Below are 227,251 nucleotides of genomic sequence, written 5' to 3' on the forward strand. Positions count from 1 at the left end.
CGTTCTCGGCGGGCTGGTCGCCTCGGTCCCCTCCGATGGGTATCTGTCGGTCATGACGTACCTGTCGGGCGACTTCTCCGGGCAGTACCTCGCGCCGTCGCTCGCCCGCGCCTCGGGGCGTCCCGTCGCCTACGGGCCGGGGCCCGGCTACCCGCACGCGACCGGCCCGGTGCACAAGGACGGCCCCGGCAACGGCGCGTTCCTCATCATCACCGGAGACCCTGCGCCGGGCGACGCGCTCGCCGCGCATCCCGTCCCGGGCCGCCCCTACAGCCTGGCGCAGCTGCGGCTGGCACGCGCCCTCGGCGAGCTGCGGGCGCTGCGCGAACGCCGGCTGCCGGTGATCCGGCTGCACCTGCGCGACCCGATCGAGGGCGCGGGCAAACTGACCGAGGCGGTCCGCGCGGTGGCGGGGGCGCGCAGGCCGTGACCTTCACCGCCGTCGTCTCGGGGGAGACGGCCGTCACCGCCCGCGGCCCGCTCAGGCAGGCCGCGGAGCGGGTTCTCGGCCGGCTGTGGATCGACCAGGTCCCGGTCCGGCTCGCCTCCGAGGACTCCTCGCTGTGGCCGTCCGCCGCCACCGCCGGGGTGGCGGGCCGCCCGCTGTGCTGGCCGGGGCAGCCCGGACCGGGCCGCGCGGTGCTGGACCGGGCCGAGGAGCTGCGGGCGCGGGCCCGCGCGGACGGGCTGACCGAGGTCGCGCTGCTGGGCGGCGGCGCCCCGGCCCGCGCCGCCGCGCTGATCGCCGCCGCGGGCGGTACGCCGCTCACCGTCCTGGACGGCCTTGAGCCGGGCCCGCTGCTGCGCGTCCGCGACGACCGGGACGCGCTCACCCGCACCGTGGCCGTCGTCACCGGCGACGACCCGGGCGGCGAGACGCTCCGCCAGGTGCTCGCCGCGATGTTGCGGGACGCGGGCCTGTCCCCCGCCGAGATCGCCCGGCGGTTCGTCACCGTCGCCGAGCCGCGTGCGGCGGCGGCCAAGCACGCGGCCGAGGCGGGGCACCCGCTGGTGGAGGCGCCGGCCGCCACCGCGTTCGGCGCCCTGTCGCCCTACGCGCTCGTGCCGGCCGCGCTCGCCGGCGCCGACGTCCGGGCGCTGCTGAGCGGCGCGGCCGCGGTGCTGCCCTCGCTGACCCGGCCGGAGAACAACCCGGGTCTCGTCCTCGGCGCCATCCTCGGCGGGGCGGCCCGCGCCGGCCGGCGGACGGTGATCCTCGGCGGCTACGCGGCGGCGCTGCCCGGCATCGGCCACTGGGCGGCGGCGCTGCTGGAGGAGACGGCCCGCGGCGCGCTGATCCCGGTCGTCCAGGAGGGCGGGTTTCCGCTGGCGCCCGCGGACGACCTGTTCCTGGTGACGTTCGGCGGCCGGCCGCACCAGGACGACGCCACCGTGGCCGGGCCGCTCGCCGCCCAGCTCGTCGTGTGGGAGTACGCCGCCGCCGTCGCGGCCTACCTGCTGGAGACGGACCCGCTCGAACCGGCCGCCCGTCCCGCCCCGATGACGCTGGACGACGGGACGGGCGAGCCGCTGTTCACCGACGGCGACCACGGCCGGGCCGTCGAGGCGCACACCACCATGCCGTCGCTGCTGGGCGCGTCCGGCCTGCCGGCGCTGCTGGACCTGCTGACCGCCGGGATCGGGCCGGGCGAGCATCTGGAGATCGTCGCCTACCTGGATCCGGACGAGACCCGCGGCCAGGGCGCGCAGGTGCGCCGGCTGGCCGCGCTGCTCGCCGCGCGCTGCGGCCGGCCGGTGCGGATCGGCTGGGGCGCCCGGCCGCCCGCGGCGCGAAACGCCCGGGCCGGCGCAGGCGTGTACCTGCTGGTGACCGGGACCGTCGTCCGCGACGCGCCGGTCCCGGGCCGGCATCACCGGCTGGGCATGCTGCAGCTCGCGCGGGCGCTCGGAGACGCCCGCGACGCGCGCGCGGCGGGCCGCCCGGTGGTGCGGCTGCATCTGCAGGACCGCCGGGCGGGGCTCGCCCGGCTGCTCGACGCGGCCGGCGCGGACCGATGAGCGCCTATATCCGGAATCGGGGCCCCGTGGGACGAGTTGGGGGCAGGATGCTTGGAGCAGTAGAACGAGAAGGCGCAGTGCTACCAGAGGGGGCCATGTGACCAACCCAGCCAATCCGCTTCGCGACCCGCGGGACAAGCGGCTGCCGCGGGTGGCCGGGCCGTGCGTGCTCGTGTTGTTCGGGGTCACCGGGGACCTGTCCCGCAAGAAGCTGCTCCCGGCGATCTACGACCTGGCGAACCGGGGGCTGCTGCCGCCGGGCTTCTCCCTGGTGGGCTTCGCGCGGCGCGACTGGGAGAACGAGGACTTCCGGCAGATCGCCTACGAATCGGTCAAGGCGCACGCGCGCACCCCGTTCCGCGAGGACGTGTGGACGCACCTGTCGGAGGGCATGCACTTCGTTCCCGGCGAGTTCTCCGACCCGGACGCGTTCGACGCGCTGTCGATGGCGGTCAAGGAGCTGGACGAGAGCCGCGGCACGGGCGGCAACTACGCGTTCTACCTGTCGATCCCCCCGAAGTTCTTCCCGCAGGTCGTGGAGCAGCTGCAGCGCAGCGGGCTCGCCGACCGCAGGGAGGGGGCCTGGCGCCGGGTCGTGATCGAAAAGCCGTTCGGCCGCGACCTGAAGACGGCGGTGGAGCTGAACGACACCGTGCACCGCGTCTTCCCCGAGGAGTCGATCTTCCGGATCGACCACTATCTCGGCAAGGAGACGGTGCAGAACATCCTCGCGCTGCGGTTCGCGAACACGATGTTCGAGCCGATCTGGAACCGCTCGTTCGTCGACCATGTGCAGATCACGATGGCCGAGGACATCGGGATCGGCGGCCGGGCCGGCTACTACGACGGCATCGGCGCCGCCCGCGACGTCATCCAGAACCATCTGCTGCAGCTGCTGGCGCTGACCGCGATGGAGGAGCCGACCTCGTTCAGCGCGGAGGCCGTCCGCGCCGAGAAGGCCAAGATCCTCTCGGCGGTGCGGGTGCCCGGCGCCCTGGCCGAGTCGACCGCGCGCGGACAGTACGCGGCGGGCTGGCAGGGCGGCGTGAACGTCCGGGGGTACCTGGAGGAGGACGGCATCCCGGCCGACTCGCGCACCGAGACCTACGCGGCGGTCAAGCTGGAGATCGAGAACCGCCGCTGGGCGGGCGTGCCGTTCTACCTGCGCACCGGCAAGCGGCTGAGCCGCCGGGTGACGGAGGTGGCGATGGTGTTCCAGCAGGCGCCGCACCTGCCGTTCTCGCACACCGACACCGAGGAGCTGGGGCAGAACGCGCTGGTGATGCGGGTGCAGCCGGACGAGGGCATCACGGTCCGGTTCGGCTCGAAGGTACCGGGCACCTCGATGGAGATCCGCGACGTCAACATGGACTTCGCCTACGGCGAGTCGTTCACCGAGTCGTCCCCCGAGGCGTACGAGCGGCTGCTGCTGGACGTGCTGATCGGCGACCCGCCGCTGTTCCCCCGGCAGGAGGAGGTCGAGCTGTCCTGGAAGATCCTCGACCCGATCGAGGAGTACTGGGCGAGCCGGGGCGGTCTCGACCAGTACAGGTCCGGCGGCTACGGGCCCGCCGGCGCCGACGAGCTCATGGCGCGGGACGGGCGCGCCTGGCGGCGGCTCTAAACGAACAGGGGCTCCTAGATGAACATCGATCTCACCGGAACGACGACCCGCAAGATCCAGGACGCGCTGACGCAGTCCCGGCATCTGATGGGCGGCCCGGCCGTCGGCATGGTCCTCACGCTGATCATCGTGACCGACGAGTCGGCGCAGTACGACGCGGTCCGCGCCGCGACGGAGGCGGCGCGCGAGCATCCCTGCCGGGTGCTGACCGTCATCTCCCGCGACCCGCGCGGCGGCTCGTCGCGGCTGGACGCCGAGATCCGGATGGGCGAGACCGGCCCGGGCGAGACCGTGCTGCTGCGCATGTACGGGCCGCTCGCCGAGCACGCCGACTCGGTGGTCGTCCCGCTGCTGATGCCGGACACGCCGGTGGTGACGTGGTGGCCGGGCGGCAAGGTGCCGAAGGTGCCCGCCGAGGACCCGCTGGGCGCGCTGGCGCAGCGCCGGGTGACCGACGCCTACGCGGCCCCCGACCGGCTCGGCACCCTCGCGCAGCTCGCGCGGGGCTACCGGCCGGGCGACACCGACTTCGCCTGGACGCGGCTGACGTCGTGGCGGTCGCTGCTGGCCGCCGCGCTCGACCAGGACCACGAGGAGATCGTGTCCGGCGAGGTGGCGGCCGAGCCGGACAGCCCGAGCGCGGAGCTGCTGGCGGCGTGGCTGTCGATCCGGCTCGGCGTGCCGATCGGGCGGGCGGTCTCCGAGGGGCCGGGGCTCACCGGCGTCCGGCTGACGACGACGGGCGGTGACATCATGGTCCACCGTCCGGACGGGCGGGTCGCGACGCTGTGCCGGCCGGGCCAGCCCGACCGGCAGGTGTCGCTGCTGCGGCGCCCGATGGCCGAGCTGCTGGCCGAGGAGCTGCGCCGGCTCGACCCCGACGAGGTCTACCACGACGCCGCCGCCCGGTTCGCCAAGGACCTCGCGGGCGGGACGGGGTCCCCGGAGGCGCCGTACGACACGGTCGGGGACGCGTGAGCGCCCCGGCGGTCCTGGTCCACCGCGACCGGGACCTGCTCGCCGAGGCCGCCGCCGCGCGGCTGGTGACCCGGATCGCCGACGCCCAGGCGGCGCGCGGCTCGGCGTCGGTCGTGCTGACCGGCGGCGGCGTCGGCACGGCGGTGCTGGCCGCGCTCGCCGCCACCGGGGCGCGCGACGCGATCGACTGGGGCCGCCTGGACGTGTGGTGGGGCGACGAGCGGTTCCGCCCCGCCGGAGACGCCGAGCGCAACGAGACCGGGGCGCGGGCGGCGCTGCTCGACCACGTCCCGGTCGACCCGGCACGGGTGCACCCGATGCCCGCGTCGGACGGCCCGGACGGCGACGACGTGGACGCCGCGGCGGCGCGGTACGCGGCCGAACTGCGCGCGGCCTGCTCGGGTGACGGCCCGGGTGACGGCCCGGTGCCGCCGTTCGACGTGCTGATGCTGGGCGTGGGGCCGGACGCGCATGTGGCGTCGCTGTTCCCGGGCATGCCGGGGCCGCGCGACGAGCGTCCGGTCGTGGCGGTGCGGGACTCCCCCAAACCGCCGCCGACCCGGATCTCGCTGACGTTCCCGTCGCTGCGCGCCGCGCGGGAGGTGTGGGTGCTGGCGTCCGGCGAGTCGAAGGCGGAGGCCGTCCGGCTCGGGCTGGCGCCGGCCGCGGACCCGGCCCGGGTTCCGGTCGCGGGGGCCCGCGGCCGGGAGCGGACCCTGTTCCTGCTGGACCGGGCCGCCGCCGCCGAACTCCCGCCGGCTGGGGAACATCCCTGACGGCCGTCCGGTTCCGGGAGCGAAACAGGCCGTTCACCGGAGAAAACACGAATGGTGCCGTTCGTCACGCATGTCACGCGTTGAACCGTGCATACCCTGACCACAGGCAACTGTTGACCGAGGGTTGACCCGCAGTGCGGGCCGAACGGGCGAGCGTGAGGAGATCTCAGGTGCTCAAGGGCCGGACCGGGACGGCGAGCGCGGCGATCGCGGGGGCGGTGATCATCGCCGTCGCGGGCTGCTCGTCCGGTGGTGACGGCGGCAAGGGCGGGGGCGCCGGGGGCGGGGACGCGGTGAAGCTGACGATCACGCCCGCGACCGGCACGAAACAGGCCGCCCCCGACACGCCCGTCACCGTCACCGCGGACAACGGCAGGCTGACCGGCGTGACCCTCACCTACGGTACGAAGAACGCGAAGGCCGAGGGCGGGTTCGCGGCGGACGGGAAGTCGTGGAAGTCGTCGTGGACGCTGCGTCCGTCCACGACGTACACGGTCACCGCGAAAGGCAGCGGCGGCGGCAAGGAGGTCACCGCGACCTCCACGTTCACGACGCTGACACCGGCGAAGAAGCTGGAGTCCGGCATGTCGCCGCTGGACGGCGAGACCGTCGGCGTCGGCATGCCGGTGCAGTTGCTGCTGTCCCGCCCGGTGACCACGAAGGCCGGGAAGGCCGCGGTGGAGAAGGCCCTTGAAGTCCGCATGTCCAAGCCGGTCGAGGGCGCGTGGTACTGGATCAGCGACAAGGAGGTCGACTTCCGGCCCCGCGAGTACTGGCCGTCCGGGCAGAAGGTGAAGGTCATCGCGCACCTGGCGGGCCTGAAGGCCGGCGATGGCATGTACGGGATGAAGGACCGCACCACGAGCTTCACCGTCGGCCCGCGGCACATCACCACCATCGACGCCAAGAAGCACCGCGCGACGGTGACCGACGGCGGCAGGACCGTGCGGACGCTGAAGGTCAGCCTCGGCAAGCCGGGCCACGACAGCTACAGCGGAACGATGATCGCGCAGGAGAAGGCGGCGCACATCATCATGGACTCGGCGACCACCGGCGACCCCGGCGAGTACCGGATCCCGACGAAGTGGAACGTTCGCCTCACCTACAGCGGCACGTTCGTCCACTCGGCACCGTGGTCGACGGACGCGCAGGGCAACGACAACGTCAGCCACGGCTGCGTGAACGCCTCGCCGTCGGACGCCAAGTGGTTCTACGACTTCACCAACCGGGGCGACATCGTCGAGGTGACCGGCACGTCGCGCAAGCTGCAGTTCGGCAACGGGCCGACGCCGTGGGCGAAGTCGTGGGACGGCTGGCTGGCGGGCAGCGCCACCGGCAGGCCGGTGACGGGCCTGCCGCTCAAGTGACCCCTGCCGGGCGCGCGGGGAGATCGCTGGCACACTGGATGCCATGCAGAAGCTCTCGCTGGACGCACGGGTACGAGACCACCTGAAGCGGGCCGCGGCCGGCTCGGCCGGCCGCAGCGCCGACACCGTCTACGGCGGGCACGAGCACGTCCTGCGCCAGACGCTCGTGGCCCTGACGGCGGGCACGTCGCTGGCGGAGCACGAGAACCCGGGCGAGGCGACGATCCTCGTCCTGCACGGGCGGGTCCGGCTGGTGGCCGGCGAGAACTCCTGGGACGGAATGTCCGGCGACCTGCTGATCATCCCGGACTCGCGGCACAGCCTGGAGGCGGTGGAGGACGCCGCCGTCCTGCTCACCGTCGCCAAGACCAAGACCAAGACCGGCTGACCGGCGTCACAGCGCGGCGAGGACGCCGATGCCGAGCGCGAGCGGCACCGCGGCCGGGACGGTGGTGAGCACGGCGGCGGCCGTCGCCGCCGCCGTCGCGTTCATCTCTCGTCTCGCCTTTCGTGCGCGGGGGTCAGCGGCGGCGCAGGTGCGCCAGGCAGGCGCCGGGTTCGGCGAAGGGCTCCAGCCGGTCGGCCTCGACGGGCGCGTCCAGTTCCCGCAGGGCGCCCTGCATGAGGCCGAGGTGGACGTCGCAGACCAGCGGCCCGTACTCCTCGGCCAGTTCCAGGAACGGGCAGTGCCGCAGCCGGATGACGTCGCCCTCGGGCCGCGGCGCGAAGTCGAGGTCGTCCAGCAGGGCGGTGAGCCGGTCGGCCGCCTCCTCGCCGGTCACGCGCTGGAACGGCGGCGGCCGGTCGACGAGGTAGCGGCCCCATTCGCGGCCCGCCTGCGCGGCGTTCTCGCGGGCGGCCGGCCCGTCCGACGCCAGCCGGCTGAGCAGGATCTGGGCGAGCAGCCGGTAGCCGCGGGTGCCGCCGCGGTCCATGCCGGGGCGCGGGGTGTAGACGGTGCGGGGACGTCCGGGGCCGGAGGGCTGCTCGGTGGTCCGCTCGACCGTGCCGTCGGCGACCAGGGCGTCCAGATGGAAGCGCGCGGTGTTGGCGTGGACGTCGAGCCGGTCGGCGACCTCGGCGACACCGAGCGGGGTGCCGGCGTCGCGCAGGACGTCGAGGACCTCGCGGCGGCGGGAACGTTCGGCCGGCATGCCGCTCACCCCTCCCCCATCGGCGGAAGGGCCGCGACCAGCGGCGGGTCGCGGTCGAGGACGCCGAGCCTGCCGGCCCCGCCCGGCGAGCCGAGGTCGTCGAAGAATTCGGCGTTGACCTGGGTGTAGGCCTTCCACTGGTCCGGCAGGTCGTCCTCGTAGTAGATCGCCTCGACCGGGCACACCGGCTCGCATGCGCCGCAGTCGACGCATTCGTCCGGATGGATGTACAGGGCGCGTGCCCCCTCGTAGATGCAGTCGACGGGGCACTCGTCGACGCACGCGCGGTCCTTGACGTCCACGCACGGTTCTGCGATCACATAGGTCACAGTGCGCTCCTCACGACGTTTTCACTAATACTACTGTATTAATGGTGCGAAACAGGGCCGGGCTCTCTGCGGCACCGCTCCGGCGGCCGGGCCGCCGACCAAAGTCGGTCGTCCCCCGACCTGCGGCCACTGCCCGGGGCGGGCGGCGTGGCTACCGTTGGCGCGTGGACCTCTTCCGGCGATCATGGCGCGACCGGCTCGGTGACGCGGGCCTGACCGCCGCCGCGGCCGCGCTCGGCGTGCTGCTGCTGATGGGCACGAAGGAGGACCTTCCTCCCGGCGAGACGATCGCGGTTCCGCGGGATCTGGCGATCGGCACGGTCACCTGCGTCTTCCTCCTGCTGTTGCGGCGCCGGTATCCGGTGGGCTTCGCGGTGACGATGGTGTTCGCGCAGTGGACCGCGACGATGGCGCTCGGCACGGCCGCGATCGCGATGTACTCCCTGGCGATGCTGCGTCCCTGGCGGACGACCCTGCCGATCGCGGGCGCGAACCTGGCGCTGATCACCACGCTGTTCTGGATGACCTCCCCCTGGCACCAGTTCCGTCAGGGCATCGTCACCTTCGCCCTGATGTACGCGGTGCTGATCACGGTGGGGATGCTGGTCCGGTCCCGGCGGCAGCTCATCGCCTCGCTGGAGGAGCGGGCGCGGGCCGCCGAGACCGAGCAGCGGCTGCGGGTCGAGGAGGCGCGGCTGCTGGAGCGCGAGCGGATCGCCCGGGAGATGCACGACGTCCTCGCGCACCGCATCTCACTGCTGGCCGTGCACGCGGGGGCGCTGGAGTTCCGCCCGGACGCGCCGCCCGAGCAGCGCGAGGCCGCCGGAGTCATCCGGCAGAGCGCCTACGAGGCGATGGAGGACCTGCGCGACGTCATCGGCGTGCTGCGGGACGACTCCGCCGGCGGCGCCCCCGAGCGCCCGCAGCCGACGCTCGCGGACGTGCCCGGCCTCGTCCGCGAGTCGCGGCGCGCCGGGACCCGCATCACCCTGGAGGAGAACGTCCCCGACCCCGGCCTGGTGCCGTCGCGTGTCGGGCGGCACGCCTACCGGATCGTCCAGGAGGGGCTGACGAACGCCCGCAAGCACGCGCCGGGCGAGCCGGTCCGGGTGAGGCTGGACGCCGGGACCGGCCTGGACATCGAGATCGTCAACCCGCTGCCGCCCGGCCCGCCCGCGCTGCCGCCGCCCGTCTCCGGGGCGGGGCTGGTCGGGCTCGCCGAACGGGTCGCGCTGCTCGGCGGGACGCTGGAGCACGGCCGGACCGGCGACGGCCGGTTCCGGTTGCGCGCCCGGCTGCCGCTGGTGATCGCGCATGCCCGCGGGGGCGGGCGGGAAAGGTGATGTGCATGGCAGCGAACTCCTCTGACCGGCCCGTCCTGGAAGAACTCGACCGGGCCGAGTGCCTGCGCCTGATCTCCGGCGGCGGTGTCGGCCGCGTCGCGTTCGACGACGGGGAGGGGCCCACGGTCATCCCGGTGAACTACGCCGTCGACGGGGAGGCGGTGATCTTCCGGACGTCGGCGTCCGCGCGGCTGGGCCACAGCCTGCTGACGTCCGTGCCGGGCGGCGAGGTCAGGGCGGCGTTCCAGGTCGACCGGTTCGACGAGACCGGCCAGGTGGGCTGGAGCGTGCTGGTGCGCGGCGGCGCGCATCCCCTGTCGGACGAGGAGAAGACGACGGTGGCGAACGTCGAGCCGTGGCCCCGCGGCGACCGCGAGGCGTGGTTCCGGCTGGCGGCGCGGGAGGTCAGCGGACGCCGCCTGCGCAAGCCCTGACGGGCCCGTAGGGTGACCGGATGGACTCCCCTCCCATCCGCGTGCTGATCGTGGACGACGACGCGCTCGTCCGCGCCGGCCTGTCGATGATGCTGGCGAACGCCGGCGACCTGGCGGTGGTCGCGGACGTCGCCGACGGAGCCGAGGTCGTCGCCGCCGTCAACCAGCACCGGCCGGACGTCGTCCTGATGGACATCCGGATGCCCCGCCTGGACGGGCTCGCGGCGACCGAACTGCTGCGCGCCCGCCGCGAGCCGCCCGAGATCATCATCTTGACCACGTTCGACACCGACGACCACATCCTGCGCGCGATGCGGGCGGGTGCGAGCGGCTTCCTGCTGAAGCACACCCCGCCGCCGGAGATCGTCCGGGCGATCCGGCAGGTCGCGGCCGGGGAGCCGATGATGTCGCCGGCGGTGCTGCGCAAGATGATGTCCTACGTCGCCGAGCGGGGCGCCGACCCGCGCCGCGAGCGCGCCCGCAAGCTGCTGGACCGGCTGACCGAGGGCGAGCGGGCCGTGGCCGCCCTCGTCGGGCGGGGCCGGACCAACGGCGAGATCGGCGGGGAACTGTCGCTCAGCGTCGCGACCGTGAAGGCGTACGTGTCGCGGCTGCTGACGAAACTGGACCTGAACAACCGGGTGCAGATCGCGCTGCTCGTCCACGACGCCGCCCTCGACGACTAGCGTCCGCGGGGCGCCAGCGGGACGTCGCGCAGCAGCAGCGCCGCCGCGAGCCCCGCCGCGAGGAGGGGCAGCGCGGCGAGGAACAGTACGGAGAACGCGTCGGCGAAGGCCGCCGCGACGCCGTCCCGCACGGCCCCGGGCAGGGTGGCCAGGACCTCCGGGCGGACGGCGTCGGCGAACGGGGGGACCCGCCCGTACGGGACGCGCCGGCCGACCTCCGCCGCGAACCGGTGCGTCACGACGGCGCCGAAGACGGCCATCCCGGCGGCGGTGCCGAGCATCCGGGTCGCGAACACCCCCGAACTGGCCGCGCCTAGGTCCCCGCGTGCCGCGGCGTTCTGCGCGATCAGCATGACGACCTGCTGCGACAGCCCGGCCCCGAACCCGAGCACCGCCATGTAGACGCCGGCGGTGAGCAGGCCCGTGCGCTCGTCCATCGTCGCCAGCAGCGCGACGCCGGCCGCGCTGACCGCCATGCTCGCCGCCGGGAGCCGGTGGTAGCGGCCGGTGCGGTGGATGTACCGTCCGGCGGCCATCGAGGCGGCCACCAGCGCGGCCATCATCGGCAGCAGCAGCAGGCCGGACCTGGTCGCGTCCACTCCCCCGACGACCTGGAAGAACATCGGCAGGTACGTGGCCAGCCCGAACCCGGTGGCACCGCCCACGGCCGCGACGGCGCAGGCCACGCTGAACGACCGGTCGCGGAACAGCGCCGGCGGGATGATCGGCTCGGCGGCCGTCCGCTCGGCGAGGACCCACGCGGTGAACAGCACGGCCGCGCCCGCCGCCAGCATGAGCACGACCGGCGAGCCCCACGCATGCCGCGTCCCGGCCCAGGCGGTGAGCAGTGTGAAGCAGGTGATCGCCGCGCCGAGCAGGACGGTGCCGAGGTAGTCGATCCGTGGCCTGCCCTCCGGCTTGGGCAGGTGCAGGAACAGCACCGTCGTGACCGCCGCCGCGATGCCGAGCGGCAGGTTGACGTAGAACACCCACCGCCACGAGGCGTGGTCGGTGAGGAACCCGCCGATCAGCGGGCCCGCGACGCTGGACACCGCGAAGATCAGCGCCGCGTACCCCTGGTACCTGGCGCGCTCCCGCGGCTCGAACAGGTCGCCGGTCAGCGCGAACATCGAGCTCATCAGGCAGCCGGCGGCGGCTCCCTGCACCACCCGGAACACGATCAGCCAGGTCATCGTCGGCGCCGCCCCGCACGCCGCCGACCCGGCCAGGAACCCGGCGAGCCCGGTCAGCAGGACCGGCCGGCGCCCGAACAGGTCCCCCAGCCGTCCCGACAGGGGGACGGTGACGCTCGTCGCGAGCACATACGCCGTCGACACCCACGCGATCCGGTCGAGCCCGCCGAGGTCCCCGACGATCGTGGGCAGCGCGGTGCCGAGGACCGTCGCGTCCAGCGAGGACATGAGCCCGGCGAGCATCAGCCCGCCGAACACCACCAGCCGATGCCGCCGGCTCATCATCACGACCATGCGCGCACTCCATTCATATGCTTAAGACATATAGATGCTAAGAGCATGTAGTTGTGTTACGCAAGCCAACTAGACTGGCCGTCATGGGCGAGGAGGCGCTGGACTCGGTCGAGCGGAGCATGGTCAGGCTGCGCCGCGGCATGGCGCGGCAGCGGCTCGGCAAGACCGCGATCCGGGAGCACAACCTCCCCGTGGACGTGCAGGTCCTGCACGTCGTGGACGTGATCGACGAGGGGCCCGACGACCCCGGCGAGGAGATGAGCGTCGGCCTGGTCGCCGCCCGCCTCGGCGTGGACGCCTCACGCGGCAGCCGCGTCGTCGCCGAGGCCGTCAAGTCCGGTTACGTCCGCCGCGTCGCGTCCCAGGCGGACGGCCGCCGCATCCACCTCGAACTCACCGGCGCCGGCCGCCGCGTCGTCGAGGCCACCCGCCGCACCCGCCAGGAGCACTTCGCCAGGGCCATGAGCGACTGGACGGACGCCGAACGCGCCGAGTTCGCCCGCCTCCTGGCCCGCTTCGTCCACACCTACGAGGACTGACGGGCAGCCCCGGCGGCCCACCCCGCCGAGGTGGGAAGAGCTGGACTGCCCCGGTGAGCGCGTCCCGTCCGGCCGGGGCACTGCGGGCGGCGGGTCAGGCGAGGACGGCGCAGAGGGCGTCGAGGGCGGCCGGGTAGGTGGGGCCGAGCGGGGTGCTGTAGCCGACGATGAAGCCCCGGGGACGTCCAGCGGGGTCCTGCCAGTGGTCGCGCAGGGGCATGAGGGCGAGGTCGCGGGACGCGGCGCGCCGCATGATCTCGTCCTCGCCGGGGCCGTCCGGGGGGAGCAGGACGAGGGCGTGCAGGCCGGCCGCGATGCCCAGCACGCGGACATGCGGGACGCGGGCGCGCAGGGTCTCGACCAGGAGGTCGCGGCGGCGCCGATAGCGGAGCCGGGATGCGCGGACGTGCCGGTCGTAGGCGTGGGTGTCGATGAGGTCGGCGAGGACGAGCTGGGCGAGCGACTGCGTGTGGGCGTCGGCGAGCCGCTTGGCCTCGGCGAAGGGCTCCACCAGGTGCGCGGGGAGCACCAGCCAGGCGAGGCGCAGCGCCGGGCCGAGGGTCTTGGACGTCGTGCCGCCGTAGACGATGTGGTCGGGCGCCGTCCCCTGCAGGGCGCCGACGGGCTGCCGGTCGAAGCGGAATTCGCCGTCGTAGTCGTCCTCGATGAGGACTCCGCCGGTGTCACGCGCCCAGGTGGTGAAGGCGCGGCGGCGGTCCGGGGCGAGCGTCGCGCCGGCCGGGTACTGGTGCGCCGGGGTGAGCACGGCGATGCCGGCGCGGTCGAGCCCGCCCGGCCGCGCCCCCAGGTCGTCCACCGCCAACGGGACGATGTCCAGCCCCGCACGGCGGACGATCGCGCGGTGGAACGGGTGACCCGGCTCCTCCATCGCGACCGGTCCGGCGCCGGCGAGGACGGTGGCGAGCAGCCCGAGCGACTGCGCGTACCCGGACGTGATCACGATCCGCGCCGGGTCGGCGTGGGCGCCCCGGGCCCGCCCGAGATACCCGGCCAGCGCCTCGCGCAGTTCGGGACGGCCGCGCGGGTCACCGAGCGCATGCGCGCCGGGCGGCGCGGACGCCAGCACGCGGCGGGTCGAGCGCAGCCATGCGGACGAGGGGAACGTGCTGAGGTCGGGGCGTCCGGGCAGCAGGTCGTGCACGGGGGCTCCGGGCTCGCCCGGCTCGGCGGCGGGCGGCCGGGGAGAGCCCCGCGTGGCGGCTTCGGCGACCCGCGTGCCCGATCCGGGGATCGCCGTCAGGTAGCCCTCGGCGGTCAGCTGGTCGTAGGCGGCGGTGACGGTGCCGCGTGACAGGCCCAGGTGGCCCGCCAGGGCGCGGGTCGACGGGACGGGGGCGCCGGGGGCGATGCGGCCGGTCCCGATGGCGGCGCGGAGGGCGCGTTCGAGGCCCGCGCGGCGGCCCCCGGACGTGTCGAGATCCAGATGCAGATCGACACCGGCCCAATCTTTCGGCATGAAACCGGATCTTAAACTTGGTCCGGTCCGCTTCTAGATTCGCCGGCATGATCGTTCTCGCTCAGCTCAGCGACACTCACCTCGACGGCGGCGACCGCAGGGCCGGACGCGCGGCCCGGGTCATGGACCGCCTGAACGCCCTGCCGGTCGACGCCGTCCTGGTCACCGGGGACATCGCCGACCACGGCGAGCCCGCCGAGTACGAGCAGGCCCGCAAGGTGCTCACGTCCGGGCATCCGGTGCTGACCTGCCCCGGCAACCACGATGCCCGGCGTCCCTTCCGCGAGGTCCTGCTGGGCGAGCCGCCCGCGGACGGCCCGATCAACCGCCTTCACCGGGTGAAGGGCGCCGTGGTCGCGATGTGCGACTCCACCGTCCCCGGCGGGGACCACGGGTTCCTGGACGACACGACGATCGGCTGGCTGGACCGGCAACTGGCCGCCAACCCCGACGAACCCGCGTTCGTCTGCTTCCACCATCCGCCGGTGGAACTGCAGATCCCGTACGTGGACGCGATCAGGCAGTTCGGCGAGGAGCGGCTGGCGGCGGTCATCGCACGGCATCCGCAGGTCGTCGCCGTCCTGTGCGGGCACGCGCACACGGCGGCGGCCACGACGTTCGCGGGACGGCCCCTGCTCGTCGCGCCGGGCGTCGTCTCCACTCTCCGCCTGCCCTGGCAGGATGGGGACATCGCCGACCATGACGCTCCGCCGGGCCTGGCGTTCCATGTCCTGACCGGCGAGGGCCGCCTGAGCACGCACTTCCGCACCGTCTGAGCCCGCGCTGGACATGCTCCATCAGGAAGATCGCCGCCGTGCCGGGCGCAGAGCGTTCATGCCGATGAACGATTGTTCGCCACAACGGAGAGGATTGGACATGAGGCATCTCGGCATCCTCGCCCACAGCGCGGAAGGCGCCGCGCTCTGCTTCCGGACGTTCTGCCACGAGGGTTTTCGCGAGCTGGGTCCCGACGACCATCCCGATGTCACGCTCGACCTCATCGCGCTCGCACGGAGCATGCCCGCATGGGACGCCGGTGACCACGACTCGATCAGGGCGACGCTGGCCGAGAGCGTCCGGCGGCTGGCGGCGGCGGGCGCGGACTTCTTCGTCTGCCCCGACAACACCGCGCACATGGCGCTCGAACGTCCGGGCGACGACCTGCCGCTCCCCGGCCTGCACATCGCGCGGGTCGTCGCGGACCGGGCCGCCCGCGACGGCCGGACCCGCGTCGGCGTGCTCGGCACCCGCTACACCATGGACGGCCCCGTCTACCCGCGCGAGCTGGCCGCACGCGGCATCGCCGCCGAGGTCCCGGAGGCCGCCGACCGGGAGATCGTCAACAAGATCATCTTCACCGAGCTGGTCAACGGCGTCTTCACCGGGGACGCGCGCCGCGAGTACGTGCGGATCATCGGCCGGCTGGCCGAGCGCGGCTGCGACGCCGTCGCGCTGGTGTGCACCGAGATCCCGCTGCTGATCACCCCGGACGTCTCGCCGCTGCCCACCCTCGACTCCACCCGCCTGCTGGCCCGCGCCGCCTTCGACGTGGCCGTGGGCCGCCGCCCCCTCCCCGCCTGGCGCGGCGGCCCCGCCGCCATCTCCCGAGACGCCATCTCCCGAGACGCCATCTCCTGAGACGCCCGGCCGGCGGCGAAACGGGCCGTCAGTGGCCGGTGATCCGGTCGGCGACGCGCGCCAGCGGGGACGTGCCCGCCGATGCCGAGGCCGTCTCGCGGGCGTCGGCGGCCCGGTAGAGGGCGTACATCGCATGGACGCCGAGCCACCGCAGCGGCTCGGGCTCCCAGCGGCGGACGCGGCGCCCCACCCACGGCAGCGCGGTCAGCGGCGTGTCGTCCCGCAGGACGAGGTCGCGGAGGGTGCGGCCGGCCAGGTTGGCGGCGGCGACGCCGTGCCCGGTGTAGCCGCCCGCGTGGCCGAGCCCGGTCTCGTGGTCGAGGACGGCGGTCGAGCACCAGTCGCGGGGCACGCCGAGCACGCCCGACCAGGCGTGCTCGACGCGGACCTCGTCGGCGACGGACGGGAACATCCCGGTCAGCATCGTCCAGAGGGCGTCGATCGTGGCGGGTTCGGTGCGTCCGCCGTCGTCGATGCGGGAGCCGTAGCGGTAGGGGCGGCCCCGGCCGCCGAACGCGATCCGGCCGTCGGCGGTGCGCTGCGCGTACATGTAGTAGTGGGCCATGTCGCCGAGCAGTTCGCGGCGCTCCCAGCCGATCTCCTTCCAGGCCACGGCGGGCAGCGGCGTCGTGACGATCATGGAGCTGTTCATCGGGAGCCAGTCGCGGCGATGCCCCGGCAGGCCGGCGGTGAAGCCCTCGGTGGCGCGCAGCACGTACTCGGCGGTGACGGTTCCGTACGGCGTGACGGCCGAGGCCGCGCCGCCGCGCCGCGGGCTGACGCGGATCACCGGCGTCCCCTCGTAGATCTCCACGCCGAGCCCCCTGACCACCGATGCGAGGCCGCGGGCGAGCGCGGCGGGCTGGACGCGGGCGCAGTGCGGGCTCCACGCCGCCCCGGTCGCGCCCTCGACCCGGAGCCGGTCGTCGCGTTCGGCGGCGGGCAGCGGGATGAGATCGTCGTCCGTCCAGCCCCAACTGCGGGCCTCGTCGACCATGGCGGCGAGCCGGGCGCGCTGGGCGGCGTTGCGGGCGACGTGCAGCACGCCGCCCTTCACCAGGTCGGCGTCGATGCCCTCCGCGACGGCGACCCGGACGATCTCGTCCACCGCCCCGAACATGGCGCGCTGCAACGCGATCGCGGCCGGACGGCCGTGCCGGGCGGCGTAGCGCTCCCGGGACCCGGCGATCTCCCCCAGCACCCAGCCGCCGTTGCGGCCGGACGCGCCGAACCCCGCGAACTCGCGTTCCAGCACGACGATCCGCAGGTCGGGGCGGGCGCGCTTGAGGTAGTAGGCGGTCCAGAGGCCGGTGTATCCGGCGCCGACGACGCAGACGTCGGCCGTGCGCGGGCCGGGGAGCCGCGGGCCGGGCGCGGGTCGTCCGGCCGCCCGGTACCAGAAGGACACGCCGCCGTTGGCGAAGCCGGGGGCGAGGGGCGCCCGGCCAGACGAGGAGCTCATGCGCCCATCCTGCTGTATTCCGCAGCAAAATCAACAGGAGGCAACGGATTTCATGGGAAAACGTCGAGGATTCGACGGGATCCGATCCAACGGGAGCGGTCGGCGGCATAGTAGGCGGCACCGTCGGGTCCGGCCGGCCCGTCCCGCCACCGCCGCATGCCGAGCTGCTGGGCGATCTCCGCCGAGGCCGTGTTCGCCATGTCGATCTCGGCGGTGATCCGGTGCACGCCGACCACCCCGAACGCGTAGTCGAGCACCGCGCGGGACGCCTCGGCGGCCAGGCCCTGGCCCCAGTGCTCCGGCTCCAGGCTGTAGAGGATCTCGACGTCCACGCCGTGGCCGAGCGGCCCCTCGTGGTGGCTGAGCCCGGCGACGCCGATCAGCGGGTCGCCCGGGGCGGCCGCGTCGATCCCGGCGGACCGCCGCGCGGTGCGCAGGGCCCACAGCCCGTAGCCCTCGGTCGCGAAGTCCCGCTCGCTGGCCTCGATGATCTCGCTGACCTGGACGGCCGTGACCACCTGGTCGTCGAACAGGTGGCGCCGGACGAGCGGGCCCGTCCAGTGCGTCAGCAGCGCGCGGTGGTCGCGCATCGACACCGGCCGCAGCGCGAGCCGCACCGTGCGCAGCAGCTCAGTCATGCGCGGCCTCCACGGGCCACTCGGGCGCGTCCTCGCCGTCCGGGAGACCGACCCGGAACACGCGGAGCTGCAGCGCGAGCGCCTTGTAGTAGCCGACGAGCGTGACCAGCTCGACGACGGCGGCGCGGCCGAGTGTCGCGACCGCCTCGGTGAACACGGCGTCGGCGAGGTCGTCCTCGGCGGCGAGCTGCCGGGCCGCCTCGTACACGACGCGTTCGCGGACGTCGCCGAGCAGGGGCGCGCGGCCCTCCCGCACCGCGTCGATCTCCTCGTCGGTGAGGCCGTGGCGGCGGCCGATCCGCTCGTGCGCGTACCACTCGTAGTCGGACCGGACGTGCGCGGCGACGACCAGCGTGGCGATCTCCCGCTCGCGCCTGGTGAACGCCGTCCGGAACCGCAGCGCGGCGCCGAGGTCCTGCAGGGGCAGGCCGACGGACGGGCTGTAGAGCATGGCGTTGAAGGGGCCGTGGAGCCGTCCGATGTCGTCGGCCAGGTCGAAGGGCGGGTTGGGGTCATCGGCGCGGGGGCCGCCCGTCACCGCCTCATAGACCGTTCGCTGCTCGTCGCTGAGCGAACCGGGGAGCAGCAGCGGCAGCCTGGCCGGGGACGAGCCGCGCCACGGTCGATTGTTGACATGCTCACCGCTCACGGGGTCGATCACTTACCGCACGCTAGGCGGTCGGCGCGGGCGGCTCAACCCCCGGTCCGGAATGTGAAACCCCCGGCGCAGGATGACATGGCGTCCGCGTAACACGCGCACACTGGCAGGATGGCCGGGTGAGCGGCATCTATGACGATCCGTGGGCGTACGAGCTGGCGTGCTCGTTCCGGGATGTGGCGGCGGAGGTGGACGTCCTGCTGGGCTGGTGCGCCGAGCTGGGCGCGAGGCCCGCGTCGGTGCTGGAGCTGGCCGCCGGGCCCGCCGAGCACGCCCGCGAGTTCGCGCGCCGCGGCCTGGCCGCGACGGCGCTCGACCTGAACCCGGCGATGTGCGCCTACGCCGCCCGCGCCGGTGCCCGGATCGAGGTCGTGCAGGACGACATGACCCGGTTCGACCTGGGCCGCCGGTTCGACCTCGTGGTGACGATGCTCGACTCCACATCCCATCTGATGACGCTGGACGCGTTCGTCGCGCACCTGCGCCGCGTCGCCGCGCACCTGTCCCCCGGCGGCCTCTACGTGGTGGAGATGTCGCATCCCCGGGACCGGCTGGGCGACGATCCGAGCGTCAGCACCGGCTGGACGGTCGAACGCGGCGGCGTCCGGGCGAGCGTCCGCTGGGGCGAGCCGTCCGACCGGCTGGACCCGGTGACGCAGATCGCCGACGACCATGTCACGATGACGATCACGGACGGCGGCGGGACGCGGGTGCTCCGCGACGTCGTCCCCTACCGCTTCTGGACCGCGACCGAACTGGACGCCGCGATCCGTCTCGCCGGCGGTCTCGGCGTGGCCGCGAGGTACGGCGACTTCGGGGGCGGTGAGGACGCCGTGGCCCTCACCGCCCCCGAAGCCTGGCGCATGATCACGATTCTGCGCCGCGCCTAGGGCGTGGGCGTCCAGCCGGGCATCGGGTAGGCGGCGAGCAGTTCCCGGACCTGCCCGGCGACCCGCGCGGCGACCGTCTCGTCCCGCTTGGCGACGGCCTGCACGACCTCGTCGATCCACTCCGCGAGCTGCGGCATCTGCTCCTCGCCGAGCCCGCGGGTGGTGATCGCGGCGGTACCGATCCGCAGCCCGGACGGGTCGAACGGCTTGCGCGGATCGAACGGGACGGCGTTGTAGTTCAGCTCGATCCCCGCGCGGTCGAGGGCCTGCGCGGCGGGCTTGCCCGCGACGCCCTTGTTCGTCAGATCGATGAGCAGGAGATGGTTGTCGGTGCCGCCGGAGATCAGGTCGTAGCCGCGGTCGATCAGCGCGGCGGCCAGGACCTGCGCGTTCGCGACGACCTGCCGGGCGTACCGGGAGAAGTCCGGCTGGGCGGCCTCCCGCAGCGCGACGGCGATCGCGGCGGTCGTGTGGTCGTGCGGACCGCCCTGCAGGCCGGGGAAGACGGCCTTGTCGATCGCCTGCGCATGCTCCGCCGTCGACATGATCATCGCGCCGCGCGGGCCGCGCAGCGTCTTGTGCGTGGTCGTGGAGATCACATCCGCGTGGCCGACCGGGGACGGATGCGCGCCCCCCGCGATCAGGCCGGCGATGTGCGCGATGTCGGCGGCGAGCACCGCGCCGACCTCGCGGGCGATCTCCGCGAACGCGGGGAAGTCGATCGTCCGCGGGATCGCGGTGCCGCCGCACCAGATCAGCTTCGGCCGCTCCCTGAGCGCCAGGTCGCGCACCTGGTCCATATCGACGCGCCCGGTGTCGGCGCGCACGTCGTAGCGGACGGGACGGAACCACTTGCCGGTGGCCGACACCGACCAGCCGTGCGTGAGGTGCCCGCCCATCGGCAGCGACAGGCCCATCACGGGGTCGCCGGGCTCCAGGAACGCCATGTAGACGGCGAGGTTCGCGGGCGAGCCCGAGTACGGCTGGACGTTGGCGTGCTCGACACCGAACACCTCCTTCGCCCGCCGGATGGCCAGCAGCTCGATCGGGTCGACGTTCTGCTGGCCCTCGTAGTACCGCCTGCCCGCGTAGCCCTCGGAGTACTTGTTCGTCAGGACCGACCCGGTGGCCTCCAGGACGGCCGGCGACACGTAGTTCTCCGAGGCGATCAGCCGGATCTTCTCGTACTGGCGGCGGCCCTCGGCCTCCACCAGCCCGGCGATCTCGGGGTCCTGGCTCCGCAGATGGGGAACGGGCGGTTCGTGCATCATGAGCCTCCGCGCTGCTCGCGCCGGGACTTTCGGGCGCCCCGGCCTGGGGCCCGTACACCCAGGCGCGCGGCGTGCGGACTAGATTCGCTCCCCGGTGGTCGTCTCCACCTTGACTGCGCCAGTCACGTGCGCGCCATCATAGCGAAACGAAGACGGCGCGGCCCGGCCCCCCGAGGGAGCCGGGCCGTGGCGGTCCGGTCAGCGGGCCGCGGCTTCCATGGCCTGCCTGACGGCGGCGCGCTTCTGGCGGAGCTTGGCGAGGGCCTCTTCGAGAATGGCCTCGCCGTCCTCGTCGCTGCGCCGCTCCTTCACGTACGCCAGGTGCGTCTTGTACGGCTCGGTCTTCGGCGGCGCCGGCGGGTTCTCCGCGTCCTGACCGGCGGGGAACCCGCAGCGCGGGCAGTCCCACGTCTCGGGAACCGCGACGTCCGTCGCGAAGCTGGGCCGGGTCTCGTGCCGGTTGGCGCAGTAGAAGGTCACCCAGACACGGGGGGCGGCGTCGCCGCGCTCCGCCTCTCCCATCGGACCGGCCCCGACACGGCTGCCCCGGATCGCGTTGCCACTACCCACGGATAACTCCTCGCTCGGTGTTCCGCCGCCGCCCGTGACCTTCGAGGACGGCGCGGCGCTCGCATGTGTTCAGACGGTGGCTCAGCCGACGCCCTTGTGCTTGAACAGCAGTCCGAGCACGACGATCGAGGCGAACCAGAGAATCCCTACGCCGATCGTCAGCCGGTCGAGGTTGCGCTCGACCACGGACGAGCCGCCGAGGGACGACGAGACACCGCCGCCGAACATGTCCGAGAGGCCGCCGCCCTTGCCCTTGTGCATCAGGACGAGGACCACCATCAGCAGGCTCGTGATGATGAGCACGATGGACGTTGCGATGATCACGATTCTTCAGCGCCTTGTCTGTAGGTCGGGACGGAGGGTCCGGCCGGGCGGTTTACCCGTCAGCTACGAAGGGTACGACGAATGACCCGCTGGTTCGGCAAGAACCCCCAGTTCACACAGAATTGATCAGGTTGCTCAGGCCGGGAGATCCCGGTACCGGCAGATTTTGACGAACTCTCCCGGGTCCAGGCTGGCACCACCGACCAACGCGCCGTCCACGTCGTCCTGCGCCATGAGCTTGGCGATGTTGCCGCCCTTGACCGAGCCGCCGTACAGGATACGCACCTCGTCGGCCAGCCCGCCGTCGTACAGTTCGGCGAGCCGCGTGCGGATGGCGGCGCAGACCTCCTGCGCGTCCTGCGGGGTGGCGACCTCGCCGGTGCCGATGGCCCAGACGGGCTCGTAGGCGATCACGATGCGCCGCGCCTGGTCGGCGGGGATCTTCTCCAGCCCGCCGTCGATCTGCGCGAGGACGTGCGGGACGTGCTCGCCGGCCTTGCGGACCTCCAGCCCCTCGCCCACGCACAGGATCGGGGTGAGGTCGGCGCCGAGCGCGGCCCTGGCCTTGGCGTTGACGGTGGCGTCGTCCTCGGCGTGGTACTGGCGCCGCTCGGAGTGCCCGACGATGGCGTAGGTGCAGCCGAGCTTGGCCAGCATCGCGGCGGAGATCTCGCCGGTGTAGGCGCCGGAGGCGTGCGGGGAGACGTCCTGCGCGCCGTACTGGATCGGGTACTTGTCGGCCTCGATGAGGGTCTGCGCCGAGCGGAGCGCGGTGAACGGCGGCATCACGGCGACGTCCACGGCCTCGTAGTCGGCGTCCTTGAGCGCGAACGCCATCTTCTGGATGAGCGCGATCGCCTCAAGGTGGTTGTTGTTCATCTTCCAGTTGCCGGCCATCAGCGGCTTACGGGAAGGGGTCGCGGGGGCCATTGGTCAGTCCTCCAGAGCCTGCAGGCCGGGCAGCGTCTTGCCTTCGAGGTATTCGAGGCTGGCGCCGCCGCCGGTCGAGATGTGGGAGAAGGCGGCCTCGTCGAAGCCGAGCCGCCGGACGGCCGCGGCGGAGTCGCCGCCGCCGACGACGGTGAACGCGCCGGAGTCGATGAGCCCCTGCGCGACGGCACGGGTGCCGTGCGAGTACGGCTCCATCTCGAACACGCCCATCGGGCCGTTCCAGAACACCGTCCGGGCGCCGGCGAGGCGGGAGGCGAACAGCTTGCCGGACTCGGGGCCGATGTCGAGGCCGAGCCGGTCGGCCGGGATCGCGTCGGCGGCGACCACGGCATGGTCGGCGTCGGCCGCGAACGCCGCGGCCGCGACGATGTCGACGGGCAGGACGAACTCCACGCCCGTCTCCTCGGCCCGCCGCAGGTACGCGCGGACGGTGTCGAGCTGATCCTCTTCCAGGAGGCTCTTGCCGACCTCGTGCCCCTGGGCCTTGAGGAAGGTGAACACCATGCCGCCGCCGATCAGGATGCGGTCGGCCTTGCCGAGCAGGTTGTCGATCACGCCGAGCTTGTCGGACACCTTGGACCCGCCGAGCACGACCGCGTAGGGGCGTTCGACGTCCTCGGTGAGCTTCTTCAGCACCTCGACCTCGGCGGCGATCAGCCCCCCGGCGGCGTGCGGGAGCCGCTGCGGCACGTCGTAGACGGACGCGTGCCTGCGGTGCACGGCGCCGAAGCCGTCCCCGACGTAGATCTCGGCGAGGGCGGCGAGCCGGTCGGCGAAGGCGCCGCGCTCGGCGTCGTCCTTGCCGGTCTCGCCCGGCTCGAAGCGCAGGTTCTCCAGCAGCGCGACGCCGCCGTCCGCGAGGCCGCCGGCGGCGGCGCGGGCGGAGTCGCCGACGACGTCGGAGGCGAACGCCACGTCCGTACCGAGCAGTTCGCCGAGCCGCCGCGCGACGGGGGCCAGCGAGAGTTCGGGCTTGACCTGGCCCTTGGGGCGGCCGAGGTGGGCGCAGACGATGACCTTGGCGCCGCGGCCGCGCAGCGCCTCGATCGTCGGCAGGCCGGCCCGGATCCGCCCGTCGTCGGTGATCGCGCCGTTCTCCAGGGGCACGTTCAGGTCGGCCCGGACGAGTACGCGCTTTCCGGCGACGTCGAGATCGTCAATGGTGCGCATCGGGATGCGATGTCCTTCCGTACACGGCCATGCCGTGGCCGCGCGCCCCATCTGGGATACGGCGCGCGGCCACGGCGGTGACGGTCTTCGTCAGAGCTGCGAGCCGACGAGCTTGACGAGGTCGACGAGGCGGTTGGAGTAGCCCCACTCGTTGTCGTACCAGCCGACGACCTTGACCTGGTCGCCGATGACCTTGGTCAGCCCGGAGTCGAAGATGCAGGACGCCGGGTCGGTGACGATGTCGCTGGAGACGATCGGGTCGGCCGTGTAGGTGAGGTAGCCCTTGAGCGCGCCCTCGGCGGCGGCCTTGTACGCCTCGTTGACCTCCTCGACCGTGACCTCGCGGGACACGTTGACGGTGAGGTCGGTGGCGGAACCCGTCGGCACCGGGACGCGCAGCGCGTAGCCGTCCAGCTTGCCCTTCAGCTCGGGCAGCACGAGGCCGATCGCCTTGGCGGCGCCGGTGGAGGTCGGCACGACGTTCAGCGCGGCGGCGCGGGCGCGGCGCAGGTCCTTGTGCGGCGCGTCCTGCAGGTTCTGGTCCTGCGTGTAGGCGTGCACCGTCGTCATCAGGCCCTTCTCGATGACGAAGTTGTCGTGGAGCACCTTCGCCAGCGGGGCCAGGCAGTTGGTGGTGCAGGACGCGTTGGAGATCACCGTGTGCTTGGCCGGGTCGTACTGGTCGTCGTTGACGCCCAGGACGAGGGTGACGTCCTCGTTCTTGGCCGGCGCGGAGATGATGACCTTCTTGGCGCCGTTGTCGGCGTGCACCTTGGCCTTGGTGGCGTCGGTGAAGAAACCGGTGGACTCCACGACGACGTCGGCGCCGACCTCGCCCCACTTCAGGTTGGCGGGGTCGCGCTCGGCGAACGCCTTGATGGCCTTGCCGCCCACGACGATCTCGTCGGCGGTGGCGTGCACGTCCTCGGGGAAACGGCCCAGGATGCTGTCGTACTTGAGCAGCTGGGCGAGCGTGGCGTTGTCGGTCAGGTCGTTGACCGCCACGACCTCGATGTCGGCTCCGCTCGCCTTGACAGCGCGGTAGAAGTTGCGGCCGATCCGGCCGAACCCGTTGATGCCTACTCGGATGGTCACGGAACGACTCTCCCTCACGTCGTATCGCCCGGAGTGGACCCGGACTGTTAACCATGGTGGATCCGGGGTTTCCCCCACTCTCGACCCTATCCAATGACACCCGGGTAGCCCGACACCGGCCGTGCGGGAATCCGGGAGTGAGACCGCCGTCCCCCGGCGGGGGATTCCGGGGTGCGTTCGGCGCCCGGCGATGTCACCGACCGTTCACTCTACTGTCACTCAGGGTGATGACCGTCGTGAGGTGAACGGTCACTCTCCGTCATATGAGAGTTCGAGCAGGGGATGGACGCCATGCCGGATGGGTCCTGCTGCTGATGCTGGCGGCGTGCAGCGGTCCCGCGCACCCCGGGGAGCCATCGAAGACCGGGGTGGTGGCCGCCGCCGCGACGCCCCGGACGCCGCAGGGGACCTGCCTCGGCTACAACGGGCTGGACGGCCTGAACCCGGCCGCGCAGGTCCGCGCGGGCCGGTTCAGAACACCCGACGGCGCACCGGTGCGGGTCGCACGCGGCACCGACGTCGACTGGAACCTGAACCCCTACCACGACCGGAGCTGGCAGCTGTGGTTCCACTCCCTCGAATGGCTCGGCGGCTCCGTCAGGGAGTACGAGCGGACCGGGGACCGCGCGGCGCTCGCCACGGCGACGGGGATCGCGCAGGACTGGCTGGCCGACAACCGGGGCCCCGGCCGTTTCGGAAAGGGCCGGCAGGACGCCATCGCCGAGAGCGTCAAGTTCCGCCTGATCACGCTGGTATGCCTGCGCCGGCACCTGGCCGCGCCCTGGCTGGACGAGGCGATCGCCCGGCACGCGGAATGGCTGGCCCGCCCCGAGAACTACGCGGGCCCGTGGAACCACGGCACCGACGAGTCGATGACGCTCATGTCGGCGGGCTGCGCGACCGGCCGCACCGACCTCGCCGACCTCGGCCGGCGGCGGCTCCTGGACGCGGTGTTCCACCCGCCGGGCGGAGCCCCGCCCGCGATCGACGCGCAGGGCGCGAGCACCGAGCAGTCCACCGGCTACAGCGTCTACAACCGGTCCCGGTGGGGGCTGGTGATGAAGGTCATGCGCAACTGCCGCCGGCCGGTCCCCGCCGAACTCGTCCGCAGGCACCGGCTGATGGACGAGTTCATCGCGTTCCAGGTCACCCCGGGCGGGGACCTGCTCCAGATCGGCGAATCGCATGCGGCGAAGGCGTCCGCCATCGGCCGCCTCGGCAGCGGGCCGCTCAGGTACGCGGCCACGCTGGGCAGGGAGGGGACGCCGCCCGGGGAGCGGGTGAAGATCTACGACGCCGGCTATGTGATGGGCCGGTCCGGCTGGGGCACGGGCGACCGTCCCTACACGCAGGAGATGGCGTACACGGCCCGGTTCGGGCCCGGCCGGTACGTGCACGGCCAGAGCGACCACATGGCGCTCACCTTCTACGCCCTCGGCCGCAGCCTCCTCGTGCCGAGCGGGCACATCGGCTACAACGATCCCGCGTGGCGGGCGTGGCTGCAGTCCCCCGAGGCGCACAACACCCTCGTCGTCCGGGACGCGCCCTTCCGGGCGGGCGCCGCCACGGCGTTGACCGGCCACCGGTTCCGGCGCGGCGCCGACACCTTCCGCTTCTCCGACACCGCCTTCACCGGAACGAGGCGGACCCGGTCGGTGCTGGCCGCGGCCGGCCCCGACGCGCTCGTCGTGCTGGACGAGGCGCGGTCCCGCCGAACGCGCACCGTGGACCAGCTCTGGCATCTGCCGGCGGACTTCTCCGCCGCGGCGGACGGGGCCGGCGCCGTGGCCACCGCCGGCGACGTCCGCGTCCGCTTCCTGCGGATCCCGCTGCCAGGCACAGCGTCCGAACCGGCCCGGGTCGTCCGCGGGAGCCGCACCCCGCGGCAGGGCTGGATCGCCCCGTCCCACCGCACCAGGGTCGCCGCGCCGGTGGTGTCCCTGCCGGCGCGGGGCCGGCGGACCCGGATCCTGACACTGATCGCTCCCGTCCGGGACGCCGCCCCGCCGCAGCCGCTGATCACGATCCGGCGGGACGGCGGGGTCCGCGTCGACACCGCGTTCGCCGGCCGCCGGCTCGTGGTGGAGGCCGCCGCCGACGGTACGCTCCGCCGCCTCGGCTGAGCGCGCGGCGGGTCACTGCGCGAGCATGTCCGCGGTCAGGTTGGCTTCGGTGCCGGGGATGCCCTGGTCGCTCGCGCGTTTGTCGGCCATGGCGAGCAGGCGGCGGATACGGCCGGCGATGGCGTCCTTGGTGAGCGGCGGTTCGGCGAGCTGGCCGAGTTCCTCCAGGGACGCCTGCTTGTGCTCCAGGCGGAGACGGCCGGCCTTGACGAGGTGCTCGGGGGCCTCGTCACCGAGGATCTCCAGGGCGCGGGCGACGCGGGCGCCGGCGGCGACGGCGGCGCGGGCGGAGCGGCGCAGGTTGGCGTCGTCGAAGTTGGCGAGCCGGTTGGCGGTCGCGCGGACCTCGCGGCGCATCCGGCGCTCCTCCCAGGCGAGGACGCTGTCATGGGCGCCGAGCCGGGTGAGCAGGGCGCTGATGGCGTCGCCGTCGCGGACGACGACGCGGTCGATGCCGCGCACCTCCCGGGCCTTGGCGTGGATCTTGAGGCGGCGGGCGGCGCCGACGAGGGCGAGCGCCGCCTCCGGGCCCGGGCAGGTCACCTCCAGCGACATGGAGCGCCCCGGTTCGGTGAGGGAGCCGTGCGCGAGGAACGCGCCGCGCCAGGCCGACTCGGCGTCGCAGGCCGCGCCCGCGACGACGTGCCGGGGCAGGCCGCGGACGGGCCGGCCGTTGTTGTCGATGAGACCGGTCTGCCGGGCGAGGGACTCGCCGTCCCGGAAGACGCGGACGACGTAGCGGTTGCCCTTGCGCAGGCCGCTCGGCGCGAGCACGACGACCTCGGAGGTGTGCCCGAACACCTCCGCGATGTCCTTGATCAGGCGCCGTGCCGCCACGCCGGTGTCGATCTCGGCCTCGATCACGATGCGTCCGCTGACCAGGTGCAGGCCGCCCGCGAAACGCAGCAGCGTCGAGACCTCGGCCTTGCGGCAGCACGGCTTCATGACCGTGAGCCTGCTCAGCTCGTCCTTGACCACCCCGGTCATCGCCATCTGGTGAACCCTCCCCCTATCGGACTTCCAGCAGTGTGGCCGATCCCGGCCCCGCGGGTCGTCACTCGGTGAATATCTGTACGAAGGCTTGGGCCAGCCGGGCGGGTTCATGGCGCGGCGAGCCGTCATCGGCGGCGACGTCGGCGAGGACGAGCCGTCCGCCGAGGGCCTGGACGGCCTTGTCGAGCGCCGCCGGATCGTCCACCACGCCGCGGTCGGCGAGGACCACGTCGACGCGCAGATCCGGGGCGTGCGCCTGCAGGACCTCCAGGTGGGTCTGCGGCGAGAAGTCGTCGGTCTCGCCGGGCTGCGGCGCCAGGTTCAGCGCGACGATGCGGCGGGCGCGGCAGGTGGTGAGGGCGCGGGCCAGCGCGGGCACCTTCAGGTGCGGCAGGACGCTGGTGAACCAGGAGCCGGGGCCGAACACGACCCAGTCGGCGGCCTCGACGGCGGCGAGCGTCTCCGGGCACGCCGGCGGGTCGGCCGGCACGAGCGACACCCCGAGCACGCTGCCGGGCGTCTTCGCGCACGCCACCTGCCCTTTGACATGCGTGATCCGGTCGGGACGGGACGGGTCGGCGCCGCGCACCTCGGCGACGATGTCCATCGGGACGGCCGCCATCGGCAGCACCCGGCCGTGCGCGCCGAGCAGCCGGCCGACCCAGTCGAGACCCGCGACGGTGGCGCCGGCCGGGCCCGCACCGCCGAGCAGCTCCCACAGCGCGACGATCAGCAGATTGCCGACGGCGTGGTCCTTCAGGTCGCCCTCGCTGCGGAACCGGTGCTGGACGACGTCCCGCCAGGTCTGCCCCCATTCGTCGTCGCCGCAGAGGGCGGCGAGCGCCATCCGCAGGTCGCCGGGCGGCAGCACGCCGAGCTCGCGGCGGAGCCGCCCGCTGGAGCCGCCGTCGTCGGCGACGGTGACGACGGCGGTCAGCCGGTCGGTGACGCGGCGCAGCGCCGACAGCGAGGCGTACAGGCCGTGGCCCCCGCCGAGCGCGACGACCTTCGGACCGGCCTTCGGGCCAGGGGGCTTCACCGTGCCGTTTCTCTCCTCGTCCGGGGTCCGCGCCGGACCCCGGCACGGGCTGTCACTCGCGGCCGAGGTCACGGTGGGCGACCTGCACCTCGATGCCCTCGTCCCGCAGCCGGGCGGCGATCTGCTCCGCCATGGCAACACTACGGTGTTTTCCGCCGGTGCATCCCACGGCGAGCGTCACGTAGTGCTTGCCCTCGCGCTCGTAGCCGTCGGCGAGGAGGCGCAGGACCTCGGCGTAGGCGTCCAGGAACTCCTTCGCGCCGCGCTGCCCGAGGACGTAGTCGCGGACGGCGGTGTCGCGGCCCGTCTTCGGCCGCAGCTCCGGCACCCAGTGCGGGTTCGGCAGGAACCGGCAGTCGACGACGAGGTCGGCGTCCACCGGCAGGCCGTACTTGTAGCCGAACGACACGACGGTCGCGCGCAGGCTGGACTCCCCGGTGTCGTTGCCGAAGAAGCCGATGATCTTGTTGCGCAGCTCGTGCACGTTGAGGCCGCTGGTGTCGATCACCAGGTCGGCCTCGGCGCGGACCTCACGGACGAGTTCGCGTTCGCGGGCGATGCCGTCCACGAGGCGTCCGTCGCCCTGCAGCGGGTGCGGGCGCCGGACGCTTTCGAACCGGCGCACCAGGTCGGCGTCGCTCGCCTCCAGGAACACCACCCGCGGGTGAACGCCGCGCGCCTCCAGCTCGGCGATCGAGGAGTGCAGGTCCTCGGTGAACGCGCGGCTGCGGACGTCCACGACGACGGCGATGCGGGGCACCGCGTTCTTCACCCGGCCGCCGAGGTCGGCCATCGTGGCGAGCAGCCCGGGCGGCAGGTTGTCGACCACGAACCAGTCGAGGTCCTCCAGGGACTTGGCCGCGGTGCTGCGGCCCGCCCCCGACATACCGGTGACGATCACGATGTCCGGGATCTTGGTCTCGCTGGTCATGCCCGTCTCCCCCTGTGCTCCCCGTCGCCCGCGCCGTCGCCCGCCGGAGCGGCCGCGCCGTGCAGTGCCGCGACGATCCCCTCGGCGCTGCGCCTGCCTATCCCCGGGACCTCGGCGACCTGCTCGGGCGTCGCGTCCTTCAGCCGTTTCAGCGAGCCGAAGTGTTTCAGCAGCGCCGCGCGCCGCGCCGGGCCCAGACCCGGAACGTTATCGAGTTCGCTGACCGTCATGGACTTGGACCGCCGCTGCCGGTGGAAGGTGATGGCGAAACGATGCGCCTCGTCGCGTACCCGCTGGACGAGGAACATGCCCTCGCTGTTGCGCGGCAGGATGACCGGGTCGTCCTCGCCGGGGAGCCACAGCTCCTCCAGCCGCTTGGCGATGCCGCAGACCGCGATGTCGTCCACGCCCAGCTCGTCGAGGGCGCGCTGGGCGGCGGCGACCTGCGGCGGGCCGCCGTCGACGAGCACCAGGTTGGGCGGGTAGGCGAACTTGCGCGGTTTGCCGGTCTCCGGGTCGATCGGCTGATGCGCGCCCTCCTCCCCTCCGGCGTCCCCCGCGGCCGCCCCGGCTGCGACCGCCTCGGCGGGGTCGCCGAGGTGGCCGAGCTCCCCCGTCTTCTCGCTCTCGGCGAGGTAGCGGCGGAACCTCCGGGTGATCACCTCGTGGATGGAGCGGACGTCGTCCTGCCCCTCGACCGCCTTGATCGTGAACCTGCGGTACTCGCTCTTGCGGGCCAGCCCGTCCTCGAACACGACCATGGACGCGACCACGTTCGTCCCCTGCAGGTTGGAGACGTCGTAGCACTCGATGCGCAGCGGCGCCTCGTCCAGCTCCAGGGCGTCCTGGATCTCCTGGAGCGCCCGGCTCCGGGTGGTCAGGTCGGACGCGCGGCGCGTCTTGTGCTGCTTGAGCGCCTCCTGGGCGTTGCGCGCGACCGTGTCCAGCAGGGCCTTCTTGTCGCCGCGCTGCGGGACGCGCAGCCGGACGGGCCCGCCGCGCCGCTCCGCCAGCAGCTCGGTCATCGCGTGCTCCTCGGGCGGCAGCGCGGGGACCAGGACCTCGCGCGGCACCGCCTCGCTCTCGCCGTAGATCTGGGTGAGGAAGTGCTCGACCAGGTCGGCCGTCGTGACGTCCTCGACCTTGTCGACGACCCAGCCGCGCTGCCCGCGGATGCGGCCGCCCCGCACGTAGAACACCTGGACGGCCGCCTCCAGTTCGTCCTCGGCGAAGGCGACCATGTCGCAGTCGGTGGTGTCGGCGAGGACGACCGCCTGCTTCTCCAGCGCGCGTTCCAGGGCGCGGATGTCGTCGCGGAGCCGGGCGGCGCGCTCGTACTCCTGGGCCGCGGCGGCCTCGCGCATGTCGCGTTCGAGACGCTTGATGAACCGGCCGGTCTCCCCTGCCATGAAATCGCAGAAGTCCTCGGCGAGCAGGCGGTGCCCGGCCGGGGAGACGCGGCCGACACAGGGCGCCGAGCACTTGCCGATGTAGCCGAGCAGGCAGGGGCGGCCGAGCTGGTGCTGCCGCTTGAACACGCCGGCGCTGCACGTCCGGACGGGGAACACGCGCAGCAGCTGGTCGACCGTCTCCCGGATCGCCCACGCGTGGGAGTACGGCCCGAAGTAGCGGACGCCCTTCTTCTTGGCGCCCCGCATCACCATCACCCTCGGGAACTCCTCGTTCAGGGTGACGGCGAGATACGGATACGACTTGTCGTCGCGGTAGCGGACGTTGAACCGGGGGTCGAACTCCTTGATCCAGGAGTACTCCAGCTGGAGGGCTTCGACCTCGGTGCCGACGACCGTCCAGTCGACGCGGGCGGCGGTCTGCACCATCGTCTGCGTGCGCGGATGCAGGGCGGAGAAGTCGGCGAAGTAGGAGTTCAGCCGCGAGCGCAGGTTCTTCGCCTTGCCCACGTAGATGACCCGGCCGTGTTCGTCGCGGAAGCGGTACACCCCGGGGGACTCCGGGATCGAGCCCGGTGCGGGTCGGTAGGTCGCCGGATCTGCCACGTTCAGAAGCCTAACGGGCGGTACCGACACGCCGGGCGCCCGCGCGCCCCGTCTCCCGCCGCGATCTTCCCGCGGGGTGACGGAGATCTCCCTTTTCCGGCCGGATGACTGCAAAGCGATCGGAAAGGGAGGGTCGGACAGAGGTATACCGAGGCAGCCGGAGGAGGTCGTTGCGCACATGTCCGCGCTCTGGGCATGGATCGTCCTGGCGTCCGTCGTCGCCACGTCCGTGATCGTCGTGGAGGCCGGCCGGCGCCTGCTCGCCGGCCGGCTGTCGCACCGCTGGCCGGGGGCCGGGCGGGCCGCCCGCCGCTGCGCCGCACCCGCGTTCGTGTTCGCGGCGGTGGTCAGCGCCAGCACCGCCATGCCGTACCAGCTGCTGCACGGCCAGCCGGACGGCGTCGTCCGGCACGCGCTGCGGATCGCGGCCATCGGCGCCACCACCTGGCTGGTGCTGCGGATCGGCTACGCGCTGAGCGACCCGCCGCTGGCCCGGCTGATGCGCATCGAGGGCGAGCGCAACCGGCGGGCCAGGCGCGCCCGCACCCAGATGCTGCTGCTGCGCCGGATCGCGGCCGTGCTGATCGTGGTCCTGGCGGTGGGCGCCGCGCTGTTCACCTTCCCGGGCGTGCGGGCGGTCGGCGCCGGGGTGCTGGCGTCGGCGGGCGTCGCCGGGCTGGTCGTCGGCATCGCGGCCCGTCCCACGCTCGGCAACCTGCTCGCCGGGCTGCAACTGGCGTTCAGCGACGCCCTGCGGCTGGACGACATCGTCGTCACGCAGGACTACTGGGGACGGGTCGAGGAGCTGACGCTGTCGTACGTGGTGCTGCGGCTCTGGGACGACCGGCGGATGATCTTCCCGGTGTCGCACTTCACCGAGCAGCCGTTCGAGAACTGGACCCGGCACTCGAGCCGGCTGCTCGGCTCGGTGGAACTGCACGTCGACTGGACGGTGCCCATCGAGGAACTGCGCGCCGAACTGCACTCGGCGCTGCGGGACAACCCGCTGTGGGACCGCCGCGAGTGGATCCTGCAGGTGGTGGAGATCCTGCCGAACGGGCTGGTCAAGCTGCGTGCGCTGATGAGCGCCGCCGACTCGGCGAGCACCTGGGATCTGCGCTGCGACGTGCGCGAGCACCTCGTCTCCTACATCCGCGACCACCACCCCGAGGCGCTCCCCCGGTTCCGGGTCGGCCCCGAGCCGGACGCCGGCGGCACGTCCCCTTCCGCGGCGGACACGGCCCCGGCCACGGATCTCGGGACGCAGACGAAGGGCGGCGCCTCGTCCGGCGTGAACGCCCCGGAGACCGGCGGCGCGGCGGGGCCGGCGCCGCTCAGGCGGGCATGACCCGGCCGCCCCGGCCTTCCGCGCCGATCAGGTGACGACGATGCCGCCGTTCTTCACCTGCACCGGGTACTCCAGCAGCGGCTTGGTCGCCGGCCCCTTCGTCACCGCCCCGTCCGCGATCTTGAACTCGCTGCCGTGGCACGGGCACCTGATCAGCCCGTTCGCGACACTGCCCACCGTGCAGCCCTGGTGCGGGCACACCGCCGTGAACGCCTTGAAGGCGCCCTGCGCCGGCTGCGTCACGACCACCTTCTCGGTCCCGTAGATCTTGCCGCCGCCGACGGGGACGTCCGCGGCCTTCGCGATCTCCTTGCCCCTCAGGTCCTCGACGGACTTCACCCCGCTCCCGCTCCCGCCGCACCCGGCGATCACGGTGGCACCGACGGCCCCGGCCGCACCGCACAGCACCGCACGCCGCCCGACGATCCCCCCGTCCCCGGCCGCCCGGGGCATCACGTTCTCTTCCATGGGTCCATCTTGGTGGACGCCCCCGCGTCCCCCGCACCGCCCCCTCACGGTGCTTCCTCCCGGACCGGACGCCGGCCGGCGCGCACGGGCGGGCGCGGGGAGCGAACGGAGCGCGGACGCCCGCTAGCCCAGCATCTTCTTGAGGAAGTGGCCGGTGTGGCTGGCCTCGACCTTGGCGACGTCCTCGGGGGTACCGGTGGCGACGACGGTGCCGCCCCGGGAGCCGCCCTCGGGGCCCATGTCGATGATCCAGTCGGCGGTCTTGACGACGTCCAGGTTGTGCTCGATGACGATGACCGTGTTGCCCTTGTCGACCAGGCCGTTGAGGACGCCGAGGAGCTTGCGGATGTCCTCGAAGTGGAGGCCGGTGGTCGGCTCGTCCAGGACGTAGATGGTGCGGCCGGTGGAACGCTTCTGCAGTTCGGACGCCAGCTTGACGCGCTGGGCCTCGCCGCCGGACAGGGTCGGGGCGGGCTGGCCGAGGCGGACGTAGCCGAGGCCGACGTCGTTGAGCGTCTTCAGGTGCCGGTGGATCGCCGTGATCGGCTCGAAGAACTCGGTGGCCTGCTCGATCGGCATGTCGAGCACCTCGGAGATCGTCTTGCCCTTGTAGTGGACCTCCAGGGTCTCCCGGTTGTAGCGGGCGCCGTGGCAGACCTCGCACGGGACGTAGACGTCCGGCAGGAAGTTCATCTCGATCTTGATGGTGCCGTCGCCGGAGCAGTTCTCGCAGCGGCCGCCCTTGACGTTGAAGGAGAACCTGCCCGGCTGGTAGCCGCGCACCTTCGCCTCGGTGGTCTGCGCGAACAGCTTGCGGATGTGGTCGAAGACGCCGGTGTAGGTCGCCGGGTTGGAGCGCGGGGTGCGGCCGATGGGCGACTGGTCGACGTGGACGACCTTGTCGAGCTGGTCGACGCCGTTGACGCGCCGGTGCTTGCCGGGGACGGTCTTCGCCCCGTTCAGCTTCTTGGCGAGGGAGTTGTAGAGGATGTCGTTGACCAGCGTCGACTTGCCCGAGCCGGACACACCGGTCACGGCGGTGAGGACGCCGAGCGGGAAGGTCACGTCCACGCCGCGGAGGTTGTTCTGCTGGGCGCCCTTGACGGTGACCTCGCGGCCCCTGGTACGGGGACGGCGGATCTGCGGGACGGCGATCTCGCGGCGTCCGTCCAGGTAGGCGCCGGTCAGCGAACGGTCCGACTTCTTCAGGTCCTCGACGGTGCCGGACACGACGATCTCGCCGCCGTGCTCGCCCGCGCGGGGGCCGATGTCGACGATCCAGTCGGCGGCGGCGATGGTGTCCTCGTCGTGCTCGACGACGATCAGCGTGTTGCCCATGTCGCGGAGCCGGAGCAGCGTCTCCAGCAGCCGGTGGTTGTCGCGCTGGTGCAGGCCGATCGACGGCTCGTCAAGCACGTAGAGGACGCCGACCAGGCCGGAGCCGATCTGCGTCGCCAGCCGGATGCGCTGCGCCTCCCCGCCGGCGAGCGTGGCGGACGCCCGGTCGAGGGTGAGGTAGTCGAGGCCGACGTCCAGCAGGAAGCCGAGGCGCGCGTTGATCTCCTTGAGGACGCGCTCGGCGATGTGCGTCTCGCGGTCGTTCAGCTCCAGCGCCAGCAGGAACTTCGCGGCCTCGCCGATCGGCAGCGCGGCGACCTCGGCGATCGACTTCCCGCCCATGGTGACGGCCAGCACGACCGGCTTGAGCCGGGCGCCCTCGCACGTCGGGCAGGGGATCTCCCGCATGTAGCCCTCGAACCGCTCCCGGCTGGAGTCGCTCTCGGACTCGGCGTGCCGCCGCTGGATGTAGGGGATCACGCCCTCGTAGGCCGTGTAGTAGGACCTCGTCCGGCCGTAGCGGTTCTTGTAGCGGACGTGGACCTGGGTCTCGTGCCCGTCCAGGACGGCCTTGCGCGCCTTGGCGGGCAGCTTGTGCCACGGGGTGTTCAGGTCGAATCCCATGGCGTCGCCCAGGGCGGACAGCAGGCGCAGGAAGTAGTCGCTCACGTGCCCGTTCGACCACGGCTGGATCGCGCCCTCGCCGAGGGTCAGCTCCGGGTCGGGGACGACGAGTTCCGGGTCGACCTCCATGCGCGTCCCGAGGCCCGTGCAGTCGGGACAGGCGCCGTAGGGCGAGTTGAACGAGAACGAGCGCGGCTCCAGCTCCTCGAACGACAGGTCGTCGTAGGGGCAGTAGAGGTGCTCGGAGTACATCCGGGTGCGGTGCTCGTCGTCTTCGGGCAGGTCGACGAAGTCGAGGACGATCGTGCCGCCCGCGAGGCCCAGTGCCGTCTCCACCGAGTCGGCGAGCCGCTGGCGCGCCGAGTCCTTCACCGAGAGCCGGTCGACCACGACGGAGATGTCGTGCTTCTCCTGCTTCTTCAGCTTGGGCGGCTCGTCCAGGCGGATCATCTGCCCGTCCACCAGGGCCCGCGAGTAGCCCTTGGCCTGCAGCTCGCGGAACAGCTCCAGGTACTCGCCCTTGCGTCCGCGGATCACCGGCGCCAGCACCTGGAACCGGGTGCCGGGCTCCAGCTCCAGCACCCGGTCGACGATCTGCTGCGGCGCCTGCCTGCTGATCGGGCGGCCGCACTCGGGGCAGTGCGGGCGCCCGATCCGCGCGTACAGAAGACGCAGGTAGTCGTAGACCTCGGTGATCGTCCCGACCGTGGAGCGCGGGTTCTTGCTGGTCGACTTCTGGTCGATCGACACCGCCGGGGACAGCCCCTCGATGAAGTCGACGTCGGGCTTGTCCATCTGCCCGAGGAACTGCCGGGCGTACGCCGACAGCGACTCCACGTACCGGCGCTGGCCCTCCGCGAAGATCGTGTCGAACGCCAGGCTGGACTTGCCGGAACCCGACAGGCCGGTGAACACGATCATGGAGTCCCGGGGGAGGTCGAGCGAGACGTCCTTCAGGTTGTGCTCGCGTGCTCCACGCACGATGAGTCGGTCATGCACGGCGTTCTTCCGGTTCCTCTTCTGGGGCGCGGCGATCTGGAGAGACGGGTCCGCCTCAAGGCTAGCCACGGGGTACGACATTCCCCCGGCTGCTTAACGGCGACGGACGCCGCCGCATTTCACGGACGCCGCCGGGACGCCCCGGGACGGCACACTCGCACCGTACACGTGTTCGAACACCCCTTGCCACCGGAACCCCCGATCCGCTCCGGCCCGGCCCGCTGCGCTGCGCCTATGACTTCTCGCGACAAGGTCCGGACGCAGCGTCACGCTCGCCATGCGAGCGCTTCCACGCGCCGAGGCCGCCGGCGTGAGCTACTCGTCGTCCAGGGCGTGGGAGAGGTAGCGGTCGGCGGAGCGGCGCACGGCGTTCTTGCCGTCGGTGTAGACGATCTTCTTCCACCAGGCGCCGTAGACGCGGTCGAACTCGTAGGGCTCCAGCAGGCGCAGCGCGCGGCGCACCGTCCGGGGACGTTCCGGGATGTAGTTCGGGTACGAGTACATGAAACTCACCCAGTCCCGGTCGTTGACGACCTGGAGGATGTCGCCGGAGAACAGGGCGCGGGCATCGCGCCAGTGCAGGACCTGGCCGCCGTCGAAGTGGACGCCCGCGTTGATCAGCGTGAGGCCGTCCGCGAGTTCGTGGGTGTCGCCCTCCCAGAAGACGACCGCGTCGTCCGGGCGGGCCACCCAGCGGCGGTCGGCCTCGTGGATGTGGACGGGCGCGTCGAACGCGTGCGCCCACTCGATCATCGTGCCGTAGTAGTGCGGGTGGCTGATCGCGATCGCCGAGATGCCGCCCAGCTCGTTCACCTGGCGGATCAGGTCGTCGTCGAGGTGCGTGATCATGTCCCACAGGACGTTGCCGGACGGGGTGCGCAGCAGCAGGGCGCGCTGGCCGATGGCGATGGACGGCTCGGTGCCGATCCCGATGACGTCCGGCCCCTCCCCGGCGACGCGGCCCCGGTGATCGGCGCGCAGCTCCTCCAGCGTCGTCCATTTCTGGCCGTCCCAGCCGACGTACTGACGCTCGTCCTCGCAGATCGGGCAGTCGGGGCGGGGCCCGGCGTACTGGACGCCGCAGGTCACGCAGATCGGAAGGTCCATGATCACCATTCTGTGGCACCGGCCCGGCGGGGTGCGACAGGATGGAGGCTCTTTTCCGGTAAGGAGGGGTCATGGACTGGCGCGACGTGATCGATGAGCTGGACGCGGGCACGGAGCGGGTCGTCGGGACGCTGGGCGGGCTCACCGAGCATGACCTGCGCGGCCCGTCGGCGCTGCCCGGGTGGAGCCGCGGGCATGTCGCCACCCATATCGCCCGTAACGCCGACTCCCTGTGGAATCTGCTCGAATGGGCACGGACCGGCGTGGAGATTCCGCAGTACCCGAGCCTGGAGAAGCGCAACGCCGACCTCGACGCGGGCGCCGGACGCAGCGGTGCCGAGCTGATCGCCGACGTGCGCGCCACGGCGGCGCGGTTCGCCGAGCAGGCACGGACGCTGCCCGAGGACGCCTGGAACACACCGGTCGAGGCGCTGACGGGGTGGCGGCATCCGGCCTGGTACACGGTGTTCCGCCGCTGGAACGAGGTCGAGGCCCACCATGTCGACCTCGCCGCCGGATACGGGGCCGCCGACTGGCCCGAATCCTACGTCCGGTGGTCGGCGGCGGCGACGCTGGCGGACATGGCGGCGCTCCCGGCGAAGCAGCTCGGTGAGCTGGCCGGATACCGGATCACCGCGACCGACTCCGGGGAGTCCGCCGACCTCGGCCGGGCACCCGGCGGGCCGGAGGCGTCCGGGTCCGGGCGGGCGCTGCTCGGCTGGCTGAGCGGCCGCACGGACGGCTCCGGCGTGAGCGTCCGCCCGGACGGCCCGCTGCCCGTACCGCCGCCCTGGCCGCACGCACCGGCGGGTTTCCAGCCGTAGCCGTTCCGTCCCGGAAAGAGCCGGTCAGTCGCGTCCCGCCAGACGCCGCAGGGCCTCGGCGGAGCGGACGACGATCGCGTTGCGCGCGACGGTCAGGCCGTCGCGGAGCGGCTCGGCGGCGAGGATCTGCGCGACCTTCCGGCGCCCCATCCCGGCCCAGCGTCCGAGGTCCTGCTGGGAGATCGGGACCTGGACGTGGAGGCCCTCCTCCGTCGCCCCGTCCGGCCGCTCCTCCTTGACCGGGGTACCGAACCGGGCCGACAGGCGCAGGAGGCGGCCGGCGAGGCGGCGTTCGGGGTCGTCGGGGAAGTGGGCGACGCGCAGCTCGTTGGCGTCGCGCAGCCGCTCGGCGAGGACGGCGGCGACCGCCCAGACCGTCCCCGGATGGGCGTCCAGGACGCCGCGGAACCGGGCGGCGGGCAGCACGAGCGCCTCCACCCGGGTCAGCGCCTCGACGTTGGCGTGCCGGCTGCCGCCGTCCGCCGCCTCCACCTCGCCGACCAGGTCGCCCGGCCCGAGGACGTCCAGGATGGCGACCTCCCCGTCCCGGTCCACCCAGATCTTCACCGCGCCCGACCGCAGCACGAAGACCTGGGACGCGCGGGTGTGCTCGCGCATCAGGAACGCGCCCGGCCTGATCACCACGGGGGCGCCGGCCCCCAGCAGCGCCTCCCGGGCGCGCGGGGGCAGCGCGTCCCAGAACCGGGTGGCCTCCATCTCGCCTCCTCACCGAACCCTGCCCGGGCCGGGGCCATGGCCCTCCTGATCACCTGTCACGGTCCAGTGAACGCGGCGCTGCGCCGATGGACTACGTCCTTTGTCACATGTCGAGTGATCTTTCCGATTCAAGCAGGTTGTCGAGGGCGCGGACGCGCCGGCCGCAGTCCGCCGCCGCGGCCCGGTCGCCGAGCGCGAGATGCGAGTCGCGCAGCAGTTCCAGGGCCTGCCGCAGCCCCCGCCGGTCGTCCATGTCGCGGCGGATGACGACCTCGGCGTTGACGTGCTCCACTGCGCGGGCATGCTTGCCGAGCAGTTGGGACGCGCGGGCCATGCTGTGCAGCGCGTGCGCCTGCTCGCGGGCGGCGCCCAGCTCGGCGGCCAGGTCGAGGGCTCGCCGGCCGGTCTCCAGCGCGTCGTCGGCACGGTCGAGGTCGAGCTGGATGGCGGCGAGGTGGGCGAGCCCGGTGGCCTCGCTGTGCCGGTCGCCGACCTGGCTCAGGTAGTGCAGCGCCTTCTGCTCCTCGGCCAGGGCCTCCTCGGGACGCCCGGCCCGGCGCAGGACGGCGGCGAGGGTGTCCAGGCCGACGCCGAGGCCGTACCAGTCGCCGCGCGACCGGCGCAGGTGCAGCGCCTGCCGCGCCGCGCGCTCGGCCTCCTCGGGCAGGCCGAGCCAGGCGTAGGTGCGGGCGAGGCTGCCGAGCGTGCCCGCCATCCCGCTCCGCGCGCCGAGCCGATGCCACAGGTCGAGGGCCTCCAGGCCGAGGACGAGCGCCTCCTGCGGGCGGCCGAGACGGCGCATCACCACCGACAGGTGCTCCAGGTCGTTGGCCTCGCCGTGCTGGTCGCCGATCTCGCGGCGGATCTCCAGCGCCCGCAGCAGGTGCTCGCGCGCCTCCCGGTACCGTCCGAGCCGCCAGTGGACGATCCCGATCTGCGCGAGCGCCTCGGACTCGCCGTGCCGGTCGCTGGTGTCGCGGTGCAGCCGCAGCGCCTCCCCGCAGTAGGTGAACGCCTCGGCGAACCTCGTGGCCTCGCACATCAGCATCCCCAGCGTGGTCAGCGCGCGCGCCTCGCCGTGCCGCGCGCCCAATGCGCGGTAGGTGCGCAGTGCCTGTTCGGCGTCCTGCTGCGCCATGTCCCGCAGGCCGAGCGCGGCGTTCATCCGGGCGAGTTCGGTGAGCGCCTGCGCGGCACCGTGCATGTCCGCGAGCTCCTGCCGGATGGACAGCGCCTCCAGCGCGTGCGTGACCGCCTCGTGCACGCTCCCCCGGCGCCGGTGCACCCCGGCCACGATCAGCAGGGTCTCGGCCACCCCCGCCTGGTCGCCGCTCTCGCGCCGGACGGCCAGCGCCTTCGCCGCGTGCTCCAGGGCCGTCTCGTAGTCGCCGACGCCCAGGTGGGCGCGGGCGAGCGCGTTGCGGCTCTTGGCCACGCCCGCGTCGTTCCCCAGCCGCTCGTGGACGTCCAAGGACCGCCGGGCATGGTCGATCGCCGTCGGGTAGCGGCCGAGGACGATGTGGACGTCCGCGAGGGTGGCCAGGGTGGCGGCCTCCCCGTACCGGTCGGGCGGGTCGACCGCCCGGAACCCGCGCCGCGCGTCCTCCCCGTACCCGATGGCCTGGACGGATCCGCCGAGCTCGAAGTGCGCCATCGCCAGGTTGTGCAGCATCACGGCGGCCGCCGCCCAGTCCTCCTCGGTGCGGGCGGCGTGCAGGCCCGCCTGCTGGACGGCGATGTTGTCCTCGCCGTAGCGGCGGAACTGCTGGAAGTCGAACAGCGCGTCGGCCAGCTCCCAGCAGGTGCGGTGCAGGCCGAGCCGCGCGGCCTGGTGGACGGCGGCGACCAGGTTGCGCCGCTCGGCCTCGAACCAGCCGAGCCCGGCCGCGCGCCGGGCGGCCGTCACCGCGCGGTCCCGGGCCTCGCCGCGGTGGACGGTGGGGCGGGGCCGCCCCGGCAGCGCGGCGCCCGCCTCGCGCGCCCCGGCGAGATATCCGGCCAGCAGGCGCCGCTGCGCCGCCTGCAGTTCCCCGTCGGAGTCCTCCCCCAGGCCGCGTTCGCGGGCGAAGTCGCGCAGCAGGTCGTGCATGCGGTAGCGGTCCGGGCCGACGTCGTGCACCAGGTACGCCTGCCGCAGGCCCTCCAGGCACTCGCGCGCCTCCTCGGCCGTCCGGTCCTGGAGGGCGGCGAGGGCCGCGGGGGTGAAGTCGGGGCCCGCGACGAGCCCGAGCCGGCGGAACGCCTCGCGCTGGTCACGGCGCAGGCTGCGGTAGGCGACGTCGAACGTCGGGTTGACGACGGCGCTGAGCCCCGGCCCGGACGTCCCGGGCGCCGCGGCCTCCCCGAGGCCCGCCCCGGCGAGGCCGGGCCCGTACGGCACGGCGTCGCGGGCGTCGCGGGCGGCCAGTTCCCGGACGGTCCCGGCGATCGACTCGCCGGGGTTCTCGGCCAGCCGCCCGGCGATGACGCCGAGCGCCAGCGGCAGGTGGCCGCACTCGCGGGCGAGCCGCACGACGGCCCGGTGCTCGTCGCGGACGCGGGCGTCCCCCGGCCCGAGGACGTTGGAGATGAGGTCGACGGCCTCCTGCGTCGCCATTTCCCGCAGTTCCAGCGTGCGGATGTCGGCGCCGTCCAGCAGGGCGGGCAGCCGCCGCCGGCTCGTCACGACCACCAGCCCGGACGTCATCGCCGCCAGCAACGGCCTGACCTGCTCGGGCTGGACGGCGTTGTCGAGGATCAGCAGCATCCGCCGGTCGCCGAGCAGCGACCGGCACTGCGCCGCGAGCTCGTCCTCGGTGCGGGGAAGCTGGTCGCCGGGCACGCCCGCCGCGCGCAGCACCTGCCCCATCGCCTCCGCCGGGGTGACGGGGCTGCGGGTCGTGCCGCGCAGGTCGGCGAACAGGACGCCGTCGGGGAACCGGTCGGCGACGCGGTGCGCCCAGTGCAGCGCGAGCGTCGTCTTGCCGACGCCCGCCATGCCCTGGACGATCACCGCGCGCGGCCACACGGACTGGCCGACCAGCAGGTCCAGCTTGCTGAGGCTCACCGCGCGCCCGGCGAAGAACGGGTTGTCGGCGGGGAGCCGCGCGGCGAGCGGCCGGCCGCCGCCCGGCGGTTGCAGGCGCACCGGCTCGCGCGCCGCGATCGCGGTCTCCCCCGCCGGCCCGGCCGGCCGCGCGGGCTCGCTCTCGGCCGCGGGCCACTCGTCCCCCCACGGGCTCGCGGCACGGCGCAGCCGCTCGATGTCGAGGACGGTCAGCGGCCGCGGCCTGCGGTCGAGGATGCCCCTGGCCCGCCACAGCCGGAACCAGCGGACCAGCGTCTCGCGGGAGATCCCGGCCCAGTTCGCCAGCTCGGCCTGGCTGAGCTTCAGCGGGATCCGCGTCTCCTGCCCGGCCCCGGGCTCGCCGAACCGGTGCACCAGCTCCAGCAGGTGGTAGGCGAGCCGCTGCGGGTGGTCGGCCGCCCGCACCGCGTGCCGGCGGCCGCCGAACGTGACGCTCTCCGAGATCGCGTGCATCATCGCCTCGGCGACCTGCGGGCTCGCCGCCAGCAGGCTGCGGAACTTGGCGCGGTCGACGCGCAGCGCCGCGACATGGTCGAGCGCGGCGACGGTGCCGCGCTGCGGGTGCCCCCACGGGCCGAGGAGGCCGACCAGGTCCCCGGCCCCGAACAGATCGATGATCGACTCGTCGCCCTCGCTGGAGTCGACGAACTCCTTGGCGATCGCGTTGCTCGCCGCGCGCGGCGACGCCTTGAACACCACGTACACGGCGGGGGCGACCGACCCCTGATGGCACAGCATCCCGCCGGGCGGGATGTCGGTGCGCCGGCCCATGGCGCGCAGCGCCTGCCGGTCGGTGGGGGCCAGCCGCTCCCAGAAGCTGCCGGGCCGGACGTCCGGTACGTGGTCGATCAATCCGGTCACCCGCCCGCCATCGCCGCCGCCAGTGTCCAGAACAGGAACAGCACCGAGGTCGCCACCGCCCACGCGACGGCCTGCCAGGACAGCTCGCCGCAGCGGTGCGCCGCCGACAGCAGCCGGCGCAGTTCCTCGTCGCGGACCCGGTCCTCCAGCGCGACCGCGGAGCCGAACGGCGTCCAGGGGACGCCCGGGTCGACGGGCGAGCCGGTGCGCCCGCGCACCTGGCCGAGCACCGCGAGCAGCGTCCGGCGGGAGCGGACCGCGTATCCGGCCGAGATCGCGAACGACCCGGCCAGCACCGGCAGCAGCGCCAGCGCGGGCAGACCGGGCCGGCCGGCCGCGAACCGGGAGACGGTCCCGGCGAGCACGAGGGCGAGCAGGACCGCGGCGAGCGCGGAGTCCCGGCCGCAGAGCCGGACCAGCGTGCAGGCGTGCCCGAGGAGGTCCTCCGGCTTCTCCCTGTCCGGTCCGGGGCGGAATGCGGTGACCATCGCTTCACCGTCCTCACGGTCGAACCTGATCTTCTATCGACCATGGTGCGGCGGCAAGACGGAGATTTCCGTCCATAACGGCACGGTTGGGCTGAGTCTGGTGACTCATCTCATCGGCGGGCCCCGCCCGGGGCTCGTCCCGGGATGGTGGAAGATGGTCTCCGCACCACCGACGGGAGGACCCATGACCTACACGGGGAACGTCGAGACCGGCGGGCGTCCCGACGTCCGGGAACTGCCCGGGCTGACGGTCACGAAGGTGGCCGTCGGCCCCTATGACAACAACGCCTATCTCCTGCGCTGCACCGCGACGGGCGAGCAGCTGCTCATCGACGCGGCGAACGAGGCGCCCCGGCTGCTGGAGCTGATCGGCGACGGCCCCCTCGTGCGCATCGTCACCACGCACCGCCACCAGGACCACTGGATGGCGCTGAGCGAGGTGGTGCGCGCCACCGGCGCCCCGGTCGTCGCCCATCCGCGCGACGCCGAGCCGCTGCCGGAGCCGGTCGCCGAGCCCGTCGAGCACGGCGACACCGTCCGCGTCGGGCGGGTGTCCCTCGACGTCATCCACCTGCGCGGCCACACGCCCGGCTCGATCGCCCTGCTGTACGACGCCGGCGGCGAGCTCGCGGACCGGCCGCACCTGTTCACCGGCGACAGCCTCTTCCCGGGCGGCGTCGGCAACACCTGGGGCGACCAGGCCCGCTTCAAGCAGCTGCTCTCGGACGTGGAGGAGCGCGTCTTCGCCCGCCTCCCCGACGCCACCTGGTTCTACCCCGGGCACGGCAAGGACTCGACGCTCGGCCGCGAGCGCCCCTCCCTCCCGCAGTGGCGCGAACGGGGCTGGTGATCTCGCGGGCCGGACCCGGAACAAGCGGTGCGGGGTGTTCGTTTGCCCCTTCACCACCGGGCCGACCCCCAGGAGACGACCATCCACGAACGCCACGAGGTGGAGCCGGGATCCGCCCTGCGCTATCCGGCGGGCTCCCTGGTGCTCGTCGCCGGGCTTCCGGGGGCGGGTAAGAGCACCCTGCTCAACCGGCTCTACGGGCTGCACGGGGACGAGACGGCGCCGGTGCCCGCCGGAGACGTCCTGGTGATCGACTCCCGGCAGTCGCGCAACTGGTGGGCGCGGTTCCTGCGCCCCCTCCCGGTGCGGATGCGGACCCCGTTCGTCCACACCACGCACGTGTGGCGCATCGGACGCGCGATCCTCGCCGGGCACGGGGTCGTCGCGCACACCCGCGGCACCTGGCCGCACATCCTGCACCTGTTCGCCTGGCTGGCGCGGCGGCGCGGCGGCCGGCTGCACCTGATCCTCATCGACGTCACCCCGGAGACGGCCCGCGCCGGCCAGTTCGCGCGGGGCCGCGTCGTCACGTCCGTCACCTTCGATCGGCACTGCCGGCGCTGGCGCCCCCTGATCGACCGCGCCCGCGGCGGCGAACCGCCGCGGCCCGCCGCCGGAGTCACCGTCCTCGACCGCGCCGCCGCCGACAGGCTCCGGGCCATTCACTTCACCTGACCGTCCGGCGGCGTGCTGCCCGGGGCCAGGTCAGCGGGGAGATATGTAGGGTCGGGGAAAGATCGAGACGACGAGAGGCGGCAGTATGGCGCAGCAGGTACGCGGGGTCGTCGCACCCGGCAAGGGGCAGCCGGTGCGGATCGAGACGGTCATCGTCCCGGACCCCGGCCCCGGGGAGGCGGTCGTCAAGGTCCAGGCGTGCGGGGTCTGCCACACCGACCTGCACTACCGCGAGGGCGGGATCAACGACGAGTTCCCGTTCCTGCTCGGGCATGAGGCCGCCGGGGTCGTGGAGTCGGTGGGCGAGGGCGTCACCGAGGTCGAGCCCGGCGACTTCGTCATCTTGAACTGGCGCGCGGTGTGCGGGCAGTGCCGGGCCTGCCTGCGGGGACGTCCCTGGTACTGCTTCAACACGCACAACGCCGCGCAGAAGATGACGCTGGAGGACGGCACCGAACTGTCGCCCGCGCTGGGGATCGGCGCGTTCGCCGACAAGACGCTGGTGGCCGCCGGGCAGTGCACGAAGGTCGACCCGGCCGCCAGGCCGGCGGCCGCGGGGCTGCTGGGGTGCGGCGTGATGGCGGGGCTCGGCGCGGCGATCAACACCGGCGGGGTCGGACGGGGCGACTCGGTGGCGGTCATCGGCTGCGGCGGCGTCGGCGCGGCGGCCGTGCTCGGCGCGCGGCTGGCCGGCGCGGCGAAGATCATCGCGGTGGACCTGGACGAGCGGAAGCTGACCACCGCATCCTCGCTGGGCGCCACGCACACCGTCAACGGCGCGGAGAAGGACGTCGTCGAGACGGTGCGGGAGCTGACCGGCGGGTTCGGCGCGGACGTCGTCATCGACGCCGTCGGCCGCCCGGAGACCTACGAGCAGGCGTTCTACGCACGCGACCTCGCCGGGACGGTGGTGCTGGTCGGCGTCCCGACACCGGAGATGAGGCTGGAGCTGCCGCTGCTGGAGGTGTTCGGGCGCGGCGGCTCGCTGAAGTCGTCCTGGTACGGCGACTGCCTGCCGTCCCGCGATTTCCCGATGCTCATCGACCTCTACCTGCAGGGGCGCCTGGACCTGGACGCGTTCGTGTCCGAGACCATCGGGCTGGGCGACGTGGAGGCCGCGTTCGAGAAGATGCACCACGGCGACGTGCTGCGCTCTGTGGTGATGCTGTGATGGCGGCCCGCATCGACCACATCGTCACGTCCGGGACGTTCTCCCTGGACGGCGGCACCTGGGACGTCGACAACAACGTCTGGATCGTCGGGGACGACAGCGAGGCGATCGTCATCGACGCCGCGCACGACGCCGACGCGATCGCGGCGGCGGTGGGCGGCCACAGGCTGGTGGCGATCGTGTCCACGCACGGGCACGACGACCACATCGACGCGGCGCCCGCGCTGAAGGCCCGCACGGGTGCGCCGATCCTGCTGCACCCGGACGATCTGATGCTGTGGCGGCAGAAGCACCCCGGCACGGCCCCCGACGGCGAACTCGCCGACGGCCAGGTCATCACGGTCGCGGGGACCGAGCTGACCGTCCTGCACACGCCGGGCCACAGCCCCGGCGCGGTCTGTCTCCACGCGCCCGGACTGGGCACGGTGTTCTCCGGTGACACGCTGTTCAAGGGCGGTCCGGGTGCGACCGGCCGGTCGTTCTCCGACTTCCCGACGATCATCGTCTCGATCCGCGAGCGGCTGCTGACGCTGCCGGCGGAGACGACCGTCCGCACCGGGCACGGCGACTCGACCACGATCGGCGCGGAGGCCCCGCATCTGGACGAGTGGATGGCCCGCGGGCACTGACCGGGATAGTGTCCCCGGTGGCGGACGGGCGTCCGAGCCGGGAGGGGTGCGATGAGAGGCGCGGCACCGGTGGCGCTGATGCTGTGCGGGACGCTGGCGGGGTGCGGCCAGAGCGCCGGGGAGGCGGCGGGCGATGTCCCGCCGCCCACCGCGGCCGCGGCCGATCCCGTGACGACGGTGTCCGCGGCGCCGGTGCGTCCCCGGCCGGCCGAGTCACCCGGCTCGGCCGAGTTGTCCGAGCCGTCCGGGCCGCTCGGGCGGGCCGGCGGGTGGCGCATCACCACCTACTACACCGCGCTTGAGAGCCTCTACGGCGGCAGGCGCAAGGCCGTCCGCGGTTGCACCCGCTTCCACTGTTCGCACGGGAAGACGCCGCTCGGGTCGTACCCGGAGGACTTCCTCACGGTCGTCCAGATGGAGGGCAGCGGGCGCCTCACCGGCGGTCCGCACCGCGGCCGGTACCTGAACTGGTCGCACAGCGTCGGCTTCTGGCTGGACGACACGACGCGCGACTCGCGAGGCCGTCCGCTGGAGCCGTGGGCGTCCGCGGCGGCGGACAGGTCCGTGCTGGCGCGGGGGCGGCGGTTCACGATCGTGGACTGCGGCAAGGACGGCAACGGCCGTCCGATCGAGGGCAAGGTGTGCGCGGCGTTCCGGAAGGCCCGCTGGACGGTCATGGACCTGTTCCGCCCCGGCTACGGGGGTGAGAACCACGCCGACGTCTACATCGGCGAGGAGAAGGGCTCACGGCTGTCCGAGTCGCCCTTCTACACCACGTTGAAGGGCGCCACCCTCGGCCCGGCCTAGGTCGGGACGCGCCCGGACGGGCGGGCCGACGGGCGGGCCGCCGGGCGGGGCGAGGCGAGCCGGGTGGCCTGTGTCCGGCCCCGGAGAACGACCTCCTCGCCGAGCGACCAGTGCCGGGCCTCCCGCGGCTCGGCCCGCGCGACGAGCGAGCCCGCCGCGAAGACCCGGTTCTCGGTGTTCTTGGCCATCTCGGTGAGCCGGGCGGCCTCGTTCACCGGGTCGCCGATCACCGTGTACTCGAAGCGCTCCTCGGCGCCGATGTGCCCGGCGACGGCCTCGCCCGCCGACACGCCGATCGCGGCGCGCAGGCCGGGGACGTCCGCGCGCAGCCGGCGGGCCAGCTCGCGGGACGCGGCGAGCGCGCGGCCGGGCAGGCCGTCCAGCGGGAGCGGCGCCCCGAAGACGGCGAGCGCGGCGTCGCCCTCGAACTTGTTGATCCAGCCGCCGTGCGCGCCGATGACCTCGACGACCACGGCGAAGAAGTCGTTCAGCAGCCGGACGACCTCGGCGGGCGGGCGGTCGGCGGCGAGCCGGGTGGAGCCGATGATGTCCACGAAGATCACCGCAACCTCGCGCAGTTCGCCGCCGAGGTCGATGCCGCGTTCCAGGGCGACGCGCGCGACGTCCGTGCCGACCTGCCGGCCGAACAGGTCCCGGAGCCGCTCGTGCTCGCGCAGCCCGGCGGCCATGTGGTTGAACCCGGCCTGCAGCAGTCCGATCTCGCTGGCGTCGTAGACGGGGACCTCGACGTCCAGGTCGCCGCGCTGGACGCGGGCGAGACCGCGCCGCACCGATTCGACCGGGTCGGCGATGGCGCGGGCGGCGGTGTAGGTGACACCGAGCCCGACGACCAGCGCGATGCCGCCGAGCGCGAGCACGGCGACGGCGAAGTCCCGCACGGTGACCTCGGCGATGAGGAAGGAGCCGATGGCGAGGGTGATCAGCCCGAGGATCGGGACGGCGGTGCCGAGGCCCCAGGCGAGCACCGAGCGCGCGACGACGCCGGGCAGGCCGGTGCGGCTCGGCAGCTCGCTGCGCAGCGCCGTGGTGACCGCGCGGCGCAGCAGCCGTTCGCTGAGCAGGTAGACGACCGTGCAGGTGGTGAGGCCGCCGAGGAGGCTGGTCAGACCGAGCTTGACGGCCAGCAGGGCGGAGAACGGGGCGTTGACGGCGACCCAGCCGACCGTCCCGATGCCCCACAGCGTCAGGTGCAGGGCCATCAGCCGCAGCGGCCCGTACAGCAGCAGGGCCCGCTCGTGCCGGCCGGGTTCGTCGTGCCGCTCGACCAGGCGCCGGACACGGCGGAAGAACCGTTCGCCGAGCAGGAGGCCGGCGGGCACGGCCGCGGCGACGTAGCCGGTGAAGACGATCAGGTTGATGCGCTGGAGCCGCGCGGAGACGTGCCCGGCCGGGTCGGGCACGAGCACCGCGAACGCGAGGACGACCAGCGCGCCGCCGAGGTTGGCGAGGCCGGTCGCGATCGTGACGAGGATGCGGGCGCGGCGGGCGATGCGGGCGCGCGAGTCGCCGGGGGCACCGTCGATGAACCGCCAGATGGGACCGAAGAGGGTCCGCCTGGGCCGCGGTCTCGCGGAGGGATCGCTCACTCGGGCGCGCATCATTGCGGCCGGGGCTGGGCGAGCTCCTCGGCGAACGCGGTGAGCTGGGCCAGGTTGCGGCACTCGTACATGGGCAGCAGCTCGCCGTACCGGGACGCGGCGGAGTCGCCGGTGTCCCACTGGGCGCGCGGCTCGGGGTTGAGCCAGTACGCGTGCCGGGCGCGGCCGGCCATCGACCGCAGGATCGGCAGGGACAGCTCGCCGTAGTTGGAGCGCGCGTCGCCGAGGATCAGCAGGGACGTTCTGGGCGTGATCGCGTCCCGGTACTTCTCGTCGAACACCTTGATGGCGTGGCCGTAGTTGGAGCGGCCGGTGATCCAGACGAGGTCGGCCTCGGCGGCGAGGCGGGCCATCGCGTCCGCGACGTCCGCGCCCGGGGAGAAGTACTTGGTGATCTCGTCGGTGGTGTCGATGAACGCGAACGCGCGGACCTTGCTGAACTGCTCCCGCAGCGCGAACGTCAGCAGCAGCGTGAAGTGCGCGAACGCCGACACCGAGTCGCTGGCGTCGCACAGCACGACCAGCTCCGGCTTGTGCGGGCGGCGCGGCCGGTGGCGGGTGGTGAGCGGCACTCCCCCGCTCGCCAGGGACGCGCGGACCGTCCGGCGGAAGTCGAGCCGTCCCCGCCTGCCGTGCCGCTGCTTTTGCACCAGCCGGGACGCCAGCCTGCGGGCCAGCGGATACACCTCGCGGCGCAGCGCCTCCATCTCGGCCCGGGTGGCGCCGGCGAAATCGAGCCGTTCCAGCGGCGGGCGGACGGCGATGCGCGCGGTCCGCTCGACGCCGGTGTCCTCGGCGATGCGGCGCCGCACCTCGCCCGCGACGAGGTCCTGGAAACGGGCGATGCGGTCGCGGAACGTCCGGCGCGCGACCCGCTCGGCCATGCCGCCGCGCTCCTGCCCGCCCAGGACGGCGCCGAGCAGCCGCGCCATGAGCGTGTCGGGCGACAGCGCGGCGAGGACACCGGAGGAGAACCACGACTCCTGGCCGGGGGGCCGCCCGTATTCGGCGACGGCCGTCCGGGCGAATCGGCGCAGGCCCGCGTCGTCGCCGGAGAGCAGGAGCCCGGCCAGCTCGTCGCGGCGGGCCTGGATCTCCGGGTCCAGCGCGGGCGGGACGGGACGCCCGTCGTCGCCGAGCGTCCGCGCGGGACGCTGCGGCGCCCTCCCGGCGCCGTCCCCGACCGCCGCCGGGAACCACAGGTCGAAGAGCATGTCGAACGTCGGACGGTGCTGAGGCCGCTTGACGAGCGTGGCGGCGTACGCGGCGCGCAGCGCCGCGCGGTCGAGCAGGTCGATCGTCTGCAGGGCGCGTACCGCGTCCAGGCCCTCGGCGACCGAGACCGGCAGCCCGGCCCGGCGCAGCTCCGCCACGAACCCGGTGTGCCGGTCGACGAGCGATGCCATCTCAGCCCCGCAGCCCCAGTTCCCTGACGGCGCGCTCCTGGTCGGAGACGTGTTTGAGGACGACGCCGAGCGTGCGGGCGACGGCGGCCTCGTCCAGGTCGTCCAGGCCGAGCGCCAGCAGGGTGCGCGCCCAGTCGACGGTCTCGGCGATCGACGGGGCCTTCTTGATCTCCAGGTCGCGCAGCGTCCCGACCGTCCGGACGAGCTGCTCGGCCAGCTCCGCCTCGATTCCCGGCACCCGCGCGAGGACGATGTCACGTTCCCGGTCGGGCGCCGGGTAGTCCAGGTGCAGGTAGAGGCAGCGGCGTTTGAGCGCCTCCGACAGCTCCCGCGCCGCGTTGGAGGTGATGACCACGAACGGGCGCCGCACCGCGCTGACCGTTCCGAGCTCCGGAATCGTCACCTGGAAGTCGGACAGGACCTCCAGCAGCATGCCCTCCACCTCGACGTCGGCCTTGTCCGCCTCGTCGATCAGCAGGACGGTCGGGTCCGGGCGCCGGATCGCCGCCAGCAGCGGCCGCTCCAGCAGGAACTCCTCGGAGAAGATGTCGTCGTGGGTCTCCTGCCAGGCCCGGTCGGCGGGGGCGGCCTGGATGGCCAGCAGCTGCTTCTTGTAGTTGAACTCGTAGAGCGCGCGTGCCTCGTCCAAGCCCTCGTAGCACTGCAGCCGGATGAGCTCCGCGCCGGTCGCCGCGGCGACGGCCTTCGCCAGCTCCGTCTTGCCGACCCCGGCCGGCCCCTCCACGAGCAGCGGCTTCCCGAGCGCCTGCGCGAGGTAGGCGGTCGTGGCGATCGCCTCGTCCGCGAGGTAGCCGACCTCGGCGAGCCTGGCCTCCACATCGGCCGGGGAGGCGAACATCCCGTCGGTCATCCGTTGCCCTTCTTCGCGACGACCTTCTTGTACTTCTGGTTCGTGCCGGCGAAGACGAGCGTCGTCTCGTCCTCCAGGGAGACGCCCCAGTAGGAGGCGGTCTGCGGATCGCCGCCCTTCCAGGAGAAGCGGAACTCGCCGCCGCCCTCGGGGATGACCGACCCGCTCCACAGCTTCTGCTTGCCCCGCACCCACACGCCATTGCCGCCGGCCGTGAACTGGAAGTAGTCCTTGGCGGTACCGACCCAGCGTCCGACGAGCGGCTTGACCTCAGACGGCTTCACCGCCGGCAGCGGCGCCAGGGTCGTCGCCGGCGCGGACGGGGCGGACCCCGCGGCGTCCTTCTCCTCGCCGCCGCCGCACCCGCTCAACACGATCATGGCGACGGCGCAAACGCCGAGGACACTCGCACGGGTCACCGAGACCTCCGGTTGATCTGCACAGAAAGCGGCAGTGTATTGCGCTTAATACCTCTGGGGTACGGGACGGTTCGCCCCTGGGTGTGAGGCAGGCGGGGAGGGTGCCCGCCTATAACGGAACCATGACCATCCCACGGCTGCCGCGTGAGGACCTCACGGCGGCGATGGCGGCCCGGCGCGAGCTGGGGCCCGACTACGACGACGCCTTCATCGAGAAGGTCGTGGACCGCATCGAGGAGGCACTCGGCACGCGCGCCGCCGCGCCGCGGCCCGGCCGCCGCCCGGCCCCGCCGGCATCGCGCGGCGGTGAACGCGATCACAGCCTGGCCATGGCGGTGCTGTCGCTGCTCGCCGCCATCCCGCTCAGCGCGATCGGCGTCGTCAACGCCGGCCTGCCCGGCCTGCTCTTCGCCATCGCGGGCATCGTGCTGATCAACTTCACCTACGCCTTCCGGCCGCGTTGACCCAGGGGGGCGACCCCCGGGTACCTCCGCCACGGGCCGGGCGCCCTCCGGTCGCCCGGCCCGTGACCGGTGGCTGAGGCCCAACCTCCGTGCCCCGCCCTACTTGCCGGGCTCGGGGTCGCGGGGCAGGCCGAGGAGGCGTTCGCCGATGATGTTCAGCTGGACCTCGGTGGTCCCGCCGTAGATGGTCATGGCGCGGCTGAACAGCATGGCGCGGGCGACGATGCCGCTCTCGGTCAGGGGGACCTCGGTGGCGGCGGCCGTGCCCTGGGCGGCCCAGCAGTAGTCGGCGACGTCCTGGTTGAACTGGACGCCGAGGAGCTTGCGGACGCTGGCCTCCGCGCCCGGCTCCACGCCGTTCAGCTGCTTGAGGGTCGTGCGCAGGCCGAGCAGGTCGATCGACTGGCCCTGCGCGACGAGCCCGCCGACCTCGGCGGTGGCGACGGGGTCCAGGTCGCGGTCCCGGAAGAAGCGCAGGAGCTCGGGGACGCCCATGCCGAGGCCGCCACCGGTCGACAGCGACACCCGCTCGTTCGACAGCGTGTTCCGCGCGACCTGCCAGCCCCGGTTCACCTCGCCGACGACCTGCTCGTCCGGGACGAACACGCCGTCCAGGAAGACCTCGTTGAACAGGGCCTCGCCGGTCAGCTCCCGCAGCGGGCGGACGTCCACGCCCGCGGCCTTCATGTCCACCAGGAAGTAGGTGATGCCGTCGTGCTTGGGCGCGTCCGGGTCGGTGCGGGCGATGCAGAACCCCCACTGGGCGTGGTGGGCCAGGGACGTCCAGATCTTCTGGCCGGTGAGCTTCCAGCCGCCCTCGACCCGCTCCGCCTTCATCGACAGCGACGCGAGGTCGGACCCTGCGCCCGGCTCGGAGAACAGCTGGCACCAGACGATCTGGCCGCGCAGCGTCGGGCGCAGGAACCGCTCCTTCTGCTCGTCGGAGCCGTAGCGGACCAGGGAGGGGACCAGCCACGCGCCGATCCCCAGGTTCGGGGCCTTGACCTTGGCGGCCTTCAGCTCCTGCTGGATGAGGATCTGCTCGACCGGGCCGGCCTCCCGGCCCCACGGCTTCGGGAAGTGCGGGACGGTCCAGCCCTCGTCGCCCATCCGGGCGGCGAGCGCGTCCTTGTCCTCGACCGCGGCCAGCTCGGCGATCTCGGCGCGGATGCGCTCGCGGAGCGGCTGGGCGTCCTCGTCGAGTTCGAGGACGACCTCGCGGCGGCCCCCGGCCAGCGCGAGCCCCGCGACTTCGGCGGCCCAGCCCGCGGACGAGCCGAGCAGCGCCCGCAGGGTGAGGGCGCGGCGCAGGTAGAGGTGCGCGTCGTGCTCCCAGGTGAAGCCGATGCCGCCGAGGATCTGGATGGCGTCGCGGGCGGTCTGGACGCCGGCGTCGAGCGCGACGACCGCGCAGACGGCGGCGGCGAAACGCGTCTGTGCCGCCCCGGCCGCCCCGGTGCCCTCGTCCATGGCGCGGGCGGCGTCCCACGCGGCGGCGCGGGCCTGCTCCAGCGCGATCAGCGCGCGGGCGGCCTTGTGCTTGACGCCCTGGAACTGCCCGATCGGGCGGCCGAACTGCTCGCGCACCTTCGCGTACTCGGCGGCGGTCGTCACCAGCCGGCCGGCGAGGCCGGCGGCCTCGGCGCCGAACAGCGCGGCGGCGAGGTCCCGGACCCGGCCGGCGGTGAGGCCGTCCACGACGCGGTCGGCGCCGACGGCGACCTCGGACGCCTCGACGGCGGCGACGCGGCGGCCCCTGTCCAGGCTCGCGACCGGGGTGACGGTGAGGTCGGCGGCGTCCACCGCGACCCACTGCTCACCGCCGTCCACCGCGACCGGCAGCACGATCACGTCGGCGAGCGCGGCGCCGAGCACCGTCCCGGACGTCCCGGACACCACCAGGGAGTCGCCGTCGCGGCGGCCGGTCAGCGCGCCGTCCAGCGCGACGGCGCCGGTCTTCGACCCGTCGGCGAGCGCGGGCAGCAGTTCCGCGTGGAGCTTGGCGTTGCCGGACGCGTCGATGACCGCGCTCGCGAGGACGGTCGGCAGGAACGGGCCGGGCGCGGCGGCGCGGCCCAGTTCCTCCAGCACGACCGACAGCTCCAGCAGGCCGTAGCCCTGGCCGCCGTGCTCCTCGGCCAGGTGCAGGCCGAGCAGGCCCTGCTCCGCCAGCGCGGGCCAGAACCCGGGCCTGGTCTCCTCGTCCGCGTCCAGCACGGCCCGGACGGCCGCCGCCGGGATGTTGCGCTCGGCGAAGCCGCGCACCGATTCGGCGAGCGCCTCGTGCTCCTCGGTCAGCCCGATGGCCATGCGTCAACCCTCTCTCAGACCTTTTGACCGAGATTCTAGAACAGGGTTCGGGTCAGTGGGAGTGCGTGGCGCAAGTCTCAGCCCTCGCGTGTCGCGGGGGCGTCCGCCTCGTCCACCTCGATCTCGTGGAGCGGCTCGTGCATCCCCTTCGCGGACGGCCGACGGCCGGCGGCGAGGCTCGCCACGGTGGTCGCGGCGAGGGTTCCGGCGATCACCGCGAGGGACAGCCAGATCGGGATCTCCGGCGCCCACGCGACACCGTACTCGTGCAGCGCGTGGAAGATCAGCTTGAGGCCGATGAAGCCGAGGATGAACGCCAGCCCGTGCCCGAGGTAGACGAGCCGGTCGGTGAGGCCGCCGAGCAGGAAGTACAGCTGGACCAGCCCCATCAGCGCGAACGCGTTGGCGGTGAACACCAGGTACGGCTCGGTCGTCAGCCCGAAGATCGCCGGGATCGAGTCCAGCGCGAACAGCACGTCGGTGGAACCGATCGCGATCATCACCACGGCCATCGGGGTGAGCAGCCGGCGGCCGTCCCGCCGGGCGACGAACCGGCTGCCGTCGTACTCGTCCGAGGTCGGGAGGACGCGCTTGGCCCACCGCAGCAGCACGTTCTCCTTGAACTCCTCCTCGTCGCCGCCGCGCACGAGCCCGAACGCCGTCCAGATGAGGAACGCGCCGAAGATGAAGAAGACCCAGGTGAACGTCGAGATCGCGGCGGCACCGACCGCGATGAACAACCCGCGCAGCAGCAGCGCGATCACGATGCCCGCCATCAGGACGGTGTGCTGCGCCTGCTTCGGCACCGCGAACCGCGCGAGGATCACCATGAACACGAAGAGGTTGTCGACACTGAGGCTCTTCTCGGTGACGAACCCGCCGAAGTACTCGCCGGCGTACCGGCCACCGGCGAAGATCCACACGCCGAGGCCGAACAGCACGGCGAGACCGATGTAGACCACCGACCAGAACGCGGCCCTGCGGGTGGTGAACTCCCGCGTGTCGTTGCGGTGGATGAGGAACAGGTCGGCGGCGATGACCGCGAGGATCCCCGCTATGGTCAGGGCCCAGACCCATGGGGTGACGGACAATGTGAACACCTCCGGCGGACACGAACGAGCGCCGGAGGTCTCTCCCGCCCTGAAAACCGAGCGCGGGCCGCGGAGCCCGGGCCGGCATGGGCCGACCGTATTGACGAGCACCGCGCGCGGGGATACTCCCCTCCGTTATCTTCTTGAACGCGGCCCGCGCCGGGACGGTTCCCGCGCCGCCGATTTTTCTCGGTCCCGTTCCGAACCCCGGCCCCGGTCGGCGCGTCCAAGGCACCCGGCGGCGCGGTGTCAGCGCCGGGTGTCGGTCAGTTCCCGGTAGATGCTCGCGAGCTGGTCGACGGCGTCGTCCTCGCCGGGCAGCAGCGCCGAGCGCTCGGCGGCGGCCGAGCCGAGCCGCGCGGCGAGCGACGGGTCGTCCAGAACGCGGCTCACCGCGCGCTCCAGCGCCTCGGCGTCGCCCGGCGGCACCAGCAGCGCCGCCTCGCTCTCCGGTCCGTGCAGCAGCGACCCGCCCGCGGGCCGCCCGGCCGCTCCCCCCGCAGCGTCCCTTGCGCCGACCATGGCGGGGATGCCACCGACACGCGTGGCGACCAGCGGCCGGCCCGCCCGCAGGATCTCCTGGACGATCAGCGGCTGTCCCTCCCACACGCTCGGCACGACCGCCACATCGGACGCGGCCAGCAGCCCGGGGACGTCGGAGCGGCGGCCGAGCAGCCGGACGGGCAGGTCCTCGGCCTCGATCCTGGCTCGCAGCTCGTCCTCCAGCGGGCCGTCGCCGACGATCGCGACGAGCGGCGGCGGGGTGCGTCCCGCCCACACCGCCGCGGCGTCCAGCAGCGTGGGCAGGCCCTTCTGCGCGGCGAGCCGCCCCACCGTGATGATCAGCGGCCGCTCCCCCACGCCCAGCTCGGCCCGCAGGTCGGCGCGGACGGCCGGGCCCGGCGGAGCCTGCGGCGCGGGCGCGGGAACGATCGCGTGCCCCACCGACCGGGCGCCGAGGGACCGCATCCGTTCCTCCAGATCGGGAGAGACGCCGAGGACGCGGGTGGCGCCGAGGGCCACGATCCGCTCCAGCATCCCGTACACCGCGGCCGTCCGCCCGCCGGTGATGACGGCGTTGTGCAGGGTGACGACCAGCGGCGGGCCTCCCCGGGAGAACCGCAGCGGCTCCGGCGCGACCCGCGCGCGGGCCGCCACGGCGAGGGCACCGGCCCGCAGCCCGTGGGCGTGCACGACATCGGCGCCGCGCAGCAGCGAACGCAGCCGGGCGGCGGCCCTGGCGTCGTTCACCGGACGGGGCCGGTCGGTGAGGCCGACCTCGGCGAACCGGGCGCCCGCGTCACCGAACCCGAACATCTCCTCGGTCGACGGCGGCCCGCAGACCAGCACGCGGGCGCCGCGTCCGGCGAGGCCCGCCGCGACGGACCGGACATGCCGCCCGACGCCGCCCGCGCTGGTGCCGAGGACGAGCGCGACGCGCAGCCCGTCCAGATCCCGGTTGTCAGCCATGGCGTGTCACCTTCCGGGTGAGGACGGCGCGCAGGTCACGGCCGTCGATCACGAAAGCGATGATCAGGAATACCGCGCCGGCGGCCAGCGCGGCGAGCGCCCCGGTCCCGACGTTGCGCAGCTCACCGGCCGGGCCGGTGCCGCCGGGGCCGAACAGCGCGGCGACCCCGTATCCGGCGGCGCCGCCCGCGGCGCCGCCCAGCACCCCGGCCGCCAGCGCGCGCGGGAGCCCCCGCGCGGACGCGGCGCCGCGGGCGCGGACGAGCGTGCCGAGCAGCAGCACCCCGGCGACGGTCATCCCGACGGCGTTGCCGAGGCCGAGGGCCGCGACGACCCACTGCCGTCCGACCGACAGCACCAGCGCCACGTCCGCGCCCATCACGACCAGCCAGCCCGTCACGACCGCCGCGGCCCCCATCCGGCCCTTGTGGCACGCGTACAGGACGCGTCCGAGATGCGCGACGAGCCCGTACCCGAGCAGGCCGGGCGCGAACGCGAGCACCGCCCGGGACAGCACTTCCTGCTGGTCGGGATGCCCCGGGTTGAACACGGCCGCGATCGGCACGGCGACGGCGGCCAGCGCGGCGGCGCCCGCGCACGACACCAGGATCACCGCGCGGGTCGTGGACGCGGTGATCTGGTCGAACCGGTCCTGCTCCGCGGCGCTGATCCGCGCCGACAGCAGCGGAAACGCGCTGGTCGCGATCGGCACCGCGAGGATCGCCCACGGCAGCAGGTAGATCGCCCACGCGTACTGGTAGTTGGCGAGGGCGCCGCCCGTGCCCTGGTAGCTCAGCCGGACGACCAGCAGCGCCGACAACTGCTGCGCCGCGACCGTCGCGAGGCCGGCGAGCGCGAGGCGCCGCACCCGCCGCGCCACCCCGTCCGGGAACCGCAGCGTCGGGCGCAGCCCGAGCTTCAGCCGCCATGCCGCGACCCCGGCGGTCGCGGCCATCGCGACACCGCCGAGCGCCGTCCCGATCGACAGCGTCAGCTCCGCGTCCAGCGGCAGCCCGGCGAGATCGTTCTCGTGGCCGCGGCCGAGCGGCGCGTAGGCGAGGTAGGCGCCGATGACCACCAGGCTCGACATCAGCGGCGCCAGCGCGGGCGCGACGAACCGGCGGTGCGACTGCAGCAGCCCGTACAGGACGACCGCCATCCCGTACATGACCATCTGCGCCGACATGATCGCGAGCATGCTGGAGCCGACGTCCACGACGTCGGCGCGCGAGCAGCCCTCCAGATCGCGGCCCACCAGCAGTTCCACGATCGGGCGGGAGCCGAGCGCCATCAGCGCCGACAGCGGCACCATCAGCACGACGATCCAGGTGAGCAGCGCCGAGCCGATCCGGCGGACCTGCTCGCGGTCGCCGCGCTCGGCCGGTCCGGCCAGCACCGGAACGACCATGCTGGCGAGCGCGCCGCCCGCGACGATCTCGTAGACGATGCTGGGGAACTGCGTCGAGGTGAAGTACGCCTGGCCCAGGCAGGATGTCGTGACCGTCTGGGAGAAGGCGTAGGTGCGGCCGAACCCGGCGAGCCGCGACAGCACGGTGATGACCGCGATGACGGCGGCGGCGCCCGCGAGGCCGCCGGTCAGCCGGCGCCCCGCCGGGGAACGGCGGTCCGGCGGGGATGTTCCGGGCGGGGGCACGATGGGTGAAGGCACTCGTGGACGTTCTGCGGAGCCGTCCGGTGCGCCTAGGCGGGGCCCGCCGCGACACCGTTGCCCGCCGGGCCGGCTTGCGGCGGGACGGCCGGGCGGAACGCGTCCCCCATGTCGGGCTTCCGGGTCACGGCGAGGGCGGGCGCGGGGGCGGCGGCCGGGCGGCGGCCCAGCATGTCGAGGCGGTTCAGCACCGGGTTGCCGGCGATGACCTTGGTGAAGCTGACGAACTCGCTGGCGGCGTTCAGCCCGGCGACCCCGGCCAGCACGGCGAGCCGGGGGCCGCGCCCGAGCCGGGTCGCGGCGAGGCCGAGCAGCGCGCCGAGCGCGTTGGCGCCGGTGTCGCCGAGCATCGCGCGCTCGCCGAGGTCCTCGGGCAGCAGCGCGGCGGCGGCGCCGAGCGGGGCCGCGACGACGGCGGAGCCCGACCGGGTCAGCGCCAGCGGCGTGCCGGCGATGAGGCCGACCTTGACGGCCCGCCCGGGGCGCAGGTCGAACAGGTTCATCAGATTGGCGCCGCCCGCGATGATCGCGCCGTTGACGAGGGTGTCGAACGCGCGCCCGGTCCGGGACGGGGCGGGCGACCCGGCGATCGCGGCGGCGGCCAGCCCGGTCGCGCCGATGCCGAGGATCTTCACCGCGCCGCTGGTGACCTCGCCGCGGGCGAGCGCGGTCAGGTGGCCCTTGAAGCCGCGGGACGAGGCGGAGCCCACGAGGTCGTCGTAGCCGCCGAGAGCACCGGACCCGGCGCCCGCGAGCAGCGCGGCGGCGCGCATCCGGCCGGCGGCGCCGGGGGTGAGCAGCCCGGCCGCGGCGGCGCCCGCGACGACCGCGGGGCCCTCCAGCAGCGTCACCGGCTCGCCGCGGTGGTTGGTGCGGCCCCACACCTCCTCGCCCGGCAGCCCGTTCAGGCCGGGGGGGCGCCGCGTCAGCGCGGTGTAGGCGGCGCGCGCCGCCACGGCGCCGAGCCCCATGCCCGCCGCGAGCCGCGCACCCCTGGCGATGCCTCGTTTCATCAGGTCACCCGTTCTTCCCCGCCGTGGGCGCGGGCGAGGGCAGGTAGCCGCTCACGCCGGCGCCCGTGCCGTACTGCCCGGACTTGCCGTCGATCTCCTTCTGCAGCGCCAGGATCGTCACGACCTGCCCGGACGCGGTGTCCACCACGTCCACGGTGGAGACCGAGCCGTCGGAGTCGGAGTCGCGCAGCGCCGCGATCAGCCCGCCCTCCTGCGCCGAGGTCGACGGGCCACCGACGACGGTACCGCGCCCGGCGGCGTCGAGGGCGGCGGCCAGCGAGATCAGCGCCTTGTTGTCCTCGTCGCCGCCGTCGTAGGCGTACGGGGCGGCGGGCGCGACCATGACGGCGAGGGTGGCGTGCTGGCCGGGCTTGCCGCTGGTGGTGACGTACCCGGCCTGCCGGAAGCCGTTGAGGACGGCGCCGCCGGCGGCGTCCTCGCGGCCGGACTTGGCGGGGTCCCGGGTGACGAGCGCGTTCGCCAGCACCGTGCCCGCCTTGTCGTAGGCGTCCGCGTCCGCGGGGAACTCGACGCCGTCGCCCTTCAGCCGGGTGGTCAACTCGTCGACGGCCGTCCGCTGGTCGTCGTCCAGAAGCTTCTTCTGGATCGTGACCCGCCCGGTGACGGCGGCGCCCGCGTTCTTCGCCAGCTCGCTGACCTGCTCGATGCTGTCGTTGCCGGCGCCCGGTGTCTCGATGAGCACCACCGACTGGCCCTTCAGCCGGTTCTGGACGAGCTGCGGCGACAGCACCTTGGTGAACTGCTCCTGCCCGTTCACCTGGTGCTGCAGGTCCCGCTGCGCCAGCCGGGCCTGCTGGGCGGTCTTGGCCGCCGAGTTGGCCTGCTGCCGCAGGGTTTCGCTCACCGAGTCCGACAGGGTGGTGGAGCCCAGCACGATGCCGAGCGCCAGCGCGAGGAAGATCGCGACGATGGAGACGAGGTGGTAGCGGAAATCGATCACGTGAAAAGTCCGGTCAGCCAGAAGACGAAGGCGTGCCAGCGGTCGGCCAGCAGGGGACTGATGACGTCCCCCGCCGGGGACATGGCGACGGCGGTGACGATGGCGATGAACGCGCCGAGGACGAGGAACAGCAGCGACCCGGTGGAGATGCGGCTGCGGTAGAGCCTGCTGACGCCCTTGGCGTCGACGAGCTTGCTGCCGACCCGGAGCCGGGTGAGGAACGTGCTGGCCATGCCGGCACGGCCCTTGTCGAGGAACTCCACCATGTTGGCGTGCGTGCCGACCGCGACGATCAGGGTCGCGCCCTTGTCGTCGGCGAGCAGCATCGCGATGTCCTCGCTGGTGGCGGTGGCCGGGAACACCACGGCCTGCTGCCCGAGCTCGTGGACGCGTTTCAGGCCCGGCGCGCGGCCGTCCCGGTAGGCGTGCACGACGATCTCGGCGCCGCAGGTCAGCGCGGCGTCGGAGACCGAGTCCATGTCCCCGACGATCATGTCGGGGCGGTAGCCGGCCTCCAGCAGCGCGTCGGCGCCGCCGTCCACCCCGATCAGCACGGGACGGTACTCGCGGATGTAGGGCCGCAGGGTCGCGATGTCCTCGCGGTAGTGGTAGCCGCGCACGACGATCAGCGCGTGCCGCCCGGCGATCTTCGTGCCGATGTCGGGGACGCCGACGCCGTCGATGAGCAGGTCGCGCTCGCGCTTGACGTACTCCATCGTGTTGGCGACGAACGCCTCCAGCTGGGACGCGAGCCCCGCCTTGGCCTCGGCCAGCGCCGTCTGGACGGACTCGGCGGTCTGCTCGGTGCCCTTGGTGACGACGTCCTCGCCGCGGAACACGGCGGACCCCTCGACGCGGACCTGGTCGCCCTCCTGCAGCTTGGTGAAAATCTCCGGGCCGACGTCGTCCAGCAGCGGGATGCCGGCCTCGACCAGGATCTGCGGGCCGAGGTTCGGGTACCGGCCGGAGATGCTCGGCGCCACGTTCACCACGGCGCCCGCCTGGCACGCCACCAGCGCCTCGGCGCTGACACGGTCGAGATCGACATGGTCGATCACCGCGACCTCGCCGGGTTGCAGCCGCTTGGTCAGGTTCTTGGTGCGGCGGTCGAGCCGGACCGTGGCGCTGACTCCCGCCCGGCCGTCGTCGCGGGCCCGGCCCAGCGCGAGGACGCGCCGCGGCAGTTTCCGGTTCAGCCGGGCGCGCCACTCGGCGGCGGACTCGGTGGTGGGTGACGGGTCGTTCATCGTCGACCATCCTGCCAGAGCGGGCGAGCCAACGCCGGAGGGCACGGATGTCCGGGCGCATCCGCGCGGGCACCCCCGGTGACCCCGCGGGCGGTCACCGTTCCTCGGCGGCCATCGCGAGCAGCTCCTCGGCGTGGGCGCGGCCGAGCTCGGAGTCCTCCAGGCCGGCCAGCATCCGCGACAGCTCCCGGACGCGTCCCTCCCGGTCCAGGGCGGTGACGTCGCTGCTGGTCACCGTGCCGTCATCGGACTTCTCCACCAGCAGGTGCCGCTCGGCGAACGCCGCGACCTGCGGCAGGTGCGTGACGACGATCACCTGCGCGTTGCGGGCCAGCCGCGCCAGCCGCCGCCCGATCTCCACCGCGGCCTTGCCGCCGACACCCGCGTCGACCTCGTCGAACACGAACGTCGGGACGGGGTCGGCGCCGGCGAACACGACCTCGATCGCCAGCATCACCCGGGACAGCTCACCACCGGACGCGCCCTTGTGCAGCGGCAGCGGCGGCGACCCCGGATGCGGCGCCAGCCGGACCTCGACCTCGTCGACGCCGTGCGGCCCGTAGTCACCGGTCGGGTTCACCGTGACGACGACGCGCGCGTGCGGCATCGCCAGCGCCGTCAGCTCCCCGGTCACGGCATCGGAGAACCGCTCGGCGGCGCGGGTGCGGACCGCGGTCAGCTCCCCCGCCTCGGCGGTGAGCCGCTCGGTCAGCTCGGCGTGCTCGGCGCGCAGTTCATCGATGCGGTCGTCGTCGCCCTCCAGTTCGGTGAGGCGGGCCGCCGCCGTCCGCGCCCACTCCAGGACCCCGGCGGCCGTCCCGTCCGTCCCGCCGTACTTGCGGATCAGCGCGGTCAGCTCCGCACGCCGCTCCTGGACGGCCGCGAGCCGCGCCGGGTCGGCGTCCACGGACTCGGCGTAGGACGCGAGGTCGGTGCCGACGTCGGAGACGAGGTAGCCGGTCTCGGCGAGCCGGTCGGCGAGCGCCGCCAGCTCCGGGTCGTGCTCGCGGACGGCGTCGAGCGCGTTGCGGGCCTGGCCGAGCAGGCTGGTCACGTTCGCGGCCTCGAACGCGGCGGCCGGATCGCCGAGCAGCGCCTCATGCGCGGTGTCGGCCGCGCCGCGCAGCGCGTCGGCGTGCCCGAGCCGCTCCTCCTCGGCGGCGAGCTCGGCGTCCTCGCCTTCCTTCGGGTCGACCTTCTCGATCTCCTCCAGGCCGAAGCGGAGCACGCCGGCCTCCTGGGACCGCTCCCGCGCCCGCGTCGTCAGCTCCTCCAGCAGCGCGGTGACCTGCCGGTGCCGCTGGTACGCCTTGGTGTAGGCGCGCATCGGCTTGGTCAGCGCGCCACCCGCGTACCGGTCGAGCGCGGCGCGCTGCCGCCCGGCCTGCAGCAGCCGCTGCTGGTCGGACTGGCCGTGCACGGCGACCAGGTCGTCCGCCAGATTGATCAGCACGCTCACCGGGACGGACCGGCCGCCGAGGAACGCGCGGGAGCGTCCCTCCGCCGACACCGACCGGGTCACGATCAGCGCGCCGTCGTCCAGCTCGCCGCCGGACTCCTCGACCCGCTCCACCGCGCGGCCGCCCGGGTCGACGGCGATCCGTCCCTCGACCGTCGCGCGGCCCGCGCCCGGCCTGACCCGCTGCGGGTCGGCGCGGCCGCCGAACAGCAGCCCGAGGCTGGTGACCACCATGGTCTTGCCTGCCCCGGTCTCCCCGGTCACCACGTTGAAGCCAGGCGACAGATCGAGCACGGCCTCGTCGATCACCCCGAGGCCCTGGATCCGCACCTCATCGATCATCGGACGCACCAGCGTCACAACCCTCCGCAAACAGATCCCCGATCGGCGCCTGTGGAGATTATCCCCTCTGCTCGCCGGACACTCCCCCGTCCGGCTCCGGGTCCGATCCAGGAACGCCGCCCGGCACATCTCCCGGCCCGGTGGGGCCGGCGATGCCGCCCGCGGCCGGGGCGTCGCCGATCTGCGAGTCCCCGAGCGGCGGGGACGGCCGGGTCGGCTGCCGGACCCGGCCGCGCCAGCCCGTCACCGGCAGCCCGAACTTGGTGACCAGCCGGTCGGTGAAGGGGGTGAGGTGCAGCCGCGCGAGCCGCACCGGCTCCGCGCCGCGGCGGACCTCCACCCGCGCGCCCGGCGGCAGGTCGAGCGTGCGGCGCCCGTCGCACCACAGGACGGCGCGGGGCGTGTCCGGCAGCACCTCCACCGCGACCAATGAGCGCGGCGACACCACCAGCGGACGAGCGAACAGCGAATGCGCGCTGATCGGCACGACGAGCATCGCCTCCACCTGCGGCCACACGACCGGGCCGCCGGCGGAGAACGCGTACGCGGTGGAGCCGGTCGGTGTGGCGCACACCACCCCGTCGCAGCCCCAGTTCGACAGCGGGCGGCCGTCGATCTCGGCGACGACCTCCAGCATCCGCTCCCGCTCGCCCTTCTCGATGCTGGCCTCGTTCAGCGCCCACGTCGTGCCCATCACGGTGCCGTTGCGGCGGACGGTGACGTCCACGGTCATCCGCTCCTCGACCTCGTAGCGGCGCGTGCACACCCGGTCGACGGTGGCGGCGAGGTCCTCCCGCTCGGCCTCGGCGAGGAACCCGACGTGCCCCAGGTTGACACCGAGCAGCGGGGTGCCGGACGTGCGGGTCAGGTCGGCGGCGCGCAGCAGCGTCCCGTCCCCGCCGAGGACCATGACGACCTCGGCGTCGTCGGCGGCCGCGGCGGTGCTGGGCATGACCTCCACGCCCGTGCAGCCGATCCGCCCGGCTTCGTCGTCCAGGACCCGGACGCAGATCCCGGCCTCGCTGAGCCGCTCGATGACCAGCTGCGCGCTGCGGACGGCCTCGGGCCGCCCGGTGTGCGTCACGACCAGCACCGACCTTTTGCTCATGCTCTCGCCCCACTCCCCGGCGTGCTCCGGCGTACAGACGTCTGGACGAACACCCCTCGGGAGGACGTTCCCGGTTCGGCCGTCCCCTGGACATCCCAAAGGCCCTGTACGTTCCGGAGACCCTGGAGGTTCGGGGGCCCGCCGCTCACCGCGGGCCCTCCTCGATCGCCTTCGCCAGGCCGGCCTCGTCCAGCGGCGGGGCCCCGGCGCGCAGCCACAGGAAGTACTCCACGTTGCCGGACGGGCCCGGCAGCGGGCTCGCCGTCACCCCGAGGACGCCCAGGCCGAGCGTCGCCGCGTGGTGCGCCACCCCGCGCACCGCGTCGGCGCGCAGCTCCGGGTCGCGGACCACGCCGCCCGCGCCGACCCGGTCCTTGCCGACCTCGAACTGCGGCTTGACCATGACCGCGTAGTCGGCGCCGGGCGCGGCGCATTCGCGCACCGGCCCGAGGACGAGCTTCAGCGAGATGAACGACAGGTCGCCGACGACCAGATCCGGGAGCGGGTCGCCCAGCATCTCCGGCCGCAGCTCGCGGATGTTGACCCGCTCCAGGACGGTGACCCGGTCGTCGGTGCGCAGCGGCCAGGCGATCTGCCCGTAGCCGACGTCCACCGCGTAGACGTGCGCGGCGCCCGCGCGCAGCAGGACGTCGGTGAACCCGCCGGTCGAGGCGCCCGCGTCCAGGCAGACGCGGCCCCGCACCGCCAGGCCGCCGAACGCCTTCAGCGCGCCCGCGAGCTTGTGCCCGCCGCGCGACACGTACTCGGGGCCGGCACCGGATTCGGCCACGACGATCGCGGCGCCCGCCTCGACCTGCGTCGCCGCCTTCGCGGCCCGCTGCCCGCCGACCCGCACCCGGCCGTCGGCGATGAGCTGCGCGGCATGCTCCCGCGACCGCGCCAGTTTCCTGCGGACGAGTTCGGCGTCCAGTCTCCGGCGAGTGCTCACGGGCGGGGGCGCAGGGCGTCGGGGAAGGCGGGGCGGGGCGGCTCCTCCTGCCCGGCGGACGCGAGCAGTTCCTGAAGCCGCTGGTGGACGTCCTCGAAGATCTCCACGTGCGCGGGGACGGGCCGCCCGCCGAGCTCGCCGAGGCGCGCCACGGCGGCGTCCACGCGCGGATCACCGGTCGGGTCGGGCGGCGCCGCGGCCGGGAACCCCGGCTCCGGCGCCTGCTCCCCGGCCTCCCCGGTCTCGCCGGCGGCCGGGAACTCCGGCCTCCCCGCGGCCTCGTCGGACATCACGTTTTACCTCCCAGCGGTCCCGGAGCGCCCGTGACGAGTCGCCTCCGGCTCATCCCGAACGCTACCGTCCCTGAACGACATCGTTACCGGACGAACGGGGAACTGCCTGACCATGGCGAACGAGGAGGACTGCCGTGCGGCGCTGGACCGCGTCGCGGCGCGGCTGGCGGAGGTGGACGCCGACCGGCTCGCCGAGCACGTCGTCGAGCGGACGATCAGCTGCCGCATCCCCGATCTCGGGCTGGCCTACCGCACCCGCCTGCACCAGGGGGGTCTCGACCCCTTCGAGCCGGACGGCGACCCCGGGTCCGCGCAGGTGCGCCTCACCGTGGGCAGCGACGATCTCGTCGCGATGGCGCACGACGAACTGAACCCGGCCAAGGCGTGGGTCGCCGGCCGCGTCAAGATCGAGGCGAGCATCTTCGATCTGCTGCGCCTCCGCAAGCTGCTCTGACCTCACTGGCGGGTGGGCGCGGAGGCGAACGGAAGGCTTTCCATGGCCTCGGTGAGGGCTTCGCGGGGCGGCGGCGTGTCGCTCTCCCAGGCGGCGGACGCGAGGGCGCGCAGGCCATCGTAGGGGTCGCCCGAGCCGGTGACGGTGAACGTCTCGCCGCCGCGCCGGGCCGTCCAGCCGCCGCAGCGGTATCCGCCGTCCACCGGGACGATCTCCGGATGCGGGACGAGCAGCCCGGTCAGATCGGGCGCCAGGTAGGTGGGGCGCCGGTTCGGCGGCGCCGTGAGGGCCCGCATGTGGCCGGTGACCCCGGTGAACACCAGGAGGCTGTCGGCGTCGCCGTTGTGGGCGCCCTCGATGTCGGTGTCGAGCCGGTCCCCGACCACGAGCGGGCGCCGGGCGCCCGTGCGCAGGATCGACTCCTGGTGCAGCGGGCGTTCGGGCTTGCCGGTGACGATCGGCTCGACGCCCGTGGCGGAGCTGATCACGCGGAGCAGCGCGCCGTTCCCCGGGTGCGGGGGCCCGTCGCCGCCGGGGATGGTCAGGTCGCCGTTGGACCCGACGAACAGCGCGCCCATGGCGACGGCCTGCGCGCCCTCGGACAGCGCCCCGTAGGTGAGTCCGGGGTGGTAGCCCTGCACGACGGCGGCCGGCCGTCCCGCCGCGGTCGACACCGGGCGTAGTCCGTGCTGGTACAGGGCGTGCCGCAGCCCCATGCCGCCGACCACGAGGACCTCCGACCCGGCGGGCAGCCGCTCGGCGAGCAGGCGCGCCGCGGCCTGCGCGGACGTCACCACGTCGTCCGCCTCGGCCGGGACGCCGACGTCGGTGAGCAGCGCCGCGACGGCCGACGGCGTCCGGGAGGCGTTGTTGGTCACGAATGCGAGACGCTGCCCGGCCGCCCGCGCCTTGGCGAGCGACTCCGCCGCCGCCGGGACGGGCCTGCGGCCGACGTAGACGACCCCGTCGAGGTCGAGCAGGGCGACGTCGTACGCCTCGCTCAGGGGACGGTCGCTGCCTTTCATCGCGCTCCTCATGCGTGCGATCGTACGGGGGTGTTACCTGCGGGTAAGGCGCGGGTCAGCGCCGCACCGCGAGGGTGGCCCTGGCGTGCCGCAGCGCCCTCGCGTAGTCCCGGTTGTCGGGACGCATGGCGGCGGCGAGCGCCAGATGCTCGACGGCCCCCTCGAAGTCGCCGAGCCGGCTGAGCGCCAGCCCGAGCCCGAACCGGGCGTAGTCCTCGGCGGGCTCCTCCTCGACGATCCCGCGGAAGCTCTCGGCCGCCGCGCCGAACTGCCGGGCGCCGAACTGGGCGCGGGCGAGCGCCTCCCGGATGCTGTGCGACCCCGGCTCGGCCTCCGCCGCCCGCGCCAGCAGCTGCAGCGCCGCGGCGGCGCTGCCCGACCGCAGCAGCTCCAGGCCCCGCGTGTACCACTCGTAGACCCCGCCGCCCGGCGAGGCCGCGTGCTCGCCCGGATCGTCCGCTGGGGAATCGTCCGGCCGTCCAGATCCTTGACCATTCATATGGACCTCCCCTCGGATCACCGTACCCGCCGGGGCGCCGGGCGCCTCCCGGCGCACACGCCGCTCACGACTACGATGCCCACCGTGGACGACGATCTCCCCTCCGGTCTCGGCCCGGAGGAGTTCAGCGCCCAGATCTTCGGGACGTCCGGGCCGCGCACGGGCGCCGGCCTGGAGCTGGCCCCCTTCCGCGGTGTCCGGTTCGTCCCGGAGGTGGCGGGCGATCCGGCCTCGGTCACCATGCCGCCGTACGACCTGATCGACGAGGCGGCGGCACTGCGGCTGCTGGCGGGCGGCGGGCACAACATCGTCCGGCTCAACCTGCCGCGCGCCGCCGGGGAGGGCTACGAGGCGGCGGGCGAACGGCTCCGCCGCTGGCTGGACGAGGGTGCCCTCGCCATCGACCCCGACCCGGCCCTGTACGTCTACGAGGCGGCCCGCGGCGGGACGGTCCTGCAGCGCGGCCTGATCGGCGCGCTGGGGCTGCGCCCGGAGGCCGACGGCGTCGTGCTGCCGCACGAGAACGTCTTCCCCGGCCCGGTCCGCGACCGGCTCGCGCTGATGACGGCGGCGAACGCCAACCTGGAGCCGATCTTCCTGGTGTACGAGGGCGGCGGGGACACGGCGCGGATCGTCGACGACGCCGCCTCCCGCGCGCCGCTGGTGGAGTTCGACGCCGACGACGGGCTGACGCACCGGCTGTGGCGCATCACCGACCCCGTCTCGCACGCGCGCGTGGCCACAGACCTCCGGGACAAGCAGGCCCTCATCGCGGACGGCCATCACCGTTACGCCACCTACCGCGCCTTGCAGGCCCGCCACCACGCCGCCGGTGACGGGCCCGGCCCATGGGACACCGGGCTGGCGCTCCTGGTGGACTCGACGCGTTACCCACCGCATCTGGGCGCGATCCACCGCGTCCTGCCCGGCCTCCCTCCGGACGACGCAGTCGGCAAGGCCCGCAAGGTCTTCCGGGTGACCGACTTCCTGGACGAGGGGTCCGCCGTCGAAGCCTTGGCCAATGCGAAGGGCCCCACGTTCCTTCTCGGCGGAGGTGACACCTTTCATCTTCTTTCGGAGCCCGACGAGGACGCACTCGCGCGCTGCATGCCGTCCGAGCACTCGCCGCGCTGGCGCCGGCTCCACACCGCCGTCCTCGACCATCTCCTCATCGAGCACGTGTGGGACATCCCGGAGAATGAGAACGCCATCGAGGTGGTGCACGACGACCCGTCCGCCGCCGTGGCCCGCGCCCGGCGGGCGGGGGGCACGGCCGTCGTCCTGAACCCGCTCAAGGTGGCGGACGTCCTCGCCGTCGCGGGCAAGGGCGAGCGGGTGCCGCGCAAGTCGACCTCGTTCGGCCCCAAGCCGCGCACCGGACTCGTCCTGCGGCTCCTCGACCCGGACACCGCAGAGAGGCCATGATCGGGGGATGGACACCGCGACCACGATCACACCGCTCGGCGGGGACGTCTACGAGATCGACACCCGGATGGCCGGCCACACCGGCATCACCGCCGGATACCTGATCCTGTCCGACCGGCCATGCCTGGTGGAGCCGGGCACATCCGGCTCGGCCCCCGTGGTGCAGGCGGCGCTGCGGGAGATGGGCGTCGGACCGGACGACCTGGCGACCGTGGTCGTGACCCACATCCACCTCGACCACGCGGGCGGCGTCGGCGACATCGCGAAGATGTATCCGCGGGCGGAGGTCGTCGTCCACGAGAAGGGCGCACGGCACCTGGCCGACCCGTCCCGGCTCATGCGCAGCGCCCGGATGGTGTACGGCGACAGCCTGGACACGCTGTTCGGGGAGCTGAAGCCGACGGACGCGGCACGGATCCGGGCCGTCGAGGACACCGGCGTCATCGACCTCGGCGGCGGGCGGCGGCTGGAGTCGCACTACTCCCCCGGCCACGCCAAGCACCACGTCGGGCTGATGGACTCCCAAACCGGCGACCTGTACGTGGGCGACGCCGCCGGCATCTACATCCCGGAGACGGCGGATGTGAAACCCGCGACGCCGCCGCCCGACTTCGACCTCGACACCGCGCTCGCCTCGCTCGCCAGGTTCCGGTCACTGGGCCCGCAACGGCTGCTGTTCGCGCACTACGGGCCCGTGAGCGAAGTGGACGACACGCTCGAACGGTCGGCGGAGGAACTGCGGGTCTGGGTGGACGCCGTCCAGGACGCCAAGGACCAGGACCTCGACCTCGACCACGCCGTCGCGATGGTCGTCGACCGGACCAAGGACCGCTACGCCGTCACGGGCGGCGACATCGACCCGGAACTCGCCGCCAAGTACGAGCTGCTGAGCAGCGCGCGGAGCAACGTCGCCGGAATCATGCACGCCCTGGGCAAGCACGCCTGATCAGCGGAACGGGCCGGTGACCTCGAACGTGCAGCCGTCCATACCGGCGATGAAGCCGCTCCTGCCGCGCTGGGACGAAAAGTACAGGCGTGAACCGTCCGGGCTGAACGCAGGACCGGTGATCTCCGACTTGTCGTGGCCGGCGACGCGCAGGAACGGCGTCACGATCCCGTCCGTGGTGATGAGGTTGATCTCCATGTTGTCACCGTCCTCGGCGACGTAGAGGTCACCGGACGACGTGGCGGTCACGGCGTCGACGCCGTGCAGGGGCGCCTCTCCGGTGGTGACGAGGCCGTCGTCGTAGGCGATGTCCAGCCGCTCATTGGCCGCGTCGTAGGCCCACACACGGCCGTCACCCTTGGTGGTGAAGTAGCAGACGCCGTGCGTGTAGTAGCAGCCTTCGCCGCCGTCGAAACGCATGGCGTCCACCACCTGCTCACGGGTCGGGGTAAGCCAAAATTGGGGACTGGGCACTTTCGTCCACCGGACGGGGCCCGTCCCGGAGCCGACCAGTACTTCGAGTGTGCCGGACGAAAGGTCGCCCCACGTCTTCGGCCGGAAACGGTAGAAACAGCCGTCGCCCTGGTCCTCGGTCAGGTAGACGACCTTGCGCACAGGATCGGACGCGGCGGCCTCGTGCTTGAACCTGCCCATCGCCGGACGGGCCACCGCCGCCTTCCGGCCGCGCGGATCCGTCTCGTAGACGAGGCCGTAGTCGTGCTCCTCGCATGACAGCCACGTGTTCCACGGCGTCGCCCCACCGGAGCAGTTCAGCGTGGTGCCGTTCAGGATGCGGTAGGCCCCGGTCACCTTCCCGAACGCGTCGAACCGCAGAGCGGACACGCCACCGACGAGGGGGACCTCCGAGTTGCTGACGTAGATCCAGCCGTCCCCGTCGGGGAAGCACGCTCCGCCGTCGGGGGCCGGATGCCAGGTGTGCCTCGTGCCCTCGACGCGTTGCTGCGACCGCGCCACGATCCGGCTCCTGAACCCCCTCGGCAACTGGAGCCCATTGCCGTCCGCGGTCTGCAACGGACCGTACGGGCTGGGACCTGGCTGCGCCGGCCCCGATGCGAGGGCCCGCTGCCACAGGGCGCCGGAGAACGCGGTCGTCCCACCGGCGACGGCGGCGGCGCGCAGGAACGCGCGTCGGTTGAGAGGCATGACTCTCCTCAGGGAGTCGGTCACCGCCGGACGGATCCGGCGGCCCCCGAACGGCGCGGTCCCGTGAATATCCGGGAAACCCGACCACCGGTCAAGTACCGGGCGTCACTCCTCTTCCGGGGGCCGCCCGTCCACCGGTTTCGGCTCCAGGAACACCGCCGGGGCCTCGGGGACGTCCTCCTCGGGCACGTCCTGGATCTCGGGTTCGGGGGGCTGGAACGCGATGTCCGTCGCCGCGGGCTCGGTGCCCTCGGCCTCTTCGGCGCCCTCTTCATCCTCGGTGTCGACGATGTCGAGACCCTCGATCTCGGCGTACCGTTCGGCGGCGTCGGTCTCGCCGTCCCGGTCCGCCGCCGCGGCCCGGGCGAACCAGTCGGCCGCCTCGCCCTCCCGGCCGGCCGCGACGAGCGCGTCCGCGTAGGCGTAGAACAGCCGCATCGACCACGGCCGGAGCCGCCGGTCGCGCAGCTCGGGGATCTGCAGGGTGACCACGGCCGCGTCGTACTGCCCCATGTCGCGGCGCACACCCGACTCCACGATGCGCAGCTCGACTCGTCCCATCGGGTCGAGCTTCTCCGCCTCCGGCGACTTGACCAGGTCCAGGGCGCGTTCGGGACGGCCGAGGCCGCGCTCGCAGTCGGCCATCACCGGCAGGTACGAGTCGTCACCGGCGCCGAGCCGCCGCGCGGCCCGCAGCTCCGCGAGCGCCTCCGCCCACTCACCCGAGTGGTACGCCGCGATCCCGGCGGCCTCCCGGACGATCCCGACACGGGACGCGAGCCGCCGCGCGGCCCTCGCGTGCTTGTAGGCCTGCTCCGGCTCGTCCTCGGCCAGCCGCCCGGCCATCACCAGGTGGCGCGCGACCTTCGCCGCCAACTCCTTCGGCAGCGTGCGCAGCTCGACGCGGGCGTCGGCGTCCAGTTCCTCGCCGGTGACGTCGTCCGGGAGCAGCGGATCATCGTGCCTCGGCGCGGGACGCTCGCGCTCCTCGGGCCTCTCCCGCCGGTCCCGGCGGTCACGCGGCGGCCCGTAGGAACGTCCGCCTTCCTGCGGACGCTTAGGCCCGCGTCCCTTGAAGGGCGGCTTGTCGCGCTCTCCGGGACGTCCTTCGCGCTTCCCCTCGAACCGGCGCCCGCCAGAACGACGCTCGTCACGCCCCGTCCTGTCGTCACGATCCTTGAACCGGCGCTCCTGCGGACGTCCCTCGAACCGCCGCTCTCCCTGACCGCCGCCTGGACGCCCTTCCCGGCGCGGACCGGCACCCTGACCCTGGCGAGGCCCACGAGGACCGGCAAAGCGCCCTTCCCGGCGCTCACCCCCCTGCTGACCGCCGAACCGCCGTTCCCCCGGCTTCCCCTGGCCACCGCGCGGCCCATCGAACCTGCGCTCCCCGGGCTTTCCCTGGCCACCGCGCGGCCCATCGAACCTGCGCTCCCCGGGCTTTCCCTGGCCACCGCGCGGCCCATCGAACCTGCGCTCCCCGGGCTTTCCCTGGCCACCGCGCGGCCCATCGAACCGGCGTTCACCGCGCGGGCCACCGGAACGGGCCTCACGACGGTCGTCCGAGCGTCCCTCACGGGATTCGGTGCGCCGATCGTCGGAACGTTTGAAGGGACGGTCCGGCTTCCGATCATCACGCTTACCACGTGAATCCCGGCCCTTCCAGCCACCACTGGCGCGAGGTGCTCCACCGCGAGGCCCGCCACCCTTGCGGTCCCCGGCCCCGCCAGGGCCGCCACGGGCGTTACCCCCACGACGGGCCGGCGCGTTCCGCCGCCCGTTATCGCCCCGCCGCTCGCGGCTGTCGTCGCTGCGGCTGTCCTCTTCCGCGCTCATCACGTCCGTCACTGTTCTTGATGGTGGTTCGTGAACCCTTGCAGCCTACTTCGACAGAACCACGACATGCGTCGAGGGCCGCCCCGCAAATTCGGGGCGACCCTCGACCAATTCAAGTCCGGCGGTGTCCTACTCTCCCACACGGTCTCCCATGCAGTACCATCGGCGCTGAAGGGCTTAACTTCCGGGTTCGGGATGGGACCGGGTGTTTCCCCTTCGCCAAAACCACCGAACGACCAACCCCCAACACCCCACCAAACAGGGGGGTGCGGGAAGACTCGTCCGAGCGTCAGGCTCGGTGTTCACTTTTTGCTGCGGTACCCGGTTGTTTTCCGGGAACCACACAGGGACGCGAACAACTACACGCAACACATGCGGCGATTTGGTTTGAACGGATCATGTGTTCAAGCCACTCGGCCTATTAGTACCGGTCGACTCCACACGTCACCGCGCTTCCATCTCCGGCCTATCAACCCGGTCGTCTACCGGGGGCCTTACACCCCACAAGGGGGTGGGAGAACTCATCTTGAGGAAGGCTTCCCGCTTAGATGCTTTCAGCGGTTATCCCGACCGAACGTAGCCAACCAGCCGTGCCCCTGGCGGGACAACTGGCACACCAGAGGTCCGTCCGTCCCGGTCCTCTCGTACTAGGGACAGACCCTCACAATTCTCCTACGCGCGCAGCGGATAGGGACCGAACTGTCTCGCGACGTTCTAAACCCAGCTCGCGTGCCGCTTTAATGGGCGAACAGCCCAACCCTTGGGACCTACTCCAGCCCCAGGATGCGACGAGCCGACATCGAGGTGCCAAACCATCCCGTCGATATGGACTCTTGGGGAAGATCAGCCTGTTATCCCCGGGGTACCTTTTAGCCGTTGAGCGACACCACTTCCACACGTAGGTGCCGGATCACTAGGCCCTGCTTTCGCACCTGCTCGACACGTCCGTCTCACAGTCAAGCTCCCTTGTGCCCTTGCACTCGCCACCTGATTGCCAACCAGGCTGAGGGAACCTTTGGGCGCCTCCGTTACACTTTAGGAGGCAACCGCCCCAGTTAAACTACCCACCAGGCACTGTCCCCCACCCGGATCCACGGGTGCGGGTTAGACGCTCAAAACGACCAGAGTGGTATTTCACCAGCGACTCCACCGGCACTGGCGTGCCGGCTTCACAGTCTCCCACCTATCCTACACAAGACGCTCCAAGCGCCAATGCCAAGCTATAGTGAAGGTCCCGGGGTCTTTCCGTCCTGCTGCGCGAAACGAGCATCTTTACTCGTACTGCAATTTCGCCGGGCCTGTGGTTGAGACAGCGGGGAAGTCGTTACGCCATTCGTGCAGGTCGGAACTTACCCGACAAGGAATTTCGCTACCTTAGGATGGTTATAGTTACCACCGCCGTTTACCGGCGCTTAGATTCTCAGCTTCGACCCCCAAAGGGATCTAACCGGTCCTCTTAACGTTCCGGCACCGGGCAGGCGTCAGTCCGTATACCGCGTCTTACGACTTCGCACGGACCTGTGTTTTTAGTAAACAGTCGCTTCCCCCTGGCCTCTGCGACCCCACCCAGCTCCCACCGCAAGGGCGTTCACCGGGCGTGGTCCCCCTTCTCCCAAAGTTACGGGGGCAATTTGCCGAGTTCCTTAACCACAGTTCACCCGATCGCCTCGGTATTCTCTACCTGACCACCTGAGTCGGTTTAGGGTACGGGCCGCCGATACACTCGCTAGAGGCTTTTCTCGACAGCATGGGATCACTCACTTCACCTAAAACGGCTCGGCATCACATCTCACCCTCAACGGTGCACGGATTTACCTGCACACCGGGCTACATGCTTACCCCAGGACAACCATCGCCTGGGCTGAGCTACCCTCCTGCGTCACCCCATCACTCACCTACTACCCCCTCGGGCCGACCGCTAGCACCGAACCGAGCCCGAAGGCTCAACCCGGGATTCGGGGTCTTAGCATCAGAGGGTTCAGCGTTGGCGCATACCAGCGGGTACGGGAATATCAACCCGTTGTCCATCGACTACGCCTGTCGGCCTCGCCTTAGGTCCCGACTTACCCTGGGCGGATTAGCCTGCCCCAGGAACCCTTGGTCATTCGGCGCACACGTTTCTCACGTGTGACTCGCTACTCATGCCTGCATTCTCACTCCCACAGCCTCCACCACTCGATCACTCGGCGGCTTCACCGGCTGCAGGACGCTCCCCTACCCATCAACACATCACATGTCAATGCCACGGCTTCGGCGGTGTGCTTGAGCCCCGCTACATTGTCGGCGCGGAATCACTTGACCAGTGAGCTATTACGCACTCTTTCAAGGATGGCTGCTTCTAAGCCAACCTCCTGGTTGTCACGGCAACTCCACATCCTTTCCCACTTAGCACACGCTTAGGGGCCTTAGCCGATGATCTGGGCTGTTTCCCTCTCGACTACGAAGCTTATCCCCCGCAGTCTCACTGCCACGCTCTCACTTACCGGCATTCGGAGTTTGGCTGACGTCAGTAACCTTGTAGGGCCCATCAGCCATCCAGTAGCTCTACCTCCGGCAAGAAACACGCGACGCTGCACCTAAATGCATTTCGGGGAGAACCAGCTATCACGGAGTTTGATTGGCCTTTCACCCCTAACCACAGGTCATCCCCCAGGTTTTCAACCCTGGTGGGTTCGGGCCTCCACACCGTCTTACCGGCGCTTCACCCTGCCCATGGCTAGATCACCCCGCTTCGGGTCTACAGCATGCGACTGAAAACGCCCTATTCAGACTCGCTTTCGCTACGGCTACCCGCCACCGGTTAACCTCGCCACACACCATAACTCGCAGGCTCATTCTTCAAAAGGCACGCCATCACGAACACCACCCGAAGGCAGTGAGGACGCTCTGACGGCTTGTAGGCACACGGTTTCAGGTACTATTTCACGACCCCTCACCGGGGCACTTTTCACCTTTCCCTCACGGTACTGGTCCGCTATCGGTCATCAGGAAGTATTCAGCCTTACCACGTGGTCGTGGCAGATTCACACGGGATTTCACGGGCCCCGTGCTACTCGGGAACACACCCAAGAGACGTCATGATTTCACCTACCGGGCTCTCACCGTCTACGGCCGGCCATCCCATACCGTTCGGCTATCACAACATTTTGTAACTCTTCGACCCAGCGGCAGCTAGATCAAGGCGGTCCCACAACCCCGCACACGCAACACCTGCCGGCTATCACACGCGCACGGTTTAGGCTCCTCCGCTTTCGCTCACCACTACTCACGGAATCACTATTGTTTTCTCTTCCTGCGGGTACTGAGATGTTTCACTTCCCCGCGTTCCCACCAACCTGCCTATACATTCAGCAGGCGGCGACACCCCATGACGGGTGCCAGGTTTCCCCATTCGGAAATCCCCGGATCAAAGTCTGGTTGCCGACTCCCCGAGGCATATCGCAGGCTCCCACGTCCTTCATCGGCTCCTGATGCCAAGGCATCCACCGTATGCCCTTAAAAACTTGAACACACGAAACGATCAAAACAAATCGCAGATGAGAGATACATGACCCGAAAGCCACAACCCCTCACCAGAGATGCTCGCGTCCACTGTGCAGTTCTCAAAAAACAACCGGGCCCACCAGAACCCCACCCCCCATCACGGAAAGGTGCGGTGTCCGGTCCCGCAGTCCGAGGCCACCGGGCTTACGCCCGTTCCCTCAGGACCCAACAGCGTGCCCAGCCTGCCGACCGCCCGAAGCTCGTCGTTCCCACTCCCCGACCCGCAAGAGGTCAAGGCGGTACTTGCCGAGCCGCGCGGCCCGCAAACTGAATAGCCAGTGCTCCACATCTATGAGCAGCCACCTGACGGACGTGCGCCGTCAACGGCGGCCACCGACCCAGACACCCCTAAAAGAGGTCGCCTGAGCCAGTTGGTGCTCCTTAGAAAGGAGGTGATCCAGCCGCACCTTCCGGTACGGCTACCTTGTTACGACTTCGTCCCAATCGCCGGCCCCACCTTCGACCGCTCCCCCCACACAAGGTGGTTGGGCCACGGGCTTCGGGTGTTGCCGACTTTCGTGACGTGACGGGCGGTGTGTACAAGGCCCGGGAACGTATTCACCGCAGCGTTGCTGATCTGCGATTACTAGCGACTCCGACTTCACGAAGTCGAGTTGCAGACTTCGATCCGAACTGAGACCGGCTTTAAGGGATTCGCTCCACCTCACGGTATCGCAGCCCTCTGTACCGGCCATTGTAGCATGTTTGCAGCCCAAGACATAAGGGGCATGATGACTTGACGTCATCCCCACCTTCCTCCGAGTTGACCCCGGCGGTCTCCCATGAGTCCCCACCATTACGTGCTGGCAACATGGAACGAGGGTTGCGCTCGTTGCGGGACTTAACCCAACATCTCACGACACGAGCTGACGACAGCCATGCACCACCTGTCACCGGCCCAAAAAGGACCCACCATCTCTGATGGTTTTCCGGCAATGTCAAGCCTTGGTAAGGTTCTTCGCGTTGCGTCGAATTAAGCAACATGCTCCGCCGCTTGTGCGGGCCCCCGTCAATTCCTTTGAGTTTTAGCCTTGCGGCCGTACTCCCCAGGCGGGGCGCTTAATGCGTTAGCTGCGGCGCGGAATCCGTGGAAGGACCCCACACCTAGCGCCCAACGTTTACGGCGTGGACTACCAGGGTATCTAATCCTGTTCGCTCCCCACGCTTTCGCTCCTCAGCGTCAGTACAGGCCCAGAGAACCGCCTTCGCCACCGGTGTTCCTCCCGATATCTGCGCATTTCACCGCTACACCGGGAATTCCGTTCTCCCCTACCTGCCTCTAGTCTGCCCGTATCCACCGCAGACCCACGGTTAAGCCGTGGGCTTTCACGACGGACGCAACAAACCGCCTACGAGCTCTTTACGCCCAATAATTCCGGACAACGCTTGCGCCCTACGTATTACCGCGGCTGCTGGCACGTAGTTAGCCGGCGCTTCTTCTGCAGGTACCGTCACGTTAGCTTCGTCCCTGCTGAAAGAGGTTTACAACCCGAAGGCCGTCATCCCCCACGCGGCGTCGCTGCGTCAGGCTTCCGCCCATTGCGCAATATTCCCCACTGCTGCCTCCCGTAGGAGTCTGGGCCGTGTCTCAGTCCCAGTGTGACCGGTCGCCCTCTCAGGCCGGTTACCCGTCGTCGCCTTGGTAGGCCATCACCCCACCAACAAGCTGATAGGCCGCGAGCCCATCCCCAACCGAAAAACTTTCCACCACCACCAGATGCCCGGAGTGGTCATATCCGGTATTAGACCCAGTTTCCCGGGCTTATCCCAGAGTCAGGGGCAGGTTGCTCACGTGTTACTCACCCGTTCGCCGCTCGAGTACCCCCGAAGGGGCCTTTCCGCTCGACTTGCATGTGTTAAGCACGCCGCCAGCGTTCGTCCTGAGCCAGGATCAAACTCTCCATTAAGGTCCAACGACCACACCAGGGAACAAACCCCGGCCGGCCAAACCTTGAAGAAAATCCCAGCACACACAACCCCCCAAGGGGGCCGTGTATTGCCTCAAAGAAATCCCCACCACCCCCACAAATGGAGGATGGCCACGGGGCGACCCGGCCAAAAAGGCCGAGCCGATAAAGGCACTGGCTTTTAACACGCTGTTGAGTTCTCAAGAAACGGACACCCACCGCGCTGGATCCGCTTTCGCGTTTCCCGCTCCGGGGCGACTCGCTTACTTTATCGGATCCGGCCGGCTTGTCAATTTCCGGCTTTCTCCGATAACACCCTTCCGACGCCGCTTTCGCGGCTTCTTCCGAGCGGTGGAGCTATTTCATCAGATCCGGCCCGATTGTCAAACCGCGCCTTTTCCGACCCACCACGGCACAGCAGACACGGCTCAGCCGCGTCGGCGGGTTCGTTGGTGGTTTCCCCTCGGCCGGCCACCACGTAGGCGTCCTGCATCCGTGAAGGGGACGAGCGGTTAACTTACGTGGTCCGAGCGTCCACGTCAAATCACCGCTCTGGCACCTCCACGCGGGCTGTCGTGTCCACACCGTCAAGAACTTCATCCAGGTCGGAGACGTGTCTATTCCCCCGGTTCGTGCCGTCATCGTGGGACCAGGAGGAGGTCCGGAACGGCGCGGGGACGGGGATGGATCATCGCGGCCTTACGCTCTCCGTCACGACGGGAAGGACGGACCCCGAGGGGACGGACGCGGAGCTCGCGCGGGGGAAGGCGGCGGCCGAAAGGGGCGCCTCTTTCTGGAAGCGGTCCGGCGACCCCGCGGGCCGGCACCGGGTCAGGCCGGATCCGTAAGGAGGGCGTCCGTTTCTCGAAGTAGGCGCGGACGGCCTCGACCTGGTCGGGGCTGCCGCGCGTCCGGGGTTCTTCGAGGAACTGGCCGGCCAGGTCGTGGTCCGCCGCGCGGTTGAGCGGGCGTTCGGCGCCACGGCGGAGTGGAGGCTGCGGCCGGTCAGGTCACGGGGACGATCTTCGCCTCGGTGAGGCGGCCGTCGCGGATGTCGAGCAGGCCGATGGTTCCGTGGGGCTGCCGGCGCCGGTCGGTGGGCGATCCGGGATTGAAGATGCGGATGCCGTCGCCGGTCTCGTCCAGCGGGATGTGCGAATGCCCGAAGACGACGAGGTCGGCGGCGGGGAACCAGCGGCGCATCCGGGCGGTCCGGCCGCGGGCCTGGCCGCTGTCGTGGATCATGGCGACGGCCAGGCCGTCGAGTTCGAGTTCGAGGCGTTCGGGGGCGCCCCACGCGGCGACGTCGGGCCCGTCGTTGTTGCCGAGGACGGCGTGGACGGGCGCGTACCCGGCCAGTTCATCCAGGACGGACGCGGTGCACACGTCGCCGGCGTGCAGGATCACGTCCGCGCCGCGCAGGTGCTCGGCCACCCGCGGCGGGCACGACTTCCAGCGCCGGGGCGCATGGGTGTCGGAAATGGCCACCGCTCTCACGTCCGCCATTGTCCCGCACGGAGCAGAACGGACCGGATGCGGATCAGCATCGGTGATGTGCGCCTGTACTTCGACGTGGAGGGCGCCGGGCTCGTCCCCGATGGGCCGGGAATGGCCGAGCGGCCCGTGGTCGTGGCGCTGCGGTGGCGCTGACCGCGGCGCACCGGCATCCCGATCGAATCCGCGGGATGGTGCTCGACAGCGTCATGCCCGGCCCGCACGAAGAGCGTCTCGGTGTCTTTGAACGGCCCGGGGGCGCGGAGGCCCGCGATATCGCGCGTCGCTACTGGGACGGCGAGGATGTCCAGGACGGCTGGGAGCGCGTCTGCCTTCCGCTGTACTCACGGCGTGCGGACGGCGACCCGGACGCGCAGGACAGGCTCGCCCGTATCCGCTGGAACCGCGACGTGATCGAGCTTTTCCGCCGCGCGCTCGCGGCCCGGTTCGACCCGTGGCCGCATCTGAACCGCGTGGTCTGCCCCACCCCGGTCATGAACGGCGGGGACGATCCCGTCGCCACCGTCTCGGCCGCCCGCCGCCTCGCCGCCGCGCTCCCGGACGGCGCCACTGAACTGCATGTCCTCCCCGGCACCGGGCACGGCGTCTTCCGCGAAGACCCCGACCGCGGCATCGAGCTGCGCCGCGGCGCGGGTCAGCACGGCACGGCCGCGGGTGTGACGGTTCGGGTCGTGATTCAGATCATGGCTTTCCGGTGGGTGATTTTGCCACGGCAGCACCCGGACTCCGGTGGGAAACAACTGTAAGCACGATGTCATTACCCAGGGCTGAACAGCGGAGTTAGGCTCGAATTCCTCGCGTTTCGTCCATAAGGATTCCGGCCGTACGCCCCCGGTCGTTCCGACACGGCGACCCAGCACCGCGAGGGCCAGTGAGGGCGGCCGGGCCCCGGGGTGGATGACCACTCCCTTGCACCGGCCCCGGGGTCCGGCCGCCTCTCCGCACCGCGCGGTCAGGGCAGGCCGGGAATCGGCGTGTTGAACGTCAGGAGCGCGGCGTCGCCGTCGCGGAGCCGGATCTCGGTCCGCGCGCAGTTGCCCAGTGCCGGGAAGCGCCGCCGGTAGTCCTTGAGCGGCATCCCCAGCAGCCGGCACAGCGCGAGCCGGATCACGGTGGCATGCGCGACGACGAGGATGCGCTCCCCGGTGTTCCGTCCGGCGATGTCGTGCAGGCAGTCGGTGAAGCGGGCCGCCGCCGCGGCCGGATCCTCGCCGCCCGGCAGATGGGCGCCGACGGGGTCGGCGAGGAACGCGCGCAGTTCGGTGGGGAACTTCCGCTCCATCTCGGCGCGCGTGAGGCCCTCGCCGTCCCCGAAGGCCAGTTCGCGGAGGCGCCGGTCGACCTGCGGCTCGGTGCCGACCGCCGCGGCGGACGGCGCGGCGGTCCTGCGGGCGCGCGACAGGTCCGAGCACCACACCGCGTCGGGACGGGCCGTCCCCGCCCACGCCGCCAGCGACCGTGCCTGTTCCAGCCCGCGCGAGGTCAGCGCGACGTCGCTGCTCCCGGCATACCGGTTCTCGGCGTGCCACTCGGTCTCCCCGTGCCGGACGAGGACGAGGCGCGTCATCGGCGCGGTGCCCCGCCCGTCGTGGGCAGGCCCGCGGCGTGCCAGGCGTGGAAGCCGCCGATGACGTCGGTCGCGCGGGTCAGGCCGAGGTCGTGCAGGGAGGCGGCGGCGAGGCTGGAGGTGTAGCCCTGCGAGCAGAACACGATGACCCGCACGTCGTGTCCGGTGGCCTCGGGCAGCCGGGAGCCGGAGGCCGGGTCGAAGCGCCATTCCAGGACGTTGCGTTCCACGATCAGCGCGCCGGGCACCTCGCCCTCGTCCGCCCGCTGGGCCGCCGGGCGGATGTCGACCAGGACCGCGCCGCCGCGCCACTCGGCGTGCGCCCGGCCGGGATCGAGGCGTTCCAGCCTGCCGCGCGCCTCGGCGAGGATCTCATCGATGGTGCGGGCCTCGGGGTTCAGCATGGCCGCCTCACGCGGTGGGCCGTGCTTCGGCCGGTGTGTGCGCTGTTCCCCCGGCCGGTCCCGCCGCCGCAGATTCGCTCATGGGGCAAACCTAGACGATCTACTCAATGGGCGGCTTCTGCCGACGACCTCAGCCGAGCTGGACGCCGAAGAACAGCGCGGCGAGTGCCCCGATCAACCCGAGCGCTCCCCACACGGCGAGGCCGGCCTTGGACGTGGCCCGGGTGTGCAGGAACGCCGCCAGCCCCGATATCAGGACGAACACGAGCTTGACGTCGAGGGTCCGCTGCGCGGCGTCGCTCATGCCGGCCGCGGTGATGTTCCAGACGCCGGTGAGGACGAGGAACGCCGGCCAGGCGATCATGTTGTAGCGGCGGGCGGTGATCTTGGTGAGGCCCTCGTATCCGCGCAGCACGGGGACGAGCGCGCCGAGCGTGATCTGGCCGCCGACCCAGATCGTCGCTGCGAGCACGTGCAGGAAGATCCGCACGTCGGCGGTGGTGAGGGCGAGCACGAGGTCCTCCAGGCGTGGTCGGGCGGTTCCCCGGGACGTTACCGCCCGGCCCGGCGGGGGCCTGCACCGCCCGGCGATTCGGGACCTTGGTCCCTAACGCCGAACCGCGCGGCCCCTCCACATTGGACCCATGCAGTTTGACCATAGCGGCCTGGAGATCCTCGAAGACGACGAGTGCCGCGCTCTACTGTCGCGCGCGGAGATCGGACGCATCGTCTTCACCCATCACGCGCTCCCCGCCGTGCAACCGGTCAACTTCGTCGTCGACGCCGGCGACATCGTGATCCGGACATCGCGGATGTCACGGCTGGCCAAGGCCGCCGCCGACACGATCGTGGCGTTCGAGATCGACGAGTTCGACGCCGATGCCCGGACGGGCTGGTCGGTGGTCGTGGTCGGGCCCGCCCGGCACGTCACCGATCCCGGCGACTCCAGCGCGCTGGAGGCCCTGCCGCTGCACACCTGGGCCCCCGGCGAACGCGACTACTTCATCCGGATCCGGCCCGAGCTGATCACCGGCCGGCGGATCAGCGGGTCGGTGACCGTTCCGTCCCCCTCATGACGGTTCTTCGGTGAGCACGTCCTCGACGGGGCGCCGGACGCTGGTCAGCTCCTCGGTGTCCGCGACGCCGAAGCGCAGCAGCAGTTGCGGGTGCGCGTTGCCGCAGAACTTCGCGCCGATGAACGCGCGCAGCTCCGGGATCTGGAGCGCCTGGGTGTGGTACGCGGCCGACAGGTCGTGCTCGGCCGCGCGCAGCAGCACGCGCTCAAGTGCCTGCCCGGTCCGCAACCAGTCGCCGGGGGCGTCGCCCTCCGAGACGAGCAGCACCACGAGCCCGGTCAGGGTGATCCCGTCCTCGGGGCCGGTGTCCACACCCCACCCCTGGCCGCGGGCGAAGTCCCGGGCCGGGAAGTTCGGCACCGTCTGCGGCGGGCGTCGGGGGTAGGCGCCGTGCTGGACGCCGTCCTTGCGGGACGTCCCGGGCGCGGGCGCCCAGCGGGCCATCTCGGTGGCGTACGCGGGCGTGCGGCGCTGGACGTGCTCGCCCGCGGCCGTGAGCGCGGCGAGCGCGCCCTTGGTGTTGACGTCGACGGCCTGGACGAGCCGCGCGCCCTCCTGCTCGGCGGCGTGCCGGAGCGACATGAGCACGCCGGCGGGGACGGGGTCGGGCCGGAACCCGCCGCGGTGGCTGCGCCGCCGCTCGATCTGCGCGTGCTCGCGCAGGAGGTCGTCGTCGGGGGGCTCGCCGGGCGTCATCTCGACCTCGGCGAGCAGGTGCGGCAGGTCCGGGTCGGGCAGTATCCGGACGACCGGCGCGTAGCCCATGGCGCGCAGCGAGAGCCGCAGGTTGTAGAGCGCGGCGCCGCAGCTGATCAGCATCTCCCGGCCCTGCGGGTCGGCGGTGTCCAGCCGGCGGTCGGGGTCGGCGCGCAGCGTGATCCGCGTCCCGCGGACACCGAACAGCCACGGCTGGGTGTTGTTCACCGACGGGGCGCGGATCGCGTCTTCGACGGCGCGCCGGGCATCGGCCGCCGTGCGGTCGACGTCCCCTGGCGTGATGGTGGTTCGCATGGTCGCTCCCCCCGCTGCGCTCTTTCGTTCCTCACCTCCACTTTCGGCCCGGCGGGTGGGCCCCCGGCAGGGGCGAAAGTCCGTTCCCGGATGGGACCTAGGGCGCCGGGCAACTGCCCTGACCAGGACGTTCGCCTCTTTCCGCCGCCACCCCGCAACGAGAACCCTGGTGCTATGGAACCTGTCGGAGAAGACCTGGAGATCCTCGGCCGCGAGGAGTGCGCGGCGCTGCTGCGGTCCGCGCCGGTCGGGCGCGTGGTCTATACCGATCAGGCCCTGCCCGCCATTCAGCCGGTCACCTTTGTCCTGGACGGCGACCCGGACGGCGACGGGGCCGTGATCATCCGCACCGCCCCCGGTTCGAAGTTCGACGCCGCGCTGCGCGGTGCCATCGTCGCGTTCGAGGTCGACGCGTTCGACTCGGCCGCCCGGACGGGCTGGTCGGTCACCGTGATCGGCCAGGCCCGCGCGGTGACGAACCCGGCGGAGATCGAGCGCATGGCCCGGCTGCCGCTGCGCCCCTGGGCGCCGGGGGCGCGGAACAACTTCATCCGCGTCCCGCTGTGGCGGGTCAGCGGTCGCCGCATCGCGCCCGACCGCTGAGCGCACCGCCCGGCCGGCAGCGCCGGCCGGCACACGGATGACCAGTTCCGAAAGCTGTGGTAAACCCCACAGTGTTGATCACCACAGTATTGAATCGGAGTTTCGAATTCCGATTTAACTATGATTCATTCGTGTATCTGACTCAGTCCACCGATCTGGCACTGCGCGTGCTGATGCTGCTCGGGGCCCGGAACGAACGGCGGCCGGCGGCCGATCTCGCCGAGCACCTGCACGTGGCACCGCAGCACATGGCGAAGATCGTGCAGCGGCTGCGCGGGCACGGTCTCGTCAGGACGTCCCGCGGCCGGGGCGGTGGAGTCGTCCTCGCCGACGGGATTCTCGAACGGCCCGTGGGCGAGATCGTCCGGGCCCTGGAGGGACCCGGCGAGGCCGTCGACTGCGACCATCCGCCATGCCCGCTGCGCGGCGGCTGCCGGCTGCGCGGCGCGCTGCGGACGGCGCAGGAGGCGTTCCTCGCCTCGCTGAACCAGGTGCACCTCCGTGAGCTGGTGACCGATCCCCCGGAACCGGTCCTGCTCTCCCTGGCGCCGCCGGTGTCCGCGGCGGCGTCTCCCGCAGAGGAAGGCTTCTGATGCTCTCGTCCGACCACGCCGACATCGTGCGGGCCACACTGCCCGCCGTCGGCGCCCACGGTGCCACGATCACCGGCCGGTTCTACGCCGCGATGTTCGCCGCGCACCCCGAACTGCGGCACCTGTTCAACCAGGGCAACCAGGCGAACGGCGAGCAGCGGCGCGCCCTCGCCGGCTCGGTGGCCGCGTTCGCCGAGCACCTGGTGTCCCCCGCCTCGGACACGTCGTTCCAGCAGATGCTGTCGCGGATCGCGCACAAGCACGCCTCTCTCGGCGTCCGCCCCGAGCAGTACACGATCGTCGGGCGGCACCTGCTCGACGCGGTGGCCGACGTGCTCGGTGACGCGGTGACCCCGCAGGTGCACGCGGCCTGGTCCGAGGTGTACTGGCTGTTCGCGACGCTCCTCATCGCCGAGGAGGCCCGCCTCTACCGGGACGCGGAGTGCGACCCGGCGGCCCCGTACCGGCCGTGGCGGGTCGTGGAGCGGCGGGACGAGGGCGACGAGGCGGTCTCGCTCGTGCTGGTGCCCGCCGACGGCGGCGCGGTCCCCGCGCACCATCCCGGCCAGTACGTCTCGGTCGCCGTGACGCTGCCGGACGGCCTGCGCCAGCCCCGCCAGTACACGCTGTCGCGGGCGGCGGGCGACACGGCGCAGATCACGGTCCGGCGGGTGCGCGGCGACGGCGCCCCGGACGGCGCCGTCTCCAACCACCTCTTCGACACCGTCGCGGCCGGGGACGAACTGGAGCTGTCCCCGCCGTTCGGCGACGTCGTGCTGGACGGCGGCGAGGACCCGCTCGTCCTGATCAGCGCGGGGATCGGCATCACCCCGGCCGCCGCGATGATCGACCATCTGGCGACCGCGTCCCCGGACCGGCCGGTCCTCGCCGTCCACGCCGACCGGAGCCCGCGCACCCACGCGCTGCGCGAGCAGATCGCCGAGGCGGGCGGCCGGATGGCCGGCTTCCGGCAGCTGACCTGGTACGAGGAGCCCGGCGACGCCGACCTCGGCGCGGAGGTCCGGCCGGGCCGGATCGACGTGGCCGAGCTGCCGCTGCCGGACAAGGCCCGGGTGTTCATGTGCGGCCCGCTGCCGTTCATGCGCGAGATCCGGCGGGGCCTGCTCGCCGCGGGCATCTCCGACGAGCGCATCCACTACGAGGTGTTCGGCCCCGACCTCTGGATCCGCTGACCGCGGCTCCGCACGAGAACGCTCCCACCCCCGGCGGGGGTGGGAGCGTTCTTCGTCTCGCGATGCGGCCTTACTGGACCCGCTCCCACCCCCTCGGGGTCTCGTGCATCCCCATGTGCTCGTCACGGCTGCGGTAGACGATGTAGGGACGGGTCAGGTACCCGATCGGCGCGGTGAGCATGTGCACCAGCCGCGTGAACGGCCAGATGCAGAACAGCGCCAGTGCGCTGAGCGCGTGCAGCTGGAACAGGATCGGTACGCCGGTCATCAGGTCCGGGTCGGGCTGGAGGTAGAAGACCGACCGGAACCACGGGGAGATCGTCTCCCGGTAGTTGTAGCCGTCGCCGATGATGTTGGCGGCGACCGTCGCGGCGAGCCCGAGCACGATGGTCCCGCCGAGGACCACGTACATCATCTTGTCGTTGCGGGTCGTCGCGAGGAACACCGGACCGACCGTCCGGCGCCGGTAGATGAGGATCGCCAGGCCGGCGAGGGTGCAGACCCCGGCGGTCGTGCCGAGCACCACGGCGACGATGTGGTACATGTCCTCGCTGATCCCGGCGGCCTCGGTCCAGCTGTCGGGGATCAGCAGCCCGCCGACGTGCCCGCCCGCGACGAGGAGGATGCCGAAGTGGAACAGCGGGCTGCCGATGCGCAGCAGCCGCCGCTCGTACAGCTGGGACGAGCGGGTCGTCCAGCCGAACTTGTCGTAGCGGTACCGCCAGATGTGCCCGAGGACGAACACCGCGATGGTGAGGTAGGGCAGGACGACCCAGAGCAGGGTGCCGGTGACGCCGGGGTCGCCGCCGCCCTCCGCGGCGGCGCCGGCGAGGACGGCGGGGGCGAGGCTGGTCATGAGCGGGCTCCAAGGACCGGATCGGGCAGGAAGACGGGCTGTCCGGCGGCGCCCGACGCGCCGGTCCCGTAGGGCGCGAGGCCGACCTCCTCCTCGGGCGGTCCCTCGGCGATGAGGCGGGCGATGGCCTCCTCGTTGCGGCCGGTCAGCGGCGGCAGCGTCGCCGAGATCGCCTCCAGGACGGCGGCCCACGGCGACTCCGACTCGGTGAGCGAGAGCCGCAGCAGTTCCAGGCCGGCGCGGTGTTCGAGCAGCAGCCGCCGCCCCTCCGCCGGGTTCCCGGCCGCGGCGAACTCCAGGACCACGGCCAGGTGGTCGGGCAGTTCCCCCTCGTCCAGGACGAGACCCGACGCCTCGTACGCCTGCTTGAACCGCAGCAGGGCCATGCCCCGCTTGCGGGTGTCGCCGTAGGCGTAGTACGTCAGGTACAGGCAGCAGCGCTTGCGGTAGTCGAACGTGGCGACGTAGTCGGCCGCGAGGTCCCGCGGCGGTGTCGCGTCCAGATGGTCGAGGAGGCGGCTCAGCGGCTCGGCGACGGACGCCGGCAGCCCCGCCACGGCCCGGCGCAGCAGCGGGCGCCGTTCCAGCAGTTCGTCGTCGGGGTAGCCGAGCAGCAGCGACGCCGCCTGCCAGGTGGTCGCCAGCGCGGTGTCGTCCAGGCCGGGGGGCCGGCCGATGGTCTTCATCTTCACGGTTTCGGCTCCGTTTCGGCGGCGCCCGAGGGGGCGGGCGGGTTGGTGCCGTCCGGCCCGGCGCCCGATTCGCCGTCCTTGCGCTCGGGGAACAGCCCGGCGGGAGCGCCCTTGCCGTCCCAGTTGAGCAGGTTGACGCGCTTGTGCTTGTCGGCCGGGTCGACCGGGTTGTCCGCCGTCTGCCGATCCCGCAGCATGTGGAAGTTCTCCACCGCGATCGGGTTCGGGCGTCCGGACGCCTCACCGAACGGGCCGGAGCCGCCGCCCGTCCCGGCGCCGCCCATCCCGGGGCCGCCCTCGTAGTTCAGGCTGCACTCGGTGGCCAGCTCCTCCAGGCTGTGCGCCTGCTCGGCGTGCGCGGTCGGGATCACGTACCGCTCGTCGTACTTGGCGAGCGCCAGCAGCCGGTACATGTCGTACATCGTCTCGCCGGTCATCCCGACGCCCGCGGGGATCGTTTCGTCGGGGTCGCGGCCGAGGTTGATGTCGCGCATGTAGGACCGCATCGCGGCCAGCCGGCGCAGGACCCCGTCCACGATCGCCGCGTCCCCGGCGGTGAACAGCTCCGCGAGGTACTCGACCGGGATGCGCAGCGCCTCGATCGCCGCGAACAGGTTGCCCCTGTCCTCGGCGTCGTACCCGGTGTCGCGGACGACGTCCACGACCGGCGACAGCGGCGGGATGTACCAGACCATCGGCATCGTCCGGTACTCCGGGTGCAGCGGCAGCGCCACCTTGTAGGTGTTGATGAGCGCGTAGATCGGGGACCGCTGCGCCGCCTCGATCCAGTCCTGCGGGATGCCCTCCCGCTGCGCCGCCGCGATGACCTCCGGGTCGTGCGGGTCGAGGAAGACGTTGCGCTGCGCCTCGTAGAGATCCTTGTCGTTGGGGGTGGCCGCGGCCTCCAGCACCTTGTCGGCGTCGTAGAGCATCAGGCCGATGTAGCGGAGCCGTCCCACGCACGTCTCCGAGCACACCGTCGGGATGCCGACCTCGATGCGCGGGAAGCAGAACGTGCACTTCTCGGCCTTGCCGGTCCGGTGGTTGAAGTACATCTTCTTGTACGGGCAGCCGGACACGCACATCCGCCAGCCGCGGCACTTGTCCTGGTCGACGAGCACGATGCCGTCCTCGGTGCGCTTGTAGATCGCGCCGGAGGGGCAGGACGCCGCGCAGGCCGGGTTGAGGCAGTGCTCGCAGATCCGCGGCAGGTAGAACATGAAGGTCTTGTCGAACTCCATCTTCACCTTGTCGGAGATCTCCTTGAGCAGGACGTCCTTGTCGCCGTGCTCCACCGACCCGCCGAGGTTGTCGTCCCAGTTCGCCGACCAGGAGACCTTCATGTCCTTGCCCGACAGCAGCGACTTCGGCCGGGCGACCGGCGTGTGCTCCTGCAGCGGCGCGTTGGTGAGGGTCTCGTAGTCGTACGTCCAGGGCTCGTAGTAGTCGTCGATCCCCGGAAGCTTCGGGTTGGAGAAGATCGTCATCAGCTTGCGGAACCGGCCGCCGCCCTTGAGCACGAGCCGGCCGCGCCGGTTCAGCGTCCAGCCGCCGCGCCAGCGCTCCTGGTCCTCATACTGCCGGGGGTAGCCCTGGCCGGGCCGCGTCTCGACGTTGTTGAACCACACGTACTCGGTGCCGCTGCGGTTCGTCCACGCCTGCTTGCAGGTGACCGAGCAGGTGTGGCAGCCGATGCACTTGTCGAGGTTCATCACCATCGACATCTGCGCCATCACGCGCATTAGTACTGCACCTCCTGGGAGCGGCGGCGGATCACGGTGACCTCGTCGCGCTGGTTGCCGGTCGGTCCGAGGTAGTTGAACGCGAACGACAGCTGCGCGTACCCGCCGACGAGATGGCTCGGCTTGATCAGCAGCCGGGTCAGGGAGTTGTGGATGCCGCCGCGGCGGCCGGACGTCTCCGCGCGCGGGACGTCGATCAGCCTGTCCTGCGCGTGGTACATGTACACGGTGCCCTCGGGCATCCGGTGCGTGACGATCGCGCGGGCGACGACGACGCCGTTGCGGTTGACCGCCTCGATCCAGTCGTTGTCGCGGACGCCGATCTTGGCCGCGTCCACGCCGCTCATCCAGATCACCGGGCCGCCGCGCGACAGCGACAGCATGAACAGGTTGTCCTGGTACTCGGAGTGGATCGACCACTTGTTGTGCGGGGTGAGGTACCGGAGGGTCAGCCCCAGCTCACCGGTCTCGCCGAGTTCGGGTTCGCCGAACAGGGCGGACATGTTGAGCGGGGGCCGGAACGTCGGCATCTGCTCGCCCAGCTCCGCCATCCAGTCGTGGTCGAGGTAGAAGTGCTGCCGCCCGGTGAGGGTGTGCCAGGGCTTGAGGCGCTCGACGTTGATCGTGAACGGCGAGTAGCGGCGCCCGCCGCTCTCCGACCCCGACCACTCCGGGGAGGTGATGACCGGCACGGGACGGGCCTGGGTGTCGGCGAACGTGATCTGCTTGCCCTCGTGCTCGGCGGCCAGGTCCGCGAGCTTCGTGCCGGTGCGCCGCTCCATGGTGTGGAAGCCCTGGGTGGCCAGATGCCCGTTGGTCGTGCCGGAGAACGCGAGGATCATCTCGCAGGCGTGCACGTCCCGCCGCAGCGACGGGCGGCCGTCCGCCGGGCCGCCCCGCACCACGCCGTTCTTGTGCCGCAGGTACTCGACCTCCCGTTCGAGTTCGAAGGTGACGCCCTTGGTGGTCGCGCCGAGCCGCTCGGCGAGCGGGCCGAGCGCCATCATCTTCGCCGCGATCGCCGAGTAGTCGCGTTCGACCGTGACGAGCTTCGGCATCGTCACGCCGGGGACGGGCTCGCACTCGCCCTTCGCCCAGTCGAGGACGCGTCCGTGCGGGGTGGCCATCTCGTCCGGGGTGTCGTGCATCAGCGGCACGGCGACGACGTCCTTGCGGACGCCGAGGTGCCCCTCGGCGAGCCGGCTGAACGCGGCCGAGATGTCCTGGAAGGCCCGCCAGTCGCTGCGGGTCTGCCACGGCGGGCTGATCGCCGGGTTGAACGAGTGCACGAACGGGTGCATGTCGGTCGTGTTCAGGTCGTACTTCTCGTACCAGGTCGCCGCCGGCAGCACGATGTCGGAGTAGACGGTGGTGCTGGTCATCCGGAAGTCCAGCGACAGCAGCAGGTCGAGCTTGCCGGCCGGGGCCTCGTCCCGCCACACCACCTCCTGCGGCCGGGCGTGCGGCGGCGTCTCCTCCGCCCGGACGGCGTCGGCGGCGCCGAGCAGGTGCCTGAGGAAGTACTCGTTGCCCTTCGCGGACGAGCCGAGCAGGTTGGCCCGCCAGACCGTCAGGACGCGGGGGAAGTTCTCCGGTGCGTCGGGGTCCTGGCAGGCGAACTTCAGCCGGTCGGCCTTCAGCTCGTCCACGATGTACTCGCCGGCCTGCTTCCCGGCGGCCTCCGCCTCGTCGGCGAGGACCAGCGGGTTGCGGTTGAACGTCGGATAGGACGGCATCCAGCCGAGCCGGGCCGCCTGCGCGATCACGTCGGCGGTGGAGCGCCCGGCGAGCTGCCCGCCACCGGTCGCCGCCGACAGGGTGCCGGCGTCGAACTGGTCGTAGCGGAACTGGTCGGTGTGCAGGTACCAGAAGGCGGTGCCGATCATCTGCCGGGGCGGACGGGCCCAGTCCAGCCCGAACGCCAGCTGCGCCCACCCCGTCACCGGGCGGCACTTCTCCTGCCCGACGTAGTGCGCCCAGCCGCCGCCGTTCACGCCCTGCCCGCCGGTCAGCGTGGTCAGCGCGAGGAACGTCCGGTAGATGGTGTCGGAGTGGAACCAGTGGTTGGTGCCCGCCCCCATGATGATCATCGAGCGGCCGCGGGTCTCCTCGGCGTTCGCGGCGTACTCGCGTCCGATGCGCTCGGCGGCCTGCGCCGGGACGCCGGTGAAGGTCTCCTGCCACGCCGGGGTGCCGGGCTCGGACGCGTCGTCGTACCCGGTCGGCCAGGAACCGGGCAGCCCCTCCCGGCCGACCCCGTACTGGGCGAGCATCAGGTCGTACACGGTCGTGACCAGGTGGCCGCCGACCTCGCGGACCGGCACGCCCCGCCGGAGCGTTCCCGGCGCGCCGCCGAGGGTGTCGAACCGGGCCAGCTCGATCTCGACCGCCTCGCCGCCCGCCACCGACAGCAGCGGGTCGGCGTCGCCCAGGTCCAGGTTCCAGCGGCCCTTGCCGGACTCGCCGTACCGGAACCCCAGCGACCCGTTCGGGACGAGGGGGTGGCCGGTCGTCGCGTCCAGGATCACGGTCTTGAACGCGGCGTGCTCGGACTGCGCCTCGGCGCCCGGCAGGTCGGCGGCGGTGAGGAACTTGCCCGGGACGTAGGTGCCGTCGCGTTCCTCAAGCCGCACCAGGAACGGCAGGTCGCTGTAGCGCTTCACATAGTCGGTGAAGTACGGGACCTGCCGGTCGACGAAGAACTCCTTGAGGACGACGTGCCCCATGGCCATCGCCAGGGCGCCGTCGGTGCCCGGCTGGGCGGCGAGCCACTCGTCGGCGAACTTGACGTTGTCGGCGTAGTCGGGGGACACCGCGACGACCTTCTGGCCCCGGTAGCGGGCCTCGGTCATCCAGTGCGCGTCGGGCGTGCGGGTCACCGGCACATTGGAGCCCCACATGATGAGGTAGCCGGCGTCCCACCAGTCGCCCGACTCGGGGACGTCGGTCTGGTCGCCGAACACCTGCGGGGACGCCACCGGGAGGTCGGCGTACCAGTCGTAGAACGACAGCATCGTCCCGCCGAGCAGGGACACGAACCGGGCGCCCGACGCGTGCGACACCATCGACATCGCCGGGATCGGGGAGAACCCGGCGACCCGGTCCGGGCCGTACTCCTTGATGGTGTGGACGTGCGCGGCGGCGATCATCTCGGTCGCCTCGTCCCACGTGGCCCGGACGAGGCCGCCGCGTCCGCGCGCGTCCTTGTACGTGCGGGCCTTCTCCGGGTCGGAGACGATCTCGCGCCACGCCTCCACCGGGTCGCCCGTCCGGGCCTTGGCCTCCCGGTACATCTCCAGCAGGACGCCGCGGACGTAGGGGTACCGGACGCGCGTCGGCGAGTAGGTGTACCAGGAGAACGAGGCGCCCCGGGGGCAGCCGCGCGGTTCGTACTCGGGACGGTCGGGCCCGACCGACGGGTAGTCGGTCTGCTGCGCCTCCCAGGTGATGATGCCGTTCTTGACGTACACCTTCCAGGAGCACGACCCGGTGCAGTTCACCCCGTGGGTGGACCTCACCACCTTGTCGTGCGACCAGCGGTCCCGGTAGAAGGCGTCCGCCTCCCGGCCGCCCGTCTTGGTCATTGTCCGCAGGTCGGGCGAGACGCGCGCGCGGGTGAAGTACTTGCGCGTGCTCACCAGCGCGTCTTCTAGCGGGCCGTCCAATCCCGGGCGGCCGTCGGTCGAACTCAACTCGGATCCCTTCTTTCCACGCCGTCGGCGTGTCTCAGGCGGCCCGGCGGGTCGCCACGGCCCGCCGCACAACCGTCGCGGTGAAGATCGCGGCCGACCCGGCCACGACCGCGAGCAGCACCAGCCCGATGGTGTAGGAGCCGTAGCTGCCGTAGATGGACCCCATCACCAGCGGCGGGACGAACCCGCCGAGGCCGCCCGCCGCACCGACCACGCCGGTGACCGCGCCGACCTTGTTCGCCGGGGCGAGCATCGCCACCAGCGCGAACGTAGCACCGCTGCCGGCGCCGAGCGCCGCCGCCATCGCCAGGAACGCGATCGTGCCGAGCGGCATCAGCGGAGGCGCGGACGCCTGCACCGCCGCCCCCACCAGCGTCACCGCCAGCGAGACGAGCATCACCTGGGCCGCGCCGATCCGGTCGGACAGCCAGCCGCCAATGGGGCGCATCACCACGGCCAGCAGAACGAATCCCGCCATCCGGTTCGCCGCGTCCGTCTGTGACAGTCCGTACTCCGTCTTCAGATACGTGGGTAGATACACCGAGAACGCTACATAACCACCGAAGGCCACTGCATACAGAGCCGCCATCTCCCACGTGACGCCCAGCCGGACCGTCGCCGCCAGCCGCTTGGTGAGCGGCTCGGTCGGCGCGGTGTGTCCCGGCGCCTCCCGCAGCACGAACCACGCGGCCACCGCGTACAGCGCCAGCAGGATCGCCGTCAGCACGAACGGGAACTCCATCCCGAACTTGTCGGCCGCCTTGACGGTGGTCAGCGCGCTGATGGCGGTTCCGCCCATCCCCGCGCCGAAGATCCCGATCGCGAGCCCGCGCCGCTCCGGCGGGAACCATCCGTTCACGAACGGCACCCCGACCGCGAACGCCGTCCCCGCGATGCCGAGGAAGAAGCCTCCCACGAGCAGCGCCGTCAGCGACGAATGCCCGGCCAGTCCCAGATAGAGGACGGGCACGATCGTGAGCAACGACACCACCGGGAACATCACCCGGCCGCCGAACCGGTCGGTCAGCGCACCCACCGGGATCCGCCCGACCGACCCGACCACCACGGGCACCGCCACCAGCAGGGACTGCTCGAACGTTGTCAGCGCCAGCGAGTCCTTGAAGCGGGGCCCGAGCGGGCTCAGCAACGCCCACGCCCAGAAGTTCATCGCGAATCCGAGGGTGGCCATCACCAGCATGAGCATGGGCCGCCCGGTCCCTGCCCGCTCGGCTCCCGTGGGCCCGGGTTCGGGTTCCTGCTGTGTCTTAGGCATGTGCCGTACCATTTCCGATCGCTCCCAGCGCAATTCCGTTGGGCATTCCCCAGCCCCGACGGCGGTAACCATGATCGTGTTCCCCGTCGCCGCTACACACCCTCCCGGACCCCGCCACCCCCCATAAAGGGACCTTCGTCCCGACAACCACCCCCCAAAGACCCCCGCTGCCGAGCGCCCGGCCGGCGGCGGTACTACCGTCCATGGGGAGGAGTTCACGCGGGTCACGGCCGGTTTGGAGGGCGGGGCGGTGGGCGATCGTCGCGAGATTGCGGAGGCGCTGCGGGAGGCCGGGGTGAGCGGGGTCGACGCGTCGGCGCTCGCGCGGGCCATGTACTCGTCCGACGCCTCGCTCTACCGGGTGCCTCCGGCGGTCGTGGTGACCCCCCGGGAGGTCGGCGAACTGCCGGTGGTGCTGGGGGTCTGCCGGGATCTCGGGGTCCCGCTGACGATGCGCGGCGCCGGGACCTCGATCGCGGGGAACGCGGTCGGGCCGGGGGTCGTGGTGGACGCCGGCCGGTATCTGAACCGGGTGCTGGAGATCGATCCGGACAGGGGGACGGCGCTGGTCGAGCCGGGCATCGTGCAGGCGCGGCTGCATCAGGTGGCGGCGCGGCACGGGCTGCGGTTCGGGCCCGATCCGTCCACCCGGACGCGGGCCACGCTCGGCGGGATGATCGGCAACAACGCGTGCGGGTCGCGGGCCCTCGGCTACGGGCGGACGAGCGACAACGTGCTGGGCCTCGACGTGGTGACCGGGTCCGGGGAGCGGCTCGGGCTCGGGGACGTGCCCGGGGGGCCCGCACGGAGCGGGCTTCTCGACCGGCTCCGGGGGCTGGTGGAGGGGAACCTGGCGCTCATCCGGACGGAGTTCGGGAGGTTCGGGCGGCAGGTGTCGGGTTACTCGCTCGAACATCTGCTGCCGGAGAAGGGGTTCGATGTCGCCCGGGCCCTGGTGGGCAGCGAGGGGACGCTCGCGCTGACCCTGGCGGCGCGGGTGCGGATGGTGCGGGAGCCCGCGTACCGGGTGCTGGTCGTGCTGGGGTACGGGTCGATGGCGGAGGCCGCCGACGCCGTCCCGGCGATCCTGCCGCACGGGCCCGTGGCGTGCGAGGGGCTGGACTCGCGGATCACCGGGGTCGTGCGGGAGCGGCGGGGCGCCGGCGCGGTGCCGCCGCTGCCGGACGGGTCCGGGTGGCTGCTGGTGGAGCTGGCCGGACCGGAGCTCGGGGCGCTGCGGGCCACGGCGCGCAGGGTCGCCGGCGAGTCCGGGTGCGTCGAGGCGATGACGGTCGAGGACATGGCGCTGGCCGAGGCGCTGTGGCGGATCCGCGAGGACGGGTCCGGGCTGGTCGCGCGCACGCCCGGCGGTGAGCAGGCCCACGCGGGGTGGGAGGACGCGGCCGTCCCGCCCGAGCGGCTCGGCGCCTATCTGCGGGAGTTCGAGGCGCTGCTCGGCGAGTACCGGTTCTTCGGCGTCCCGTACGGGCATTTCGGGGACGGCTGCATCCATGTGCGGATCGACTTCCCGCTCGGGCGGGCGGAGGGCGCGCGGCTCTTCCGGGACTTCCTGAACGAGGCGGCGGCGCTGGCCGCCCGGCACGGCGGCACCATGTCGGGCGAGCACGGAGACGGGCGGGCGCGCAGTGAGCTGCTGCCGCACATGTACTCGGCCGAGGCGCTGGCGTTGTGCTCGGCCGTCAAGGACGTCTTCGATCCCGATGACGTGCTGAACCGGGGGGTGATCGTCCGCCCGGCGCCCGTGGACGCCGATCTGCGGGCGGTGCGGCTCATCCCGATGAGGCGGGGGCTCGGTCTCGCCTACCGGGACGATCGCGGCGATCTGGCGCGAGCCGTGCACCGGTGTACCGGGGTGGGCAAATGCCGCGCCGACAGCACGGCGGCGGGCGGTGTCATGTGCCCCTCCTACCTCGCCACCCGGGAGGAGAAGGACTCCACGCGCGGGCGTGCGCGGGTCCTTCAGGAGGTCGTCAGCGGGGGCCTCGGGCCGGACGGCTGGCGGTCCGAGGCGCTGCACGACGTCCTCGACCTGTGCCTTGCGTGCAAGGGGTGCGCGTCCGACTGCCCGACCGGCGTCGACATGGCGTCCTACAAGGCCGAGGCGCTGCACCGGCGGTACCGCGGGAGGATCCGGCCCCGCTCCCACTACGCGCTGGGGTGGCTGCCGCGCTGGACGCGGCTCGCGGCGAAGGCGCCCGCGATGCTCCGGGTCATGACCGCGGCGACCCGGTCGCGTGCCCTGAAACCGCTGGTCGCCTGGGGCGCGGGGATCGACCGGCGGCGGACGCTTCCGCCGCTCGCGCCCGAGACGTTCCGGCGCTGGTTCGCCTCCCACCGCAGCCCGGAGGGACGCAACGGCGACGTCGTCCTGTTCGTGGACACCTTCACCGACGCGTTCTCGCCGGAGGTCGGCAAGGCGACCGTGAAGGTGCTGGAGCACGCCGGTTACCGGGTGACGGTGACCGGACGTCCGGTGTGCTGCGGGATCACGTGGATCTCGACCGGCCAGCTGGACGGGGCGCGCGCGCAGGCCGGGCGGACCGTCCGCGCGCTGCTCCCCCATGTGCGCCGCGGCGCGAAGGTCGTCGGCATGGAGCCGTCCTGCACGGGGGTGCTGCGGTCGGACGCGGAGGAGCTGCTGCGGGGCGTGGACGCCGCCGCCGCGCGGGAGGTGGCCGCCGCGACCCGCACCCTTGCCGAGCTGCTCGCCGAGACCGGCGACTGGACGCCACCCGACCTGTCCGGTGTGTCCGGGATCGCGCAGCCGCACTGCCACCACCACGCCGTCATGGGCTGGACGAAGGACGCCGCCCTGCTGGAGAAGGCGGGCGCGCGGGTCGGCGGGCTCGGCGGCTGCTGCGGGCTCGCCGGGAACTTCGGTGTCGAGAAGGGGCACCACGAGGTGTCGGTCGCGGTCGCCGAGACCCGGCTGCTCCCGGCCGTCCGCGGGACCGGGGAGGACGAGGTCGTCCTGGCCGACGGGTTCAGCTGCCGCACCCAGCTGAGCGACCTGGCGCACCGCGACGGCGAGCACCTGGCCCAGCTCCTGGCCCGCCACCTCCCGGACGGCTGACCGCGTCAGCGCGCGCCCTGGAGGATGCGGGAGAGGGTGAGCGCGGCGGTGTGCACGGCCGGGGCCACCGCGGCCAGCCGCATCTTCGTCGCCCATCCCGACACCGACAGCGCGCCGAGCGCCAGGCCGTCCGGGCCGAGGACGGGGCTCGCCGCGCACACGATCCCGGCACCGGACTCCTCCCGGTCGTAGGCCACGCCCTCGCGGTGGATCTTCTCCAGTTCCCGCGCGAGCAGCCCCGGCGCGGTGACGCTGCGCTCACTGGCCTTGACCAGGCCGGACTCCAGGACGGCCTGCACCGCCTCCGGCGGGGAGAACGCCAGGATCGCCTTGCCCACCCCGGTCACGTGCGCGGGCAGCCGGCCGCCGACCTTGGACGGCAGCCGGGGCCCGCCGGAGGAGCCGAGGATCTCCACGTAGACGACCTCGGCGCCCTCCAGCACCGCGAGATGGACGGTCTGCCGGGTCGCCTCCCGCAGGTCCGACATGTACGGGACGGCCGCGTCCCGCAGCACCCGCTGGCGCGGCACCCGCTGCCCGATCTCGAACAGCTTCAGCCCGAGCCGCACCCGCGGCCCGTCCCGCTCCAGGAGGCCGGCCTCGGCGAGCTCCAGGGCGATGCGGTGGGCGGTCGACTTCGGCAGGCCGCTGCGGCGGGCCAGTTCGGCGGCGCCGAGGCCGTCGTCGTCGGCCCGGAACGCGGTGAGCACCGCGACGGCGCGGCGCAGGAAGCTGTCGTCGGACGGCATGGAAGAAGTGTCCCACCACGCGGGACGCGCGCGTTGCCCGCCGTGGCCGCGGCGGGAGAGGCTCGGCCACGGCAGACAACGAAAGGACGGCCCAATGGATCCGGGTTCCGTGGAGAAGGCCGCGGCGGCGCTGCTCGACGCGTACGCGACCGGCACTCCCATCTCGCCGCTGACGAAGGACCATCCGGACATGTCGGTGGCCGACGCCTACGCGGTCCAGCTCGCCCAGGTCGAGGCGTGGACCGCCGCCGGCGCGCGGATCAAGGGCCACAAGGTCGGGCTGACCTCGGCCGCGATGCAGCGCCAGATGGGGGTGAACCAGCCGGACTTCGGTGTCCTGCTGGACACGATGTTCCTGCAGGACAGCGCCCCGATCGACACCGGCCGGTTCCTGCAACCGCGGATCGAGCCGGAGATCGCGTTCGTGCTCGGCCGGCCGCTGGCCGGGCCGGGCGCGACCGCCGCCGACGCCGTCGCGGCCGTCGAGTACGTGCTGCCGGCGCTGGAGGTCATCGACTCGCGCATCGCGGACTGGAAGATCACGCTGCCGGACACGATCGCCGACAACGCCTCCAGCGGCGGCGTCGTGCTCGGTACCCGCCCGGTCCGGCTGGACGACCAGGACCTGTCGCTGATGGGCTGCCTGCTGCGCCGCGACGGCGACCTGATCGACACCGGCGCGGGCGGCGCGGTGCTGGGCTCGCCGATCAACGCGCTGGTCTGGCTGGCCAACGTGCTCGGCGAGCGCGGCGTGACGCTGGAGGCGGGGCACGTGGTGCTGCCCGGTTCGATCACCGCGGCCGTGCCGGTCGCGCCCGGGGAGACCCTGACGGCGACGTTCGCCGGGATCGGTTCGGTGACCGCCCGGTTCGGAAAGGAGGAGCTGACATGAGCGAAGCGGACCGGGGGGCGCGGGAGACCGTCCCCTCGCCGGGAGCCGGGCGCAGGCTGAGCGCCGCGATCGTCGGCCCCGGCAACATCGGCACGGACCTGCTGGTCAAGCTGATGCGCAGCGAGCTGATCGACGTCCACTCGGTGGTCGGGGTGATCCCCGGGTCGGACGGGCTGGAGCGCGCCCGCAAGATGGGCGTCGAGGCGTCGGCGGAGGGCGTCGACTGGCTGCTGAAGCAGCCGACGCTGCCCGACCTCGTGTTCGAGTCGACGTCGGCGAAGGCGCATCTCGCCAACGCCCCCCGCTACGAAGAGGCCGGGATCACCGCGATCGACCTGACGCCGGCCGCGACGGGCCCGCTCGTGTGCCCGCCGGTGAACCTGGACACGCTGTCGGACGCCCCGAACCTCAACATGATCACGTGCGGGGGGCAGGCGACGATCCCGATCGTGCACGCGGTGTCGTCCGTCGTCCCGGTGCCGTACGCGGAGATCGTCGCGTCGATCGCGTCCCGCTCCGCCGGCCCCGGCACCCGCGCGAACATCGACGAGTTCACCCAGACCACGGCCCGCGCGATCGAGAAGGTCGGCGGTGCCGGGCGGGGCAAGGCGATCATCATCCTGAACCCGGTCGACCCGCCGATGATCATGCGGGACACGGTGTTCTGCGCGATCCCGCCGGACGCCGACACGGGGGCGATCCAGGAGTCGGTCGAGAAGATGGTGGCCGAGGTCGCCGTGTACGTCCCCGGCTACACGCTGCGGGCCGAGCCGCAGTTCGACGGGCCCCGCGACATCTGGAACGGGATGGCCCGCGTCGCGGTGTTCCTTGAGGTCCGCGGCAACGGCGACTACCTGCCGCCGTGGGCCGGCAACCTCGACATCATGACCGCGGCAGCCGCCCGGGTCGGCGAGCAGATCGCGCGCAGGAAGGCCACCTCATGACCGAGAAGACCGCTGAGAAGATCCGGATCACCGACTCGACGCTGCGCGACGGCAGCCACGCGATGGCGCACCGCTTCACCGAGGAGCAGGTCCGCGGTGTCGTGCACGCGCTGGACGCGGCCGGGGTGGAGGTCATCGAGGTCACGCACGGCGACGGCCTCGGCGGCTCGTCCTTCAACTACGGCTTCTCGCTGGAGGACGACGTCAAGCTCGTCGCCGCCGCCGTGGACGAGGCGACCCGGGCGAAGATCGCGGTGCTGATGCTGCCGGGCGTCGGCACGGTCGAGGATCTGAAGCTGGCGCATGACGCGGGCGCCGCCGTGGCGCGGATCGCGACGCACTGCACCGAGGCGGACGTGTCGCTGCAGCACTTCGCCGCCGCCCGGGACCTCGGCATGGAGACCGTCGGGTTCCTGATGATGGCGCACCGGGTCGAGCCGGACGTCCTGGCGAAGCAGGCCCGGATCATGGTGGACGGCGGCGCGCAGTGCGTCTACGTCGTCGACTCGGCGGGCGCGCTCGTCCTCGGCGACGCGCAGGAGCGGATCAGCGCGGTCGTCAAGGAGATCGGGCACGAGGCGCAGGTCGGGTTCCACGGCCACCAGAACCTGTCGCTGGGCGTCGCGAACTCCGTGCTGGCGCAGCAGAACGGCGCCCTGCAGATCGACGGGGCGCTGTGCGCGCTCGGCGCGGGGGCGGGCAACTCCCCGACCGAGGTCCTGGTCCCGACGTTCGAGCGGCTCGGCGTCCCGACGGGCGTGGACGTGCAGGGCGTGATGGCCGCCGCCGACGAGGTGGTGAAGCCGTTCCTGCACCGGCTGCCGTTCGCGGACCGCGGCGCGATCACGCAGGGGTACGCGGGCGTGTACTCCAGCTTCCTGCTGCACGCCGAGCGGGCGGCGGAGCGCTACGAGGTCCCGGCGCACGAGATCCTGCAGAAGGTCGGCGAGGCCGGCTACGTGGGCGGCCAGGAAGACATGATCATCGACGTGGCGCTGCAGCTGCGCGCGGAGCGCGAACGCGCGTCGTAGGGCGGCCCTGCACGAGGGGGCTCACGTCCGGGTCTTCCCGGAGGGCGCGGGGGCCGTTGCGAACGGCCGCCGCGCCCTTACCCGGACGCGGGGGAATGATGCCCGAACCCGGCCCTACCATGATCTTTGCACGGTGCAAGGGTTGGGATAGCTTGGGCGGCATGACCCACGAGGACCATCGCGCGTCGACTCCTCGCGGGCGGGCGCGCAGGGACCAGCTCGTACGGATCGGCCTCGACCTGCTCGCCGAGGGCGGCTGGCCCGCGGTCACGGCGCGGGCCGTCACGGACCGCGCCCGCACCCGTCCGGGCCTGCTGCACCACTACTTCAACGGGCTGCCGGGGCTGCACCTCGCGGTCGCGCAGCGCGCCAGCGAGCTGATCATCGATCCGGTGGTGGACGCGCTGCTCGCCGCGCCCGACACCCCGGCCGCGCTGCGCACGCTGCGCGATCTCGTCCCGGGCATGGTCGACGGCGAGCGCAACCTGCGGCTCGCCGCCGAACTGCTGGTGCGGGCGCTGCGGGACCCGCGGATGGGCGCCGAGCGGCGGGACTGGTCGCGGTCCGTCCGGGCCCGGATCGCCGCGCGGCTCGGCCACCTGTGCCCGGACTGGCCCATCGACCGCCGCGAGGGCACCGCGATGCTGTTCACCGCGGTGCTGGACGGCCTGCTGCTGCAGCTGATCCTCGACCCCGACCTGCCGGCCGATCCGGCGCTGCACGCCACCGAGGCGCTGGTCGCCGGTTCCTGACCGCTACTCGCGCGGGGCGTGCGCCACGGCCACCGGGGAGGCGGCGTGGTGCAGCAGCGCGTGGCCGACCGAGCCGAGCAGCAGGCCGCGGAAACCGCCGAGGCCGCGCGACCCGACGACGAGGAGCCCGGCGTTCTCCGCCTCGGCGATCAGCACCTCGCGGGGCTGCCCGATCACCACCTCGGTCCGGACCGGGACGCCGGGGAACTTCTCGCGCCAGGGCGCGACGAGCCGGACGAGCCGCTCCCCCGCGAACTCGCGCAGCGCCTCGGCGTCCAGCAGCGGGGCCTGCCCCGGCTCCAGGTCGGCGGGCCAGGCCACCACCGCGACCACTTCCGCGTCGCGCAGATTCGCCTCGGCGAACGCCAGGCCGAGCGCCTCCAGCGACGCCCGCGAGCCGTCCACGCCCACCACGACGGGCCCCTCGGCGCGCCGTTCCCGGACGACCACGACCGGGCACGGGGCGTGCGCGGCCAGCTCCACGGCCGTCGAACCGAGCACCAGACCGGCGAACCCGCCGCGGCCACGCGAGCCCACGACGACCAGTTCGGCGTCGGCGGCGGCCTCCATCAGCGCGGTCGCCGGACCGCCGCGGCCGAGCACGGCGTGCACGTCGTCGGTCTCCTCGCGGGCGTGCTTCACACCCTCGGCCACGACCTCCTCGGCCGCCAGCCGCAGGTCGGCGACGGGGATCGCCATCGGTCCCACGGCCGCGTACATCTCCCAGGCGTGCACCACGGTCAGCGGAACCTCCCGCAGCCTCGCCTCCACGGCCGCCCAGCGGACCGCCGCCTCACTCTGCGCGGACCCGTCATAGCCCACGACCACACCGCGTCGAACAGCCATCGTCGCTCCCTTCAACACTCCCTAGCGTTGCCGAGCGGGAACGCGGCGGGCAGGGGCGGGAGCCCGGTGTTGCGGGGACCTTCGTCCCGGCACGATCGCGACGGTGCAGCACGCCCGGCGCAGCATCGCCGCACTGGTCGCGCCCAGGGGGCCGAGGCCGGTGCCGGTGCCCCGGTCGCCGAGCACGAGGAGGCCGGCGTCGTCGGCCGCGGCCCGCAGCGCGTCGAACGGGCGCTCCAGCAGCGGCGACGCCTCGATGCGCAATTCCGGGTACCGCCGGCGCCACGGCGCCACGACCGCGTCCAGCTCGGCGGCCCGGGTCTTCTCCAGCAGTTCCCGGTCGTGGAACAGCGCCAGCTCCGGCTCGGCGACCGCGCCGGGCTCCCAGCAGCCGTAGACGACGTGCAGGTCCCAGCCGCGCAGCGCCGCCTCCTCGGCCGCGAACTCCAGGGCCGCCTCCGAGCCGGCCGACCCGTCGACGCCGACGACGACGCGGCGCGCGCCCGTCCCGCCCCGGACCGCGATCACCGGAAGCTCCGAGCGCGCCGACAGCTCCAGCGCCGGCGACCCCGCCTCGGGCACCACGGAGGCACCGATCACGACCAGCCGCGCGCCGCCGGACGCGCACAGCAGCGCCTCGGTGGCGGGACCGCGCCGCAGCCGCCTGCGGACGGCGCCTGGCACACCCAGCTCGTAGGCGCGGCGGACACCGCTGTCGAGCAGGTTCTCCCCCACCCGCTTCATGATCGCTTCGATGCCGGGGTCCGCGTGGCCCGCCGCATAGGGCCAGTGCCAGCAGTGGCACATCACCAGCCCGATCCTCCGGAGCCGCGCCTCCTCGACCGCCCAGCGCAGGGCCGCGTCGTTCTCCGCAGTCCCGTCGTATCCGAACAGGACGTGCGGCCATCGGCCTCTTTCCGCGCCGTTCATATCCCTGCCTCCCTCCTGCAAGTCTGCGCGCGACCCGCGGCGTCCAGAAGGGGACGAAAGTCCCGGCGCCCGGGACCTCCGGACCTGCCGGGGCTTTTTGCCCGGCCGTTACCGTCACCGGGAAGGAGGAGACATGGGAAGGCTCGGAAGCGTCCGCCACCGGCTCGGCTTCGACCACAACGACCTGCGCCGTCCCGTCGACCGCCGCCAGCGGGCGGTGGGCGTCGGCGCCGTCGTCCTGTTCGCGGGGCTCGCGCCGCCGGTCGCGGCCGTTCTCGCCGCCCAGACCTACGGGCAGGGCGTGCGGGCCGAGCGGCAGTCGGCCGCCTACCAGCGCATCGACGCCCGTATAACCCACGTGAAGGAGCGGGACGGTGTGGGCCTGCGGCACGCCTACGCCGAGCTGTCCTGGACGACGCGCGGCGGCCGTCCCCGCACGGCCGTCCTCCCGGCGGACAAATCCGTCAAGCCCGGCATGAGCCGGCGGATCTGGGTGGATTCATCCGGCGCCCTGGTCAGCCGCCCCCGCACCCGCACCGACACCGTCGCGGCCACGGCCGTGACCGCCACCGTGACGAGCATCGCCGTGGGTCTGCCCCTGCTGGTCTTCTACCGCCTCGCCCGCCGCCGCTACGACCGCCACCGCGAGGCCCTCTGGGACGAGAGCCTGATCACCCTCACCCACGGCAAGATCTTCTGACCCCCGTCTCCTCCTCCCTCGGGAACGCCGCCCCACCCGGCCGGGTGGGGCGGCGTTCCCATGGGTCACCGGGTGGATTCCAGAAGGCCGTAATGACCGTCGTAACGGTGGTAGAGGACCTTGCCCCGGCCGGTGGCGGCGTCGGCGAAGAACAGGAACGGCAGGCCGAGGGCCTCCATGCGTTCGACCGCCTCCGTCTCCTCGATGCGCGGCGCGTGGTGCGGGCTGACGCTCAGCGGGATCGCGTCCGGTCCCGCACGCTCGGCCTCGGGGTCGGCGAGCGCGAGCCGGTACCCGCCGTCCGCCCGGTAGAGCACGGCGTCCTGACCGGTCTCGACCTCGGTGAACAGCCAGAAGTCGTAACCCATGAGGTCCATGTCGAAGGCGGCCTCGTCCGGGGTCTGGGTCTCCGCCGCGAACGTCTTGCGCCGCACGATCTCCCGCTCACCGGGCGGGCGGACGTACGGGACGGGCCGGTGCGCGTGCCGCCCCGCCTTCGGGGCCCGGCTCGCCTCGCGCCGTCCGCCGATCCGCTCGAACCGGGCGCGCAGCAGGTCGGGCAGCAGGTCGATGGCCTCCTGCATCGTCGCCGCGGCCGCCTCGACCCGCACGGGACGCCCGTTGACATCGACGTTGGCCTGCGCCATGGCCGGCCGCTCCACCGCCGGGTCGGGCGCGATCGCCAGCTTGACGCGGGCGAACAGCACCGGCTCGGGCGCCTGCCGGAACGCCGACGCCACCTTGTCCCGCGCCGCCTCGGCGAACCGGTCCGGGACGTGTCCTCTGACGTCGAAGACCACTTCAGGAGCTTCCTGCGTACTCCTCATGTGCATCATGCGACCCCCTTGTTCTTTCTTGCCTCCACCTTTGCCCACGGGGTCCCGCCTCACCAGGGACCAACGTCCATCCCGGGAAGGACCTTCGCAACCCCAGGTCAACCGGCCTTTCGACCATGCCAATCGGCGGCCCTGAGCCGCCAGAGAAGGTGGCGCCGCAAGCGGTGCCCTTCCTCCACGAGGGGGTGGTCGAAGTCGTCGGCGGGGTCATGGGTCATGCCGAGGCGCTTCATGACGGCCTGGGACTTGAGGTTGGTGGTGCTGGTGAAGGAGACGACCTCGTCGAGCCCCAGGTCGCCGAAGCCGAAACCGAGGGCGCCCCGGGCGGCCTCGGTGGCGTAGCCGTGGCCCCAGGCGGACCGGGCGAGGCGCCAGCCGATCTCCACCGCGGGCATGAAAGGGGCGTGGAAGCGCGGTACCGACAGGCCGGTGAAGCCGATGAACCGGCCCGTGCCTGCGACCTCCACGGCCCAGAAACCGAACCCGTGTTCATCGAAGCGGGCCTCGATGGCGTCGACCAGCGCATCACTCTCGGCGCGGGTGAGGAGAGCCGGGAAATGCTCCATGACCTCCGGGTCGGCGTTCATCGCGGCGAACGGTTCGCGGTCGGCGGGTTCCCATCGGCGCAGCAGCAGCCGGCCGGTTCGCAGTGAGGCGGACACCGGCCGAGGCTACCGCCGCCCTCGATGGCCCCGGCATCGGCCGGAATCGTCCGGCGCCTCGTCTCCGGTCCTACGGGTGCAGGGCGTGTTCGATGCGGGCGCGCAGGCGGACGGCGGCCGGGTCGGTGAAGCCGGTGAGGTGGTGCAGGGCGTCCGCCCAGGGGTCGAGGGCTTCGGGGCGGCGGTCCAGCTCGGTGAGGACGGTCGCCAGGTTGTTCAGCGCCAGCGCCAGCGGCCAGCGGTTGTCGCCGTAGCCGCGCAGGATGTCGACGGCCCGGCGGTGGGCGTGTTCGGCTTCTTCGAGCCGGAACGGTTCCCTGCCCGCCTCGCCGTACCCGTCCCAGGCGAGGGCCTCGCGGACGCGGTCGCCGACCTGCCGGTGCAGTTCCACCGACCGCCGGCAGCCGGCCAGGGCCGCGCCGGCATCGCCCGCCTCGCGCTGCGCCCTGGCCAGTTCCAGCAGCCAGTACCCCTCCCAGGCCGGGTTGGCGTGGTCCCGCGCGATCGCGACGGCGCGGCCGGCGGCGTCCAGGGCGCCCGGCACGTCCGACCGGGACCGCCGGATCATGGCGAGCAGCCGGAGCGCGTTGCCCTCGCCGCCGCGTTCGGCGCGCTCGCGGAACAGTGCCAGGGCGTGCCGCACCATGGTCTCCGCCCCGTCCAGGTCGCCGAGTTCGGCGCGGGCCTCGCCGAGGTTGGCGGCGAGCACCGCCTCCCAGTGCGGGTCGTCCAGCGCCCGGTACACCCGCATCCCGCGTTCGAACATCTCCCGGGCCTCGTCGAGGCGCCGGCTGCGCAGGTAGACCAGGCCGAGGTCGTTCAGTGACAGCGCCTCGCCCTCGCGGTCGCCCGATTCCCTGCGGATCAGCAGCGCGGCGCCGTGCGACCGGGCACCCTCCTCCAGCCGGTGCGCCTGGGTGTAGGCCATGCCGAGGCTCTCCAGCAGTTCGGCCTCACCGGCCCGGTCGCCGGTCCGGCGCGCGGCCTCCAGGCCGATCCGGCTGGTGGTCACCCAGTCCTCGAACGGGTTGAAGCGCATGTAGATGTTGCGCAGCACCACCGACAGCTTCCACGCGTGCTCGGGCAGGCCGTTGTCGGCGGCGGCCCGCGTCGCCGCGACCAGGTTGGCGCGTTCCGCCTCGTACCATCGGACGGCGCCGTCGTAGGAGTCGAACCGCAGCGGTTCGACGTCGCGTTCCGGGCGCGGCAGCCGGACGTTGCGCTCCTGCGGGTTGATCCAGGTCTGCGCCGCGTCCGCCGTGTACAGGTACCAGGTCAGCATCCGCCGCATCGCACGGCGGTGCTCGTCCGGCCCGTCCTCCTGCCTGAACCTGTGCATGGCGTAACTCCGCAGCAGCTCGTGGAACTGGAAACGTCCCCCCGGCCCCGGTTCGAGTAAGTGCGCGCCGGTCAGCACCTCCAGCGGACGGCGTACCGCGCGCGGCCCCGTCCCGGCGAGTGCGCGCGCCGCGTCCGCGTCGAAATCCGGGCCGGGATGCAGCGCCAGGACGCGGAACAGCCCGGCCGCCGGCGCGGGCAGGGCCCCGTACGACCAGGTGAACACGGCGCGGATCGCGTCCGCGTCATCCGCGTCGTCCCCCGCGAGCGGTGTTTCGAGCAGGCCGGACTCGCCCTTCAGTTCCGCGATCATCTCGGCGAGCGGAGTCCACGGGCGGGCGATGACGCGTTCGGCGGCGACCCGCAGCGCCAGCGGAAGGTAGGCGCACACCTTCGCCAGCTCCGCCAGCCGCGCCTGGTCGTCCCGGCGGGGCGCGAGACCGGCCTCGCGCAGCAGCGTCACCGCCTCCCGTTCCGCCAGCAGCCGCAGTGTGATCCGCTCGGCGCCGTCCCGCGCGACGAGGCCCGGCAGTGTCCCGCGGCCCGTCACGACGACCGCGCAGCCGGGGGCGCCGGGCAGCAGCGGCCGCACCTGCGCGGGGCTCGCCGCGTTGTCCAGCACGATCAGCATCCGGCGGCCTGCCAGCAGCGACCGGTACAGCGCCGCGCACTGGTCCACGTCACCGGGGATCGCCTGCCGCGTAACGTCGAGCGCCGGCAGGAACCCTTCCAGGACGCGCAGCGGGGTGGCCGGTTCGCCCGGCGCGTGACCTCGCAGGTTCGCGTAGAGCTGGCCGTCCGGGAAGTGGTCCCGGCGGGAATGCGCCCAGTGGACGGCGAGGGACGTCTTGCCGACGCCTGCGGTGCCGACGACGAGCATGATCGGGTTTCGCCGGTCCTGCTCGTCGAGTGCCCGGTCGAGTAGGCCGAGCTCGCCCGTCCGGTTGACGAACCCGTGCGCGTCCCCCGGAAGCTGACGGGGCAACGGCGCGTTCCCCCGGGGCCGGTGGACGTGGACGCCGCCGCTGATGTCGCGGGCCTGGACGACGCTGCCGATGTCGGCGGCGGACAGCTCGGCGCGGGCGTCGTCACCCGCCATCGCACCTGGTGAGCGTGCTCCGGCGCGGCGGCGGCAAGCCGGCGACCCTCCGCCGGAAGAACGACTCCACGTCTTCGGCCCGGCGGAACAGTTCGCGGGTCGCGGCCACGACATCGGCGACGAGAGCGGGCGAGGTGAACCGGACCGCGCCGTCCAGCGCCCCCTCATCGTCGTAGATGATCCGGTACAGCGTGGACGCACCGAGGGTGATCAGCTCCGGCAGCGGCCGGGACCGCTCGTGCCGGGCGACCGCGTCGGCGTCCACCACCCGGATGGCCTCGCCGCACTCGGCCCGCAGCCTGAGCAGATGCAACTCCCACTGGAGGTACGGGGTCAGCGGTTCCTCGACCACCCGCACGCGGTAGAGGCCGATGCGCTTCTCCCTGGCCCGCGTGGAGAATTCCGCAATCCATTCCCGCTCGTCGTCGATCAGCCGGATCGCCGTGTCCCAGTCACCGCGCGCGAAGGCGTCCCAGCTCGGGAACCCGGGCTCGATGAAATGCTGGGCGCGCTCCAGCTTCCAGGAGTCCTCGCCCTCGATCGTCCACTGCCGATCCCGGAAGTCATGACGATATTCCTCCAGGGGCAGACGCTCCCCGAGTGAATCGTTGAGACGGGTGAGATCAGGCATCGGGAATATCGTGTTTCGCCGCGATCAGAGTGCTGCGCGGGATGATCACGATCCGCTCGTCCGCCGCGACGGCGGCGTCTCCCGGCAACCTGGACAGATAAGCGTCCGTGAGGTCGCGGCCGATCACTGCGACATCACCGTTGTCGAGCTCCCAGATGTCCGGGCAGCCGTCCCACCCGCCAGTGTTCCCCAGTTCTTGCGCCGATTTCCCGAGGCGCCGCAGGAACGACGCGGCGACATCGGCTTCCCATGGCCGATTCATCAGGGTGGCTCCGAAAATTCGATGACTTCCGGCGAAGAAACTACGCGTGAACCTTGTTCATGTCAAGAAGTTGACCTTCTCGACTAAACGCACGAATCACCGCAAACACATAGATACCGCAGCAGCATTTTCGTCCCGTTCCAAAATCGCCCGGCCCAGGGCCGAATGCACAGGTTCGGATTGTCCGAATGTGGCCGCGATCCGCCGGGTCGTGCGGCCGGGGCCGCGATCAAGCACCTGGAGGACACCGGCCCGCAGCGGCGGCACATCATGATGGGGCAACGAAGCAGGGGCGGACGTGAAAAGCCCCCGGCCCGCGCACTCCGCACGGTACGGGGGCTCCTTCTCGTCTGGGTCAGGTCAGGTCGAGGGTGCCGCCCTTGATCCGGTCCGCGAACGCCTGCCATGCGGCCGGCTCGAAGATCAGCTTCGGCCCGTCCGGATCCTTGGAGTCCCGAACCGCCACCGCCGCCGCCAAGTCCGCCACCTCGACGCACGCACCCCCGGTGTCCGTACTGCGGCTGCTCTTCTGCCACTCAGCAGCGAAGATTGGCAGCATGGGCGCTACCTCGACGCACTGGTCCCCGGTATCAGTGCTGTAGCTGCTCTTCTGCCACCCTGACGGCACCAACATAACCTCAACGCACTGTCCGCCAGTGTCAGCGCTGTGGCTGCTCTTGCGCCATTGCACAGCCCACGGGTGCTGTGTGTTCATAGGCTCTCCAAGATCGTCCGGAGGAGGCTCAGGGAGTCCTCGGCTGTCATCGCCGAAGCCCTGATCAAATCGAAACGTACCCCATACTTCCGGACAGCCATAGGGTGATCGACGATCTGGCCACCTATGTGACCCTCGACGCGCACAGCACCCGGCTCCTCCTGGAAACCCAGGATTGTGAATGCACCAGGCAATCCCTCGTAGGCGCCCTTGGTGGTCGGGACAATCTGGATTGTGATGTCGGGCAGTTCCGCTAGCTCGATGAGGTGCTGGATCTGCTTTTTCATCACGTCCAGGTTTCCGATCGGACGACGGATGGCGCCCTCATCGAAGATTGCGACCACGTGGGGCGGGTTCTCCCGCCCAAGGATCTCCTGTCGCTCCATCCGAGTTGCAACGAGCTGCTCGACCGCGTCGGCTGTCTTCCCCAGCTTGAGCACCTCGCGTGCGTACTCGGGCGTCTGGAACAGCCCGGTGATGACCATGGTCTCGAAGATGTAGACCACCTCGGCCTCTCGTTCCCGCGCGATGAAGTCAGGGAAGCCCGGGGGCAGGACGGCGAGGCGGCCGAAGTCCTGGATCCACTCCCAGATGCGGTAGAAGGACCCGTTCGTCGTGAAGAAGGTGTCGCACGCCATGGCGAACTCGTCGGAAGGTGCGGAATTGCCCGATTCGATCTGTCCGATCCACTGCGGGGTGAATCCGAGCCTCTTGCTCATCTGTGGCCGGGACAAATCGGACGCTTCGCGATAAGCCCGTAGTTCCGTACCGAAGTACTCGGCCGGCGAGGACGGGACACCGGGGTCGCGGGGGCGACGGGGCATGGGGAGCCTCCAAGATACGAAAGCGATGCGACTTGCCGATCGCATGCGGGGGGGTTTCTTTCGCCTGACTTCTTGCTCTTACAGAAGATAACCCGATCACAGGAAGATTGGGGGCGGTAACGGAGAGAAATCACACCGAAAGTTCGTACTGATCATGGACACGCCCGCCAATCCCGCTGACCAGGCGTTGACTCGACTCCGCGAGGACTTCCCGGGTCACCGAATCTGGCGTACCACACGCCACGACGGAAGGCCCGGTTTCTGGGTTGCCGCTATGCGCTCCCCAAAGGCCGGTGTAGAGCCGACCGTTGTACGCAACACCGCAGAAGAACTCCGTAAGGCGCTCACCGACGAACTCCGTCGCGCGTCCAAGCGAAGGAAGTCGGACCCCAGTAAGTGGGTGCGTTGGTAAATGAAGCGGGTCGAACCGAAGAACCTGAACGCCGGTGCCCCGATTTCCCCCGTTACGGTCCACCTTGACCGACTTGCGCAAGAAGTCATCCGTGAAGGATGGAAGGCCGTCCCGCGCTACGACGGCCCGTTCCCGCTCCTCCGGGTCTTCGGCCCGGCCGTGCCGGACTTCGGCGAGAGCATCACGTCCGTCCCCGGAACGACACCCGACATCTGGTTGTACCGGTCGAGCACCGGCGAGGACCTCGCCCCGCACACTGAGCCCGTCCGCGCGGCCGAGCGGATCACCCGGATCCTCACCCCGTACGTGACGGCCGCCCTCGCGGCCCAGACGCACCAGCGGGGAACGACCGGCGCACCACGGCTCACTCCCCCGCCCGACTCGGCCCGGCCTTTCGCGACGGAAATCACCGAGTCGCAGGAGCGCTCCGGCGTCCTCTGCTGGTGGGGTGCCTGCACCGGGCAGTGGTGGGCGCTCATCCCCGGCGGGACGCAGCAGGAGATCATCAACGCATCTGACCCGGAAGCCCTGCTCGGGGACCGGACGCCGCGTGTCCGGAGACGGGCACGGGGGCCGGCGCACCGTTTCTGTTTCGGGGTGGTGAGAACCATGGTCACCACGGCGATCAATGGCGGAATGGGCCGGATCTCCAAACGCGCGGGCGTCAGTCCGGAAGTGGCCTTGGCGAAAGTCTCATATTGCGCAACAGAATGCCTTTATCCTGCTGCCCCACGCGAGTTACGGTTCTCGCGAAGGACGACGCGGGAGGACCCTGCATGGGGTGGCAGGTCGGCCGTGTGATGTCAGCCGTGCTGCTGGGGCAGCTCGCCCTGCTGGCCATGGCCGGTGGTACCGCCGAGGCCGCGCCCACCCCCGATCCCACCGCGGACGGCAGCACCCTGTACTGCCTGAAATCCGAGAACGCACGTCCGCTTGTGGACGCCGCCGTCAAACTGGAGGCCGCCCGCAAGGCGGCGGACGGCGATCACCTCGTCCTGACGAGCGGGACCCCCGGGCAGGGGCTCACCGTGGCGCAGTGGCAGCGCAGTGATCCGGCGGGGTTCAGGCGCGCCTGCGCGGCGCTCACCGCCGAACGGAAACTGCCTTCGCCCCGGTCCGTGTCCCCGCAGTGGTGGACCACCGGGTTCACGACGTTCCTCGGCCTGGTCTCCGCGGCCTTCGGCGCGATGCTCACAGTCGGGGTGAACAGGCTCGGGGCCGGGCACGCCGCCGCGGAACGGGCGGCCGCCGATCTGCACGCGGCGGCGACCTCCTACGCACGCGCCTGCCGGGCCTGCCTGCACGCCTGGCGCACCCGGCAGGGACGCGAGAAGGAACCGGCCATGGACGAGCCCCTGAGCGTGCTCACGGCGGAACTGCGGCGCACCGCGAACCGGTACCGGAAGTGGTGGCTGCCCAAGAGCCTGGGTGAGGACGTCGCGAAACTGGACGCGGACATCAGGCGAATGCGCTGGCCCGAACAGGCCGATCAGCGCGGCACGGCGGTGGACGAACTCCTCGCCCGGCTGGACAAGGCGCAGGAAGAGGCGCTGAAGATCGCCGCGGCCCTCGAACGTCCCCGGCGGCTCGGCAAGACCATGCGGCGTCCGGCATGACCGAGCCGGACGGGCGCGTCAATCCGCTCAGGCGACCGGAGAACCGGTTCCATGCCGCCCCCGCGCTGCAGTGCACGTGCGGAGGCGACTGCCAGAAGTGCCACATCGCCGTCGACAACACGGAACCGTGCTACGAGATCTTCCAGGAGGTCATGAAGGACCTGGGCGCGCTCCAGGAGGCCGGCCTGTTCGCCGTGGCCCACGGGCCGTCGCGATGCGGCAAGACCTCGCTCCTCAACCGCTGCGCCACCAGCGCGGCGCGCGCGCTGAACGCGCAGGGGGTACAGGCGCGCGAGATCTCGCTCGCCCATGTCGGGCAGAGCCCGGACCTGACGACCAAGCAGCGCGTCGTCATGGTGGGCCGGCGGCTCGCCATCGAGGCCGCCAAGACCCAGGACGTGTTCGACTCCGGCCGGTACACCGCGCCCGCGGACAGCGGCGACGAGCCGCCGACGCTGGAGGAGTACATGCGCGCCGTCGGCGACGCCGTCCTGGACGGGCACGTCCTCATCGTGCGGACGCCGCGCGCCGAGCAGGCCACCGAGGTGGCCCAGTACTGGTCGGGCACCTCCAGAAAGCTCCTGATCTTCGCCGAGACCACGGCGGTGAACCTGCCGCACATTCCCGAGCAACCGGTGGGCGAGGCGCATCCGCTCCGCCTTAACCTCGGCATCCTCAAGCGCGGTGACGTGGCGGAGTTCGCCCGCTCCCGAATCCACGTCCCGGGGTGCGGGCGGACGTTCCCGGACCTCGATATCGGCGCGCTCGAAACCTTCTACGGAGACCCGCCAATGGTGACAATAGGAGCTGTGCAGAAATTACTGTACAATATCTATGAGCACTATTTACACAACCCCTGGCCCGATGGAAATATAATCAGGGCGGAAGATCTGTGGCGGTATGTCCGGGAGAATCCAGAGGGGCAGGAGGGTTGACCGTCATGAACGCGCCCGAAGCGCAGCGTCAGCGCCCGATCGACGACAACCCCTTCCCCGACCGGGCGGCCGCCGAGACCCAGGGGCTGGACGACGAGGTCACCAGCATCGACACCGAGGCCGTCCATACGGCGGTCACGCTGCTGGACGGCTATTTCCGGCGGACGGCCGACAAGGGCGCCGCGCTCGCGGTCTCCGGTGAGCACGGCACCGGCAAGACGCACCTACTCTTTCAGCTGCTCCGCCGGGCCAAACGCCACGGCCCGGACGCCCGGTTCGTCTATGTGGACGCCCATAAAGGCACGTTTCACAACCTGTACCGCAACAACTTCCTCATGCAGTTCGACCGGGACGACATGACCGACCGGGTCCGCGAGTACTACGCGAACATCGTCGCCGACTCCCTGGAGAACACCGGTTTCCCCGCCGACATCACCGAACGCCTCCGCACCACCGATATCGACCCGCAGAAATTCGTCCGCCAGTTCAACCTCGCCGAAAGCACGTTCCTGGCGGACCTGAACGCCGGCCTCGCCCGGGTCACCCGGAACGAGGAGTTCGGCGCCGCGCTCGTCCTGCTGCTGAGGGCCGACCTCCGCGACGCCGTGTGGGAATGGCTGCGCGGCGAGCAGCCGAGCCCGCTGCTGGTCGAACGCGGCATCGAGAGCCGCATCACCAGCGACGCCCAGGCGCTGGAGGCGATGGGCGTGATCGCGCTGCTCTACCGCGGCCGCGCCCGGCACCTCGTGCTGACGTTCGACCAGTTGGACAAGGTGCTCCCCGGCCCCACCCCGCCCAGGCCCGACACGGTGACCGCACTGCAGCGGCTGATCGAGCTGATGGCCGCCCAGGGCATCTTCCTCGTCCTGTCCGGCCTGCCGGAGTTCCTCGGCGGCATCGGCCGGCACGGGCAGGACCACGGGCTCAGCGCGGCGATCAGCACCGAGGGCCTGTCACCCGCGGAGGTGCGCTCCTACATCGAGAAGAACATCGCCCGCACCGGCTACCGCGAGCCGCTCGGGCCGTTCTCGCCGCAGATCGTCGAGTTCATCGCCGAACTCGCCGGGCACAGCGCCCGCAAGATGATCCAGATATGCCACGCCTGCTACCAGGAGTCGCTGACGAGCCGCGAGGTCACCAGCGACATGGTCCTGCGGGCGGCCCGCAGCCGGGTCGAGGCGGAGAGCGTCGTCCGCGACCGGATCACCGCGGAACTGCACAAGCAGGCCCGCGAGTACCACGTGGACCACCCGGTGAACGGGACCGGTGACGGGCCGCGCGCACCGTACTGGGTCCCGGCCGCCGACACCGGCTGCGCGCTGTTCCTGCAGAACTCGCTCGTCGTGCCCGAGGACACCACCGACGTGATCGCGCACGCCGACGCGGTCCGGGCCGCCGCGCCGGGGGCGCGCACCGCGCTGATCGTCAACGGCTTCCTGTCGGAACAGGCCAGGGATGCGGTGGGCGGGCACTTCACCGAACCGCCGCTGATCTACGCCGCGGAACGGTTCCCCGACGAGTTCTCCTGGCTGATGCGCCGCATGACCGAGCAGCTGGAGGCGTCCGGCGACGACCAGATGCGGGGCGTCCGGGCGAGCGTCAGCCGGCTCGCCGAGGCGCAGGGCACCACCCAGAACTTCCTGGAGATGCTGGCGTACCAGGTCGAATCGATGCGCAGCGCGTCCGAGCAGCAGTACGCCGACCTGTCCCGGCGGCTCCAGTCCCTCGGCCGCGACGAGGACCCCGCACCGCTGCCGGACGAGGTGGAGCAGATGTTCGCCGAGGTGCTGACCACCCTGAAGGAGATCACCGACGTGCGGACGGCGCTCGCCGGCATGTTCGGCGAACGCTCCCCGGGCGTCGCCTCCGGGCTGCTGCTCCGCCTGCAGAACAGCGGTGTCGTGCGGGCGGTGGGAGCCGCCACCCTGGCCGAAACGATGATCGGCGCCCTGCACGAAGCGGTACGGGACTGGTACCGGCGGCTGGACGGCCCGCCCACCGCCGAGCAGCATGCCGCCCTGGACGCCCTCTGCCGGAACTACGAGACCGTCATGGAGTACCTGCCGATCCAGGTGCTCGAAACACTGGCGCGCCAGACCTCGGACCCGCTGCCCGGGGGATCAGTCACGCGGCGGGATGCGCTGGGCCTTCCACAGACGGACCTGTACACGCTGCTGAGCGACCTTGCGTACCGGATCCGCCGGCACTTCGGTCCGGGCGGGCTCGGTCACCTCCCCTGACACCGCCGCACCCGGGAGCGTCCGCGGCACGGACACCGCCTCGGCCGTCCGCGCCCGGTGGGCGTGGAGACCGTTGGCCGCCAGATACAGCAGGTTGACCACCAGGATGGCGGGGGCGACGACCGCGACGGTGCCGCCGAAGACCGGCTCCAGCAGCAGCGCCAGGATGATCGCGGTGATGCCGTTCTGCTGCGCGAACGCCAGCAGCACCTTGTCCTGCACGGACTGCGAGCGCGTGAGCGGCAGGCTCACCAGCGCGTGCGCCGCGAACGCCGCCACGCCGAGCACCACTCCGGGCAGCGGTGAGACGCCCAGCGACAGCACGACGCCGAGCAGCACCGCGGCCAGCAGGAACGCCACGTCGATCGACCTGTCGAGGATCCGGTCCACGGCCTGCGGGCGCGACCGCAGCACCGGCCGGATGCTCAGCCCCACGAGCGCGACGGCCAGCACCCACATCCGCCACGTCCCGACCGCGAACACCGCCGCCAGCACCAGGCACGCGACGGGGAACTCCCACCGCGGCGCCGCCCTGCGCACCAGCCGGTGCAGCAGGACGGCCGCGGCCGCCACCCCGAGATTGCCCAGCAGATCGACGGTGAACATGGAACCGCTGAATTCGGGATGTGCGGACACCGCGCCGTCCCGGAACGGCAGGGCCAGCGCCGCGGCGTAGATGGTGAGCAGCGTCGTCACCGGATCATCGAAGGACGCCCAGGCCAGCAGCAGACCCCGGCCGCGGCGCGACAGCCGCGACGACTCGCCGAGAGCGCTCACCGACAGGGGGTCGATCTGCGCCACCGCGACGCCCAGCACCAGGAACGCCGGATTCCGGAACACCGCCAGCATCACCGCGGTGATCAGGACGGCCTTGAGGAACACGCCCACGGTGACGGCGAGGACGATGGTACGCAGATCGGAGCGCAGATGCCGCAGGTCGATGGCGCGGGTACTGCCGTACAGCCCGAGAGCCAACAAAAAGGCCACAAATGGGGAATAAAACGGTCCGCCCAAAATGTCGGTGACATGTCCGGATAACCGGCCGATGATCACACCCACCGCCACCATGCCGAGCATGAAGGCGAACCTTATGGCCATTTGCCCTGCTTCCTGGGTAAGGGAACCTGCGACGCCGTCGCCCCGCCATGATCATAAATCGGGGCCGGGCCGCGAGCAATCACCATTGAGTACGGAACATCTCGCCGGACAGTTCGGCGGCCAGATCACCGATCTTCTCATCGGCCTGGCTCACCCGCTTCTGATTAAGGGTGACCCCCACCAGATATTCGGTCGGGCCGAGCCGGTAATGGTAAATGGCCCCCTGCTCGACGTCGAGGACGATCCGCAGCATCCGGCCGCGCATCGCCAGGCGGGCGATCTGCCCGAGCTGCCGCGCGTACAGGCCGCACTCCCCCGCCAGCCGCCGGTAGTACGAGCGTCTGCTCTCCGGGTCGTCCTCCGGCAGCCAGGTCTCGACGACCCGCTCGTGCGACCAGAGATCCGTCTCCTCCACCACCCGTCCGTCCCGGACCAGGGCCATATAGATCAGCTCCGCGGGGTTCAGCAGCGCGGCCATCCGGTCCGTGCACGCGCTCTCGGCCCCCCAGCGGTGCGGCGAGGACAGGCGCCCGGTGCCCGCCGCCGGCTCGTCCGTCCCCGCGTCCTCCGGCTCGGGGCTCAGGGCGAGCCAGCCACCGGGGTTCTGCCGGGGCAGCCCCATCCGGTCGCGCAGGGCGTTGCCGAGCTCACTGACGACGACGTCGGCGTCCCGGACGAGGGCCACCCGGGGAAGCGACGGGGGCGCCCCGCCCTCCTCCGCCGCGGCCACGCCGAACACGATCCCCAGCACATAGTTCTTCGGCGTGACGGCGATGGAGAAGAGCGCGCCCTGCTCGGTGTGCAGGACCATCCGGATGAGCCGTCCCGTCTCGGCCTCGCCCAGCTCCCGGTCCAGGGCGGTCATCATGAAGGCGAGCTGCTGCTCCGCCGCCTGGTACCTCGATCGCCGGTCCGCCGAGGCGTCCGGCGCGGCGGCGGCCAGTGCCGGGTCGTCCAGCACGTCCACGGCGAACTCGTAGACACCCCGGTTGTACTTGGCCAGGTGATGCGGCGCGCCCTCGCGCCGGATGCGTTCGCGGAACGCCGCCGCGGTCCAGTCGTCGACCGTCCGCTGCTCCGACCACAGATGCACGTCCGGGAGCGGCAACGAAGCTCCTTCCATATCGGTCTCCTTCTTGCCTCGCCTGTCAGATGAACGGCACGTCCAGATAGACCCGCGCCCGCCGGGGCCGCTCTCGCACCGGCCGGATCGCCCCGCCCTCCCGGAGGAGTTCACCGGCCGCGGCCGTGTACGGGTGGTCGCGGCCCAGGAACTCCAGCGCGTCCGCCCGCGCCGCCTCCGCGCGCAGCCTCGCGTCGTCGGCACGGCCGAGCTCGGCCAGCGCCCACGCCTGGTGCAGGGCGGCCACGATCGTCCACGGGTGCTGCTCGCCGAGCGTCTCGGCGAGGGCGTCGCCGGCGTCCTGGAGGATGCCCAGCGCCCGCTTCGCGGCACCGCCCGCCTCCAGCGTGAACACCCCCAGATCGACCCGGCACAGCTGGACGATCGGATGATCGGGGGCGTACACGGAGGCGAACTCGTCGCAGCACCGCTCGGCGCGCTTGACGGCCGCCCGGTACGCGCCCGTCATCGCCAGCTCCACGCCCAGGCTCAGCTCGGTGGCGAGCGCGCTCGGATGGTCGGCGCCCAGCAGCCCGCGCAGCCCGCGCAGGGTCTCGGTGATCCGCTTGTGCGGAGGGCCGGAGTCGACGCCCCGGTCGCAGCGGATCGCCACCGCGAAGCTGCGCATCAGCTCCAGCGTCGCGATCTCGTTGGGCGTGTCCATCGACCGGGCCTCGCGGAGGCTGAAGTCCAGGTGCCGCCGCGCCCGCGGCCAGTCGCCGATCCCGCCCAGATAGTCGCCGACCCTCCGGGCCATCAGCAGCGCGGTCCAGTCGCGTTCGCCGGCCTCGGCCGTCCGCTGCCGCCAGGCCGCCTCGGCGGTACGGAGAGCCAGCGTGTACTGGCCCATGAGGAACGCCGATTCGGCGAGGTTGATCCTCGCCAGCCACGTTTCCCGGTGGTCATCGCCGAACATCCGCCGGAACTGCTCATAGACGCCCTGGATCTCGCCCAGCGACTCGGCGAAGCGCCCGAGCCCCCGCAGGTCGGCGGACCTGCCGCGCAGCTCGGCCAGCGCCCAGAACTCACCGGCCGCACCGAGCTCCCGCAGGGCCGTCAGGGCGCGCTCGCCGTTCCGGGACGCCGAGGCGAAGTCGCCGAGAACCCGGCAGACATTGGCCATCTGCCCCAGCGTCCTCGCCGTGACCAGGTCGTCCGGCCAGCGGACCAGCGCGCGGTCGGCCAGGGCGAGCAGCTCCCGCGCGCCGGCCTCGTCGCCGGAGGCGTACTGGAAGCGCATCTGCTCGACGAACCAGCGCCGCGCCCACGGCTCGGTGCGCTCCGCGGCGCCCAGCGGGCCGATGTGCCGGAGCAGCTCGGCGAAGCGGTCCGCGTGCCGGCCGATCGGCCCGTCCACCACGGGCGGGACGGTCCTGCCCACGGCCTCCAGGACCTGGGCGTTGCGGGCCTCGGCCTCGCCGGTGTCGGCGAGCAGCCCGCGGATCAGCTCCTGAACCGACCGGTGCGTCCTGAAGAGGGGCACGCGTTTCCACAGGACCCGACCCAGCCCGTATCTGGCGCAGATGTGCAGCAACTGGTCGAGGACCATGCTGTCGGCGTCGATGAGCGCCCCGTCCTCCTGGCCGGCGACCTTCTCCAGCATGGTCAGGAACGGCACCGTGGACAGCAGCTCATGGCTGACGCCCTCCGGGGACAGCCACGCGCACATTTCGAGCAGCCGCACGGCCAGCCGTTCGAGCGGGCCGCTCTCCTCCAGCGTCCGCAGGGTCAGCGCCAGGCACGCCGCGGTGATGTCCGGGCCGCCTTCCGCGACATGCCGTTCCACGCGCGCGGTGTACTCGGCGGCGGCCCACGCCGCCGCCTCCTCGGTGCCCACCGACCGCGCGGCGAGCCAATCGGCGGTCTCGGCGAGCCAGGCCGCGGCGAGATGGAGCGCCAGCGGCCGCCCGCCCAGCATCGCCACGACGCCCTGCGCCTGCTCGGCCGTGAGCCCGGCAACGCGCTCGCGCAGCAGCGCGGCGCCCGGCTCCGCCGCGAGCGCCGCCAGCCGGTCGCGGGCGTACGGCGTCCCGGCGCCCGGACCGGTTTCCGGCGCGGTCCGGGCGGTGACGAGCACGTGGCCGGGGCCGCCGGACGGGATGAGATCCGCCAGGCCGGCGAGGTCCTCCGCATCGTCGTAGATCAGCAGCCAGGGCCCGCGGGAGGCGCGCAGCTCCGCGACCGCGGCGGCCGCCTTGTCGCCCCGCGCCGGAACGCCCAGCGCGTCGGCCAGCTCGGCCAGCCCGCTCCGGACGAGGGGCATGGTGCGCGCCGAGATCCACCAGATCAGCCGGTAGTCGGACCGGAAGAGCCGCAGGTACTCCAGGACCATCGCGGTCTTGCCGATGCCCGGCGGCCCGTCCAGCACGTACGGTTCGCAGCCGTCGGTGTCGCTCATCAGCCGGTCGCGGAGCCGGGTCAGCTCCGCCACCCGCCCGGCGAAGGGCTGCCGGGCCGGCGGCGCGAAATTCGTCTGGAGCGGGCCGGCGTCCCGCTCCAGCGGGAAGACCGGCTCGAACACCCGGTGCCGGGCCGGCTCGCTCACCAGCCCCAGCCGGCCGAGCAGCCGCAGGCCCACCTGGCTCGGGGTGCCCTCGTCCAGCTCGATGAGCCGCATCACCGGCGGGACCGCGGCGGTGTCGGCTCCGGGCACCAGCAGCGCGATGTCGCCGGGGCGGTCGGGCAGGGGGCCCGCGAGCGCGCCGAGCAGGCGCTCGGACACGATCCAGATCGCGCGGCCGGGAGCCACGGCGGGGGCGCCGGACAGCACCGCGTCCGGGCCGGCGAGAACGGCCTCCGCGCCGCCCTCGCGGAGCCGGGCCCGCACCCAGTCGGCGTAACGCCGGTCGGGCCAGCGGTGCACGATCGTGAACCGGCCCGTGTCCCGCGGGTCGTCCATGCCGAGGGCGGCGCGGTAGTTGCCGCGCAGTTCGGCGGGGAGCGCCGGCGGGCCGGTGACCGCGCCCCGGGTCAGCTCGGCCGCGAGCCGGGCGTAGGCGAGGACCCGGACGGTGCCCGGGTCGTCGGCGAGCGTGACGAGGATCTGCCTGGAGTCCCGTTCCGGGACGGACGGCACCCGCAGGATCGGGGGCTCCCCGTCCAGCAGGAAGTCGCCGAACCATTCGGCGACGAGCTCGGCGGACACGCGGCGGCGCGGCGGGCCGCCGTCGCGCGGCTCGACCTCCAGCGGCAGCACCCGCACGCCCGTGACCGCCCGGGAGGCGATCTTGTCGGCGATGTCGGCGGCGCCGGCGACCGACGGCCGGCTCGGTTCGAAGAGCACGACGGCCTGGTCCACGCCCCGCGCCACGACGTCGATGACGTCGTCGTCCGGGTCGGTCGGCGCGTCCACCAGGACGTAGTCGTACCGCGACGCGTCGATCTCGGCGCGCAGCCGGGCCACGGTGTCCTCGATCGGGTCGTCCCAGGGCAGGCTGGGCACGCCCGCTCCGTCGAGCGGCCGCGGGGCGACGAGGTCGATCGCCTCGATGTCGCCGGGCGGCTGGTACCGCGCGGCCTGCCAGCGGCCCCGGCGCTCCCGCGTCAGCTCGTCGAACCGCGCGGCGAGCGCCTCGGTCTCGCCGCAGGGGTCGGCTCCGAACCGCGCGAAGTAGCCGTCCGCGCCGGGTCTCTCCGCGCTCCAGTCGACGATCAGGACGCGGGCCCGCGCGCCGGCCAGGATCAGCGCGATGTTCGCCACCGTCGTCGTCCGGCCCAGCCCCGGGGTGCGCGCGACGAACGCCATGCATTCGACATGGCGTGATTCCCCTCCGGGTTCTGCGGCGCTCACTCGTCCTCCTCCTCCGCGGCCGATCGCCCGGGATTTTCGGTACATGCCGTATTCATGAAACTGGCGTATCCCCAGCCTTCCCCATCTCGTTCGCGCCGCGCGCGTGCCAGCGCCTCTTCGAGGACAGAGCCGTCCGCAAGACGCAAAGCCGCGAGATCGATTTCGGAGAGATCGACCAGGTCCTGTCGCCCGGCTTCCGCCATGTCCTCACCGCCCGTGTCCAGACCGGCCACTATCGTAGGCATAGCATGTCTTTTTGGAACCATGTTCCGCCGGAATTGGCCGCGATCCAGTGTCACGGGACACAAAAACCACCTCAGGCCGGTCTAGACTCGATTCATGATCGACCGTCAAATTGGCCGACACCGGCCGAATGCGGCGGCGAATCCCTTTCGTCAGTTCATACTCAAGGTGCACAGCCGCTGCAATCTCTCCTGCCGCTATTGCTACCTGTACACGATGGCGGACCAGCGGTGGCGGCACCGGCCGCCGGCGATGTCCGCGGCGGTCGCGGAGGCGGCGGCGGCCCGGATCGCCGAGCACGCGCGCGGCCACGGGCTGCGCGAGGTCTCGATCGTCCTGCACGGAGGGGAACCGCTGCTCGCGGGCGCGGACCGGATCCGGCGGGTCGTCGACGCCGTCCGGGACCGGCTGGACGGCGTGGCCGGCGCGCATTTCTCCCTGCAGACCAACGGGACGCTGCTGACGCGCGGCTTCCTGCGGCTGTTCGCCGAACTGGACGTCCGGGTGGGGGTCAGCCTCGACGGAGACCAGGCCGCCCACGACCGGGCCCGGCCGGGACCGCGCGGAGGGAGTCACGGCCGGGTCGCGCGGGGCCTGGGCGAGCTGACCGCCCCGGAGTTCCGGCATCTGTTCGGCGGGCTGCTCTGCGTCATCGACCTCGACCAGGATCCTCTCGCCGCCTACGAGGCCCTGCTGGCCTTCGCACCGCCCGCCATCGACCTGCTGCTGCCGCACGCTACCTGGTCATCGCCGCCCGCCGGGCCGCCGGGCGCGTACGCGCGGTGGCTGATCCCGGTGTTCGACCGCTGGTTCGGCGCACCGGTCCGGCGGACCCGGATCCGGCTGTTCGAGGAGATCATCAACGTCCTGCTGGGCGGCGGATCGTCCGTCGAGGGCATCGGGACGACGCCCGCCGCGATGCTCGTGGTGGAGACCGACGGCCGGATCGAGCAGTCCGACATCCTCGCCGTCGCCTACGAGAACGCGGCCGACCTCGGCCTCGACGTGTTCCACGACGACTTCGACTCGGCGCTCCGGCATCCGCGCACCGTCGCGCGCCAGATGGGGGCGCACGGAGTGCCGTCCGAATGCCGCCCGTGCCGCTGGGCGCGGACCTGTGGCGGCGGTCTTTATCCGCACCGTTATCGCGCCGGGTCGGGCTTCGATCATCGCTCGGTCTACTGCACGGATCTCGATGCGTTGTTCCGCCACATCCACGCCGCCCTCACCAAAGAGATCACGGCTCTCTCGGCGAAACCGACCTAGTGCGTGGAAGAGCCGCAAATCAGGACGAGTCGGAAAAATCTTGGTCTGTGATGTTAGGTCGGGGATGTGGCGGTTAGGCCATGTCGCGAGGCGATATAACCGACCGGGTCCGGCCGGGATCGCCGAGCCGCAGGGACGACGAGAGGAAGGGAGCAGACCCATGACCACTCATCCCGCGGGAGGCATCGAGCAGCACCCCGACATCATCGAGATGCGCGCCCGGTACGAGGCCGCGGCGGAGACCCCCGTCGCGCAGGGCGTGAACGGTCTCATCGCCCTCACCGGCCTCTACCTGGCGGCGTCCCCCTGGATCGTGGGGTTCGGCGGGCGGACCAACCTCACGGTCAACAACCTGATCATGGGGGTCGCGCTGACCCTGCTGGCCGCCGGATTCGCGTCCGCCTACGGCCGCACCCACACGATGAGCTGGGTGACCCCGGTCATCGGGATCTGGACGATCATCGCGCCGTGGGCGGTGGCCGGCGACATGGCCACGACCTCGACCATCTGGAGCAACGTCGTGACGGGGGCGATAGCGCTCGTCCTCGGCGTGGCCGCGATGGGCGTGACGATGATGCGCGGGCGCGTCTAGGGCGACCGGTCCGGGCCGGCGCCGGGCGCCGGCCCGGACCCATGTCCGCGGAGGATCGGCGAAAGGCCGACGCGGCCCGGCCGGGCGTGGCATGATCGGCCGGTCCCCCTGAGATCGGAGGCGGCGGTCGTGGAGCCATCGAGTCACGTCCCTTACGGAAACGGCGGCACTCCCTACGGCGCACCGCCGAACGCGCCCCATGGCACGTCTCAACCCGCGCCCTATGGCACACCTCAAGCGCCCTATGGCACGCCCCAAGCCGCGCACTATTCGGCGCCGCCGCAGAATGCGCACCGGGGTGCTCCGCAGGCGCCGCCGCAGCCGACGCCGTACGGGACTCCGCAGGTCGTCCAGTGCCGTTTCTGCGGCTGCGTGCCCGCGGCCGACACGACCTTCCGCGGCCACCGCGGAATGATCGTCGTTATGTCCTTCTTGCACGTCAAGGGACCGTTCTGCCGGAATTGCGGCCTGTCGGTGTTCCGGGACATGACGGCCAAGACCCTGATCGGCGGCTGGTGGGGTTATGTCTCCTTCATCATCACGCCGATCACCGTGCTGATCAATCTGACCCGGCACGCCAAGGTGGCCGGCCTCGCCGCCCCGATGCCGCCGCCCGGCGGGCTGCCGTACCAGCGGCCCGCCGACCCGGGCGCCCCGCTGCTGACCCGGCCCATCGCGATCATCGGCGCGATGGTGCCGCTGCTGCTCCTCGTCCTGGTCATCGCGGTCAATCTGGGCGGCTGACCTTTTAGGGCCTGAGCCGCCCGGGTGGTCTCGGTTCAGGCCCGCTTGCAGCCGTTACCGCCGCCCGCCCGCCCGCCTACTCGGGTTTCGGGTGGGACGCGACGAGAGGCGTGTCCACGCCGAGCGCGCCGAGTTTGGTGGCGCCGCCGGGGGCGCCGAGCGGCTCGCCGCGGCCGGGCAGGGGCTCGGCGAAGAACCGCGCGTTGTCCTCCCGGTACGGCTCCAGCGCCGCCGGCAGGTCGTCCTCGTAGTAGATCGCCTCCACCGGGCAGACCGGCTCGCACGCACCGCAGTCGACGCACTCGTCCGGATGGATGTACAGCGAGCGCTCGCCCTCATAGATGCAGTCGACCGGGCATTCGTCGACGCAGGCGCGGTCCAGCACATCGATGCACGGCTCACCGATCACGTAGGTCACGGCAGGTCTCCTCAGCGACGTTGTGACGGCCCCTATTTTGCACTACTGTCCCTGTATAAACAATCCGAGCTTGGATAAATCCAGGGAGGTGGGTCCGACGACCACGGCCGATCCGCCCGCCACGGACCAGGATCCGGTGGCGGCACTGACCCGCCTGCTCTCCCGCGCGGTCCGCGCGCTGGGGCAGGCGGGCCACCCCGGCGACGCGAGCCGCCTGGCCGCCGACGGCTGGGTGGCGCTCCGCCACGCGCGTCCCGCGGAGGCCGAGCGCCTCAACGGCGTCATGCACTACCTGGCCCGCCTGCCCGACGACCGGCAGAACGACACCCCGAAGGAGACCGACATGACCGCCGAGGACCGTCCGCTCGACGTCCGCTCCGAGGCCCCCGCGCGCCGCCACACCCTGATCTTCGAGACATGGACGTCGCTCAGCCCGGGCGAGGGTTTCGTGCTCATCAACGACCACGACCCGAAGCCGCTGTACTACCAGTTCGCCGCCGAGCACGAGGGGGCGTTCACCTGGGACTACCTGGAGGAGGGGCCGGAGACGTGGCGGGTCCGCATCGGCCGCACCGCCGCCGCCTAGCGGGGGGCGGGCGGCCCGGTCGCCGGGCCGCCCGTCCGTCCTGCGAATCAGGGCCGCACGCCCTGGCACACCCAGCCGTCGGGCGTCCGGCCGGAGGCGATGAACCGGTGGAGCCGATCGGCCGCCTCGGGCGCCAGCACCGCGTCGGCCTGCGGGTAGAGGATCGGCTCCTCCTTGGAGTTGTGCCGATCCAGCATGCCGAGCAGCTCGTCGCACAGGCGCCGCACCTCATCGGCCCCCGTCCCCTCGGCGGCCTCGGCCTCCAGCCGGTCCATCGTCCGCCACAGCTCGCCGTGCTCGCGGAGCATGACGAAGACCGGCGCCATCAGGCCCGCCTCCCGCAGCGGCGGGAACAGGAACTCCTCTTCGAGGTAGATGTGGCGGCGCAGTCCCTCCAGCGCCCGCTTGAGCGGCGCGGTGTCCCGCCCGCCCTGCGTCAGGCCGGCCGCGAAGACCTCGATCCCCTCGTCTATCTCCCGGTGTTCACGCTCCAGCACCGCGGACAGCGTCTCGCTCCCCATGCGCTCTCCTCTGTTCATTCGGATATCCCTTGTTTTTATATGACACCGCCTGTAAAAACTAATGATATGGGGAACCAGCCGGCGCGTCGGACGGCCGGCGCCGGTGCGGACGGGCGCCGGCGCGCGATGCTGTCCGGGGTGAGCCGCAGCGCGGTGCTGGAGACCCTGCGGGCCGCGCAGTCCCCGCTCTCGGTGGCCGAGGTGGCCGCCCGGGTCGGCCTGCACCCCAACACCGTCCGGCGGCATCTCGACCGGCTGACCGCGGACGGCCGGGCGGACCGCACCACGGAGAGCCGGAACCGTCCCGGCCGGCCCCGGCAGCTCTACACGGCGCGGGCGGGGGCGGGCGACCCCGCGTCCGACGAGGCGGCGGAGTCGGGGTACCGGCTGCTCGCCGACATCCTCGCCGGGCATCTCACCGGCATCAGCCCCGACCCGGCGGCCGCGGCCGGACGGGCGGGCCGCGTCTGGGGCGGCTACCTGATCGGCAAGCCGCCGCCCTTCACCCGGATCAGCCCGGAGCAGGCGGCCGAACTGCTCACCGAGCTGCTCGGCGAACTCGGCTTCGCCCCCGCCCCGGACCCCGCGGGCGGCGGCATCACGCTGCACGCCTGCCCGTTCCGCGAGGTCGCCGAGCACCACCCGGACGTGGCCTGCGGAGTCCACCTCGGGCTCATGCAGGGCGCTCTCGCGGAACTCGGGACGCCCGCGAGCAGCGTCCGGCTGGAGCCGTTCGCCGCACCCCGCACCTGCCGGGCCCGCATCGAGACGGACCCCGGCGCACCCCCCGACGGAAAGGACGCACACCAGTGAGCGAGCGCGGCACCGTAGACCCCGCCGGCGACCGGGCCGGCCTGCCGGTGACGGCATGGCTCGCGGACGCCCCCGACACGAGCCTGCTCCGCGAGATGCTGCGCGAGGTCCTGGACCCGGAACTCGGCGTCAACATCATCGACCTCGGCCTCGTCTACGACGTCGGCGTGACCGACGGGGTGGCGCGGGTCCGGATGACCATGACCACCCCGGCGTGCCCGCTCAGCGGCTATTTCGAGGACACGATCCGCGCCGCGCTGTGGGGCGCGCCCGGCGTCGACGACGTCGAGACCGAGATCGTGTGGGAGCCGGTCTGGGAACCGGACATGATGAGCGACGCCGCCAAGGAGGCCCTCGGCTGGCGCGGGTGACCGCTCCGCGGCGAACCGGCCCTGACCCCCTACCGATCCGACCGCCGTTGACCGCCATTCGTTGGGTTTTGGGGGGGTTCAGCAGACCCACGGTTCGCGCGACAACACTGAGCTCCTTGGATACCCTGGGAGCGGACCGCCGGGGATGATACGGCGCGGTCGAGGTACTTCCGCGCATTTCGGCGGACGATGGTGCAGAGGCGTTTTCGGTGAAGGATGTTGTTGTGGTGCATGTGGGCAGGATCGCGCGGTTCGACGAAGTTCGCGGTTATGGATTCATCACGCCCGACGAGGGTGGTCCCGACGTCTTCGTTCATGTGAACGACCTGAACGACGACAAGAGTCTGATCACCACGGGGACGTCCGTCGAATACGAGCTCATCGACGGCGAGCGCGGTCTGAAGGCGTTCGACGTCAGCGTCATCGGCGACCGCTCCGTCCCCTCCGTCGCCGGGCCCGGGCGGGCCTCCACGGCGGACGACGAGGGCCTGTGCGACGTCCTCACCGAGACGGAACTGCGCATCGAACTCACCGAGCTGATCCTCGAAACCGTGCCGGAACTGACCGGAGCCCACCTGATCAAACTGCGCGAAGGTCTGCTCACCTTCGCCCGCAAGCACGGCTGGAGCGAGGACTGATCTCCCCGCCCTTTTCTCCCTGTGCCATTGGGCAGGGCGTGCAGATCCCGAACTGACCGGCCCGTAATCGGAATCGCGTCAGCCGCCGTCGTAGACGAGGAGGCCGTCGTCGCGGAGGCGGGCGCCGGAGGTCGGGGTGTGGCCGGTCAGGCGGCCGTCGTGGGCCAGGTGCAGGACGGGTCTGCCGCGGGCCAGGACCGCGTAGTCGGCGATGATGCGGCGGTGGCAGCGCCACCAGAGCGACTCGCCGCACATCACGGCCGTGCGGGTGCCGGCGGCGTCGCGGAGCAGGTCGTCCATGGCGGCCAGGAAACCGGGGGCGCGCGTGTATTCGGCGTATCCGCGGAAGGAATCGTTGCGCCAGAAGGTGTCGGGTGCGTCCGGCGCGGGCCGCCGGAACCCGCCGAGGCGCTTCTCCCACCGGTAGCCGATCCCCGCGGCGGGCAGCCATTCCCGCAGGGCGGTGCGATGCACGTCCGGGTTGCGGCGGCTGCCGGGCGCGGTGCGCACGTCCACCACGGAGCACACCCCCGCGTCGCGCAGGAGACGGGTCAGCTCCTCGCGCCCCGCGGTGCCGTGCCCGAACGTCAGCAGCGGCTCCACATCGTCCAGGCTTCCCGGCAGGGACGGCGGAACACCCGCATGCGCTCCTTCGGCCGTTGCGGAGACGCCGTACGACCGTCAAGATCCCTGGGCGGGGCCGCGCGCGTGGGAGCCTTGTGCCCGTGACGTCGTCCAGTGCGGAGCCCGGTGCGCGGCAGGTCATGGGCCGGCCCCGCGTGACCTCGCGGGACGCCTTGGAGCGGCTGGCCTTCGAGTTGTTCGCCCGGCAGGGGTTCGACAAGACCACGGTGGACGACATCGCGGCGGCGGCGGGCATCGGGCGGCGGACGCTGTTCCGCTACTTCGCGTCCAAGAACGACCTGGTGTGGGGGGACTTCGACCGGCAGTTGCGGAAGCTGCGCACCCTGCTGGCCGGGGCCGATCCGCGCACGCCGATCCTGGAGGCGGTGCGCGCGGCCGTGGTGGAGTTCAACCGGTTCGACCCGGAAGAGGTCCCCTGGCACCGGCAGCGGATGGAGCTCATCCTGACCGTGCCGACCCTGCAGGCCGACTCGACGCTGCGCTACACGGCCTGGCGCGACATCATCGAGGAGTTCGTGGCCCGGCGCACCGGGCTGCCGGCGACGGCGACGCCGGTCCGGCTGGCCGGCAACGTCCTGCTGTCCGCGGCGGTCACTGCCTACGAGCAGTGGCTGTCCAGCCCGGACGTGGCGCTGCCCGACCTGCTGAACGAGACGATCCGGCAGGTGGGGGCCGGGCTGGCGGAGACGCTGGAGAACGCGTCCTAGACGGCCGGGTCCCGCCCGGACGGTCCTACGAGGCCGTCAGGTGGTCGTCGAGGTACCAGCCGTAGGGTCCCGGCGCCGTGCCCGCCGCCGAGCGGGGGGCGTAGTGCCGGGCGTAGATCGCCGCGACGAGTTCGCCGCGGCTGCGCACCCCGGTCTTGGCGAACACCGCCTTGAGGTGGTCCTGCACCGTGAACGGGGAGATTCCGAGGGCGGTGGCCATCTGCCTGGTGCTGTGCCCCTGGGCGGCGAGCCCGGTGATCTGCCGTTCCCGGGGCGTCAGCCCGTACGCGCCCGCGATCACCTCGCTGAGCACCGCGGGCCTGGCCCCCTCGATGATGACCGCGACGTGGTCCCCGGGTCCCGGTCCGCCGGACGCCGGTGAGCCGTGCAGCACCACCCAGCGCCCGTCCCGGGCCGGCAGCGCCGCCCGGGCCAGGCCGTCGCCGGAGGCGGCGGCGGCCGCCACGGCCCGCAGCACGCTCGGCAGCCGCCCCCGGTCGTCGATGGCCTCCAGCCAGGCCCGCGCGTCGGCACTGCTGACCTCGACCTCGCCCGATCCGGTCACCAGCAGCATGCCCGGCGGGTGGTCGAGCGCGTCGGGGACGGCCAGCGCGGCGCGCAGCAGCGTGAGCCGGAACAGGTCGGCGATCGGCGTGGAGACCCCCGCCAGCAGCGCCAGCTCGTCCTCGGTGAACGGCGGCGCGGGCGCGCGCCGGTAGAGGGTGAGCGAGCCCCAGCAGCCCTCCCGCGAACGCAGGATCACCCGCGCCTCGTCGATGACGTCCAGCCCGCGCAGCAGGAGCCGGTAGCGCCGGGCGCGGGACAGGTCACCGCCGGTGGTGCGGTGCAGGCTCGCGACGGGCACGTCGGCCGCCGCCAGCTCGGCGTAGCCGTTGAGATCTCCGCCCTGGAACTCCAGGCCGAACAGGACCCGCTCGCGCTCGGCCGCTCCCTCCGGGTCCAGCCCGCTGACGAAGCAGCTGGTCCACAGCAGCGTCGCCGGGTCGACCGTGGAGACGGCCGCGATGTCGTATCCGACCGCGTGCCGCAACAGGCGGTCGACCTCGGCGCGCACCCGGGTCAGATCGTCACCGCGCGCGGCCAGCCGGTGGATCCGGTCGAGGAGCTCCATGCCCTCCAGCATCGCGGCCGGCACCCCGGGCCGCCACCCCCAGAATCTTGGGATACGCAGGTCAGCGCCCTCGGCCCTACGTTCGTGACGGCCGCCGAGCCCGCCCGGGGCCCGGCGCACGGCAGGACACGACAGGAGAAGACGAACCGTTATGGACGACGAGCGCCCCGAGGGCCGCGACGACCTGTTCACCCACATCCACAAGGCGCTCCGCAGCGGGCTGTTCGCGGTCACCGTCCAGGCCGGCGCCACCGACTGGAACGACGCCGCCGAGGTCGCCGGGCTCGGGGAGCGGTGGCGGCGGCTGCTGGCGCTGCTGCGCAGCCACACCGAGCACGAGGACCGGCACATCCTGCGGCTGCTGGACCCGTACGAGCCCGGCTCCGCCGAGCCGACCGAGGAGCAGCACCGGGACCTCGACGACCTGCTCGACGACCTCGCCGGGCGGTTCGAGGCCGCGCTGGCGGCCCCCGACGCGGTCACCGGCCTCGGCATCTACCGGGATCTGGCCCGCTTCACCGCCGCCTACCTCCCGCACCTGCACGAGGAGGAGACGATGATCATGCCGCGGATCTGGGCGCACTGCGACGACGCCGAGATCGGCGCCGCCCGGGCGGCGTTCATGGCCGCCACCCCGCCGGAGATCACCGCCACCACCCTGGAGCTGATGCTGCCGGCGCTGGACCGGCCCACCCGGGAAGGGCTGGTCGCCGGGATGGCGCGGACGGCTCCGCCCCAGGTCGTGGCGGGGGTACTGGCCATCGGTGACCGGGTGCTGCCCGCCGCGGCGGCGAACTCGCTGCGCCGGGCCGCCGGCGCCGCCGCGCAGACCGGCTCCGCCGCCTGGACCCGCTAGCCGCGGCGGCAGGCGTCGGCGATGAGTTCGCCGACGAGGACGGCCGTGGCGGCCGGGCCGCGCAGCGGCGCGGCCGGCAGGATCGAGGTGTCGGCGACGCGCAGGCCGGTCAGGCCGTGCACCCTTCCGCTCGCGTCGACCGCGGCGTCCGGCCCCATCGGCACGGTGCCGCAGGTGTGCTGGGAGGTCCCGATGCGGGCGCGTATCCACCGGTCGAGGAGGCGGTCGTCGTCCAGCGGCGGCCTGTCCACCAGGCCGCCGCTCACCTCGGCGAAGGCTTGGGTGGACGCCACGGCCGCCGTCGCCCGGACCGCTTCGCGCATCCGGCGCCGGTCGTCCCCGGTCCGCAGATAGCCGTAGTCGATCTCGGGCGGGACCTCCGGGTCGGGTGAGATCGTGCGCAGTGCTCCGCCCGCCGCGGGTGTCTGGACGGACACGAGGAAGGCCAGGGGCGCACCGGGCACGGAGGTCCTCGCGTCCCGCAGGCCCGCGAGCGGCACGAGGGACTGCAGGATCTCCAGGTCGCCCGCCTCGTCACCGCCCTGCGAGGCCAGATGCAGGACTCCGCCGAGCCAGGACCCGGACGGCTCGTCCAGCGGCCGGACGGGCGTCCATTCGACGGCGACGCTCGGGTGGTCGCTGAGCCTGGCCCCGACGGCCGGAAGGTCGTGGACGGCGCGGATACCGGCGCGTTCGAGATCCGCCGCGGGCCCGATCCCGGACACGTGCAGCAGGTGCGGTGTGGCGAGGGAGCCGGCCGACAGGACGACCTCTCCCGCTTCCAGGACCGTCCACCGGCCGCCGTGGCCGGCGACGACCCCGGTCGCCCGCCCCCGGCGGACGAGCAGCGACCGCGCCGGGCGGTTCCCCAGCACGGTGAGGTTGGGGCGGCCGGCGGCGGCACCCAGCAGGTAGGCGATCCCGGTGTTGATCCGCCGGCCGCCGGCCGTGTTGGACGGAACGGGACCGAATCCGGGCGGGTCCTGGGCGTTCTTGTCGGGGTCCTCCGGATACCCGAGTTCCCGGGCGGCGGCCTGGAACGCGGCGGCGGCGGGATGCCCGAGGCCGGTGCGGCGGACGGGAACCGGGCCGTCGCCGCCGTGCAGCGGCCCGGCCCCATGGTCGAGGTCGGTCTCCAGCCGGCGCAGGAACGGCAGCACCCGCTCGTACGACCAGCCGGGGTCGCCGGCGGCGGCCGACCAGCGGGCGAAGTCCGCGCGCCGCGCCCGGACGAAGTAGCCGCCGTTGATCGTGGTCGAGCCGCCGAGGACGCGGCCCCGCGCCGCCCGGTACGGCACGCCCGGCATGAGCCGCACCGGGTACGTCCAGGCGGCGGGGTGCCCCGGCTGCGCGCCGGGGACGAGGCGCGCGTCGAGCAGGTCGGCGGGGAAGCCCGCGGCGTTCCCCGGCACGGGCCCCGCCTCCACCAGGAGGACTTCGCAGCCGGGGTCCTCGCTGAGCCGGGCCGCCAGGGCGGCGCCCGCGGCGCCCGCGCCGACCACCAGGACATCGGGACGCCGCGCACCGGGCTTGGCCACGGCGGTGCCCCCTTCCTTTTTGGCACTCGATGCATTTAGTATCCGGGCAGGCCGCACGGCCGCAACACCCTCCCCGCGGGCGGGGCGCGGCCGAATACGCGAACGCAGGAGGACGGCATGGACGCCACCCCATCCGAGACCCAGGCCACCGCCCAGGCCAGGGACCACGCCGAGGACATCGCCGAGGACGCCGCCGACTCCCTGATCGAGGAGGTCTCGATCGACGGCATGTGCGGCGTCTACTAGGCCGCCGCCATGCCCGGAATCGACATCGACCGCGCCTGGGACCTGCACCCGCGGGTCTCGGTGCGGCCGGAACCGTTCGGCGCGCTGCTCTACCACTTCGGGACCCGCAGGCTGTCGTTCCTCAAGGACCGCCGGCTGCTGGACGTCGTGCGGAACCTGCGGGACGCCCCCACCGCCCGGGACGCCTGCGCGCGGGCCGGCGTCCCGGTGTCCGACCTGCCCCGGTACGGCGCGGCGCTCGGCGCCCTCGCCCGGTCCTCGATGCTCGTGGAAAGGACGCCTTGACCATGACCGCGGGAACCCCGGCGGCGACCCGGCTGGCCGACCTGTTCGAGTACGGGCTCGACGCGCCGATCTGCCTGACGTGGGAGCTGACCTACGCCTGCAACCTGTCCTGTGACCACTGCCTGTCCAGCTCGGGGCGGCGCGACCCCCGCGAGCTGAGCACGGCGGAGGCCAAGGCCGTCATCGACGAACTGGAGGCCATGCAGGTCTTCTACGTCAACATCGGCGGCGGCGAGCCGACGGTCCGCCCCGACTTCTGGGAGCTGCTCGACTACGCGACCGCCCACCACGTGGGCGTCAAGTTCTCCACCAACGGCGTCCGGATCACCCCGGAGGCCGCCCGGCGGCTGGCCGCCAACGACTACGTGGACGTCCAGGTCTCCCTGGACGGCGCGACCGCCGAGGTCAATGACGCGCTGCGCGGCCCCGGCTCGTACGACACGGCCGTGCGCGCCATGCGCCATCTCGCCGACGCCGGTGTGCGGGGCTTCAAGCTGTCGGTGGTGTGCACCCGGCACAACATCCCGCAGCTGGACGCCTTCAAGGCGATCGCCGACGAGCACGGCGCGCAACTGCGGCTGACGCGGCTGCGCCCGTCCGGCCGCGGCGCCGACGTGTGGGACGAGCTGCACCCCGCCCCCGGCCAGCAGCGCGAACTGTACGACTGGCTGCTGGCCCACGGCGACCGGGTGCTGACCGGCGACTCCTTCTTCCACCTGTCGGCCTACGGCGAGGCGCTGCCGGGCCTCAACCTGTGCGGTGCCGGGCGGGTGGTCTGCCTCATCGACCCGGTCGGCGACGTGTACGCCTGCCCCTTCGCGATCCACGACGAGTTCCTCGCCGGGAACGTCCGGGAACCGGGCGGTTTCACGGGCGTCTGGCGGGAGTCGGAGCTGTTCCGGGGGCTGCGCGAGCCGCAGACGGGCGGCGCGTGCGCGGCCTGCGGTTTCCACGACTCGTGCAAGGGCGGCTGCATGGCGGCCAAGTTCTTCACCGGCCTGCCGCTGGACGGACCCGACCCCGAGTGCGTCCAGGGGCACGGGGAGGCGCTGCTGGCCGGACGTTCCGCGGACCGCTCCGGCCTCCCCAGGCCGCGTGCCGACCACTCGCGCCGGGCCGCACCGCCCCGGCGCGGCCCGGTGCCGGTGAAGCTGACGCGCCGCGCGGACCTGGACCGTCCGCCGGTGAGCGCCTGCGAGGAGAACCCGCTGGCCGGGCTGCGGCTGCCCTGAGACCGCCCGCCGCCCGATCCGCGCGCACCCGCCCCGTGCGGGCGGCCCTTCCTTCCGGGAGACACCGAGATGTTCAAGAACCCGTGGTTCGAAACCGTGGCCGAGGCCCAGCGCCGGGCCAAGCGGCGGCTGCCGTACATGGTGTACGGGGCGCTGCTCGCGGGCTCCGAGCGCGGCCGGACGGTCGGCGACAACATCGCGGCCTTCGGCGAACTCGGCTTCGCGCCCCGCGTCGCCGGGCACAAGGCGCAGCGCGACCTGTCCACGACCGTGATGGGCGTGGAGACGTCCTTTCCCGTCCTCATCTCCCCCACCGGCGTGCAGGCCGTTCACCCGGAGGGTGAGGTGGCCGTCGCCCGGGCCGCCGCGAACCGGGGCGTCATCATGGGTCTCAGCTCGTTCGCGAGCAGGCCGGTGGAGGAGGTCGCCGAAGCCAACCCGAGCGTCTTCTTCCAGATGTACTGGAGCGGCGACCGCGACACGATGCTCCAGCGCATGGACCGGGCGCGGAAGGCCGGGGCGAAGGGGCTGATCGCCACGCTCGACTGGTCGTTCGCCAACGGCCGGGACTGGGGCAGCCCCCAGATCCCGGAGAAGATCGACCTCAGGACGATGGCGAAGCTGGCGCCCGGCGTCCTGCCCCATCCCGGATGGCTGTGGCGGTTCGCCAGGACCGGCCGCCTCCCCGACCTCACCACGCCCAACCTCACGCCGCCGGCCGGCCCGGCGCCGACCTTCTTCGGCGCCTACGGCGAGTGGCTGCAGACCCCGCCGCCCACCTGGGACGACGTGAAGTGGCTGCGTGAGCAGTGGGGCGGGCCGTTCATGCTCAAGGGCGTCACGCGGGTGGACGACGCCAGGCGGGCCGTCGACGCCGGCGTCACGGCGCTGTCGGTGTCCAACCACGGCGGCAACAACCTCGACACCACCCCCGCGACCATCCGGGTGCTGCCGTCCATCGCCGACGCGGTCGGCGACCAGGTCGAGGTCCTGCTGGACGGCGGCGTGCGGCGCGGCGGGGACGTCGCCAAGGCGCTCGCGCTCGGTGCCCGCGCCGTGCTCATCGGCCGCGCCTACCTGTGGGGGCTCGCCGCCAATGGGCAGGCAGGGGTGGAGAACGTGCTGGACATCCTGCGCGGCGGCCTCGACTCGGCCGTTCTCGGGCTGGGGCGCTCCAGCGTCCACGAGCTGTGCCGCGACGACCTCTGCGTCCCGCCCGGCTTCTGCCTGACGCTGGGCGGCGGGACGGACCCCGCCGGGCCGGCGGGCTGAGGTGACCGGTGCCGGGGGCCGGGATCTGGGCGGCGCCGCCTGGCCGGACGTCGGGGCGGCGCCGCTGGTCCTGCTGCCGACCGGGTCGACCGAGCAGCACGGGCCGCACCTTCCGCTGTCCACCGACACGCTGATCGCCCAGGCCGTGGCCGACCGGGCGGCGAAAGCACTGAGCGCGGGGGCACTGAGCGCGGGGGCGGGCCCGGTGGTCGTGGCCCCGGCGCTGCCCTACGGCGCCAGCGGCGAGCACGCCGGTTTTCCCGGCACGATCTCGATCGGGCACGAGGCACTGCACGCCGTGCTGGTCGAGACGGTCCGCTCGCTGGCACTCTGGGCCGGGCGAGTCGTGCTGGTCAACGGGCACGGCGGGAACGTCCGCACGCTGGACGCCGTCGTCGGCCGGATGCGCGCCGAGGGGCACGACGTCGCCTGGGTGGGGTGCGGTGTCCCCGGCGGTGACGCGCATGCCGGGTTCACCGAGACCTCCGTCATGCTGCATCTGGCTCCGGATCTCGTCCGCCCCCACGACGGGGTGACCGGCGAGACCCGGCCGCTCGCCGCGCTCATGCCCGACCTGGTCGCCCGCGGCGTCCGCGCGGTGTCCCCGTCCGGTGTCCTCGGCGACCCGGCCGGGGCCTCGGCGGAGCGGGGCCGGGAGATCCTGGAGGCGATGGCGGCGTCCGTCGTGCGCCGGATCGGCGGCGGATCGTGACCGGCCCGGCGTTCCCGCTTCCGCCGGGCTTCCGCATCGCCCTGGACCGGGGGACGTCCTTCTGGTCGGACGGGCGGGCCGCCGCCGGCGGCTCCCCCTGGAAGGTGGTGCGGTTCGCCGACGCCGCCCGCCCGTACCTGGCGGAACTGCGCCGGGCGGGTGCGCCCGGCCTGGCCGGCCGCTCCCCCACCGGGCGGGCGCTGGCCCGCCGGCTCCTCGACCACGGCTTCGCCCATCCGGTCCTCGCACCGCGCGCCGGCCCGCATGACGTCACGGTCGTGATCCCGGCGTTCGGGCGGCCCGGCGAGCTGGAGCGGTGCCTGGCCGCCGTCGGGGACGTGCCCGTGATCGTCGTGGACGACGCGTCCCCCGACCCGGGTCCGCTGCGCCGGGCCGCCGCCGCGCACGGCGCCCGCCTGGTGCGGCACCCCCGCAACCGGGGTCCGGCCGCCGCGCGCAACACGGGACTGCGGCTGGCCGGGACCCCGTTCGTCGCGTTCGTGGACTCCGACTGCCGTCCCCGGGACGGCTGGCTGGACGTCCTCATGCCGCACTTCGACGACCCCCGCGTCGCCGCCGTCGCCCCGCGGATCGTGCCGGCCGGCGGCACCGGGCCGCTGGCGCGCTATGAGGCGGTCCGGTCCGCCCTCGACATGGGCGCCCGGCCCGCGCTGGTGCGGCCGGGCGGGCGGCTCGGTTTCGTCCCCGCGGCGACCCTGCTGATCCGGGTGGCGGCCGTGGCGGGGGCGGAGGGGAACGCCTTCGAGGAGAACATGCGGCTCGGTGAGGACGTCGACTTCGTCTGGCGACTGGGCGACCTCGGGTGGAACGTCCGCTATGAGCCGCGTGCGCACGTCGAGCACACCTCGCGGCTGCACCCGGTCGCGTGGGCGCGGCGGCGGCACGAGTACGGGACGTCCGCCGCCGATCTGGCCCGGCGGCACCCCGGCCGGCTGGCCCCCGCCCGCCCGTCGCCGTGGAGCCTCGCCGTGCTCGGCCTGCTCACCGGGGGACGGCCGGGCGCGGCCATCGCGTGCGCGGGGGCCGCCGCCGCCCTGCTGGCCAGGCGTTTCACGTGGCTGCCGGCCGGGAAGGGGCTGGCCGCCACGATCACCGTCAGGAGCGTCGCCGCCGACGCCGCCGGCCTCGGGCACGCGCTGCGCCGCGAATGGTGGCCCGCCGGGCTGCTCGCCCTGGCCGCCGCCCCGCGCAGCCGCCCGGCCCGTGCCGCCGCCACCGCGATGCTCGCGCCCCTCGCGCTGGAATGGGCGAGGCGGGGACGCACCGTCGATCCCGTCCGCTACACCGTCCTGCGGCTCGCCGAGGACATCGCCTACGGGTCGGGGGTGACCGCCGCGTCGGTCCGCGCCCGCTCGGCCGCCGCGCTGCGCCCGGACGTGCGGTTCCCGCGAACGCTCCGGTCCGGGCGCGGCTGAGCGCCGGCCGGGCCCGCCGACCCGGCCGCACCGCCCCGCCCGGCGGTCACGCCGGGCCCGCGAGCTGGGCGATGTCCTCGCTCGCGACCCCGAGCAGCCGGTCGGCCAGGTCCGCGAGCGCGCGGCCCACGGCCAGCTCGTCACCGATCTCCGGAACCTCGCGGTCGATCGGGTTGCGGCGTGCCCGCCCGTAGCCGAGGGTCCTCTCCTCGCTTCCGCTGAACAGCACCGCGCGTGCCAGAGTGTCGGTGCCGTCCTCGCTGATGTAGATTTCCACGCTCCACTGCTTGGTCTTCATGGCGAGCCCCCTTCGCTCAGTGCGTTCACCTCCATCGTCGGAAGGCGGGCGAGCCGCGGTCCAGGGGCGGAGGTCCCAACCTCAAAAGGCCCAACGACCTGCGACAACGAAGCTCTGCGGGGCTAGCGGCCCGGCGGGGCCAAAGACCCGGCGGGAAGGGCACTTCGGCCCTGCCGGTCCGGCCGGTCACCGCGTAAGCCTGGTAGTGGCGGCAGGAGGTTGCCATGAAGCAGACGTTCAAGTTCGGGACGATCCGCGGCATCCCGGTCGGAATGCACTGGTCGGTCCTGGTGATCATGGTGCTGATCACCGAGATCCTCGCCCGGTCGGTCCTGCCGGCGGCCGATCCGGCGGCGTCCGCCGGCGCGCGCTGGGCGATGGCCGCGGCGGCCGCGGTGCTCTTCCTCCTCTCGCTGGCCGCGCACGAGCTGGCGCACGCGCTCGTCGCCCGCCGGTACGGCGTGCGGGTCGGCTCGATCACGCTGTGGATGCTGGGCGGCGTCGCCGAACTCCAGGACGAGCCGCCCGACGCCCGCGCGGAGCTGCGCATCGCCGGCGTCGGCCCGCTGACCAGCGCGGCGGCGGCCGCCGTGTTCGCCGGGGCCTGGACGGCCGGGGCCGCGGCCGGTGCCCCCGCCGTCATGACCGCCGCGCTGGGCTGGCTCACGGCGAGCAACGCGCTCATCGCGCTGTTCAACCTGCTGCCGGGTGCGCCGCTGGACGGCGGGCGCGTCCTGCACGCGCTGCTGTGGCGCAGGCGCGGTGATCGCGCGAGCGCGACCCACGCCGCCGGCCGCGCCGGGCTCGTGCTCGGCCGCACCATGATCGCCGCCGGGCTGCTGATCATGGTGCTGGTGAGCTGGTTCAACGGGCTGTGGCTGGCGCTGGTGGGATGGTTCATCTCCAACGCGGCCCGCGCCGAGGAACGCTGGACGGATCTGCGCGAGGCCGCCGAGGGCCTGCACGTCGCCGACATCATGACGCCCGACCCGGACCACGGCTGGACGTGGCAGCCCGTCGGCGTGTTCATCGAGGACGTGGCCCTGCGGTCCCGCCAGTCGGTCTTCCCCGTCCTGGACGTGTCCGGTGTCCCGGTCGGCGCCGTCGCGGTGGACCGGCTCGCCGTCGCCCCGCGCCGGGACGGCGGTGCCACGCTCGGCGGCATCAGCGTCCCGCTGGAGCCGGACCGGGTCGTCGGCCCGGGCGCGCCCGTGGCCGCGCTCCTGCAGATGGCACCGGTCGTGGGCGGCCTCATCGCGGTCGTCGTGTCCGACCGGCAACTGCTCGGGATCGTCACCACCGAGGACGTCCAGCGGGTGCTGCGGCGCAGCCGGCTCCGGGTCGGCAGCCCGGTCCGGACGGCGTGAGCCGGACCGCCCGCGGACGTGGACAGATTTTGATAGACTTTGGCGCACTTTAACGGACTTTGGCGGGTTTCCAGCGGGACCATCGTCCCTATTCTCGGGCCGGGCTTTGGCGGAGCCTTGAGGGGACCGGAAGGCCTGGGAGGGAACCGATATGGGCGACTGCACCAGTTGGCCGGACACGACCGTACGGCTCACCACGGCGAACACCGCCGAGGAGGGTGGTCCGACGCGCGCCGTGGTGACCGGCGAACTGGACATCGCCACGGCCGCCGAGTTCGGTGTCGAGCTGGCCCGGCTGATCGACGAGCGAACCCCGGACGTGGTGCTCGACGTGTCCGCCCTGACCTTCTGCGACGCGCGCGGCCTGGCGGCGATCATCGCCGCCGACGAGCTGGCCCGCAGCCGCGGCGGCGCCGTCACGCTGACCGGCGCCCGGCCCCAGCTCGCGCGCATCCTGCGGATCACCGGCCTCGACCGGCGCTTCCCCCTCCCCCGCATGCCCTTCCGGCGGCGGGGCACACGCCCCACGGTCCGTCGCTGCCGCTGACCCGCCGCCCAGTCGACAGAACCGGGCCAGGCCGAGTACGTCGGCCTGGCCCGGTTCTCTGTCCGCGTGCTCGTCAGCCGGCGCGCCGGGGGACGATCGCGACGGTGCCCGGGGCGTGCTTGAGCAGCGCGTCGCTGGTGGCGCCCAGCGTGAGGGCCCCCACCGTGCCGGCGCCGCGGGCGCCGGTCACCATGAGGGTGGCCTCCTGTGCGGCCTCCAGCAGCGCCTCACGCGGGGGTTTGAGGACCAGGGCGGTGGTGGCCTGGACATAGGGGTACTTCACCCGCCACGGCGCGACCGCGCGCTCCAGGACCGCGCCGCACACCCGGCGCAGCTTGTCCTCATCGCCGAACAGCGACAGGTCGCCGCCGGGGGCGGCGCCGGGCTCCCAGCAGCCGTACACCGCGCGCAGCCGCCAGCCGCGCAGCGCCGCCTCCTCGAAGGCGAACGCCAGCGCCGCGTCCGCGCCGGCCGACCCGTCCACGCCGACGACCACCAGCCCGTCCCGGGTCGCGGCCTGGCGCACCACCACGACCGGACGCTCGGCCCGGGCCGGGACGCGCAGCGCGGTCGAGCCCACCGGCATCTCGTCGGGGGCGTGCGAGCCGACCACGATGACGTCGGCGTCGCCCGTCTCGGCGAGCAGGGCGGGGGCGGCGCTGCCGTCCTTGAGCCGCTTGCGCACCGTCACCTCGGGCACGGCCTCCCGGGCCAGGGTGACACCGTGGTCGAGGAGGTGCTCGCCCATCCGGCGGACGATGGCCACACCCTCGTAGTCGATGTAGCTGATCGGGTAGGGCCAGCGCCAGGCGTGGCAGACCGTCAGCGGCACCCGCCGCAGCCGGGCCTCCTCCACCGCCCACCGCAGCGCCCGCTCGCTCTCGCTGGTCCCGTCGTATCCCACGACCACGTCGCTCATGACGTCCTCCTCCTGCAGATGGCTGAGGGGCACCCCGCCGTCTCACCCCCACTCAACCCCCGCCCCGCCCGGCGCCCTAGGTCCGTTCGGACCACGACCACGGGGACCAACGTCCCCGCGCCGGTCAGCCGGCGTTTTCGGCGGGCTGCCAGGACGGCGGGACGATCGCGACCGTGCAGGGGGCGTGGTGGAGCATCGCCGAACTGGTCGCGCCCAGCAGCAGCGGCTCCAGCGTGCCCGTACCGCGGTCGCCGACCACCAGCAGATCGGCGTCGGCGGCGGCGCCCAGCAGTGCTTCGCGGGGCCGCTCCAGCAGCAGCGACGTCCGCACATAGACCTTCGGATGGCGCTCCCGCCAGAGGGCGACGACCTCCTCCAGCATCGCCGCCCGCGTGCGCAGCAGCCTGTCGGTGTCGGTGAACAGGGGCAGTTCCCAGTCGGGAACGGCGCCGGGCTCCCAGGCCCCGTAGACCACGCGCAGGTCCCATCCGCGCAGCGCGGCCTCCTCGATGGCGAAGCCGAGCGCCGCGTCCGCGCCGGACGAGCCGTCCACTCCGGCGACCACGAGCCCGCGCGGCCCGCCCGTCCCCCGGACGGCGATCACCGGCCGGTGCGTCCGCGCCGGGAGCCGCACCGCCGTCGACCCGGGGGGCAGCCGGTGCCGCTCGTGCGAGCCGACCACGATCAGCTCCGCGTCGCGGGACTCGTGCACCAGCGTCTCGCAGACGGGTTCCTGCCTCAGCACCGTGCGCACCACGCCCCTCGCCCCGAGGTCGCGTGCCCGGCGCACGCCCTCGCGCAGGAGGTTCTCCCCCGCCCGCCGAAGGATCTCCTGGACGCTCTCGTCCACATGGTCGGCCGGGTACGGCCAGTGCCAGCAGTGGCACATCACCAGATCGAGCCCGCGCAACCGGGCCTCCCCGACGGCCCAGCGCAGCGCCGGGTCGTTCTCCTCGGTCCCGTCGTAGCCGAGGAGGATGGTCGACCGCCGGGTCCGTGTCAGTGCGATCATCGACCGGCCCCCCTCCCTGAACACAGCCCCGATTCCAGTCTCGACCGGCCGGGGGCGGCTCATGGAGGGGCGAAGGTCCCGCCGGCGCGAAGCCGTCCGGTACCGCCCGGCCGGTGAGAACGTGGCCGCGCCGGGAATCCTCACCTGACCGGACCCGGGACGACGACAACAGTCTGAGGGGACACCATGAGCCGGTGGATCCTGGCCTTCGATGGCTACGAACCCGAGGCGGAGGGCCTGCGGGAGGCGCTCTGCACCCTCGGCAACGGTTACCTCGCCACCCGCGGGGCCGCTCCCGAGTCGCCGGCCGACGGCGTCCACTATCCGGGGACCTACATCGCGGGCTGCTACGACCGGCTGGCGACCGAGGTCGGCGGGCGGCACGCCGACAACGCCGACCTGGTCAACATGCCGAACTGGCTTCCGCTGACGTTCCGCGCCGCCGGCGGTGAGTGGTTCGACCCGGACGACGCCCGCCGGGAGGGCCGGCTCCTCTCCTACGAGCAGGAACTCGATCTCCGGCGCGGTGTCCTGACCCGCCTGGCGCGCGTCCGCGACCGGGCCGGACGGACGTTCCGCATGGCGCAGCGCAGGATCGTGTCCATGCACGACCCGCACCTGGCCGCCCTGGAGACCACGATCGTCGCCGAGGACTGGTCCGGCGAGCTGCAGATCCGCTCGGCGCTGGACGGGCGCGTCCTCAACGCGGGCGTGGAGCGGTACCGGGACCTGCCGGGCGCGCACCTGACCCGCGAGAAGCCGCCCCCGCAGAGCGATCCGGAACTGCTGCTCCTGCGCGCCTCGACGGTCTCCTCGAAGATCGGCGTCGCGGTGGCGTCCCGCACCCGGACCTCCGTCCCGGCCGAGCACACCCGCCTCGCCGAGGACGGCTGGGCCGTGCAGGACCTGACCGTCGGCGTCCGGGAGAACGCGCCCATCACCGTCGAGAAGATCGCCGCCGTGTTCACCTCCCGCGACCGCGCCATCGAGGAGCACGGCGAGGCGGCGCTGGCCGCGGTCACCGGCGCGGGCGACTTCGACGCCCTGCTGGAAAGGCACACGCTGGCGTGGAACCGGCTGTGGCAGCGCTGCCAGCTGAGCGTCGACCACGTCGAGGTGCAGCGCATCCTCAACCTGCACATCTTCCACCTGCTGCAGACCGTGTCGGAGCACATCGTCGACCTGGACGTCGGCATCCCCGCCCGCGGGCTGCACGGGGAGGCCTACCGCGGCCACGTCTTCTGGGACGAGCTGTTCATCCTGCCGTTCCTCATCATGCGGTTCCCCGAGATCGCCCGCGCGCTGCTGCTGTACCGGTGGCGGCGGCTGCCCGCGGCGCGGCGCGCGGCGGCCGCGGACGGGCACCGCGGCGCGATGTACCCGTGGCAGAGCGCGGCCGACGGGCGCGAGGAGACCCAGCGCGTCCACCTCAACCCGCGGTCGGGCCGGTGGCTGCCCGACCACACGCATCTGCAGCGGCACGTCGGGCTCACGATCGGGCTCAACGTCTGGCGTTTCTACGAGGCGACCGGCGACGTCGAGTTCATCGCCGAGTACGGGGCCGAGATGATGCTGGAGGTCGCGCGGTTCTTCGCGGACCTGGCCGGCTACGACCGCTCCACCGACCGGTACGCGATCCGCGGCGTCATGGGCCCCGACGAGTACCACGACGCCTACCCGGGACGGGACGAGCCGGGCCTGGACAACAACGCCTACACCAACGTCCTGACGGCCTGGCTGCTGCGCCGCGCCCTGGACGCGCTCGCCCTGCTGCCCGAGGACCGCCGCACGGAGCTGCGCGAGCGGCTCGCGCTGACCCGCGAGGAGATCACCCGGTTCGAGGACGTGGCCCGCAAGATGTACGTCCCGTTCCACGACGACGTGATCAGCCAGTTCGAGGGGTACGGCGACCTGGCGGAGCTCGACTGGGCCGGCTACCGGGAGCGGTACGGCGACATCCGCAGGCTGGACCGGATCCTGGAGGCCGAGGGCGACTCCCCCAACCGCTACCAGGCGTCCAAGCAGGCCGACGTCCTCATGCTGTTCTACGTGCTCTCCCCCGGCGAACTCGACGACGTCCTGCGGCACCTCGGCTACGAGCACGGGCCGGACCTGGCGGCCAGGACGATCGAGTACTACCTGCCGCGCACCTGCGACGGGTCGACGCTGAGTTCACTCGTGCACGCCTGGATCATGGCTCACATCGACGGTGACGAGGCGTGGCGGATCTTCCTGGAGTCGCTGTTCAGCGACATCATCGACACCCAGCGCGGCACCACCGGGGAGGGCGTCCACCTCGGCGCGATGGCCGGCACCGTCGATCTCGTCCAGCGCTGCCACGCCGGGATCAGCACCCGCCGCAACGCGCTCCGGCTGGAGCCGCGGCTGCCCGCCGCGCTCGGTGAGCTGCGGCTCGGGCTGCGCTACCGGGGCCACTGGGGCATCGACCTGACCTGCCGGCAGGACCTCGTCCGCGTGGCGCTGCGGCCCAGCGCGGCCTCCCCCATCCGTGTCTCCTACGGCCCCGAGGACATCGAGATCCAGCCCGGCACGTCCTGGGAGGCGCCTCTCCTGGACGGCCGGCGGACGCCGCGGTGACCGGCCGCCGGTTCAGTCGCCGGTGAGGTCCCGGCGCTCGAAGAGCACGAAGCCGCCGATGCCGAGCAGCACCGCCACGAGGACCATGACGGCCGCGGCGGGGGCCGCGAACGGTTCCGCCGGGACGTTCGCGAGATGGTGGAACGGCGACAGGTTCAAGATCGGGTCCGGCCAGTTCAGCGCGGGCCCGATCATCTCGATCAGGTAGCAGGTGACGGTCGCCGCGACCGAGGCGGGGACGGTCAGCCGGGGCGCCCCGCCGAACAGCAGCACCGCCAGGCCCATGGCCAGGGCCGCGACCGGAAGCGGGTTGAGGTTCGCGGCGAGCGTGTCGGCCGGCCCGATCCCGGCGTCCGTCATGGCGGCACCGGCCCACATCGCGACCGCGGAGGCCAGCGCGAGCAGCACCGCCGAGGCCAGTGTCAGCAGGACGTGACCGCCCAGCCAGCGGCGCCGCGTGACGGGCCGGACCAGGACGTGGTCCAGCCGCCCCGCGGCCTCCTCGGCCCGGGCCGCGCCGATCCGCCAGCACGTGTACAGGGCGATCAGCAGGCCCATGAGAGTGCCCATGAACCCCACGAAACCCCTGGCGAGGTCGGCGGCGTCCCACCCGAGCGACTCGCGGAGCCGCTGGTAGCCGGGATTGTCGGCGGCGAAGTCGAGCACGGTCGCGGTCAGCGCGCCCATGACGAACGCGTATCCGGCGATGCCGAGCAGCCAGCCGGCCAGCATCCCGCGGGTGCCGCGCCACGCGAACGCCACCGGGCCGCCGAGCAGCCGCAGCCGGGCCCGGGCGTGGTCCGCCTCGGTGATCAGCGCGCCGCCGGTGTCGCGGCGGGTCCGCAGCGCGAGGGCGACCCCGCCGAGGACGACGGGCACCGTCAGCGACACCGCCAGCGCCGGCCGGCTCGGGTCGCGGTAGGGATGCAGCTCCTCCAGCCAGCCGAACGGGGTGAACCAGCGCAGCCAGCCGCGCGAGCCGGCGCTGTCGGCCGCCATCCGCAGCAGGAACAGCACCCCGAACACGGCCGAGGACGCCGCCGTCACCCGCCGCCGCACCTGCAGCAGCTGCGCGATCACGGCCGCGACCGCGGCGAACGTCGCGGCGAGGCCGGCGAGCCCGAGCCCGAACAGCACCGAGCCCGCGACACCCGTCCCCAGCACCGCCAGCGGCACGGCGACGGCGGCGCCCAGCACGGCCACGGCGCCCGCCAGCACGGCCAGTTGCACCAGCACGACCCGGGCCGGGCGCACCGGCGCGACCAGCACGAGTTCGGCGCGGCCGGACTCCTCCTCCCCGCGCAGCAGGCGCCCCGCCACCAGCATCGCCCAGATGCCGACGATCGCGGCCAGGATCCAGCCGGCGTCCCAGACGACGAAGCCGCCGGACGTCTCGACCGCGTGCGGGACGCCCTGCAGCATCCGCATGGCCGGATCGTCCGACAGCGTCACGAGCTTCATCCGCGACGCCATGTCGGGATATGTCCGCTCATAGGTGAGGACTTCGATCACGAGGTAGCCGGCGAGGGCCAGCGCGAGCCAGCTCACGCCGCGCCGGATCAGGCGGGCGGTCAGCCGCGCGACCTGGGCGTCCGCCCAATGGCGCCGTTCCCGCCTCGGGTACGCGGTGACCCCGCGCACCGGCACGGTCCTGGTCATTTCTCCGCCTCGTAGTAGCTCAGGAAGATCTCTTCCAGCGTCGGCTCGTGGCTGCGGAGCCGGACCAGCGGCACCGTGCTCAGCCGGGCCAGCGCGGGGGACGGCGAGCCGGTGATCGACACGCGCACGCCGCCGTCGACGGCTTCCACGCCCGTCACCCCGGGCACCCCGGCGAGATCGGGAAGGGGGCCGTCCGCGATCGCCTCCAGCACCGTGCCGCCCAGCCCGCGCAGCTCCTCCAGCTCGGCGACCTCGGCCAGCCGTCCCGCCCGCAGGATCGCGACCCGGTGGCAGACGTCCTGGGCCTCGTCGAGGATGTGGGACGACAGGAACACCGTCTGCCCGCGGCCGGCGGCCTCCCTCGCCAGCGCCTGGAACTCGGCCTCCATCAGCGGGTCGAGCCCGGACGTCGGCTCGTCCAGCAGCAGGACGTCCGGGCGGGTCATCAGCGCGGCGATCAGCGCGAGTTTCTGCCGGTTGCCCTTGGAGTAGGAGCGCGCCCGCAGGCCGGGGTCGAACCGCAGCCGCTCGATCAGCTCGTCCCGGAACGGCACGTCCACGTGTCCGGACAGATGCCCCAGATACGTCAGCGTCTCCAGCCCGGTCAGCTGCGGCCACACCGCCACGTCCCCGGCCACGTACCCGACATGCCGGTGGGAGCGTTCGACGTCCCCGGCGGGCACGCCCATGACCCACGCCTTCCCGGCCGTCGGCCGGACGAGGCCGAGCAGCAGCCGGATCGTCGTCGATTTCCCGGCGCCGTTCGGGCCCAGGAAGCCGAAGATCTCCCCCTGGCGCACGTCCAGGTCCAGGCCGTCCACCGCGACCACCTGCCCGAAACGTTTCGTCAGTCCCTCGGTCCGTATCGCCGATCCGGCCACGGCGCACCTCCTCGCCATCCGCCACCGACGCTAGACACCTGATCAGCGCGTGTCAGCGGGCCGAAAGTCCCCCGGACATCCGCCCTTCGGCAGATGGCCCGGCATCGCGACCGCCTTCTCCGCGTGCATCGCGGCCCGGTTCCCTCAGGTCGCAGGGAGGACCGAACGTCCCTGCCGGAAGGGGACCTTTGCACGTACTGGCGCCGGACGCGCGGCATAAGCCTGGGATCAAGGGCTTCTCCTGAAGAAGGTGAGTGCTATGCGGGCAAAGGTGCTCGTTCTCGGTGGCAATTTCGGTGGCCTGACCGCCGCGATCAGCGTCAAGCACGCCCTCGACGAGGACGTCGATGTGACCGTGGTGTCGGCGTCCGACCGGTTCCTGTTCAATCCCTCGCTCATCTGGGTGCCGTTCGGCAAGCGCACCGAACGCGACATCACCTTCCCGCTCGCGCCGACCTTCGACGCGCACGGCGTCGAGTTCGTGCACGGTGAGGCCACGGCGATCGATCCCGCCGCCAAGCAGGTGACCACGACGGCGGGCACCTACGGCTACGACTACCTGGTGGTCGCCACCGGCTACCGCAACAACATGGCCGTCCTGCCCGGCCTTGAGCCCGCCAACGGCGTCCACACCATCACCACGCTGCCCGACGCCGAGGAGGCCGGCGAGGGATGGCGCCGCTTCCTGGACGACCCCGGCCCGGTCGTCGTCGGCGCCACCCAGGGAACCGGCTGCTTCGGCGCCGCCTACGAATTCCTGTTCAACACCGCCTACCAGCTCAAGAAGGCCGGGCTGAAAAAGCGGGTTCCGCTCACCTACGTGACCGCCGAGCCGTTCCTCGGCCACTTCGGGATGGGCGGGCTCCCCGGCGGCGAACGGCTCCTGAAGATGTTCCTCAAGAAGGAGGGCATCCAGGCGATCACCGGGACGGCGCTGGACGAGGCGTCCGCCGGCCGGCTCCTGCTGGACGACGGCGGCAAGCTCGACTTCGCCTACGCGGTGATCATCCCGCCGTTCCTCGGCCAGGAGGTCGTCGCCGCCACCCCCGGCCTCGCCGACGCCAAGGGCTTCGTCCCGGTGCACGACACCTACCAGTCGACCGCGTACCCCGACATCTACGCCGTCGGCATCGCCGCCGCCGTGGCCGTCCCGTGGACCACGGCGGTCCCGCTCGGCGTGCCCAAGACCGGGTTCCCCACCGAGGTCCAGGCCCGGGTCGCCGCCGACAACATCGCCGCCCGGATCCGCGGCGAGGAGCAGACACGCCACAAGAGCTTCGGCGACATCCCGGCGGTCTGCGTCATGGACGCCGGCAACAACGGCGTCATGATCCTCGCCGACCACCTGCTGCCGCCGCGCAAGGGGGGCATCCTCATCCCCGGCCCGCAGGCCCACGCCGCCAAGCTCGCCTTCGAGAAGTACTTCCTCTGGAAGGCCCGCAACGGCTACGTCCGCCTGCCCTGACCCGGCCCCGCCGCCGCACGGCACGCGCTGGATCACTCCACCGCGTGCCGTGAAGGCCGGCTCCAGGAGATTCATACGCCTTTGTGGAGGTGGTGGGCTTAGGCTGTCCGCCGTGACGTCTGGGCAACAGGTGATCGACGGCCGTTTCGAACTGCGCGGACGGCTCGGCAGCGGCGGGATGGGCGCGGTCTGGCGCGCGTTCGACCTCGCCCTGGAACGCGAGGTCGCGTTGAAGGAGGTGCGGCTCGCCGGCACCGACACCTCCGAACTGGACCCGGACGTCGCGCAGATGCTGCGCGAGCGGGTGATGCGCGAGGCCCGCGCCCTCGCCCGCCTCCACCACCCCAACGTGGTGACCATCCACCACATCGTGGACTCCCCCGAGATGCCGCACCCGTGGCTGGTGATGGAACTCGTCCGCGGGCAGTCCCTCCAGGAGCGGCTGGCGCACGGGCCGCTGCCGCCCGCCGAGGCCGCCGCGCTGGGGCGCGGGCTGCTGGCGGCGCTGCGCGCGGCGCACGAGGCCGGCATCTGCCACCGCGACGTCAAGCCCGCCAACGTCCTGCTGCGCACGGACGGGACGCCCGTCCTCACCGACTTCGGCATCGCGGTCCTGGAGGAGACCCCCCGGCTCACCCAGACCGGCGGGCTGGTCGGCTCCCCGGAGTACATCGCGCCCGAACGGCTGCACGGCCACGAAGGCGACCCCGCCTCGGACCTGTGGTCGCTCGGCATGCTGCTGTACACGGCGGTGGAAGGCCGCCATCCGCTCCGCCGTCCCACCACGGCCGCGACACTGGCCGCCGTCATGACGGCCCCGATCCCGCCGGCCGGCCACGCCGGCCCCCTGGCACCCGTCCTGCAGGCGCTCCTGGCACGCGAACCCGCCGCCCGCCCCGCCCCCGAACAGCTCGACCATATGCTCGCCCAGGCCGCCGACCCGGGCGCCGTCCCCGCCTCCACCCCGGTCCCGCCGCCCCCGCCGCCCCCGGCCTTCGCGGCGATGCCCGGCCCCGGGACCGCCCCGGCCCCGTTCCCGATGCGGACGACCGAGCCCGCGCTGAAGCGGTCACACCGGTCCGGCCTGAGCCCGGTCCTGATCGCCGCCGGCGCGGTCGGCGCGGTCGCGGTTCTGCTGGCGGCCCTCGTCGTCGTCCTCCCCAAGCTCTCCGGCGGCGCCGGGCGGACGGGCGGCGCCGGCACCCCTCCCGGCACCGCCCCCACCGGCGCCCCCACCGGCGTCCGTACCGGATCCGGCGCGAACGGCGGCGGCACGAACGGCGGCGGCACCTCGCAGGTCACGACCCTGCTGACCCCCGCCGCCATCCGCGACGTGATCAAAAAGTTCGAGGAGGCGTCGGGCAGCAAGAAATTCGCCCAGTTCACGGTGTACGAGGACCACGCGTCCGCCGACGCTCCCGTGCCCCGGCGCCGCGCCGCCTTCGACAACTACACCTACCGGAAGGGCGCGGACGCGGCCGTACGCAGCGGCCCCAGCATCGCCATCACCACCGGCGACGCCAAAGTCGACCTCGGCGCCTTCAACTGGGACGTTCTGCCGGCGCTGATGCGCCGCGCCGACCGCACCCTCAAAGTGCCCAAGCCGACCCTCAGGTACATCATCGTGAGGGCCTCCTGGACCTTCAACGGCGGCCGGCCGACCATGTTGGTCTACCTCACCGACGACTACGGCGGCGGCTATCTCGCCGCCAACACCAAGGGCCAGGTCATCAGCACCGTCCCGTCCGATTCCTGACGCGCCCCCCGACTTCCGGCTCCGCGCGGCTTTGCAGGTTTCCCACAACTGGAGCCGCTCAGCGTGCGATGTCTGCGACATGGCGCTACGGGCCGGTAGACGGAAGGGTTGAACATCGTCCGGGGGTCGTCGTGCCGCCGCGGCGCGCACAACGCAGGTCTACAGGAGGGCTCGGTCGGTGTTCAGTCGTGTCGCCATCGTCAACCGGGGTGAGGCCGCCATGCGACTCATCCACGCCGTACGGGACATCGCAGCGGAGACCGGGACGAGGATCGAGACGGTCGCCCTGCACACCGACGTCGACCGCACCGCCACCTTCGTCCGCGAGGCGGACCTGGCCTACGATCTCGGTCCCGCGTCCGCGCGCCCGTACCTCGACCTGGAGGTGCTGGAGCGCGCGCTGGTGGAGACCGGCGCGGACGCCGCGTGGGTCGGCTGGGGCTTCGTCGCGGAGGACCCGGCGTTCGCGGAGCTGTGCGAGAAGGTCGGTGTCACCTTCGTCGGGCCGAGCGCGGAGGCCATGCGCAAGCTCGGCGACAAGATCGGCGCGAAGCTGATCGCCGAGGAGGTCGGCGTGCCGGTCGCGCCGTGGAGCCGGGGCGCGGTCGAGACCCTGCAAGAGGCCGTGGCGGCGGCGTCCGAGATCGGCTACCCGCTGATGCTGAAGGCGACCGCGGGCGGCGGCGGACGCGGCATCCGCGTGATCAGGAGCGAGGCCGAACTCGCCGACGCCTACGAGCGCACCAGCCAGGAGGCCGCGCGGGCCTTCGGCAGCGGAGTCGTGTTCCTGGAGCGCCTGGTCACCGGGGCCCGGCACGTCGAGGTCCAGGTGATCGCGGACGGCCAGGGAACGGCGTGGGCCCTCGGCGTCCGCGACTGCTCGGTGCAGCGGCGCAACCAGAAGATCATCGAGGAGTCGGCGTCGCCGGTGCTCGGGCCCGAGCAGGCGGCCGAGCTGAAGGCGTCCGCCGAACGGCTGGCCGTCGCGGTCGGCTACCGCGGCGCGGCCACGGTCGAGTTCCTCTACCACCCCGGCGACGAGCTGTTCGCGTTCCTGGAGGTCAACACCCGCCTGCAGGTCGAGCACCCGATCACCGAGGCCACCACCGGCTTCGACCTGGTCCGGGCGCAGTTGCACGTGGCGTGCGGCGGGCGGCTCGAAGGCGGGCCGCCGGCGGAGCGCGGGCACGCCGTCGAGGCCCGGCTGAACGCCGAGGACCCCGACCGCGACTTCGCGCCCGCCCCCGGCCGCATCGCGCGGCTGGACCTGCCCGCAGGTCCCGGCATCCGGGTGGACACCGGCGTCCGGGAGGGCGACACCATCCCCGCCGACTTCGACTCGATGATCGCGAAGATCATCGCCTACGGCCGCGACCGGGACGAGGCGCTCGGCAGGCTGCGCCGCGCGATGGCGCAGACCACCGTGATCATCGAGGGCGGCGCGACGAACAAGAGCTTCGTCCTGGACCTGCTCGACCGGCCGGAGGTCATCGACGGCAGCGCGGACACCGGCTGGATCGACCGCGTCCGCGCCGAGGGCGGGCTCGTCACCCACCGGCATTCCGCCGTCGCGCTGGCCGCCGCCGCCATCGAGGCGTACGAGGAGGACGAGCGCGCCGCGCGGCAGCGGCTGCTGGCGACGGCCTCCGGCGGACGCCCGCAGGTGCGGCACGAGAGCGGCCGGCCGCTCGACCTCAAGCTGCGCGGCGCCGGCTACCGGGTGCGCGTCGCGCGGGTCGGCGCGCACCGGTTCCGCGTCGGCATCGAGGCGGGCGGCCTGGTCCGCACCGCCGACGTCGAACTCGACCGCTTCGACCGGCACACCGGGCAGATCGTCGTCAACGGCGCCCGGTACCGGCTGCTCACCGGCACGCACGGGCCGGTCCACCTGGTCGAGGTGGACGGCGTGACGCACCGGGTCAGCCGCGACGAGGGCGGCGTCGTCCGCTCCCCGGCGCCCGCGCTGGTCGTCGCCACGCCGCTGGAGGCGGGCGCCGAGGTCGAGGCGGGCGCGCCGGTGCTGGTGCTGGAGAGCATGAAGATGGAGACGGTGCTGCGGGCACCGTTCAAGGCGCGGCTGAAAGAATGCGTGGTGTCCGTGGGCAGCCAGGTGGAGACCGGCGCCCCGCTGCTGCGGCTGGAGCCGCTCGCCGACGACACCGCCGAGGACACCGCGTCCGCCGGGGAGGTCGAGCTGGACCTGCCCGCCGCGCCCGGGACGGTCCCGGCGCGCAGGCGCGCCGCACGCGGCCGGGAGGACCTGCGCAGCCTGCTGCTGGGCTTCGACGTCGACCCGCACGACGAGCGCCGGGTGCTCGACGACTACCTCGCCGCGCGCCGGGCGGCCGCCGGGGACGGCCATCGGCCGCTGGCCGAGGAGCTCGCGCTCATCGACGTGTTCGCCGACCTCGCCGAGCTGAGCCGCAACCGGCCGGCGGGCGGCGACGGCGGCGGCGGCGGTGAGGGCCACCTGCACAGCCCCCGCGAGTACTTCCACACCTACCTGCAGAGCCTGGACGTCGAGCGGGCCGGGCTGCCGGAGGCGTTCCAGGCCAGGCTCGCCAAGGCGCTCGGCCACTACGGCGTCCCCGAACTGGAGCGCTCCCCCGAACTCGAAGCCGCGGTGTTCCGGATCTTCCTCGCCCAGCAGCGCGCGTCCACCGACGCCGCGGTCATCGCGACGCTGCTGCGCGCCTGGCTGAGCGAGCCGCCGCCGGTCGAGGCGCTGCGCGAGCCCGCCGGTCTCGCGCTGGAGCGGCTGATCGCCGCGACCCAGGTCCGCTTCCCCGTCGTCTACGACCTCGCGTGCGGTGTGGTGTTCGCCTGGTTCGCCCAGCCGCTGCTGCGCCGCAACCGCGCCCGCGTCTACGCCGACATCCGCCGGCACCTGCGCCACCTGGACGCCCGCCCGGACGCGCCGGACCGCGCCGAGCGCGTCGCCGAGATGGTGCGCAGCACCGAACCGCTGGTGCGGCTGCTCGGCCAGCGGCTCTCCCGCGGCAACCCCGACAACGCGGTCATGCTGGAGGTGCTGACCCGGCGGTACTACGGCAACAAGGGGCTGACCGGCGTCCACACCAGGCGGATCGGGGGCTGCACGTTCGTCGTCGCCGAACGCGAGGGCTCGTGCCTGGTCTCCGCCGCGGTGAGCTTCGAGGCGCTCGGCGGGGCGCTGCGCGGGCTCGCGGAGCAGGCGGGCGACGGCGACGGCGACGCCGTCGACGCCGACATCTACCTCTCCTGGGAGGGGCAGCCGGAGGACTTCGACGCGATGGCGGCCGCGCTGCACGAGGTCGTCAACGCCCACCCGCTGCCGGACCGGGTCCGCCGGCTCACCACCACCGTCGCGGGCAGCAGCGGCGCGGTGATGCACCACCACTTCACGTTCCGCCCGTCCGCCACCGGGATGACCGAGGAGCGGCTGATCCGCGGCCTGCACCCCTACATCGCACAGCGGATGCGGATGGAGCGGCTCGGCAAGTTCGACCTCACCCGGCTGCCGTCGTCGGACGAGGAGGTCTACCTCTTCCAGTGCGTGGCGCGCGACAACCCGTCCGACGACCGCCTCGTCGCGTTCGCGCAGGTGCGCGACCTGGCCGGGCTGCGCGACCACGACGGCAGGCTGCGCACGCTCCCGACGGCCGAGTACACCATCGCCACCTGCCTCGACTCGATCCGCCGCGCGCAGTCGCGGCGGCCGTCGAAGAAGCGCTTCAACACCAACCGGATCGTGATCTACGTCTGGCCGCCGAGCGACCTCACCCGCGCGGAGCTGGAGATGCTGGTCGAGCGGATGCTGCCGACGACCGCGGGCGCCGGGCTGGAGGAGATCGAGTTCATTGCGCGGCGGCGCGACCGGAAGACCGGCGAGCTGACCAAGGTCACCGTGCGCATCTCGTTCGACGCCACCGGCGGCACCAGCCTGACCGTCGGGGAGCCGTCCGCCGAACCGATCGAGCCGGTCGACGGCTACCGGCAGAAGGTGCTGCGCGCGAGCAGCCGCAACACGGTGTACCCGTACGAGCTGACCGAGGTGCTCGGCGACTTCGCCGAGTACGACCTCGATGACGACCACGCGCTGGTGCCGGTCGACCGGCCGAAGGGCCGCAACAGCGCGGCGATCGTCGCGGGTGTCGTCACCACGCCGACCCCGCGCCACCCGCGGGGCGTCACCCGGGTCGTCCTGCTCGGCGACCCGACGAAGTCGCTCGGCGCGCTGTCGGAGCCGGAGTGCCGCCGGGTGATCGCCGCGCTGGACCTGGCCGAGCGGATGCGGGTGCCGCTGGAGTGGTACGCGCTGTCCGCCGGCGCCCGGATCTCCATGGAGTCGGGCACCGAGAACATGGACTGGGTGGCGGCGGCGCTCAAGCGGATCGTCGAGTTCACGCAGGACGGCGGCGAGATCAACGTCGTGGTCGCGGGCATCAACGTCGGCGCGCAGCCGTACTGGAACGCGGAGGCGACGATGCTCATGCACACCAAGGGCGTCCTCGTGATGACGCCGGACTCGGCGATGGTGCTCACCGGCAAGCAGTCGCTCGACTTCTCCGGCGGTGTGTCGGCCGAGGACAACTTCGGCATCGGCGGCTACGACCGGGTGATGGGCCCGAACGGGCAGGCGCAGTACTGGGCGCCGAACCTGGTCGCCGCGCGGGACGTGCTGATGTCGTACTACGACCACACCTACGTCGCGCCCGGCGAGCAGGCGCCGCGCCGCGCGACGACGACCGACCCCGTCGACCGCGACGTCTCCGACTTCCCGCACACCGTGGAGGGCAGCGACTTCACCACCGTCGGCGAGATCTTCTCCGCCGCGGCCAACCCGGACCGCAAGAAGCCGTTCGACATCCGGGCCGTGATGCGGGCGCTCTCCGACCAGGACCATCCGGTCCTGGAACGCTGGGCGGGCATGGCCGACGCGGAGACCGCGGTGGTGCAGGACGTGCATCTCGGCGGCATGCCGGTGTGCCTGCTCGGCATCGAGTCGCGTGCGGTGCCGCGTCGCGGTTTCCCGCCCACCGACGGCCCGGACGCCTACACCGCGGGCACGCTGTTCCCGCAGTCGTCGAAGAAGGCCGCGCGGGCGATCAACGCGGCCAGCGGGAACCGGCCGCTGGTGGTGCTGGCGAACCTGTCGGGCTTCGACGGCTCGCCGGAGTCGCTGCGGAAACTGCAACTGGAGTACGGCGCCGAGATCGGCCGCGCGATCGTGAACTTCCGCGGTCCCATCGTGTTCTGCGTGATCTCCCGGTACCACGGCGGCGCGTTCGTGGTGTTCTCCAAGGCGCTGAACCCGAACATGACCGTCCTCGCACTGGAGGGCTCGTTCGCCTCGGTGCTCGGCGGCGCGCCCGCCGCGGCGGTGGTGTTCTCCGGCGAGGTCAACGCCCGCACCGCGGCCGACCCCCGCGTCCGGGACCTGGAGGCCCGGGTCGCGGCCGCCACCGGTCCCGGCCGCGCCGCGCTGACCGCGGAACTCGACGAGCTTCGCGCCTCGGTCCGCGCGGAGAAGCTCGGCGAGGTCGCCGCGGAGTTCGACCGCGTGCACGACATCCGGCGCGCGGTCGAGGTCGGCTCCGTGGACGCCGTCATCCCCGCCGCGGAACTGCGCCCGCGGATCATCGAGGCCATCGAGGCCCGCCTGGGCTGACGATCGAGACCTTCGGCCCCGAGGCGGCCATGGCCGGGCTGAAGTCGCCGTCCATAAACCCGGCGTCGCCTTGCAGGCGAAATATTTCGCCTGCAAGGCGACGCCGGGTTACCGTGGAGGCATGTCGGACCCACGCGACCCGGTCGCTCAGGAAATAGCCGAGATCCCCGGGCGGATCCGGCGGCTGCGCAGGCGGCACGGGTGGACGCTGGAACGCCTGTCGGACGCGACCGGCCTTTCCAAGGCGTACCTGGGACGCCTGGAGAGCGGCGAGCGGCAGCCCTCCCTCGCGGCGTTGATGAGCTTGGCACGGGCGTTCGGCGTCGCCGTGTCGGAACTGGTGGGCCGGGACAAGGCGGGCGGCGGCTTCGTCGTGCGCGGCACCCGGGTCCGGGAGGAACACGGCAACGGGCTGCGGTTCCGGCCGCTCACCCCGCCCACGGCCGGCGGGCTGGAGGCCATGCGGGTGACCGTCCCGGCCGCACACAAGCCGGACCGGATGTACGAGCACGCGGGCCAGGAGTGGCTGTACGTCCTGTCGGGACGGCTGTCGCTGTCCCTCGGCGGCGGGAACGAGGTACTCGATCCCGGTGACGCGGCGCAGTTCGATGCGCAGATCCCGCACCGGCTGGCCGCCGCCGGCGCCGCGGACACCGAGTTGCTGCTGGTCGCGGCCCCGGTGGCCGCGCCGCTGTTCGACTCCTACCTACGGAGGACGTGATGGAGGCTCGATCCGGTGCCCGGGTCCTGACCGTCAGTGCCGGTACCGCCGGGGACCTCCCGTACCGGGGCCGCACCATCCGCAGCGCGTTCGCCAAGAAGCCCATCGACGCGCCGGTCATGGTCACCGCGCTCGGTCTGGCAGGCGACGAGCAGGGCGACCGCGTCAAGCACGGAGGACCGGACAAGGCGGTCTGCGTCTTCCCTTCCGAGCACTACCGCCACTACGAGCGGCTGCTCGGCCGCCGTCTCGACCGGCCGGCCTTCGGCGAGAACCTCACCACCTCGGGGCTGGACGAGCACGAGGTCTGCATCGGCGACGTGCTCCGCGCCGGCGGCGCCGTGCTCCAGGTCAGCCTTCCGCGCAACCCCTGCTACCGCCTCGCCGCCCGGTACGGCGCCGGGGAACTGCCGCTGTGGTTCGAACGCTGCGGGCGGACCGGTTTCTACACGCGGGTCCTCCAGGAGGGCCGGGTCCGCGCGGGAGACCGGATCGACCTGATCGACCGCCTCCACCCGTCGGCCACCCTCGCCGAGGCCAACCGCCTCATGCACCACGACAAACGCGACCTGCCGGCCATCCGGGCGCTCCTCGTGCCCGAACTCGGCCACAACTGGCGCCGCACCTTCGAGAACCGGCTGGGCGGCACGATCGAGGACCCCACCCGCCGCCGCTTCGGCCCGGCGGGCCCACCCTCCTGACCTGCCGAAAAGGTTCACCGGATCGTCATGCGCCTGCTGAACGCCCCCGTGCGGGCAGCCGCCCGGCCCTCACCCGCGCCACCGGTGAACCCTCCGAGGTCGCCGGCTACCGCGGAGTCGCCCGGAAACCCTCCGCCTGCCGAAGCCCGCCGGCGGCCACCAAAACCACGACTCGCCGGACCCTGCGCTTTCAACCTGGTTATCATCTTTGGCGCTCCCCGAACTTGCGTCGATTCGGAGGTCAGTTGCCCATCGACGACCACGGCCCGGCAGGTCACACCGCCTCTCCGCCCGAACAGGCGGATTCTGCGCCCGACACCGACGAGCAGTCCGCAGCGGCGGCCTGCGAGCCCCACTTCCACGATCCGGAAGAGTTCTTCGTCGAGTTCCTGGCCCCCATGTACCGGCGAAGGGTCGGGGACAAGTTCCGGTGGTGCGCGCAGTGGTGGAAGCACGCCGAGGCGATCTTGAGGATCACCGCGCTGTGGGAGACCTGGGAGCACTACCGGCATGAGGGGGCTCTGGGGATGTCCACCTGGCTGACCCACCACGCCACCCCCCACATGGACGTCCTGCTGTCCTCCGACGGCCCGTTCGCGACGTGCAGCCCCGAGTACCACGATCAGCAGGCCCCGCTGCCCTATCGGCTCGCGCCCGACGGCCTCTGGGCGAGCACCGCCTTCAGCGACCCGGATCGTCCGCGCCGCAAACCTCTGCCGCCGTGGTCGGACGGCCGGGACGACCTGCCGGGGGCCCGCGAGCCGGGGAGCCGCGAGGACGTGGGAACGCTCCTGCGGGAACTTGAGCAGATGATCGGCCTCGCGGGGGTCAAGGGTCAGGTCAGCACCATCGTCGATGCCATCGAGGTCGGTTTGCAGCGGTCCCGCCTCGGCCTGCGCGTGCCCAACCCCGGGCACCACCTGGTGTTCACCGGCCCCCCGGGGACCGGCAAGACCACCGTCGCGCGGCTGTACGGCCGCATCCTGGCGGCGCTCAAGGTCGTCAGCAAAGGCCATATCGTCGAGGTCGCGCGTCCCGATCTGGTGGGCCAGTACATCGGTGAGACCTCCAGGAAGACAAGAGAGAAGTTCGACAGCGCGCGGGGCGGCGTCCTGTTCATCGACGAGGCGTACGCCCTGGCCCGCTCCGACTCCGGCCGCGACTTCGGCCGCGAGGCGATCGATGTCCTGGTCAAGCTCATGGAGGACCACCGCGACGACGTCGTGGTCATCGTCGCCGGCTACGAGACTGAGATGCAGGACTTCCTCTCGTCCAATCCGGGGCTGCGCTCGCGGTTCACGCGCACCATCGCGTTCGAGGACTACACCTCGGCGGAACTGGTGGAGATCGTCGGCCTGCACGCCGCCCGCGACGGCTACTTCCTCACCCCGGAGGCCAAGAGCGGGCTGTTCTCCTACTTCGAGCTGGAGAACCGCGACGCCTCCTTCGGCAACGGACGCGCCGCACGGCAGGTCTACGAGGCCATGGTCGAACGCCAGGCGGGTCGTCTCAGGGCATCGGGACGCGCACTGTGGGAGTTGGAGCGGCAGGAACTCTCCCTCCTCACCCTCATCGACATCTCCTGAGCCGCCCGGCAGCGGATTTCCGCGGGCAGCCCTGGCGTCACGGGCGGAAGGCGGTGCTGTTCCCTGCCCGGCAGGGGGCGCGGTTCGAGACGCCCATCGGCCACGAGCGCCTCGCAGCCGTGGAGGCCGGCGTCCGTCGTATTGCCCGGCCTCATGATCCCGTCGACGAAGCCGCCAAGGCCGACTCCCAGCACGATCCCCGGCAGTCGCAGGCTGGCCGGTCCGGCGTTGGCGGCGGCCCTGGCCCCTCCCCCTCCGGACGCGAGTGCGGTGGAGCTTCGCTTCGGGACGGTGGCGAGGGGCGCGTCACCGAGAGCGGACACACGAAATGTGCGGTTCGCTCGCCAAGCTCAGGAGGCGCTCAAGTTGCCCACGCATTACCTCAGTGCTGCCCACCTGTCGCCGGAGTACGTGGTCACTCAACACGAAGAGGAGCCACGGCGCGTCCGCTCGGGTCAACAGCGCCTGGCGCTCCATGCGGACTGTAAGCAGTTCCTCGAACTTCTCAGCCCGTTGCCCCACCTCCAGAACCGTTCGGGCGTACTCGGGCGTCTGCAACAACCCGGGGATGAGCAAAGGAGCGAATGCCTTCACCGAGGACGCCTCGTGCTCAGCCTCGGCATAGGGCCGAAAGCCGGGGGCAGGACCTGGAGCTTGCCGAGCTCCTGGATCACTCCCAGATGCGGAGGAACGTCCCGTTCGTCTTGAAGAAGCCGTCGCAGTCCCGGGCGAATTCCTCGGAAGGTGCGTATTTGCCCGCCTCGATCTGGCCGATCCACTGAGGGCTGTAGCCGATCCTCTTGGCGAGCTGTGGACGGGACATACCGGCGTTTTCCCGATATGCACGTAGCTCGGTACCGTAGTACTCGGTCGGCGAGGAGGGAACGCCGGGGTCGCGGGGGCGACGGGGCATGAAATCCTCCAAGATCATAAAGCGGCACGGTTTTCCAACCGCACGCGGGGGAGTTTCTTTCGCTGTGCGTCTTGCTCTTCCAGACGATAACCCGATCACAGCAAGCTTGGGGGTGGTAACGGAGAGAAATCGCACCGAAAGTTCAATCGATCATGGACACGCCAGACCACCCCGCTGACCAGGCGTTGGCCCGACTCCGTGAGGAGTTCCAAGGGCACCGCATCTGGCGCGCAACACGCTACGACGGAAAGCTCGGCGATTGGGTCGCCACTCTGCACGACCCAAAGGCCGGTGTGGATCCGACCGTCATACGCAACACCGCAGAAGAGCTTCGCGAGGCACTCACCGTCGAACTCAATCGCGCATCCGTCAAGAGGACATCGACCTCCACTGAGCGGGGGCGTCAGTAATGGGATTGATCGAGGCCAAGCTCTGGATGCCCCCGGCCGTTCCCTTTTCCTCCATTACGGTGCATCTCGACCGACTTGCGGAGGAAGTCGCCCGCAAAGGCTGGAAGCCCGTCCCCCGATACGACGGGCCGCACCCGCTCCTCCGCGTGTTCGCCCCGGACGTCCCGCAGTTCGGCGAGAGCATCACGCTCGTGCCCGGACTGACACCCGACATCTGGTGTTACAGGTCGAGCACGGGCGAGTACCTCGCGCCGCATACCAGGCCGACCAGCGCGGCCGAGCAGATCACTCGGATCCTCATCCGGTACGTGACCGCCGTACGCGCCGCCCGGTCACACCAGACGCGAGCGGGCGGGGTCCCCTCCCCCACTCCCCCGGCCGAACCGGACCCGTCCCACGCGCCGACGATCGCCGAGGTGCAACAGCGGTTCGCGGGTGTCATCTGCTGGTGGGGTCCCCTCACCTGCGCATGGTGGGCGATCGTCCCCGACGAACCCCAATGGAGGATCGTCAGCGCCGAGACCCCGGACGCCCTCATCCGGACGATCCTCAAGGCCCGGACACGCCGATGACCCGAAGCCGCCGCGCGGCGGGGAGGCTCCCCCGTGCCTCCCCGCCGCGCGGCTTCCATCTGCCCAGGCCCCGGCCTTCTTGTGCCCGCGCCCCTTCACCGGCGGACGACCGTCCACGAAACCAGCACGGAGCGGACGCCGCCGGGGCGGCGAAGGTCACGCGCGCCCGCCGGCGGGCGCCGACGCGGAGGTCGGCTCGTCCAGGATGAGCAGTTCCGGCTCGTGCATGAACGCCTGGACCAGGCCGACCTTCTGCCGGTTCCCCTTGGACAGTTTGCCGATCCTCCCTCCCGGGTCGAGGCCGAGGAAGCCGAACACCTCCCCCGCGTGGACGTCGAGGGACAGCCCGTCCAGCGCGCGATGGTCCAGACCATGCTCGAAGCCGCGGGCGAGGACACCCCCGCCGCCCGGCGCCTCACCGAGATGCGCGACTTCCACGGGTTCATGTTCCGCGAGTTCCCCGCCCTCATCGACCGCTGGCACGCCCAACGCGACCGGCCGCCGTCCTGATCGCGGTCATGCGGCACCGTCCCGGTACCGGACTGGCCGGAAGCGGTCATTTCAGCGCCGCCTCATGCGGAGACAACCCGGCCCCGGGCAGCCCACCACCATCGGGATATCCCCCCACCGCCGGCATAGCCCCGTCGACCCCTGCCACTCTATCGGCAGGTCAATGACAGGCATCCTTACGCATTCATCATCTGTAGTCAGCCGAAGAAAATAATTCATCTTCCGCCAAGCGGAGTTCGGCAAGGCTCACCTTGCGAAGATGAAGGCATTTTCATCTAATTCTCACCGGTTCGGTGTCTTTTGCTGCAAAACTGGCCGAATGAGGTCTCGTAAGCGCGGTTTGGTGATCACCGCGATCCTCCTTCATGTGCCGCTCGCGGGGACCACGGGTTTCCTGGACAAACGGCCGGCCCCGCCATCGCCGTTCGGCTCGGTCGTCGTGCTGTCAGGTGACATGGGCGGCCCCAACGTTGCCCCGCCGGACCGCCGCATACCGCTGCGGGAGGCGTCCGCTTCGCCGGAGCCGCAGTGCTCCCCACCGGCGAACCGGCCGTCGCGGCATTCGACGACACCGGCCCTGAGCCAGTGGAGACGGCCGATACCGCCCCCTTCCTGTCCACCGTCTCCGAGCCGGACGCTGCTGGTCAGGGGCGGTGGCGATGTCATCCATAACGGCTGAGCGGGTACTCAGGTGGCCGGTGAGCGCGCGCGTCCGGATCGTCGGATGGATGCTGCTGCTGGTCGGGGCCTCTCTGGTGGTGTCCATCGTGGGCAGCGCGGTGATCCTGAGCGGCCAGCTCGACGCCCGGGTGGTGGCCGAGCTGCGCCAGGAGGCCGATGAGTTCCGCCGTTTCGCGGTCACCACCCGCGACCCGGTGACGGGCCGGCGCTACGCCACGGGCGCGGGCCTGATCGCCGCGTTCCTGGCCGCTCATCTGCCGAGCCGGAGCATGACGTTCTTCAGCATCGTGGACGGGCGGGTGGACCGGCGAAGCCTCCACGCGCCGTCCCCGAGACTGGACAGGGACAAGGCGGTGGTGGCGCGGTTCGCCGCGGTCCGGGGCACGCAGCTCGGCTGGCTCGACTCGCCCGCCGGACGCGTCCGGTACGCGGTGATACCGGTGCAGATCAGCGGCGATCCGCATGACGCCCGGCTGGTGCTCATCTCCTTCTGGAACGGCCGGCACGACGAAGTCCTGCAGGCGACGCGGGTCTTGGCGCTCACCGGTTTCGGTGCGCTGGGAGTGGCGGGGGCCATCAGCTGGAGCGTGGCGGGCCAGGTGCTGGCACCGATCCGGCTGGTCCGCAGGACGGCCGAGCGGATCGGGGAGTCATCGGATCTGACCCGGCGGCTGGAGATCAGCGGAAGAGACGATGTCGCGGCGCTGGCGCGCACGTTCAACCACATGCTCGACAGGCTGGAACAGGCGTTCACCGTGCAGCGCCAGTTCATGAACGATGCCGGGCATGAGCTGCGCACACCGATCACGGTGATCCGCGGGCATATCGAGCTGATGGGCGAGGACCCCCGTGAGCGTGCCGCGGTGCAAGAACTGGTTCTGGACGAGCTGGACCGGATGGGACGCATCGTCGGCGACCTGCTGATGCTGGCCCAGGCGGAGCGTCCGGACTTCCTGACCCCCGAGGTGGTGAACCTCACCGACCTCACCGTCGAGGCCCTCGCCAAGGCGCATGCGCTCGGCTCGCGGAAATGGCGGCTGGCCTCGGTCGCCGAGGGGGACATCATCGCGGACGGGCAGCGGCTCACCCAGGCCCTGATGCAGTTGGCGTTCAACGCGGTGCAGCACACCCGCGACGGCGACCGGGTGGAGATCGGCTCCGCCACGCGGGACGGCCGGGTACTGCTGTGGGTCCAGGACGAGGGGCCGGGAGTGGAACCGGCGGACCGGGAACGCATCTTTGAACGTTTCACCCAGGCCGGGGCCCGCGGCGACTCGTCAAACCACAATGGCACGGGCCTTGGTCTGGCCATCGTCCGGGAAATAGCCACCGCCCATTCAGGCACCGTCCGGGCGGATGCAGCCGAGGGGGGCGGGGCGCTCTTCGTCCTGGACATCCCATGGGTGGCTCCGGCTCGAAAAAGCGAACATCGACGTGCGCGCCGCCGTCGGCGGCGGTGAGGCCCACCGAGGACGGGCGATGCCGTGGTCCCGGGGACCGATAGCGGGGGGGTTGGTCGACCCGGGACCACGGCGGTCAAAGAGACCGCCTCACAGGCGGTGGAAGGTGGTGCCGGTGGCGTCCAGCCCCCACACCGTCCCGCTGTCCACCTCGTAGTACCAGCCGTGGATCCGCAGCCGTCCGTCCTCAATCGCGAGCCGGACGTGCGGGTAGGCGTACAGCGTCTTCACCTGGGCGATCACGTTCCGCTGCACCGACTCGGGCAGCGCCGGATCGCTGGGGCTCGTGCCCAGCACGCCGTTCAGGCCCGGCTTGGCCTGCTCCAGCCAGCCGGCGACCTCGGGTAGCCCGGACAGGTCGTCGCCGCGGACGAGCGCGCCCACCGCTCCGCAGTGGGAGTGGCCGCAGACCACGATGTTGCCGACCTTGAGCACCTGGACCGCGTACTCGATGGTGGCGGCCTCCCCCGTGGGGACGCGGGGGCGGTAGGGCGGCACGATGTTGCCGGCGGTCCGCAGCTCGAACAGCTCACCCGGCCCCACGCCGGTGATGTGCGCGGGGACCACCCGCGAGTCCGAGCAGGCGATGAACAACGCCTTGGGGGACTGGCCGGACGCCAGTTTGGCGTAGTGCTCCCGGTTCCCGCCGATCCGGTGACGGAACGCCCGGGCCCCTTCATAGATCTCTTTCATACCTCTGTCCCGACTCGTAGGTAGTCGTTTGCCACCTCCAGAACGTGGCCGGGCGAGATAAGCCTGTGATGAGCCATGGATGAGGATTCGCTCATCTCGAACGGGGCCGCCATCGAAAACCCGCTCTCACCATGACCTCAGCAAAAAAATGACTCCATGCATTTCAGATTGTGAGACCCCATGTTGAGGTCACCGAAACTGTACGGACCGTGGTCGGCGCAGCTAGCACCCATTTTCCCGGGCTTCACACATTCCAGATGAAGACGCTCTCATCCCGGATTCACCGCCGGTTCATCTTCCGCACCCAAGGTGCAGGAACGGTGAATCGGCCACCACGTGAAGCAACAAGGAAAAGGAGCATGCATGTCGACCTCCCCGCAGAGCGCCGGGCGCCACGCCCACCCCAGAGCCGGGAATCGAAATACTCCGGGGGCTGATTCGGACAAGCCGAGCAGAGCGTCGGTGCTGGGCACGGACTTCGCCGCCTCCATCGTCGTCTTCCTGGTGGCCCTGCCGCTGTGCATCGGCATCGCCGCCGCGTCCGGCGTCCCACCGGCGCTCGGCATCATCACCGGCATCGTCGGCGGCCTGATCGTCGGGTTCCTGCCGGGCAGTTCCCTCCAGGTCAGCGGGCCGGCCGCGGGTCTGGCCACGCTGGTTCTGGAGACGGTCACCAAGCACGGTGTGGGGGCCATCGGCCCCATCGTGCTCGCCGCCGGGGTGCTGCAGATCATCCTCGGAGTCTGCAAGGCCGGCCGGCTGTTCCAGGCCATCTCGCTCTCGGTCGTGCTGGGCATGCTCGCCGGCATCGGCCTGCCGCTGCTGCTCAGCCAGACCTACGCGATGGCCGACTCCAAGCAGCACGGATCCCCGCTGGCGAACTTCACCAGCCTCCCCGGGCTGGCCTCCGACGTCCTCAGCAACCCGTCCCAGCTCACGGCGCTGGCACTGGGCCTCGGCACGATCGCCCTGTGCAGCCAGTGGCACCGGGTCCCCAAGCCGGTCAGCAAGTTCCCGGCCCCGCTCGCGGCGGTCATCCTGGGGTCGCTGATCGCGGCGATTCCCGGCGTCGAGGTGCACCGGGTGGTGGTCCACAACGTGTTCGCCTCGATGCAGCTGCCCGGACTCTCCGACTTCACGGGCCTCGCCCACCCCGAGATGATCACCCTGGTGATCACCTTCACCGTGATCGCCTCCGCGGAGAGCCTGTTCAGCGCGTCCGCCGTGGACCGGATGCACAACGGGCCGCGCACGCGTTTCAACGCCGAGATGATCGCCCAGGGGGTCGGCAACACCATCGCGGGACTGCTCGGCGCGCTGCCCCTGACCGCCGTGATCGCCCGCAGCACGACCAACGTGGTCGCCGGCGCCCGGACCAAGCTGTCGCGCATCCTGCACGGCGTATGGCTGCTGGGGTTCGTGCTGCTGCTCCCCGGCCTGCTCGGCCTGATCCCGCTCGGCGTGCTCGCGGGCATCCTGGGGCACGTCGGCTGGAAGCTGTTCAACCCGAAGGCGTTCGCGAAGATGTGGCAGACCGACCGCGGCGAGGGCGCCGTGATGATCATCACCACGGTCGTCATCTTCTTCACCAACCTCCTCGAAGGCGTGATGGCCGGCCTGGCCGTCGCGGTCATCCTCGCCGCCCTGCGGCTGTCGCGGATCAGCCTGCACAAGACCATCGACGGCGACGGCGCCGCCTGGCTGGTGATGCGCGGTAACGGGACGTTCATGCGGCTGCCGCACCTGGCCGACGCCCTCGCCTCGCTCGAAGGGCATCCCCGCACCTACATCGACCTGGCCGGGGTGTCCCATCTCGACCACACCTGCCGCAACCAGGTGGAGCAGTGGGCCGACCAGCAGCGCAAGAACGGCGTCGAGCATGTCGAAGTGCTGCTGCCCGAGGATCAGCCCGAACCGGAATCACCGATGGCGGCCCGGGTCCCCCAGCGCGCCGCCTCCGGATGACACCCCCATCACCTCCGGCCAGGCTGCGGGGGCGGCGCCCCGCCGCCCCCGCACCGGCCGCCGGACACCGGCACCGGCCTCACCGGCCGACCGGATCGCGCACGTGGCGGGCCGACGCCAGACCGCTGCCCTTCACCACCGGCGGACCGGCTGCCGGGGTGCCGCAGACGGTCCCCCCACGACCACGATGAAAGGTCGCAGCCATGACCGGCTCCCTGAGCGAACCGTTCAGGGAGCCGGCCGCGGCCGTACTGATCTGTAGCACCGGCCATGTCCAACCCGGTGACCTCGGCCGCGAACGCCACCGCCCGGCCCGCTCCATGCCCGCCTCGGCCACGCGGCCAAGCCGCAGATGCCGCTTGCGGCATCGTCCTCGACCGGGCCCGCCTCCCCCGCCAGCTGCGCGTCACGGCGAACACCGCCCAGGTCTTCGCGATCACCCATCAGGGCTGGGAAGGCCCGGACTCGCCCCACCCGCCCCCCTCCCCCTGACCGGCAGGGGGCCGCTCTGGCGCACGGCCCCCTGCCCCCCACTCCCGGTACATCGCCCCTTGACCGCAGAGATGCCGGTTATCCGGCGCGGACGGCATCCCTCCCCCTCCCCGCACAGCGCCGCCCCCAGGAGAAACCAATGATCGAACCCGCGATCGCCCGGCTCGTTGAACGCGCCGTCGCCCACGATCGAGTGATCACCCAGGCGCGGGAGGCCGCCGAATCGAAGCGGCACCGGCGCCCTTCGTCCGCAAAGGACGGTGAGCGAAAGCCGATGTCCCCCCTCAGGCGTTGAGCCGGTAGCCTGCGCCGCGGATCGTCTCCACCCGCTGGTGGCCGATCTTGCGGCGCAGGTTCTTCACGTACACCGCGACGAGGTTGGATCCGGGGTCGAAATCGAACCCCCAGACGGCGCTGAGCAACTGCTCGCGGGTCAGGACCCGGCCGGGGTTCCGCAGGAAGACCTCGGCCATGCCGAATTCCCGGGACGACAACTCCACCGCGGTCCCGTCCACGTACATCCGCCGGGTGAGCAGATCCAGCGTGAGATCCCCGGCCTGCAGGACGGTGACCTCCGGCGCGCTCTCTCCGCGCAGCCGCAGCCGCAGCCGCACGCGGGCGAGCAACTCCTCGAACGCGAACGGTTTCGAGACGTAGTCGTCCGCACCGCCCTGCAATCCGGCGACGGTGTCGCCGACACTGTCCCGCGCGGTGAGGATGATGATGGGGAGCGTCACCCTGGCCTCCCGCAGCTGGCGCAGGACCGTGAAGCCGTCCCGGACCGGCAGCCCGATGTCCAGGATCATCAGGTCGTAATATCCGGTGCGCGCGAACTGGTAGGCGGCCAGGCCGTCCTCGGCCACCGTGGCCGAGTATCCCGCCCCTTGCAGACCCTTCTCAACGAACGCCGCGGCCCTGGCCTCATCCTCGGCGATCAGAATCCGTCGCATGGCATCCCTTCCGGTGTCCACCTACTGCTTCGGATACGGGGCCGAGAGGGTGATCGGATCACCCATGCCGTACACGGGGTTCCACAGAGTCACTGGCGCCGGTGACACGGTGCCGGACGCACCGGGCGCCGTCCCCGGCTTCGACGCGTTCGCCCGGTACCGCAAGCTGTTCGACGGCCCGCTGATCGCCGATCGGGGTTCGGGCGGCCGATGAGGGCTTCGGCCCGGCTTGCATCCTGTACCGAGGTACAGGCTTACCGTCGGGATGTGGCCGCCGCCGGGGTGGCCGGGCGGAGGAGCCGAAGATGGCCGAGCCGGAGCGGTGCTGTGCCTTTCTGGCCTTCTCCTGCACGCGGACCGCGGAAGGGCTGGTGGTGGAGGTGACCGCGCCGGCTGAGGCGGGCCCGACGCTGGACGGGATGCAGGCGCTGGCCGAGCGCGACGCCCCGCCACAGGTCGTCGCGCAGGGCTGGACGAGGTGAGCGGCCGGTACGAGGGGCTGCGGTCCCGCCAGGTCGCCGAGGCGGCCGGGGTGAATCCGCAGACCCTGCGGTGCTACGAACGGCGCGGGTGAAGCTGATCGAGGTCGAGCGGCGCATCGCCGACCTGCAGATCATCCGCACCACGCTGCAGGGGGCGATCGAGGCGGGCTGTGCTGACCTGATCGCCTGCGCTGGGGAGCCCCGCCGCCCGCTGCCGTTCAGCGGCCTCACCCACCCCGATCTGGAGCAGATGTGACGACGCGTTCTCGTCCGAGCCGTCATAGTGAGGGCGTCCCTGGGGCGCCGTACGTAGTGGTACGCAGACGGCGGCGCAGCGCCGCGTCGCGGTGCTGGTCACCGAGCGCGGTGATGTCGACGGCGACCGGGGAAGTGCGCATGATGCTCCTTGTGGTGGCGGGGTGGTCGTCCAGGTGATCGTCCGCCCAGAAGTCCTCAAGCTGGTGGCGGCTGAGCTGTGACACCGGCACGTGCGGCAGCATCCGCCCGGTACGAATGGCCCAGGTAGTGAACAGCATCTGTGCTATGTCCCGCCAGTACGCCTCGTTTACATCGAATATCGGCAAACTGGACGGCACCGAGAACCCTCTCCGGTAGAACGATCACCTTTGAGGAGGATCTTGGGGTCTTCCAGCCGCACTCGGCAGCGCTTTACGGACATCCGGAAAATTCCGGAAGAACGATCTTCGCCTCCGGGAACCCATGGCGATAAGGGCGAGTATGTACACTTTTACAAGTCAAGACGAGTGGGCTTCCGCCGACGTCAGCGGAAAGCGTCGCAGGACATCCATGCAGGCCAGCAATGCGCGGGTTCTCTTCTGGGGCACCCTCGCCTTACGGGCCGAACTCCGTTCTGTGTCAGATGACACAGTCCGCACCGGTTCTCCTGGAACGCTAGGATCATCCAACCGATCTCCAGTGGAGGACCGAGACCCTCAATGGACAAACGGCGCGCCGTAATCCTCGCCGATTTTCGCGAGTTCCTCGATTCCGCGATCAATAGGGCGGGAGTGAACTTCGCGACGGCCAGGCGGCTGTCCGGGCAGTTGCAGGGGACTGTTGGCGCTCATGGGGCTCCGCTTCAGCCGGTCTACAAGTCCACACTGCATGACCACGTCCGCGGAAAGCAGCGTCAGAACCTCCCGCCCTGGCCATGGGTGGCCAACCTATGGGCGTTCCTGGTCGCCGCCGCCGCGGAGAACAAGGCCGATCCGGACGCACTCGGCCCCCTCAAGGAGTGGCAAGCGGTCTACGAAGCAGCCGAGGCCGGGCTTCGTCGGCTGGGCAAGCAGGCCATGGACGCAGAGGCGGCGGTATTGCCCCCCACTCCCCTGGTCGAGCCGTACACGGCCTGGTGGGCCGCCTACGCGGACATCGTTCCGCCCTGGTTCGGGTGGTACCTGAACCTTGAGCCTCTGGCCACCGAGGTCCGCTGCTATGAGGAGCTGTACATTCCCGGCCTCCTCCAAACCAAGGAGTACGCCGAGGCCGTGGTACGTCTCCAACACGGCCGGGCACCCGGGGCACAGGTCAAGCGGCGGGTCGAGCTGCGGATGCTGCGGCAGCGGCTCATGCCGCACGGCGGCCGCCGCATATGGGCACTCATCAACGAAAAGGCGTTGCAGAACCCTCAGATCGGTCAAACCGCCATGAAGCGGCAACTGCACCGCCTTCTCCAAACCCCGGACCACATGCCGGTCCAGATCGTTCCGGCCCCCGTTTCAGCTCGCCAATCGGTGACCGGGCCGATCACCGTGCTGCGTTTCAGCCACGCAGACCTGCCGGACACCGTCTATCTGGAACAAGACGATAGTGCGCTGTATCCGGCTGACCCGGAGGTCCGCGCGCTGTACCTCCAGCAGTTCAACAGCCTGGTAATTGCGGCTCACCGCCCCAAAGAATCACAGGCCATCATCGAACAACTGATCAACGATATGTGACAGTTGCCGGTGTCCCCTTGCAGGGGGTTGCCTGCCCGTGACAGGAGCCAGAGGATGGAGGTCCCTCTGTGCCCCACGAAAACTCTGGAGATCATGTGTCCGATGACGCCTTCGCGTGGCAGAAAGCCGAAAACGAACTGACCGAAATCGACACCTCAGTCCCGCACTCCGCCCGGATCTGGAACTACTGGCTCGGCGGCAAAGACAACTTCCCCGTCGACCAGGCCGCCGGCGACCAGTACGCACAGACCTTCCCCGGCATCCTCGACCTCGCCCGGCTCACCCGCGGATTCCTCAAGCGGTCAGTCCGCTTCCTCGCCAGGGAGGCCGGGATCCGCCAGTTCATCGACGTGGGCACGGGCCTGCCCACGATCGACAACACCCACGAAGTCGCCCAGCGCATCGCACCCGACGCCCGGATCGTCTACGTCGACAACGACCCCCTGGTGCTCGCACACGCACACGCCCTGCTCACCAGCACCCCGCAAGGCACCACCGACTACATCGACACCGACATGCACCGCCCCGACACCATCCTGGAAGCCGCGGCCCGCACCCTGGACCTCGACCGGCCGGTCGGACTCACCTTCATGGGAGTACTGGGGCACATCGCAGACGACGGCGAGGCCCGCTCCATCGTGACCGCCCTCATGGACGGTCTCGCACCAGGAAGCCACCTGGCCATCTGCGACGGATACGACGTCCTGTCCCCCGAGCTCCTCCAAGCCCAGCAGGACTACGACGACGGCGGGTCGGTCCCCTACAAGCTGCGAAGCCGGGAACAGCTCGAAAGCTTCTTCACCGGCCTTGAACTCCTGCCGCCCGGCCTGGTCCCCGCTCCCCAATGGCGCCCCGAAACCGAGATCATCAGCCCGGCGCCGCAGGTACAGCCGCTGGGAGGGATCGCCGTGAAGAACAGGTGAGACCGGCGACCGCCACCGGCCATCCGCCGGTCCTGACAGATCTCGCGTTCAACGGTGCCGCCGCCCTGATCGGCCACCTTGGACTAGCCTCCCTCGCCGGGCCGGCGCCACATGGGCCAGAACCGCGTGCCGTCCGGCAGGTCGAACGGCGGGCGGTCCCGGTAGCCGTGCCGCAGGTAGAGCGCGCGGCTGCGCGGGCTGCTGGCCTCCAGGTACGCGGGTGTACCGGCGGCGTCCAGCAGCGCGTGGCGATGGCGCAGCAGCGCGCTCCCGAGCCCCCGGTCCTGGTGATCCGGCCGTACGGCGAGCAGCGCCAGGTGGTGATGCGGGCTCTCCGGGTGGTTCTTCGCGAAGAGCTCATCCAGGTGCGTGAACCGCTGCGTCCACGGGCCGCACGCCTCGGCGAGCCGCCGCTCGTAGTCGGGCGGCTCGGGCAGCGGGTCGGCCCGCGGGAACCACACGGCCGCGCCGGCGCCGTCCTCCACGACGTCCACGTCACCGTGTTCGACTGCGTGCTCGACGAGGATACGGAAATCCGCGCGCAGGACGTCCACCCGCACGGCCGAGTCCGGTACCAGCCAGGCGGTGGCCCGCAGTCCGGCGAACGCGGTCGCGACCAGGTCGGCCACCGGCCCGACGTCGCCCGGGCCGGCCGTGCGAATCGAAGTGCTCATCGGTCTGTCTCCTCCATCGGCTGTCTCGGGCGGGCGACCCGTCGTCACGACGTGCGCGGAAGATCATCGGGCTCGCCGACCGGCGCGGCGCCGGAGTCGAAGCCCGCCTCGGCTCCCAGTCCGATCCTCGCGTACACGGCGGAGTTGCCGACGCGCAGGGCCGGTGCCCAGACCGCGCCCAGGGCCGCCGCGGCGACGTACAGACTGGGCAGTACCCACCGGAGCGGCGAGTCCCTGTGCACGCCTGGCAAGGTGACGAAGTTGACCACCGCGAGGTACACGATGATGGCCAGGGCGACGGTCGCGCGCCGGTCCGGATGCCGGTGCGACCGAACACCTTCGGCAGCACCCGTTCCCGGCCGCGAACAGGCTGGTCACGAACAGCGCGCGGGCGATGTGATCGCGGTGCCGCTCAGGCGGACGTCAGCGGCGGTCTTGGCGCGAATCTCCTCGGACGTCACGTCGGGTGCCGTCTCCACCAGAATCAGGCCGTCCAGAGTCACGTCCAGGACGCCCAGGTCGGTGATGATGCGATCCACGCATCCTCTGCCCGTGAGGGGCAGGTCGCATTCTTCAACGATCTTGGGGCTGCCGTCCTTGGCGGTGTGGTGCATCAGGACGATGACCTGGCGGGCGCCGTGCACAAGGTCCATGGCGCCGCCCATCCCCTTGATCACCTTGCCGGGGACGGACCAGTTCGCCAGGTCACCACGGGCGGAGACCTGCATGGCGCCGAGAACGGCGGTATCGACGTGACCGCCGCGGATCATGCCGAAGGACAGCGCGGAGTCGAAGAAGCTGGCGCCGGGCCGGACGGTGACGGTCTCCTTGCCGGCGTTGATCAGGTCCGGGTCCACCGCGTCCTCGGCCGGGTAGGGACCGACACCGAGGACGCCGTTCTCCGACTGCAGAACGACCTCCACCCCCGCGGGCAGGTGGTTGGGAATCAGCGTGGGCAGCCCGATGCCGAGATTGGCGTAGGATCCGCCGGTCAGTTCCGCGGCGGCGCGCGCCGCCATCTGGTCGGTGGTCCAGGGCATCAGGCGTCCTTTCGGGGTGAGACCGTGCGCCGTTCGATCCGCTTGCCGGCGGCCTGCCCGGGGGTGAGGGCGACCAGGCGCTGGACGAAGATGCCGGGCAGGTGGATCTCATCCGGGTCGAGTTCACCGAACTCGACCAGTTCCTCGACCTCGGCGATCGTGATCCGGCCCGCCATGGCCGCCAGCGGGTTGAAGTTGCGGGCCGACTTGTTGAACACCAGGTTGCCGTGCCGGTCCCCGCGGGCGGCGTGCACCATCGCGAAATCGGTGGTGATGCCGTGCTCCAGCACGTGGGCGCGGCCGTCGAACTCGCGCACCTCCTTGGCCGGTGAGGCGACCGCCACGGTGCCGTCGGCCGCATACCGCCAGGGCAGCCCTCCGTCGGCGACCACGGTGCCGACACCCGCGGGCGTGTAGAAGGCCGGGATGCCGCAGCCTCCGGCGCGCAGCCGCTCGGCGAGCGTGCCCTGCGGGATCAGTTCCACCTCGATCTCACCGGCCAGGTACTGGCGCGCGAACTCCTTGTTCTCTCCTATGTACGAGCCTGTCACCCGCGCGATGCGGTGGGCGGCAAGGAGCACCGCCAGACCGGAGTCCATCGCACCGCAGTTGTTGGAGACCACCCGCAGGCCGGTGGCACCGGCCTCGTACACGGCCTGGATCAGGGTGTCCGGGACACCGCACAGGCCGAAGCCGCCGACCGCGAGGGACGCTCCTTCCCCGATGTCCGCCACGGCCTCCGCGGCCGTAGCGACTGCCTTGTCCACTCGCCGACCTCCATGAGTTCCATCGATTCCAGAACCAGCGACACGTCCACGGGGACGGCGAACTGGAGAAGGGTTGCGCTCCATCGCCGTCCCCGCGCATGACCGCACCGGCTAGTGCTCGGGCGTCGCCTCGCCGTCCGGCTGACCGCCGATGCGTGCGTAGACGGCCGGCCGGGTCCGGGACCACCGGACGGCAAGAACGACGCCGAGGACGCCGAGACCGAAGGTGAGGAGCTGGAACGCGACCCCCAGCACGGTGGAGCCGCCGATCAGCAGGGTGAAGTTCTTGCTCACGATCAGCAGCACGGCAAGCAGCCCCACGAAGCCGAGCGCGGGAGCGATGAGCGTGTTCCACGTACGCTCCGTGTGCTCTCGGCGGCGGAAGAACACCACGACCCCGAGGCAGGTGAGGGCCATCAGGATGAGGATGGCGTAGGCGCCGATGCCGAACATCCACGAGTAGAAGCTGACGACGTCCAGGCCCGAGAGCAGGAAGGGCAGCGAGACCAGCAACCCGATGATCGACGTCACGAACGATGCCTTGTAGGGAGAGTGGTGGCGCGGGTGGGGCACGCCGAGGAATTTCGGCAGCACCCCGTCCTGGGCCAGCGAGTACGCGTAGCGGGCGATGGGGTTGTGCACGGAGAGCACGGACGCGAAGACGCTCGTCACCAGCAGCGCCATCGCCGTCTCAGCGGCGAACGTACCGACGAACCGGCCGAGTGCCTCGGAGAACATGGTGGACGGGGATTCCTGGGCGACCCCGACGACCTTCGACGGGCCGAAGGCCTCCACCAGTGCCCAGCTCGAGAAAACGTAGAACAGCGCGATCAGGATGATGGACAGGAAGGTGGCGCGCGGCACCGTCCGGTCGGGGTCACGGACCTCCGCGCGGTAGATGGCGGTCGCCTCGAAGCCGACGAAGGTGGCGCTCGCGAACAGGATGCCGAGGCCCACCGACCCCGAGGTGAACGCGTGGAACGTGAACGGCTCCAGTGCCCCGTCCTCCGGACCGCCGCGGAAGAGCACCGGCAGGTTCAGAGCCATGACGGTGAGCACCTCGAGCGTCATGAGCACGCCCAGGACCTGACCCGACACCTCGATGTTGAAGTGACCCAGGGTCGTGACGGCCGCCCAGCACAGGAGTGAGTAGATCCACCAGTCGACGCTCGGCGCGTGGAAGAGGTCGACGAGCAGCGAGTTGAGCGATACGCCGAAGAGCCCGTAGGCGCCCAGCATCAGGGTCATGTAGCCGAATATCGCGATGAAGGCCGACCCGAGTCCTACGGGCCGGCCGAGGCTCGCGGTGATGTAGGCGTAGAAGGCACCGCCGGTCTTCAGGTGCCGGGTCATCGTCGTGAACCCGACGGCGAACAGGAGCAGGATCACGCCCATCACCACGTAGGTGCCGGGAGCCCCGACACCGTTGCCGGAGCCGATGACCACGGGGACCACCCCGGCGACCGCGCCCAGCGGGGCCGAGACGGCCAGCACCGTCAAGATCAGTTTGACGGTGCCCATCTGGCCTTTGAGGGAGCCGTCGCCGGGAGGGCCGCCGGCCGCGGTCGCCGCCACGCGTGGCTGCACGTCTGATGTATCGCTCACGATCGGTCTCCTCAGGGGAATCGTCCTGGGGGCAGCCGACACAGCACCCTGAGGCGCGCGCTGACCTGCGATGAAAGATGGCGTGTCGGCATACGAGCTAGTGCTCGTACTGTGCAGCGAACGGACGGCGGCTGTCAACCATCTGCCCGGAGGCGATGCCCCGAGGCCGCCCGGACCGATGACCTGCATTGTCTTCGCCGCACAAGGGCGGGCTATCTTGATGCGACTGGATGCTCGCATAACGAGCACCTTCGAGCCGACGCGCGCTTGACGCCGCCGCCGAGTGAAGTGCACGATACGAGCGGATGCACACAATACGAGCAGAAGGATTCTCCTGTCGATGCCCCCAACCACCACCCCTCATCAGCACCTCGAGCTCTACCGCTCGATGGTCCTGACGCGTGCGGTCGAGACGGCGATCGAGCGCTCGCATCGCGCAGGACGGATCTCCGGGTCGTTCCATTCCTCACTTGGCCAGGAGAGCTGCGCCGCGGGGGTCTGCGCCGCGCTGCGCAGCACCGACGCGGTCACCAGCAACCACCGCGGGCACGGGCACGCGCTCGCCAAGGGCGTCACCGCGGACGCGGTGCTGGCCGAGCTTTACAAGAAGACGCACGGCACCAGCGGCGGTCGCGGTGCCTCGATGCACCTGCACGACCGGTCCGTCGGCTTCTACGGCGAGACCGCGATCGTGGGCGGCGGCATTCCGTGGGCGGCCGGTGTGGCCTGGGCCAAGAAGCGTGCGGGCACGGACGACATCGCCGTGTCCTTCGGGGGTGACGGCGCCTTCGCCAACGGTGTCTTCGGCGAGAGCCTGCGCCTGGCCAAGTTCTGGGAGGCGCCCTGCCTTTTCGTCTGCGAGAACAACGGCTGGGCGCACTCGATGCCGGTTGAGAAGATGTTCGGCCCGCCCGGCTCGATCACGGCCATGGTCCGCGCGATGGGCATCCACGCAGAGCACGTCGACGGACGGGATGTCCGCGCGGTGCACGAGTGCGCGAGTGAGCTCGTCCAGTACATCCGCCGGGAGGGGCGACCGGCCTTTCTGGAGTGCGTCGTCTACCGCGTACGCGCCCACAGCATCAACGACGCCGACTACCGGTACCGGCCGAAAGACGACGGCCGGCAGTGGCTCGACGCCAACGACCCCATCGAGGCGTCGCGGCGGGAACTCGACCGCGCCCTGCCGGGGCGGGCGGCCGAGGTCGATCGCGAGATCGACGAGATCGTCCGGCGGGCCGTCGAACGCGCCGAAGCGGGCCGGACGCCCACTCCCGCCGACGCCTTCAAGACCGTCTACGCAAGCGAAGGGCTCGAGTGGCATGGCAGTGTTGAAGTTCGCTGAGGCGATCCGGGCCGCCCTCGACCACGAGATGGCCGAGGACCCCTCCGTGGTGCTGATGGGCGAGGAGGTCGGCGCGCTCGGCGGTGTGTTCACCGTGACCAAGGGGCTCATCGACAAGTACGGGCCGGAGCGGGTCATGGACTCGCCGATCGCGGAGGGGGCCCTCGCGGGCTTCGCGGCCGGCGCGGCCACCGAGGGCATGCGGCCGGTCGTCGAGATCATGTTCTCCGACTTCGTGATGCTGGCGATGGACCAGCTCATCAACTTCGCCGCCAAGATCCACTACATGAGCAACGGGCAGTTCTCCGTCCCCGCGGTGGTGCGGCTGCCGGGCGGCGCCGGCACCAACCACGGGCCGCAGCACTCCCAGGCGCTGGAATCCTGGTTCGCCCAGACGCCGGGGCTCGTCGTCGCGATGCCCAGCACGCCGTCCGACGCCTACTGGATGATGCGCGAGTCGATCCGCCTCGACGACCCGGTCATGTTCTTCGAGAACAAGAACCTCTACTTCACGGCCGGCGAAGACGTCGACTTCACCGAGGGTCCGCGCGGCATGCGGGCGGCGGTCCGCCGGGAGGGCGCCGACCTGACCGTCGTCTCAGCGGGACGGATGTCCGGCATGTGCCTTGAGGCGGCGGCGACCCTCGAAGAGTCCGGGTACTCCTGCGAGGTCGTGGACATGCGCTACCTGTGGCCGCTGGACCTGGAGACGGTGGCCGCGTCCGTGAAGAAGACGTCCAAGCTGGCCGTCGTCTACGAGGCGGTGCAGTACGGCGGCTGGGGCTCGGAGATCGCCGCCTGGGCGGCCAGGGAGCTCTTCACCGACCTGGACGGCCCGGTGCACCGCGTCGGCGCCCACCGCGTTCCCATCCCTGTCGGCGTGTCCCTCGAAGAGGCCGTCATCCCCACCCCCGCGACCATTCACGCGTCGCTGCTCGAACTCGCCAAGTTCTGACCACGAAAGGTCCCCATGTCCTCCACCATCGTCCCCGAGAGCCTCTCCTTCACCTCGGACGGCCACCGGCTCGCCGCCCTCTACTACCGTCCCGAGGGCGATGGACCGTTCCCGTGCGTCGTCATGGCCGGCGGCTGGTGCTACGTCAAGGAGCTGGCGCAGCCGACGTACGCGGCCGCCCTGGCCCGGCAGGGCATCGCCGCGCTCATCTTCGACTACCGCGGCTTCGGCGGCAGCGACGGCGAACCACGCCAGCACATCGACCCGGCGGCTCAGATCGCGGACTACCGCAACGCCATCGACTACATCGAGACCCGCCCGGAGATCGACGCCGACCGCATCGGTGTCTGGGGCATTTCCTACAGCGGCGGGCACGTGCTGATCCTCGGCGCCGTCGACCCGCGGGTGAAGGCGCTGTGCGGCATCGTCCCCGTCACCGACGGGTACCAGAACATGCGTCTGGCGCACGGCACACTCGGCTTCCGGCGCCTGCGGCAGGCGATCCTGGACGCCCGGCGCAAGCGCCGGGCCACCGGCGAGGTCACCTACTTCCCGCACCAGCCCGCCGAAGAGGGCGAGCTGGCCACCTGGCCGTTCCCCAGGAGCAAGAAGACCTTCGCCGCCCTGAAGCAGCGCGAGGCCCCGGCGTACATCGGCGAGGCCACCGCGGAGTCCGCCGACCTGCTGCTCGGCTACAGCGTCTTCCCGTACCTGCCGCGCCTGCTCGGCAAGCCGGCGCTGCTGGTCATCGCCGAGGGCGACGACCACACGCACTGGGACCTGGCGCTCAAGGCGTACGAGCAGATCCCCGGCACGGCCAAGGATCTCCTGGTGATCTCGAACGCCGACCACCTCACGTTGTACGCCGACCGGGACCGGCAGCACATCGTCGCCGGCCGCGTCGCCGGTTTCTTCCAGGACAACCTGTGAGCCCGGGCGCATCCGGTATCGGCCATGACCACCGACGGCAGAAGGAGCCGGCCATGACGACCACACCCAAGATCGCGATCTGCGGGCTCGGCAGCATCGGGAAAGCCGCCGCGCGGCTGCTGCTGGACCACCGGGAAGGTTTCGAGATCGTCGGCGCGATCACCAAGGAGGCCGCCGACCAGGGCCGGCGGCTCAGCGAGGTCGCCGGATCGACGACCTCCTCGGACGTCGTCGTGGGCGCCGACCTCAGCGACCTCCTGAGCGGCGAGCCGGACGTCGTCCTGCTCATGACGGGCTCCTTCCTCCAGGACACCGCCGACGACGTGATCCAGTGCGCGCGGGCCGGCGCCGGCGTCATCACCCCCTGCGAGGAGCTCGCCTTCCCGTTCAACCGCGCCCCCGAGACGGCCCGCCGGATCGATGAGGCGGCGCGGGCCGGCGGCGCCACCGTCCTCGGTACCGGCGTCAACCCCGGCTTCATCTTCGACAGCTTCCTGGCCGCCGCCAGCGGGTGCAGCTGGGACGTGACGTCGATACGCGGCCGGCGCGTCGTCGACGTCGCCGGCTTCGGCCAGAACATCCACCGGCGGCTCGGCATCGGCTACACGCCGGCGGAGTTCGAGAAGGGCCACGCGGACGGCACGATCGCCGGCCACGTCGGCTTCCCGGAGTCCATCCAGATCGTCGCCGAGCGGCTCGGCATCCCGCTCGACGGCCCCGTGCAGGAGACCTTCGTGCCGCTGGTGGCCGAGTCACCCGCCCCGACCACCTACGGCGAGCTGCCGGCCGGTCTCACCGAGGGCTTCGTGCAGCGCGCCACCGGCATGGTCGAGGGCCGGGCGATGCTCGAGTTCGACCTCGTCCTCCACCTGCGTCCCCGCGACGCCGCCATGGAACCGGCCGACACCTTCGAGATCGACGGGACGCACCCCGTGAAGGTGACGCTCAGCCCCGGCATGGACGCCATCCCCGCCACGTCCGCCCAGATCGTCAACGCGGTGCCCGCCGTGCTCGCCGCCGAGCCCGGTCTGAAGACCGTCAAGGACCTGCCCGCCGCCGCGGCATGGCGGAACCTGGGCGGCGGGCTCTTGCGCTGACGGCCGCAGCGCATCACCCCATCCCGTCGCGAAGGACGCAAATGAGATTTGCAGTCGACACCGGAGGAACGTTCACCGACCTCGTCATCGAGGACGGCTCCGGCAGCCTCACCATCTACAAGAGCCCCACGACGCCCGCAGACCCCGTGCAAGGCATCCTGGACGCGTTCCAGGTCGCCGCCGACGAGCTCGGCCGCTCGCGAGAGTCCCTGCTCTCCGCCGGATCCATGCTCTTCCACGGCACCACCCGCGGTCTGAACGCCGTGCTCACCGGGAACGTGGCCCGTACCGCGCTGGTCACGACCGCGGGTCACCCCGACATGCTCCTTCTGCGCGAAGGCGGGCGGACGCAGATCTTCAACCAGCGCCGGCCGTACCCCGATCCCTACGTGCCGCGGTCCCTCACGTTCGAGTTGACCGAGCGCATCGATGCCCAGGGCGAGGTGGTGACCGCGCTCGACGAGGCCGCGGTCGTCGAGCTCGCCCGCTCGCTGCGCGCTGCGGAGGCCGAGGCCGTGGCGGTGTGCCTGCTCTGGTCCATCGTCAACCCGGCGCACGAGCTGCTGGTCGGGGAGGTGCTCCGGCGCGAGCTGCCCGATGTCCCGGTCACGCTCTCCCACCACCTCAACCCGTGCCTGCGCGAGTACCGGCGCGCGTCGTCGGCCGCGATCGACGCTTCGCTGAAGCCGCTGATGACGACCTACATCGCGGGCGCCCGCGCCCGCCTGGCGGACGCGGGCTTCCAAGGCCGTCTGCTGATGATGACGTCGTCCGGAGGGGCTCTGGACGCCGCGATCGTGGCCGACGCGCCGATCCATTCGCTCAATTCCGGGCCGTCCATGGCGCCCGTGGCGGGACGCTTCTTCGCCGGCCTGGACGCCGAGGCCGACATGGCCGTCGTCGCGGACACCGGCGGCACCAGCTACGACGTCAGCGTCGTCCGCGACGGCCGGATCCCGTGGACCCGGGAGTCGTGGATCGGGCAGCCGTTCCTCGGTCACATGACCGGCTTCCCGTCCGTGGACGTGCGCAGCGTCGGCGCCGGAGGGGGCAGCCTGGCGTACGTGGACGCCGGCGGCATGCTGCACGTCGGGCCGGAGAGCGCGAGCGCCGTCCCCGGGCCGGCCTGCTACGGACGCGGCGGAGAGCGTCCAACGCTCACCGACGCCTGCCTGGTCCTGGGCTACCTGAACCCCGACTACTTCCTGGGCGGCCGGTCCCGCCTGGACGTCGACGCGGCCGTCAAGGCGGTGGACGTCCACGTCGCGCGGCCCCTGGGCCTGCCGGTGCACGAGGCGGCGGCGGCGATCTGGGAGCTGGCGACCGAGCACATGGTCGGTGCGATCGAGGAGATCACGAGCCACCAGGGCGTCGACCCGTCCCGCGCCGTCCTGGTCGGCGGTGGCGGCGCCGCCGGGTTCAACACCGTGGCCATCGGACGGCGGCTGTCCTGCCCGGAGGTCATCGTCCCGCTGATGGGCCCGGCGCTGAGCGCGGCGGGCGCGCTGATCTCCGAGCTCTCGCGCGGTTTCGAGGTCAACGGCAAGACCCGTTCCGACGCGTTCGACCACGAGCGTGTCGCCGCCGTCATCGGCGAGCTGGAGACCCGCTGCCGCAAGTTCATCGACGACGCGGGCAAGGACATCCTGTCCAGCGAGGTCGAGTACGCCATGGAGGCCCGCTACCCCAACCAGGTGTGGACGCTCGAAGTGCCGATCGACCCCGAGCTCACCCGCACGCCGGAGGGCGTCGAGAAGCTGGTCGAGGCCTTCCATATCGCGCACCAGGAGACCTTCGCGGTCGCCGACGCCGCCTCCCCCATCGAGATCGAGAGCTGGCATGCCCGCGCCTCCTGCCGGCTCAGCGACCCGCGGCCGCCGGTGCTGGCTCCGGGCGGCGGGGCACCCGCCTCCCGGGAGATCTACCTGGCCGGGGCGGGATGGCGCACGGCCGCCGTCTGGCGGCTGGAGGACGTCCCGGTGGAGCGTCCGCAGCCCGGTCCCGCCATCGTCGAGACGGCCACCACGGCGATCCTCGTCGACGAGGGCGCCTCCTTCGTACGCAGGTCCTCCGGGACCCTGCACATGGTTCCCGGTCCTCGCGGCGAGGCCACGACAGCAAAGGCCGAGGTGATCTGAATGGACGGCGTCCGCATGGCGGTCCTGAGCAGCCGCATGAACGTGATCGTCGAGGGGATGATGAACACCATCTTCCGTTCGAGCCGGTCCGGCGTCCTCAACGCGGCCCACGACTTCTCCTGCTGCATCGTCAGCGCCGACCACCAGCTGGTCATCGGCGCCGAGAGTCTGCCGATCCACATGATGAGCGGCCCCGACCTGATCTCCAGGGCCATCGCCGAGGCCTACCCGGCGCTGACGCGGGGGGACGCCTTCCTGCACAACTCCCCGTACAACGGCAACTCGCACGCGGCGGACCACTGCATGGTCGTACCGGTGATCGACGACGAGGGCGTGCACCGGTTCACCGTGCTGGCGAAGGCGCACCAGGCCGACTGCGGTAACTCGCAGCCGACGACCTACATGGCGAACGCGCGGGACGTCTACGAAGAGGGAGCCCTCATCTTCGACGCCTGCCGGGTGCAGCAGAACTATGCGGACGTCAGCGACATCCTGCGGATGCTCAAGCTGCGCATCCGCGTCCCCGAGCAGTGGTGGGGCGACTACCTCGCCCTGCTGGGGGCGGTCCGCCTCGGCGAGCGGCGCATGCTCGAACTGGGCCGGGAGGTCGGCTGGGACACGCTCGGGGAGTTCGTCGTCGAGTGGCTCGACTACGGCGAGACGATGATGGCCGATGCCATCGCGGCCCTGCCCGCCGGCCGGTTCAGCGCGCGGACGGAGCACGACCCGTACCCGGGCGCTCCGGACGGCGTCCCGATCAACGTCGACATCGGGGTGGACCCCGCCGCGGGCCGCATCGACATCGACCTGCGCGAGAACGTCGACTGCCTGCCCAACGGCCTGAACCTGACCGAGGCCACGGCCCGCACCGCGGCGATGATCGGCGTGTTCAACTCCATCGGCGAGAACGTGCCGCCGAACGCCGGCAGCCTGCGGCGCATCAACGTGGCGCTGCGGGAGAACTGCGCGGTGGGCGTCCCGTCGCACCCGCACAGTTGCTCGGCCGCGACCACGAACCTCGCCGACCGGGTGTCCAACATGGTCCAGCGGGCGTTCGCGTCGTTCGCCGAGGACGTGGGCATGGCCGAGTGCGGGGCGGTCATCCCGGCCGCGGCGGCGGTCGTGTCCGGCACGGACCCGCGCAACGGGAAGAACTTCGTCAACCAGATCTTCCTGGCCGTCACCGGCGGCGCCGGCACCCCGTGGACCGACGGCTGGCTCACGATCTTCCACGTCGGCTGCGGTGGCATGCTGCGGCGCGACAGCGTCGAGGGCGCCGAGACGGCGCACCCGATCCGCGTCCGTACGCAGAAGCTCGTGCGGGACACCGAGGGCGCGGGCCGCTTCCGCGGCGCACCGTCGGCCTATGTCGAATACGGTCCGGTCGGGACGACGCTGTCGGTCGCCTACGGGACCGACGGGGCGGTCAACCCGGCCCAGGGCATCCGCGGCGGCCTGCCCGGCGGACCCAGCGAGCACTACCGGCGCGACGCCCAGGGGAACCTGCACCCGCTCGGGTCGCAGGGCATCATCGAACTCGCGGACGGCGAGACCATCGTGTCCGTCACCGCGGGCGGAGGCGGGTACGGCGACCCGCGCGAACGTCCCGCCGAGGTCGTGCGGCAGGACGTGGCCGAGGGGTGGATCTCACCGGAGCGGGCAGCCGAGGTGTACGGCGTGGCGCTGGGCGAGAACGGTGCGCTCGACAGTGCCCGCACCGCGGAGCTCCGCGGCCGGCCGGTGAGCGCCTGACCGGTGATGGCTCCAGTTCTTCCAGCCGGTCACGACATCCTTGGGAAAGGGCTCCCCCGTGGACGAGTTGAAGTATGCTCCGACCGTGGCTCGCGATACGAACTCCGGCCCGAAAACGGCCGGGGACGGTGGCATCCAGTCCGTCGCCCGCGCACTGTCGATCCTGGAACTGTTCGACGAACGCCGGGGAACGCTGACCACCAACGAGATCGCGAGCCTGACCGGGCTCAACCGGGGGACCGCCTACCGGTTCTGCCAGACCTTGCGCCGCCTCGGCTATCTGGAGGAGATCCGGCAGAGCACGTTCCGGCCGGGGTTGAAGGTGCTCTCGCTGGCCCAGGCCGCCCTCGGCGGACGCGGCCTGGTCGAGATGGCCATGCCCCGGCTGCAGGCCCTGCGGCACGACACCTGCGAGACGGTCAACCTCGCCATACCGGACGGGTCCGAGATCGTCTACGTGGCGAGACTGCTCAACGACGACCTGCTCGCGCTGCGGCTGGTCGTCGGCAGCCGGCTGCCGATGGCCGTCTCCTCGCTGGGGCGCGCCATGCTCGCGTTCATGCCGGACGACCAGGTCGAGGAGATCCTCTCGAACTCCGACTTCCCCCGGCTCACCCCGTACACGATGACCGATCGCGCGGAGCTGCGCGAGGAGCTCGCGCGGATCCGGGAGAAGGGCTACGCCTTCAACGACCAGGAGGTCGCGGTCGGCGTCCGGGGCATCGCGGTGCCGGTCCTCGGCACGGGCGAACAGCCGATCGCCGCCATCAACCTGTCCATCGCACGGCCGCTGCCGGAGGACGAGGTGGACGGCAAACTGGCGCCCATGCTGCTCGACGCCGCACGCGACATCGGCGAGCGCGCCCGGCAGCTCGACCAGTTCGGGGACTGACGTCAGGTCCTCCCCCACCCGCCGGGAGGACCCACGGCATCGCGCACCCGTGACCCGTCCCCGGATGGACGGCGGCAGGGCGTGCCCGTGAGGCACGGTCCCGTGCGGCGCGTGCCCGCACCCGCGATGGCCGCATAGCCTCGTTGTGGCTGGTCATCGGGTCGATCGCGCGCCCGGTGCCCGGTGGGGGCCAGTCGCCGATCCGTCCTGGCGGGGGGCCGGCGACGCTTGCCCGCTCCATCCGCCGACCCGCCCCGAGCAGCCGGAGACGGGCCGCCCCGCCTCCCCTTGACATCCCCCATCCCACGCAGTCACTCTACGAGCAGATATTCACAATACGAGCATCAGGTCTGCAGGCGCGCCGCCGTAGCCGGCCACCGAGAGGAAACACCCATGTCTCGCCCCGCGCAGTACGACGTTCTCTTCGAACCCGTCCGCATCGGTCCGCGGACGATGAAGAACCGCTTCTACCAGGCCCCGCACTGCACCGGCTTCGGTGACGTCTTCCCCGGCGGCAACGCGCACCATCGCGCGATGAAGGCCGAGGGCGGCTGGGCGGTGGTGAACACCGAGGCGACGACGATCGCACCGGAGTTCGACTGGGCCGGGCAGATGACGCCGTCCCGCATCTGGGACGACGACGACATCCGGAACTGGTCGCTGCTGGTGGAAAAGGCGCACGAGCACGGCGCGCTCGCCGGGATCCAGTTGCACGCCGGAGGCGCGTTCCTCACCGGGTTCGACAGCCGGATGCCGGGGCGGCACCTGACCGACCGCCTGGAGGAGGCCGGATGGCTCGGTTCGGTCATCAAGATGGACAAGCGGGATATCCGCGAGGTACAGCGGCAGTACGTCGCCGCCGCCCGGCGGGCCAAGCGCGCCGGCTTCGACATCCTCAACATCTGGGGCGGCGAGTCGGCGTCACTGCCCGTGCAGTTCCTCATGCGGCTGCACAATGACCGCACCGACGAGTACGGCGGCTCGCTGGAGAACCGGGCGCGCTTCTGGCTGGAGACGCTCGAGCAGGTGCACGAGGCGGTCGACGACGTCGTCATCGCGGCGCGCTTCTGCATCGACTCCCTGCACGAGGGCGACGGCGGCATCCGCGTCGACGAGGAGGGAGTCGGCTTCGTCGAACTGGCCGACCACCTGGTGGACTTCTGGGACGTGCAGGTCGGCGGCGAGAACGCCGAACTGTGGATCAAGGACGCCGGTCCGTCCCGCTTCTACCCGGAGAACTTCCAGCAGGCGTGGGTCTCCAAGATCCGCCCGCACACCGCGAAGCCGATCGTGGGCGTCGGCCGCTTCACCAGCCCGGACACCATGGTCGAGGTCGTCCGCAGCGGCCAGCAGGACATCATCGGCGCCGCCCGCCCCTCCATCGCCGACCCGTTCATCCCGCGCAAGATCGAGGAGGGTCGTCTCGACGACATCCGCGAGTGCATCGGGTGCAACGTCTGCGTGTCGCGGGTGAACGCGCGCTGGCACCTGATCTGCACGCAGAACTCGGCGGCGGGCGAGGAGTACCGGCGCGGCTGGAACCCCGAGGTCATCCCGCCCGCGCGGAACAAGGCCAAGAACGTCCTGATCGTCGGCGCCGGACCCGCCGGCCTGGAGTGCGCCGTCACCCTCGGCAAGCGCGGCATGGCCGGCGTGCATCTGGTCGACGCGTCCGATGACCTCGGCGGCCACGTGCGGTGGATCGCCGGGCTGCCCGGGATGGGCGCCTGGGGCCGCGTCATCGACTGGCGCAAGGCCCAGCTGGGCAAGCTGCCGAACGTCCAGGTGATCACCAACACCCGGCTCTCGCCGCGGGACGCCTACGAGTACGGGGCCGACATCGTCATCGTCGCCGTGGGCGCGCAGTGGGTCGACACCGGCATCAACGGCATCACCCACCAGCCGATCGCCGGCGTCACCGGCTCGCGGCCCGACGTCCTGACGCCCGAGCAGGTACTGCGTGACGGCAAGCCCGTCCCCGGCCGGCGGGTGACCGTGTACGACACCGAGGGCTACTTCATGGGATCCAGCCTCGCGGAGAAGCTGCGGCGCGACGGCCACGAGGTCACGCTGGTGACCAACTTCGGGCACTCGTCGCCGTACATGGACTTCACCGGCGAGAACGTGCACATGCGGCCGATGCTGGAGCGTCTCGGCGTCACCGTCCGCTCCGAGCACATCATCAGCGCCTTCGAGGGCGGCGTCGTGCGCGCCCACGACCACATCGCCGAACAGCGCGAGCTGGAGTGGGAGTCCGACGCCCTCGTCCTGGCGACCCAGCGGGTTCCGCTCGACTCCTACTTCAAGCAGGTGCGCGAACTGCACGAGGCGGACCCCGGTGCGGAGGTGCAGGCGGTCTACCAGATCGGGGACTGCGTCGCCCCGCGCATGCTGCTCGCGGACGCGGTGTTCGACGGCGCGCGGCTGGCCCGCGAGATCGACGCGCAGGACCCGGCGACTCCGCTGCCCTACATCCGCGAGCGCCGGCTCATCGGCTCCACGGACGAGACGTACGCCGCGGTCCTCAACCGTCCCGAGGGGCGGTGAGCGGCTTGCCGAACGCCCCGTCCGGCTCCCGGGACCTGGTTCCCCGGGCCACCACGCTGGTCGTCAACGGCACCGCGCACGTCCTGGACGCGGCTCCGGACACCCTCCTCGTCGACACGCTGCGCACAGGTCTCGGCCTCACCGGCACCAAGGTCGGCTGCGGCACCGGCGACTGCGGGGCGTGCACGGTGCTCGTCGACGACGAGCCGGTGTGCTCCTGCATCGTCTTCACGCGGCAGTGCGAAGGGCGCCGCATCCGTACGGTCGAGGATGTCGTGACGACCCCTGCGGGACGTGCCACCAGCGAGGCGCTCGTCGCCTGCGGCGGCGTCCAGTGCGGTATCTGCACACCCGGCATCGTGGTGTCGGCCACCGCCCTGCTGGAGCACAGCGGGGGCGAGGTGTCCCGCGACCAGGTCAAGGGGGCGCTGGCCGGCAACATCTGCCGCTGCACGGGATACATCGGGATCACCGACGGCGTGTGCCAGGCCGCTCAGAGGTTCCGGGACGACGCAAAGGCACGGACGTCATGAGCAGGCTCGGCACGGAGTTCACGCGACTGGACGCCGCGGGCAAGACGGCGGGCACGGCCCGGTACACCGACGACCTGGCCGGGTCCGCGGAGCTGCACGGCGCCGTCGTCCGCTCGGCCGTCCCGGCGGGCCGCATCGCCGGCATCGACGCCTCCCGCGCCCGGGAACTGCCCGGGGTGGTGGCCGTCCTCACCGCGCGGGACGTCCCGTCCGGTCTGCAGGGGCTGTTCGTCGAGGACGAGCCGCTGCTCGCCCGCGACCGGGTGCGCTACGTCGGCGAGCCCGTCGCGCTCGTGGCGGCCGGGAGCCGGACGGTCGCCCTGGCCGCCGCGCAGGCCGTGCGGGTGTCGTACGAGGAAGAGGAAGCCGTCGTAGACCTGCGGGCCGCGGCCCTCGACGAGGCTCGCCGGGTTCACGACGACCGGCCCAACCACACCGAGAGCAGCCGGATCCTTCGGGGCGACGTGGACGGCGCCTTCGCGCGCGCCCACGTCATCGTCACCACCGTGGTCGACTCGCACCGCGTCCACCAGGCGTACATCGAACCGCGCGCGGCCACCGCGGAGTGGTCCCAGGGCCGGCTTTCGGTCACCACGACCTCCCAGGCTCCGTTCGAGGTGCGGGCCGGCCTGAGCAAGCTGTTCGGCCTGCCGCTGAACCGCGTCTCGGTCAGGGTGCCCACCCTCGGCGGCGGGTTCGGCGGCAAGCTGCACCTGGGCATGGCCCCGATCGCCGCGGTCCTCGCCCGGCACACCGGGTGCCGTGTCAGCGTGCTGTGCAGCCGCGAGGAGGAGTTCCAGACCCCGGCACCACGGGAGAACTCCCGGGTCGAGCTCGTGTCCGCGGTATCCGCCGACGGCGACATCCTCGCGCGGCGTGCCCGCATCCTTCTCGACAGCGGCGCCTACGCCTACGACATCCCGCCGGTCGCCTCGGTGGCGGCCCTACAGGCATGCGGCCCCTACCAGGTCGGTGCCGTGGACATCGTCTCGGGATCGGTCTACACGAACACGGTTCCGACCGGCTCCTTCCGCGCTCCGTCCGGACCGCAGATGTCGTACGCCGTCGAGGCGCACATGAACGACATCGCCGAACGCCTGGGGATCGACCCGCTGGAGCTGCGCGAGCGGTGCGCACTGCGCGAGGGCCACGAGGGACCGACCGGGCAGGTGATGCGCGACCCCGCCATGGCCGAGGTCCTGCGGCGAGGCCGGGAATACCTTGCGACCTGGCGGGCCGAAGCGCAGCCGCCACCGCCCGGCAAGGCACGCGGGTACGGCCTGGGGTGCGCGATCTGGACCGTCTCGCCCGTCGGATCCGCCGCCACCCTGACCATGAACGAGGACGGCACGGCCACGGTGATCACCGGGGCGACCGAGATCGGCACGGGCGCGGTCTCCGAGACGCTCGCCGCCATCGTGGCCGACGAGCTGGGCATCGACAACGCGGACGTCCTGGTGTCCGCGGGCGACACCGACCGGGGCTCGGTCGACCACGGCTCACAGGGCAGCCGCACGCTCTACGGTGTCGGGACGGCGATCGCCTCGGCCGCCGCCCAGGTACGCGAGGTGCTGCTGCGGCAGTACGCGCACGACCACGAGATCGCGGTCCAGGACTGCGAACTCCGGGACGGCACCGTGCGGGTCCGCGGCATCGAGCAGCTGGCGCAGCCGCTCGCCGAGGTCATCACCGCGGCGATGGACACCGGCGGCCCGGTCGCCGCCAACGGCCGCTTCCAGCCCTCCCCCGTCCAGCACGACCCGGGCTGCGTGTCCGGCTGGGTGGGCGCCTTCAACGAACCCACCTTTCATTGTCACGCGGCGCAGGTGGAGGTCGACCTCGCGACCGGGGCCGTCGAGGTTCAGCGGTACGCCGCCGTCCACGACACCGGCCCCGTGCTGAATCCCCACGGAGCCAGGGGGCAGGTGCACGGCGGCGTCGTGCAGGGACTGGGCTACGCGCTGAGCGAGGAGATCGTGAGCGACGACCGGGGCCGGGTCGTGAACGCGAACCTGCACGACTACCGGGTGCCGACGATCCTGGACGTGCCCGAGACCATCGACGTCCATTTCGTCACCGAGCACCCGGGCAGCGAGGGTTACCGCGGTCTGAAGGGCATCGGGGAGGCGCCGGCGATCCCCGGTGCCGCCGCGATCGGCTCCGCGGTCCGTGATGCGATCGGCGTGCAGCCCGCGTCGTGCTCCATGACCCCTGAGACCGTCCTCCGGCTGATGGCCGGGCTGGCGCCGGCAACGATCCGGAGCGGTGAGGCCACATGATGCGGGACCTGGAATGCGCCACCGACCTGGACCGGCTGCTGGAGCTGCTCGGGGCGGGCGCGGGCGTGATAGCGGGCGGGACGGACTTCGTCCCCCTCTACGCGGCGGGGGCGATCCGGCACGAGGTGATCGTCGACATCACACGCGTGCCCGAGCTCACCGTCCTGGCGGACACGGGCGATCACCTCCGGATCGGCGCGGCCTGCGCACTCGCCCGGCTGGCCCGGGTCACGGACCCGTGCTGGGCGGCGATCGTGGACGGTGCCGGGCTGATCGGGTCCGGCCAGACCCGACGCCGCGGGACGATCGGCGGCAATGTCTGCCGGGCCTCGCCTTCGGGCGACACGCTCGCGGGCCTGCTGGCGAGCGACGCGGTCATGGTCGCGCGATCGGCCTCCGGTCAGCGCAGGATCCCGGCATCGCGGTTCTTCCACGGCCCCGGCCGCACCGACCTGGCCCCGGGCGAGGTGCTCGAATACGTGGAGGTGCCCCGGAGCTCGTCCTCCGGCGCCTACTGCCGGGCGACCGTACGCCGGTCGATGGATCTCGCGACGGTCGGCGTCGCCGTCGTGCTGCACACCTCCCGCGGACATGTCGTCCGTGCCCGCGTCGCTGTCAGCGGCGCAGGACCCACGCCGATCCTCGTGCCGGTCGGCGACCGCCTCAACGGACTGGAGCCCGCCTCCGTGATCCACTCGGCGGCCGCTCTGGACGAGGCCGTGCAGGAGGCCATCTCGCCGATCGACGACGTGCGCGGCAGTGCCTGGTACCGGCGGCGGCTCACTCGTCCCCTGCTTGAGCGAGCCTTGCTGCAGGCCGTCAGCAGGGCGAACACAGATTTCGCGGAAGTGGAGGAATGAGAATGGGCGTTGCCGTGGTGACAGGTGGTGCCGGCGGAATCGGCGCCGCCGTCGTGGAACGGCTCGCGGACGACGGGTACGACGTCGCCGTCATCGAGCTCCGGCGGCAGGACCTGGACCGGGTGCCACAAGCCCGCGGGTCGGCGCGTATCCGCGGGTACGAGGCGGCCGTCACCGACCCGCAGGCGGTCGCGCGCGCCCTGGAAGCCGCGGAGGGCGACCTGGGTCCTGTCGACGTCCTCGTGAACAACGCCGGAGTGATCTCCGAGATCGGGCTGCTGGACCTCGACGTCACCGAGTTCCGGCGCGTCCTGGACGTCAACGTCACCGGCGTCTTCGTCTGCACGCAGGCGGCGGCGCGGTCGATGGTGCGGCGCGGCACCCCCGGGCGGATCGTCAACCTGGCGTCCATCGACAGCCAGTCGATCTCGACCGCGGGCCTCTCCCACTACGCGGCCTCCAAGGGCGCGGTGGCGATGCTGACGAAGGCGTCGGCCCTGGAACTGGCTCCGCACGGGATCCGGGTCAACGCGGTGGCACCGGGGGTGGTGGAGACGCCGCTGGTCGCGCGGACCTTGGCGGACCCGAACCGGCGCGCGCACTTCGAACGCAGGATTCCACGCGGGACGCTCACCACGGCCCACGACGTCGCCGACACCGTGACGATGCTGGCCCGCCCGGACCTGCGGGCCATCACCGGAGTCATCGTTCCCGTCGACGGTGGCGAGCACGTCGGTGGCGCCCGTGTGGACGACGACGGCAACCCGGGCGCGAAGGTGGTCGCGGCCGGGTGAGATCCGGGCGACACCATCACGCCGAAGTCCACTATCAAGGAGATGGCATGTCAGACCCCGCGGCGCTACGCCTGTTCACGCCCTTGGAACTGCGTGGGGGGATTCCGCTGGCGAACCGTGTGGTGATGGCGCCGATGACACGCGCACGCGCGAGTGAACCCGAGGGGATCCCCTCACCCGAGGCGGCCGCGTACTACGCGCAGCGCGCGTCCGCGGGCCTCATCGTGACCGAGGCGACGAACATCTCGCTGGAGGGCAAGGGCTACTCGCAGACTCCGGGGTGCCACACCGACGAGCAGGAGCGCGCCTGGGCGGAGGTGGCGTCAGCCGTGCACGAGCGGGGCGGCCGCATCGTCATGCAACTCTGGCACGTGGGACGGCTGGCCTGTCGCGAGACATCCCGCGGCGGGCCGGTGGCGCCGTCGCGTCAGACCGCTCCCGCCTCCGTGTGGGTCGCCCGCCCCGACGGCTGGACCGGAACGGTCCAGTGCGACGAAGCCCGCGCACTCGACGTCGCGGACATCCGGCGGATCGTCGGCGACTTCCGCGACGCGGCCGTCCGGGCCGTCCGGGCCGGTTTCGACGGCGTGGAACTCCACGGCGCGAACGGTTACCTGATCGACCAGTTCCTCCGTGCCACGACCAACCGCCGCACCGATGCCTACGGGGGCGGCCGGGAATCGCGAGGGCGGTTCCTGCGGGAGGTGGTCGAAGCGGTCGCCGATGCCATCGGCGAGGCCCGTGTGGGCCTGCGGGTGAGCCCCCGGATCGGCTACGCGGACGCCGACGACCCCGAGATGACCGGCACCCTGCTCCGGTGCGCCGACTGGCTGGACGAGATGGGCATCGCCTACCTGCACCTGGCCGAGGCGGACGCGTCGTTCGACGACCTCGCCCGGCCGGACATGGAATTCCGCAAGGCGCTGCGCGACCGTTTCACCGGCCCGATCGCCGTGGCGCATCAATACGACGTGGCACGGGCGGAGGAGGCCCTCGAATCCGGGCTGGCGGACCTTGTCGCCTTCGGCCGGCCGTTCATCGCCAACCCCGACCTCGTCGAGCGGATGGCGACCGGGACGCCCCTGGCCTCCGCTGACCGCAGCGTCTGGTACGGGGGCGGCGCGGCCGGGTACACCGACTTCCCCGTCCACGACGCCTGACATGACCCGATCGGGCATCGGAGTTCCAGGGTCCGCTGTTCCCGCACGCGGCGACGCGAGACATGACGGCCGGTGCGCCTAGGGCGAGGCCGGACGGCTCGATCGCCCCGGCCCATTCGATCACTTCGGTGACGGCAAGCGGTGGGCGGTTGCCGGTCGGGCAGAGGCGTGCCCTGTCAGGACCGTCGTCGGATCGCCGCGACCTCGAATTCCACTGTCACACTCGGGCTGATCATGACCTTGGTCGCCGCGTTCCAGTTCACGCCCCAGTCGTTGCGGTTGATCGTGACGCCGCCCTTGAAGCCGACCCGCACGCCGTTCGCACTGTCGGTCAACTGCACGTCAACGGTGACCGGTTTGGTCACGCCCCGCACGCTGAGATCACCGGTGACCTTGAAGTTGGTGTCGTCGGTCTGCTCCACCTCCGTCGAGGTGAAGGTGATGACCGGGTGGCCGGTCATGCCCAGGAACTTGCCGCGCAGGAGGTCGTCGCGCTGCGCGCTGCGGGTCTGGATGCTCTGCGTCCGGATCGTGAGCCGTACGCCGGATTTCGACGGGTGGTCGCCGTCCAGGTACAGCTCACCCTCGAACTCGTCGAACCGCCCGCGCACCCTGGTGGCCATCGTGTGCCGGGCCACGAACCCGATCCGGGTGTGAACGGTATCGAGGACGTAGTCGCCGGTCAGCTCGCTGAGATCGGTCATGTTCGGTAACTCCTTTAGGGAAATGAGGTCGTCAGGTCGCAGGGACGGCCGTCCGCAGTGCCGCCCTCAATCTGGGCCGCTCTGGGTGCACGTTTTGTAGGAAGAACCGGAATTCACCGCGGCGGTGCCGGGACTGGAGCCGGCGGCACCGAATCAGGCGGTGCTGGAGGTGGTGAAAGCCGAGTACACCTTGCCGGCGAGCTCGTCCTGTACCACCCCAGGGAGGGTGCGCTTTCGTCTGCGCGCCCTCGGCGGCAACTGGCGCCGGGCCGTGCACGGTGCCTGCGGCGCTGTAGTAAATGATCGCGACGTTTCACGGGCCGGTTTCCCTCCTCTGCTCACGGTTCACCGGTCCGACGACACAGCCGCCCGGAATGTGACGCGGGCACGCCGACCTCACACTTGTTCGCGATGTCCCGGCGGACCGAGTGAACGCAGACGCGGCCGAGGGAGTTGGGCGCGATGAGGCCGCATTCGCGGACAGCGACTCGATGGAGCGGTGGCGTTCCCGCATATGCGCAGGCCCGGCCCGGATCGGGAGATCCGGGCCGGGCCGAGGTTCAGCCACCTGTTCAGCTCGACATGCCGGCGAACACACCGGGCTCGTACGACCCGCCCTTCTGGCGCAGGATCACGCCGAGCCGGTTGGCCGCGTTGATCATCGCGACCAGGGAGACCAGCGCGACGATCTCGTCGTCGTTGTAGTGCTTGCGCGCCTCGGCCCAGGTCTCGTCGGACACGCCCTGGTGGGCGTCTGCGAGCCGGGTGCCCTCCTCCGCGAGCGCCAGCGCGGCCCGTTCGGCCTCGGTGAACACCGTCGACTCGCGCCAGGCGGCCACCAGATTGATCCGGACCACGGTCTCACCGGCGGCCGCGGCCTCCTTGGTGTGGGCGTCGACACAGAAACCGCACCCGTTGATCTGGCTGACGCGCAACTCCACCAGTTCCTGGAGGGCCCTGGGCAACGGCGACTCCTGGATCACCAGGCTGACGTTGGCGATCCGCTTACCGATCTTGGCGCCGAGCTCGTTGGCGAACAGGTTGAAACGAGGTTCCATGACTTCGTCCTCACTCGTTGAGGGGTAGATGCCGCGCGGTTCGTTCGCGCGGGGCCCTGACGAACACGAGATGCCGGGCGTCCGCCGCTTGTGACGGCACGGTCATGTGACGTACGCCACCGGCCTCGTCTGGGTGGCCCCCATCGCCTTGGCCATCCCGCCCGCCGATCTCACAGGCGGATGGGCTGTCTCGTCCCGGCCGGACTACGCCACCGCGTTCACCAGACCCGGCACCAAGACGAATACGCCATCACCGCTCGATCAACCGCATCCCCGCGTTCGAGCCGCACCCGAGTCGAACAGCAGCGGTGAACGACGGCACAAGGCGTGTTGCACCTGGTCATGCGGGCAACCGGGGGCAACTGCGCAACGCCTTCAGTGCCAGGCTTTGGGACCCTCCTGGCTCCGGCACCACTCCATGGCAAGCGTCAGGGTGGTGAGGTCCTTCGGCTTGCCGAGCGACAGTCCGGTGATGCGCTCGACGGTCCGCAGCCGGTTCCGCACGGTGTTGCGGTGCCGCAGCGTGAGGGCGGCGATCTCGGTCACCGACCCCGTTCCGTCGATGTAGGCGTCGAGCGTCTCGAACACGGCCGCGCGTTCGTGATGCGGCAGCGCGTACAACGGGCCGAGGATCTCCTCGGCCAGGGCGGCGGCGACCTCGTGGTCGGCGGCGACCACCGTCGCCGGCCAGTTCGCGCTGAGCAACTGGACTCCCGGCGCGACCAGTGCCGGAATCACCGCACGCGCCAGGCGGCTGCCCCGCGGAATGCCCGCGAGCCCGTCGACGACCGCCGCACCGCATTTCCAGCTCGACAGTGGTTCGAGCAGGGCGACGATGTCCGCGGCTCTTCGGCCGGCCAGCAGCACGACGCCGATCAGATTGTCCTCGATCCAGCCGAAGTGGCACGACAGCCCCCGCGCACTGAGTCGCGACGTGATGGTGACCAGCGTCTCGTGACTGACCGGGACGTCCTCACCGACCACGACCAGGTACCTCGCCCGGCTGGGCAGTTCCATGCGGCTGGACGCCTCGCGGACCACGGACGGGTCGCTCTCGGCCTGGCGCACCAGCCGCTCGAACGCCCGGGCGCGCAGAACGTCGCGCCGCCGGGCGAGGTTCTCCTCGGCCCGCCGGTACGCATCGACGACTTCGGCGATGTTGGCCTCGACCGCCTCCCAGACCAGGATGCAGCTCTCCAGGAACGCCTCGTCCGAGGCGTAGCCGCGAGCGGCGCCCTCGGCGATGATCGCCTCCCAGAGGATCCGCAGGTCGATCCGGTACGAGTGCAGCAACGCCGAGAGCGGCAGGCCCTGTTCGGCGCGCAGCCGGCCGACCTGGGAGGCGGCCGTGGCGACGTCGTCGGGCGGCGTCTCGCCGAGCAGCCGGAGCAGGGCGAGCGCCAGGGTCCGCCGCATCGCCCGGGTCAGGTCGTCCTGGCTGACCATCGACCCGGCGTACTCCGGTTCGTCCGCCCGCACCCGGGCGACCGCCGTGGTGGTGAGCTCCTCGAGCCGCTCCTCCAGCAGGTGCCGGGCGATCAGGTGCAGGGGTGAGGTGCCAGCCTCGTTCCCGTGCTTCATCAGCCGCTCCTCTCACGCGCCGCCCGGCGTCGGTGGCAAGCATACGAACGCCCCGAAGGCTCGGAGCCGGCCGATTCAGCGGACGGGGTCAGATGAGCGCGAGTTGCCGGATGGCGGCCAGCCGGCGAGCCCGTACCGCACGCTCGGCCAGCGCCGTCTCCACGCTCACCGGGCGGAACAGCACCTGATCCGGCGCCTTGGACTGGGCGATCAGGTCGAGATCGGCGCTGATGACCGTCCCGATCGTGGCGTACCCGCCGCCGGTGACGGCGTCGCGCAGCAGACAGATCAGCTCGGTACCGCTGGGCGCCTGGATCGAGCCGACCGGATAGCCCAGGTTCACCACGTTGCTCGGGTCGTGCCCGGCGCCGAACGGGGCCGTGCGGTCGAGGAACGCCAGTGGCTCGCCTTGGAATCGGTACCCGGTCCGGTTCGCCTCGACCGTCACCGCGTACGGCGTGGAGTAGAGCACCTCGGTCGCCTCGCCGGTGAGCCGGTAGTCGCACAGTCCCGGGACGACCCGGATCTCCTGCTCGGCCGGGTACGTCGGCCGCAGTTCGTCGGGGACCTGGACCCCCGGGCGGTGCCGGCTTCCCGGCAGCACGTCCGTTCCGATCTGGAGCAGATCCCCGGCGCGCAAGGTCCTGCCGTCCAGCCCGCCGAGCCCGGACAAGCTGTACGTCGAGCGGCTGCCCATCACCACTGGGGTGTCGATCCCGCCCCGGACCGCGAGGTACGCCCGGGCGCCGGAACTCATCGCCGCGAAGCGGACCGTCTGCCCGGCCCGGACCAGCTGGCTCGTCCACAGCGGGATCCGCCGGCCGTTCGAGAACGCCACGTCGACCGTTGCGCCGGTCACCGCGATCACCGTGGCGACCTGGAACGTCAGGGTCGGACCGAGGAAGGTGATCTCCAGCCCGGCCGCGTCCGGGGCATTCCCGACCAGGGCGTTCGCCGCGTCGTGGGCGAACAGGTCCATCGCTCCGGACGGCGGGACGCCGACGGCGTAGTACCCGGACCGGCCGCGGTCCTGGACCGAGGAGTGCAGGCCGGGCGCGACCACCTCAATCATCGGCCAGCACCTCCAGCAGGGTTCTGTTGTAGCCGACCGGGTCCGCGGTGAACGCGCCGAGGTCGAAGACGGTCTCGTGGATCCGGTACCGGAAGTCGCCCTGCTCCACCTGGCGGCGCAGGTCGTCGTACTCGTCCCGGTCGATCGGGCGGTACTTGAAGATGTCGCCGCTGCGGGGAAGCACGATGCTGTCGGCGAAGTCGGGAAGCCGCTGCCCGGCGTCGAACACGGGCAACGGTGAGCGCCCGAACAGCTGGAAGCCACCGGCACCGCGGACCGGGTAGATCGTGGTGAACGCCCCGCCGTGGCCCAGCGCGCGTGCCGGGGTGTCGGTCCGCGGCCGCAGGTACTTCGGTACTTCGAGCTGCCGATCCCGCGGCACCAGCTGGTACGACTCGGCGTTGCCGGGCACGAACCCGATGAAGGTCGCGATGAACGGGCTGGAGGAGTGCGCGGCGATCAACTCGTCCACGTCCTGGAAACCGTTCAGCCGGGCGGAGTACTCGAGGTCGGTCAGGTCGGGGGCCTGGTGACGGTCGCGGAACCTCATCAGCGTCTCGTGGGTCCACGGATCGTTGTAGAAGATCGGCAAGTCGATGACCCGGGCGCGGATGGTGAGCCCGACCGAGCCGGCGGCGGCGCGATGGATGTCGGCGAGCCGCGGTACGACGTCGCGCGGGTCGAGCTCTTCGGGGGACACCCGCACCATGTAGCTGACATGGGCCGGGCAGATGTCCACCAGGCCGGGGATCTCCCGGTTCCGCAGCTCGTCGGTGATCGCGATGACCCGGAGCGTGGTGGCCAGCGACATCTCCGCGGACAGTTCGACGAAGACGAACTCGTCGGCCCCGAAGCTCACCCGGGAGCCGTCGTCGAAGGCGGGCATCGGTTCACCTCGCTGAGCCGTCGCGCTAGCGGGAGAAGGCGCTGCGAATGTCAATGCCGTCCTCCTCCAGCCGGGCCCGGACCTCGCGCGCGATCTGCGGAGCGTTCGGACGGTCCCCGTGCACGCACAGCGACTCGGCCGCCAGCGGCACCCGCTTGCCGGACACGGTCGTGACATGGCCCCGTGCCAGTCCGGCCGCCTGCTCCGCGACGGCCGCCGGATCCTTCTCACCCGGCACGGGCTCGATGATGTTCCAGCCGCTGTCGTCGTACTCCAGGTCGGCCGCCGCGTCGAGCACGACCGGGAGCCCGGCTTCCCGAACCGCCTTCGCGCCCGCGCCGGGCGCGATCAGCAGCGCGAGGCCCGGCCGGATCGACTGAAGCTGGCGGGCGACGCCGAGGGCGAGCTCGGCGGACTCCGCGACCTGGCCGTAGAGGGCGCCGTGCGGCTTCACGTGGCTGAGCTCGATCCCCTCGGTCAGCGCCAGCCCGTGCAGCGCGCCGGTCTGGTACACGATGTAGTCGAGCGCCTCCTCGGTGCTGGTCGCCAGCCGCCGCCGGCCGAACCCGAGCAGGTCGGGGTAGCCGGGATGCGCGCCGATCGACAGGCCGAGGCCGCGCGCCAGGATCAGCGAGCGGCGCATGGCGGCCGGGTCGCCGGCGTGGAAGCCGCAGGCGATGTTGACCGTGGTGACCAGCGGCAGCAGTTCCGCGTCCCGTCCCAGCACCCAGCGGCCGAAACTCTCGCCCGCGTCCGCGTTGATGTCGATCGCTGTCAATTCCATCCTTCCGCCCTGCCCCTGGTCAGCACCTGGTCGAGCGCGCCGGTGAAGATGTCGACGTGTTCGGGACCGAAGATCATCGGCGGTTTGATCTTCAGAACGTTGTCATGGGCACCGGTCGGGTAGACCACGACGCCGGTGTCCTTGATCCGCTCGCTGACGGCCATCGCCTCCCTGGCCGCGGGCTCCAGCGTGTCGCGGTTCCGGACCAGTTCGACGCCGAGGTACAGGCCCCGGCCGCGGACGTCGCCGATCAGTTCGTGCCGGGCCTTGAGGTCCCGCAGCGATTGGAGGAAGTAGGCGCCCACCTCGGCGGCGCGCTCCTGCAGTCCGTCGCCCTGGACGATGTCGAGCACGGTCGTGCCGATCGCGCAGGAGACCGGGTTGCCGCCGAAGGTGTTGAAGTACTTGACTCCGTCGTCGAAGGCGTCGGCGATCTCGCGTGTCGTCACCACCGCCGCGATCGGATGACCGTTGCCGAGCGGCTTGCCCATCGTCACGATGTCCGGCACCACGTCCTGGACCTGGAAGCCCCAGAAGTGCGAGCCCAGCCGGCCGACCCCGACCTGGACCTCGTCGGAGATGCACAGGCCACCCGCGGCCCGGACCGCCTCGAAGGCTCCGCGCAGGTACCCGTCGGGGAAGACGATGTTCCCGGCCGTGCCCATCAGGGACTCCGCGATGAAGGCGGCCGGCGGCCGTCCCTCGTCGACCAGCCGCCGGGCGACGGCGGCCACGTCGGCGGCGTACAGGCGGCCGGCATCGGGTTCGCCGCGGCCGTGGGGTCCGCGGTACACGTCGGGCCGGACCACCTCGTGCGTGGTCGGCGGTGCGCCGCGGCCGCCCGGGCCCTTGTAACGGTTCGGGCTGATGCCCATCACCGCCGCGGTGTTGCCGTGGTACGCGCCGTCGATGACCATCACGTCGGTCCGGCCGGTCACCTGCCGGGCCATGCGCAGCGCCAGGTCGTTGGCCTCGCTGCCGGTGCAGACCAGGAAGACCACTTCCAGCGGCGCGGGCAGGGTCGAGACCAGCCGCTCGGTGTACGTGGCGATGCCTTCGTAGAGGAAACGGCTGTTGGTGTTGAGCTTCTTCATCTGGGCCGTGGCGACGTCGACGATCCGGGGGTTCGCGTGGCCGACGTGGGTGACGTTGTTGATCGCGTCGAGATAGCCGCGGCCGTATTCGTCGTACAGCCAGACACCGCGACCGCGGACGAAGTTGGGCGGCCGCCGGTAGTAGGCGCGTTGGGATCGTGCCAGGCGGCGGTCGCGAAGCGCGGCGACGCCTTCGCCGTCCAGCCGCCGGCCGCCGGCCCGCGCCGGCAGCCCGAGGAACCTCTCCGGGTCGGCCGTCAGCACCTGCCAGGCGGGGACCTCGCTGACCCGGACGCGGCGGGGAGGCGGCGCGACGGCGAGATCCTCGGTGGCCAGCACCTGGACTTGGACCACGGCACCGAGGCCCGGCTTCTCCGGTGGGGCGGCGACAGTACCGAGCTGATCTCCGGCGTCCAGGCGGTCTCCGGGCTGATGACTCACGTCGACACCCCACCAGGAGGTCCAGTACGTGACGGCGCCGGCCGCGTGCCGCAGTACGGCGGGACCGGCAACGCTGACGACCTCCCCGGCGACCGGGAGACCGACGGCCGACCCGACCCGGGCGAGCAGGGCCGATCCGAGCTGGACGGTGGCGGGTTCCGCGGGACCGGTCGCCCGCTGGGCGGACCAGAGGAGGGACGGTGCCAGGTGGCGGGTGAAGCCGACCCGGGTGGTCCGGTCGCCGAGCAGGGCGTCGACCACCGAGGCGACGGCGCCGGCGTCGGACCAGTCGACGTCGTCCAGCAGATCGCCGGCCGGTGACAGGTCCACCTCGATCAGGGCTTCGGCGACTGCGGGCCGGCCTGCGGGGCTCGCTTCGCCGAGTGTTCGCGGGGTCGAGAAGCCGCACGCGGCCCGCAGGGACACCTCCGCGAAGCTCGGCGCGATCCGCGCGACCTTCCGCAGCGCCGGCCAGGTGTACTGCATCCGGCTGCGCCCGTAGGCGTGGTCCGAGGAGCTGGTACGCCGCGTCCACACGGTGGCGTTCAAGCACAGGCGAGCCGCGGCCAGCGGGAAGATGACCGCGATCTCGTCCTCCGACAGCGGCGCCACCGAGTGGAAGCCGCGGACCACCGCGGCCGCCGCCGAGAGCGGGTCGGCCTTGCGGAGCATGGCGTAGGCGACGGCGACCGCCACCTCGGTCACGCGGGCGGTGTGGAGCGCGTCGGCGACATCGAGGATGCCGTTGATCCGCTCGGTTCCCGACTCCACGAGCACGTTGAAGTCGTTCAGGTCCTGGTGCACGACGCCGGCCGGCAGGCCGGCCAGCCGGGGCCGGACGCGCTCGAACCAGCCCATCACCCGCGCGACCAGCTCCCGGTCGTCGCCGTCCTCGACGAACGGCAGGGCCTCGTCGACGACGACGTGCGCGGTCCGCAGGTCCCAGGCGTGCGACTGCGAGGGCTTGGAGTCCAGCCGGCCGAGGGACTGGGTGAGCCGTGCGGCCACCCGCCCCAGCTCGGTCAGCAGGGTCTCGGGCTGCTCCTCGAGCTCGGCGATCATCGTCCCCGGCAACCAGGTCAGCAGCCGCGCGACGTAGCGGCCGTCGCCGCTGACAACCGGTACCAGGGTGGCGCCGGAGGTCGCCGGGATCAGACGCGGTACCGGCAGGTCCGGTGCGTCCGTGGCGAGATGTGCCAGGACCCGTTCCTGCCAGCGCATGGCGTCGTCGACGTCACCCATCGACGCTTTCAGCAGGAACTCGTCGCCAGTGCTGGTGCGAATCCAGCGGTTCTGGTCGACCTCGCCGCCGAGCTCCTTCTGCTCCGCGACGTCCAGCCCGTACTCGTCGTGGAGGACGCGCGCGACCTCCGCCGGTGTCAGTGGTCCTTCGGTCCCCTCGGACCCCGGGGCCGTATCGGTTGAATACATCGACTCGCTCTCCGCGTGGTCCAGGCCGGGGCTGCCCGGCCGGACGGCGATGGGATCGGCGCGCTATCCGCTGCGCCTGCTGGGGCAAGAACCCGCTCAGCTCTTGCCGGGACGGGTGAGCAGGCGGCCGGCCTTGGTGGCCAGGTCCCGCTTGAGCAGACCCACGACCGCGATGATCAGGCAGCCGTAGATGAAGGTCTGCCAGCCCTGGCTGATGCCGAGCGCCTGGATCAGGGTGGAGATCGTCTGCAGGAAGATCGTCGCCGCCACCGTGCCCAGGTAGTTGCCGCGGCCACCGAGGATCGACGATCCGCCGACGACCACGACCGCGATCGACGGGAGGAAGTACCCGTCGCCCATCCCGAGGGTCGCGCCGCCGCCGTAGCCCACCAGCAGCATCCCGGTCAGGGCGGCGCACAACGAGCTCACCGCGAACGCGCCGACGATCATCCGGTTGACGTGCACGCCGGCGATGGCGGCGGTCGCCCGGTTGCCGCCGACCGCGTACAGCCGCCGGCCGAAGACGGTGTACCGCTGGATCACGAAACCCACGACGGCGATCCCGATCAGCAGCAGGATCGGTGTCGGCACGCCCAGGACCTTGCCGAGCATGAGGTCGCCGAGAAACCGCGGCGTCGTACCGGGCACGGTTCCCTTGGTGTATCCGAGGGCGATGCCCGCGACGATCAGCTGCGAGCCCAGCGTCATGATGAACGACGGCACCTTCAGCACCGTGACCCCGATCCCGTTCAGCACGCCGATCAGCACGGCGATCGCCAGGATCTCCAGGAACGTCACGAGCGAGGGCGATTCACCGAGCCAGGCCGTGGTGAGGACGCCGGTCAGCGCGATGACCGACGCGATCGACAGGTCGAGCTCACCGACCAGGATGACCAGGCCCTGCCCGAATCCGACCAGGACCAGCATCGACGAGATCACCAGGATCGCGGAGACGGTGCTCCACGACCCGAGCGACGGGCTGACGAACCGGGACAGCGGCATCAGCAACGCGGTGACGCCGAACAGCAGCAGGATGTACCCTGTCTGGCCGCTGAGGGCCGGGAGGCTCCGGCGTACCGAGTGGGCGGAGATCGCGGTCATGCCGGCCGTCCTGTGAGTGCTCGCTGGTCGGTGGTCACGGCCCGTGGGCGGGTCTCGCCCAGGCGCAGGCTGATCATTCCGATCAGCACGGCGACGATGAGGATGGCGCCCTGGAAGATGCCGGTGTAGAAGGTCGACACGCCGACGGCGAACAGCATCTTCTGCAGTACTGCGAGCACGCCGGCGCCGAGAATGCTGCCGATCGCGCTGCCCCGGCCGCCGCCGAACTTCGCGCCGCCGATGGCGACCGCGGCGAACACCAGGACCATGAACACGGCGCTTCCGTTCGGGTCGCCGCTGGCGGTGAGCGCGGAGAGCATCACTCCGGCCACCGCGTACAGCAGGCCGGCCGCGAGGTACACCCGGAACTTGACCGCCGCGGCCCTGATCCCTGACTGGATCGCCGCGCTCTCGTCCAGGCCGACGGCGAAGATGTGGATCCCCATCCGGGTCCTCCGGAACGCCAGATAGGCGACGACGCAGGCCAGGATGACCAGCAGGGACACCGGAACCGGTCCCACCGAGGAGATCAGTCCGGGCGAGATGAACTCCGGAACGCTGCCACCGGGCGACGGCATGATGACCAGCGCGAGTCCGCTGCACATGATGAACGTGCCCAGCGTCGCGGCGATGGACTGGACGTTCAGGTAGGCCACCAGGAAACCGTTCAGCGCGCCCACGACGACACCGGCGAGCAACGCCAGCAGCACGCCGACGGCGGCGCTGCCGGTGGTCCCCCCGGTCTGGGTGGCCAGGATGACGTTCGCGAGCGTGACCACTCCGCCGAGGGAGAGGTCGAAGCCGCCGACGACGATCACGAGTGTCAGTCCGGTCGCGGAGATGACCAGGGGGGCGGCGTTGTTGAGCAGGTCGGTCGCGTTCTCGGTGGTGAGCACGTCGATCGACGAGTACATGTACACGATGTACATGGCGACGAGGATGATCGCCGCCAGGGTGGTGCCACTGGACAGGGCGCGTCTCATGATTGGCCCGCTTTCTCGCCGGCGCCGTGGCCGGTGATGGCCTGCAACAGTTCTTCGACGTCGGTCTCGTGACCGGGGAACTCCGCCACGACGGATCCCCGGTAGAAACAGAGGACGCGGTCACAGATGCCGACCAGTTCGGACAGGTCGGTCGAGTACCAGAGCACGGCGCCGCCCGAGTCGGTGAACTCGCGCATCATCCGGTACACCGACGCCTTGGTGCCGACGTCCACGCCGCGCGACGGGTCGTACAGCAGCAGGTATTTCGAGCCCTTCATCAGCGAGCGGGCCAGGATCGCCTTCTGCTGGTTGCCACCGGACAACGCGTCGATGTCCATCCGCAGATACCGCTCGTCCAAGTCCACCTTGCGGGCGAAGGGCAGACTCGCCTGGTACTCCTTCTTCCCGGCCGCCACACCCAGCGTGCTGGTCCGGCCGAGCGACGAGATGGTGATGTTCGCCAGCGTGGAGATGCCGGGCATGATCCCCTCGGCCTTCCGCTCCTCGGCGACGAAGCTGATCCCGCTGCGCAGCGCCCCCGCGGGGGTCGTGTACTTCGACCGCCGGCCGCCCACCGCGATGGTTCCGCCGCTCGGGCGGGACGCCCCGGCGAGCATGCGGAACGTCTCCGCCTGGCCTTGACCCTCCAGCGCGGCGACGCCGAGGATCTCGCCGTCGTGCAGGGTGAACGAGAGGTCTCGTACGGTGTCGCCCCGCAGGCCGTCGACCTGAATGGCGGGAGCACCGGTGGTGCGGCCCGTTCTCTTCTCCCGGACCTGGTCGTCACTCGCACCGCCCATCAGGGTGAAGACCATGCCGTCGTCCACGTCCGACAGCCGGACCGTGTCGACCACCCGCCCGTTGCGCAGTACGGTCGCCGACCCGCACAGATCCCGGATCTCCGCCAGCCGGTGGGAGATGTAAAGGATGGTGAGCTCGGGCGAGCGGATCTTCTCGATGAGGCCGAAGAGCCACTCGACGTCGGGCAGCGCGGCCGACGGCTCGTCGAGCAGCAGCAGTTTCGGCCGGTGGCTGACCGCCCGGACGATCTCCAGCTTCTGCCGCTCGGCGAGCGAGAGCTCACCGACCCGCTGTGCCGGGGACAGACCGGGCAGGTCGTACTTCGCCAGCAGTTCGGCGGCGGCGGCCTCGTATTGCCGCCGCCGGACAAAGAGCCGGCCGCTGCCGAGCCGGGGCAGGGAGAGGTTCTCGGCGACGGTCAGGTTGCCGAGCAGGCTCATTTCCTGGAACGCCGTCGAGACTCCTCGCCCGCGTGACTCGCCGAGGCTGGACGGGGCGAACAGCTCCCCGTCCAGCCGCATCGTGCCGGAGTCCGGAACCTGGAGGCCGCTCAGGCTCTTGATCAGCGTCGACTTGCCGGCGCCGTTCTCGCCGATGATCGCGTGGATGCTGCCCTTGGCCACCGCGAAGGTGACCCGGTCCAGGGCTGTCGTCGCGCCGTAGCGCTTGGTGAGGTCGTCCACCTGCAGGACGGTCTGCACCGTTCCTCCTTGGTCGCGGCTGCTCGGCGTCGTCAGGGTGCGTCGATCGGTTTGACGAACTCGGGGTTGAGCTTGAACAGATCCGCGGGCTTCGTCTTGGTGTCGCTGTTGATCTCCGGCACGTCCGGCGCCTTGACGATCTTGGTCGGGTCGATCGGCTTGATGGTCGCCCCGGGCACCGGGTTGCCGTTGATCGCGGAGTCATAGTTGATCTCCGGGACCAGGTCGGGGTAGTAGATGCCGGCCGCGAACACCGGCGGGACCTTGTCGAGCGGCCAGGTGTTGCCGCCGGCCGCCGGCTTCAGCGGGTCACCGACCTTGACCTGGTCGTACGGCACCCACGGCAGCGGGAACTCCGTGTTGTGCGGCAGGTCGCCCTCCTTGATCCTGCCGGTGAGCAGTTCCATCGCCAGCTTGAAGGCGTACGCGCCGACCGTCGGGGCCGATCCGGAGGAGACACCGACCAGTCCCTTGTCGTGCAGGGTCAGCAGCTGGTTGCGGTAGCCGTTCGACATCTCACCGGTCACCGGGATGAGCTTGTGTCCGGCCTGCTGCAGCGCCTGGACCACGCCGTACTCGCCGTCCTGCGACCAGATGCCGTCGACATCGGGGTTCGCCGCGAGCGCCTTGAGGGTGTTGGTCTTCGACTGCACCGCGTCCCAGTTGCTCCAGTACTGCGAGACGACCTTGATCCCCGGGTACTTCGCGAACACCGACTTCGCGGCCTCGTTGTGGATCGTGTCGGTGGCGGTCCCGGACACGCCGCTGTTCATGAAGATCTTGCCCTTGCCGCCCAGCTTGTTGACCAGGTACTGAGCGGAGTTCTGCCCGAAGCCCGCGGTGATGTAGCTGACGTTGTACGCCTTCGGGCTGGTCACCGTGCCGTCGTAGAAGAACATCTTCACGCCCTTGGCGGCGGCCTGGTTCACCACGCCGTTCAGGGCCTTCGGCGACAGCGGGTAGCAGATGATCGCGTCGGCACCGGAGTTGATCATGCTCTGCAGGTCGGAGATCTGCTTGGCGATGTCCGCACCGGAGATGATCTTGTGGAACTCGACCTGCTGGTTGTACGGCGGCGTCTTGGCCAGCGCCTGGATCATGTTCGCGGCCGCGTTCGACCAGGCGTTACCGCTGTAACTCAGGTCCAGGTAGATCTTGTACTTCTTGGTGCCGCCGGCTGCGCCGTTCGAGGAGGAATTGCTGCTCGGCGGGGCGCACGCGACCAGGGACAGCAGTGCCGTGGCCGCGATGGCCACCAGTGAGCGTTTGGCAGATCGCACTTCGGGGTCTCTTCTCTCGCGTACCAGGGCGCAGGGGATGCCTCGGTGACCGCGCAGGGGGATGCCTCGTGACCGCGCAGGGGCGGATCGTGAGGGGGGTTCGGTTCCTGGGGGGGGCAAGCGGGGGGTGGGCTCGCCGGGAGGTCGCTACGGGTAGCCCCTAGTAAAGAATCGGCGCCGACAAGCCACAATGTGCCCGCGGCAGCGCAACGGCGGGCCCAGTTTGTGCACGTGCACAGCGCGCTCGCCTCGCCGGCGGAGAACCCGAGATCCCGGTGTACCCCGAGTTCGGTGGGCCGGCCTGGCCGCCATGCACCACCGCCGCGGTGAGGCGGGGATACCGCCTCCGCCCGGACCGCATCAGCTCGCCGGCACCGCGGCCGCTCGCGGAACGGGCCTGACATGGACCTCGGTACCCACCCGGGCACCGAGATGCTCGGCGGCGCGCCTGGTCATCTGTGCCCAGGCCGTCCGCTCCTCCTCACCGGTCCGCAACGCGAACTCGACGCGCACCTCGAAGCCGAGGCGGACGACACGTGTGACGGTCGCGGGGCTGGTGCCCGGGCCGGGTTCAGCCGTCACCCGGACGTCGTGCGGGCGAAGCAGGACGCCGCCGAGCTCGGTGACGGGTCCGAGGAACCGCATGACGAAGGGGCCGGCAGGGTTGTCGTAGAGGTCGGTGGGCGTGCCGGCCTGCTGCACCGCGCCGTCGGCCAGGACCACGATCGTGTCGGCGACCTCGATCGCCTCCTCCTGGTCGTGAGTGACGAAGACGGTGGTGACGTGGACCTCATCGTGCAGGCGGCGCAGCCACGCCCGCAGTTCCTTGCGAACCTGGGCGTCGAGCGCGCCGAACGGCTCGTCCAGCAGGAGCACCCGGGGCTCGACGGCCAGGGCGCGGGCCAGGGCCATGCGCTGGCGCTGACCGCCCGACAGCTGCGCCGGATACCGTCCGGCGAACTGACCGAGATGCACCAGGTCCAGCAGATCGCCGACGCGGCGGCGGATCTCCTGCTTGGGGCGTTTACGGATCTTCAGGCCGAACGCGACGTTGTCGAAGACGGTCAGGTGCTTGAACGCCGCATAGTGCTGGAAGACGAAGCCGACGTCCCGGCGCTGCGGAGGTAGCCCGGTGGCGTCCCGCCCGGAGATGACGACGCTCCCCGAGTCGGGCCGTTCCAGCCCCGCGATCACCCGCAGCAGCGTCGACTTGCCGCCGCCGCTGGGGCCCAGGAGCGCGGTCAGCGATCCGGCGGCGATGTCCACTGACACGTCCCGCAGCACCGGGGCGTCGCCGAAGGATTTGCTGACATGACGGATGTCGATGGCCATCAGGAGCCGTCCTCGGGTCGCAGAAGCCTGGTCACCAGGAGGCTGGTGACGGCGATGGCCGCCAGCGCGAGCGCCGCGGCGTAGGAGGCGTGCACGTCGAAGTTCTGGAAGCGTTCCTCGACGAACAGGGTCAGGGTCTGGGTCTGGTCGACGGTCCGTCCGGACACGACGGCCACCGCGCCGTACTCGCCCAGCGCACGGGCCAGCGACAGCACGATGCCGTAGCCGAGGGCGGCACGGATGCCCGGGACGGTGATGCGCCGGAAGGTCTGCCACCCGCCGGCCCCCAGGGTTCGCGCGGCCTGCTCCTGCTCGTCGCCCATCTCCTCCAGCGCCGGGACGATCGCCCGCACCACCAGCGGCAGGCAGACGAACACGGTCGCCAGAACCATCCCGGGCGTGGAGAAGACGATCTGGATGCCGCGGTCCTCCAGCCATCCCCCCACCGGGGCGAACCGGCCGTACACCAGGATCAACGCCAACCCCGCCACCACCGGCGAGACCGCCAGAGGCAGATCGATCAAGATGCCCAACAGGCGCTTGCCGGGGAACCGGTGCCGCACCAGCAGCAGCGCCGCCAGCACCCCGAACACGGTGTTCAGCGCCCCCGCCCAACCCGCCACCACCAAGGTGACCCGGAAGGCGTGCAGCGCCGAGTGGGTCGTCAGGGCGCCGACGAAGGACCCGATGCCCTCGCCGAACGTCCGCCAGGAGATCAGGGCGACCGGCAGGATCAGCAGAAACAGCAGGTAGACCAGCACGGCACAGCGCAGGGCATATCTAGCCACGGCGAGCCCCCCAGCGGTGCACCAGGTCGATGGTCACCAGTACCAGAAGGGAGACCATCAGCAACGTGGTGGACACCGCCGCGGCGGCGGCGGTGTTGTCGCTCTCTATCTGGCCGAAGACGTGTACGGCGGCCACCTGCGTCTTGAACGGCACATTGCCCGAGATCAGCACGGTGGACCCGAACTCGGCCATCGACCGGGTGAACGCCAGCGCGGTGCCCGCCAGCATCGCCGGCAGCAGGTTCGGCAGGATGATCCGGCGGAAGATCGTCCAGGAGCCCGCCCCCAGCGAGGCCGCCGCCTGCTCCATCTCGCCGTCCAGTTCCAGCAGCACCGGCTGCACCGTGCGGACCACGAACGGCAAGGTCACGAACAGCAACGCGACCACGACCCCCGCCCGGGTGTAGGCCAGCGTGATCCCCACCGGGCTGTCGGTCCCGTACAGCGCCAGCAGGACCAGGCCCGCCACGATGGTGGGCAGCGCGAACGGAAGGTCGATCAGCAGGTCGATCAGGCCCCTGCCCGGGAAGGGGTCGCGGACGAGCACCCAGGCGATCAGCGTGCCCATGACCAGGTTCACCAGCGCCACCACCACCGAGGCGGCGACCGTCAGTCTCAGCGCGGCCCACGCGTCCGGGGCGGTGATCGCATCCCAGAAGGCCGCGGGCCCCTGCGCAGTCCCCTGCCACAGCACCGTGCCCAGCGGGATCAGCACCACCGCACTCAGGAAAATCGTCGCCGTGCCCACGCCGGCCGCCGTACCGCCCCACGCGGGCGGGGCGGTACGGCGGCCGGCCGCGGGCGCCTCTCTCGTCTTCTCGAACGTCGGCAAGGGACCTAGCCCTCCACCGAGACGCCGACGCCCTTCTCGACGTCGGCCATGACCCCGCCCTTCGGGTCGAAGAGCTCCTTTTTGACCTTCGGCCAGCCGCCGAGGTCGGCGATCGTGAAGAGCCCGGCCGGCTTCGGGAACGCCGCGGCGCCGGGAACGCCGTCCACCACGGGCCGGTACCCGTTCTTGACGAAGATCTCCTGCGCCTTCCTGCCCCGCAGGAACTTCAGGAAGGCCCGGGCCTCCGCCGGGTGCTCGCTCCTCCTGGTCACCGCGACCGGGTTCTCGATCAGGATGGTGGAGTCGGGCACCGTGTAGTCGATCGGCTGGTCGTTCTGCCCGGCGAAGATCGCCTCGTTCTCGTAGGAGAGCAGCACGTCGCCCTTCCCGCCCGCGAAGGTCTGCAGCGACTTGCGCGCGCTGGAGTCCTGCACAGGGACGTTCTTGAACAGCGCGTGCAGGTAGGCGGTCCCGGCCGCCTTGCCGGCGCCCTTGCTCGCCTTGGCGCCGTATCCAGCGAGGATGTTCCACTGCGCCCCGCCGGAGGTGAACGGGTTCGGCGTGATCACCTGGACGCCGGGCTTAAGCAGATCGTCCCAGGTCTTGATGTTCTTGGGGTTGCCCTTGCGGGTCACCAGGACGACCACCGAGTTGGTGATCATCCCCCTCTGCGGCCCGGAGTTCCACGCCGCGTCGACCAGGCCGGCGTCCACCAGCCGTGTCATGTCCGGCTCCAAGGAGAACCCGACGATGTCGGCCTTCAGCCCGGACGCCACCGCCCGGCTCTGCTCCCCGGACGCGCCGAACGACCTGGTGAAGGTGACCTTCTCGCCGTCGGGCGTCTTCTGATACGCCTTGATGATCGCCTCGTACGCCGCCTGGGGCGTGGAGTAGGCCACCAGCGAGAGCCGGACCCTGCCGCCGGAGTCCCCGGACCCGCCGCAGGCCACCGCCCCCGCAACGACCGTCACCAGCGCGGCTCCCGCCTTCATCGTCCGTCCCAGCACGACTAATCCCACTTTCCCTACTTGTTTGGTAAGAAAAGAATGGAACAGGGCCGGGCTTCGCGTCAAGTCATGATCGAGCAGGGAAGACCTACCGAGCGCCCCCTCCCAGGCCGTCCGCACGGTCCGAGCAGGACGGCAAGCCGCGTCCCGCTTCCTCCTGCGGCGGCCGGTCGGCCAGAGGCGCGCAAGGATCCTTTCAGGTTCTCTCCGTTCCCCCGGCGCTGACTATTAATAGACCGGTCTACATAGTATGTTCTCCTCATCGACCTCGGGAGGGACATGGCTCGGCGAGGAGAGACCAAAGCACGCATGCTCGAAACCGCGGGCGAGCTGTACCGCCGGTACGGCTACCACGGAACCGGCCTGAACCAGATCCTCGACGAGAGCGGAGCCCCCCGCGGCTCGCTGTACTTCCACTTCCCCGGCGGCAAGCAGGAGCTGGCGGTCTCCGCGATCGGTGCTTCCGGGCGGGAGATCGGACGCGGGATCGAACAGGTCCTGCGGTCCACCGACGATGTCGGCGACGCCGTGAGCCAGATCGTGGCGTTCCTGGCGGCCGATCTGAGCGATTCGGGCTGGGCACGCGGCTGCCCCGTGGGTTCGGTGGCGATGGACGCCGCGCTCACCTCCGAACCCGTCCGGATCGCCTGCGGCGAGATCTTCGCCGAGTGGGCCGGCGCCGTCGAACACCGCCTCGTGGAGACCGGCCGCGACGCCGCCGAGGCACGCGAACTGGCTCTGCTCGTCATCTCCGCGATCGAGGGCGCTCTGCTGATCGCCCGGGCGCAGCGGGACGCCGAACCTCTCCGCGCGGCGGGCAGCCGCCTGCGGGCGCTGCTTGGCACTTCGAAGACCACGACCGCGTCCGAGCGGCGCCCAGAGACCAAGGAGCCGGAATGAACGTGTCCGAGTTCGAGCAGAACTCCAGGCTGATGTACGACGCCTGGAACCGCCAGGACGTCGAGGCGGTCCTGGAGCGCTACACCGACGACCTGGTCTACCGCGACCCCAGCACCCGCGGCCCGGTCGAGGGACGCGAGGCGATGCGCCGCTACCTTTCCAAACTGTTCGCGGCCTGGCAGATGCACTGGACGACGCGCGAGTTCCACCTCTTCGAGGGCGGCGAGGGCGTCGCCGTCCTGTGGCGGGCCACGCTGCGGCCCACGGGCGGCGACCGGCAGGTCGAGATCGACGGCATGGACCTGGTGCTGATGGAGGGGACGAAGGTCAAGCGCAACGAGGTCTATTTCGATCGTGCTCTCCTCGCGCAGACGCTCACCCTGCAGCAGACCGCGTAGCCGCCCACAACAGCCGACGAGCACCGAACTGTGAGACTTCGCGGGCGGCGTGATGGTCATAGGAGTCAGCCGTTCGCCTGCGGCGACGCCCCGCGGGCGTGAAAATTCGGTGCGGGGCTGCCCGCCGACGCCGCTTGATGTTTGGGTCGTGAGCCCGCATAGGAGTCTGGTGAGGGAGCCGTCCGAGGGGCCGCACACTGTCGCCTTGAGCACGCCGTTCAGCTTCTCCGTTTCCCCTCAGGCCCCCCGGGCGGCCCCGCCCGCACGATCGGCAAAGGGGAGGAAGACCATGCAGGAAACCGGAGAGGATCACGACGACGGAACGGTAGCCCGGGTCGCGGCGATCGATATCGCCAAGGCATCGGGCATGGTCTGTCTGCGAGTCCCGCACGACACCATCGAGGGCCGGCGGGTCCAGCAGGTCTGGAATGTCTCCTCGACCACGAACTCGATCCTGGAACTGGGTGACCGGCTGGTCTGCCAGGGCGTCCAACGCGTGGTGATGGAGGCGACGGGCAGCTACTGGCGGCCCTTCTTCTACCTTCTGGAGAACCGGGGGCTGGAGTGCTGGCTGGTCAACGCGCGTGATGTCAAGAACGTCCCCGGGCGGCCCAAGACCGACAAGCTGGACGCGGTCTGGCTGGCCAAACTCGCCGAACGCGGCATGGTGCGGGCCTCGTTCGTGCCCCCGAAACCGGTCCGTCAACTGCGGGACCTCACCCGCACCCGCACCGTCTTCGTCCAGGAACGCACCCGTCACAAGCACCGGGTGGACAAGGCCCTCCAAGACGCGCAGATCAAGTTGTCCGATGTCGTCTCGGACCTCTTCGGTGTTTCGGGCCGGTCCATGCTGGACGCACTGGTCGCCGGCGAACGCAACCCCCGGACTCTGGCGGACCTGGCCAAGGGCAGCCTGGTCAAAAAGACACAGCCCCTCACCGAGGCCCTCACCGGACAGTTCGAGGACCATCACGCCCACCTGCTGCGGATCCTGCTGGGCACCGTCGACCACCTCACCGCACAACTCGGCGAACTCGATCGGCTGATCACCCAGACCCTGGGAGAGATCACCGGCCCGCACGATGACGCCCCGGCCGCTATCACGTCCGGAACCGACACCACCCCTGGCCACACCGCAGCCGACGTGGCCGAACGCCTAGACAACATCCCAGGCGTCGGAGCGACCACCGCCCACATCATCCTCGCGGAGATCGGCCTGGACATGAGCCGCTTCCCCACTCCCGAGCACCTGGTCTCGTGGGCGAAGCTATGCCCCAGAACCATTCAGTCCGGAGCCAAGAACACCGCCGGTCCCGCCGGACAAGGAAACCCCTGGCTCAAAGGAGCCCTCGGCGAAGCCGCCACCGCCGCCGCACGCACCGACACCTTCCTCGGCGCCCGCTACCGGCGCATCGTCAAACGCCGCGGCCACGCCAAGGCCATCGTCGCCGTCGCCCGCTCCATCCTCGTCATCACCTGGCACCTGATCAACGACCCCGACACCCACTACCAAGAACTCGGCCCCGACTGGCACCAACGCCATCTCAACCCCACCCGCAAAACCCGCGACCTCGTCCGCCAACTCCAAGCCCTCGGCCACCAGGTCACCCTCGAACCAGCAGCCTGACCGCAGTTGAGCAACCGTTCCGCTCCCGCAGAACGGACGCTGACGCCTGCCCGGCTGGGGTTCCATTTTCCGTTCAGCATCGGCCCGGTCCGGCGAGCATGGGAGCACCGGGGCGCTCCGCTGCTCACCGGCCGGGCCGGTCGGCCGTACTCATGTCGGTGTGCCGTCGCCGGTCTGCGGCGTGATGTCGGTGATGTAGGCGGTCAGTAGCCGCCGCCCTTCCGCGAGCACATCGGCGTCGCCCGCGGGGTCGTGCTGGAAGGCCAGTTCGAGGATGTGTCCGGTGACGAAGACGACGAGTCTGGCGGCTGCCGCGGTCCGTTCGGGGTCGGCGCCTTGGCCTTGCAGGGCGCGGTCGATCGCGCCGGCCAGGAACGCGTCGCGTTCGGTGTCGAGGCGCGGCAACCGGGTGAGGTGGGCTCGCCCCAGCCACAGGGCGCGAAAGCCGGGGTGCTCGCGAAGGTAGGAGACGTGCGCCTCGAACAGCTCTTCCAGCAGGTCCGGCGTGGGGCGGCGGTCGGGTTCGCCGAGTTGCGGGGCCAGTTGCCGGTCCAGGGCGATCAGGTAGCGCTCGGCGAGGGCGTCCAGCACGGCCGTCTTGGTCGGGAAGAACTGGTAGATGCTGCCGGGGCGGACTCCGGAGAGCCGGGCCAGGTCGGTGACCGTCATCTCCGTCACCCCTGTCTGGGCGACCAGTTCGTCCGCCGCGGTGAGGACGCGTTCGACTGTTCCGCCAAGGAAGGCCGCGCCCTGTTCGGCGGAGGTGAGGCGTACGTCGGGGGCGGCCGTCCCAGAAGCGGTCGGCCCGGCTCTCGCCGGCGGCGCGGCAGAGGCGCTGGGGGCGCCGGCGGCCGTGGTGACCTCCGCCGTGCTCATCGCCTTGGCGCTGCCGGCCGCATGGACGCCGCCAGCCCGTCCCGGCCGAGTACGAGGAGCCCGGACAACCTCATTGATCAGCGATCTCGCCGCCGGAATACGTGTCATCGTCGGCAATCCGTTCTTGGCCCGGGCAACTCTCACCTCGGTGGTCTGCTGCGCCGCTCAGGGCATGCTGACCGCCTGCATCCCGCTGCTGGGCGAGCGTGTCCTGGGCGGAGCCGGCCGCGGCGTGGTGCTGCTCTCCTGCGCCGCGATCTCCGCTCTGGCGGCCAACGCCCTGCTCGCCCGATTTCCGCGCTCCGTCTCCCCCGCCACGGTCATCTGGGCCAGTGCCCTCATCCAGGCCGCCGCGCCGGCCCTGGCCACCTCGGCGCGACCAGCCGTGCTCATCGTGGCCGTGGTCATCGCCGGGATCGGCGAAGGCCCCCGACTGGCCGCCCTGTTCGCGATCCGCCACCGGGAGGCCCCGGAAAACCTGCGCGGCCAGATCTTCACCACCGGCGCCAGCCTGAAAATCACAGGATTCGCCGTGGGAGCGGCAGCCGCCGGCCCCGTCGTCACCCGATCCCTGCCGGGGGCTCTCGCACTCGCAGCGAGCGTAGCGGTCCTGGCAGCACTGGCGTCCTTCGCAATCCCCCCGGCGGCAAACCACTCGCGGAGTGAGAAGCCGGCGGACCACGTTCCACGCTAAGAACGCTCGTGTTCTGAAAATGGGTTGCTCTTCAGGTGGGCGTCCGAGAGGCTGCCCGCCGGAGTGTCCCGGCCGGGCGGCAGGGAGGTTCGGGCGCGGAACGGGGGTCAGGGCGTGTGGTATCCGAAGATCCCGCAGCGGTTCGGCGCCGGGCCGTTGCCCGGCGGGAACTGGGTGGCCGAGGAGAAGGTGCACGGCGCCCATCTCGCTTTGGTCAGCGACGGCCGGACGGCGCGGGCCGCCGGGCGGCGCGGGCTGCTGGACGAGGATCGGCTTGAGACCTTCTTCGGGGTGGCGCGGCTGTGGCCGGTACTGGCGACGGCGGCGGCAGCGGCGCGGGCGGCCGGGCAGGACGTGGTCTTGTACGGGGAACTGGCCGGCGGAGGCTATCCGCACCCGCGGGTACCGCCGGTCGAGGGCGTCGGCCCGGTGCAGACCGGCGTGTGGTACAGCCCTGACCTGGTATGGCTGGCGTTCGACGGCGCGGTCAGCACATCGTCGGGACCGCGCTGGATGAGCCGCGCAGAACTGGCCGAACTGGTGAGCGGTGTGGGCTTGGAGTGCGTGCCGCTGGTGGGGCAGGGCCGGCGGCAGAAGCTGGGAGAGTTGCCGGTCGACTTCCCGACGCTGGTGCCCGATGCGCTGGGCCTTCCCGAACTGCCCGATAACCGCGCCGAGGGCTACGTCCTCAAGCCCGCCGGATCCTGGGATACGAGCGAACTGGGACCGCGGCCGGTACTGAAGGTCAAGCATCCCGACTTTGCCGAGGACGCCCGCTACAACGGCGCCCGGCCGTTCGTGCCGCCGCCCGGCGGAGCGGCGGGAGTGCCGGCCTGGCTGCTGGCGGCCGCGGTGGAGCGGCTCACCCCGCCGCGAGTGGACGCGGCCCGCAGCAAGCTCGGCCCGGCCGCCGACACCGCCGCGTTGGCCGCCGAGGTGGTGGCCGACCTGCTCGCCGACCTCGATGACGACCTGGGCGGCCTGCCCGAGCCCGACTGCCGGCGCCTGGCCGCCGCGCTCACGCCGGCAGCCCGCACACTGTCCACATTTCAAAACCGCTGAACCAGCCGCACCTGGCCGGCGCCCCAACCCACCGCGACGGAAACAGGTTCTGGGCCACTTGAGCTAGGCAGTGTTTAGAAAGTGGTGCTGGCCAGGGCTTGTAGCCAGATGTTGATGGCGGCGACCTGGATGGTACCTAGATCCACCTGGCGCCCGCTCGCCCCGGCCGGCGTGGGTCGACCCTTGCAAAATAACTGAGTGACTGTACAGTTATTTTGCGTTCATCCGTGGCCGCTATGAGAGGGGATGCCGATGAGCGATCGGCGCAGCAGCGACAAGGCCGGCCTCGACGCGCTGCTGAGGGACGTCCGCGACACCGCGGACCTCCCCCTGGAGGAGAGCCGGACGCTGCCGGGCGCGGCGTACACCTCGCCCGGCCTCTACGACCTGGAGATGGAGCGGATCCTCCGGCGAGAGTGGATCTGCGTGGCACGCGTGGACCAGGTCCCCGAGCCGGGCGACTACCTGGCCGTGGACGTGCTCGGCGAGGCGCTGGTCATCACCCGCGACGAGGCCGGTGAACTGCACGCGCTGTCACGGGTCTGCAGGCACCGGTTCATGGACGTGCTGCCGCACGAGCAAGCGCCCCGGCAGGGGAATCTGCCCAGATTGACCTGCCCGTACCACACCTGGACGTACCGGCTGGACGGCCGGTACGCCGGGCAGTTGTCCGGTGCGCCGTTGATGCACAAGGTGGACTTCGACCGCTCGGCGTGCCGCCTTCCCGCGTTCGCGCTGGAGGTCTGGAACGGCTTCATCATGATCAACTTCGATCCCGGCGCGGCGGCACTCGCCCCCCGCCTGGCCGGTCTCACCGAGCGGCTGCGCGCGTACGGGCTTTCCGAATGGCTCACGGCGGAAGCCCTGACCTGGACCGGTGTGGAGGCGAACTGGAAGGTCGCCGTCGAGAACGGTTCGGAGAGCTACCACCACATCGGAACGCACTCCGCCAGCCTGCAGCCCATGCTGCCGGGACAGGCGACACAGGTGGACGACTGTGACGGAGCCTGGTTCTCGATGTTCAACCCCGTGGGCAAGCAAGCCTCCGCGGGCGAGGAGGACGGGCACGACGTGGCCCCCACCCTGTTCCCGCCCGTGCCGGGTCTGAGCGCCGCGCAGCGATCGGGCCTGCTCATCGTCGGCGTCTTCCCGCTGTTCGTGCTGACCGTCATGCCCGACCACGCCGCGTGGTTCAGATGGCTGCCGACGGGCCCGACGACCCACGACACCCAGATCGCGATCCTCGTCCCGCCGGAGGTGCGGCGGGCTCCCGCCTACGAGGAGATCCTGGAGGTCTACCGCGGCGTCTATCATCAGGTGCAGACGGAGGACCTCGTGATGATCCGCGGGGTCCAGCGCGGTCTCGGCTCGGCCACCTCGGGCACCGGGCGGTTCTCGCACCTGGAGCGTCCCATCTGGCAGTTCCACCGGTATCTGGCCCAGGGGCTGGTACCGGCGGAGTGACCGGCCAGGCGGATCAGTGTCATCGGGAGTCCTCACATGCCTCGCGTCGCCGACCACGATGAACGCCGCCGCCAGATGGCCGACGCGGTGCGGCGCATCGTCGCGGTGGAGGGCATGGAAGGGGTGACGTTCGCCCGCGCGGCCGAGAAGGCCGGCGTGTCGGTGGGGCTCGTCGGATACTACTTCTCCGGCAAGGACGAGCTGCTGCTGTTCACCTTCCAGCAGGTCTGCGAACGGACGCGCGAACGTGTCACGCGAACGCTGAACCGTGACGGCACCGTCCGCCACCTGCTGCGGCGGTGCCTCCTGGAATTTTTGCCCCTCGACACCGAACGCACCACGGAACTGCGCGTCTACCTCGCGTTCTGCGGGCGCGCCGTGGACAATCCCCGGCTGCGGGCCGTCCAGGTCGCCGTGCACGACGAAGTGCGCGCCCACTTGGCCGAGGCGATCGAGGCCGCCCGGCAGAGCGGCGAGATCGGCGAAGACGCCGACCCGGCGGCGGAGGCGGCCGCGCTCTGGGCCTTCGTCGACGGGCTGGCCATGCATGCCTACGCCGGTCCCGGGAGCCTCCCGCCGGACGCCGCCGTCGCCGCACTCCACGGGTATCTGGCGCGTCTTTTCCCGGCCTGATCTCAGGCACCGCCGGATGCGTCGAGGCTGGGCCCGTCCTCGACGCGTCCAGGACGGCGCCATGCCCCTGGGACCTGCGCAGCCGAGGTGCCGGGCCGCCTCCGGCGCCGGGCGCGAGGTGACACGGGTCGCGGCCGGGCAGAGGCTTCAGGCTCGTTCGGGCATCTGCTGGGTCGAGCAGTGGATCCCGCCTCCGCCTTCACCGAGGGTGTCAACGGCCACCTGGACGACCCTGCGGTCCGGGTACAGGTCACGCACGATGGAGAGGGCGTCGGCGTCGGCCTTCCGATCTCCGAAGCGCGGCATGACGACTGCACCGTTGATCACGTAGTAGTTGACGTAGCCGGCCAGGAACTCCTCGCCGCGGCGGCCGATGGCGGCCGGCTCCGGCAGCTCCACGATCTCCAGGCGCTTCCCCCGCGCGTCGACGGCCTTGCTCAGGACGTCGTGGGCCTGGTCGTAGACACCGGCCCATGGGGCGTCCTCGGCCGGAGTGCTCATGACCACGACGCCGGGTTCGGTGAACCGCGCCAGAGCGTCGATGTGGCAGTCGGTGATGTCGTGGCCCTTGATGCCGTTCACCCACAGCACCGTTGTGGCTCCGCAGAGATCCTTCAGCGCGTCCTCGATGTCCTCACGTGACTTGCCCGGGTTGCGGTTGGCGTTGACCAGCGAGCTTTCGGTCGCCATCAGGGTGCCCTGGCCGTCGGCTTCGATGGCGCCGCCCTCGCCGACGATCGGCGCCTGGATCCGCTCGACGCGCTCGTCGGCGAGGATCTCGCGGGCGACCCGGCCGTCCCGGTCGTGGATCTGCTTGCCACCCCAGCCGTTGAAATTGAGATCGATCCCGGCGATACGGCCGGGGCCGCCCAGGACGAAACTCGGGCCGGTGTCCCGGATCCACAGGTCGTTCACCGGGATCGGCGCGACTTCCACCCCCGAACCGCACGCCCGCCGGGCCGCCTTCACGTCCCGCCGATCGGCCAGAAGCACCACCGGCTCGAACTCGGCTATCACCCGGGCGATCCGCGCGATGTCCTCCCGGACCCCGGCGATATACGGCCCCCAGATCCGCCGGGTGGGCCACGACATGTAGGTCAGCCGGTGCGGATACGACTCAGCGGGCATACGCCACCCGCCCGGGGCGGCCGCCGCCGGGGCGGCCCCCTTTCCGCTCGGGCGGCCGTCCTGTCCCAAGGCGCAAGCACCGAGCGTCGCGCCGGCGGCGGTGAGCACCGCCGCCCGCAACGCCTGACGGCGTGACATGTTCACAAGCACTCCTGGCTGAGAAGCCGGTCAATACGACGATCAGGACGGAGTCCGGAAGCACGGAGCCCCCGCACCCGAGCCGGCGCGGCGCCCGCCTGAACCCTCGGCGATCCGCCCGCGCGGTGGCCGCTATCCGGTGGGGCCCGCGGACCAGTCGACCAGGGGCGGCCGGACCGTGGAGCACAGCGGCCCGCCGCCGGAGTCGGTGAGCCCGAGCCGGGCGATGAGGCGCCCGTAGCGCCGGGCGGCTTCGAGGGTGGTGGAGTCGATGGCGTCCAGCATCAGCTTCGCCCGGCGGAACATGGCGAAGGCACCGGTGTCGTCCACCACGCCCCAGCAGAGGTAGATGAACCGGCCCCCTGGCGTGCCCTGGATGTAGGGGCCCCTGATGTCGATGCCCGCCCGGGCAGGGACCGCCGTGGCCTCCAGGGTCCAGACGGCCGTGGCCGCGTCGCCGGGGTGCGGATCCAGCGGTTCGTCGCGGCGCCTGCCCCGCTGGACGCCGACATGGACGTTGCGGTGCTCCGGCATGTCCCGGAACGGCCCGCAGTCGCGGCCGGGAAGGTCCCGCGCCTCGATGCGGATCTGGATGCCGGCCGGTTCCCCGCGCGGCGGGCGACGGCTGCCGCGTCCGGTCACCGGCCGCAGGACGGCGGCGGCTTCGGCGTGCGCCGGGCTGCGGACGGGCCCGTTCGGTGGCTCGCATGCCTCCAGGGCGGTGCGCCGGTGCACGGGGTCGCGCAGGTCGGGGTCGGCGCCGTGACCGAGAAGCCGCCGGACGGCGTCGGCCCTGCCGTTGCCCGCCGCGGTGTGCAGGGGCAGCCGTCCCCATTCGGCGTCCGGTTCGTTGACCGGGGTTCCGGCGGCGACGAGCCGGTCGATGACGTCCAGCCGCTGGTGGTCGGCGGCGAACGCCAGCGCGCGCAGCCGGCTCTGCGGGGTGCACCGGGCGAGCGGCCAGCCGCCGATGTCTCCGGCGGCGGCGGCGGTTTCCAGGCTGTCGACACGAGCCCCCGCGGCTACCAGGACGTCCAGTACCCCGGTCATCCCGAACACCGCCGCGTGAACGAGCGCCGTGGCGCCGGGGACGCCTCCCGAGTCGGGGGCGGAAACGGCCTCAAGGTCGGCGCCGGCCGCGATCAGCACGGCGGCGACTTCGGCGTCGCCGTAGCTGGCGGCGGTGATCAGCGGCGTTTCCCGGTCGCCGGGACGCCCGTCGACCGGGGCGCCCGCCTCGATCAGGGCCCTCGCGACCGCGCCGGTGCCGGGCAGGTGGTGGGGCAGGCCGAGCCGGTCGCGGTTGAACCGCATCATCGTGACGTAGCCGAGCGGCTCTTCGTGAGCCTGGTCGGACCAGCGTTCGAGGTTCCTGGTGGCCATTTCCGGGTGTTCGGCCAGCAGCTTCGCCAGGCGGGACAGATCCCGGTTGTTGAGAATGTCCCGGCGTTCGACCTCCAGCTTCAGCTTCGTCCAGCCGGCGAACCCGTATTCGCGGGCGAGCGCGAGCTGGGCGGAGGAAAGGGCGGTCCGGTCCGAGACCGAGCGGATCCGCGCCCTCGCTTCGGGGTCGCCCTGCCGGGCGGCGCGCAGCAGATCCTTGGCCTGGTGGCGGAGCTGGTCCAGATCGGGACGGGCGGGCAGGTCGCGCATGACGTCTCCCTCGTCACCCCGTGGTCCGCGGTCGGGGCCGGAAGAGATCGTCGTCATCGCGGCCTTGCGTGGAGAATCGGAGGTGGACTCTGTCCTGCCCGCGGACCCGGTGGCACCCTCCTGCGCCTGGCCCCAGGCTATATGAAGCGGCGCTCGTTGACCGCGTCCTCCGCAAAGGCGTCGACGCATGCCTCCATGGTCTTATCGAGCAGGTGGCGCAGATGACTGCGGTGCAGCTCAAGCGTTTGCGCGCGCAGTCGCGCCGCCGAGCCGTCGTGATCAGGCATCTTGTCCACTCCTTCTTCTTTTCCTCTGTGGTGAACTTTCTCCGGCTGGATCTTTATGATCACCCGTACGTCGCCGGGCTGGCGGAAGGGGAACGAGTCGACGCCGAGGTAGCGCTTGGCGAGCGCGTCGATGCCCTCCTCGGCGCCGTCGCGGGTCATCTCGACGACCTTGCCCTGGATGAGCAGGCTCTCGTAGGGATTACTGAGCTTGAAAGCGTGATGTCGTGGGGCTGACAAGCCACTGCCCCTGCAGTACCCAAGGTCATGAGGTATCCGCAAGGTGGTGGGCTGACCGCGGAGCGACGGGCGTTTGGTGAACAGCTGCGACTGCGGGCGGCCGAGGACTTCGCCCGCGAGGTGAGCGATCAGAAGATCGCCAAGCAGTTGCGCGTCAGTGTGCGGTCGGTGCAACGCCGGCATCGGGCGTGGGACGAGGGAGGCGCCGAAGCGCTGCGCTCGAAGGGGCCGGCCCCACTGCCGATGCTGACCGGCGAGCAGTTCGCGGTGCTGGAGGCCGAGCCGGCCCGGGGGCCGGCCGAACACGGCTGGCCGGATCAAAGACGTTGTCACGGATCAAGACGGTGATCGGGCGGCGGTTCCACCTCGTATACACCGTTCAAGGTGTTGCCGCACTGCTCAGGCGGCATGGGTGGAGCCGGCAGGTCCCTGCACGCCGTGCGGTGGAGCGGGACGATCAGGCGGTGACCGGCCGGCTGATGGAGACCTGGCCACAGGTGGAAGAACCGTGGCGGCGCCCGGTGCCCGGCTCGTCTTCGAAGACGAGGCCGGGTTCTCGATGACGCCGCCCACGGCACGTACCTGGGCGCCGCGTGGTCATACTCCGGTGGCGCGGGTTCGGGGGCGCTCGGCCCGCCGGGTCTCCATTGCTGCGTTGGCCTGCCGGCCAACACGATCTTTATCGATCCCGAGCACTTGATCACCACGGTGCGGCGAGGTCTGCGCCGTATCCAGTACCGCAGCCATCTGATCGACGGCTGCCTCACCGAGACCGGCCTGACTCTGTCTCGGGCTGCACCATCGTGACGACATCACGCCTTCAAACTCAGTAACCGCTGAAGAACGCCTCGATTGCCGCAAACTGGAAAGCATCTTTTCTGGATCGGTTTCGCTGAGATCACGCATTCGGTCCCGGCCTGTGCGTTACCCGAAGTCACCAGCGGGGCTTTGGATGAGGTCGACCTGGAGTTCCTCAAGGTGAGCGCGGAGCTGGTGCCGACGACGAACACGAGTGCCCGTTTCGTAAGTGTCCGTTTGTGATCATCTACAACGGTCGTGTCGGCATAAGCACGTAGCTTCCTTCCCTGCGATTACGTGATTTCCACGATAGTGCGCGGAATCGCTTACTTCTTTACTTGAGTCGTCTTGCTCCCCATATCACGGAGAGTGATATGAATAGTCATGGCCGGCTCGAAAAGATCCTCTTTGCGATCTTCGCCTCTTAGTGACTCTGCTCTGTTTCACCTGGCCACATCCCTGCCGAACGAATTCGGCGACCGTGCCATGGAACCCGGCGACCTCCCGCAATCGAGGTCGCCAGGACCGACACCCCCACCCGACGGATCTGCCGGTCGACGTCCACGCTGAGCACACCACCGCCACGATCACCCCTCAAGAATGGGAGGCCCCCAAAGACTCCGGCGCCACAAGAAGACTGAATCGACGCACCATCGAAGAAAAGGAGAAAGAGATGAGCACCCGTAAGGGCCGACTCGCGGCGCTGGCTTTAGCCGCGCCGCTGAGCGTCTCCGTGCTGGGCGCGCAGGCCGAAGGCGCAAATGCCGCCGTCAAACCGGCCGCCGCGAGTGCGGGCGTTACTGCAAACCAGCCCGCGCCGACGTCAGCGCCCCGGAAGGACCCGCCGATCGGGCCGTACCTCAGCCGCGCGATCAAGATCGCCAAAAGTCAGGTCGGCTACAAGGAGTACAGGAAGGGCGGGAGAACCAACTGCACCAAGTACGGCCGCTGGTACGGAAAGAACTGCACCGAGTGGTGCGACATCTTCGTGTCCTGGGTCTACCACAAGGCCGAGATAGGGTCCAGCGCCGGCGGCAAGCATAGCTACGTTCCTTCCCACGCCGCCTGGTTCCGACGCCACCACAGGTTCACGCACACCCCCGACGAGGGCAGCATCATCTTCTACGACCAGAACGGTCACGACGGCGAAGACCACATCGGCATCGTCACCAAGGTCAGTAGGAAGTACGTCTGGACGGTCGACGGCAACTACAGGGACGCCGTGCGAACGCGCAAGCTCAGGCGAAACAGCCGCGTCATCTACGGTTACGGCTTGGTCAGGTGGTGGCCCTGACCAAGGGCCCAATAACCGCACTCGCCTTCAGCCCGGCGGCGGCCGTGCTGCCCTGCTGATCCGTTGCGGCGGCCGCGCCGAGCTCGCCGCGACGAAATCCTCGCCGCCCCGGACTCCCCCTGGAGTCCGGGGCTCGGCGTACCTGGGCAGACCCCGGCCGGCGGTTATCGTCCCGGTATGGGTGAGGTGATCGACCCGGCCCACGGCGAGGTCGCGGCGGTGGAGACCACCGCGCACATCGTGGAGGCCCTGCGCGCCCCCGGCCAGTACCAGGCCCCCCGCGAGACTGAGACAACCGGGCACGCTCGGCCCCATCGTGGGCGCCATGACCCGACCGCCGTCCACCCGACCGCTGACCCTCCGCACGCCCGGTGCCGAGCTGGCGCGCCTTACCCGCACGCTCGTGTCACAGTGAACCGCCCTGGGGGCTGATGCCCCTATGGATGTCAAGCCGCCATTGGTGCTGTGGCGCTCGGTGAGCGGGTGATGAGCTGGTGGATCTCCCGGGCGACGTAGCGTTTGAGGCACCTGATGGCTTCACTCCGGGTTTTGCCCTCGGCGGTGCGTCGTTGGACGTAGTCACGGGTGCGTTGGTCCCGGCGCAGGCGGGACAGGACGATGGTGTGCAGGGCGCAGTTGGCTTGGCGGTCGCCGCCGCGGTTGAGGCGGTGCCGTTGTGTCCTGCCGGAGGATGCCTCGATGGGGCTGACGCCGCACAGCGCGGCGAAGGAGGCCCGGGTGCCTGGCCGCTCTGGTTGTCGCCGGCGGCGATGAGCAGCGCTGCGGCGGTGTCGGGGCCGACGCCATAGGTGCCGAGCAGCAGGCCCGCGACCGGGTAACCGCCAGAGTCCACAACGGTGCCCGTGATCACCGGACCGGCCGCGCCGCGACGATGTCACCGGAGAAGAGCGCGTCCCGCTCGGCGTCGAGGAGCGCGATGCTCCCAGGCGTGTGACCTGGCAAGTGCAGCACTTCCAGCCGCCGGCCGCCCAGGTCGATCACGTCTCCTTCGCCCAGCCCGATGGCCGGGGCCGGACGGGTCGCGAACCGCCGGACGTCGAATTCCGCGGCCGGCACCGCGTCGAGCAGCAACGGCGGGAGCGGCATGCCCGCCGCGGCCATATAGGCGCGGAACTCGTCCGGATAGTCGGCACCGACCAGCGACGCCCGTTCCGGCCGGGCGCACGCGTCCACCTCGGCGGCATGCGCGGCCCGGTCGGAGAACTCGTGCAGCCCGCCGATGTGATCGAGATGGGCGTGCGAGACGACGACGAGCGGTTCCCGTTCGAAGAGATCCGGGAACGCGGCGCGCAGCGAGACGATCCCCAGCCCGGTGTCGAAGAGCAGATCGCGGGCGCTGCCGCGCATGTGCCAGATGTTGCCGCGCAGCAGCTCGTGCACGTGGGGCTCGCTGATCAGGGTGAGGCCATCGCCGAAGTCCCGGCGGTCGAACCACGATTCGGTGACGGGCAGCGCCGCATTCACCACGGCCGTCCGTCCTTGGGGAGAGCGCCGAGCTCCCGGGCGACGTTCAGGCTGTCGTTGCCCCACCAGATCCTCGTGACCTGGTCTTCCGCGACCTGATAAAGGTCGTGGGCCGTCCAGCGAACGCGCCGCCCGTGCGCGGACAGCCCGAGGTAGGGCGCGGCGAAGGTCGCGGTGAACTCACCGCGGACCGCAGCGCGCTCGCCGCCGGCGATCACGTCGTGGACGACGAAGTGCGCGTCCGGGAACGACGCGGCGATGGGCACGAGGATCCGGTCGACGACCGCGTCGCGACCGCGCAGCGTCGTGCCCGGCGTCATCCAGTCGTCCATGACCACGTCGGCGCTGAGCAGGTTGATCATTTCCTCGGGATCGTCCGCGGTGACGAACGCGCGGACCACCGCCTCGGTCGCCCCGGACGTCTGCACGGTCATCTTCACTCCCACGCTCGGTGAACAAGCTCTTGGACTGATTACGTCAATGCATCCGACCCCAGGTCAACAGAATGATCACGGGAAGCGCTGTCAGTGGACGTTAATAGTTCTTCAGCCCATCCGGGGCGACGAATACAGTCTCGCCGAATGACTACTTTTCGTAGGGAGACTCCGAGCCTGGACGCCACCGACGAGGCGATCATCGCGATGCTGCACGAGGACGGCAGGCGCCCCTACGGCGAGATCGCGCGGGCGGTCGGCCTGTCGGAGGCGGCGACGCGCAAGCGCGTGAACCGT

207 protein-coding genes, 3 rRNA genes, 3 pseudogenes and 1 riboswitch (2 of these 214 cut by a window edge) are annotated in these 227,251 nt (G+C 71.7%); of the genes and pseudogenes, 99 read left to right on the plus strand and 114 right to left on the minus strand.

Annotated elements, in window-relative coordinates:
• From ACQP1N_RS19235 to ACQP1N_RS19265, 7 genes are all read left to right on the plus strand, one after another.
• A protein-coding gene (locus tag ACQP1N_RS19235) for a phosphoheptose isomerase (protein WP_067795963.1) crosses the window boundary here: on the plus strand, window positions 1–430 show its 3' portion. It extends 1,253 nt beyond the left edge of the window; the window shows 430 of its 1,683 coding nt (coding positions 1,254–1,683); the start codon falls outside the window, past its left edge; the stop codon is at window positions 428–430.
• Window positions 427–2,019 carry a glucose-6-phosphate isomerase gene (locus ACQP1N_RS19240; protein WP_433225713.1) on the plus strand — a complete coding sequence of 531 codons (1,593 nt, stop codon included), beginning with the start codon at window positions 427–429 and terminating at the stop codon, window positions 2,017–2,019. Before ACQP1N_RS19235 ends, ACQP1N_RS19240 begins: the two co-directional genes overlap by 4 nt.
• A 97-nt stretch (window positions 2,020–2,116) precedes the next feature.
• Window positions 2,117–3,643: a glucose-6-phosphate dehydrogenase gene (gene zwf / locus ACQP1N_RS19245; RefSeq protein ID WP_067796308.1), complete on the plus strand. Its 1,527-nt coding sequence runs from the start codon at window positions 2,117–2,119 to the stop codon at window positions 3,641–3,643.
• Between the two features lie 18 nt (window positions 3,644–3,661).
• On the plus strand, window positions 3,662–4,621 hold the full coding sequence (locus tag ACQP1N_RS19250; protein WP_067796311.1) for a glucose-6-phosphate dehydrogenase assembly protein OpcA: 960 nt from the start codon (window positions 3,662–3,664) through the stop codon (window positions 4,619–4,621).
• On the plus strand, window positions 4,618–5,397 hold the full coding sequence (pgl, locus tag ACQP1N_RS19255) for a 6-phosphogluconolactonase (protein WP_433225715.1): 780 nt from the start codon (window positions 4,618–4,620) through the stop codon (window positions 5,395–5,397). The genes ACQP1N_RS19250 and pgl overlap by 4 nt, the downstream gene beginning before the upstream one ends.
• A 170-nt stretch (window positions 5,398–5,567) precedes the next feature.
• Window positions 5,568–6,764, plus strand: coding sequence for an Ig-like domain-containing protein (locus ACQP1N_RS19260; protein WP_433225717.1), 1,197 nt, complete (start codon window positions 5,568–5,570; stop codon window positions 6,762–6,764).
• 43 nt (window positions 6,765–6,807) lie between these two features.
• Window positions 6,808–7,152 carry a cupin domain-containing protein gene (locus ACQP1N_RS19265; RefSeq protein ID WP_067796320.1) on the plus strand — a complete coding sequence of 115 codons (345 nt, stop codon included), beginning with the start codon at window positions 6,808–6,810 and terminating at the stop codon, window positions 7,150–7,152.
• 133 nt (window positions 7,153–7,285) lie between these two features.
• On the opposite strand, the gene ACQP1N_RS19270 is transcribed toward ACQP1N_RS19265, so the two are convergent.
• Window positions 7,286–7,918, minus strand: a complete 633-nt coding sequence (locus ACQP1N_RS19270; protein ID WP_067796323.1) for a helix-turn-helix transcriptional regulator — start codon at window positions 7,916–7,918, stop codon at window positions 7,286–7,288.
• A gap of 5 nt (window positions 7,919–7,923) precedes the next feature.
• Window positions 7,924–8,247 (minus strand): ferredoxin, encoded by a 324-nt coding sequence (gene fdxA / locus ACQP1N_RS19275; RefSeq protein ID WP_067796326.1) that lies wholly within the window; start codon window positions 8,245–8,247, stop codon window positions 7,924–7,926.
• A 164-nt stretch (window positions 8,248–8,411) separates the two neighbouring features.
• On the opposite strand from fdxA (ACQP1N_RS19275), the gene ACQP1N_RS19280 reads away from it, so the two are divergent.
• Genes ACQP1N_RS19280 through ACQP1N_RS19290 form a run of 3 tightly spaced genes read left to right on the plus strand, consistent with a single transcriptional unit; the run spans window position 8,412 to window position 10,710 of the window.
• The gene (locus ACQP1N_RS19280) at window positions 8,412–9,590 is read left to right on the plus strand and encodes a sensor histidine kinase (RefSeq protein ID WP_433225720.1); all 1,179 of its coding nucleotides are present in this window, start codon (window positions 8,412–8,414) and stop codon (window positions 9,588–9,590) included.
• 5 nt (window positions 9,591–9,595) lie between these two features.
• Window positions 9,596–10,024, plus strand: a complete 429-nt coding sequence (locus ACQP1N_RS19285; RefSeq protein WP_433225722.1) for a pyridoxamine 5'-phosphate oxidase family protein — start codon at window positions 9,596–9,598, stop codon at window positions 10,022–10,024.
• Between the two features lie 20 nt (window positions 10,025–10,044).
• Window positions 10,045–10,710, plus strand: a complete 666-nt coding sequence (locus ACQP1N_RS19290; RefSeq protein ID WP_067796335.1) for a response regulator transcription factor — start codon at window positions 10,045–10,047, stop codon at window positions 10,708–10,710.
• Here ACQP1N_RS19290 and ACQP1N_RS19295 read toward each other — a convergent pair.
• Window positions 10,707–12,197, minus strand: coding sequence for an MDR family MFS transporter (locus ACQP1N_RS19295; RefSeq protein ID WP_433225725.1), 1,491 nt, complete (start codon window positions 12,195–12,197; stop codon window positions 10,707–10,709). The genes ACQP1N_RS19290 and ACQP1N_RS19295 overlap by 4 nt on opposite strands.
• Before the next feature lie 83 nt (window positions 12,198–12,280).
• Between ACQP1N_RS19295 and ACQP1N_RS19300 the strand changes: the two genes are divergently transcribed.
• Complete coding sequence (locus tag ACQP1N_RS19300) at window positions 12,281–12,736, plus strand: MarR family winged helix-turn-helix transcriptional regulator (RefSeq protein WP_067796341.1); 456 nt, start codon at window positions 12,281–12,283, stop codon at window positions 12,734–12,736.
• Between the two features lie 94 nt (window positions 12,737–12,830).
• Here ACQP1N_RS19300 and ACQP1N_RS19305 read toward each other — a convergent pair whose 3' ends face one another.
• Window positions 12,831–14,213, minus strand: coding sequence for a PLP-dependent aminotransferase family protein (locus tag ACQP1N_RS19305; RefSeq protein ID WP_433225727.1), 1,383 nt, complete (start codon window positions 14,211–14,213; stop codon window positions 12,831–12,833).
• 47 nt (window positions 14,214–14,260) lie between these two features.
• On the opposite strand from ACQP1N_RS19305, the gene ACQP1N_RS19310 reads away from it, so the two are divergent.
• Window positions 14,261–14,989 (plus strand): phosphodiesterase, encoded by a 729-nt coding sequence (locus ACQP1N_RS19310; RefSeq protein WP_433225729.1) that lies wholly within the window; start codon window positions 14,261–14,263, stop codon window positions 14,987–14,989.
• Window positions 14,990–15,089: 100 nt separating this feature from the next.
• On the plus strand, window positions 15,090–15,851 hold the full coding sequence (locus ACQP1N_RS19315) for an aspartate/glutamate racemase family protein (RefSeq protein ID WP_433225731.1): 762 nt from the start codon (window positions 15,090–15,092) through the stop codon (window positions 15,849–15,851).
• Window positions 15,852–15,879: 28 nt separating this feature from the next.
• On the opposite strand, the gene ACQP1N_RS19320 is transcribed toward ACQP1N_RS19315, so the two are convergent.
• The 3 genes from ACQP1N_RS19320 to ACQP1N_RS19330 are packed head-to-tail and all read right to left on the minus strand — an operon-like array spanning window position 15,880 to window position 18,612.
• A complete protein-coding gene (locus ACQP1N_RS19320; RefSeq protein ID WP_433225733.1) occupies window positions 15,880–17,313 on the minus strand; it encodes an NAD(P)/FAD-dependent oxidoreductase in 1,434 nt (477 codons plus the stop codon).
• Between the two features lie 50 nt (window positions 17,314–17,363).
• Window positions 17,364–17,951, minus strand: coding sequence for a GNAT family N-acetyltransferase (locus tag ACQP1N_RS19325; RefSeq protein WP_067796356.1), 588 nt, complete (start codon window positions 17,949–17,951; stop codon window positions 17,364–17,366).
• Window positions 17,944–18,612 (minus strand): carboxymuconolactone decarboxylase family protein, encoded by a 669-nt coding sequence (locus ACQP1N_RS19330; protein ID WP_084262783.1) that lies wholly within the window; start codon window positions 18,610–18,612, stop codon window positions 17,944–17,946. The genes ACQP1N_RS19325 and ACQP1N_RS19330 overlap by 8 nt, the downstream gene beginning before the upstream one ends.
• Window positions 18,613–18,728: 116 nt before the next feature.
• Here ACQP1N_RS19330 and ACQP1N_RS19335 point away from each other — a divergent pair, with 116 nt between their 5' ends.
• Window positions 18,729–19,499, plus strand: a complete 771-nt coding sequence (locus ACQP1N_RS19335) for a class I SAM-dependent methyltransferase (RefSeq protein ID WP_433225735.1) — start codon at window positions 18,729–18,731, stop codon at window positions 19,497–19,499.
• Here the strand turns inward: ACQP1N_RS19335 and glyA are convergent.
• The 6 genes from glyA to gap all read right to left on the minus strand — a co-directional run bounded on the left by glyA (window position 19,496) and on the right by gap (window position 24,880).
• A complete protein-coding gene (glyA, locus tag ACQP1N_RS19340) occupies window positions 19,496–20,770 on the minus strand; it encodes a serine hydroxymethyltransferase (protein ID WP_433225737.1) in 1,275 nt (424 codons plus the stop codon). The two genes, ACQP1N_RS19335 and glyA, sit on opposite strands and share 4 nt — an antisense overlap.
• 49 nt (window positions 20,771–20,819) lie before the next feature.
• Window positions 20,820–20,906, minus strand: a riboswitch (ZMP/ZTP riboswitch).
• A 62-nt stretch (window positions 20,907–20,968) separates the two neighbouring features.
• Window positions 20,969–21,292 (minus strand): RNA polymerase-binding protein RbpA, encoded by a 324-nt coding sequence (locus ACQP1N_RS19345; RefSeq protein ID WP_242608653.1) that lies wholly within the window; start codon window positions 21,290–21,292, stop codon window positions 20,969–20,971.
• A gap of 129 nt (window positions 21,293–21,421) precedes the next feature.
• Window positions 21,422–21,664, minus strand: coding sequence for a preprotein translocase subunit SecG (secG, locus tag ACQP1N_RS19350; RefSeq protein WP_067796367.1), 243 nt, complete (start codon window positions 21,662–21,664; stop codon window positions 21,422–21,424).
• Between the two features lie 135 nt (window positions 21,665–21,799).
• Window positions 21,800–22,594 (minus strand): triose-phosphate isomerase, encoded by a 795-nt coding sequence (gene tpiA / locus ACQP1N_RS19355; protein ID WP_433225740.1) that lies wholly within the window; start codon window positions 22,592–22,594, stop codon window positions 21,800–21,802.
• A gap of 3 nt (window positions 22,595–22,597) precedes the next feature.
• On the minus strand, window positions 22,598–23,785 hold the full coding sequence (locus tag ACQP1N_RS19360; protein ID WP_067796373.1) for a phosphoglycerate kinase: 1,188 nt from the start codon (window positions 23,783–23,785) through the stop codon (window positions 22,598–22,600).
• A gap of 90 nt (window positions 23,786–23,875) precedes the next feature.
• Window positions 23,876–24,880, minus strand: a complete 1,005-nt coding sequence (gene gap / locus ACQP1N_RS19365; protein ID WP_067796376.1) for a type I glyceraldehyde-3-phosphate dehydrogenase — start codon at window positions 24,878–24,880, stop codon at window positions 23,876–23,878.
• A 263-nt stretch (window positions 24,881–25,143) separates the two neighbouring features.
• On the opposite strand from gap, the gene ACQP1N_RS19370 reads away from it, so the two are divergent.
• Window positions 25,144–27,003 (plus strand): heparinase II/III domain-containing protein, encoded by a 1,860-nt coding sequence (locus tag ACQP1N_RS19370; RefSeq protein ID WP_433225743.1) that lies wholly within the window; start codon window positions 25,144–25,146, stop codon window positions 27,001–27,003.
• A 12-nt stretch (window positions 27,004–27,015) separates the two neighbouring features.
• On the opposite strand, the gene whiA is transcribed toward ACQP1N_RS19370, so the two are convergent.
• From whiA to uvrC, 4 genes are all read right to left on the minus strand, one after another.
• Window positions 27,016–27,996, minus strand: a complete 981-nt coding sequence (gene whiA / locus ACQP1N_RS19375; RefSeq protein ID WP_433225745.1) for a DNA-binding protein WhiA — start codon at window positions 27,994–27,996, stop codon at window positions 27,016–27,018.
• A 61-nt stretch (window positions 27,997–28,057) separates the two neighbouring features.
• Complete coding sequence (locus ACQP1N_RS19380; RefSeq protein ID WP_067796388.1) at window positions 28,058–29,035, minus strand: gluconeogenesis factor YvcK family protein; 978 nt, start codon at window positions 29,033–29,035, stop codon at window positions 28,058–28,060.
• A gap of 52 nt (window positions 29,036–29,087) precedes the next feature.
• A complete protein-coding gene (gene rapZ / locus ACQP1N_RS19385; RefSeq protein WP_067796391.1) occupies window positions 29,088–29,966 on the minus strand; it encodes an RNase adapter RapZ in 879 nt (292 codons plus the stop codon).
• Window positions 29,963–31,981 (minus strand): excinuclease ABC subunit UvrC, encoded by a 2,019-nt coding sequence (gene uvrC / locus ACQP1N_RS19390; RefSeq protein ID WP_067796394.1) that lies wholly within the window; start codon window positions 31,979–31,981, stop codon window positions 29,963–29,965. Before uvrC ends, rapZ begins: the two co-directional genes overlap by 4 nt.
• A 178-nt stretch (window positions 31,982–32,159) precedes the next feature.
• Between uvrC and ACQP1N_RS19395 the strand changes: the two genes are divergently transcribed.
• Complete coding sequence (locus ACQP1N_RS19395; protein WP_067796398.1) at window positions 32,160–33,329, plus strand: mechanosensitive ion channel family protein; 1,170 nt, start codon at window positions 32,160–32,162, stop codon at window positions 33,327–33,329.
• Between the two features lie 27 nt (window positions 33,330–33,356).
• Here the strand turns inward: ACQP1N_RS19395 and ACQP1N_RS19400 are convergent, their stop codons facing one another.
• The 3 genes from ACQP1N_RS19400 to ACQP1N_RS19410 all read right to left on the minus strand — a co-directional run bounded on the left by ACQP1N_RS19400 (window position 33,357) and on the right by ACQP1N_RS19410 (window position 37,865).
• A complete protein-coding gene (locus tag ACQP1N_RS19400; RefSeq protein ID WP_242608648.1) occupies window positions 33,357–33,797 on the minus strand; it encodes a Rieske (2Fe-2S) protein in 441 nt (146 codons plus the stop codon).
• 123 nt (window positions 33,798–33,920) lie between these two features.
• Entirely contained in the window at window positions 33,921–36,758 is a 2,838-nt protein-coding gene (gene uvrA, locus ACQP1N_RS19405; RefSeq protein WP_433225749.1) for an excinuclease ABC subunit UvrA, read from the minus strand.
• A 315-nt stretch (window positions 36,759–37,073) separates the two neighbouring features.
• Window positions 37,074–37,865: an MBL fold metallo-hydrolase gene (locus ACQP1N_RS19410; RefSeq protein ID WP_217999815.1), complete on the minus strand. Its 792-nt coding sequence runs from the start codon at window positions 37,863–37,865 to the stop codon at window positions 37,074–37,076.
• Between the two features lie 71 nt (window positions 37,866–37,936).
• Between ACQP1N_RS19410 and ACQP1N_RS19415 the strand changes: the two genes are divergently transcribed.
• Window positions 37,937–38,689, plus strand: coding sequence for a maleylpyruvate isomerase family mycothiol-dependent enzyme (locus ACQP1N_RS19415; protein WP_067796406.1), 753 nt, complete (start codon window positions 37,937–37,939; stop codon window positions 38,687–38,689).
• Between the two features lie 24 nt (window positions 38,690–38,713).
• Here the strand turns inward: ACQP1N_RS19415 and ACQP1N_RS19420 are convergent, their stop codons facing one another.
• The 3 genes from ACQP1N_RS19420 to ACQP1N_RS19430 form a co-directional block, all read right to left on the minus strand.
• Entirely contained in the window at window positions 38,714–39,406 is a 693-nt protein-coding gene (locus ACQP1N_RS19420; RefSeq protein ID WP_067796409.1) for a Crp/Fnr family transcriptional regulator, read from the minus strand.
• Between the two features lie 103 nt (window positions 39,407–39,509).
• Complete coding sequence (locus tag ACQP1N_RS19425) at window positions 39,510–43,334, minus strand: tetratricopeptide repeat protein (protein ID WP_433225752.1); 3,825 nt, start codon at window positions 43,332–43,334, stop codon at window positions 39,510–39,512.
• On the minus strand, window positions 43,331–43,822 hold the full coding sequence (locus ACQP1N_RS19430; protein ID WP_067796415.1) for a hypothetical protein: 492 nt from the start codon (window positions 43,820–43,822) through the stop codon (window positions 43,331–43,333). Before ACQP1N_RS19430 ends, ACQP1N_RS19425 begins: the two co-directional genes overlap by 4 nt.
• Window positions 43,823–44,006: 184 nt before the next feature.
• Between ACQP1N_RS19430 and ACQP1N_RS19435 the strand changes: the two genes are divergently transcribed.
• From ACQP1N_RS19435 to ACQP1N_RS19455, 5 genes are all read left to right on the plus strand, one after another.
• The gene (locus tag ACQP1N_RS19435) at window positions 44,007–44,672 is read left to right on the plus strand and encodes an MBL fold metallo-hydrolase (protein ID WP_067796419.1); all 666 of its coding nucleotides are present in this window, start codon (window positions 44,007–44,009) and stop codon (window positions 44,670–44,672) included.
• Between the two features lie 42 nt (window positions 44,673–44,714).
• A complete protein-coding gene (locus tag ACQP1N_RS19440; protein WP_242608649.1) occupies window positions 44,715–45,347 on the plus strand; it encodes an ATP-binding protein in 633 nt (210 codons plus the stop codon).
• A gap of 85 nt (window positions 45,348–45,432) precedes the next feature.
• Window positions 45,433–46,518 (plus strand): S-(hydroxymethyl)mycothiol dehydrogenase, encoded by a 1,086-nt coding sequence (locus ACQP1N_RS19445; RefSeq protein ID WP_067796423.1) that lies wholly within the window; start codon window positions 45,433–45,435, stop codon window positions 46,516–46,518.
• Entirely contained in the window at window positions 46,515–47,147 is a 633-nt protein-coding gene (locus ACQP1N_RS19450) for an MBL fold metallo-hydrolase (protein ID WP_433225756.1), read from the plus strand. Before ACQP1N_RS19445 ends, ACQP1N_RS19450 begins: the two co-directional genes overlap by 4 nt.
• A gap of 51 nt (window positions 47,148–47,198) precedes the next feature.
• Window positions 47,199–47,954 (plus strand): hypothetical protein, encoded by a 756-nt coding sequence (locus ACQP1N_RS19455; RefSeq protein WP_067796430.1) that lies wholly within the window; start codon window positions 47,199–47,201, stop codon window positions 47,952–47,954.
• Here the strand turns inward: ACQP1N_RS19455 and ACQP1N_RS19460 are convergent.
• The 4 genes from ACQP1N_RS19460 to ACQP1N_RS19475 are packed head-to-tail and all read right to left on the minus strand — an operon-like array spanning window position 47,951 to window position 52,269.
• Window positions 47,951–49,561: an adenylate/guanylate cyclase domain-containing protein gene (locus ACQP1N_RS19460; RefSeq protein WP_242608650.1), complete on the minus strand. Its 1,611-nt coding sequence runs from the start codon at window positions 49,559–49,561 to the stop codon at window positions 47,951–47,953. The genes ACQP1N_RS19455 and ACQP1N_RS19460 overlap by 4 nt on opposite strands.
• Before the next feature lie 11 nt (window positions 49,562–49,572).
• Window positions 49,573–50,979, minus strand: coding sequence for a vWA domain-containing protein (locus ACQP1N_RS19465; RefSeq protein WP_067796434.1), 1,407 nt, complete (start codon window positions 50,977–50,979; stop codon window positions 49,573–49,575).
• Between the two features lies 1 nt (window position 50,980).
• Complete coding sequence (locus tag ACQP1N_RS19470; protein ID WP_067796437.1) at window positions 50,981–51,850, minus strand: AAA family ATPase; 870 nt, start codon at window positions 51,848–51,850, stop codon at window positions 50,981–50,983.
• Window positions 51,847–52,269 (minus strand): hypothetical protein, encoded by a 423-nt coding sequence (locus ACQP1N_RS19475; protein ID WP_067796440.1) that lies wholly within the window; start codon window positions 52,267–52,269, stop codon window positions 51,847–51,849. Before ACQP1N_RS19475 ends, ACQP1N_RS19470 begins: the two co-directional genes overlap by 4 nt.
• Window positions 52,270–52,391: 122 nt before the next feature.
• Here ACQP1N_RS19475 and ACQP1N_RS19480 point away from each other — a divergent pair, with 122 nt between their 5' ends.
• Window positions 52,392–52,733, plus strand: a complete 342-nt coding sequence (locus ACQP1N_RS19480; protein WP_067796443.1) for a hypothetical protein — start codon at window positions 52,392–52,394, stop codon at window positions 52,731–52,733.
• Window positions 52,734–52,832: 99 nt separating this feature from the next.
• Here the strand turns inward: ACQP1N_RS19480 and ACQP1N_RS19485 are convergent, their stop codons facing one another.
• The 11 genes and pseudogenes from ACQP1N_RS19485 to ACQP1N_RS19535 form a co-directional block, all read right to left on the minus strand.
• Window positions 52,833–55,043 (minus strand): acyl-CoA dehydrogenase, encoded by a 2,211-nt coding sequence (locus ACQP1N_RS19485; protein ID WP_433225760.1) that lies wholly within the window; start codon window positions 55,041–55,043, stop codon window positions 52,833–52,835.
• Window positions 55,044–55,120: 77 nt separating this feature from the next.
• On the minus strand, window positions 55,121–56,134 hold the full coding sequence (locus ACQP1N_RS19490) for a TerC family protein (RefSeq protein WP_067796459.1): 1,014 nt from the start codon (window positions 56,132–56,134) through the stop codon (window positions 55,121–55,123).
• A gap of 249 nt (window positions 56,135–56,383) precedes the next feature.
• Complete coding sequence (locus ACQP1N_RS19495) at window positions 56,384–57,604, minus strand: glycosyltransferase family 4 protein (RefSeq protein ID WP_433225762.1); 1,221 nt, start codon at window positions 57,602–57,604, stop codon at window positions 56,384–56,386.
• A complete protein-coding gene (gene murJ, locus ACQP1N_RS19500; RefSeq protein WP_433225764.1) occupies window positions 57,597–59,273 on the minus strand; it encodes a murein biosynthesis integral membrane protein MurJ in 1,677 nt (558 codons plus the stop codon). Before murJ ends, ACQP1N_RS19495 begins: the two co-directional genes overlap by 8 nt.
• A 32-nt stretch (window positions 59,274–59,305) precedes the next feature.
• On the minus strand, window positions 59,306–60,286 hold the full coding sequence (locus ACQP1N_RS19505; RefSeq protein ID WP_433225766.1) for a hypothetical protein: 981 nt from the start codon (window positions 60,284–60,286) through the stop codon (window positions 59,306–59,308).
• A 4-nt stretch (window positions 60,287–60,290) separates the two neighbouring features.
• Window positions 60,291–61,247, minus strand: coding sequence for a copper transporter (locus tag ACQP1N_RS19510; protein ID WP_067805724.1), 957 nt, complete (start codon window positions 61,245–61,247; stop codon window positions 60,291–60,293).
• Window positions 61,244–62,494, minus strand: a complete 1,251-nt coding sequence (gene steA, locus ACQP1N_RS19515) for a putative cytokinetic ring protein SteA (protein WP_084263412.1) — start codon at window positions 62,492–62,494, stop codon at window positions 61,244–61,246. Before steA ends, ACQP1N_RS19510 begins: the two co-directional genes overlap by 4 nt.
• A 94-nt stretch (window positions 62,495–62,588) precedes the next feature.
• Window positions 62,589–64,295, minus strand: coding sequence for a DNA repair protein RecN (recN, locus tag ACQP1N_RS19520; RefSeq protein ID WP_067805736.1), 1,707 nt, complete (start codon window positions 64,293–64,295; stop codon window positions 62,589–62,591).
• A 223-nt stretch (window positions 64,296–64,518) separates the two neighbouring features.
• A pseudogene (locus ACQP1N_RS19525) lies at window positions 64,519–65,403 on the minus strand (NAD kinase); the annotation flags it as partial.
• Between the two features lie 145 nt (window positions 65,404–65,548).
• Window positions 65,549–66,352, minus strand: coding sequence for a TlyA family RNA methyltransferase (locus ACQP1N_RS19530; protein WP_433225769.1), 804 nt, complete (start codon window positions 66,350–66,352; stop codon window positions 65,549–65,551).
• Window positions 66,349–66,645, minus strand: coding sequence for a hypothetical protein (locus tag ACQP1N_RS19535; protein WP_131733020.1), 297 nt, complete (start codon window positions 66,643–66,645; stop codon window positions 66,349–66,351). The genes ACQP1N_RS19530 and ACQP1N_RS19535 overlap by 4 nt, the downstream gene beginning before the upstream one ends.
• Before the next feature lie 112 nt (window positions 66,646–66,757).
• On the opposite strand from ACQP1N_RS19535, the gene ACQP1N_RS19540 reads away from it, so the two are divergent.
• Complete coding sequence (locus ACQP1N_RS19540; protein WP_067805714.1) at window positions 66,758–67,099, plus strand: SCP2 sterol-binding domain-containing protein; 342 nt, start codon at window positions 66,758–66,760, stop codon at window positions 67,097–67,099.
• 2 nt (window positions 67,100–67,101) lie between these two features.
• Here ACQP1N_RS19540 and ACQP1N_RS19545 read toward each other — a convergent pair whose 3' ends face one another.
• Window positions 67,102–68,124, minus strand: a complete 1,023-nt coding sequence (locus ACQP1N_RS19545) for an HAD-IIA family hydrolase (protein ID WP_433232766.1) — start codon at window positions 68,122–68,124, stop codon at window positions 67,102–67,104.
• A gap of 55 nt (window positions 68,125–68,179) precedes the next feature.
• Entirely contained in the window at window positions 68,180–68,623 is a 444-nt protein-coding gene (locus ACQP1N_RS19550; protein ID WP_433225772.1) for a tetratricopeptide repeat protein, read from the minus strand.
• A gap of 75 nt (window positions 68,624–68,698) precedes the next feature.
• Here ACQP1N_RS19550 and ACQP1N_RS19555 point away from each other — a divergent pair, with 75 nt between their 5' ends.
• Window positions 68,699–70,048 carry a DUF1015 family protein gene (locus tag ACQP1N_RS19555; RefSeq protein ID WP_084263410.1) on the plus strand — a complete coding sequence of 450 codons (1,350 nt, stop codon included), beginning with the start codon at window positions 68,699–68,701 and terminating at the stop codon, window positions 70,046–70,048.
• A gap of 7 nt (window positions 70,049–70,055) precedes the next feature.
• Window positions 70,056–70,994: an MBL fold metallo-hydrolase gene (locus ACQP1N_RS19560; protein ID WP_433225775.1), complete on the plus strand. Its 939-nt coding sequence runs from the start codon at window positions 70,056–70,058 to the stop codon at window positions 70,992–70,994.
• Here ACQP1N_RS19560 and ACQP1N_RS19565 read toward each other — a convergent pair whose 3' ends face one another.
• Both ACQP1N_RS19565 and ACQP1N_RS19570 read right to left on the minus strand, forming a co-directional pair.
• Window positions 70,995–72,158, minus strand: a complete 1,164-nt coding sequence (locus ACQP1N_RS19565; RefSeq protein ID WP_433225777.1) for an alkaline phosphatase PhoX — start codon at window positions 72,156–72,158, stop codon at window positions 70,995–70,997.
• A gap of 105 nt (window positions 72,159–72,263) precedes the next feature.
• Window positions 72,264–73,034, minus strand: coding sequence for a hypothetical protein (locus ACQP1N_RS19570; RefSeq protein WP_433225779.1), 771 nt, complete (start codon window positions 73,032–73,034; stop codon window positions 72,264–72,266).
• Between ACQP1N_RS19570 and ACQP1N_RS19575 the strand changes: the two genes are divergently transcribed.
• Window positions 73,011–73,808, plus strand: a complete 798-nt coding sequence (locus ACQP1N_RS19575; protein WP_433225781.1) for a hypothetical protein — start codon at window positions 73,011–73,013, stop codon at window positions 73,806–73,808. The genes ACQP1N_RS19570 and ACQP1N_RS19575 overlap by 24 nt on opposite strands.
• 302 nt (window positions 73,809–74,110) lie before the next feature.
• Here ACQP1N_RS19575 and rrf read toward each other — a convergent pair.
• From rrf to ACQP1N_RS19595, 4 genes are all read right to left on the minus strand, one after another.
• Window positions 74,111–74,227, minus strand: a 5S ribosomal RNA gene (gene rrf / locus ACQP1N_RS19580).
• A gap of 167 nt (window positions 74,228–74,394) precedes the next feature.
• Window positions 74,395–77,503 (minus strand): 23S ribosomal RNA (locus tag ACQP1N_RS19585).
• Window positions 77,504–77,922: 419 nt separating this feature from the next.
• Window positions 77,923–79,444, minus strand: a 16S ribosomal RNA gene (locus ACQP1N_RS19590).
• The 16S, 23S and 5S rRNA genes sit together here, the layout of an rRNA operon.
• 1,005 nt (window positions 79,445–80,449) lie before the next feature.
• Window positions 80,450–80,950, minus strand: a complete 501-nt coding sequence (locus tag ACQP1N_RS19595; RefSeq protein WP_433225782.1) for a metallophosphoesterase family protein — start codon at window positions 80,948–80,950, stop codon at window positions 80,450–80,452.
• A gap of 179 nt (window positions 80,951–81,129) precedes the next feature.
• Here ACQP1N_RS19595 and ACQP1N_RS19600 point away from each other — a divergent pair, with 179 nt between their 5' ends.
• On the plus strand, window positions 81,130–81,705 hold the full coding sequence (locus ACQP1N_RS19600) for an alpha/beta fold hydrolase (RefSeq protein WP_433225784.1): 576 nt from the start codon (window positions 81,130–81,132) through the stop codon (window positions 81,703–81,705).
• Between the two features lie 206 nt (window positions 81,706–81,911).
• On the opposite strand, the gene ACQP1N_RS19605 is transcribed toward ACQP1N_RS19600, so the two are convergent.
• From ACQP1N_RS19605 to ACQP1N_RS19615, 3 genes are all read right to left on the minus strand, one after another.
• Window positions 81,912–82,526: a histidine phosphatase family protein gene (locus tag ACQP1N_RS19605; protein ID WP_433225786.1), complete on the minus strand. Its 615-nt coding sequence runs from the start codon at window positions 82,524–82,526 to the stop codon at window positions 81,912–81,914.
• Complete coding sequence (locus ACQP1N_RS19610) at window positions 82,523–82,930, minus strand: rhodanese-like domain-containing protein (RefSeq protein ID WP_433225788.1); 408 nt, start codon at window positions 82,928–82,930, stop codon at window positions 82,523–82,525. Before ACQP1N_RS19610 ends, ACQP1N_RS19605 begins: the two co-directional genes overlap by 4 nt.
• Before the next feature lie 130 nt (window positions 82,931–83,060).
• Complete coding sequence (locus ACQP1N_RS19615; protein ID WP_433225790.1) at window positions 83,061–83,444, minus strand: hypothetical protein; 384 nt, start codon at window positions 83,442–83,444, stop codon at window positions 83,061–83,063.
• A gap of 130 nt (window positions 83,445–83,574) precedes the next feature.
• Here ACQP1N_RS19615 and ACQP1N_RS19620 point away from each other — a divergent pair, with 130 nt between their 5' ends.
• Complete coding sequence (locus ACQP1N_RS19620) at window positions 83,575–84,006, plus strand: pyridoxamine 5'-phosphate oxidase family protein (RefSeq protein ID WP_067793616.1); 432 nt, start codon at window positions 83,575–83,577, stop codon at window positions 84,004–84,006.
• Here ACQP1N_RS19620 and ACQP1N_RS19625 read toward each other — a convergent pair.
• On the minus strand, window positions 84,001–85,017 hold the full coding sequence (locus tag ACQP1N_RS19625; protein ID WP_067793615.1) for an Acg family FMN-binding oxidoreductase: 1,017 nt from the start codon (window positions 85,015–85,017) through the stop codon (window positions 84,001–84,003). The two genes, ACQP1N_RS19620 and ACQP1N_RS19625, sit on opposite strands and share 6 nt — an antisense overlap.
• Window positions 85,018–85,191: 174 nt before the next feature.
• On the opposite strand from ACQP1N_RS19625, the gene ACQP1N_RS19630 reads away from it, so the two are divergent.
• From ACQP1N_RS19630 to ACQP1N_RS19640, 3 genes are all read left to right on the plus strand, one after another.
• Window positions 85,192–85,620 (plus strand): pyridoxamine 5'-phosphate oxidase family protein, encoded by a 429-nt coding sequence (locus tag ACQP1N_RS19630; RefSeq protein WP_067793614.1) that lies wholly within the window; start codon window positions 85,192–85,194, stop codon window positions 85,618–85,620.
• A 131-nt stretch (window positions 85,621–85,751) separates the two neighbouring features.
• Window positions 85,752–86,213, plus strand: coding sequence for an RrF2 family transcriptional regulator (locus ACQP1N_RS19635; RefSeq protein ID WP_067793613.1), 462 nt, complete (start codon window positions 85,752–85,754; stop codon window positions 86,211–86,213).
• On the plus strand, window positions 86,213–87,406 hold the full coding sequence (locus tag ACQP1N_RS19640; RefSeq protein ID WP_433225794.1) for a globin domain-containing protein: 1,194 nt from the start codon (window positions 86,213–86,215) through the stop codon (window positions 87,404–87,406). The genes ACQP1N_RS19635 and ACQP1N_RS19640 overlap by 1 nt, the downstream gene beginning before the upstream one ends.
• Before the next feature lie 70 nt (window positions 87,407–87,476).
• Here the strand turns inward: ACQP1N_RS19640 and narI are convergent, their stop codons facing one another.
• The 5 genes from narI to ACQP1N_RS19665 all read right to left on the minus strand — a co-directional run bounded on the left by narI (window position 87,477) and on the right by ACQP1N_RS19665 (window position 95,592).
• A complete protein-coding gene (narI, locus tag ACQP1N_RS19645) occupies window positions 87,477–88,262 on the minus strand; it encodes a respiratory nitrate reductase subunit gamma (protein ID WP_084262425.1) in 786 nt (261 codons plus the stop codon).
• Window positions 88,259–88,948 carry a nitrate reductase molybdenum cofactor assembly chaperone gene (narJ, locus tag ACQP1N_RS19650; RefSeq protein ID WP_067793632.1) on the minus strand — a complete coding sequence of 230 codons (690 nt, stop codon included), beginning with the start codon at window positions 88,946–88,948 and terminating at the stop codon, window positions 88,259–88,261. The genes narI and narJ overlap by 4 nt, the downstream gene beginning before the upstream one ends.
• A gap of 2 nt (window positions 88,949–88,950) precedes the next feature.
• Complete coding sequence (narH, locus tag ACQP1N_RS19655) at window positions 88,951–90,696, minus strand: nitrate reductase subunit beta (protein WP_067793611.1); 1,746 nt, start codon at window positions 90,694–90,696, stop codon at window positions 88,951–88,953.
• Complete coding sequence (locus tag ACQP1N_RS19660) at window positions 90,696–94,334, minus strand: nitrate reductase subunit alpha (RefSeq protein WP_433225797.1); 3,639 nt, start codon at window positions 94,332–94,334, stop codon at window positions 90,696–90,698. The genes narH and ACQP1N_RS19660 overlap by 1 nt, the downstream gene beginning before the upstream one ends.
• Window positions 94,335–94,422: 88 nt before the next feature.
• Window positions 94,423–95,592, minus strand: coding sequence for an MFS transporter (locus ACQP1N_RS19665; protein WP_433225799.1), 1,170 nt, complete (start codon window positions 95,590–95,592; stop codon window positions 94,423–94,425).
• Between the two features lie 400 nt (window positions 95,593–95,992).
• On the opposite strand from ACQP1N_RS19665, the gene ACQP1N_RS19670 reads away from it, so the two are divergent.
• The gene (locus ACQP1N_RS19670; protein ID WP_433232769.1) at window positions 95,993–98,755 is read left to right on the plus strand and encodes an FAD-binding and (Fe-S)-binding domain-containing protein; all 2,763 of its coding nucleotides are present in this window, start codon (window positions 95,993–95,995) and stop codon (window positions 98,753–98,755) included.
• A gap of 5 nt (window positions 98,756–98,760) precedes the next feature.
• On the opposite strand, the gene ACQP1N_RS19675 is transcribed toward ACQP1N_RS19670, so the two are convergent.
• A complete protein-coding gene (locus tag ACQP1N_RS19675; RefSeq protein ID WP_433225801.1) occupies window positions 98,761–99,504 on the minus strand; it encodes an IclR family transcriptional regulator in 744 nt (247 codons plus the stop codon).
• Window positions 99,505–99,598: 94 nt separating this feature from the next.
• On the opposite strand from ACQP1N_RS19675, the gene ACQP1N_RS19680 reads away from it, so the two are divergent.
• From ACQP1N_RS19680 to ACQP1N_RS19695, 4 genes are all read left to right on the plus strand, one after another.
• Window positions 99,599–100,396, plus strand: a complete 798-nt coding sequence (locus ACQP1N_RS19680; protein WP_067793606.1) for a 2-keto-4-pentenoate hydratase — start codon at window positions 99,599–99,601, stop codon at window positions 100,394–100,396.
• On the plus strand, window positions 100,393–101,340 hold the full coding sequence (locus ACQP1N_RS19685) for an acetaldehyde dehydrogenase (acetylating) (protein WP_084262423.1): 948 nt from the start codon (window positions 100,393–100,395) through the stop codon (window positions 101,338–101,340). The genes ACQP1N_RS19680 and ACQP1N_RS19685 overlap by 4 nt, the downstream gene beginning before the upstream one ends.
• Window positions 101,337–102,371, plus strand: coding sequence for a 4-hydroxy-2-oxovalerate aldolase (dmpG, locus tag ACQP1N_RS19690; RefSeq protein WP_067793605.1), 1,035 nt, complete (start codon window positions 101,337–101,339; stop codon window positions 102,369–102,371). The genes ACQP1N_RS19685 and dmpG overlap by 4 nt, the downstream gene beginning before the upstream one ends.
• Window positions 102,372–102,532: 161 nt before the next feature.
• Window positions 102,533–103,123: a TetR/AcrR family transcriptional regulator gene (locus tag ACQP1N_RS19695; RefSeq protein WP_067793630.1), complete on the plus strand. Its 591-nt coding sequence runs from the start codon at window positions 102,533–102,535 to the stop codon at window positions 103,121–103,123.
• 3 nt (window positions 103,124–103,126) lie between these two features.
• Here the strand turns inward: ACQP1N_RS19695 and ACQP1N_RS19700 are convergent, their stop codons facing one another.
• Window positions 103,127–103,969 carry a universal stress protein gene (locus tag ACQP1N_RS19700; RefSeq protein WP_067793604.1) on the minus strand — a complete coding sequence of 281 codons (843 nt, stop codon included), beginning with the start codon at window positions 103,967–103,969 and terminating at the stop codon, window positions 103,127–103,129.
• 21 nt (window positions 103,970–103,990) lie between these two features.
• Window positions 103,991–104,899 (minus strand): universal stress protein, encoded by a 909-nt coding sequence (locus ACQP1N_RS19705; protein ID WP_067793603.1) that lies wholly within the window; start codon window positions 104,897–104,899, stop codon window positions 103,991–103,993.
• A 133-nt stretch (window positions 104,900–105,032) separates the two neighbouring features.
• Between ACQP1N_RS19705 and ACQP1N_RS19710 the strand changes: the two genes are divergently transcribed.
• On the plus strand, window positions 105,033–105,599 hold the full coding sequence (locus ACQP1N_RS19710; protein WP_067793602.1) for an Rv1733c family protein: 567 nt from the start codon (window positions 105,033–105,035) through the stop codon (window positions 105,597–105,599).
• A 65-nt stretch (window positions 105,600–105,664) separates the two neighbouring features.
• Here the strand turns inward: ACQP1N_RS19710 and ACQP1N_RS19715 are convergent, their stop codons facing one another.
• The 8 genes and pseudogenes from ACQP1N_RS19715 to ACQP1N_RS19750 all read right to left on the minus strand — a co-directional run bounded on the left by ACQP1N_RS19715 (window position 105,665) and on the right by ACQP1N_RS19750 (window position 111,861).
• Window positions 105,665–106,426: a sigma 54 modulation/S30EA ribosomal C-terminal domain-containing protein gene (locus ACQP1N_RS19715; RefSeq protein ID WP_433225806.1), complete on the minus strand. Its 762-nt coding sequence runs from the start codon at window positions 106,424–106,426 to the stop codon at window positions 105,665–105,667.
• 107 nt (window positions 106,427–106,533) lie between these two features.
• Window positions 106,534–107,097, minus strand: coding sequence for a GNAT family N-acetyltransferase (locus tag ACQP1N_RS19720; protein ID WP_433225808.1), 564 nt, complete (start codon window positions 107,095–107,097; stop codon window positions 106,534–106,536).
• A 70-nt stretch (window positions 107,098–107,167) separates the two neighbouring features.
• Entirely contained in the window at window positions 107,168–109,534 is a 2,367-nt protein-coding gene (locus tag ACQP1N_RS19725) for an ATP-binding protein (RefSeq protein WP_433225810.1), read from the minus strand.
• Entirely contained in the window at window positions 109,524–110,165 is a 642-nt protein-coding gene (locus tag ACQP1N_RS19730; protein ID WP_067793601.1) for a DUF6879 family protein, read from the minus strand. The genes ACQP1N_RS19725 and ACQP1N_RS19730 overlap by 11 nt, the downstream gene beginning before the upstream one ends.
• Complete coding sequence (locus tag ACQP1N_RS19735) at window positions 110,158–110,427, minus strand: hypothetical protein (RefSeq protein WP_433225812.1); 270 nt, start codon at window positions 110,425–110,427, stop codon at window positions 110,158–110,160. The genes ACQP1N_RS19730 and ACQP1N_RS19735 overlap by 8 nt, the downstream gene beginning before the upstream one ends.
• 355 nt (window positions 110,428–110,782) lie before the next feature.
• A complete protein-coding gene (locus ACQP1N_RS19740) occupies window positions 110,783–110,986 on the minus strand; it encodes a DUF397 domain-containing protein (RefSeq protein WP_242608888.1) in 204 nt (67 codons plus the stop codon).
• Window positions 110,987–111,079: 93 nt separating this feature from the next.
• Window positions 111,080–111,142: pseudogene (locus tag ACQP1N_RS19745) on the minus strand (hypothetical protein); the annotation flags it as partial.
• Complete coding sequence (locus ACQP1N_RS19750) at window positions 111,139–111,861, minus strand: DUF5753 domain-containing protein (RefSeq protein WP_433225814.1); 723 nt, start codon at window positions 111,859–111,861, stop codon at window positions 111,139–111,141. The gene ACQP1N_RS19750 and the pseudogene ACQP1N_RS19745, both read right to left, overlap by 4 nt.
• Window positions 111,862–112,378: 517 nt before the next feature.
• On the opposite strand from ACQP1N_RS19750, the gene ACQP1N_RS19755 reads away from it, so the two are divergent.
• The 4 genes from ACQP1N_RS19755 to ACQP1N_RS19770 are packed head-to-tail and all read left to right on the plus strand — an operon-like array spanning window position 112,379 to window position 117,169.
• Window positions 112,379–113,179 (plus strand): hypothetical protein, encoded by an 801-nt coding sequence (locus tag ACQP1N_RS19755; protein ID WP_433225816.1) that lies wholly within the window; start codon window positions 112,379–112,381, stop codon window positions 113,177–113,179.
• Entirely contained in the window at window positions 113,155–113,994 is an 840-nt protein-coding gene (locus tag ACQP1N_RS19760; protein WP_433225818.1) for a hypothetical protein, read from the plus strand. The genes ACQP1N_RS19755 and ACQP1N_RS19760 overlap by 25 nt, the downstream gene beginning before the upstream one ends.
• Window positions 113,991–114,929 carry a hypothetical protein gene (locus ACQP1N_RS19765; RefSeq protein WP_433225820.1) on the plus strand — a complete coding sequence of 313 codons (939 nt, stop codon included), beginning with the start codon at window positions 113,991–113,993 and terminating at the stop codon, window positions 114,927–114,929. The genes ACQP1N_RS19760 and ACQP1N_RS19765 overlap by 4 nt, the downstream gene beginning before the upstream one ends.
• A 5-nt stretch (window positions 114,930–114,934) precedes the next feature.
• Window positions 114,935–117,169, plus strand: coding sequence for an ATP-binding protein (locus tag ACQP1N_RS19770; RefSeq protein WP_067793594.1), 2,235 nt, complete (start codon window positions 114,935–114,937; stop codon window positions 117,167–117,169).
• Here the strand turns inward: ACQP1N_RS19770 and ACQP1N_RS19775 are convergent.
• From ACQP1N_RS19775 to ACQP1N_RS19790, 4 genes are all read right to left on the minus strand, one after another.
• Entirely contained in the window at window positions 117,050–118,156 is a 1,107-nt protein-coding gene (locus ACQP1N_RS19775; protein ID WP_433225824.1) for a hypothetical protein, read from the minus strand. The genes ACQP1N_RS19770 and ACQP1N_RS19775 overlap by 120 nt on opposite strands.
• A gap of 190 nt (window positions 118,157–118,346) precedes the next feature.
• Window positions 118,347–119,390 carry a hypothetical protein gene (locus ACQP1N_RS19780; protein ID WP_433225826.1) on the minus strand — a complete coding sequence of 348 codons (1,044 nt, stop codon included), beginning with the start codon at window positions 119,388–119,390 and terminating at the stop codon, window positions 118,347–118,349.
• A gap of 25 nt (window positions 119,391–119,415) precedes the next feature.
• Window positions 119,416–123,180: an FxSxx-COOH system tetratricopeptide repeat protein gene (fxsT, locus tag ACQP1N_RS19785; RefSeq protein WP_433225828.1), complete on the minus strand. Its 3,765-nt coding sequence runs from the start codon at window positions 123,178–123,180 to the stop codon at window positions 119,416–119,418.
• Complete coding sequence (locus ACQP1N_RS19790) at window positions 123,177–123,413, minus strand: hypothetical protein (RefSeq protein WP_433225830.1); 237 nt, start codon at window positions 123,411–123,413, stop codon at window positions 123,177–123,179. The genes fxsT and ACQP1N_RS19790 overlap by 4 nt, the downstream gene beginning before the upstream one ends.
• 106 nt (window positions 123,414–123,519) lie before the next feature.
• Here ACQP1N_RS19790 and ACQP1N_RS19795 point away from each other — a divergent pair, with 106 nt between their 5' ends.
• The 3 genes from ACQP1N_RS19795 (at window position 123,520) to ACQP1N_RS19805 (ending at window position 126,025) form a co-directional block, all read left to right on the plus strand.
• Window positions 123,520–124,689 carry an FxsB family cyclophane-forming radical SAM/SPASM peptide maturase gene (locus ACQP1N_RS19795; RefSeq protein ID WP_067793590.1) on the plus strand — a complete coding sequence of 390 codons (1,170 nt, stop codon included), beginning with the start codon at window positions 123,520–123,522 and terminating at the stop codon, window positions 124,687–124,689.
• A 160-nt stretch (window positions 124,690–124,849) separates the two neighbouring features.
• Entirely contained in the window at window positions 124,850–125,281 is a 432-nt protein-coding gene (locus tag ACQP1N_RS19800) for an SPW repeat protein (protein WP_433225832.1), read from the plus strand.
• Window positions 125,282–125,704: 423 nt separating this feature from the next.
• A complete protein-coding gene (locus ACQP1N_RS19805; RefSeq protein WP_067793588.1) occupies window positions 125,705–126,025 on the plus strand; it encodes a hypothetical protein in 321 nt (106 codons plus the stop codon).
• 76 nt (window positions 126,026–126,101) lie between these two features.
• Here the strand turns inward: ACQP1N_RS19805 and fdxA (ACQP1N_RS19810) are convergent, their stop codons facing one another.
• Complete coding sequence (gene fdxA / locus ACQP1N_RS19810) at window positions 126,102–126,443, minus strand: ferredoxin (RefSeq protein ID WP_433225834.1); 342 nt, start codon at window positions 126,441–126,443, stop codon at window positions 126,102–126,104.
• Window positions 126,444–126,531: 88 nt separating this feature from the next.
• On the opposite strand from fdxA (ACQP1N_RS19810), the gene ACQP1N_RS19815 reads away from it, so the two are divergent.
• Complete coding sequence (locus tag ACQP1N_RS19815; RefSeq protein WP_207394095.1) at window positions 126,532–127,029, plus strand: DUF2249 domain-containing protein; 498 nt, start codon at window positions 126,532–126,534, stop codon at window positions 127,027–127,029.
• Window positions 127,030–127,076: 47 nt separating this feature from the next.
• On the opposite strand, the gene ACQP1N_RS19820 is transcribed toward ACQP1N_RS19815, so the two are convergent.
• On the minus strand, window positions 127,077–127,550 hold the full coding sequence (locus ACQP1N_RS19820) for a hemerythrin domain-containing protein (RefSeq protein ID WP_067793586.1): 474 nt from the start codon (window positions 127,548–127,550) through the stop codon (window positions 127,077–127,079).
• Window positions 127,551–127,616: 66 nt separating this feature from the next.
• Between ACQP1N_RS19820 and ACQP1N_RS19825 the strand changes: the two genes are divergently transcribed.
• The 3 genes from ACQP1N_RS19825 (at window position 127,617) to ACQP1N_RS19835 (ending at window position 129,372) form a co-directional block, all read left to right on the plus strand.
• Window positions 127,617–128,363: a helix-turn-helix transcriptional regulator gene (locus tag ACQP1N_RS19825; RefSeq protein ID WP_433225837.1), complete on the plus strand. Its 747-nt coding sequence runs from the start codon at window positions 127,617–127,619 to the stop codon at window positions 128,361–128,363.
• A complete protein-coding gene (locus ACQP1N_RS19830) occupies window positions 128,360–128,734 on the plus strand; it encodes a metal-sulfur cluster assembly factor (RefSeq protein WP_217999800.1) in 375 nt (124 codons plus the stop codon). Before ACQP1N_RS19825 ends, ACQP1N_RS19830 begins: the two co-directional genes overlap by 4 nt.
• Before the next feature lie 209 nt (window positions 128,735–128,943).
• Window positions 128,944–129,372 carry a cold-shock protein gene (locus ACQP1N_RS19835; RefSeq protein WP_242608889.1) on the plus strand — a complete coding sequence of 143 codons (429 nt, stop codon included), beginning with the start codon at window positions 128,944–128,946 and terminating at the stop codon, window positions 129,370–129,372.
• Between the two features lie 78 nt (window positions 129,373–129,450).
• Here the strand turns inward: ACQP1N_RS19835 and ACQP1N_RS19840 are convergent, their stop codons facing one another.
• Window positions 129,451–129,975 carry a DUF488 domain-containing protein gene (locus ACQP1N_RS19840; RefSeq protein WP_433225840.1) on the minus strand — a complete coding sequence of 175 codons (525 nt, stop codon included), beginning with the start codon at window positions 129,973–129,975 and terminating at the stop codon, window positions 129,451–129,453.
• A gap of 122 nt (window positions 129,976–130,097) precedes the next feature.
• On the opposite strand from ACQP1N_RS19840, the gene mftR reads away from it, so the two are divergent.
• Window positions 130,098–130,724 carry a mycofactocin system transcriptional regulator gene (gene mftR / locus ACQP1N_RS19845; RefSeq protein ID WP_242608890.1) on the plus strand — a complete coding sequence of 209 codons (627 nt, stop codon included), beginning with the start codon at window positions 130,098–130,100 and terminating at the stop codon, window positions 130,722–130,724.
• A 25-nt stretch (window positions 130,725–130,749) separates the two neighbouring features.
• On the opposite strand, the gene ACQP1N_RS19850 is transcribed toward mftR, so the two are convergent.
• Window positions 130,750–131,880 carry a helix-turn-helix transcriptional regulator gene (locus ACQP1N_RS19850; RefSeq protein ID WP_433225842.1) on the minus strand — a complete coding sequence of 377 codons (1,131 nt, stop codon included), beginning with the start codon at window positions 131,878–131,880 and terminating at the stop codon, window positions 130,750–130,752.
• Between the two features lie 127 nt (window positions 131,881–132,007).
• Between ACQP1N_RS19850 and ACQP1N_RS19855 the strand changes: the two genes are divergently transcribed.
• Complete coding sequence (locus ACQP1N_RS19855) at window positions 132,008–132,712, plus strand: hemerythrin domain-containing protein (RefSeq protein ID WP_433225844.1); 705 nt, start codon at window positions 132,008–132,010, stop codon at window positions 132,710–132,712.
• On the opposite strand, the gene mftG is transcribed toward ACQP1N_RS19855, so the two are convergent.
• Entirely contained in the window at window positions 132,709–134,250 is a 1,542-nt protein-coding gene (gene mftG, locus ACQP1N_RS19860) for a mycofactocin dehydrogenase MftG (RefSeq protein ID WP_433225846.1), read from the minus strand. The genes ACQP1N_RS19855 and mftG overlap by 4 nt on opposite strands.
• Before the next feature lie 117 nt (window positions 134,251–134,367).
• On the opposite strand from mftG, the gene mftA reads away from it, so the two are divergent.
• The 6 genes from mftA to mftF all read left to right on the plus strand — a co-directional run bounded on the left by mftA (window position 134,368) and on the right by mftF (window position 139,433).
• Window positions 134,368–134,496 carry a mycofactocin precursor MftA gene (gene mftA, locus ACQP1N_RS19865; protein ID WP_433225848.1) on the plus strand — a complete coding sequence of 43 codons (129 nt, stop codon included), beginning with the start codon at window positions 134,368–134,370 and terminating at the stop codon, window positions 134,494–134,496.
• Window positions 134,497–134,505: 9 nt separating this feature from the next.
• The gene (mftB, locus tag ACQP1N_RS19870) at window positions 134,506–134,781 is read left to right on the plus strand and encodes a mycofactocin biosynthesis chaperone MftB (protein WP_067793579.1); all 276 of its coding nucleotides are present in this window, start codon (window positions 134,506–134,508) and stop codon (window positions 134,779–134,781) included.
• A 2-nt stretch (window positions 134,782–134,783) separates the two neighbouring features.
• The gene (gene mftC, locus ACQP1N_RS19875) at window positions 134,784–136,013 is read left to right on the plus strand and encodes a mycofactocin radical SAM maturase (RefSeq protein WP_433225850.1); all 1,230 of its coding nucleotides are present in this window, start codon (window positions 134,784–134,786) and stop codon (window positions 136,011–136,013) included.
• 69 nt (window positions 136,014–136,082) lie between these two features.
• A complete protein-coding gene (mftD, locus tag ACQP1N_RS19880; protein ID WP_433225852.1) occupies window positions 136,083–137,285 on the plus strand; it encodes a pre-mycofactocin synthase MftD in 1,203 nt (400 codons plus the stop codon).
• A 1-nt stretch (window position 137,286) separates the two neighbouring features.
• Window positions 137,287–137,997, plus strand: a complete 711-nt coding sequence (mftE, locus tag ACQP1N_RS19885; RefSeq protein WP_067793576.1) for a mycofactocin biosynthesis peptidyl-dipeptidase MftE — start codon at window positions 137,287–137,289, stop codon at window positions 137,995–137,997.
• On the plus strand, window positions 137,994–139,433 hold the full coding sequence (mftF, locus tag ACQP1N_RS19890; RefSeq protein WP_433225855.1) for a mycofactocin biosynthesis glycosyltransferase MftF: 1,440 nt from the start codon (window positions 137,994–137,996) through the stop codon (window positions 139,431–139,433). The genes mftE and mftF overlap by 4 nt, the downstream gene beginning before the upstream one ends.
• Before the next feature lie 46 nt (window positions 139,434–139,479).
• On the opposite strand, the gene ACQP1N_RS19895 is transcribed toward mftF, so the two are convergent.
• On the minus strand, window positions 139,480–139,731 hold the full coding sequence (locus ACQP1N_RS19895) for a DUF1876 domain-containing protein (RefSeq protein WP_067793574.1): 252 nt from the start codon (window positions 139,729–139,731) through the stop codon (window positions 139,480–139,482).
• 224 nt (window positions 139,732–139,955) lie between these two features.
• On the opposite strand from ACQP1N_RS19895, the gene ACQP1N_RS19900 reads away from it, so the two are divergent.
• Both ACQP1N_RS19900 and ACQP1N_RS19905 read left to right on the plus strand, forming a co-directional pair.
• On the plus strand, window positions 139,956–141,098 hold the full coding sequence (locus ACQP1N_RS19900) for a site-2 protease family protein (RefSeq protein WP_067793573.1): 1,143 nt from the start codon (window positions 139,956–139,958) through the stop codon (window positions 141,096–141,098).
• Between the two features lie 151 nt (window positions 141,099–141,249).
• Entirely contained in the window at window positions 141,250–141,645 is a 396-nt protein-coding gene (locus ACQP1N_RS19905) for an STAS domain-containing protein (protein WP_067793572.1), read from the plus strand.
• Between the two features lie 73 nt (window positions 141,646–141,718).
• Here the strand turns inward: ACQP1N_RS19905 and ACQP1N_RS19910 are convergent, their stop codons facing one another.
• Entirely contained in the window at window positions 141,719–142,564 is an 846-nt protein-coding gene (locus ACQP1N_RS19910) for a universal stress protein (RefSeq protein ID WP_084262429.1), read from the minus strand.
• Window positions 142,565–142,688: 124 nt separating this feature from the next.
• Window positions 142,689–143,576, minus strand: coding sequence for a universal stress protein (locus ACQP1N_RS19915; protein WP_084262428.1), 888 nt, complete (start codon window positions 143,574–143,576; stop codon window positions 142,689–142,691).
• Between the two features lie 186 nt (window positions 143,577–143,762).
• Between ACQP1N_RS19915 and ACQP1N_RS19920 the strand changes: the two genes are divergently transcribed.
• On the plus strand, window positions 143,763–146,174 hold the full coding sequence (locus ACQP1N_RS19920) for a glycoside hydrolase family 65 protein (protein ID WP_067793569.1): 2,412 nt from the start codon (window positions 143,763–143,765) through the stop codon (window positions 146,172–146,174).
• Between the two features lie 12 nt (window positions 146,175–146,186).
• On the opposite strand, the gene ACQP1N_RS19925 is transcribed toward ACQP1N_RS19920, so the two are convergent.
• Window positions 146,187–147,833 (minus strand): hypothetical protein, encoded by a 1,647-nt coding sequence (locus ACQP1N_RS19925; protein WP_433225859.1) that lies wholly within the window; start codon window positions 147,831–147,833, stop codon window positions 146,187–146,189.
• The gene (locus tag ACQP1N_RS19930; protein ID WP_242608643.1) at window positions 147,830–148,714 is read right to left on the minus strand and encodes an ABC transporter ATP-binding protein; all 885 of its coding nucleotides are present in this window, start codon (window positions 148,712–148,714) and stop codon (window positions 147,830–147,832) included. The genes ACQP1N_RS19925 and ACQP1N_RS19930 overlap by 4 nt, the downstream gene beginning before the upstream one ends.
• A gap of 259 nt (window positions 148,715–148,973) precedes the next feature.
• On the opposite strand from ACQP1N_RS19930, the gene ACQP1N_RS19935 reads away from it, so the two are divergent.
• The 6 genes from ACQP1N_RS19935 (at window position 148,974) to ACQP1N_RS19960 (ending at window position 160,593) form a co-directional block, all read left to right on the plus strand.
• On the plus strand, window positions 148,974–150,179 hold the full coding sequence (locus ACQP1N_RS19935) for an NAD(P)/FAD-dependent oxidoreductase (RefSeq protein WP_067793567.1): 1,206 nt from the start codon (window positions 148,974–148,976) through the stop codon (window positions 150,177–150,179).
• A 112-nt stretch (window positions 150,180–150,291) separates the two neighbouring features.
• A complete protein-coding gene (locus ACQP1N_RS19940) occupies window positions 150,292–151,935 on the plus strand; it encodes a serine/threonine-protein kinase (protein ID WP_433225862.1) in 1,644 nt (547 codons plus the stop codon).
• Between the two features lie 178 nt (window positions 151,936–152,113).
• Window positions 152,114–157,585, plus strand: coding sequence for a carboxyl transferase domain-containing protein (locus ACQP1N_RS19945; RefSeq protein WP_433225864.1), 5,472 nt, complete (start codon window positions 152,114–152,116; stop codon window positions 157,583–157,585).
• A gap of 121 nt (window positions 157,586–157,706) precedes the next feature.
• On the plus strand, window positions 157,707–158,306 hold the full coding sequence (locus ACQP1N_RS19950; protein ID WP_433225867.1) for a helix-turn-helix domain-containing protein: 600 nt from the start codon (window positions 157,707–157,709) through the stop codon (window positions 158,304–158,306).
• Window positions 158,306–159,007, plus strand: coding sequence for an MOSC domain-containing protein (locus ACQP1N_RS19955; protein ID WP_067793564.1), 702 nt, complete (start codon window positions 158,306–158,308; stop codon window positions 159,005–159,007). Before ACQP1N_RS19950 ends, ACQP1N_RS19955 begins: the two co-directional genes overlap by 1 nt.
• Window positions 159,008–159,252: 245 nt before the next feature.
• On the plus strand, window positions 159,253–160,593 hold the full coding sequence (locus ACQP1N_RS19960) for a DUF4913 domain-containing protein (RefSeq protein WP_067793563.1): 1,341 nt from the start codon (window positions 159,253–159,255) through the stop codon (window positions 160,591–160,593).
• 306 nt (window positions 160,594–160,899) lie between these two features.
• On the opposite strand, the gene ACQP1N_RS19965 is transcribed toward ACQP1N_RS19960, so the two are convergent.
• Entirely contained in the window at window positions 160,900–161,187 is a 288-nt protein-coding gene (locus tag ACQP1N_RS19965) for a DUF5753 domain-containing protein (protein ID WP_433225869.1), read from the minus strand.
• Window positions 161,188–161,263: 76 nt separating this feature from the next.
• A complete protein-coding gene (locus ACQP1N_RS19970) occupies window positions 161,264–161,524 on the minus strand; it encodes a helix-turn-helix transcriptional regulator (RefSeq protein ID WP_084262415.1) in 261 nt (86 codons plus the stop codon).
• Window positions 161,525–161,975: 451 nt separating this feature from the next.
• Between ACQP1N_RS19970 and ACQP1N_RS19975 the strand changes: the two genes are divergently transcribed.
• A complete protein-coding gene (locus ACQP1N_RS19975) occupies window positions 161,976–162,488 on the plus strand; it encodes a hypothetical protein (RefSeq protein ID WP_131732428.1) in 513 nt (170 codons plus the stop codon).
• A gap of 156 nt (window positions 162,489–162,644) precedes the next feature.
• On the opposite strand, the gene ACQP1N_RS19980 is transcribed toward ACQP1N_RS19975, so the two are convergent.
• A complete protein-coding gene (locus ACQP1N_RS19980) occupies window positions 162,645–162,926 on the minus strand; it encodes an ATP-binding cassette domain-containing protein (RefSeq protein ID WP_306303151.1) in 282 nt (93 codons plus the stop codon).
• A gap of 770 nt (window positions 162,927–163,696) precedes the next feature.
• Here ACQP1N_RS19980 and ACQP1N_RS19985 point away from each other — a divergent pair.
• The gene (locus ACQP1N_RS19985) at window positions 163,697–165,139 is read left to right on the plus strand and encodes a sensor histidine kinase (protein WP_207393967.1); all 1,443 of its coding nucleotides are present in this window, start codon (window positions 163,697–163,699) and stop codon (window positions 165,137–165,139) included.
• Window positions 165,140–165,229: 90 nt separating this feature from the next.
• Here the strand turns inward: ACQP1N_RS19985 and ACQP1N_RS19990 are convergent, their stop codons facing one another.
• Entirely contained in the window at window positions 165,230–165,832 is a 603-nt protein-coding gene (locus ACQP1N_RS19990) for a carbonic anhydrase (protein ID WP_067793559.1), read from the minus strand.
• A 462-nt stretch (window positions 165,833–166,294) separates the two neighbouring features.
• On the opposite strand from ACQP1N_RS19990, the gene ACQP1N_RS19995 reads away from it, so the two are divergent.
• A complete protein-coding gene (locus ACQP1N_RS19995) occupies window positions 166,295–167,797 on the plus strand; it encodes a SulP family inorganic anion transporter (RefSeq protein ID WP_067793558.1) in 1,503 nt (500 codons plus the stop codon).
• A gap of 776 nt (window positions 167,798–168,573) precedes the next feature.
• Here ACQP1N_RS19995 and ACQP1N_RS20000 read toward each other — a convergent pair.
• Window positions 168,574–169,239, minus strand: a complete 666-nt coding sequence (locus tag ACQP1N_RS20000) for a response regulator transcription factor (protein WP_067803262.1) — start codon at window positions 169,237–169,239, stop codon at window positions 168,574–168,576.
• On the opposite strand from ACQP1N_RS20000, the gene ACQP1N_RS20005 reads away from it, so the two are divergent.
• The 4 genes from ACQP1N_RS20005 to ACQP1N_RS20020 all read left to right on the plus strand — a co-directional run bounded on the left by ACQP1N_RS20005 (window position 169,238) and on the right by ACQP1N_RS20020 (window position 169,977).
• Complete coding sequence (locus ACQP1N_RS20005; RefSeq protein ID WP_433225874.1) at window positions 169,238–169,453, plus strand: hypothetical protein; 216 nt, start codon at window positions 169,238–169,240, stop codon at window positions 169,451–169,453. The two genes, ACQP1N_RS20000 and ACQP1N_RS20005, sit on opposite strands and share 2 nt — an antisense overlap.
• A gap of 91 nt (window positions 169,454–169,544) precedes the next feature.
• On the plus strand, window positions 169,545–169,721 hold the full coding sequence (locus ACQP1N_RS20010) for a hypothetical protein (RefSeq protein WP_433225876.1): 177 nt from the start codon (window positions 169,545–169,547) through the stop codon (window positions 169,719–169,721).
• Window positions 169,718–169,813: a MerR family DNA-binding transcriptional regulator gene (locus tag ACQP1N_RS20015; RefSeq protein ID WP_433225878.1), complete on the plus strand. Its 96-nt coding sequence runs from the start codon at window positions 169,718–169,720 to the stop codon at window positions 169,811–169,813. The genes ACQP1N_RS20010 and ACQP1N_RS20015 overlap by 4 nt, the downstream gene beginning before the upstream one ends.
• A complete protein-coding gene (locus tag ACQP1N_RS20020) occupies window positions 169,810–169,977 on the plus strand; it encodes a hypothetical protein (protein WP_433225880.1) in 168 nt (55 codons plus the stop codon). Before ACQP1N_RS20015 ends, ACQP1N_RS20020 begins: the two co-directional genes overlap by 4 nt.
• 22 nt (window positions 169,978–169,999) lie before the next feature.
• Here ACQP1N_RS20020 and ACQP1N_RS20025 read toward each other — a convergent pair whose 3' ends face one another.
• The gene (locus tag ACQP1N_RS20025; protein WP_433225882.1) at window positions 170,000–170,257 is read right to left on the minus strand and encodes a hypothetical protein; all 258 of its coding nucleotides are present in this window, start codon (window positions 170,255–170,257) and stop codon (window positions 170,000–170,002) included.
• A 420-nt stretch (window positions 170,258–170,677) separates the two neighbouring features.
• Here ACQP1N_RS20025 and ACQP1N_RS20030 point away from each other — a divergent pair, with 420 nt between their 5' ends.
• Entirely contained in the window at window positions 170,678–171,679 is a 1,002-nt protein-coding gene (locus ACQP1N_RS20030) for a DUF5753 domain-containing protein (protein WP_433225884.1), read from the plus strand.
• A 95-nt stretch (window positions 171,680–171,774) separates the two neighbouring features.
• Window positions 171,775–172,602 (plus strand): SAM-dependent methyltransferase, encoded by an 828-nt coding sequence (locus ACQP1N_RS20035; RefSeq protein WP_067803252.1) that lies wholly within the window; start codon window positions 171,775–171,777, stop codon window positions 172,600–172,602.
• Between the two features lie 83 nt (window positions 172,603–172,685).
• On the opposite strand, the gene ACQP1N_RS20040 is transcribed toward ACQP1N_RS20035, so the two are convergent.
• The 5 genes from ACQP1N_RS20040 to ACQP1N_RS20060 all read right to left on the minus strand — a co-directional run bounded on the left by ACQP1N_RS20040 (window position 172,686) and on the right by ACQP1N_RS20060 (window position 176,688).
• Window positions 172,686–173,276, minus strand: coding sequence for a GNAT family N-acetyltransferase (locus tag ACQP1N_RS20040; RefSeq protein WP_067803250.1), 591 nt, complete (start codon window positions 173,274–173,276; stop codon window positions 172,686–172,688).
• Window positions 173,277–173,320: 44 nt separating this feature from the next.
• The gene (locus ACQP1N_RS20045; protein WP_131732426.1) at window positions 173,321–173,518 is read right to left on the minus strand and encodes a hypothetical protein; all 198 of its coding nucleotides are present in this window, start codon (window positions 173,516–173,518) and stop codon (window positions 173,321–173,323) included.
• Between the two features lie 132 nt (window positions 173,519–173,650).
• Complete coding sequence (locus ACQP1N_RS20050) at window positions 173,651–174,316, minus strand: CoA transferase subunit B (RefSeq protein WP_067803244.1); 666 nt, start codon at window positions 174,314–174,316, stop codon at window positions 173,651–173,653.
• Window positions 174,316–175,083, minus strand: a complete 768-nt coding sequence (locus ACQP1N_RS20055) for a CoA transferase subunit A (protein ID WP_433225887.1) — start codon at window positions 175,081–175,083, stop codon at window positions 174,316–174,318. Before ACQP1N_RS20055 ends, ACQP1N_RS20050 begins: the two co-directional genes overlap by 1 nt.
• Before the next feature lie 111 nt (window positions 175,084–175,194).
• Window positions 175,195–176,688: an APC family permease gene (locus tag ACQP1N_RS20060; protein WP_433225889.1), complete on the minus strand. Its 1,494-nt coding sequence runs from the start codon at window positions 176,686–176,688 to the stop codon at window positions 175,195–175,197.
• A gap of 340 nt (window positions 176,689–177,028) precedes the next feature.
• On the opposite strand from ACQP1N_RS20060, the gene ACQP1N_RS20065 reads away from it, so the two are divergent.
• The 13 genes from ACQP1N_RS20065 (at window position 177,029) to ACQP1N_RS20125 (ending at window position 193,970) form a co-directional block, all read left to right on the plus strand.
• Window positions 177,029–178,033, plus strand: coding sequence for a thiamine pyrophosphate-dependent dehydrogenase E1 component subunit alpha (locus ACQP1N_RS20065; RefSeq protein ID WP_433225891.1), 1,005 nt, complete (start codon window positions 177,029–177,031; stop codon window positions 178,031–178,033).
• On the plus strand, window positions 178,020–178,988 hold the full coding sequence (locus ACQP1N_RS20070; RefSeq protein ID WP_207393965.1) for an alpha-ketoacid dehydrogenase subunit beta: 969 nt from the start codon (window positions 178,020–178,022) through the stop codon (window positions 178,986–178,988). Before ACQP1N_RS20065 ends, ACQP1N_RS20070 begins: the two co-directional genes overlap by 14 nt.
• 15 nt (window positions 178,989–179,003) lie before the next feature.
• Window positions 179,004–179,918, plus strand: a complete 915-nt coding sequence (locus ACQP1N_RS20075; RefSeq protein ID WP_433225894.1) for an alpha/beta hydrolase — start codon at window positions 179,004–179,006, stop codon at window positions 179,916–179,918.
• Between the two features lie 53 nt (window positions 179,919–179,971).
• Complete coding sequence (locus tag ACQP1N_RS20080; RefSeq protein WP_067803221.1) at window positions 179,972–181,015, plus strand: NAD(P)H-dependent amine dehydrogenase family protein; 1,044 nt, start codon at window positions 179,972–179,974, stop codon at window positions 181,013–181,015.
• A gap of 41 nt (window positions 181,016–181,056) precedes the next feature.
• Window positions 181,057–183,153, plus strand: a complete 2,097-nt coding sequence (locus tag ACQP1N_RS20085; protein WP_433225896.1) for a hydantoinase/oxoprolinase family protein — start codon at window positions 181,057–181,059, stop codon at window positions 183,151–183,153.
• A complete protein-coding gene (locus ACQP1N_RS20090) occupies window positions 183,154–184,905 on the plus strand; it encodes a hydantoinase B/oxoprolinase family protein (protein ID WP_067803215.1) in 1,752 nt (583 codons plus the stop codon).
• Window positions 184,906–184,990: 85 nt separating this feature from the next.
• On the plus strand, window positions 184,991–185,797 hold the full coding sequence (locus tag ACQP1N_RS20095; RefSeq protein ID WP_067803213.1) for an IclR family transcriptional regulator: 807 nt from the start codon (window positions 184,991–184,993) through the stop codon (window positions 185,795–185,797).
• 393 nt (window positions 185,798–186,190) lie between these two features.
• On the plus strand, window positions 186,191–188,344 hold the full coding sequence (locus ACQP1N_RS20100) for an NAD(P)-binding protein (protein WP_433225899.1): 2,154 nt from the start codon (window positions 186,191–186,193) through the stop codon (window positions 188,342–188,344).
• The gene (locus tag ACQP1N_RS20105) at window positions 188,341–188,877 is read left to right on the plus strand and encodes a (2Fe-2S)-binding protein (protein ID WP_207393964.1); all 537 of its coding nucleotides are present in this window, start codon (window positions 188,341–188,343) and stop codon (window positions 188,875–188,877) included. Before ACQP1N_RS20100 ends, ACQP1N_RS20105 begins: the two co-directional genes overlap by 4 nt.
• The gene (locus ACQP1N_RS20110) at window positions 188,874–191,156 is read left to right on the plus strand and encodes a xanthine dehydrogenase family protein molybdopterin-binding subunit (protein ID WP_433225901.1); all 2,283 of its coding nucleotides are present in this window, start codon (window positions 188,874–188,876) and stop codon (window positions 191,154–191,156) included. The genes ACQP1N_RS20105 and ACQP1N_RS20110 overlap by 4 nt, the downstream gene beginning before the upstream one ends.
• Window positions 191,153–192,016, plus strand: coding sequence for an FAD binding domain-containing protein (locus ACQP1N_RS20115; protein WP_084263250.1), 864 nt, complete (start codon window positions 191,153–191,155; stop codon window positions 192,014–192,016). Before ACQP1N_RS20110 ends, ACQP1N_RS20115 begins: the two co-directional genes overlap by 4 nt.
• A gap of 2 nt (window positions 192,017–192,018) precedes the next feature.
• A complete protein-coding gene (locus ACQP1N_RS20120; protein ID WP_433225903.1) occupies window positions 192,019–192,810 on the plus strand; it encodes an SDR family NAD(P)-dependent oxidoreductase in 792 nt (263 codons plus the stop codon).
• 47 nt (window positions 192,811–192,857) lie between these two features.
• A complete protein-coding gene (locus ACQP1N_RS20125) occupies window positions 192,858–193,970 on the plus strand; it encodes an alkene reductase (protein ID WP_433225905.1) in 1,113 nt (370 codons plus the stop codon).
• A gap of 176 nt (window positions 193,971–194,146) precedes the next feature.
• On the opposite strand, the gene ACQP1N_RS20130 is transcribed toward ACQP1N_RS20125, so the two are convergent.
• The 15 genes from ACQP1N_RS20130 to ACQP1N_RS20200 all read right to left on the minus strand — a co-directional run bounded on the left by ACQP1N_RS20130 (window position 194,147) and on the right by ACQP1N_RS20200 (window position 211,846).
• Window positions 194,147–194,674: a YceI family protein gene (locus ACQP1N_RS20130; RefSeq protein WP_433225907.1), complete on the minus strand. Its 528-nt coding sequence runs from the start codon at window positions 194,672–194,674 to the stop codon at window positions 194,147–194,149.
• A 572-nt stretch (window positions 194,675–195,246) separates the two neighbouring features.
• Window positions 195,247–195,732, minus strand: a complete 486-nt coding sequence (locus ACQP1N_RS20135; RefSeq protein ID WP_433225909.1) for a carboxymuconolactone decarboxylase family protein — start codon at window positions 195,730–195,732, stop codon at window positions 195,247–195,249.
• 375 nt (window positions 195,733–196,107) lie between these two features.
• Complete coding sequence (locus tag ACQP1N_RS20140; RefSeq protein ID WP_067793856.1) at window positions 196,108–197,313, minus strand: PucR family transcriptional regulator; 1,206 nt, start codon at window positions 197,311–197,313, stop codon at window positions 196,108–196,110.
• 88 nt (window positions 197,314–197,401) lie between these two features.
• Complete coding sequence (locus tag ACQP1N_RS20145; protein WP_433225912.1) at window positions 197,402–198,385, minus strand: biotin-dependent carboxyltransferase family protein; 984 nt, start codon at window positions 198,383–198,385, stop codon at window positions 197,402–197,404.
• Window positions 198,378–199,271 (minus strand): 5-oxoprolinase subunit B family protein, encoded by an 894-nt coding sequence (locus ACQP1N_RS20150; protein WP_067793858.1) that lies wholly within the window; start codon window positions 199,269–199,271, stop codon window positions 198,378–198,380. The genes ACQP1N_RS20145 and ACQP1N_RS20150 overlap by 8 nt, the downstream gene beginning before the upstream one ends.
• 25 nt (window positions 199,272–199,296) lie before the next feature.
• Window positions 199,297–200,055 carry a LamB/YcsF family protein gene (locus ACQP1N_RS20155; RefSeq protein WP_433225914.1) on the minus strand — a complete coding sequence of 253 codons (759 nt, stop codon included), beginning with the start codon at window positions 200,053–200,055 and terminating at the stop codon, window positions 199,297–199,299.
• Window positions 200,046–203,021 carry an aminotransferase class III-fold pyridoxal phosphate-dependent enzyme gene (locus tag ACQP1N_RS20160; protein WP_433225916.1) on the minus strand — a complete coding sequence of 992 codons (2,976 nt, stop codon included), beginning with the start codon at window positions 203,019–203,021 and terminating at the stop codon, window positions 200,046–200,048. The genes ACQP1N_RS20155 and ACQP1N_RS20160 overlap by 10 nt, the downstream gene beginning before the upstream one ends.
• Window positions 203,022–203,117: 96 nt before the next feature.
• A complete protein-coding gene (locus ACQP1N_RS20165) occupies window positions 203,118–204,122 on the minus strand; it encodes an ABC transporter permease (RefSeq protein WP_067793861.1) in 1,005 nt (334 codons plus the stop codon).
• Window positions 204,119–205,105 carry an ABC transporter permease gene (locus ACQP1N_RS20170; protein WP_433225919.1) on the minus strand — a complete coding sequence of 329 codons (987 nt, stop codon included), beginning with the start codon at window positions 205,103–205,105 and terminating at the stop codon, window positions 204,119–204,121. Before ACQP1N_RS20170 ends, ACQP1N_RS20165 begins: the two co-directional genes overlap by 4 nt.
• Complete coding sequence (locus ACQP1N_RS20175; RefSeq protein WP_067793863.1) at window positions 205,102–206,607, minus strand: sugar ABC transporter ATP-binding protein; 1,506 nt, start codon at window positions 206,605–206,607, stop codon at window positions 205,102–205,104. Before ACQP1N_RS20175 ends, ACQP1N_RS20170 begins: the two co-directional genes overlap by 4 nt.
• Before the next feature lie 32 nt (window positions 206,608–206,639).
• A complete protein-coding gene (locus tag ACQP1N_RS20180; RefSeq protein WP_433225921.1) occupies window positions 206,640–207,887 on the minus strand; it encodes a sugar ABC transporter substrate-binding protein in 1,248 nt (415 codons plus the stop codon).
• A 360-nt stretch (window positions 207,888–208,247) separates the two neighbouring features.
• Complete coding sequence (locus tag ACQP1N_RS20185; RefSeq protein WP_067793865.1) at window positions 208,248–209,219, minus strand: sulfate/molybdate ABC transporter ATP-binding protein; 972 nt, start codon at window positions 209,217–209,219, stop codon at window positions 208,248–208,250.
• A complete protein-coding gene (locus tag ACQP1N_RS20190) occupies window positions 209,219–210,007 on the minus strand; it encodes a sulfate ABC transporter permease subunit (protein ID WP_433225924.1) in 789 nt (262 codons plus the stop codon). The genes ACQP1N_RS20185 and ACQP1N_RS20190 overlap by 1 nt, the downstream gene beginning before the upstream one ends.
• Window positions 210,000–210,839 (minus strand): sulfate ABC transporter permease subunit CysT, encoded by an 840-nt coding sequence (gene cysT / locus ACQP1N_RS20195; RefSeq protein ID WP_433225926.1) that lies wholly within the window; start codon window positions 210,837–210,839, stop codon window positions 210,000–210,002. Before cysT ends, ACQP1N_RS20190 begins: the two co-directional genes overlap by 8 nt.
• A 5-nt stretch (window positions 210,840–210,844) precedes the next feature.
• Complete coding sequence (locus ACQP1N_RS20200) at window positions 210,845–211,846, minus strand: sulfate ABC transporter substrate-binding protein (RefSeq protein ID WP_433225928.1); 1,002 nt, start codon at window positions 211,844–211,846, stop codon at window positions 210,845–210,847.
• Window positions 211,847–212,155: 309 nt separating this feature from the next.
• Between ACQP1N_RS20200 and ACQP1N_RS20205 the strand changes: the two genes are divergently transcribed.
• The 3 genes from ACQP1N_RS20205 (at window position 212,156) to ACQP1N_RS20215 (ending at window position 214,771) form a co-directional block, all read left to right on the plus strand.
• Window positions 212,156–212,746 (plus strand): TetR/AcrR family transcriptional regulator, encoded by a 591-nt coding sequence (locus ACQP1N_RS20205; RefSeq protein WP_433225930.1) that lies wholly within the window; start codon window positions 212,156–212,158, stop codon window positions 212,744–212,746.
• Complete coding sequence (locus tag ACQP1N_RS20210; protein ID WP_433225932.1) at window positions 212,743–213,144, plus strand: nuclear transport factor 2 family protein; 402 nt, start codon at window positions 212,743–212,745, stop codon at window positions 213,142–213,144. The genes ACQP1N_RS20205 and ACQP1N_RS20210 overlap by 4 nt, the downstream gene beginning before the upstream one ends.
• Before the next feature lie 289 nt (window positions 213,145–213,433).
• Window positions 213,434–214,771 carry an IS110 family transposase gene (locus ACQP1N_RS20215; protein WP_067808169.1) on the plus strand — a complete coding sequence of 446 codons (1,338 nt, stop codon included), beginning with the start codon at window positions 213,434–213,436 and terminating at the stop codon, window positions 214,769–214,771.
• Between the two features lie 150 nt (window positions 214,772–214,921).
• On the opposite strand, the gene ACQP1N_RS20220 is transcribed toward ACQP1N_RS20215, so the two are convergent.
• The gene (locus ACQP1N_RS20220) at window positions 214,922–215,647 is read right to left on the minus strand and encodes a TetR/AcrR family transcriptional regulator (RefSeq protein WP_433225935.1); all 726 of its coding nucleotides are present in this window, start codon (window positions 215,645–215,647) and stop codon (window positions 214,922–214,924) included.
• Here ACQP1N_RS20220 and ACQP1N_RS20225 point away from each other — a divergent pair.
• The 4 genes from ACQP1N_RS20225 to ACQP1N_RS20240 all read left to right on the plus strand — a co-directional run bounded on the left by ACQP1N_RS20225 (window position 215,535) and on the right by ACQP1N_RS20240 (window position 219,500).
• The gene (locus tag ACQP1N_RS20225) at window positions 215,535–216,341 is read left to right on the plus strand and encodes an MFS transporter (RefSeq protein WP_433225937.1); all 807 of its coding nucleotides are present in this window, start codon (window positions 215,535–215,537) and stop codon (window positions 216,339–216,341) included. The two genes, ACQP1N_RS20220 and ACQP1N_RS20225, sit on opposite strands and share 113 nt — an antisense overlap.
• Before the next feature lie 114 nt (window positions 216,342–216,455).
• Window positions 216,456–217,403, plus strand: coding sequence for an RNA ligase family protein (locus tag ACQP1N_RS20230; RefSeq protein WP_433225939.1), 948 nt, complete (start codon window positions 216,456–216,458; stop codon window positions 217,401–217,403).
• 252 nt (window positions 217,404–217,655) lie between these two features.
• Window positions 217,656–218,867 (plus strand): aromatic ring-hydroxylating oxygenase subunit alpha, encoded by a 1,212-nt coding sequence (locus tag ACQP1N_RS20235; protein ID WP_433225941.1) that lies wholly within the window; start codon window positions 217,656–217,658, stop codon window positions 218,865–218,867.
• Between the two features lie 36 nt (window positions 218,868–218,903).
• Window positions 218,904–219,500 carry a TetR/AcrR family transcriptional regulator gene (locus ACQP1N_RS20240; protein WP_433225943.1) on the plus strand — a complete coding sequence of 199 codons (597 nt, stop codon included), beginning with the start codon at window positions 218,904–218,906 and terminating at the stop codon, window positions 219,498–219,500.
• 147 nt (window positions 219,501–219,647) lie between these two features.
• Here ACQP1N_RS20240 and ACQP1N_RS20245 read toward each other — a convergent pair whose 3' ends face one another.
• The 3 genes from ACQP1N_RS20245 to ACQP1N_RS20255 form a co-directional block, all read right to left on the minus strand.
• Window positions 219,648–220,766, minus strand: coding sequence for an agmatine deiminase family protein (locus tag ACQP1N_RS20245; protein WP_165488330.1), 1,119 nt, complete (start codon window positions 220,764–220,766; stop codon window positions 219,648–219,650).
• Between the two features lie 132 nt (window positions 220,767–220,898).
• Window positions 220,899–222,419, minus strand: a complete 1,521-nt coding sequence (locus tag ACQP1N_RS20250; RefSeq protein ID WP_433225946.1) for a DUF5990 family protein — start codon at window positions 222,417–222,419, stop codon at window positions 220,899–220,901.
• Window positions 222,420–222,556: 137 nt separating this feature from the next.
• On the minus strand, window positions 222,557–222,943 hold the full coding sequence (locus tag ACQP1N_RS20255; RefSeq protein WP_131732422.1) for a hypothetical protein: 387 nt from the start codon (window positions 222,941–222,943) through the stop codon (window positions 222,557–222,559).
• Between the two features lie 27 nt (window positions 222,944–222,970).
• Between ACQP1N_RS20255 and ACQP1N_RS20260 the strand changes: the two genes are divergently transcribed.
• Together ACQP1N_RS20260 and ACQP1N_RS20265 are read left to right on the plus strand one after the other, a co-directional pair.
• Window positions 222,971–223,291, plus strand: coding sequence for a helix-turn-helix domain-containing protein (locus ACQP1N_RS20260; RefSeq protein WP_433225949.1), 321 nt, complete (start codon window positions 222,971–222,973; stop codon window positions 223,289–223,291).
• The gene (locus ACQP1N_RS20265; protein WP_433225951.1) at window positions 223,288–223,506 is read left to right on the plus strand and encodes a helix-turn-helix domain-containing protein; all 219 of its coding nucleotides are present in this window, start codon (window positions 223,288–223,290) and stop codon (window positions 223,504–223,506) included. Before ACQP1N_RS20260 ends, ACQP1N_RS20265 begins: the two co-directional genes overlap by 4 nt.
• Window positions 223,507–223,540: 34 nt before the next feature.
• Here the strand turns inward: ACQP1N_RS20265 and ACQP1N_RS20270 are convergent, their stop codons facing one another.
• Window positions 223,541–223,849 (minus strand): hypothetical protein, encoded by a 309-nt coding sequence (locus ACQP1N_RS20270; RefSeq protein ID WP_433225953.1) that lies wholly within the window; start codon window positions 223,847–223,849, stop codon window positions 223,541–223,543.
• Between the two features lie 565 nt (window positions 223,850–224,414).
• Here ACQP1N_RS20270 and ACQP1N_RS20275 point away from each other — a divergent pair.
• Window positions 224,415–225,035: a CHAP domain-containing protein gene (locus tag ACQP1N_RS20275; protein WP_067793876.1), complete on the plus strand. Its 621-nt coding sequence runs from the start codon at window positions 224,415–224,417 to the stop codon at window positions 225,033–225,035.
• A 446-nt stretch (window positions 225,036–225,481) separates the two neighbouring features.
• Here the strand turns inward: ACQP1N_RS20275 and ACQP1N_RS20280 are convergent.
• The 3 genes and pseudogenes from ACQP1N_RS20280 to ACQP1N_RS20290 form a co-directional block, all read right to left on the minus strand.
• Window positions 225,482–225,897: pseudogene (locus ACQP1N_RS20280) on the minus strand (transposase); the annotation flags it as partial.
• Between the two features lie 5 nt (window positions 225,898–225,902).
• Window positions 225,903–226,523, minus strand: coding sequence for an MBL fold metallo-hydrolase (locus tag ACQP1N_RS20285; RefSeq protein ID WP_067793877.1), 621 nt, complete (start codon window positions 226,521–226,523; stop codon window positions 225,903–225,905).
• Window positions 226,517–226,954 (minus strand): ester cyclase, encoded by a 438-nt coding sequence (locus ACQP1N_RS20290; RefSeq protein ID WP_131732421.1) that lies wholly within the window; start codon window positions 226,952–226,954, stop codon window positions 226,517–226,519. Before ACQP1N_RS20290 ends, ACQP1N_RS20285 begins: the two co-directional genes overlap by 7 nt.
• Before the next feature lie 147 nt (window positions 226,955–227,101).
• On the opposite strand from ACQP1N_RS20290, the gene ACQP1N_RS20295 reads away from it, so the two are divergent.
• Window positions 227,102–227,251, plus strand: the beginning of a protein-coding gene (locus tag ACQP1N_RS20295; protein ID WP_433225957.1) for an Lrp/AsnC family transcriptional regulator. It continues 423 nt past the right edge of the window; 150 of the gene's 573 nt are visible here — the first part of the coding sequence; it begins with the start codon at window positions 227,102–227,104; the stop codon falls past the right edge of the window.

Source organism: Actinomadura formosensis (genome assembly GCF_050948385.1).
Lineage (GTDB): Bacteria > Actinomycetota > Actinomycetes > Streptosporangiales > Streptosporangiaceae > Spirillospora > Spirillospora formosensis.

Excerpts from the sequence above, each read along its gene's own strand:
- ACQP1N_RS19250 (WP_067796311.1), top strand. The coding sequence starts at position 3,662 with ATGAACATCGATCTCACCGGAACGACGACCCGCAAGATCCAGGACGCG.
- ACQP1N_RS19265 (WP_067796320.1), top strand. The coding sequence starts at position 6,808 with ATGCAGAAGCTCTCGCTGGACGCACGGGTACGAGACCACCTGAAGCGG.
- ACQP1N_RS19270 (WP_067796323.1), bottom strand. The coding sequence starts at position 7,918 with ATGCCGGCCGAACGTTCCCGCCGCCGCGAGGTCCTCGACGTCCTGCGC.
- ACQP1N_RS19285 (WP_433225722.1), top strand. The coding sequence starts at position 9,596 with ATGGCAGCGAACTCCTCTGACCGGCCCGTCCTGGAAGAACTCGACCGG.
- ACQP1N_RS19290 (WP_067796335.1), top strand. The coding sequence starts at position 10,045 with ATGGACTCCCCTCCCATCCGCGTGCTGATCGTGGACGACGACGCGCTC.
- ACQP1N_RS19295 (WP_433225725.1), bottom strand. The coding sequence starts at position 12,197 with ATGGTCGTGATGATGAGCCGGCGGCATCGGCTGGTGGTGTTCGGCGGG.
- ACQP1N_RS19300 (WP_067796341.1), top strand. The coding sequence starts at position 12,281 with ATGGGCGAGGAGGCGCTGGACTCGGTCGAGCGGAGCATGGTCAGGCTG.
- ACQP1N_RS19305 (WP_433225727.1), bottom strand. The coding sequence starts at position 14,213 with ATGCCGAAAGATTGGGCCGGTGTCGATCTGCATCTGGATCTCGACACG.
- ACQP1N_RS19310 (WP_433225729.1), top strand. The coding sequence starts at position 14,261 with ATGATCGTTCTCGCTCAGCTCAGCGACACTCACCTCGACGGCGGCGAC.
- ACQP1N_RS19315 (WP_433225731.1), top strand. The coding sequence starts at position 15,090 with ATGAGGCATCTCGGCATCCTCGCCCACAGCGCGGAAGGCGCCGCGCTC.
- ACQP1N_RS19320 (WP_433225733.1), bottom strand. The coding sequence starts at position 17,313 with ATGAGCTCCTCGTCTGGCCGGGCGCCCCTCGCCCCCGGCTTCGCCAAC.
- ACQP1N_RS19325 (WP_067796356.1), bottom strand. The coding sequence starts at position 17,951 with ATGACTGAGCTGCTGCGCACGGTGCGGCTCGCGCTGCGGCCGGTGTCG.
- glyA (WP_433225737.1), bottom strand. The coding sequence starts at position 20,770 with ATGATGCACGAACCGCCCGTTCCCCATCTGCGGAGCCAGGACCCCGAG.
- ACQP1N_RS19345 (WP_242608653.1), bottom strand. The coding sequence starts at position 21,292 with ATGGGAGAGGCGGAGCGCGGCGACGCCGCCCCCCGTGTCTGGGTGACC.
- tpiA (WP_433225740.1), bottom strand. The coding sequence starts at position 22,594 with ATGGCCCCCGCGACCCCTTCCCGTAAGCCGCTGATGGCCGGCAACTGG.
- ACQP1N_RS19360 (WP_067796373.1), bottom strand. The coding sequence starts at position 23,785 with ATGCGCACCATTGACGATCTCGACGTCGCCGGAAAGCGCGTACTCGTC.
- ACQP1N_RS19370 (WP_433225743.1), top strand. The coding sequence starts at position 25,144 with ATGAGAGTTCGAGCAGGGGATGGACGCCATGCCGGATGGGTCCTGCTG.
- whiA (WP_433225745.1), bottom strand. The coding sequence starts at position 27,996 with ATGGCGATGACCGGGGTGGTCAAGGACGAGCTGAGCAGGCTCACGGTC.
- rapZ (WP_067796391.1), bottom strand. The coding sequence starts at position 29,966 with ATGACCAGCGAGACCAAGATCCCGGACATCGTGATCGTCACCGGTATG.
- ACQP1N_RS19395 (WP_067796398.1), top strand. The coding sequence starts at position 32,160 with ATGTCCGCGCTCTGGGCATGGATCGTCCTGGCGTCCGTCGTCGCCACG.
- ACQP1N_RS19400 (WP_242608648.1), bottom strand. The coding sequence starts at position 33,797 with ATGGAAGAGAACGTGATGCCCCGGGCGGCCGGGGACGGGGGGATCGTC.
- ACQP1N_RS19410 (WP_217999815.1), bottom strand. The coding sequence starts at position 37,865 with ATGGACCTTCCGATCTGCGTGACCTGCGGCGTCCAGTACGCCGGGCCC.
- ACQP1N_RS19415 (WP_067796406.1), top strand. The coding sequence starts at position 37,937 with ATGGACTGGCGCGACGTGATCGATGAGCTGGACGCGGGCACGGAGCGG.
- ACQP1N_RS19420 (WP_067796409.1), bottom strand. The coding sequence starts at position 39,406 with ATGGAGGCCACCCGGTTCTGGGACGCGCTGCCCCCGCGCGCCCGGGAG.
- ACQP1N_RS19430 (WP_067796415.1), bottom strand. The coding sequence starts at position 43,822 with ATGGTCACCGCATTCCGCCCCGGACCGGACAGGGAGAAGCCGGAGGAC.
- ACQP1N_RS19435 (WP_067796419.1), top strand. The coding sequence starts at position 44,007 with ATGACCTACACGGGGAACGTCGAGACCGGCGGGCGTCCCGACGTCCGG.
- ACQP1N_RS19445 (WP_067796423.1), top strand. The coding sequence starts at position 45,433 with ATGGCGCAGCAGGTACGCGGGGTCGTCGCACCCGGCAAGGGGCAGCCG.
- ACQP1N_RS19455 (WP_067796430.1), top strand. The coding sequence starts at position 47,199 with ATGAGAGGCGCGGCACCGGTGGCGCTGATGCTGTGCGGGACGCTGGCG.
- ACQP1N_RS19465 (WP_067796434.1), bottom strand. The coding sequence starts at position 50,979 with ATGGCATCGCTCGTCGACCGGCACACCGGGTTCGTGGCGGAGCTGCGC.
- ACQP1N_RS19470 (WP_067796437.1), bottom strand. The coding sequence starts at position 51,850 with ATGACCGACGGGATGTTCGCCTCCCCGGCCGATGTGGAGGCCAGGCTC.
- ACQP1N_RS19480 (WP_067796443.1), top strand. The coding sequence starts at position 52,392 with ATGACCATCCCACGGCTGCCGCGTGAGGACCTCACGGCGGCGATGGCG.
- ACQP1N_RS19485 (WP_433225760.1), bottom strand. The coding sequence starts at position 55,043 with ATGGCCATCGGGCTGACCGAGGAGCACGAGGCGCTCGCCGAATCGGTG.
- ACQP1N_RS19495 (WP_433225762.1), bottom strand. The coding sequence starts at position 57,604 with ATGGCTGACAACCGGGATCTGGACGGGCTGCGCGTCGCGCTCGTCCTC.
- ACQP1N_RS19505 (WP_433225766.1), bottom strand. The coding sequence starts at position 60,286 with ATGAAACGAGGCATCGCCAGGGGTGCGCGGCTCGCGGCGGGCATGGGG.
- steA (WP_084263412.1), bottom strand. The coding sequence starts at position 62,494 with ATGAACGACCCGTCACCCACCACCGAGTCCGCCGCCGAGTGGCGCGCC.
- recN (WP_067805736.1), bottom strand. The coding sequence starts at position 64,295 with ATGATCGATGAGGTGCGGATCCAGGGCCTCGGGGTGATCGACGAGGCC.
- ACQP1N_RS19540 (WP_067805714.1), top strand. The coding sequence starts at position 66,758 with ATGGCGAACGAGGAGGACTGCCGTGCGGCGCTGGACCGCGTCGCGGCG.
- ACQP1N_RS19545 (WP_433232766.1), bottom strand. The coding sequence starts at position 68,124 with ATGAAAGGCAGCGACCGTCCCCTGAGCGAGGCGTACGACGTCGCCCTG.
- ACQP1N_RS19550 (WP_433225772.1), bottom strand. The coding sequence starts at position 68,623 with ATGAATGGTCAAGGATCTGGACGGCCGGACGATTCCCCAGCGGACGAT.
- ACQP1N_RS19555 (WP_084263410.1), top strand. The coding sequence starts at position 68,699 with ATGCCCACCGTGGACGACGATCTCCCCTCCGGTCTCGGCCCGGAGGAG.
- ACQP1N_RS19560 (WP_433225775.1), top strand. The coding sequence starts at position 70,056 with ATGGACACCGCGACCACGATCACACCGCTCGGCGGGGACGTCTACGAG.
- ACQP1N_RS19565 (WP_433225777.1), bottom strand. The coding sequence starts at position 72,158 with ATGCCTCTCAACCGACGCGCGTTCCTGCGCGCCGCCGCCGTCGCCGGT.
- ACQP1N_RS19595 (WP_433225782.1), bottom strand. The coding sequence starts at position 80,950 with ATGGCGGACGTGAGAGCGGTGGCCATTTCCGACACCCATGCGCCCCGG.
- ACQP1N_RS19600 (WP_433225784.1), top strand. The coding sequence starts at position 81,130 with ATGGTGCTCGACAGCGTCATGCCCGGCCCGCACGAAGAGCGTCTCGGT.
- ACQP1N_RS19605 (WP_433225786.1), bottom strand. The coding sequence starts at position 82,526 with ATGACGCGCCTCGTCCTCGTCCGGCACGGGGAGACCGAGTGGCACGCC.
- ACQP1N_RS19610 (WP_433225788.1), bottom strand. The coding sequence starts at position 82,930 with ATGCTGAACCCCGAGGCCCGCACCATCGATGAGATCCTCGCCGAGGCG.
- ACQP1N_RS19620 (WP_067793616.1), top strand. The coding sequence starts at position 83,575 with ATGCAGTTTGACCATAGCGGCCTGGAGATCCTCGAAGACGACGAGTGC.
- ACQP1N_RS19625 (WP_067793615.1), bottom strand. The coding sequence starts at position 85,017 with ATGCGAACCACCATCACGCCAGGGGACGTCGACCGCACGGCGGCCGAT.
- ACQP1N_RS19630 (WP_067793614.1), top strand. The coding sequence starts at position 85,192 with ATGGAACCTGTCGGAGAAGACCTGGAGATCCTCGGCCGCGAGGAGTGC.
- ACQP1N_RS19640 (WP_433225794.1), top strand. The coding sequence starts at position 86,213 with ATGCTCTCGTCCGACCACGCCGACATCGTGCGGGCCACACTGCCCGCC.
- narI (WP_084262425.1), bottom strand. The coding sequence starts at position 88,262 with ATGACCAGCCTCGCCCCCGCCGTCCTCGCCGGCGCCGCCGCGGAGGGC.
- narJ (WP_067793632.1), bottom strand. The coding sequence starts at position 88,948 with ATGAAGACCATCGGCCGGCCCCCCGGCCTGGACGACACCGCGCTGGCG.
- narH (WP_067793611.1), bottom strand. The coding sequence starts at position 90,696 with ATGCGCGTGATGGCGCAGATGTCGATGGTGATGAACCTCGACAAGTGC.
- ACQP1N_RS19665 (WP_433225799.1), bottom strand. The coding sequence starts at position 95,592 with ATGCTCATGCTGGTGATGGCCACCCTCGGATTCGCGATGAACTTCTGG.
- ACQP1N_RS19670 (WP_433232769.1), top strand. The coding sequence starts at position 95,993 with ATGTACTCGTCCGACGCCTCGCTCTACCGGGTGCCTCCGGCGGTCGTG.
- ACQP1N_RS19675 (WP_433225801.1), bottom strand. The coding sequence starts at position 99,504 with ATGCCGTCCGACGACAGCTTCCTGCGCCGCGCCGTCGCGGTGCTCACC.
- ACQP1N_RS19680 (WP_067793606.1), top strand. The coding sequence starts at position 99,599 with ATGGATCCGGGTTCCGTGGAGAAGGCCGCGGCGGCGCTGCTCGACGCG.
- ACQP1N_RS19685 (WP_084262423.1), top strand. The coding sequence starts at position 100,393 with ATGAGCGAAGCGGACCGGGGGGCGCGGGAGACCGTCCCCTCGCCGGGA.
- dmpG (WP_067793605.1), top strand. The coding sequence starts at position 101,337 with ATGACCGAGAAGACCGCTGAGAAGATCCGGATCACCGACTCGACGCTG.
- ACQP1N_RS19695 (WP_067793630.1), top strand. The coding sequence starts at position 102,533 with ATGACCCACGAGGACCATCGCGCGTCGACTCCTCGCGGGCGGGCGCGC.
- ACQP1N_RS19700 (WP_067793604.1), bottom strand. The coding sequence starts at position 103,969 with ATGGCTGTTCGACGCGGTGTGGTCGTGGGCTATGACGGGTCCGCGCAG.
- ACQP1N_RS19705 (WP_067793603.1), bottom strand. The coding sequence starts at position 104,899 with ATGAACGGCGCGGAAAGAGGCCGATGGCCGCACGTCCTGTTCGGATAC.
- ACQP1N_RS19710 (WP_067793602.1), top strand. The coding sequence starts at position 105,033 with ATGGGAAGGCTCGGAAGCGTCCGCCACCGGCTCGGCTTCGACCACAAC.
- ACQP1N_RS19715 (WP_433225806.1), bottom strand. The coding sequence starts at position 106,426 with ATGAGGAGTACGCAGGAAGCTCCTGAAGTGGTCTTCGACGTCAGAGGA.
- ACQP1N_RS19725 (WP_433225810.1), bottom strand. The coding sequence starts at position 109,534 with ATGGCGGGTGACGACGCCCGCGCCGAGCTGTCCGCCGCCGACATCGGC.
- ACQP1N_RS19730 (WP_067793601.1), bottom strand. The coding sequence starts at position 110,165 with ATGCCTGATCTCACCCGTCTCAACGATTCACTCGGGGAGCGTCTGCCC.
- ACQP1N_RS19735 (WP_433225812.1), bottom strand. The coding sequence starts at position 110,427 with ATGAATCGGCCATGGGAAGCCGATGTCGCCGCGTCGTTCCTGCGGCGC.
- ACQP1N_RS19740 (WP_242608888.1), bottom strand. The coding sequence starts at position 110,986 with ATGCTGCCAATCTTCGCTGCTGAGTGGCAGAAGAGCAGCCGCAGTACG.
- ACQP1N_RS19750 (WP_433225814.1), bottom strand. The coding sequence starts at position 111,861 with ATGAGCAAGAGGCTCGGATTCACCCCGCAGTGGATCGGACAGATCGAA.
- ACQP1N_RS19755 (WP_433225816.1), top strand. The coding sequence starts at position 112,379 with ATGAAGCGGGTCGAACCGAAGAACCTGAACGCCGGTGCCCCGATTTCC.
- ACQP1N_RS19760 (WP_433225818.1), top strand. The coding sequence starts at position 113,155 with ATGGGGTGGCAGGTCGGCCGTGTGATGTCAGCCGTGCTGCTGGGGCAG.
- ACQP1N_RS19765 (WP_433225820.1), top strand. The coding sequence starts at position 113,991 with ATGACCGAGCCGGACGGGCGCGTCAATCCGCTCAGGCGACCGGAGAAC.
- ACQP1N_RS19770 (WP_067793594.1), top strand. The coding sequence starts at position 114,935 with ATGAACGCGCCCGAAGCGCAGCGTCAGCGCCCGATCGACGACAACCCC.
- ACQP1N_RS19780 (WP_433225826.1), bottom strand. The coding sequence starts at position 119,390 with ATGGAAGGAGCTTCGTTGCCGCTCCCGGACGTGCATCTGTGGTCGGAG.
- ACQP1N_RS19795 (WP_067793590.1), top strand. The coding sequence starts at position 123,520 with ATGATCGACCGTCAAATTGGCCGACACCGGCCGAATGCGGCGGCGAAT.
- ACQP1N_RS19800 (WP_433225832.1), top strand. The coding sequence starts at position 124,850 with ATGACCACTCATCCCGCGGGAGGCATCGAGCAGCACCCCGACATCATC.
- ACQP1N_RS19805 (WP_067793588.1), top strand. The coding sequence starts at position 125,705 with ATGTCCTTCTTGCACGTCAAGGGACCGTTCTGCCGGAATTGCGGCCTG.
- ACQP1N_RS19820 (WP_067793586.1), bottom strand. The coding sequence starts at position 127,550 with ATGGGGAGCGAGACGCTGTCCGCGGTGCTGGAGCGTGAACACCGGGAG.
- ACQP1N_RS19825 (WP_433225837.1), top strand. The coding sequence starts at position 127,617 with ATGGGGAACCAGCCGGCGCGTCGGACGGCCGGCGCCGGTGCGGACGGG.
- ACQP1N_RS19855 (WP_433225844.1), top strand. The coding sequence starts at position 132,008 with ATGGACGACGAGCGCCCCGAGGGCCGCGACGACCTGTTCACCCACATC.
- mftA (WP_433225848.1), top strand. The coding sequence starts at position 134,368 with ATGGACGCCACCCCATCCGAGACCCAGGCCACCGCCCAGGCCAGGGAC.
- mftB (WP_067793579.1), top strand. The coding sequence starts at position 134,506 with ATGCCCGGAATCGACATCGACCGCGCCTGGGACCTGCACCCGCGGGTC.
- mftC (WP_433225850.1), top strand. The coding sequence starts at position 134,784 with ATGACCGCGGGAACCCCGGCGGCGACCCGGCTGGCCGACCTGTTCGAG.
- mftD (WP_433225852.1), top strand. The coding sequence starts at position 136,083 with ATGTTCAAGAACCCGTGGTTCGAAACCGTGGCCGAGGCCCAGCGCCGG.
- ACQP1N_RS19895 (WP_067793574.1), bottom strand. The coding sequence starts at position 139,731 with ATGAAGACCAAGCAGTGGAGCGTGGAAATCTACATCAGCGAGGACGGC.
- ACQP1N_RS19900 (WP_067793573.1), top strand. The coding sequence starts at position 139,956 with ATGAAGCAGACGTTCAAGTTCGGGACGATCCGCGGCATCCCGGTCGGA.
- ACQP1N_RS19905 (WP_067793572.1), top strand. The coding sequence starts at position 141,250 with ATGGGCGACTGCACCAGTTGGCCGGACACGACCGTACGGCTCACCACG.
- ACQP1N_RS19910 (WP_084262429.1), bottom strand. The coding sequence starts at position 142,564 with ATGAGCGACGTGGTCGTGGGATACGACGGGACCAGCGAGAGCGAGCGG.
- ACQP1N_RS19915 (WP_084262428.1), bottom strand. The coding sequence starts at position 143,576 with ATGATCGCACTGACACGGACCCGGCGGTCGACCATCCTCCTCGGCTAC.
- ACQP1N_RS19920 (WP_067793569.1), top strand. The coding sequence starts at position 143,763 with ATGAGCCGGTGGATCCTGGCCTTCGATGGCTACGAACCCGAGGCGGAG.
- ACQP1N_RS19925 (WP_433225859.1), bottom strand. The coding sequence starts at position 147,833 with ATGACCAGGACCGTGCCGGTGCGCGGGGTCACCGCGTACCCGAGGCGG.
- ACQP1N_RS19935 (WP_067793567.1), top strand. The coding sequence starts at position 148,974 with ATGCGGGCAAAGGTGCTCGTTCTCGGTGGCAATTTCGGTGGCCTGACC.
- ACQP1N_RS19950 (WP_433225867.1), top strand. The coding sequence starts at position 157,707 with ATGTCGGACCCACGCGACCCGGTCGCTCAGGAAATAGCCGAGATCCCC.
- ACQP1N_RS19955 (WP_067793564.1), top strand. The coding sequence starts at position 158,306 with ATGGAGGCTCGATCCGGTGCCCGGGTCCTGACCGTCAGTGCCGGTACC.
- ACQP1N_RS19970 (WP_084262415.1), bottom strand. The coding sequence starts at position 161,524 with ATGATCTTGGAGGATTTCATGCCCCGTCGCCCCCGCGACCCCGGCGTT.
- ACQP1N_RS19990 (WP_067793559.1), bottom strand. The coding sequence starts at position 165,832 with ATGAAAGAGATCTATGAAGGGGCCCGGGCGTTCCGTCACCGGATCGGC.
- ACQP1N_RS20005 (WP_433225874.1), top strand. The coding sequence starts at position 169,238 with ATGGCATCCCTTCCGGTGTCCACCTACTGCTTCGGATACGGGGCCGAG.
- ACQP1N_RS20000 (WP_067803262.1), bottom strand. The coding sequence starts at position 169,239 with ATGCGACGGATTCTGATCGCCGAGGATGAGGCCAGGGCCGCGGCGTTC.
- ACQP1N_RS20010 (WP_433225876.1), top strand. The coding sequence starts at position 169,545 with ATGGCCGAGCCGGAGCGGTGCTGTGCCTTTCTGGCCTTCTCCTGCACG.
- ACQP1N_RS20025 (WP_433225882.1), bottom strand. The coding sequence starts at position 170,257 with ATGCTGTTCACTACCTGGGCCATTCGTACCGGGCGGATGCTGCCGCAC.
- ACQP1N_RS20030 (WP_433225884.1), top strand. The coding sequence starts at position 170,678 with ATGGACAAACGGCGCGCCGTAATCCTCGCCGATTTTCGCGAGTTCCTC.
- ACQP1N_RS20040 (WP_067803250.1), bottom strand. The coding sequence starts at position 173,276 with ATGAGCACTTCGATTCGCACGGCCGGCCCGGGCGACGTCGGGCCGGTG.
- ACQP1N_RS20050 (WP_067803244.1), bottom strand. The coding sequence starts at position 174,316 with ATGCCCTGGACCACCGACCAGATGGCGGCGCGCGCCGCCGCGGAACTG.
- ACQP1N_RS20065 (WP_433225891.1), top strand. The coding sequence starts at position 177,029 with ATGCCCCCAACCACCACCCCTCATCAGCACCTCGAGCTCTACCGCTCG.
- ACQP1N_RS20075 (WP_433225894.1), top strand. The coding sequence starts at position 179,004 with ATGTCCTCCACCATCGTCCCCGAGAGCCTCTCCTTCACCTCGGACGGC.
- ACQP1N_RS20080 (WP_067803221.1), top strand. The coding sequence starts at position 179,972 with ATGACGACCACACCCAAGATCGCGATCTGCGGGCTCGGCAGCATCGGG.
- ACQP1N_RS20085 (WP_433225896.1), top strand. The coding sequence starts at position 181,057 with ATGAGATTTGCAGTCGACACCGGAGGAACGTTCACCGACCTCGTCATC.
- ACQP1N_RS20090 (WP_067803215.1), top strand. The coding sequence starts at position 183,154 with ATGGACGGCGTCCGCATGGCGGTCCTGAGCAGCCGCATGAACGTGATC.
- ACQP1N_RS20100 (WP_433225899.1), top strand. The coding sequence starts at position 186,191 with ATGTCTCGCCCCGCGCAGTACGACGTTCTCTTCGAACCCGTCCGCATC.
- ACQP1N_RS20110 (WP_433225901.1), top strand. The coding sequence starts at position 188,874 with ATGAGCAGGCTCGGCACGGAGTTCACGCGACTGGACGCCGCGGGCAAG.
- ACQP1N_RS20115 (WP_084263250.1), top strand. The coding sequence starts at position 191,153 with ATGATGCGGGACCTGGAATGCGCCACCGACCTGGACCGGCTGCTGGAG.
- ACQP1N_RS20120 (WP_433225903.1), top strand. The coding sequence starts at position 192,019 with ATGGGCGTTGCCGTGGTGACAGGTGGTGCCGGCGGAATCGGCGCCGCC.
- ACQP1N_RS20125 (WP_433225905.1), top strand. The coding sequence starts at position 192,858 with ATGTCAGACCCCGCGGCGCTACGCCTGTTCACGCCCTTGGAACTGCGT.
- ACQP1N_RS20130 (WP_433225907.1), bottom strand. The coding sequence starts at position 194,674 with ATGACCGATCTCAGCGAGCTGACCGGCGACTACGTCCTCGATACCGTT.
- ACQP1N_RS20135 (WP_433225909.1), bottom strand. The coding sequence starts at position 195,732 with ATGGAACCTCGTTTCAACCTGTTCGCCAACGAGCTCGGCGCCAAGATC.
- ACQP1N_RS20140 (WP_067793856.1), bottom strand. The coding sequence starts at position 197,313 with ATGAAGCACGGGAACGAGGCTGGCACCTCACCCCTGCACCTGATCGCC.
- ACQP1N_RS20145 (WP_433225912.1), bottom strand. The coding sequence starts at position 198,385 with ATGATTGAGGTGGTCGCGCCCGGCCTGCACTCCTCGGTCCAGGACCGC.
- ACQP1N_RS20150 (WP_067793858.1), bottom strand. The coding sequence starts at position 199,271 with ATGCCCGCCTTCGACGACGGCTCCCGGGTGAGCTTCGGGGCCGACGAG.
- ACQP1N_RS20155 (WP_433225914.1), bottom strand. The coding sequence starts at position 200,055 with ATGGAATTGACAGCGATCGACATCAACGCGGACGCGGGCGAGAGTTTC.
- ACQP1N_RS20160 (WP_433225916.1), bottom strand. The coding sequence starts at position 203,021 with ATGTATTCAACCGATACGGCCCCGGGGTCCGAGGGGACCGAAGGACCA.
- ACQP1N_RS20165 (WP_067793861.1), bottom strand. The coding sequence starts at position 204,122 with ATGACCGCGATCTCCGCCCACTCGGTACGCCGGAGCCTCCCGGCCCTC.
- ACQP1N_RS20170 (WP_433225919.1), bottom strand. The coding sequence starts at position 205,105 with ATGAGACGCGCCCTGTCCAGTGGCACCACCCTGGCGGCGATCATCCTC.
- ACQP1N_RS20185 (WP_067793865.1), bottom strand. The coding sequence starts at position 209,219 with ATGGCCATCGACATCCGTCATGTCAGCAAATCCTTCGGCGACGCCCCG.
- ACQP1N_RS20205 (WP_433225930.1), top strand. The coding sequence starts at position 212,156 with ATGCTCGAAACCGCGGGCGAGCTGTACCGCCGGTACGGCTACCACGGA.
- ACQP1N_RS20210 (WP_433225932.1), top strand. The coding sequence starts at position 212,743 with ATGAACGTGTCCGAGTTCGAGCAGAACTCCAGGCTGATGTACGACGCC.
- ACQP1N_RS20215 (WP_067808169.1), top strand. The coding sequence starts at position 213,434 with ATGCAGGAAACCGGAGAGGATCACGACGACGGAACGGTAGCCCGGGTC.
- ACQP1N_RS20220 (WP_433225935.1), bottom strand. The coding sequence starts at position 215,647 with ATGAGCACGGCGGAGGTCACCACGGCCGCCGGCGCCCCCAGCGCCTCT.
- ACQP1N_RS20235 (WP_433225941.1), top strand. The coding sequence starts at position 217,656 with ATGAGCGATCGGCGCAGCAGCGACAAGGCCGGCCTCGACGCGCTGCTG.
- ACQP1N_RS20240 (WP_433225943.1), top strand. The coding sequence starts at position 218,904 with ATGCCTCGCGTCGCCGACCACGATGAACGCCGCCGCCAGATGGCCGAC.
- ACQP1N_RS20245 (WP_165488330.1), bottom strand. The coding sequence starts at position 220,766 with ATGTCACGCCGTCAGGCGTTGCGGGCGGCGGTGCTCACCGCCGCCGGC.
- ACQP1N_RS20250 (WP_433225946.1), bottom strand. The coding sequence starts at position 222,419 with ATGCGCGACCTGCCCGCCCGTCCCGATCTGGACCAGCTCCGCCACCAG.
- ACQP1N_RS20260 (WP_433225949.1), top strand. The coding sequence starts at position 222,971 with ATGAGGTATCCGCAAGGTGGTGGGCTGACCGCGGAGCGACGGGCGTTT.
- ACQP1N_RS20270 (WP_433225953.1), bottom strand. The coding sequence starts at position 223,849 with ATGCGTGATCTCAGCGAAACCGATCCAGAAAAGATGCTTTCCAGTTTG.
- ACQP1N_RS20275 (WP_067793876.1), top strand. The coding sequence starts at position 224,415 with ATGAGCACCCGTAAGGGCCGACTCGCGGCGCTGGCTTTAGCCGCGCCG.
- ACQP1N_RS20290 (WP_131732421.1), bottom strand. The coding sequence starts at position 226,954 with ATGACCGTGCAGACGTCCGGGGCGACCGAGGCGGTGGTCCGCGCGTTC.